Raw genomic sequence first — 198208 nt, forward strand, 5'->3', positions numbered from 1 at the left:
CCCCCACCCGGACCACCGGACATCCCGACGAGAAGACAGCGGAGGCACCCGTGACCGACTCCTGCCCGGTGGCGTTCTTCGTCTCCGACAGCACCGGCATCACCGCCGAGACCCTCGGCAACACCCTCATCACCCAGTTCCCGGCCCAGCGCTTCGAACGCCACACCGTGCCCTTCCTCACCACCGCCGACCACGCCCACCAGGTCGCGGCCCGGATCACCACCGCTGCGGAAACCGGGCGCACCACCGTGGTGTTCTCCACCGTCGTGGACCCGCACCTGCGCGGCATCCTCGAGGCTGGCGCCGGATACTTCGTGGACCTCTTCGGCTCCCACATCCACCAGCTCGAAGCCGCCCTGCACACCACCGCGAACCCTCAACCCGGCAGGGCCCACGGGCTCGGCGACGCCATCCGCTACCATTCGCGGATGACAGCCGTCGAGTACGCCATGGAACACGACGACGGGCAATCCATCCGCGCCCTGGAACGGGCCGATCTGATCCTCATCGCCCCCTCACGCTGCGGCAAGACCCCCACCAGCATGTACCTCGCCCTGCAGCACGGCATCCGCACCGCGAACTTCCCCCTAGTCGACGAAGACTTCGCCCACCGGTCCCTGCCGGCACCCATCGCCGCCTACGCGACCAAGTGCTTCGGACTCACCTCCCAACCCCTGCGACTGAGCCAGGTCCGCCAGGAAAGACGCCCGGGCACCATCTACGCCTCCCTGCCCCAATGCACCTGGGAACTGCGCAACGCCCAGCAGATGTACGCCCTCAACGACATCCCCCACCTCAACTCAGCCTTCATGTCCGTGGAAGAAATTTCCGCCACGATCCTCCAGAGAATGGATCTCCAAGAAACCGGCACCGGCTGAGAATTCTCGGATCCACCGGAGCTGTCGATGCGGGAGCAGATGGCCGCCCATGCCCTGGGGCTGAACCTCGCCTCCCTGGTGTTCGCCATCGTGTACGCGGCCGACCACGACACCTCGGAGGCCTTGGAGGACGCGGTGGCCACGGTCCCGCACATCATCCAGGCGCAGCGGCTGCTCGGGGATCCCGACCGTCTTCTGCACGTGGTGGCCGCGGAGCTGGCGGCCCTCCAGGGCCTCTACGACGACCACCTGACCACTTTGCCCGGGGTGCAGCGGTTGAGCTCCACTCTGGTGATGAAGAACGTCGTCCAGGACCGGCCCCTGCCCCTGTGATCCGCCTGAGAGGCAGGGGCAGTGAGATGGTCCAGGCAATGCCTCGGTCCCCGAACGCACTATGCGCCGGGGACCGAGAGGAGTGCTGCACGCAGTGATGACGGGTCAAAGTTGGCCAGTCGGGGTGTCGGTGGGGCGGTCAGGTCTCTCGGATCAGGGTGTTGTTCTTGGTCTCGCGCATGAGGATCCCGGTGACCAGGGTGATGCCGGCAACGCCGATGAGGTAGTAGAGGAACCAGTCCTGGTGGCCGGCTTGTCCGAGTGCGGCGTTGATGTAGGGAGCGGTTCCGCCGAAGATGGCGGTCGCGAAGGAGAGCGGGCCTGCGACACCGGCTGCGCGGACTTTGGTGGGGAACACCTCGGCCCAGACCGCCCCGTTGACACCGAACAGCAGCGCCAAAGCGGTCAGCGAGGCCAGCATGGCCAGCAGCAGCCGCCCGAAGCTGCCGTCGACCAGGTTGTAGATCGGAATGGTCAGGACGATGAAGGCTACGCCAAAGGCGATGACCAACGGCTTGCGGCCGATGCGGTCGCCCAGCCATCCGGCGCCCAGGACGGCGCCGAGGAAGAAGGCTTGGGCGATGAGGCTGGCCGTCAGTGCGCTGGAAGGATCCTGTCCGTGCTGAATCTGGGCGTAGGTCGGCATGTAGATCAGCCAGGTGTAGAACATGACCGAGCCTCCCGCGGAGAGCCCGAAGACGATGAGCATCGCACGCCAGTGATGCAGCAAGCCCCGCTTGGGTCCCGCCGGTGCAGCGTTGTGCTCGTCGGATCGCTGGGTCGGGGTCTGCTGGGAGGCTTCTTCGAAGGCATCGGTCTCGGTCAGCCGGCGCCGCAGGTAGAGGGCGTACAGGCCCAGGGTGCCGCCGATACCGAAAGCGATGCGCCACCCCCACTCGCCCACCTGCGCCTGGGACAGGGTGGAGGTGAGGATGAGCCCGGTGATGGTGGCCAGCATGGTGCCGAGCACGACGCTGACCCAGGACGTGCTGCCGAACAGTGCACGCCGACCGTGCGGGGCCCGCTCCACCAGGTAGGTCACGGAGGTGCCCATCTCACCGCCGTGGGCCAGGCCCTGCAGCAGCCGGGCGACGAGCAGGATCACCGAGGCGAGAAGTCCCACCGAGGCGTAGGTGGGGGCGATGGCGATGACCAGGCTGCCGAGGGCGGTGAGCATCATGGCCACGGTCAGGGCTTTGCGGCGCCCGGCACGGTCGGCGTAGGCGCCGAAGAGGATGCCGCCCAGCGGTCGGGTGACGAATCCGACGGCGAACACCGCCAGGGTGGCCAGCAGGGCCGAGGCGGGGTTGTCCGGCTGGAAGAACTGGACGGCGAAGTACGGGGCGAAGATGGAGTAGATCGTCCAGTCGTACCACTCCAGGGTGTTGCCGAAGTTGACGGCGATGAGGTCTTTGATCCGTCGGCTCTTGGTCTCAGCGGTCGCACTCGAGGCCGAGGAGGACGTGGCGGGCGCCTGGGCCTGGTTCGTCTGGCTCATGCTGCTCGTCCCTCCAAGCCCATCTGCGCCTCACGGTCGGCGCCGGGGACCCGCATCTCGAAGGTCTCGCGCACCACGGTGTAGTCGAAGTACCCGAGCCGGGCGATCGGCTCGATTTTCTGGATGTCCAGGCGTCCGTCGACGGTGATGACCGCATCGTCGATGTGCACGGTCTCCACGGTCGCGAAGATGACGTCGACCGTCCCGACGGCTGAGGCACCGGGAATGTGGTGGGTGGAGTGGTACTTGCACTCGAACTTCACCGGGCTCTCCTGCACCATCGGCACCGGGTAGTTCTCCGCGTAGCTGCGGGTGATCCCCAGGTGGTCGAACTCGCTCTCCTCCGGGCTCAGGGCCATGGCGCTGAGGTTGACGGCTTCGCGCAGCGGGTAGGTCGCCATGTTCCACACGAACCATCCGGTGGTCTCGGCGTTGATCACGGTGTCCTTCCGGCGCCCGTCGGGGTATTGGTTGGCCGAGAACATCACCATCGGGGGGTCGAAGGTGAGGTTCTGCCACTGGCTGTACGGGGCGATGTTCTCCACCCCGTCCGTGCTCACGCTGGAGAGCCATCCGATGGGTCGGGGCACGGTGCAGCTCTTGAAAGGCGAGTAGGGCAAGGGACTTGCCTCAGTGGCCGGACGGTACTTCACGGGATCCTCCAGGTGATGGGTCTCACAGCAACACCTCGATCGTAAGGCGTATATAGGGCGTATATCAAGAGTATGTGGCTGTCTATTGTGTACTCTGGCGTCGAAAGGACGTGAAATGACGAAGGCTGATGAGGCGTACGTTCTGCTGGCCGAGATGATCGAAACGGGCCGGTTGGAGCCGGGTGCGTTCCACACGGAGGCCGGGCTGGTGGAGGAACTCGGCCTGGGGCGAACCCCGTTGCGGGAAGCGGTGCAGCGTCTTGACCGTGACCATCTGGTGCGCATCCGACCCGGTCGGGGAATCGAGATTCCCTCCAACTCGGTCGAGGAGCAGCTGCGCCGCTTGGAGGTGCGCCGGGTCACGGAGGCTCTGGCGGTGGCGTTGGCCTGTGAACGGGCGACCGTGGCGGAACTGGCCGGCATCCAGGCGTTGGCCGAGGAGCTGGAAGGCATCCAAGAGCTGGAGACCTACGTGGGGGTCGTGCGCGGTACGCATCGGATGTTGTGCGCGGCAGCACACAACGAGTATCTGGCCGATGCGATGACCCCGTTGCAGGGCCTGTCCCGCCGGTTCTGGATGGCCCATATCCTCGACGGGGCCCGGGAGGTCACCGCGGGCAAGGAACTGCACCTGCAGCTGTTGCGGGCGATCCTGGCCCGCGATGTGGAAGCCGCGCGGGAGGCGTCGATCCAGCTCAACGACTACTTGGTCCAGTTCGCCCTGGGTGTCGCCACCCGCAACGCACGACTGGGCAGCGCGGGATTCGCACGATAGCGACAATGCCGGTGGAGATCCCCCACGGACCGGGCATGTCCACGGGCCCGTCCCGGCCTGATGCGCCCCGGTGCGCATCAGGCCGGGCGGAAGCGGTGCTGGCCTCAGTCGGTTTCCGGGCCGCTGCAGTAGGGGCAGGCACTGTCCTCCCTGCAGGCCGGCGGCACGCCCACCAGTGATTCCGGGTGGAGCAGGGGAGTGGTCTCGGGTTCTGCCAAGGCGGTCATGGTTGTTCCTTCCGACAATGCCCAGGGTGTGTGGTGGACCCGCGACCGGGTTTCAGGTCGCAGAGGCGGCTGCTGCGGATCAGGGGTAGAGGCCGCGGGTGAGGTGGGCGTCGGCCACCCGTTGGACGGCGGTGACCGTTGCCGCTTCCCTGAGTGTGAGGTCGTGCTCCTGGCTGGAGCGCAACAGGCCGTGCCAGGCGGTGAGCATGCGAGTCTCCAGGCGGTCGTCGACTTCTTGCTGGGACCACCAGTAGGCCTGGTTGCCCTGGACCCATTCGAAGTAGGAGACGATCACCCCGCCGGCGTTGGCGAGGATGTCGGGCACGACCAGCACGTCGGCCTCGGCGAGGATGCGGTCGGCTTCGGCGGTGGTGGGGCCGTTGGCGCCTTCGACGACGATCCGGGCCCGGACGTTCGGGGCGTTCTCGGCGGTGAGCACGCCTTCCACCGCGGCGGGCACCAGCAGGTCCACGTCCAGTTCCAGCAGGTCCTGGGGGGCCAGCGGGTCGGTGCCGGGGCAACCGACCACGCTGCCGGTCTGCCGGGTGTGGGCGGCCAAAACGTCGTGGTCGAGTCCGCTCGAGCGGTACACCGCTCCGTACTGATCGGAGACCGCCTGGACCCTCACTCCGGCTTCGGCGAGGAACTCGACCGCGCCCGCGCCGACCTTGCCGAAGCCCTGCACCGCGGCGGTAGCTCGGGCGGGGGTGAGCCCACGGTGCTCCAGGGCGGCCAGGGCGATGTGGACGACCCCTGCCGAGGTGGCTGAGGAACGGCCCAGGGATCCACCGAGGGAGACGGGCTTGCCGGTGACGATGGCCGGGGCGGTGTAGCCGACGTTGACCGAGTAGGTGTCGGTGATCCAAGCCATGGTCTGCTCATCGGTGCCGATGTCGGGGGCGGGGATGTCCTTTTCGGGGCCGATGATCGGCAGGATCTCGGAGGTGTAGCGGCGCGTGACGCGCTCGAGCTCCCCGGCGGAGTAGTGGCGGGGGTCGATGGTGATCCCGCCCTTGGCCCCGCCGTAGGGAACATCGAGCAGGGCGCACTTCCAGGTCATCCACATCGCCAGGGCGCGAACCTCGTCCAGGTCCACGGCCGGGGAGTAGCGCAGCCCGCCCTTGGCCGGGCCGCGGGAGAAATTGTGCTGGACCCGGTAACCGCGCAGCACCTCGGTCTGCCCGGTGTCGCGGCGCAGCGGGATGGACACGGTCAGCTCCCGGCGCGCGGTGGCCAGCAGCTGGTGCAGACCGGTGTCGTAGCCGAGGGTGGCGATGGCGGTGGCCAGCTGGGCCTGGGCGGTTTCCAAGGCGGAGGGTCCGACCGTGATGAGGGGGGCGGTGTCGGTGACAGTCATGGCAGTGCTGGGTCTTCCTGTGGTGGGCGTGGCCTCGGGGTGGGCGCTAGGTGGGTAGGTCAGAGCAGCAGGCGCACGAGCGGGGTGGCGATGAGGATGGTCAGGGCCACGCGCTCGAACCAGATGATCACCAGGTGCCCCAGCGGGACCGGGATGTCGGTGGCCAGAATGGAGGGGACCAGGGCGGAGAAGAAGATGATCGCCGACACGCACACGATGGCGATGACCATGCGCAGCACCAGTGATTCCTCCCCGGCCACGATGGTGGCCGGCAGGAACATCTCGGCAATCCCGGTGGCGGAGGCCTTCCCGGCCAGCAGCGGCTCGGGCAGACCCACCACCCAGGCGAAGGGGGCGAAGAGGTAGCCGACCCAGTCGAAGACGGGGGTGTAGCGGGCCAGCACCAGCCCCAGCAGCCCGATGGAAAGGATCGAGGGGAGGATGGCCATGGCCATCTTGAACCCGTCACGGACGTTCTCGGCGATGTTGCGCCCCAGCGAGGGGGCCGCGTGCAGGGTGGTGCGGGCCTCAGACCAGGCGTAGCGGAAGCGGTTGCCGGTGACCTTCTCCTCGGGCTGGTGCTCCACACCGGGGAAGGGGGTGTCCGGAATACGGCTCAGGGGAGGGATCCGCACGGTGATGGCGGTGACGATGAAGGTCACGACCAGCGCCAGCCAGAAGTACATCAACCAGTGCTCCATCAGGCCCAGGGTCTTGGCGACGATGACCATGAAGCTGGCCGAGACCGTGGAGAAACCGGTGGCGATGATCGCCGCCTCCCGGCTGGTGTAGCGGCCCTCACGGTAGACCCGGTTGGTCAGCAGCAGGGCCAGGGAGTAGCTGCCCACGAAGGAGGCCACCGCGTCGATCGCTGAGCGTCCCGGGGTGCGCCACAGCGGGCGCATGACGGGCTGGAGGAAGACCCCGACGAACTCCATCAGCCCGTAGCCGATGAGCAGGGCCAGGAAGATCGCCCCGATGGGCACGATCAGTCCCACCGGGATGACCAAGGCGTTGAAGAGGAAGGGCCCCATGTCCTCGGCCATCAACCAGGCCGGGCCGGCTCCGGTCACCAGGGCCACACCCACGGCGAGCCCGACCACGTTGAGCAGCGCGAACACGGTGCGCAGCCGGGAAGCCCGCCAGGCGCCGGTGACGAAGGGCAGCACGGCACCGGCCAGGATCAGCGCCAGGGCGTAGTAGGGCACGTAGTCCGCGGCGTTGTCCCGTAGCCAGGAGACCACATGGTCCAGGGGGATGGTGCTCTTCTCGCCCACGGTGATGGGCACGAAGAACATGAAGACGCCGATGGCGCTGTAGAGCACGAAGCGCAGCAGATCCGCGGCCGTGGTCCGATGGGCCTGAGCAGTGGTGGCCATGTCAGTATCCGTTTCAAAGGAAGAAGGAGGAAGGCGGTCAGCGTCGTGATGGACGGCTCGGGATCAGAGCAGGCGGTGGCCGGCCCGCCACACCGCGTGGGTGAGGGGCATGCCGGGGCGGTAGGCCAGGTAGATCGCCGCGGGGGCGTCGAGGACGTGCAGGTCGGCGCGGTGCCCGGGGGTGATGCGCCCCACCGGCAGCTCGTCACCGGTGGCTTTGGGCCGGGTGCCGGCGGCAAGGGATTCCTGGTCCCGGCGCAGAGCCCTGGCCCCGCCAAGGGTGGCGGCGGTGACCGCCTCCTCGATGGACAGCCCCATCTGCAGCACGGCCGTGGCCACGCAGAAGTTCATCGAGGTCGTGTAGGAGGTCCCCGGGTTGCAATTGGAGGCAATCGCCACCCTCGCCCCGGCATCGAGCAGTTGACGGGCCGGGGCCAACGGGGCGCGGGTGGAGAGGTCGCAGGCCGGCAAGACAGTCGCCACCGTCTCGTGCCCGGCCCGGGTACCGCCCGCCGATCCGGCACCGGAGGAGGCCAGGGCGTCGATGTCGTGGTCGGTGAGGTGGTTGCAGTGATCCACCGAGGCCGCCCCCAGCTCCACCGCCAAGGCCACGCCCTCGCCCGGGCCCAGTTGGTTGCCGTGCACCCGCAGCCCCAGCCCCGCCTGAGCGCAGGCGGTGAGCACCCGCCGGGACTGCTCGGCGGTGAACGCGCCCTCCTCGCAGAACACGTCCGCCCACCGGGCGTGCGGGGCGACCGCGGCCAGCATCGGCCCGCAGACTTCCTCCACATAATCTTCGGCGTCGAGGCCGGCCGGGACGAGGTGGGCCCCGAGAAAAGTTACGTCCTCCACGTGGGCTGCCGCGATCCGCGCGCTGCGCTGTTCGTCGGCAACCGTGAGCCCGTATCCGGTCTTGGTCTCCAGGTAGGTGGTGCCCCCGGCGGTGGCCTCCCGCACCCGGGAGGCCACCAGGGCATCGAGGCGGGTGTCGGCCGCGGCCCGGGTGGCGGCGGTGGTCACCCCGATGCCCCCGGCGGCGTAGGGTTCACCGGCCATCCGTGCGGCGAACTCCCCCGAGCGGTCCCCGTCGAAGACCAGGTGCGTGTGGGAGTCCACCCACCCGGGCAGCACCGCCCGCCCGCCGAGGTCCACGGCCGTGTCGGCCGCCGGTGCGCCGCCTGCGGCACCGACCCACACGATGCGATCACCGTCGATGACCACCGCCGCATCGTGGAGGGTGCCCAGCTCCTCGTCGACCGTGACCAGTTCGGTGATGCCGGTGATCAACTGCGCGCCACCGGGGGTCAGGTTCACTGGTGCTCCTGCATGGGAACGCGCACCCCACGCTCCTGGGCAACCTCGAGGGCCCGCTCGTAGCCGGCGTCGGCGTGGCGGATCACGCCCATGCCCGGGTCATTGGTGAGCAACCGCTCCAGCTTCTGGGCGGCCAGCTCGGTGCCATCGGCCACCGAGACCTGCCCGGCGTGGATCGAGCGGCCGATCCCCACGCCCCCGCCGTGGTGGATGGACACCCAGGTGGCACCGGAGGAGGCGGCGGTCAGCGCATTGAGCAGCGGCCAGTCGGCGATCGCGTCGGAGCCGTCCATCATCGACTCGGTCTCCCGGTAGGGGGAGGCCACCGACCCGGAGTCCAGGTGGTCACGGCCGATGACGATCGGGGCGGAGATCTTGCCCTCGGCGACCAGCTCGTTGAACTTCAGGGCCGCCTTGTGGCGTTCCCCGTAGCCGAGCCAGCAGATCCGGGCGGGCAGGCCCTCGAACTCGACGTGCTCCTGGGCGGCGTCGATCCACTGGTGCAGGTGCTCGTTGTCGGGGAAGAGTTCCTTGATCGCCGCGTCGGTGACCTCGATGTCCTTCGGGTCCCCGGACAGCGCGACCCACCGGAACGGGCCCAGGCCCTCGCAGAACAGCGGCCGGATGTAGGCCGGCACGAACCCGGGGAACTCGAAGGCGCGGGAGTAGCCGGCCAGCCGGGCCTCGTCGCGGATGGAGTTGCCGTAGTCGAAGACCTCCGCCCCGGCGTCCTGGAACTCCACCATCGCCTGGACCTGGGCGGCCATGGACTCCCGGGACTTCTTGGTGAACCCCTCCGCATCGGCGGCAGCCTCGGCCTCCCACTGCTCCACCGTGTACTCGGCCGGCAGGTAGGACAGCGGATCGTGGGCGGAGGTCTGGTCCGTGACGATGTCCACCGTCAGCTCCCCGGCCCGGTGGCGGGCCAGCAGCTCCGGGAAGACCTCCGCGGCGTTGCCCACATAGCCCACCGACAGACCCCGCCGTTGGGCCTTGGCCTCGTTCACCTTGCGCAGGGCCGTGGCGAGGTCGGTCTCGACCTCGTCGAGGTAGCGCTTGGCCTGACGGCGGCGCAGCCGGGTCTCGTCCACGTCCACGATCAGGCACGCCCCGCCATTGAGGGTCACCGCCAGCGGCTGGGCCCCGCCCATGCCCCCGCACCCACCGGTCAGCGTCAGCGTCCCGGCCAGGGTGGGCTCGGTAAGCCGGCCGTCCTCGTGCATCTTCCGCGCCACGGCGTAGAAGGTCTCATAGGTGCCCTGCAGGATGCCCTGGGTCGCAATGTAGATCCAGGACCCGGCGGTCATCTGCCCGTACATGGTCAGGCCCTCGGCCTCCAGTCGGCGGAACTCGGGCCAGTTCGCCCAGTCCCCGACCAGGTTGGAGTTGGCGATCAGCACCCGCGGGGCCCACTCGTGGGTGCGGAACACCCCCACAGGCTTGCCCGACTGCACCAGCAGCGTCTCGTCGTCCTCCAAGGACTCCAGGGTGCGGCTGATCGCGTCGAAGGCCTCCCAGTTGCGCGCGGCCTTGCCGGTGCCGCCGTAGACGACCAGGTCCTCGGGTCGCTCGGCGACCTCCGGGTCCAGGTTGTTGTGCAGCATGCGCAGCGGCGCCTCGGTCTGCCAGCTTTTGGCGGTCAGCTCGGTGCCGCGGGCGGCGCACACGGTGCGGGTGACGGACGGGGACATGGTGACCTCCAAGGTGCAGAACGGTGCTCGAGAATCCGAGGATGAGGAGTGGTCGTGACCGCGGTCACAAGCTCTGCCTTCATCAAACCGTTCAGCACCCCGGCCCTACTACGGCTTTCCGCAGGTTCTGTCTGGTATGTCAGACACCAGGGTCAGGGGTGGTGGCCCCGGTGCCGTACAAGCGCCGTGAGAGCTCGTTGGCGCTCTGGTGCATGGCGCCCAGGATCTGCGCCCACCGGTCTTCGGGAACTCGGTGGGTCATGAAGGTGACCGTGATGGCTGCCGCCGGCCAGCCCGTGTGGTCCCTGGCCACCACGGCCAGGGAGCTGAAGTCCTCGGTCACCTCGTCCTGCTCCAGGGCGTAGCCCAGCCGCTGGACCTGACCCAGGGCCTCTTTGAGGGCGCCGTAGGAGGTGATGGGGTTCTTGCCGGTGCGGGTGGGGAAGGTCTGTGGACCGGCATAGAGGGCACGAACCTGTGCCGGCGGGAGGGCGGCCATCAGAGCCCTGCCCGTAGCGGTGAGATGGGCCGGCAGGCGCACCCCGACGTCAGTGGCCAGAGAGGGGCGGTAGCGGGCGCGCTCCTCCACGAGGTAGACCACGTCTTGGCCCTGCAGCACCCCCAGGTGCGCACTCTCCCCGAGGCGGTCCACCAGTGAGGCCAACAAGGGCCGCCCCAATCGGGCCAACGGCTCCTGGCGCTCGAAGGCGTAACTGAGCTCGAACGCGCTGACCCCCAACCCGTAGAGCTTCTCCTCCACCAGGTGCAAGACGAAGCCGTTACGTTCCAGGACCGCCAGCAGGTGATAGACACTCGAGCGCGGCAGCTCCAGGGCCGCGGCGATCGCACCTGCCCCCACCGGTCCCCGCCGGGTAGCCAGGTACTGCAGGATCCGCAAAGTGTTCTCCGCCGCGGGGACTTTCGAGGAGCTCATTGCGCACCCTTTCCGGTCATCGACCACCCAGCCCACGAATCGGTCTGAGATCCCAGACCCATTGTGCGTCGGGGCGTGGCATTCCCCCAGTGCATCCGTTGGAGTGGTACCCACAGTCCTTTCACCAGTCAGGAGAACCTGTGGAGCTTTCCTCCCCCCACCCTGCCGCACCCGCCTCCCGGTGGACGGGTCGCACCGACGGCACCGGCCCACAGCACCGTCGCTGGCATCAGGCCGTGCACCTGCAGGAGGAGCTCGCCACTGCTTCCCAGTACGTCCCGCAGGAGCCACGGGAGGGTATCGCCGTCGTGGGCTTCTGCAGCGACGAGGGGGTGCGCCGCAACCACGGGCGCCCCGGCGCGGCCAGCGGCCCCGCAGCGCTGCGGAATGCACTGGGTCCCCTGGCGCTGCACGAAGACTTTTCCGTCCTCGACGCCGGAGACATCACGGTGGACGGGGATGACCTCGAGGGGGGCCAGCGACGCCTGGGTGCCGCGACCACCGAGCTGCTGAACCAGCACTCACTCACGATCGTGCTCGGGGGAGGACACGAAACCGCCTACGGCAGCTACCTCGGCATGGCCGGCTCCCACCGGGTGGCCGAAGAGCAGCGAGTGGGCATCTTGAATCTCGACGCCCACTTCGACCTGCGAGACGCCCCCCAGCCCACCTCGGGCACACCGTTCCGCCAAATCGCCGAGAGCGAGCACAACGCCGGTCGCCCCTTCCGCTACGCCGTGGTCGGCATCAGCCGGCCCAACAACACCCGGGCACTCTTCGACACGGCAGCTGAGCTTGGGGTCGATCATCTGCTCGATGAGCAGTGCGCGACGCACACCGGCCAGGTGTCCGAATTCGTCGAGAAGTTCCTGGCCCAGATCGACGTGCTCCACCTGAGCATCGATCTCGATGTTCTCCCCGCCGCGGTAGCCCCCGGAGTCAGTGCCCCGGCCGGCCTCGGGGTGCCACTGGACGTCATTCACGCCATCTGCCACCAGGTCGCCAGCAGCGGAAAGCTGGCACTGATGGACGTCGTCGAACTCAATCCCACCTATGACATCGACAACCGCACGGCCCGCACCGCGGCCCGACTGATCACCACAGTCGCCCATACCGCAGCAGAACACCACAGATAAGGCGAAAGTCCCACCCGCGAAAACACCAATAGGACACCACTTCTAGGCTCGGGTAGAAGGGAATGAGGGCGCCCGTCCCGCTTTACATATGGCCAGTTAGCGGCGGACCCTGCTGCGGTAGACGTTCCTGTTCGCCCCCTGGGGTCAGTGCGGTGTCCAAACGGGGATGACGAGCACTCAGCCCGGCACCCCGGTGCGTCGGTGACGAGGCGCGACAATCACTTAGTCCTGGACCATGACACCGAACGCGATGGGTTCACCTGTATTGGGGTCACTTCCGAGCAGGCGGACCAGACCGCTCTTCCTTGGTGTTTGGAATGGCCCCTCGGGCTCCTGGTGCATCTCCGCGAACACCTCAAACCGGCGGCCGTGAGCATGCTCATTCACCCACCGCAGCACTTCATGGATGTCCTCGACATGCGTCAGGGCGAATGCGTCGAGGCTCCATGCTCCTCCCGCCGTCGATTGCCAGAAGTTCACACGATAGACGGGTGATTCGACGATGCTCTGTGGCTCGGCATGAACCGTCTCGATGACGCGCATGCTCGTCAGCCTAGGACCCGAGGACAGGCGGAAATAGGGCTCGTTAGCGACCTTGATGGCATCGGGTGGATTCGCGCGTCACCCGTCCCGACGGTTCCATCGCAGTTGGGGTTCCTCAGGGGCTCGTATTAGTAGATCGAATCCGCCCCGGACATGCTGTGGTGATTCAGGGCTCACAGATGCTGGGCCCGGTACTGAAGTACAAGTGCGAGCCCAGCCGCGAGGGCGATCACCGCCATGGAGAGCCGAAAGATCCACGGCCCGGCCGGGTACATGTCCACGAAGATCGAGGGCTGCCCGCCGATCTGATCAGGATAACCGCAGACGAAGGTGGGTGGGAAAAACGTCCTCTCCCCGGAGATGTAGCCCATGTCGACAGCACCCAGTGCCTGGGCGCTGTCCGGTGGCCCCTTCACCGCACAGACGTACTGCGGGCCTTCGCGGACGCTCACCAGGTGAGCGGCTTGATTGAGGGCCCCGAGCAGGCAGGCGGCGGCCGCGATGATCCAGCTGATGAAAACCCAGTCGCTTTTCTCCATGACGGGTTTCGAGGTGCTCGACGTCCCAGAGGCTGGGGAAGCCGGCACAGGGATGTTCATGGGTGGAGCCTAAGCTCCGGTCGCCCGCCATTCCGGTTGATCTGACGAACCGGCAAGCCGCCACAGACGCCAGGTTGCGGGTGTAGCAGCAAGGGCTGGTCCATGAATCGTTGCGGGATCGGTCGTACTCTCGTGGAATGAGCGATTCCGGTGTGGTGCGGTCCTGGTTCGACGACGCAGGGTGGGGAGTCCTGGACTCCAAGCTGACTCCCGGGGGCTGCGGGGTGCACTTCAGCGTCCTCGCCGTGGTCGGGCACCAGGCGCTGGTGCCGGGTCAGGCGGTGGAGCTGGAGTGGGAACGCGCCGAGCAAGACGGCTATTCGTATCGGGCGGTGCGGGTGTGGCCGGCGGGGGAGAAGCCCGTCGACGCCGAAGCGGGGCGCGGATCCGCTTCGGACGGTTACGCCAGCGCTTTGGAGATCGTCTGGGACCGTTGAGGTGCTGGTTGGGTGACGGGTTTCTAGGGCGCGGTCGAGAACCCTTTCGGGGGTGAAACCCGGTTATATCGCGGAGCCGGGAGGACGAACCCTGCGACCCCGTGGACAGATTGAGCTCATGAACAAACTGGTTCCTTCTCTAGCGCTGATGCTGCTTGGCCTCACAGTGACCGCCGCTTTGGTAGCAGGCATCGTCACCCGGGCGATTCTGGTGGATGAGACCGGTTCGGACGGACACATTCTTTTCGTTGAGTGCCTCGGTCTGGCCGCTGGACTAGCCCTGATCCTCAGGGGCCTGATGAGCACGTTCATCAGCGCAACGCGCCAGTCTCAGGCGTAGGGAGCCATAAGACCAGAGGCCAAAAATGGTCGGCTCCAGGCCCTCGGCGTTGACAATTCGGAGAGCTCGTCCGTTGCAGCAGGGGTTCCTATGCGACGGGGATGCTCCCGTTTCCCATAGGCGCGGGTGCGCGGGAACTTTCGCGTGTCGCCTCGCTTCCATGCGTAGGCATGATGCGCCGTACCGTGGACGTCATGACGATCCCTGCAGCGCCTGATCTGGATAGGCATGTCACTCTGCCCGCACTGCTTTTTCGCTGCCTGCTGGTCTCGGCCTGCGCCGGCTGGGCCTTCGGCGCTGTCACCGTGGCCTTGAACATGGCCTCGTGGGGGCCCCTGACCGGGGTGGCTGCGGTCGTTGGTGGTGCGGCCGGATGGGCGGGCGCAGGGTGGGGTTGGGCGTATGTGATCGGGCGTCGCTACGGCCGGTGGCCGGTCAGTGCCGCGGCGGCGGCAGTGTTTCTCTTGGCGGCGTCGATGGCCTACTACAGCGTGGAAGCGGCCTGGAGCCTGGTGCGCCTGCGCACCATGGAACCTCCGGCCTACCCCGTGCCAGGAGGCGATCTTGGCTACCTGGACGCGTCCTGGGTCGAGCTCATGGCTGGGGCCACGGGGGAGCTGGTGCTGTGGGGTACGGTCTCGGTGCTGGCTGGGGTGGCGCTGGGAGTCGTGACCTCAGCAGCCCGCCGGTCGGGAGTCATGGGACTGCTTTCCCGTCTCACCCTTCCCGTCGGGGTGCTGCTGTGGTCTGGTGTGCTACTGCATTTCGAACTGGGGATCCAGCCGCGGCCGGCGGTGGTCACCGCCCACGTCCTGGCGGGGCTGATGGCCCTGGGCGCCGCGGTGGTTCTGCTGCAACGTAAGCGGACGGCCGTTCAGCACCGACGGACCATGTTCGAGGGCTGATCATGAAAGCACCCTGCACGGCCCGTTCAATCCGGATCGTGGCCGAGCAGTCGCTTTATATATGGCCCGGTTAGCGGCGGACCGTGCTGTGGTGGGGGTTCCTGGCGTGGGCAACGTGCGGTGGTGCCGTCCTGGGGCCTTCCCGGGGACAGCCAGTAGGGCCGGGGTTCTGGGTGGTTGTGTCAGGCGAAGGTGGTCACAGGTCCTTGACCATGGCCAGACGTGGCCAGCGGTCCAGTCCGTGTGCTGCTTCTGCGGCGCGCACGGCTGTGAGCTGGTCACCGAGTTCCTCCGGTGCCAGCTCGCGCCATCCCTGGCGGGCGTAGAAGGGGCCGTTCCAGGGGACGTGTCGGTAGGTGGTCAACGTCATCCGGTGTGCGCCCGAGGCGGTGGCCCAGCGCTGGGCCTGCTCCAGCAGGGCGCGTCCGTGACCGCGGCGGCCGTGGGCGGGGTCCACGCTGAGCTGCTCCACATGCGGGGCGCCATCGACACTGTGGAGGCGCAGGTAGCCCACCGGGTGATCTTCCTCGTCGGTGGACACCCAGATCCGGCCGTAGCGGCGCTCCTGCTCCAGCTCGGGCAGACCCGGTGGGGGATCCGCGGCCACGGCGTCCATGCCGAGCTCCAGGAACAGCAAACCGGCTCGCACCTCGATGCCTTGGAGAAGGGCCAGCTCGTGGCGTCCCGGACGTCGAATCATGAGTCCATGATGACGTGCCGTGACCCCTATCAGCTGCACGCCTGTTCCACGCATCACGCCTGCAGGCATTGCGGCAGGGGTTGATGTCCGGGCAGCGTCCGAGGCCATGACGTCACTGGGGGCGGTTGAGCACGTCGCCGTCCCGGGTGAGGTCGGCGTCGGTGCGCAGGGGCAGCACCTCCAGACCTGGGGTCCGCACGAGCTCGCGCACCAGTGCCGTGGTGCCGGCCACGAGGGTGGAGTCGAAGTCGATCTCGGTGGCCAGTACCCAGGCGTGGTCGTCGGGCCACAGGATGCTGGGGGAGGGCGCCCACACGGGTTCTCCGACCCAGGGGGCACGGGCCGGCCAGGTGGGGTCGGCGAAGTCGTCGGCCCCGGCCTCGAACAGGACGTAGTGCCGCCCGGTGTCCCCGTGCAGTGCGAACCGCGGCCCGGCGGCGATCTGCGGGGCCAGCACCCCGGTGCCGGGTGTGGGGTCGCGGTGGGCACCCCGGGGACGGGCCGTCAGTGCCGCCTGCGCTCCGGTGATCCCCACACGGAGGGCAGCGGCCAGTCGCTGGCGCAGCGAGGGGGCGGTGACGTGCCCCGTGTCCTCAGTGGTGTCGGGGCCCGGGCGGGCGTCGGTGGGGACGAGTACGTAGCGGGCGGCTCCGGACCCACTGACCAGTCCGCCCCAGCCTTCCCAGATCGCGGCGATCCCGGCATCCGGGATGCTGGTGTGCCGGGCGAGCACCGCCGCGGCCGCCGCCAAGGAGGTGGTGTCGAGGCGGCCCTCGGACGTGTCGCCGTAGCGCCAGCCGTCGGCGGCGATCACGCCGTCGGCCGCACCGTAGTCGACCCGGACGAGGCGGGCGTACTGGGCCTGGGCGTGCATGGTCGTGCCGAACGATGCCGCGGCCTGGGCCCAGCTGGCCCGCTGCGTCTCGAGCGCGGCCTCGATGTCACCGACACCGGCGAAGTAGGTGGCCTCCTCGAGGCCCTGCCAGCTCTTCGTCGCCCGGGGCCGGTCACGGGCGACCGGGTGGAACAGCCGGGCGTAGGCCTGGAAACCGCGCGGCACCACCGACAGGACGCTGCCCCACGGCTCGGCTTCCATCGGGCGCAGCCACTGACCCCGCTCAAGGTCGGGCACCCACGCAAATCGTTCCGACATGCCGTCATTGTCCACCCGCGGCCCACCCCGGGCCCTCTGCGCCAATGTTCCCGATACCGGCGCTTTCTCCAGGCCGTGCACCTCACCTGCCGCGAGGGCGGGCCCCGTTCAGCTCAGGGGTTGATGGTGGCCGTCGGCGCTTTCGTGCATGTAGCGCAGGGCGGCCGGGTCCGGCCACCGGTCGATGAGTTCTTCGACGACGTCGATCGCGTCCTCGTCCTCGAAGTGGTCCTCGTCGGCGAAATCGATGGACAGATGGGAGAGCTTTCCCTCGGCGATCTGCAGGCTGATCAGCAGGGGCGTGCCGTCCGCGGCGCGGTACCGGGCCTGGACCGGGTACCCCTGGTGGTGGGGCACCACCCGCACCACCTCCTCGGGCACCAGGAACTCCACCGTGTGACGGAACCCCTCCGCGCCGTCGTCGAAGTAGGACTCCTGGGCCAGGGCCAGCTGCCCCAGCAACACCGGGGCGTCGGCATTGTCGGCGGCCTCCAGCATTCCCTGGACCACCGCACGGACCTGCGGGGTGAGCGCACGGGTGCGCACCAAATCTTCGGGCGCCTCTAACGCCTGCGCCTCGGCGCGGGCGGCGGCACGGTCACCGGCGTAGCCGGCCAGGACACCGGCCGCCGAGAGCCCGGCCAGCCACCGCCGCGGATGACGCACCCCCGCACTCTGCATACGGCCCACGATCCGGGCGTCCAGGGACTCGGACACCTCGGACAGCGCCAGCGTCGCGGCCCCGGCGGCCACCCCGGCCACCACATTGGCCGGCACCATCGTGGTCCGGTGCCGATCGGTCGTCACCGTCGCCCACCACGCGGTGGTTCCCGCCACTCCGGCCCATGTCCCGTGACGGGTTCAGTGGAGGCTCGGTAGTGCCGCTTCGGCGGTCGCCGGGGCGGTGTGGTGACGATAGTAGGCGTCCTCGTACTCGGCCGGTGGCACTAGGCCGATCTCTCCGTGCAGTCGGCGGTGGTTGAACCAGTCGACGTACTCGGCCACCGCAATCTCCAGGTCGTCGATGTTCTTCCAGGGCCCCCTGTTGCGGATCAGCTCGGCCTTGAACAGCGAGTTGAAGGCCTCGGCGAGGGCGTTGTCATATGAATCGCCGGTGGAGCCCACCGAAGCCACCGCCCCCGCTTCTGCCAGGCGTTGGGTGTAGCGCACGGCGACGTACTGCACGCCTTTATCCGAATGATGTACGACTCCGCTGGTGTCATGGCCGTCGTGGGATCGGGTCCACAACCCCATCTCGAGGGCGTCCAGAGCCAGGTCCGTGCGCAGCGAGGTCGACAGCTGCCACCCCACCACCCGTCGGGAGAACACGTCGATGACGAAGGCGGCATAGACCCATCCGGCGAACGTGCGGCAGTAGGTGATGTCCGCGACCCAGAGCCGGTCCGGGGCGGCGGCGGTGAAGGACCGCTCTACCAGGTCCGGCCGGGTGTCCGGGCCGGTGCCGGCCACCGTGGTGCGTGGCCCCTTGGCTCGGGTGATCCCGCGCAGACCTGCCGCCCTCATGAGCCGGTGCACCGTGCACCGGGCCACTCGGTGGCCGTTCCGGCGCAGCTCGGCGTGCACCTTGGTCACCCCGTACACCCCGTAGTTCTCCGCATGCACTTTGGCGATGACCGCGGTAGTGGCCGCGTCGCTGACCGACCGCGCCGAGGGCGGGCGGGTCTTGGCCGCGTAGTAGGTGCTCGGGGCGATCTGCACTCCGGCGTCCCGGAGGACCCGGCAGATCGGCTCGACCCCGAACTCACCCCGGTGGGCGTCGATGTAGGCCACTACCTGTTGTGTGGGCGGTCGAGCTCCGCCGCGAAGAAAGCCGAGGCCGAGCGCAGAATGGCGTTGGCCCTGCGGAGCTCCCTGACTTCCTTCTCCAGCTCGGCCATCCGCTGGGCATCATCGGTGGTGGTCCCCGGCCGGTATCCCTCATCGACCTCGGCCTGTCTGACCCAGTTGCGCAGCGTCTCCGGATTGATCCCCAGCTGCTGCCCGATCCGGGCCAGCGCCCCGGCCTTCGTCGCCGGGTCCCGCCGGGCCTCTACCGCCATCCGGGTCGCGCGCTCACGCAACTCGTCGGGGTACTTCCTCGGTGCTCCCATGACTCTCATCCTTCCGTGGAATGAAAGCCTCCAACAGACCCGTCACGGGACACCAGTAGGCCCGGCGACGGGCCGGGCTCAGCCGGGACGGGTCGATCAGGCTCCACGCCCCGAAGGCGGCGGCCGAGGTGGCGCCGAATACCGGGGACAGTGGATCAGTGAACCAGGGCGGGGCGAAATACTTCATGGCGTCCTTTCGGGTCGACGGCATCACTGGGCACATGGCGAGCCCTAATATCAGTAAGGAATACGCCTGCCTGCCCGTCTGTCGCGGCGACTGCACGCGTTTCACGAAAGAGGCGAACATGTCACCTGTGAAACCATGGCCGGTGCCCGACCGTGTGCCCGGGGAAGACCGACTTTACGGGGGTGGGCTCTACGTAGACCTGGTCCCCGCCGCGACCTTTGGCATCAATTGCCGGAAGGTTCTCACGAAGTACCAGTGGAGTCGCCTCAGCCGAGGGCTCAAGGCCCGCGTCGACTTCACCTGCGAGTTCTGCGGCATGCCTGAAGTGCCTGACCGAAACATCTACCACGTCACGCACGAACGGTTTTCCTATGACGAGAAGACCGGCATCCAACGGCTGGCCCGCTTCATCTGCTCCTGCCGGCGGTGCGATGAGTTCACCCATTTCGGCCACGCCCTGGTCTTCGGAGGGGTGCCCGAACTGATCCTGGGCCACGCTTTGGTCGTCAGAATGCTGAACCCCGACGACACCACCACCATGGAGGGCCTCGAAGCGGAAGCCGTGGCGGCCTTCGAGGTCCGGAAACGACGCCAATCCATCAACTGGACCGTTGACCTGTCGATCCTCGCCGGTACCGGTGTGCCGGTCAGAGCAGAAGACCTGATCCTCGCCGCCCCGATCGAGTCAGGCTCCGTGGCGACTCAGTGACCATAGAAAACTGAGCAGTGATTGAGACTTTCTCACCGGGTTAGTCGTTTGAGGGTGGTGAGCGCCAGCGCTGCGGAAACGGGAAGTCGATGACATGAGCTCAGCGATGTGGGCCACGCTGTCGCCCCTCGACGACCTCATCACTGGACGCCTACCTGCGGGGTTGGGCCTGCACTTCCAGCTTGAGCATCTCTTCCGGGAACGCGCTCAGCGTCATGGCCAGCTGCTGGTCGAGGTAGGTCAGCAGCAGGCGCCGGTAGACGATGCCTTCCGGGCTCACCCCGGCCCCCCCGGCATGACGCCGGGTGGGCTCGACAGCAGCGATGACAGCGTCCAGGCGTGCGAGGTCGTCGGCGGTCCACGGGCTCTGGTACACCCGCAGACGCTCTCCATACAGGGGCGATAGGGCTCGCAGGGCCGCTGGGACATCGGTGGCCGAGACCACGATCTCCTCCAGCCCACCCGGGGCCACCCGGCGGACTCGCCACAGCATGACACCGGTCTCGAACAGGGGGCTCTCGACGGCTCGGGTGGCTTCGTCCACCGGGTGCATCGGCGGGGGCTGCGACTCCACCGGCACTTGCAGGGGTGATTCCGCCAGGGTGATGTCGGTCACGGTGTCCACGTGCAGCTTCCCGTCGGACCACATCCCGGTGGCCAGCACCCGGTGGCCGATTCGGTCGATCAGTTCTTCGTCCCGACCAGGCCCCCGAGGGAACAAGACGACGACGGGCGCAGACGCAGGCAGAAGAAGATCGACGGGCCACGGCTCCTGGTGCCACCACACCAGCCCGAGGCCTTCCTGCTGCACGCGCACCAGGCGCCCGGTAGCCACCGCCTCCTGCCCGTCGGCCAGGACCAGAGGATCGAACCGTGCGTCCTTCGATTGACTGTCCACCGCTGGTTCCTCCACGTTCCTAGGAGCGCTTGACCTCCAGCATCATCCCAAATCGTGTCGGACGGACATTGACCGTGGACCGCAAACGGCACTGGTAGTCCACGATGTCGGTGTAGACCCCGGCCAGGTAGGCCCCGCGCCGCATGCAGGCGCTGTAGCTGGAGTAGATGGTGTCGTCCCAAGGGATCCAGATCAGGTCGTGGTCCAGAGGAGCGTACTCACCACCCTGGAACGCGGCGGATCCGGCGGTGGCCGCGGGCGCTGATGCGGCCGGGGCGAGGGAGGAAAGACTCATGACGGCGGCGAAACCAGCCGCGGCTATTCCTCGAGCGACCTTGTGACGCATGACATTCTCCTCGAACTCGGAGGTCGCCCCGCCGACTCGGTGAAGCGTGCCGCAACAGTAGGGCGTTCGCAAACTCAAATCCATGACTTTCGTCTAGATCCACAACGATGTCTTCCTACCGGCTTCCACGCTCACGACCTGTTGGTGCGAGAGAGGCAGCGTCGATGTCCCTGCTTCGTGAGGATGGGAGGCAGACGTGGCATGGCGCGGCCCATCGTCGCTCCAGCAATGCGTTGACGCGTCCCGAGGGCGCGCACGCCGCGAACCAGCGCATGGATGTTAGCGGATTGCCTCGGCGGGATCGATTCGTGCTGCTCTGATGGCGGTAAGGAACGCGGACAGCGCGCCGCTGAGGATGCCGACGGGTGGTGCTAGCGCTAACGCGGTTCAGGGCACTACCGCTGTCCGTCCCTGGGCCGCGGAGAATCCCACTGATGCGGCTAGACCGATCGACAGACCTGCGAGGGAGCCCGCAAGGCCGACAATGATGCCTTCCTAGATGAAGACAGTCGCGACCCCAGACCGGCTTAGAAACGGTTTCAATAGTTATGGGTGAGGCATTGAGCGGTGCCTGCCTGACTGGTGATCATGGCTGCCATGACGAGTCAGAAGGCCTCCGGGCGGCTGGTCAGCGACCAGTTGTGGGAGTTGCTGGAACCCTTGGTCCCACCGCCCCCGCCGGCGAAGAACGGGCGCACTGGGCGACCGCGCGTGGATGACCGAGCGGCCCTCAACGGCATCCTGTTCGTGGCCGAGAACGGCAACGCCAAAGAAGAAGCTGCCCGTGGAGCTGGGCTTCGGCTCCGGGATCACCTGCTGGCGCCGGCTACGGGCCTGGCAGGAGGCCGGGGTGTGGGAGAAGCTGCACCACGCCGTGCTCGAGCAGCTCGGGCACGATGGGGCGCTGGACTGGTCGAGAGCTTGCCTGGACTCGGTGAGCGTCCGGGCGAAAGGGGGGGCGAGCTGACGGGGCCCAACCCCACGGATCGCGGCAAACTCGGCACGAAGTACCACCTGCTGGTGACAGCTGACGGACTGCCGCTGGCGGTGGCGTTTCCCCGGAGCCAACCGCCACGACTCCAGGCTGGTCGAGCCGATCCTGGACAGTTGAGCCCGGTCAAGGGTCGAGGCCGCGGCCGTCCACGGCGCCGGCCGGTCAAGCTGCACGCGGACAAGGCCTACGACAACAAAAGGGTGCGCCGCTACCTTTGCCGGCGCGGGATCACCGCCCGCATCGCCCGCATCGGCGTGGACTCCAGTGAACGCCGCGGCCGGCACCGCTGGGTCGTGGAACGCACCATGTCCTGGCTGCTGGCCTTCCGACGCCTGGCCGTGCGTTACGACCGCAGCGCCACCACGATCACCGCGGTGGCCACTTTGGCGATCACCATCATCTGCGCCCGGCGACTGCCCCGGAAGAACTACTGAAACCACTTCTGAATGCGCCCGTACCGCTCCAGGTACGTCAAGAATCCGCGCGCGCTGGGTGTGCGCTTCTTGCAAACGGTAAGGTGGCTTGGCATACGACGAGCGTAGGTGGGGAGATGGCAGCGTATGCGCAATGAGCTGAAGGCCCTCCGGGCGGCCCGGAAGATCTCCCAAGGACAGTTGGCCATCGCCGTGGGTGTCTCTCGACAGACGATTTATGCGCTGGAGAACGATCGGAGCGAGCCGTCGCTGGCGGTGGCTCTTGCCTTGGCCCGGTACTTCACCCGCCCGGTCGAAAGCGTTTTCCATGAAGACACCGGTGATTCACCCATCGGGGCGTCCTCCGGCCGGCGCGTCTGACGCCCCGGTACCGCCGGAGCCCGATCATCGCCACCGGCCCGGCATCTGGTTCGTAGCCCGGGCGTCCGGCAGGAGGTGGCGGTCTGTCGTCTGCCGGCAGCGGAAACTATCTTCCATGACGGTGCCCTTGACACCGGTTGGGTGGGCGACCCCTCCATGCTGTGCCAATTGTTGCGAGTGCCGTCGGGGTCGCTGTGATACCGATACGCGTTGCTGTCGGTGGGTCATCGCGGGGTGATGTAGGCCATCAGTCGGGTGCCGCGCTCGATGGGCTTCCAGTCGCTGACTCGACGGTAACCGGCCCCACGGATGACACTGTCGGCTTCCCGCAGATCCCATCGGCCTACCGATGAGGTTCCATCAGCGGTGTCTGAGGTGGTCTCGTCGAGGTGGGGGCCGGCGGTGGCGCCGAGAAAGGTGGGTTTGCTGTACTCGATCCAGGCCACCGGGTGAGCCGTGCCGCTGGGGATGCCGGTGGTGCGGAGCTCCGGGTCCTCCAGGAACTCCACCCCCATCACGGGCATCGCTGGAGTGGGGTATTCGGCGGTGGAGGCCAGGTTCGCGGTGAACGTTGGTTGCATGTCGGGAATCCTGTTCTTTTGTGGCAAAGTCCGGCCGCTGGATACCCCGGAGTTTTTCCGTGTCGGCGCGGGCGCCTGACCGGTGCTATCTGGCACGTCGGGCCCGCACCGGCTGTAGGGGCAGTGGGCGTGGCGCCGGTTGCCCCTACGGCCGGGGGCGCCGACCGGTCAGGGAGTCTCGACGGTGGCCGGGTCCGGGCCGAGTCGTTGGCCGCGGTCGAGCCCGGTGATGACATCGACGTCCTGGGCGTCGAGCCGCACGTCCAGGGCCGCGAAGTTCTCGCGGATCCGCTCGGGGGTGACGGTCTTGGGGAAGACCACGTTGCCGATCGCCAGGTGCCAGGCGATGACGATCTGGGCGGGGGTGGCCTCGTAGCGGTCGGCGATGCGGTTCAGCACGGTGTCCTGCAGTAGGTCCCCGCCCTGGCCCAGGGGGGACCACGCTTCGGTGAGGATGCCGTGGGAGGCGTGGAAGTCCCGCAGGACGGCCTGGTTGAAGTAGGGGTGCAGCTCCACCTGGTTGACCACCGGGACCACGCCGGTGGCGTCGATGATCTCCTGCAGCTCCTCCCGGGGGAAGTTGGAGACGCCGATCGAGCGGGCCTTGCCGCTGTCGCGGATCTCCTGGAAGGCCTTCCAGGTCTCCAGGTACTTCCCGCGCTTGGGCGTGGGCCAGTGGATGAGGTACAGGTCCACGTACTCCAGGCCGAGGCGCTGAAGGGAGGCGTCGATCGCCTGCAGCGCACAGTCGTGGCCGTGGTCCTCGTTCCACAGCTTGGTGGTCACGAAGATCTCGTCGCGCGGGATGCCGCTGTTGGCGATGGCCCGGCCGACGCCCTCCTCGTTGCCGTAGATCTTGGCGGTGTCGATGTGCCGGTACCCGGCCGCCAGGGCCTGGCCCACCACGTCCTCGGCGATGTCGGGGCCGACCTGCCAGACACCGTAGCCCAGCTGCGGGATGGTGTGGCCGTCGTGCAGGTCCAAGGTGGGGGTGTGGGGCATGGACTGTGCCTTTCGTCGGGCGGGGATCGCGGGAGCCGCTGCCGCTATCACCGTCGAGATCAGGGTGGCGGACCCACCCTCACTATAGTAAGCTAGCTTACTATAGTGAGGGCCTGCAGGGTAGAGCTTCGAATGGGCCGGTCTGGTGCGGGTTCGAATGTCTCCTCGAGGGTGGGGTGCATCGACGGGATCGAGTCGGTCGCGCGCTTCGCGGCGGGACGATTGGGCCGGAAGAGCAGTGGCCTTCCGGGAAGACGAAAATGAGGAGTTGCATATGCGCGTTCCGCGGATTCTCGCTCTGGTGCTGGCCGGCGGGAAGGGCTCTCGGCTGGGTGCCCTGACGGAGAAGAAGGTGAAGCCGGCCCTGCCCGTGGCCGGCACCTACCGGCTGGTCGACGTCGCGCTGTCCAATCTGGTGCACTCCCACATCTCCGACGTGTGGGTCATCCAGCAGTACCTGCCGCACAGCCTCAACGTGCACCTGGCCAACGGGCGGCCCTGGGATCTGGATCGCAGCCACGGTGGGTTGCAGGTCCTGCCACCGTATGAGGGCGCGGAGGGGGAGGGCTTCGCCGAGGGCAACGCGGACTCCCTCTACCGGCAGAAGGACCTCATCCGGGACTTCGATCCCGATCTCGTGCTGGTGCTCAGCGCGGATCATCTCTACACGATCAACTTCCTCGATGTCGTGGACACCCATCTGGCCCACGGCGCGGACCTGACCATGGTCACCACCGAAGTCGCCGAGGAATCTTCGCGCTACGGGGTGGTGCAGACCGACGGCGAGGGGCGGGTGACCGGCTTCGACTACAAGCCCGAGCAGCCGGCGGGCCGGCTCGTCACGGGGGAGATGTTCCTCTACGACGCCCAGCAGCTGCTGACGGCCCTGGAGGAGCTGCACGAGCAGCAGGGCCAGCTCGAGGACTACGGCCACGACCTCGTGCCCTGGTTCGTGGCCCACCGCACCGTGGTGGAGCACCGCCTTCAGGGGTACTGGATGGACCTGGGCACCCTGCAGTCCTACTGGACGGCGCACCTGCAGGTGCTCGACGGCCAGGGGGTCACCCTCGACGACCCGCACTGGCCGATCCTTTCTGCCCAGCCGCAGCTGGTGCCCGCCCGGATCGAGGCCAGCGCCGACGTGCGCCGGTCCATGGTCGCGGCCGGCTCCACCGTGCGCGGCGCCGTGGAGCATTCCGTGCTGGGTCCCGGCGTGGTGGTCGAAGACGGCGCCACGGTCCGCCACTCGGTGCTGCTGGACGGCGTGCGGGTGGGCCCGGGGGTGAGCCTGGTCAATGTCGTGGCCGATGTGGGGGCGCAGATCACCGGTGGCAGCCGCCGCGGCTCGGCGGCGGGGGTGACGCTGATCGGTGCGGACGGGGCGGTGGCCACCACCGAGGACTTCGACCGCTCCGCGCAGCTGCCCGCCGGGCACTGAAAAACCCCCGGTCATGTCGCCTTCGCTTTCGCCTCCGGCCCGGCGGGACCGGCCCCGGGCCTATGTGGCCGGCCCGGCGGCCGCGAAAACAGGGTGGGGGCGGGCCCGGGAGTGGGCCGCCACCCAGACCGGTCGTCTCGGCTGGGCCTCGATCGGGATCCTGCTGCCGGAACCGGTGGCCCCGGACCAGTCCCGGCACCTGCGGCTGGCGAGCATCCGAGGAGCCACGGTGGGCTTTGCCGGGGACCCCGGGGGGCTGCATCGATGGGTGGGTGCCCTGATCGTGGACCGCCCGACCGTGGCGAGCCTGATGGCGGCCGAGGCGATCCCCACCGCCACTTCCATTGTGGTGGTGGACCCGGACATCGAGGTGCTCACCCCCTGGGTGGACGCCTTCGACCCCACACCGCTGGGGGCAACGGTGCTGAGCCCGGCCGAGGTGGTGCTGCCCGTGCCCGAGGTGCGCCGGGTGATGGTCTACTTCACCCACCGCCTTCAGCGCCGGGCGGCCCCCTCGCCGCGGCTGTGGCAGATGCTGCTGCGACGCCTGGAGCACCTGTATCATCACGGCGGGCACTTCAGTGCCGAGTCGCTGCTCGCCCTCACCTGGCAACTGCAGTGGCCTCCTGACGCCGTCGGGCAGCTCCACCGGTGGGCTACCGCCCATCTGCCTTCCGATGGCCCACGACCCTGAGCGCGGGCACCGAGCACTTCCGTGTACCCCGCCGGTGGGAGCCGGCCCGGGCGCCACCTGTGGCACCGGTACGCCCCCGATCGGCCCGGCGCATCGATCGGGCAAGCCACCTGCTCGCCGACTTCTGCGTCCCCCGCGTATGGGACGGCGTGACAACTGAGCAGGACCGACTGAGGGTGATCTCGCCGCGGTCACCTGGTGACGACGGGAAACAGGCCGGCGGGGGGCTCCGAGACGGAACATCCCACCGCTAGACAGTATACTTAGCAAGGTGCTTGAGGCCACGCATGCGCCATAGAACGGCGCAAGAGGAACAGTGAAAAGGAGTAGTGTCGGTGGATCCCTGGGGTGCCTTTGCCAATCCGCGGGCGTATACGGCTGCCCCCATGGCGGCGGGGGTGGGGGTGTTCCACGCCGCGAGCTGGGTTTTCAGTCACAGTGCCGAGCTGACCTGGGCGTCGCTGGCCATCGTGGTCCCGCAGGCATCCCAGCTGCCGGTGATCGAGCAGCTGGGGCGGCTCAAGTCCCGGGGAGTGCGGATGGGCACCATCGCCCAGGCCGAGAGGGCCCGCCGTTTCGACCGGGTGCTGATCGCCTACACGCCTGATGCCGCCACCCTGGAGCGGGCCGAGGCCCTGGTCGCGGCTCGGGTGGTGGTGGCCGTCGGTGGTGATTCCCATCCGCTGCGCGCCTGGGTGAGAGAGCATCACCCGGTGCACCTGGGTGGGGCCGACCTGCTGGGCGTCTCCCCCCTGCACCGACTGGGCACCGGGCCCGTGGCGGCCGCCTAGCACGGTCGCCCCGACCACCCACGGGTGGGCCTGCACGCAGCCCCCCCTCGGACTGCCGGGCGTGTTGGGTGGTACGCCCCGGTCCGACCATCTCAAGTGCCCTGTCGTCGGGGCGTTTTCCCCGGGGTGGGTGTGCGGACCGGACCGAAGATCACCTGGTGGGACGTCCGTTGGAGACCCGGCTGCGAGGGAAAAATTGTGACTGCTGCCGTGAGATGGAGGACAACGTGGTGTTGATGATCGCAGTGGTGATGCTGGTTCTGGCTGCCGTGCTGTTGATGGTGATTGTCGGCCACGAGGCCCGCACCGGCGATGCCCCGGCCGGTGCGGGGGCGACCCTGATCACCGCGGCGGTCGCGGTGGCGGTGATCGTGCTGGGCACCACCGGGGTGGGGCTGATCGGACTCACCTGGGTGCTCTCGGTAGCGGGCCAGGGGTAAGAGCTGATTGCCGGTTTGCTCCACCACAGGGTGGTCTCCTGGATCTGAGCGGTATCGGTGTGGATGAGCGAGGGACCGGGGGAGCTGCCTGGGCGCAGGTACACCTGCCGGACCCCGCGGGCGGGCCCGGCGGTGGGGTAGCGGTAGTCCGGGGCGAGGCCGACGTCGCGACGCACCCGGCGGACTCCTCGGACCACCCGTGGATGGGCTGCAGTGCTGCGATAGCATCGCAGCACGTTGAACCACGGTTCAGCGGTCCGGGTCCGCCCTTTCCTTCCATTTCGGGGCAGGTCTCACCAGGGGCGGACCATGACGACGCCGGCCCATCTCCGCGGAGTTGGGTTGGCGTCGTCATGACGGGGACCGCCCTGCCGTCCCCGAGGAGGGAACGGCCGGCGAAGCTTCAGGGTGAATCGGTCTCCCCGTCGGAGCCGTAACGAGGCTCAGCGGACGAGGCGGGAGGTGAACTCGATGCGCAGCTCGGCCATCCGGTCCAAGGTGATCGGGTGCGCCCCGTCCAAGGAAAGGTGCTCGTGGTCCAGCTGCCGGCAGATGCGGCTGTGCAGGATCTGCAGGTGCTCCACGGGCAGGTCCAGCAGTTCCTCGGGGAACGAATCGTCCGGGCCCAACCGGAGAACCCGCTCGAGCGGGGTCACCACCGGCAGGGCAGCGCGGCCGCCTCCGGCGAACCCGTTCACGCGGGCACCGCGGACGAAACCGTCCGGTGGATGAATCCTGCCATGCTGCGTCGCGGATGGCCGATGAGCGCAGCAGACGGGTTTGAGGCAGGCAACGTCAGGAAGCACGGAGGCATAGGGAGAATCTTTCGCTGAGCATGATCATGGATCGGTCAGCTACTCGACCAAGTAGAAGGGTAACCACCGCTCACCGGACCCGCCAAACTCTGTCTCTGCCTGCTCTCCCGACCGGGGAAGGGAGCTCAGTCGGGGCGTTGCTGCGCCCACGGGGCGTTGGGGGTGTTGAAGTGGGTGGTGGGTGCTTCCCCGGTGATGGACTTGACCAGCTCGACCGCCAGGTCCCGGACCTTCACCCCGCGCCGGGCCGCGGCGGCGGCCAGCAGCTCAAAGGCCTCGGCCTGGGTGCAGTGCTGCTGGGCGATGAGGACCCCCACCGCCACGTCGATGGCGGTGCGTGAGCTCATCGCCGCCACCAGGTCGGTCTCGGTGTCCTGGTGCCTGGCCAGCCGCAGGGCCAGCCGCAGCGCGGTGGAGGCGGCCACGACCTCCTGGGTGATCGCAGCGATCGCCTCCTCGTTGAAAGCGTCGACGGTGCCGGCGTAGACGTTCAGTGCGGCCTTGTCCGGGCCGGGCAGATCGAACGGGGCGGCCACGGCCGAGCGCACCCCCTGAGCGGCGGCGGCCTGCCCGTAGTCCGGCCACGGACCGGCCGCCAGGTCCGGGACGTGCACGAGCAGCTGCTGACGGGCCGCCGTCAGACACGGCCCGTCACCGTAGTCGTACTGGATCTCGTCCAGCACCTCGGCCCGGGCGTTGGAGCTGGCCACCGTGCCCACCCTCCCGTCGCGCAGCACGGTCACCGCGCACCACACCGAGGTGCCCTCCGAGCTCAAATGGGCGGCCATCACCTGGGCGAACTCCTCCAGAAACTCCCGCAGATCCGCGCTGGCGGCCAGCACCTGGTGCAGGGCCGCACTGGTGGGCACGGACGGAAAGGAAGGAATCGCCCGGTGGGCCACCGAGGAAGGATCGATCATCGACAACACCCTTTCATCAGGCACCAGTGCCGGTGCCACAGCACAGAAATACCGCAGGACAGGGCCGGGAGAATTTCGACGCCCCGGGTGGTCAGGTCCCGGGCAGGTCCGGGCGGCTCACCGGGGCGCCTGCGGGGAATCGCAGCGCCGCAGCCGGACGCCGGGCTCGCCCAGGTCGATCAGCAGCCGCAGCCCGGTGCCGTGCTCCCGGATCCACACCACCCCCAAGGTCGGGGCGGACTCCTCCACGACACCGCGGTGACGGATCAGCCCGCCGATCCAGACCTCCACCGCATCCCCGACCCGCCACCGTGCCTGCCTCCGCCGGGGCGAAGTAGTGCGGCCGGTAGCCGCCTCCGGCGTCTGTTCCAGCCCCGCAGCGGGCGCCGGTGGCCTCACCGTCTCAGCAGACTCGGCGGCCGCGGTCAAGGACGACGGTACGGGGGCAGACATGGCAGCAGCATCCTTGGGTAAGCAGACGAAACGAAGCAGGCAGGGTACCAGCAGTACTTGGTGCGATCAGCGATTCAGCGCCACCGACTGCACCGCGCCGACCGGCCGCAGAATCCTTCCCGGCGCGGGGTCCTCGGGGGAGGGCGCCTTCGTGCGGTCACGCAGACCTCACGAAGACGTTCACCACACCGGTGAGCATCGGCATGGCCCCCCGGGGCGCTGTCAGCACCGCTCACTGCAGCACAATCACCCCTGCCGCCGACCAGACAAGTCCACGGCTAGGCCCATCCTAAACAATAGGAAGCATGCTTGTCACTATGGTGGCGAAGGGCGATCGACGCACCAGTGCCGGCGTTGCAGTCGCCCGTCGGATGCACCCCCGCCGTGGACCTTGGGCGGATGGTGCTGATTCCGACGCGGTGGCTTGGAAATAGCTTCCATGGTTCGAGTGCGGCGGAGGGAGGCCTACGAGCCGATGGCGAACATGGTCGCCCTGGCGAGGCAGAAGGTACCCCAGGAACTGGTCGGCGATCAGGCGTAGGAAGTTATTGGAACCGTTGATTCCGGGCCCTGCATCGGCGACAACCGGGCGGACCGGCAGGTCCTGGGCCGGCGACCGGGTGGTATTGGAGGAGATTCCATTCGTGGTCGCCGAAGTCAACGCCACAGAAGAAACGCCCCACTGGGCCGCGTGGCCGATTCGGCATCACGTGCCAGCGCTGGGTGCGGGCCCGGCAAGAGGCCGGAGTGTGGAGCAAGGATCACCGCGCCGTCCTCGACTCGCCCGGTCCTGACCAGGCGCTCGGCTGGCCGAGGGGTCTCGGGGCTCGGTCCGCGTCCGGGGCGATGTGAGAGGGGTGGGGACTCAGCGGCGGCCGCGGCCTCGGCCGCCTGAGCGGCGTCGACGGGGCGAGGAGGGCTGGTGCCTGCGCCCAGTATGGCGGGTCCGACCAGCCGACTCCGGATCGAGCAGGTGCTCGGCTCCGGCCAGCAGCGTGGCGGCCGCCAGGAGCACCCCGCCGTCGTTGCCGAGCAGGAAGTCCGAATCGAGCACGAGCGTGGAGCGCCGGGCCGCGAGGTCGTTGGTGACTCCGACGGTGAACCCGGTGGCGGCCGCGGTCGCCGGGACGGTCTCGACGCGTTCCACTGCGGTGACCTCCACCTGGGGCAGCTGCTGATCGGTGAGCCGGTACTCCTCCAGCACTTGCCCACCCAGGGTCAGCAACGCGGAAATCAGGGTGTCCGGACCGACCGGCGTGTCTTGCGGCACGGCGACCGCCAGACGCGCCCGGATTACCCCGGCGGTCATGCGGATTCGCGCGGCAACAGTAAATGAGTCGACGACCGGAAGGTGCTCAACGGCAGGAGAGGGTGCAGCAGCGATCAAGGGGGCTCCAGCGGGAAAGTGATGGGGACAAGGCCAGACTCTCACATGCCCCGCTGTGGCACCCGCAACGGGGCGGAGCATGGCACGGGCGAGCGCATGACGTGGAGCAGCTGCCCGGAGCGCTTGCCGGCCAGTTCCGGTGTCGCTGTGTCCAGGGCCAGGCAGGCGATCCGGCGGTGGAGCCGGATCTGGCCCGCCGCGCTGGTGGCCTTCATCGTGGGCGTTCGTCGCCGTTCTCACCTTCGACCAGATCACCCGGATCTTGAAGACCTCCCCCCGGAGGGATCCACTGGTCTTCGGCCACGTCCGGGTCGGAACCTGCCGTGCTACTGATCGTAGGCCTGGGATGGTTATGCCCTGAGCCCACCGCAAGTATGCCGAAGCCAGTAGACGAGAATCGGAGCGCAGGCACCGGGCGGCTGCGGTCCGTGAAGCCTGGCGACTGTGACCTTGCCGGCCGGTGCGGCTCAGCCCTCGCAGTCGGTGCAGTAGCTGGTGCCCGCGTTCGTGCGGGCGAGTTGGGAGCGGTGGCGGACCAGAAAGCAGGTCCCGCAAGTGAACTCATCGGCCTGCTTGGGGATGACGGCCACGGTGAGTTCTTCGTGCGAGAGGTCGGCCCCGGGCAGGTCGATGCCCTCGGCGGTGTCGAGGTCCTCGGCGTCGATCACCGCGGTCTGGGCGGCCGCACTGGCCTGGGCCTGGATCGCGTCCAGGGACTCGTTGGCCGGCTCGTCCTCGGGACGCGTACGGGGAGCGTCATAGTCAGTGCTCATAATCTGCTGAATCCTCCTGGACCAGGATCTTGTCGGGGGGCAGGGGTTCTTGCCCCGGGGTCCAGAGTGTAGACCCGGAGAGGAAGGTCCGTCGCGCGGCGGCCAGGGCCCAGCAACCCCGACGGCGGCCGTGGAGCCAGCATCCGCCTCCGTACAATCGACCATCACCACCGGGCGGGAAGACCCCCACCGGACCGAGAACCGGACGGTGCCGCCACCATTGCTCGCCCCGGTGACCGCTATCCCCAGCACACCAGGAGCAACTGTGGCCGATCTGTTCGACTTCAACCACGGTGGTGCCACCCATCCCGGTGCCCGTGCGGTCGTCCACCCAGTGGCCGACCGCCGCAGACACACGGTGCGTTACCGCGTAATCACCGAGACCGACGAGCACATCATCCTCGACGACTGCTACCCCTACGACAAGCGCACCGGGACAATGTGCGGACCCGCCGGGCGCCCGACACGGCACAACCGCAGGGTCGCCACCGAAGGCAGCGCGATGTTCGCCTCCCGATCCACAGCCGCCCGGGGACCCGACCGGCAACACGCCAAGGCCGGCCCGGCCTACGGTCGGGCGCAAATCCCCGAGCGCGCAGCCACGGACCTCCGGCGGCTCCTACAACGTGGCTGAGGCTCTCTGGGCGCTGCGCGAGCAGCCCGGCGCGCCTCGGCCGGGCACAGGCACGGAGAACCCGGTTGGACCTTTTGTAATGATTGCTTTACACATGGCCGGCTAGCGTCAGACTCAGTGTGAGGGTGAGTGGTGCCGCACGGCGGTTGCCTGCCGTGCCCCGGAGGGGTCGTGACCGTGGGGGCGTCACCTGCACGGCAGGCGGCGAACTGATCCTTTGCCCCAGATGCGCTTCTTGCGCCGGTGGGCGGTCCCCGCCACAATGATCATTTATGAAGCACACTGATAAAAACGTTGTGTCCCTGAGCGCCCTAGCCCTCTCCGCCCTCCTGCTGGCTGGTTGCGCCGACGGGGGCACCCCGGGCGGTGGTGAGGCGACCACCGGCGGGGCAGCCACGAGCGAGACCACCACCGAGTCCACCGCCGGCGAGAGCGTCGCCGCGGACGAGACCGCCTCGGCCACCCCCTCGGGCACGGCGACCGCCGGCGAGAGCGCCTCGGCGTCCCCCTCGGGGCCGGGGCGGTGGCCGGGGCGGTCGTAGCCGCGCAGGAGTCCGTGGCCGGCGGACAGGTCTTCGAGATCGACCGCAAGGACGCCGGCGACGGGTGGGAGGTGAAGCTGGCCGTGGAGGACCGGGAGCAGGAGGTGGAGGTCTCCGCCGACGGGCAGGAGGTCACCCCGCAGGAGAGCGATGACGAGCTCGACCAGCAGGACCGGGAGAACCTCGCCCAGGTCCAGATCCCACTGGAGGACGCCGTGCGCACCGCCCTGGAGGAGGTGGACGGCACCGTGGACGGTGCCCAGCTGGACGCCGAGGACGGCACCACCGTGTGGGAGGTCGACATCGATGATGACCAGGGCACCTCCGTGGACGTGTACATCAACGTCGACAACGGCTCCGTGCTCAAGGTCGACCGCTGAGCTCACCGGACCGACCCCGGGACAACTGGCCCTGAGGGTGTTGCAGGAAATCCCCTGTGCAGGATCGATAGGTTCTGGCCGAGGCCCAGACCCCCTCGCCCCCCGGTGGGGACAGGACACTTCCTAGGATGCTGTCGGTGGGGAACGTGGCCTCCCAAAGCTCTGGTCAGCTTGCTGTCCATTGGGTAGCGTTCGCAGTGCTGCGCAGTGGAGCGGTCACGAATGACCTGTTGTCCTGTGCGGGTCGATTGAGGTCAACCGGAGGGGCGAGTCCCCCGCAGCAGGAGCTATCCGAGTTCGCCACGATCGTGGCGTCGTGAGAAGGAGAAGCAGATGCCGGCAGGACAGGGCAAGAACATCCGACGGGTCACCAGTGTCGATGTGATCCGCAGCAACGCCGGGGAGGGCCAGCCCGGGTCGTACACCTTCGAGCTGACCCTTGATGAGGGAGTGGAGGAGTACCTGCTCGTGGTGCCCGACAGCGAGGCGTCCACGGTGGCGCGGCTGATCCAGCACAGCAGCGCCATGCAACTGGACAAGAACACCGACGACTTGATCTTCGAGAACTACGGATCCTGACCCGCACACTGCGACCAAGCCCCGCCCGAGGAACTTCTCGGGCGGGGCTTGCCCATGCGGGGGGCCGCCGGAGCGCTCACCTGCTGTCACTGATCAGCTGCGGGAGGCACGCACCTGAGATTCTGTGGTGTGGTCCCGAGTCACGGACCGGGAGCTGAGCAGGCCTGTGATCGAGGCGATGATCGCCCGGATCAGCAAACCGGCGAAGGTCCACAGGGAGACGACGGCGGCAATATCAGCGGCCTGCTCGATCTCCGGAGCGGCCTCTTCTGCGGCCTGGCTGGCTTCCTAGGCGATCTCTAGTGCCGCCACCGGAGCGGGGACGCACGGGACAGGCGGCGGCGCTGGGGCTACGACGGCTCGAGGAGCTGCCGTCTGCTCGGCAGGTACACGCGCCCCTGACGGATCGACGGCCCCATCAGCGGGCTCCGGGATCGGACGATCGGGCGCGGCTGATGCTGTAGCTGAGGAAGGGAAAAACCAGGAAAAAGCCACAGGGACCACGTCCTCGGACCAGAACAAATCCGTGCCGTCATCCTACGCCCGTTGCCGGCAAAAAGAGCCGGCGTATTTCCCGCCTGTACCGATACGAATACTGGCTGGAGCCAATCGATCGGCAACACCCCTTAGCTGCTGCACACCAATAGGATTATCCGTTGGTCGAACAGTCCTGTAGGTGGGGGACGCGCCTTCCCGCGGGACAGGGGCGGAAGGCGCGTCCGTGCCGGTGTGATCACCTGGCATGCGGGGCCGTCGAGGGGTGACGCCGATGGCATCCCCGGGCCTTTCCGCGGCGCTGTGCATCGGAACAGCGTCTTATCAGGGTAGGCGCCAGGCAGCAAGCTGGCCATGGGTAGGGGATGTGCTTCGTTGTGTGACAGACCCTTCGGTGTGCCGTCAGGGACGGAGCCCGTGCAGTCACGAAGAGGTGCTGCTCCGAGGTCCGACATCACGTCGGCGGCCCAGGCCGCCGCGGTCCGATCGGCCCCGTCCACCGGCGTGTGGCTGTCCACGTCCACCGACTTCTTGTGCATGGACGTGGGGTGGCGCTGGGCCCGATGCTCATGGGGCACTGGCCCCCGCCCTGGGCTACCGGGGATGTGCGCGGCGACCGCGACGTGGTCCCGCTGGGCCTGGTCTACTACGCGGCCGTGCCCGGCGGGCCGCAGGGTGAACCGCTTCCGGCACGACGACGGGGCCCCCGTCACCGCAACGGTGACGGGGGCCCCAAAGTCGATCGGGTGTAATCAGATGCGGTCGCGACGATCGGTGTCGGTGTCGATCTCGACCTGCTCCTTGCGGACCTCAGCGGCGACGCGCTGGGTCTCAGCGACGGTCTCCTTCTCCAGCTCGATCTTCTCCACGCCCACGGTCTCCTTGGCCACCACGGCGCGCTCCTCGTGGAGGGTGACCTCCACGGTGTCCTCGCCGATGGTGCCGCCGGTGACCTCGGTGCCGTCGAGGGGAACGCGCTCGATCCGGACCTCCTCGCGCTCAACGGGGACATCGACGCCCTCGTGCTCGGTCACCACGTACTTGCGCAGCCGAGCGCGACCGGACTCCTCGCGCTGCTTGCCGACACGCAGGCGCTCCTCGTGACGGATGACCTCGTTGTCGTCGAGATCAGCCCCAGCGGCGGTGTCGTGCCGCCCCGCGGTGTCCTCGGCGTACCGGTCGTTCCCGGCGGTTCCGGCCGCCGCAACGGCGTGACGATCGGTCTCCGTGGCGTATCGGCCGTCACGGTCGCCGGTGCCGGAGTAGTTCATCTGGTAGTAGCGGTAGATCTCCTCCTCCTCGGCCGGGGAGAGGTGCTGGTCCGCGTCCACGTTCGGGGCGTCCTTGACCACGCCCTTGGCGTAGGGCAGCACGAGGCGGTCGCCGTCCTGCCGGGCGCCCTCGACCGGGACGAAGCTCTCCTTGGTGCCGAACAGACCGGTGTCGACGGTCACGAAGGTGACCTCCTCGGTATTGTCGTCCAGGAAGACCTGCTCGACCTTGCCGATCTTGTCGCCGTCCGAGTCGTAGGCGGTAGTGGAGAGAAGGGTGTTGACGTCGTAGGTGGCCATGAGAGCTCCTTCGTATGATTCACGTGGCACGAACTCACGGGCGGGAGTCCGGCGCAGGCGGTGCCCGCCGAGGGGGCGGGTTGGTGCGTTCGACCGCTTTCTTCCAGTTTACTGATGATCAGCCTGCTGATCAATGGCTTCGCCGAGATTGAACCCTCTGTGTGGCCAGGGGTAGGCCGCGCGGCCTCTGGCGGCCGCGGCTGATCCAGGGTGGCGTCTTTGAAGTTGGCCCACAGGGCTGATGCCCACCGGGGAACGCCTCCGCACCGTCATGGCTGGCGGCGCGGAGGCGACAGCCTCACCGCGGAGCAACGGCAGGCTCCCGGGGTGCTGGCACCGTCGTACCCGACCGTGCAATCACCCCGTACACCGGCCACTAGGGCCAGCATAAGCATGAAGCCTACCGATAGGAAGCATGCTTGTCACTGTGTCCGCGGTCCCGTGCCCGGGACTCCTGCAGGCGAGCTGCGCCCTGTATTCGGGATGCGATCACTGCCTCCGGGTCGTCCGGACAACTCCTGATCGGACCGGCAACGACGAGGACGCAGGCGAGTTGCCACCTTCCGCTTTACATATGGCCGGTTGTCGGACACCCAGCTGTGGGGTTTCGGGACGCTGCTGGTAGGCACGTCGGCTCGGTCCGACTCTGCCATTGTGGTGTTGCAATAGGTGGAACAGGCGTGTGGGAGGGTGCTGGCGGTGGGTACACCCACGGCCCCAGCCACCCTGTACAAGGGGTTACTGGGTCCGTGGGTGTGCTGCTCAGGTGGTGCGGGCGCGCCGTCGGAGCAGGAGCACTCCAGCAGCTAGGGCCACGGTCAGAGCCAGGCCACCGGTCACCGCGGCAGCACCGTTGCCCTCGGCGGTGTCCACGGCCACGCCGGTGTCAGCACCACCGACGGGGACTTGTTCGATCTGCGGGGCCTCCTGCAGGCCGGTGCCGCCGGGGCCGGCCACGATGCCGGTGTGCGGGGGCAGTCCCTCCAGCTGCTGGTCCGTGGCCACGATCTCGGCGACCTTCGCGGTGTCGTAGGCGTAGATGTCGCTCTCACACCCCACACCGTCGGAGTCGCTGTCCAGGGCGGGGGCGTAGGCGGGACTGGCGGTGGGGATGTTGTAGACGCCGGCGGCCGCGGCGGCGTCGCAGTTGGGGAACGGCAGGATCGCGGCGGTGGCCGGGGCCGTGGTCAGGGCCGAGAGCCCGACGGCGGTGATCAGTGCGGCACTGGCTGCGCTTTTTCGCATCTGTTTCTCGCTTCCGGTGGGGTAGTTGTCTTTGCAACGTATCCAGCGGACATCCTCGAGACCACCCTGTCAGCGACACAAACCTGGTCTGCCGCGGTTGTGTTGACTTCGGGCATGCAACGAGCCGAATCGAACCCTCTGCGTTGCGCGGCGGCGGCCCCGTTGCCGTCCATGGCATCAGGGACCGTGCCGTGGACCTGATTCCCGGAGCAGGGCCTCCGGCTCCTGCCCTGGTGTGCCCGCCTTCCAAGGGCCGCTGAAGCTCTGACCAACTGCGGGGACTGCTGCGGCGTTGCACATGGGGTTCCCTGAGAGTCAGTGGGACAGCCGAAGCTGCAGCTTGTTCCTTCTCCTGCCATGACGGTGCCTTCCACCGGATGTGGCAATCATGACGAGAAACTGCGCAGGGAGGATGCTGGGCTGTAGGTGGTCCCATCGATCAGGAAGAGTCACCAGAATGACAGCAGACCAGCAAGGCGCCACCGCTCAAGAGCGGCCCCCGGGAGGGAGCCTGCTCACCGTGCTGGTGGCATTGGGCGCGAACTTCTTCGTCGCCGCCGCCAAGACCATCACCGCCGCGATCACCGGCTCAGCCGCGATGGTCGCCGAGGCCGCCCACTCCTGGGCCGACACCGGCAACGAGGTCTTCCTCCTGATCGCCGAGCGCCGCTCCGCCCGGCCCCGCGACCGCAGCCATCCGCGCGGCTACGGGCGGGAGGGCTACGTGTGGTCGATGTTCGCCGCTTTCGGACTGTTCGTCGCCGGCTCGGTGGTTTCCATCACCCACGGGGTGCAGGAGCTTGGCGCGGAGCCGACCGAGGCCGACTATATGCCGGCCTACATCGTGCTCGCGGTGTCCTTCGTCCTGGAAGGGGTGTCCTTCGCCCAAGCCCTGCGGCAGACCCGCGGCCTGGCCGGTGAGCTGGGGTTGCACCCGTTGCGCTTCATCCAGCGCACCTCCGACCCGACCCTGCGCGCGGTTTTCGTGGAGGACGCGGTGGCCCTGATCGGCATCGTGGTGGCCGCCGCGGCGATGGCCGCCCACCAGCTCACCGGCAACCCCGTCTGGGACGCGGCCGGGTCCATCGTGGTCGGGGTGCTGCTGGGCGTGGTCGCCGTCTTCCTCATCGTCCGCAACAAGGACTTCCTGACCGGGCAGCCCACCGACCCATGGCTGCACGAGCGGTTGCTCGCGGCCATTCTGGCGGACCCGGACGTCCAGCGGGTCACCTACCTGCACACCGAGTTCGTCGGGGCCCGCCGGGTGTTCCTCGTCGCTGCCGTGGACCTCACCGGCGACGATGCCGAACACCATCTGGCCACCCGGCTGCGCACCGTCGAGGCGCGCCTGGAGGAGCACGAGCTCATCGAGGACGCCGTCCTGACCCTTTCCCTGCCCCAGGCACCCGCCCTGCAACTTCGCACCTCTCCGACTCAGCACAATTCCTCAACCACCACGTCCAGCGACCGGACACCCTGACCCCGGCCCCGAACTACCGCCCGGCCGGGGAGCACCGGAACCGCAAGGTCCTAGAAGGCCGCTGCTGCCATATCGAGTCATGGCGATGCCTTCACCGGCTGTGGCAAGCACACAATCGTCTACCGCGCTGCCGTGAGACTTCACGCCATCATGGCCAAGAGACATCATCGAGGCTACCCGTAGGCGATGCTGCAGTAGGGGTTCCGCACGCGGTGTGGAAATTCGGGCACTACCCGGCTGGCAGGAATCTGACCGGTGTACACCATAGGCTGAGTTCCAAATCTAGCTCCCTCTACACCCAGACCCTTGAGAACGGAGCGCCTATGAAGACCATCCGCTTGCCCGTACTGGCCCTCGGCGCTGTCCTGGCTCTGGCGGCACCGGCTGCCGCCTCGGCAACCCCCGCACCAGCCCCCACCAGCTCTGTCGGCACGTCCACTCCGGCGGAGTCAGCCGATCAGCAGGCCCGGGACAGGCTCAACGAGCTGGCCACCACCCAGACCCAGGCGCAGATCCAGGAGATCCTCGACTCGGACCAGCCGGCCGAGGTGCTCTATGACGTGGAGGCCGAGAAGTACCTGGCGGCCTACACCACCGGCCCGGCCGTTCCGGAGCTGTCCCTGGATCCGTTCACCGCTCCTCGTGAGTGAAGCAATAGGGGTTCCTGTTGCATTCTCGAGAAGGCACAGCAACTGTCCCTCGGGAAGGCTTCCGCCGCGGCGACGCAGCAGTGAGCCGGGCTCAGCATCCCCTTCTCTACCCGCACTTCCTCCCCCAGGTGGAGGCCCCGCACTGGGGCTGCTCCTAGGATCGGAGGACTGCCCCTCACACCTTGGAGTTGCTTCCGTGCCTGGCCGCGCGCCCCTGCTGGATGTCCGGGATCTGTTCTGTGGTTTTTCCGGGACACCGGTGTGCGGGCCGGTGACCTTGGCCGTGGAGCCCGGGCAGGTCGTGTCGATCGTGGGGGCCAACGGGGCGGGGAAGTCCACGGTGCTGCGCACCATCACCGGACGCCAGGAGGCCCTGGCCGGTGCGGTGCACTTCGCCGGCCAGCCACGACGGGAGAACTCCGCGGCGTGGCGACGGGCGGTGGCGGCGGTGTTCGACGACGACGCCTGGTTTCCCGGTCTGAGCGTGCAGGAGCACCTGCACCTGGTGGCCGCCGGGCACGGGATCTCCGACCCGGGCGAGGTCGTGGCCCGGGAGCTGGAGTTCTTCGGCCTCACAGCCCGCGCCTCCGCGCTTCCCGATGCCTTGTCCTCGGGCCAGCGCCGCCGGCTGCTGCTGGCGGCGGCCTTTCTGCGTCCGGCCCAGGTGTTGTTCCTGGACGAGCCCGAGCAGCGCCTGGATCCGACCATGGTCTCCGCCCTGGCCGCTCGTCTGCTGGCCCACGCCCGGGCTGGGGCGTGTGCGGTGGTGATCACCCACCACCCCGGGTTCCTGACCGCGGTCTCGACCCGGTGCCTGCTCATCGACAGCACGGTCCGCGAGGTGGACCCCGCCCAGGGGGCCGCCCTGATCTCCGGAGCCCCCCGGTGAACCCGACCACCACGCCAGGGGCTGGACCCGAACAGCTCGAGCACGACACCACCATCTTCGACCCATGGGCCAGCGCACGAGCCACCGCCAAACCCCGCACCCACCGGCCGCTGGGGGAACGACTCACCGACCTCTACATCCGCTGCTTCTCTCTGGCCGTGATCGCAGCCATCACCGCCAGCCTTCTGCAGCACCCCAGCACCCCCACCGCCGCCGGTACCTCCTGGTTGCACCAGGCCCTCATCCCTGGTGGCACGGGCCTGCCCATCCTACTCGTGCTGGGCCTGGGGGTGCTCGCCCTGGGAGCCTTGGGGGTGTGGGTGCTGCTGGCCAGCGGCCCGGTCGCCGCTGACCGGGCGGAACTGGTGTGGGGGTTCCAGTTGCCGGTGGACCGACGCCCGTTCCTACACCGAGCACTGCGCCAGCTCCTTACCCGCGGCGCGGTGACCGGCGCCCTGGTCGCCGTAGCGATGGCCGCCGCCGTGGTGCTGAGCACCGGCCCCACCTGGACCTTGCTGCCCTTGGCGTTGACGGTCACTGCGGTGGGAGCGGCCGTGTCAGGGGCGGCGGTGATCTTCCAGACGCGATCGGCCCCGCGCGATGGCGGCAGTCCCCTCACCGGGGCGCTGCCCTGGGCCGTTGCTGTCTGCCTGGTCGCCGGAGCCGGTAGCAGGCTGCTCACCTACCGGGCCAGGGAAGGCGCGGCCGCAGTCGACGGCGCGATTCTCGGGCGGGTGCTGGACCCGGCCCCGATGCTGGGGGCGGCCGCTGTCGCGCTGGTGCTGCTGGGGATCACGGTCATCCGGGCCCGCCGAGCCGTGGAGGGACTGGGCTGGGCGCAGCTGGAGGCCGGCAACGGCCACGCCACGGTCGTTCGTGCCGCGGCCGCCACCTTCGACCTTCAGGACCTCTACCGGGCCCTGACCCCGCTGCCACGCAGTATCCGTCGCAACCTTCTGCTGGTGCCGCACCGGCCCACCCGCCCCTGGATGGCCCTGTGGCGGGCCGAGACCACCGGGTGGTTGCGGTTGCCCGGCCCCTTCCCCCTGTGGGCGGGCGCGGCCGCGGCGATGCTGGTGATCGCCACCACCCCCGGCTGGGGCACCCCCACCGTCGTGGTACCCGCACTGATCATCACCGCACTGATCGCAGCTGATCTGGCCGCCGCGGCCACCCGGATCACGGCGCTGACCCCAGAGGTGGAGACCATCCTGCCGATCTCGGCCACCGTCGCCCGCCTCGCCCGGGCGCTCACCCCGTGCCTGGCCATGGCCGTGTGGACCGGTGTCGTCCTGGGTGGCCTTGGAATCCTGAGCGGAACGGCTTTATTGGCCGCCCTCGGGGCTCTGGCCGGGATCGGCCTCGGTGCCACCGCCGTGGTTGGTGCCCGCCGCGCCCCCCTGGACTGGTCCGGTGCGGTGATCATGACCGATGCAGGATTGGTGCCCATCGGCGTGATCTCCCAGCTCACCGCAGCCCACACCCTCGGACTGCTCGTCCTGATACCGGCTGTGCTCGCCCTGATCACAGGGACCCTCACCTGGCCGCTCCTGGGCACCCAGATCCTGTTCAGTACCGGCGCCATCTACGCGGCCATGCGCCGTCCCGGCACTCCATAGGCAATACCCGCCTCAGAATGCAGCACCCGGACAACTCACCGATGGAGCTCCGTCAATACCGGGGCGACGGGGGCCCGTGGGCCCCACACGTTGCAGTAAGGGTTCCTACCCGACCGGCAGTCACGGCTGGTTGGTTCTTCCTCCCCAGCGCGCGTCACCGAACTGAGCTGCCCACGGCGCCAGATCCGCCCGGTCAAGGGGGTGTGTCCACCGGGCGGGAGGAACAAGATCCCCCAGCAGGGACAGGCGGGCGAATTCCACTTCCTCCGCCCCGCTAGATGGGAGGTGCTGGCGGTCATAGATCCAGGCGTAGCGAGATCCATTGGGAGGGTTGAAAAACACCACCAGGTCCCCGGTAGGGGCGAACAGCGCGGCGGTCACGACGATTCCGTCGATGACCGGCGCCAGCTCCGTGCTGGCCTGCTGGTAGGCGTGGACCCACCGCGGTGCGGAACCGGGTGCTGCGGTGGCGGGGTCCTCGGGGTGCATCGGCATTCCTTGCGGGATGTTTGGGGTGATCGGGTTGGGCCCGAGCGGTCTCCATCTTGCCTTGGCCGTGGCGACAAGGGCCTGATGCGCCGAGGCGGACCACACTACGGGTGGCTACCCGTTTAGATGGGGGTTCGGCTTCGTGTCGGTTGCCTGTGACACTCCAACGAGCAGTGCGCCCGGCTCATGGCCTGGCGACTGATTCCACCACGCCCGTCCACGCCCCTTCAACGGGTTTTATGGTATTCGTTAACAACGATAATCGTTATGGTGGAGGAGCGCGTGATGGAACGAGAAGAACGACTGCCAACAATGGTGCTGCGCTGGGCAGCCACCGGGGCCGGGATCCTGGCCTTCGCCAGCGCAGTGGCCGTGACCGTGCTCGAGGGATACGCCACCTACCTCACCATGCACTCCCTGCCCGAGGACCTCACCGCAGCCAGCAGCACCGGACTGGGCAGCATCGGTATCTACATCATCGACAACATTGATCTGCTGTTCTTCGTCGTCGGTCTGAATCTGCTGTTGCTCGCCGCCGTGCTCTCCCGCGGCACCCGGTACTACCAGGACGTCAAGGAGCTGGTCTGAGCATGGCCCCGGCCAAGAACGAGACAGACCAGCAGCTGATCACCTGCCACCTCACGGAGCTGCTCGCCGCCCGGGGGATGACCCTGACCGAGCTGGGCAAACGAGCAGGCATCAGCATCGTCAACCTATCCCTGCTGAAGAACAACCACGCCAAGGCCATCCGCTTCACCACCCTGCACGCAGTCTGCCAGGCGCTCGAATGCGAGGTCGGAGACCTGTTGACCATCACCCCCGACCCTGACCCCAGCGCTAAGGCCTCCATGTGAGCCCTCTAGCGCTGCCGGGCCACTGAACCCACACCCCAGTTCGCGTCGGTGGAGAAGCCGGCTAACGACCCGGCTGTGGTGTTGCAGTCAAGGTTGCTGTTCTGCATCGCGGTCCGGCGCGGGTGAACTGGGTCAGGTGCGCCCCGTGGGGCTCACCGAAGGACGTGCTCAGTCCTAGTAATCCGCTCCAGTGGTCGCGGTGGTCGGTGGCAGGGTGCGCGACCAGGTGTGGGCTCGGGTCACGAGCCCGGTGTAGCTGAGGGTCAGTGCGATTGAGGCAGCCACCGAGAGCGGGGGAATGTCGGTGGCGTTGAGGTCGGTGAGGCCGATGGCGCCGAAGCCGAAGGCCAGGCAGTTGCCGATGATGTGCAGGCCGATGGCGGCTTCCAGGCCCCCGGTGCGCCAGGTCAGCCAGGCGGCGGCGATGGCGAAGACGACGATGTCGAGCTGTCCCACCCATTCGTACTCGTGGCCGAGGACGAACAGGGGCACGGGCAGCAGGATGGCCCAGGCGGGGTGACGCAGCCAGGACCCGATGGTTTGCATGAGCACTCCGCGGAACACGTATTCCTCGGCGGCGGCTTGGAAGGGCACCACGAGCAGCGCCACCGCCAGGGCCCATCCGCTGTGCGGTCCCCAATGCGGTGCCATGGGGGAGGTCCCGGTGCCGGTGGCGAAGAGTACGAGATTGACCACCAGGTGCAGGGCCGCGGCCAGTCCCAGACAGCGGATCAGCAGCCCCCAGCGCAATCTGCCGATCACCGAGGACACCGACCCTGCCGGGCGCCATCCGCCGACCCGCACACCGAGCAGAGCGGCTGGTAGTCCGAGCGCCAGCAGCCCCAGAGCCAGTAGCGCCGTGATGGGGTTGTGCATGTCCAGTGGCGCCGAGGGGTCCATCGCCGCATCGATGCGCACGCCCAAGGTGGGGTCCAGGGCAGAGGCCACCATCGCGGTGCCCACCAGGGCGATCAGCAATAGGCTCCAGGTGACGGCCGTGACGAGGAGCGTGAGCACCGGACGCCACCACCGGTAGGAGGGGTGGGCGCGGGCCAGCCGGTGGTACGGCAGCGCCGCCTTCGTGCCGGGTGCGTCGGCAGAGCGTGGTGGACGCCCCGCCGTGGTCACGGCGGTGGTGGGCAGGTGGGTGGTGGGGGAGTGGGATGTGCTCATGGACCCAGCGTGGGTGCGGGCGTCCCCGGCCGGTATCGGTCATCGGTGCTCTTGCGGGTTCGCGGGGTTGAATCGGGTTCATCCTTTCGCACGACAGCCGGGGCCCTGGCCCTTTCCTAGGCTGGGGGGATGATCACCTGGTTGCGCCATCCCCGCTGGCGACTTGTCGGCACACTCACGTCGGCTCTGCTGAGCGGGTTGGTGGTCCTGGTGCTGGTCCGTGGCAGCGCACTGCCGGAGGACCCGGAAGCCGTGCCCACGGCCGAAGCCCTGCGCCTGTCCCTGCTGTTGTTCGGGGACCTGCTGGCGGGTCTGCTGGCCGTAGCGGTGCTGCCGTTTGCGTTGCGGCCTTTCGACGACGGTGGCACCACTCCCGAGGTCGGTGCCCGCAGCACAGGGTCCAGGTGGGCGCTGGTCGCCGGCCTCGTGGTGGTGGCCGCCACGGCCGTGTCGACGTTGGCGGTCCCGGCCAGTTTGATCTTGCTGGTCTCCTTCGCCTCCCGCCGCCCACGGGCCTGGTTCCTGGCCAGCACAGCCATGCTGGCCCTAGCGGCCTGGGTCAACGCCTACGTGGTGGAGCCCGGAGACCCGCTGCCGGTATGGGTGCTGCTGCTCTTCGTGCTCGGTGTGGCAGGGGTGGCGGGGCTGATCGGTTCTGCCCGACGGTCCCGGCGGTCCCTGATGCGGTCGTTGCGGCAGGAAGCAGACGCCGCCCGTCGTGAGCGCGCAGCACACATCGAGCAGGTCCGCGCGGCCGAGCGCACCCGTATCGCCCGGGAGATGCACGACACCCTCTCGCACCGCCTGAGCCTGATCTCCTTGCACGCCGGGGCCCTGGAATACCGCCCCGACCTCGACGCCGAGACCGTGCAGCAGACCTCACGGGTGCTGCGCGAGACCGCTCGCACCGCCTCCCAGGAGCTGCGCACGGTGTTGACGGTGCTGCGCGAGGACGGACAAGGGACCGCGCCGGACCCCGGCCTGTCCGCGCTGGAAGACCTCCTCGTCACCGATGGCGCCGCCGGCGCCATCGTCGATCTAGAGCTCGGCGGGGAACTCGATAAGACCACCGTGGGGGAGGTGCCCGCGGTGACCTCCCGTGCCCTGTACCGCATCACCCAGGAGTGCCTGACCAATGCCCGCAAGCACGCCCCGGGGCAACCGGTGCGGATCAGGATGCACGGCGACCGGCACGAAGGCATCACCTTCACCGCCACCAACCCGCAGCAACTAGCGCGGACCATGGAGCCCGAGGGCGGGTTTGGGCTGATTGGCCTCCAGGAGCGGGTGCAGCTGCTCGGAGGCCGGCTGCACGTGGCGTCCACGGCCGGGGCCTTCACGGTGACAGCATGGCTCCCATGGCCCAATTGACCGATCCGATCCGGGTGCTGATCGCCGATGATGAGTCCCTCATGCGCGCCGGGCTGCGGCTGATCCTCGACGGGGCCCCCGGCATCGTCGTCGTCGGCGAGGCCGTCGACGGCGCCGACGCGGTGGGCCAGGCCCATCGGCTGGTCCCGGATCTGGTGCTCACCGACATCCGCATGCCGGGGTGCGACGGGATCGAAGCCACCCGGCGACTGCGCGCCGGCGCGCGTCCTCCCCGGGTCCTCGTGCTCACCGCCTTCGACACCGACGATTTCGTCCTCGACGCCCTGGAGGCTGGTGCCGATGGGTTCCTGCTCAAGGACACGCCCCCCGACGAGCTCGTCGCAGCCCTCCGGCAGGCCGCGGCCGGCACCATGACGATCTCCCCGACAGTGCTGCGCCGCCTCGTGACCGTCGCGACCCGCCACGGCCGCCGCACCACCACCCCGGATCTGCTGGCCGGGCTCAGCGACCGCGAGCACGAGGTCGCCGAGCGGGTCGCCCAGGGCCTGTCGAACACCCAGATCGCCCAGGACCTGTACCTGTCCGTACCGACCGTCAAGACCCACATCGGGAGGATCTTCACCAAGCTCGGCATCGACAACCGGGTGCAACTGGCCATCAAATTCCTCGAAAGCCGCCAGCAGACCACCTCAAGGTGAGATCAGCCCCGCCTCTCGACTGCACGAGGGCACCCTGGAATTGAGATCTCGGATTCGACCGGAGCGGCTCACCATCACCCGCTTTACATATGGCCTGGTTAGCGGCGGACTGTGCTGCGGTAGAGGCTCGTTAGTTGGCGTGGTCGTCGTGGTGCACTGCGCGCAGGTAGGCCCAGGGGTGCCGGGCGCGGAAAATGTGGATGGCCGCCAGGATCCCGGCGACGACGGCGAAGACGGTCCAGGCCGGCTGCGGCACCAGCAGCGAGGCGACCAGCACCCCGGTCGTGGCGGCCACGGCGTAGGCCGCGGCCTCGACCCGCTGGCAGGCCGTGGCACCGGCCGCGGCGCGGACTGGCGGTTCCGGGGGCACAGCACCGGTCCGGGCGGCGGAGACGAGTGCGTAGCGCACCCGCTGTGCGGATACCGGCGGCAGGTCAGTGGGCCGAGGGGCGCGGGCGAGTCGAGCCAGGAGATGGAACAGGGCCAGGAGACCGAGCAGCAGCGCTGGCCACCACGGGGTGCGCAGCTCACCGGAGGAGGTGTCCAACAGCCACCACAGCGCCACCGGCATCGCGAGGACGAGGACCGCGGCGGCAGGCACGGTGCCGACCACCACCTGGCCGACGGTGGGGACCGGGGCGGTGTCGACCGATGAGGACTCGTCGGGTGCGGACCGGGGGCGCTCGTCCATGCCGTTCACGCTACCGGCCGTCATCGGCGGTGGTCGTGGACTGGCCGGTGGCCCGCGTGCTCCGGAGGTGGTGCAGGCCCGCCCCCAGCAGCACGAGCATTCCGGCGGGCACGGCGTGCAGCACCGCGAGGTCCAGGGCCGCGCCGGCCCACCGGGCTGTTTCCGCCACGGTCAGGGTCGTGCCCTGGGTGACACCGCGCACTGCGGTGAACAGATGTGCGGCGAGCACCATCGCAGCTCCGACGACGGCCCAGAGTGCGACGGCCTGTCCGGTGGGCACCAGGCGGTACCCGTCGGCCACCGCCCACAGCCCGGCCGGGACGAAGACGACCACGGTGGCGGCCTGCCCGGGGTCGAGGTCAGGGTTCCGGAGGAACCAGTCGTTGCGCAGCAGCACCTCGAAACTCAGCTGCAGGGCCACCATGATCGGCCCCCAGCGCGCCAAGAAATGCCAGATCCACCGGGCAGCGCCCCTCCAGGACCGGGTAGACGTCTGAGCTGGGGCATCCACGGGACGGCCTCCTTCCTGGACGACGAGGTTCTCGCTCGATACGCGAGCCTCGAGGGCAGGGACCTTCTGGTGGGTCTACGGTCGCCAGCTGCCGGGGCGGTCGCCGTGCTTGCGCACATAGTCCCGGATGCCGGCGGTCACGCCTTTGCGCACCACCCAGTAGAAGATCAGCAACGAGATCACCAACATGACCAGTGGGAAGAGCAGGGCCAAGAGGGGCAGGCCCCAGTCACCAGGAGTGGGATTGATCCCGGACGCGGCCAGGACACCAGGCGGTGCGGCGAGATCGGTGAGCATCGTGGTGAGCCTCCTCGGGTGGGGCTTCCCACGCTACTGAGACGCGATCGAACCTCCCGGACTGCGCCGATGCCCTGCGTGTCGTGCGGTCACCGTGGTACGACGACTGGAGTCCGCGGATCTCACCACTGCACAGTGCAGTGAGGGGTTCCCCCTTACGGTGGACGGAAAGCGGGGGCTTGTGCCGGTATGGGGGTGGATCAGCCCAGCACCTGCTCGACCGGAGGCCTCGCCCGCACACCGGATGCGGTGATGAGCGTTGTACCGGGGCATCGAGAAGAGCTACTCGGGGGCGGTCGTCGGTGAAGCGGACACACCCCAATAAAGCTCTTGGCCGTCCGCGAGGACTTCCACGCTGAACGTCTCCGGCGCTGGCTCGTCAGGTATGCCGACGTAGGTGGTCGTGGTGACCGGAAAGCGCGGGCAATCACCTCCGCCGTAGTTGCCGCTCTCGCCGCTGAGCACAATATGCGCGGAGCGGTCCTCGAATGCACTCTCGGACTCGGTCAACTCGCACGCCATCGTGATGGCATACCACCCGGGCTCGACATCGGGGGTCGAGCCGCTGGAATGGGTGCCGTCCGGGGCGGCGACGTTGGCCATGGAGAAGCCGCCCTCGGCCGGGACGGGCAAGGTGGAGTCAGTCCAGCTGGTGAGGTCGGGGGCCGGAGGTGATTCTGGTTCCGGTGACGATCCGCAGGCGGTGACGGCCAGTGCCATCGCGGTCGTGGCGGTTACGGCTGTGAACGTCCGGCTCGTCATGCCCGCCACCCTAAACGCTGTGAAGCTAACTGTCGGTGATCCCTTCAAAGGAAACGCCTCGGGTTCACCTGACGTTTCGCCCTACCTGGTTGCGGTGGGGGTTCGTTGGATGACCCGCGCTCCGTTGGGAGTAGGCCCCAGCTCCTATAGTGAGCACCCCACAACCGGGGCGTTCCCGAATGCACACCGCCCGTGTTGAACTGGACGCTAGGACACAGCCGAGGGAGGCAACGAGCATGAAAGGCACGACGAAGCAGACGATCGGCATCGTCGTGATGACGACCGGGGTCATCACGGTGTTCAACTCCTTCGAGCTCCACATGGTTGGACCGTTCTGGTTGGGCGGTTCCGTCACGATCATCGGTGTGGCACTGGGAGTGCTGGGGTGGAAGCTGATCTCTCGCGGCCGCAGCGATGTCGCATTGGAGGCGGCGCGGCACAACGAGGAGCAGGTCGCCCGCCACCAGGAGGACCTTGCCGGTGACGGTCCGCGCCCAGGCAGTCAGGACCCATCGTCCGAGTACGCCCCCGGGGAAGAGTCCTCGTTGGAAGACCCGCCAGAGAGGCGGTAGTAACTCCGGTGCCGATTCCCGACATCCGTACAGGCGGGAAACGTCACGGCTTTAGTTCATGCTCGAAGTGCTTCGTTGCAGTTCGGGTTCCCTAGAAGCGGCGTCCGGTGCGGCGGAAATACAGGGCGTCGACGACGACGAAGACCGAGCCGAGGAACGTCAATCCGCATCCGAGCAGGAAAATGGCGCCCGGGACGATGGGCACCCCCGTCGGCTGATGGCGGCGGGAGACCTCCATGAGCACGAACATGGCCAGAGCGACACCGGTCCTGGCCCCGGTGAGAGTCAGTGCGAACACACGAAAGGACCCGATCAGGTCCCTCAAGAAGGCTTTGACGGTGCGTGTCCCAGCGCCAGGGTTGCCGGATGTGTGCCGTCCCTGTCCCAGGGCCCAGAAGAGCACCACGGCGCCCATCAGCAGGACAGCGCCTGTGACGATGAAGATTCCTGACCGGCCGTAGGCGTAGACGCCCATCGCGATGACACCCAGCGCGCCGACGACCAGGAGGCCCGCATAGACGAAGGCAACAGCTCGCATCAGCAGCCTCTTCGACGTAGGTTCTCCGCTCCAGCCCCGGGGCGAGTGCTCAGGGGATGTGCTGGTTCCGGGCGTTGTGCTGTTCGATCGCGCGGATCAGCGTGCGCAGGTCCTTGGCGCCCTGCCCATAGTCGACCATCGTGGTGCCCAGGCGAGGTTCGCACCGCGCCTCGATCTCGGTGCGGGTCGGATCCAGCGGGTGAAAACGGAGCGTGATCCGCTCGCCCCAGCTCTTCATGTTCATCCGGGCCGTCAACTGCGCCTGGGCACCGGAGAGCTCCACCAGGGTGAACCGCGGCAAGTCCTCGACGACCTGTCGGAGGCTGCGCAGCACCTGCTCCACCGGCACGTCCACCTCGAGCCGGCCCTCGCTGCGAGCACCTTGGGAGGTGATCCCGTAGGCGTGGTCCGGGGCGGAGGTGCTCCGCCCGCCGAGCACGCCGATGACCACGCCGAACCCCAAGGGTATGACCACCCGCAGGGCTAAGACCCACCACGGTTGCTCCGCCCAGATGCCGACCACCAGGAGAACCAACGCCGCCGGGAGGAACCACAGCAGCGCCGACCACCGGAAGCGTGATGGCGGAACATTGGTCTCCTGCATGGCGCCCTCCACAGTGTTGGCCGTCCCAGCCCTGCAGGCCAGGACTGATGTGCAACCCCTGCCCGTGGATCCTCGCCGAAGCCCGAGCCGAGTGTCTCTTGCCTATCAACGAGGGCGGTCGACCGCCAGACACACATGTGCCATCACAACCAGTGGCCGGTCGGAGGGTCTCGCCGGGATTGCCTTGCCTCGGCCAAGGAGGTTGCAGTGAGGGTTTCTGAGTGCTGACCCCGCTCGAGGTCCTTATGTCGTGGCGCGGGTGCGCGGCATACGGTGGGGGCTATCGAGCGGAGAGGCGTGATCTGGTGAGGCGAGTCCTGCACGTGCATCCGCTGAGCACCTATATGGTGTTCCAGGCGCTCACCCCGGTGCTGGCCCTGGGCTACGCGGCGGTCCTGTCCCCGGGCGGCTGGTCGGGCTGGGTGCTGTGCTGGGCGGTGCTGATGGGGGTGGGGTTGGTGTGGACCCAGCTGGTGTGGGGCCCGTGCTGGGCTGCCGGGGCCGACTACGGGCTCACCGCCGGGGTCCGTATCGCCCTGATGACCGTTGCCGGTGCGGGGTTGATGCTGCCCTTCCTGGTGCTCAACGTGGTCTTGGACCCGGGGTGGTTTCTCTATGCCCTGGTCCTCACCCCTTACGGGGTGGTGGCCGGGTTGCTCGGTGGGGCTGTCCTGGCCGTCCGGGACCGCGGGGCTGTCGCTGTCCCTCGGGCCCACGACGGCGCCGACGCGAACGCCCGTTAAGGAACCGTGGGCCCGCGGGTGCTCCTGATTTGTCGACGCTGCCGATGGGGTTCGGCTACGGCCGTCCGATACCGACGCGGTCACCGTGGTTGTGGGCATAGTCCTTGATGCCGGCGGCCACCCCTTCTCATGCAACAGGTCAATTCAAGTCGCCTGCTCTCGCCGTCGTCTTCTCGCCCCACCACAGTGACGCCACCCGATAGGAGCGGCCTCGATGCTGTCTCACGATGTGGACGAGTGCCACGGACCCTAGCTCGATTACTGACGAGTAAGGTTACTAGCCTGTTTTGCATAGACAAACGTCTAGTGCCTAGCTTCAGGAGGCTCCCCATGGCAACAACGTTGATGAGCGTCGCCACAGGCGCGGGCGGCATGGCCACGGCGGCGGCCATGATTCAGATGAGCCTGTCGATCGGCACCAGCGGTGCGCTCGAGCCGGCGTCGATCGCTCTGCTCATGATCGGGGCGGTGGCCTTGATCGCCCGTGTCGTCGTGGACTTCGAGTCCCGGTCGCGGCAGCACGTGGATCGGACCAGGGCACAGATCGAGGCCCGTCGACACCACCAGCAACAGCACCTCCTGGACGCACGGTCGTAGCTGCCGCTGCAGCCGTTCGCGCCCCAACGTTGAAAGCCACAAGGGCCGGTTCCTTTGCGAACTCCTCAGCGACGCAGCTTTACATATGGCCGGTTATCGCCTGCCCTGTCACGGCGGTTGCATCAGTCCCGGTGTGTGTCTTCGGGGTTCGTCACAATGTCACGCAGCACACTCCGCGGGGGCCGTGTGGTTACGCTGAGGCGGATCTTTCCTGGACACGTGGGGGCGTGAGCACGATGAGGAACTTCGGTGGACTTCTCGGTGGGGCGGTGGCACTGAGCGTGGCGACAGGACTGATGGCGCCCTCGGCGGCGGTGGCGACGGGGACGACCTATGACATCGACTCGGCCTCGAGCCTGACGGTGGTGGTGAACAAGCACCGGCCGCTGGACCCGCCGTCCTATGTGCCCAAGCCGCTGAGCCGCATCCAGGCCGAACGGATGCGCTCCGATGCGGCGGAGGCCTACAAGAAGATGGTCCGGGCCGCGAAGGCCGATGGGGTGAACATCGTGACGGTGAGCGGATATCGCTCCTATGACACCCAGGCCAGTCTCTACGGCAGCTACGTTCAGCAGTACGGGCAGGAGACCGCTGACATCATCGCGGCCCGGCCCGGGCACAGCGAGCACCAGACCGGGCTGGCCATGGACGTGGGCAACGCCTCCGGGGCATGTGCGCTGCAGGACTGCTTCGAGGACACCCCGGTGGGGGCGTGGGTGGCCGCCCACGCGTGGAAGTACGGATTCATCATCCGTTACCCCAAGGGCGAGGAAGGTGTCACCGGGTACACCTACGAGCCGTGGCACATCCGCTACGTCGGCCCGAAGCTGGCCGAGGAGATGCGGCTGGCGGCCCGGAAGTCCGCCGAGGCCCAGACCCAGCCGGACATCGACACCATGGAGGAGTTCTTCGGCCTGGAGCCGGCCCCGGACTACCTGCCGTAAGCGAAACCGACCCCGGCGTCCATGACCGCTCGACCCACGACCCCGGTGATGTCACGAACCGCGTGTCGTTCCTCGGGCACGGAGTGCGCCGACGAGCCCGGGGCGGTGACGAGGTCGCCCTGAGAGAAACTCATCCCTGCGAGCCGGCCCGCGCGAGAGCGGCGCGTCGGCTGAGGACCGGCCCGACGTCGCGCGGGGCTCCTCGCGCTGTCACGGGAACGGCTACTGGCACTCGTCGTAGTGATCCTCGTGCTCGGAATGCCGATGACCGTCGTGGAGATAGTCCACATGGTCGTCATGCTCCATGGTGTCGTGCCCACAGTTGTCCCCGTGGGTGTGCTCGGCCTTGGTGTGCTCGGCTTGCTTCTCGTGACCAGCCATGATGATCTCCCTTGGCGATGCGGACCCGGAACAGGCCTGCTCCTCCAGGGAAGCACCGGCAGCGGAGCTTGGCAACGTCTTCCGAGGGGTTATCGGAGCGGCCGAAGACAACATCCGGCATCACCTGCCGGGCCTGGCGGTGGACGGGCCCTCGCAGGTGTTCAGGGCGCGGGAACCGCCATGACCTCAGCCCCGGAGCGATGGGCAGTTGATGGTCAGATCGGGAACAACGGGTACATGGGCAGCTCGACGCCCTCCGCTCTACATATGGGACTGCCCCCGGTTCACCTGACTCCTGAGCTGCGAGGATCTCTCCTCACAGTGAGGATGGGACCGTGCCCAAGCTCTACCCCGAGGAGTCCCGCCGCGACGTGGTGGCGGTGGCCCGCAAGCACGAGGCCCCGCTGTCCCAGACCGCCCGGGACGTCGGGATCTCCTCATCCTCGATCCACAACGGGCTGCGCAAGGCCGACGTCGACGACGGCGTGCGCCCCGGCGTGACCACTGCGCAGGCGGAGAAGTTGCGGGCGCTGCGGCGGCGCGACCGGCGGCCGGAGCAGGAGAACGAGATTCTGCGACGGGCCGCGGCGTTCAACGCCTAACTGGTGGAGCGCGACTTCAGCGCTGTCGCCTTGAACCGGCTGGGGCTCACCGATCTCACGGAGCACCGCACCGACGAGGGCAAGCTCTATCTGTGCATGATCAAGGACGTCTACTCCAACCGGATCGTCGGGTACTCCATCGACTCCCGCGTCAAGGCGTCCTTGGCGGTCACGGCCCTGCGCAACGCGGTGGCTCGCCGCGGCACGGTGGCCGGCTGCGTGGCCCACAGCGATCGCGGCAGGCAATTTCGAGCCCGGAAGTTCGTGCACGAGCTCGCCCAGCACGATCTCGTGGGATCCATGGGCAGGGTCGGGGCGTGCGCGGACAATGCCGCCATGCAGTCGTTCTTCGCTCTGCTCCAGAAGAACGTCCTGGGCCGGCAGCGCTGCGAAACCTGAGAGGAGATGCGTCTGGCGATCGTGACCTGGATCGAGAACACCTACCACCGCCGGCAACGCCGTCTCGCTCGCCTCACGCCGGTCGCACCTAGAACCATTGATCACGGCCTCGCAGCCGCCTGAAAACCGTCAACCCCGAGAGTCGAGGAAAGACGGGGCAGTCCCGACCTTGCCCTCAGGGTTCTCTCAACCGTGATTGGTCGATGGCCTGGCCGAGGAGGCGGGCCCCGTCGGGGAAGGCTGCGGGGTTGGGGCCGGCGTAGTTGAGCCGGATGTAGGGGCCAGTGGGTTCGGCGGGGAACCATTCGGTGCCGGCGGCGATGACGACTCCGCCCGCGTCGCAGTCGCGGATCAGCCGGGGGAGGTCGGTGTCGTCGGGCAGGCGCGCCCAGAGATTCAGCCCTCCGGTGGGCACGTGTTCGATGTGGGCGTGGGGGGCGTGCTCGGCGAGGCTGGTCAGCAGCAGGTCCCGGCGCCCCTGGAGCTGGTGGCGCAGTGCTCGCAGGTGGGTCTGCCACCCAGGGTGGGTGACGATGTCCAGGGCAGCGGCCTGGAGCAGTCCGGAGACGTAGATGGATTCGGCGGCCCGGTCGGCGAGGATGCGCTCGTGGGCGGGGCCGCGGGCGATGACCGCTCCGACGCGGATGGCGGGGGAGACGCTCTTGGTCAAGGAGCGCAGATAGACGACGTGCCCGGAGTCCTCTCCGGCGGCCAAGGGGGCCGGGGTGGTGGTGATGCCGAAGTCGTGGGCCCAGTCGTCCTCGATGAGGAAGGCCCCGTGCTCGGTCACCACATCCAGCACCTGCTCGCCCAGGGTCGGTGACCACTGGGCTCCGGTGGGATTGGCGTAGTGGGGTTGGGCGTAGAAGACCCGGGCGCCGGTCTCGGCGAAGGCGCGGGCGAGCTCGGCCGGGTCGGGCCCGGTGGGGCCGGTGGGGACTGGCACGATCCGCACCCCGGCCTGGGCGGCGGCCTGGATGGCGCCCCAGTAGGTGGGCGATTCCAGCAGCACCGGTTGCCCAGCTCCGGCCAGGGCGCGGAAGATCGAGCTCAGCCCGCTCTGGGTGCCCGGGAGCACGATCACGTCACGGGGTGTGGGCGGGCTGACCCCGTCAGGGGTGGTCGTGCGCAGTTCATGGGCGAACCAGGACTGCAATTCGGGCAGACCGGCGACCGGTGGGCGGGACAGGGCCGCTTCCGTGCGTGCGGCCCGGCTCAGCGCGGTCCGCACCAGCCGTTCCGGCAACAGCTCCCGGTCGGGGTAACCGGAGTGGAAGGCAATGACATCGTTGGGGGTGCTGCGCAGGGCGGTGGACACCGACCGGGCCGATGCCTGGGGGGCACGCATCGCCCCGGTCTGCCAGCTGTAGTCGGCCGGGCGGGCAGCACGCACCGCGCGCACGAAGGTCCCGACCCCGGGCCGGGTCTCCACCACCCCCTGGGTGGCCAGGGCCCGCAGCGCTTTCTGCACGGTGACCGGGCTGGCCTGGTACTGGGCCACCAGGGCCCGGGTTGAGGGCAGCCGCGCCCCCGGGACCGCCCCGGCGATCCATGCCCGGAGGCCTTCGACAATCCGAGCACTGTTATCGTTGTTCATGAGAGACAAGAGTAGCGCTACTAGACGCTCGCCCGAACCGATATTCACTCGACCCGTCACGGGGGTGTGGTGGGGGTTGCTGGGTGTCACCGCGTTCTCCTTCACGGTGCCGTTCACCCGGGTGGCGGTCGAGGGCCTGGACCCGTTGTTCATCGGTGCGGCCCGGTCGGTCGTGGCCGCGGTGCTGGCCGCCGCCGCGCTGGTGCTGAGTCGCCAACGGCTCCCGCGCGGGTCCCAGTGGGCGCGGCTGGCCGTGGTCGCCGGCGGGGTCGTGGCCGGCTTCCCGCTGTTGACCTCCTACGCCCTGACCACCACCCCGGCCAGCCATGGTGCGGTAGTGATCGCCCTGCTGCCGGCCGCCACGGCGGTGATGGCCGTGCTGCGCACCCGTGAGCGCCCCGCCAGGGTGTTCTGGGTGATCACCGGGATCGGAGCGGCAGTGGCGATCGTCTTCGCCTCCGCCTCCTCGGGCACCCTCGGGCAGTTGCACGCGGCCGACGTGCTGCTCCTGGGCGCGGTCGCCGCCGCCGCCCTGGGCTACGCCGAGGGCGGGTTGCTGGCCCGCGAGCTCGGCGCCTGGCAGACCATCTCCTGGGCCCTGGTGCTCGCCTTCCCGGTGATGGCGGTCCTGACCCTGGCCTCGGTGCTCCAGCGGGCCCCGGCGGGCACCCCGGTGCAGTGGGCGGCCTTCGCCTACCTCGGGGTGATCAGCATGTTCCTGGGCTTCGTCGCCTGGTACCGCGGCCTGGGGCTGGGTCCCATGGCCCAGGTCAGCCAGATCCAGCTCGCCCAACCGGTGCTGAGCATCCTCTGGGCCGGGCTGCTGCTGGGCGAGCACCTCACGCCCACCACCATCGTCGGGGGCCTGGCCGTCATCCTCTGCGCCGGTGCGGCCGTGCGGGTCCGGCTGATGCCCACGCCCCGCACATGACCTCGTGGCATCGTTCTCCTCGGTCCCCATTGCGACAGGGGCTCGAAGCGGGCTCATTCCTCATTGATGCCCACGACCGTGGTGCCGGCCTCAACGTCATGGTTCACCACCGCGCCGGCGCCGATCTTCGCCCCGGCCCCGAGGGGGACCGGACCGATCACCTTGGCCCCGGATCCGATGAGCGTCCCGTTCCCGACGAGGGCGTGGCGCCGGCCCGGGGAGCCGTCGCCGACACAACTCGCCCTTTGATCGATGGTCACGTCGTCGCCGATCACGCTGGTCCGCCCGATGACGAACTCGCTGCCGTGGTCGATGAACAGCCGGTGCCCGATCAACGCACCCGAGTGGATGGTGATCCCGGTGGCCTTCGCCGCGGCGGTGGCGACTGCCCACGAAAGCCACGGTGCAGGAGGAGCGCCTATTCGAAGCGGGTGGCGGTGGCGGAGGTGTGGGTGCGCAGCAGTCGGAAGGTCGTGAGCACGGCGGCAAGTGCCAGGGCCAAGCTCAGCCCGAGGGTGGCGAAGTAGGTCGGTCCAGGCCAGCTCATGGTGTAGGGGTCGCCGAGGCCGGTGACGATGATCCAGGCGACGAGGAATCCCAGTCCGGCGGAGAGCAGCAGCACCGATAGCAGCGGTACGGCTGCCTCGCGCACGATGACTCCGCGCAGGGCGGAGAGGGGCATGCCCATCAGTCGCATCAGGCCCAAGGCGCGTTTCCGGTCGATGACGGCCGCACCGGTGGACACGGCCAGGGAGATCCCGGCGATGCTCACCGCCACGAATGTGCCCAGGTGGGCCAGCACCGAGAGGCTGTGGACGAGGCGGGTGGTTCCCGCGACGTCGAGGTAGGTGCGGGACATGGCCGGGGTGGTGGTGATGCCGGAGGCGGTCACGGTGGTCCGGGCCCGGTCGAGGGCCTCCGGAGTGCCGTCGGTGTTGATCACCACGGCGAACAGCTCCAGGGACTCCATGTCCTGCAGCGGGGCGGTTTCCACCCCGACGGGATCCACGGTCCAGGGGTTGAAGAAGGCGGCGTCGAAGACGGCCACCGGCCCCGTGACTGTGTCCTGGAAGCCCAGTCCCGGAAGGTCATCGGTGGCGACGTAGACGTTGCTGTCATAGGCCTCGGAGGCGGCGGTGGGGCGGTCGTAGAGTACCGCGGCGGAGGAGGCACCGGGGAGGGTCCGGGCTTCGGCGGCGACCTCGCGCGCGCGTGCCGGTTCGCTCCCGGGGTCCAGATAGGCGTAGACGAGGCTGGGCTGCACCGTCCCGGCCCGTGCCGGAGGCACCTCGTCCTGTTCCACCGCACTGGAGGCACCGGCGAAGACGGAGACGAGGAACACGGCCAGGACCAGCCCCGAGACCGCGCGGAACGTGGCGACCGGGGTGTAGCGGATCCGGCCCGCGGCGATCACCGCGGCCGCGCTGGAGGCCCGGACCGCCCCCGCCCGGCTCACCAGGACCGTCAGCCAGGGGCCCACGAGGACCAGGCCCACCGTGGTGAGGGCGAACCCACCGACCAGCAGCAGCTGCAGCACGCCGTCGCGAGGAGCGCCCTGGGTCCGCGTCAGTACGAGGGCGGTCGTCATGGCCGCCAGCCCGGCGAGCAGGGGCAGTGACCGCCACGCTCCGGGAATGGTCTCCGGGCGGGCACGGGCAGGCCCCAGGGGCCCGATCCCGGCCCGGGCGGTGCCCCAGGCGGCGGCCGCGGTGGAGGCGAGCACGACGACCACCACCACGGCCGCGCTCACGCCCGGGCCGGCGGCCAGGTCCTGGACGTAGAGCCTGCTCTCACCGACCGGCACCTGGGCCGCGACCGGGTGCAGGAGGGACGCGGCGACGGCTCCGGCCACCGCCCCGAGCAGAGCGGGCACCGCCGTCTCCGCGGCGGCCACGCCGGCCACCGTCCGGGGGCTCGCCCCGATCAGCCGCAGGACCGCGAAGCGCTCAGCCCGCTGGGCTGCGCCCAGCCGGGTGCTGGTGCTGATCAGCAGCAGGACCGGGAAGAGCACTGCGATCCCGCCCAGGGCCATCAGGATGCGGTAGGTGGCGGCTTTGTCCCCGTAGGGGTCGGCGGTGAAGTCGGTGACCAGAGAGGCCGTCTCTCCGCGGCGGAGCTGTTCCTCGGTGGCTCCGGTGATCACCACCAGAGAGTCCGGTCCGGCCAGGGCCGTGTTGTCGATGGTGCCCGCGTAGGTGCCGTAGCGGTCCCCGAGCTGATCGGCCGGGGTCGCCTCGATCAGTGATCGCAGCGCAGGAGAGGCGTAGTACGTCCCCGGTTCCGGGGCTGCGGCGATGCCGGGGATCGCCACGGTGGAGTCCTCGGTGGCGGCGATGTCGCGGCGCTGGATGAGCCGGTCCCGGAAGACGTCATCGGAGCGGCCGAGCAGGACGGCGTCCGCGGTCAGCGGGACCGGCTCGGGCTCACCGACCACTTCACCATCGGCGTCCAGGGCGACGGTCACGGCCGAACCGCCCTGGGCGCGCAGCCAGGCCGCCCGTTGATCACGATCGGACAGCCCCTCGGCAGCCCCCCACAGCAGCAGGATCAGGCACACCCCGATCGCCACCCCGCCGGCGATGCCGGCCAGCCGCCCCGCCGAGGAACGTGCCCCGGCCACAGTGAGCCGGGCGGTCACCGGGTTCATGCCGCGGCCCCTCGGTCGGTCCCGCCCGTGGGAGCGAGCACGGCCTGACCGGTGGTGATCGTGCCGTCCCGCACGATGACCTCCCGGTCGGCGTAGGCGGCCGTGCGCGGGTCGTGGGTGATCATCACCACCGTCGTCCCGGTCTCGCGCACCAGCTCGAGCATCAGGTCCAGCACGGTCTCCGAGGCCAGGGAGTCCAGGGACCCGGTGGGCTCGTCGGCGAACAGCACCGCCGGTGCGCCCACCATGGCTCGGGCGATCGCCACCCGCTGGGCCTGGCCCCCGGAGAGCTCCCCGGGATGCTTCTCGCCCTGTCCCGTCAGGCCCAGCCGCCCCAACAGTTCGGTGGCTGCCGACCTCGCGGCTCGGCGCCGGGTGCCGGCCAGCAGCAGCGGGATGGTGACGTTGTCCACCGCGCTGAGCTCGGGCAGCAGCTGCCCGTACTGGAAGACGAACCCGAATTCGCGCAGACGCACTCCGGAGCGCGCCGCCTCGTCCAGAGCACTGAGCACCATGGGTGCCGTCCCGGCGCCCGGTCGGGTGTAGGTCACGGTGCCCCGGTCCGTGGGCAGCACCCCGGCCATGCAGTGCAGGAGCGTGGACTTGCCCGACCCGGAGGGCCCCATCACGGCCAGCACCTCCCCGGGAGCCACGTCCAGGTCGATCCCCCGCAGGGCCGGGGTGGTCCCGAAGCTCTTGTGCACCTGGCGCACCGACAGCAGGGCGGCCGGGGAGGGCGGAACGGCAGAGTCTGCGGGGACAGAGGGAGGGGTGGGGTTCATGCGGTCAACAGCTCCTTCTTCAGCTGGTTCAGGCGGGCGCCGGTGAGCTCGATCCAGCGCAGGTCGGCCTCGATGTGGAAGATCCCGTGGTCGCACATCAGCACCTGCAGCAGATCCCCCTCGCGCTTGAGGCGGGTCAGCTCACGCATCCGGGTCATGTGCTCGGCGCGCTGCGCGTCCAGCAGGCGTTGAGCGTCGTCGTCGACGAGCAGGGCGACCACGGTCTTGGCGAACAGCTCGCTCTGCAGCGTGGGAGCGGGCACCTCGGGGGTGAACAGCCACTGCTGGACCCTGGCGCGTCCGGTGTCGGTGATCTCGTACTTCTTCCGGTCCGGTCCCGCCCCCGGCTCCTCGCCAAGCGCCCGGATCAGCTCGTCGCGGATCATCCGGGCCAGGGTGGAGTACACCTGGCCGAAGGCCAGCGGTTTCTGCGATCCGAAGTACCGGTCGTAGGAATGCTTGAGGTCGTACCCGTAGCTGGGCTCCCGCCGCAGCAGCCCCAGCAGGGTCAGCGCGTTGTTCATGTCCCCATCTATACACCCGATGTGTACACGGAGTGAAGAGATAGAGCCGTGGCGCGGCGAGCGTGTCGCGCCGATGGCCGTGCTGACCGGCATGCTGCTCGGTCCGGGCACGGCTGTGCTCTGCCGGAACCGTCCTCGGGTGGACACCGGTCCACCCGCCGAGTGGTGCGGTTGGGGTGCCGATGTGGGCTGTCGTGCAGTCCTCAGGGCGAGTCGGGGCTCATCGCCTCGAGGATGCTGTGGGCTTGTCGGTCCAGGGCCTGGCGCACGAGTGTGAGGGCGGGACGGTCGATGGTGTCCTCGCGCTCTACGCGCAGCAGTCGGCGTCGGGGCACGCGGTCGCTCAACGCGACGGCTTCCACCCCCTCGGGCAGCGGGGGGCGCCCGAGCCGGGGTACCAGGCTGAGTCCCAGGTGGTGGGCGGTGAGCTGGATCTGGGTTTCGTGCTCGTTGACCAGCCCGGCCATCTCGTATGGGACACGGGCGGCTTCCAGGGACTGCTGGAGCCAGCGGGCGTAGATGCCGGTGGTGTCGGTGATCCACCGTTCCCCGGGCAGATCGGCCACCGTGACGGTCTCCCACCGGGTGGCCGGGTGACCGGAGGGCACGATGAGGTCGACCTCGTCGACGCCCAGCACGGCCGTGCTCAACACTGCCGGAATGGTGAGCGGGAGCTGTTCCCACTCGTGCACCACGGCCAGGTCCACCTCCCCGTGCAGAGTCTTGTCCACCCCGTCCTCGGGATAGGACTCGTGCACCACCAGCGAGATCCCGGGGTGATGCGCGGCGAGGTGGGCGACCAGCGGGGCGACGAGGCCCCGGCAGGCGGTGGGGAACCCCGCCATGGTGACCCGCCCGGCCGGTGTCCCCTGCAGTTCCTCCAGCCGGGCCCGGGTGCGGGCGTCGACGGTGTCCATCTCGGTGGCCGCGGCGGCGAGGATCCGGGCCGCCGGGGTCGGCCGCAGGTACCGGCCCCGGCGCACCAGCAGTTCGATCCCGGTCTCCCGGTGCAGCCGAGCCAGTTGCTGGGAGACCGCCGAGGGGGTGTAGCGCAGGTGCTCGGCGGCAGCCGTGACGGTGCCCAGTTCCACCACCGCCCGGAGGGAGCGCAGGAGCTCTCGATCGAACATGAAGCAATGCTTACACATACCCTGGTGCACCTTTTGCTGGTCGTACAGGCGGGGGGTGGCCAAGCATGGAGGCATGTTCCTCGACCGGGCACCTGATCACCGCTCCTCGTCCGCCGTGGCCCTGCTGTGTGCAGGCATGGTGATGTCCGGGACCATCGGCTACTTCGTGGTCGAATCCGGGGCCCCACCACTGGTGGTGGTGTTCTGGCGCTGCGTGATCGGTGCGTGCGGACTGCTCGCGGTGATCGGGGCGCGGCCGGGCACACGCAAGGAGTTCCATGCGACGGCGCGGTCCAGGTCCGGGATCGTGCTGGCCGGCAGCGGGGTGTTGCTGATCGCCAACTGGGCGCTGATGTTCACCGCGTACGAGTACCTCTCGATCGGGGTGGCCACGGTCATCTTCCACGTCGAGCCCTTCATCCTGCTCGGTCTCGGGGCGCTGTTCCTGCACGAGCGCTTCCACCGGGCCACCCTGGGCTGGGCCGGTCTGGGGTTCGTCGGCATCGTGTGCGTGGCCCAGCCCTGGACCGCGGCCGGGCGGGAGGCGGGCGCGCTGGTGCTGGGGGTGGGCCTGACTCTGGTGGCGGCGACCGTCTACGCGGGCTCCATCGTCGTGGTCCGGGCCCAGCAGGGCCGGGCCCGGCCGGCGCCGAGCCCGCTGGTGATCATCACGATCCAGCTCATCGCCGGGGCCGTCATCACCTCCCCGTCCCTGGTCGTGACCCCGCACCACGTCAGTGCAACCGGTTGGGTGCACCTGGTGGTGCTGGGGCTGGTGAACACGGCGGTGATGTACTTGATCATCTACACCGCATACCCCCGTTTGAGCACCGCCACGATCGGGGTGCTGGCCTTCGTGTACCCGGCGGCCGCGGTGGTGGTGGACCTCATCGTCTACGGGACCGCCATCACCATCGCCCAGTGGGTGGGTTTCATCGCGATCACCGCAGCCGGCATCGGTCAGGTTCTCAGCACACCACGGCACCTCAACGAGGAGCCGGCACCGTGCGATTCTGTCCGTGCAACGGCACAGGGCTGTCCACGAGGGGTCAGCCATGATCGGTGGCGGGCAGGATCGCGCTGTCGCCGGTGTTGCCGGGACTGATCACCGACAGGCTGCCGTCGGCTTCCAGGACCACGGCGGTCGCTTCGGTGAGGGATCCCAGCCCGTGCTTGCGCACGGCTCCTTCCAGCTCCTTTTCGGTGAGCCGTTCACGGCGTAGTGCCTGGTGCAGCACCTGTCCTCGATGGAGCAGCAGAGTGGGTTCGGCGGTGATCGCCCGGGAGAACCGGCGGGAGCGGATCTGCAGGGAGGACACGAGGTACTGCAGGGTGACCAGCAGCGTGAAGGCGGTGACAGCCTCGAGCAGCGGAACGCTGCGGGCGGTGAGGATGCGCCCGAAGGTGGCGCCGATGGCCACGGTGATCACGAAGTCGAAGCTGCTCATCTGCGCGAGGGTCCGTTTTCCGGAGGCCCGCAGCAGGAGCACCAGTGCCAGATAGGCCAGGGTGCCCACCAGCAGGATCCGGCCGAGCGGTGCCCAGCCGTCGAAGAAGAGATTCACCACGGTTGTTGTTCCTTTCACCGGTTCCGGTCATGGTCGCAGACCGCAACCCTTCCGGAGCCGAGTCGAACCCCTTCTGGCTACGGAGTCTGGGGGGGGAGAGCACCGACGCCCGCAGCCCCGCCCTTGGCGGCACACCCCCGGGGCTGGCCGGGGGGGGGGGCAACCACCGGCGGGCGTTTGTCCGCCGCACTCGCGGTGGGGTGCCCGATCGGCGGTCTTGCGCGGAATCATGCGTGTGCTGATGGTTTCTCGGACGTGGATATGCTGGGACGGTGCAATTCTCTGAGCGACTGCGGGGCGGGCAGTCCGCGCCCCGACCGGTGCTTCTCGCCGCTCTGGTAGCCGATGTCGGTGGAACGCTCGCCGGTGATGCTCGCCCGGGGGATCTGATGGTGCACCGTGCGGTGGAGGAGCACCGCGAGGCGATTCCGGGCGACCTGTTCGTGGCGCTGCAAGGGGTTCGTGAGCACGGTGCCCGGTACGCCGGGTCTGCCGTCGGGGCCGGGGCGGTCGGCGTCCTCACCGACGTCCGTGGTGCGCAGATCCTGGGACAAGCACCGGGAGTCCCAGTGGTGGTTGTCGACGATCCGCGGGCTGCGCTGGGCCCGGTGGCGGCCCGGTTGCAGGGCGACCCGGCCGCACAGCTGACGATGCTGGGAGTCACCGGCACCAACGGGAAGACCACCACCGCCTACCTGCTCGAGGCGGCTCTGATCCGCCTGGGCCGGAGACCTGGTCTGCTGAGCACCCCGGAGACCGTGGTGGGGGAGCAGCGCCGCCCCAGCGCGGTCACCACCCCCTCGGCCCCGCAGTTGCAGCAGCTGCTGACGGACATGCGGGAGGCGGGCAATGACGCCTGCGTCATGGAGGTCAGCAGCCACGCCCTGGACCAGCACCGGGTGGACGGCGTCCACTACGACGTGGTCGCCTTCACCAACCTGTCCCACGAGCACCTGGACTACCACGGGGACATGGACTCCTACTTCGCCGCCAAGGCGCGTCTGTTCACGTCCGGGTTCACCTCCCGGGCAGTGGTGGTGGTCGACGACGACCACGGCCGCCGTCTCCGCGATCTGGCCGGCCGCCGTGGAGTGCCCGTGGTGAGCCTGGCCAATGACCCAGTGTTGGACGCGCAGTGGCACCTCGAAGGAGAGCCGGGCCAGGACAGGTTCTGCCTGCGCGGCCCCGCCGGAGTTCTCCGGATGCGCACTGCGCTGCCGGGAGAGCACAACCGGACCAACACCGCGGTGGCCGCCCTCATGCTGCTCGAGCTCGGGATTCCGCCCGAGGAGGTGACGGATGCTCTCGACGGGCCGGTGAGCGTGCCGGGCCGGATGGAGTACATCGCCCTGGGGCCGGGGTGGCCGACCGTCATCGTCGACTTCGCCCACACCCCGGAAGCCCTCCTCGCCTCCGCGGCCGCGCTGCGCACCCGCACGCCGGGGCGCCTGGTGGTCACGGCCAGCTCCGGCGGGGACCGCGACCCCACGAAACGGGAACCCGCCGGAACGGCAGCGGTGGAGTCCGGTGCCGACGTGGTCCTGGTGACCGACGACAATCCCCGCACAGAGGACCCGGCCGCCATCCGCGCCGCCGTGGTGCGCGGAGTCCGGCAGGCCGTCGCCGCACGGCGCTCAGCCGGGCTGCCCGTGCCCGAGGTCCACGAGCTGGCAACACGTCGGGAGGCCATCCGGTTCGCCCTCCAGACCACGGGCCCACACGACACGGTCGTGCTCAACGGCAGAGGACACGAGCAGTGGATGGAGATCGGTCCGCAGGGGAGCCGAGTGCCGTTCGTCGACCGCGACGAGGTCCGCACCGCAGCGACCGCGATCGCCCAAGACAGAAACGTCCCTCCGCCTCGCTGCTGAGGCCCCAGGATGGGGCGCCCGGCAGCGACGCCGCCAGAAGCCGGCGGACCCTGAACAGCGCTTGTCGTCCGGGCCCTGCCAACCGCCCCGCTTGGCTCCCGAACTGTTGTCGGACAGGTGTCAGAAGCGCCGAACGCACCGGTGCCGCTTCGCACATGGCCCACCCGCGGCGGACTGTGCTGCGGTAGAGGTTCCCCGGTGGACGCCGAGAACCGCGTGTGAGTGACCCCGTGGGGATCCGTCCTTGCGGTGTCGTCGGGCAGCACGTTCCGGTCAGGCCAGCGGACCAGCAGCTGGACCTCCAGCGGTACTCGTTCAGCGCACGGAAGGCGTTGCTGTGGCAGTTCGACGGGATCTCCGAGTAGGGCGGGTTGGGTCCGCATCCTCGTCCGCTGGGCGAAGTGGCCGGCCTTGGGGGCCCCAGCCGATATGCGGCGGGAGCGCCGAGGCTCTCGGCGTCGGCGCGCAGCTGCTGGTCATCGGGTGCGAGCACCTCTTGGTCCATGTGCCGCAACGATGTTCCGGACGTGGTGCATGTCGCCGTCGCGCACCGGCAACGACCATGTCAGGAAGACCAGGGCGCTCCGCACTGCGGCGTTATGCTTCACGGGTGAATCCAGAAGAGCTGTCCGCCGCCATTTCCGCGTGTCTGCAGGCCGCCGTCGAGGCCGGTGACTTCGACGTCGACCTCCCCGCGGAGGTGCGTGTGGAGCGACCGAAGAACCGGGAGCACGGTGACTGGGCCACGAACATCGCCCTGCAACTGGGCAAGAAGGCGGGGATGAATCCGCGCGGGTTCGCCCAGATGCTCAGCGGGCGCCTGGACGGCATCGACGGCGTCAAGAGCGTCGACGTCGCCGGCCCGGGCTTCCTCAACATCACCCTGGACGCCGGCGCGGTGGGCGAGCTCGCCCGCACCATCGTCGAGGCAGGGCCTGCCTACGGCACGAACGACGCCCTCGCGGGCCACACCATCAACATGGAGTTCGTCTCGGCCAATCCCACCGGGCCGCTGCATCTGGCCCACACGCGCTGGGCCGCACTGGGCGACTCGATCGCGCGTGTCCTGCGCGCCAGCGGTGCGGCGGTGACGGCCGAGTACTACATCAACGACGCCGGAACACAGATGAACACCTTCGCCGCCTCCGTCCTGGCCACCATCAAGGGCCGACCGATCCCGGACGGCGGCTATCCCGGCGAGTACATCGCCGATCTCGGCCGCCTTGCTCTCACTGCCCGGCCGGAGGTGGCGGACATGGATGACGACGAGGCGTTGCCGATCGTCCGCGGGCTCGCCTATGGAGCGCAGATGGCGGACATCAAGGAAACCCTGGCCGACTTCGGCGTGCACTTCGACGTGTTCTTCTCCGAGTCGGCCCTGCACGAGGGCGGAGCCGTGGGGCAGGCGGTTGACCGCCTGCGGGAGCAGGGACACGTCTTCGACCTCGATGGTGCCGTCTGGCTGCGCACCACCGACTTCGGCGACGACAAGGACCGGGTCCTCATCCGGGCCAACGGTGAGCCCACGTACTTCGCCTCGGACGCTGCGTACTACCTGTCGAAGAAGGACCGCGGGTTCCCCGAGAAGATCTATCTGCTGGGTGCCGACCACCACGGCTACATCGGCCGGTTGAAAGCCATTGCCGCCTGCGCCGGGGACGACATGGAGCAGAACATCCAGGTGCTCATCGGCCAGACGGTGTCCGTGAACGGAGCCCGCCTGTCGAAGAGGGCGGGGAACATCATCGAGCTGCGGGATCTGTTGACCTGGCTGGGCAAAGATGCGTTGCGATACTCGCTGGGCCGGTCCTCGGCGGACTCGGCGATGTCCATCGATCCGCAGCTGCTGCAGAAGAACACCAACGAGAACCCGGTGTTCTACGTCCAGTATGCGCATGCCAGGACCCACGCCGTCGCCCGCAATGCGGTGTCGGCCGGAGTGGACACCAGCAGCTTCGACGCCGCGTCGCTGAGCCATCCCACGGAGAGTGACCTGCTGGCCGCGCTCGGGCAGTTCCCCGGCGTGGTCGCCCAGTCGGCGGCCTTCCGGGAACCACACCGCGTCGCCCGGCACCTCGAGGTCATCGCCGGCACCTACCACCGTTGGTATGACGCCTGCCGGGTCGCTCCCCTGGGAGACGCTCCGGTCGAGGACGTGCACCGCTCGCGCCTGTGGCTGAACAACGCCACGCAGCAGGTCCTGGCCAACGGCCTCGACCTCCTCGGCGTTTCCGCACCCGAGAGGATGTGACCGAGTACGCATCAATCTGTCCCGTGCCGGGTTCAGCAGAGCTTGCCGGTGTGCCGCGCGATTGCCGGAGGCAGACCCGCCCCGGCACGTGGGTCGGAAGGTGCTGACGTCCCGCACCGCGCATTCAGGAGATGCCGTCCTGTCGTTGTGGGCACCTCACGACGGGGGAGTTCCTGAACGCACATCCCGTGATGGACTGGGTGCTGATGTGCGGCGGCGGAGGGCAACGAGCAGGGCAGCGGTGGCAGGGTCATCGGACCGGACGACCGCCGTTCACCGGCCTCGTGCGGCCAGCCACACCGAGCAGGCGAACAGCGGGGCGGTGAGCACAGCAGCCGCGATCACCGCGGTGCCCAAGGGCACCCCCGTTGCCGCTGTCGTTGCCGAGGGCCTGAGCGGCGATGCCACCGCCCATGCCCAGCCACAGGGCGGCCACTGCTTCTGCCAGTCCGAAGTGCCGGGGGCGTGTCGTGCGGGCGCGTGCGCGAGTGAAGTTGCCCAGCATGACCAGCACGATGAGTGCCCCGAAGACGACAGGGCCACGGGCCCCGCCCCACAGGTCGGCGCCCAGATGGAGGAGCGCGGTCATGAAGAAGCCGCCGATGAGCGTCCAGCTGGCCAGGATCAGCGCCTCGCTCCGCCCGGAGCCACGGTCTCGGGTCGCGGGAGTCGCCGCGGATGTCGATTCGGTGCGAGGCAGTGCGTCGTCTCCGTCCATGTCTTCACGGTAGTGATCACTCCGCTGATGGCCAACGGGCACGGGGGCATGGGCCAGGGCGCCGAACGGCGTGGGCGGAAGAGGTAGGAGACCCTCATGAGACTCGTGCGGCACTCGTCCGTGCATTCCATCGGCCCAGCCCTGGCCGGGGCGGCGCAGGCACGCACTGTGTCGCCGTTGGGGTTCCCGCTCGGGCTCCGACGACGTCGGCGCCATGTGCTTCCGCTGCAATTGGCGACGAGCTGCGCTGGAAGCTCCTCTGGTGCGCGCGGTGTCCGCCACGCAGGGTCGTGCAGGTGTTCCCGGTGCGCGAGGAGTTATGGTCGCACTTCCGGAGAGCTTCGGCAGCAGAGCTCCTGCGCGAGAGGACTTGATGAGCGAGCAGCCCGTCACCGTCGAGGCTCCGCTGCACGGGCCGTGGGGACGGATCCAGTCCTGGTTGCAGGCCGGCCCACCCGGGGCCGGCCGACTGCTGGAGCAGGTGGCGTTCTCGCCGGTGCTCAGCGACCAGTCCTTCGCCCCCGGCGACGAGGAGCTGCGCGAGCTCTGGGGCACCGGCGGATGGGTCAGCTGGCTGGGCGGTCCCGCCGCAGCACCCCTGGACGGGTGGCCGCGCACGGTCGATGGCACCGCCCTGGCGCACGTGCTCACCCTGCATCTGGCCGATCTTGCCGGGGTGCTCGATGACCAGGGCAAGGCCGTGTGGCCCGGACTGCGGGAAGGGCTTCCTACCGTCGGGGTGCTGGAGGTCTTCCATGATCTGCGCACCTTCGGCTCGGACGCCACCGATCAGGACAGCGGCGCCTGGGTGGTGCGCTGGGTGGCGGACCCTGCGCGCACCGAGCTGGTACAGCCATCAAAAGGGGTCGACACGCCCTCGGCGGCGTGCCAGGTGGTGCTGGCCCTGCCCGGGTTCACCCTGCCCCCGGCCGCCGATGCCGCCGGTGGGGCGGAGGAGGAATTCGAGACCGCCCGGGCCGTGGAAAAGGCGGTACGACGGGCGTGGCTGGCCCAGCGCACCGGCTCCACACGGGGCCATCCGACCTTGGTCAGCCACGTCTACGGGCACAGCCAGCACGGGGAGATCCATGCCCGGGCCCTGCTGCACAACGTGCTGCCGCTGAGCGCTGCCGGTGACGAGCACCGCCTGGTCCTGGACCTGGAGAGCTGGACGGCCCTGTCGGGGTGGTTCGGCGACGCCGGCAGCCTCGAGGTCTGGATGCGCGGCTCCGACCTGCAGGCCCGTCGATTCGACCGCGCGTGGTGCCTGATCCGCACCGACTGAACCGGATCCACGGCCGGCGCCCTGAGCGACCGCCTCGGATCCCGGCCGCCTGTTGCAGTTCGGTCTCCTCTCACCGGCAAGGACCACGAAGGATCCGTGCCGGCCACGGAGCGGGGTAGGTTGACGGCGAACTCGGGAAGGGGGCGCCTATCGTCGATGCTCTGCATCGCCGAGCTGGCCCCGGATGTCATCCACGTCGTAGTACCGGTGTTCCTCCACGATCTCGCCCTCGGGCCCGAAACGACAGAACAACGCCACCGTGAACTCCAACGGGCGCCCGGTCGGCGGTCGCGTCCCGGTGGCCAGGACCAGCAGCCCGGCATGCACCCCACGAACCGTCACCTGCGCCGCCGCGCAGTCCTGATCGACGACGACGCGGTTCAGCTCCGCGCTCACATTGGGCAGGGCGACCATGTAGGCCCGGGTGTCGTCCTGGACGGGTTTACGCCCCCGCAGCGGTTGCCGGTAGGCGGGATGCACGACACTGGCGTCCTGCCCGTAGAGGGCGGCGACGCCCACGGCGTCGTGGGCGTTGAAGGAGGCCACCCACCGGTGGATGACATCCCGGTGCTGATCCGCTGATGAGGTGCTCACGATGCGAGTTCCTGTTCTGAGGTCCTGTCTGGTGCGGGGTGCTCTTCGAGAGTAGGAGGCCGCGGCCGGGTCCCTGATGACCTCACCGGATGTTCCCCGGATCGCCGCCTGTTCGACATGTCCAGCGGAGCTCGTGACGTCGCCCCGGATCGGCTGGCCGGGCTCGGCTACCGCGAGCACGAGGTCGCCGAGGGGGTCGCCCGAGACCTGTCCAACACCCGGATCGCCCAGGACCTGTACCTGTCCGCACCGACCGTCAAGACCCACGGCGGGCGCATCGTCACCGAACTCGGCATCGACATTCGGGTGCGACTGGCCATCCGGTTCCTCGAGAGCCGCCAGGAGACCACCTCCAGGTGACACGATCGCCGGCTTCCAGCCCTCGACGGCACCCTGGAGCCGGCGCTTGCCCGCGTCTGCATCATGAGATCTGCACCGTGGGGAATGGCGAAGGCCGCAGGAGTCAGTCCAGGGGTGGGATCGCCAGCCACAGTTCGGCGTGGTCCGGGCGCCCGCGCTGGTCGAGGACGGTGGCTAGGAGCTCGGGTTCTGCCAGCGGTTCGTAGGGGTCGGCCGGGAACCACTGTCTTTGAGCACGTCCGGGCCCAGCTCGTCGCGGAATCGCTCCATCGACGGGTTCGGGCCGTGGTGGACCAGCGGCATCCTGCGCCGTCGCCCGAGGAGGGTGAATGCTGCCTCGTCCTGGAGCCGGTATTCCATGGGGCGTGTTCCTTCTACGGAGAGGGAGGAACGCAGCCGAGGTTGGGACCGCAGCACCGCACCCGAGCGTCGGGCGTCCGCCGGGCCTGCTCCGTGCACGGCACGGAAGGCTCTGCTGAAGGCGTCGGCCGAGCCATAGCCGAGGCGCACGGCGATGTCCTGCAGCGGTTCTTCACCGGCGAGCACGGACGAGGCTGCAATGGTCATGCGCCGGCGCCGAACGTACTCCGAGACGGGCATGCCCGTCAGGACCGAGAACATCCGCCGGAAGTGGTACTGCCAGGTCAGGGTGATCCGTGCCAGGGCGGCGACGTCGATCGCACCGGTGCCCCGGTGCGCGGCGCCCTCGGCGAGCTGCTGCTCGATGTGGGCCATCGCTCTGTTCCACGGTTCCATGGTTGGCCTCTCCTGCGTTCCTGCCGACAAGTCCACGCCAGGTCGCCGGCGGATGGGAGCGCCCGACGATCCGTGCCCTTCCTGATCGGGTCCTCATGCCCGATACCGCGGTGCGAATTCCGTGGTGGGTCTCGTGACGGCGACCGGGAAGGCTCCGATCGACCGCCGCGTCCACGACACTGCAGTGACGGGCGTTGTTGGGGTCGGTGGGGGTGTCGGGTTGTTGCCGGTCGGCCAGGCCTGCGTGCTGGGTCCGGGCGTGGGCCCGGAGTCGTCGTGGGGGCTGGGTGCCGTCGATGGGCAGCCGGTAGAGCCGGGGGCGGTACCTCGCCACCGGCAACCGGGCCGGTCCCTCACGGTCCCCCGCGGCGATGCGTGCGGTGCTCGTGGTGCAGCACCAGGGCGAAGGCCAAGGCGCCGACGACTCCCACGACCGTGTGCGGCAACCAGTACCCCGCCCTGTCTCCCCGCTACCCCGGGCAGGGACGACGTGAACGGCGATCACCAACCCCATGACCACGAGCGCGCCGGCCAGGGCACCACCGCAGCGACCAGTGGTGCCGGCAGCTCCGCGGTGTCATCTCGCCTCTCCCGATCCTCGTGGGCTCAACGTAGCCAGGCCGGGCCCCTCGTGTCCGTCCGCACCCATGGGGAGAGCTGACGAGAACGGCGGCTGCGGAGCCGGACATAAACTGGAGCGAGCGCGACCGTAGGTCTTTCGTCCACACCCGTCTCTGTGGAGCTGCCGACCATGATCCTCCCGAAGGTCCGCGACCCCCGTCTCGTGACCATCCGCCGCGGTGGCACCTTGACGGACACCGACCACCACCTGCTGGCGCTCTGGGCGGCATCCTGCGCTGAGCACGTCCTGCCCCTCTTCGAGTCGGCGCACCCGGGCGACCTGCGTCCGCGCGCAGCCATCGACCATGTCCGCGCCTGGGTGCGCGGGGAGCTCACGATGATGGAGTCCCGGGCGGCCGGAGGCCACGCCATGGGGGCGGCCCGGGACAAACGCGGAGCAGCCCGGCACGCCGCCTACGCCGCTGGGCAGGCCGGCGCGGTGGCGCACGTGGCCGCCCATGAGCTCGGCGCGGCCGCCTATGCGATCAAGGCCGCACGAGCCGCCACCGTGGACGGTGAGGCCGAGGCCGCCGGCCGAGCAGAATGCCGGTGGCAGCGCGGGCAACTGCCGGAAGGCATTCGCCAACTCGTGCTCGAGGACCAGCGATTGCGCAACGACATCTGCTGGCAGGTCTTCGACTGCTGAGCGAACGGGGATCCTTCGGGTCGCTCGACCACGTGACCTGCCGCGTTGCAGCAGGAACTCCTGTCTGATCCACCTCGGGGAGGTCGCCGTCGGCGCCGCCACCATGGGACGCTTCTTCGCGCTGCTGAAGAAGAACGCCCTGAACCGCCGTCGCTGAGCCACTCTGCCGGTGCGGCAGTCCCAGGGGGACCACTGGTCAGCTGTATCGCCGCGCCCCGCTCTGCCCCCGCGGGTCTGAACAGAAGCGCCCAGCAGTGCCATCTCGTGGGCGGATCAACCTGATGTCTCTGAAACGGTGCGCGCAAGCTCCTCGCGCAGGATCTCGATCGCCCAGACGCTGTCCTCCGAGGGGAACTGCATCAACAGGTGGAGCGCCAGTCCGTCGATGAGCGCGTGCAGGCGGCGTGCCTGATGGAGGATGTGCTCGTCGCGCGGCCGTCCTGTGAGCAGTTCGACGAGCCGGGTGCAGCCCTCGCCCAGCTGTTGGTAGGCGTGGTTCCTGATCGTCACCAGTTCCGGCAGTGCGGGAGCCTCGGCGACGAGCGCGATGTTGACCTCCAGCTCCGCCCTGCTGTGCGGATCCAACGGCAGCAACTGCATGAGAACGTCGAGCGCGTACTGCTGCGCGTCACCGGAGGAGGGAAGGGCGACGATGCGGTCCGAGGCCCGTTGCACCATGAGCTCGGCGGAGAATTTCAGCAGCTCCGCCCGCGTAGGGAACACATGCCGGAGGGACCCGACCGCCACACCGGCCTCCTCGGCGACAACACGCACCGACACCGCTCCGATGCCGCGCTCCACTACGACGCGCCAGACCGCCTCCGCCAGCTGCGTCTTGCGTTGGTCGTGGTCGATCTTTCGAGGCATGCGCCACAAATTAGCACGACCGTGCTACTGTCACTTTTTGTTGACACAGTCGTGCTACCACTGGAGTGGACCGTGGACTTGATCCTGATGATCATCATCGCGTGCGAGATCGGTTTCTGGCTTTTCGTCCTCCTCGGCCTGCTCGCCCGCTACGTTCTGCGGCGACCACGTATCGGCATCGTGCTGCTGGCCATGACGCCGGTGGTGGACCTGGTACTGCTCACCGCGGTGATCTTCCACCTCCAGGCCGGAGGCTCCGCCAGTTTCTTCCACGGGCTGGCCGCCCTCTATCTCGGGGTCTCGATCGCCTACGGGCACAAGATGGTCACATGGGCCGATGAGCGCTTCGCCCATCGCTTCGCCCACGGCCCTGCCCCCGTCAAGCGCTACGGAGCGGACTACGCGAAGGAAGCCTGGAAGGACGCCGCCCGGACCGGGCTCGCGGTCGGTATCGCCGCCGGCATTTTGTGGATGCTCATGACCCTCATCGCCGACCCGAGCAGGACGCACGCACTGCTCGGGGTCTACCCGATCCTGGGCATCTGGTTCGCGATCGACTTGATCTGGGCTATCAGCTACACGGTGTGGCCCAGACGAACACCTGCGCTGAAGACATAGACGACCTCGGACAAGGTCGGTGGGGAGCACCGCCGGCGATGCGAAACGATCGTGATCGACGCCAGCGGCAGAAGAACGCGCTACGAGCTTGCCTTGCTGAATTTCGAGGCCCTGAAACTCGCGGGCGTTGCTCAAGGGCACAGCACATGCCGCGCAATGGTCTTGGGATCGGGCGATGTCCCATCGGGGTGCCGGGCTGAACGACGCGCTCCTACGGCACGACCGGACGCCCCCAGCCGGGTCAGCAGAGGCGACGGACCCGTGCGGAGGAGCCCTCGGGTCACGACTACGTCGTACTCGAGGGGCCGTCGAGGCGCTGGTCCAGCACGTTCCGGGGTGCGCCTGCGGCGTCGTCGGCGTCGTCGGGGCTTCTTTCACGTTCGTTCAGTCGCTGCTTGCCGATGGCCTCCTCGACGGCGTCGACGGCGCGAATGAAGCCGAGATGGCTGAACGCTTGCGGGAAGTTGCCGGCCAGCCGGCCGGAGGCGGGATCGTATTCCTCGGCGTAGAGGCCGAGGTCGGTGGCGTAGCCGGCCAGCTGCTCCAACAAGGCCTGCGCCTGGTGGTGACGGCCGCTGTGCGCGTACTGCTTCACGAGCCAGAAGGAACAGATCAGGAACGGGTACTCGGTCCCGGGCAGGCCGTCGAGGCCGGCCTCGGTGCGGTAGCGGTGCAGCAGCCCGGACGCGTCCAGCAGGTCCTGTTCGATCCGGGTCACGGTGCCCAGCATCTTCGGGTCGTCGTAGGACAGGAAGCCCGTGTGCGGCAGTTGGAGCAGGGAGGCGTCCACTTCGGTGTTGTCGTAGGTCTGGGTGAAACAGTTCAGTTCGGCGTTGTACCCGTTCTCCAGGATCTCTTGGCGCAACCGATCCCGGAGTTCCCGCCAGCGCTCCACCGGGCCGTCGAAGTTGTGCTCTTCCACGGCCCGCACTCCTTGGTCGAACGCCGCCCACATCATGGCGCGTCCGTGGACGAAGAACGTCGGTTGCCCGCGCATCTCCCAGATGCCGTGGCCGGGGCGGTCGAAGTTGTCCTCGCAGAAGCGCAGCACGTTCTTCTGCAGCCCCCAGGAGTACTCGTCCTCCTCGATCCCGGCGTCGCGCAGAGCGGCCAGGGCGAGCATGACTTCCCCCACGACGTCCGCCTGGTACTGGTCCACGGCGCCGTTGCCGATCCGCACCGGGGTGGAGCCCTCGTAGCCGGCCAGGTGGCTCAGGGCGGTCTCGGGGAGCTGACGTTCACCGGCGATCCCGTACATGATCTGGAGGTCTTCGGGGTGCCCGGCCACGGCCCGCAGCAGCCAGTTGCGCCAGTGCAGTGCTCCGTCGGTGAAGTCGTGTGCGATGAGCGTTTCGATGGTCAGGGCCGCATCGCGCAGCCAGGTGTACCGGTAGTCCCAGTTGCGCACGCCACCGAACCGTTCGGGCAGGGAGGTGGTGGGGGCCGCGACGATTCCACCGGTGGCTTGGTGGGTCAGGGCCCGCAGCACCATCAGGGACCGCAGCACCAGTTCGTCGTGGCCGTGGTGGCCATCCACCCGCTGGGACCAGTCCTGCCAGTAGGCCACCGTCCGTTCCCGGACGTCCTGGGGTTCCACCGGGGTGGGCGGGTAGCGGTGGGACTTGTGCCAGGTGAGCACCCAGTTCAGGGTTTCGCCGGCGGTCAGGCGGAAGATTCCGGTCAGCCGGTCGGCCACGGCGCCCTGGTAGTCGTCGGGGTGGCCCTTCGGGGAGACCTCGTGGCGGTGTTCCATGTCCTCCTGCGGCTCAGCGCGCTGGGCTTCGTGGGGGTGCAGCAGCGGCCCGGCGAGCAGCAGGGCGTCGGGTCCGGCGACCGAGAGCAGCCCCTCGCGGGCGGTCCCTTGCAGGTCCACCCGCCGGGTCCAGGGTTTGGCCCGGTTGTAGTCGAAGCGGATCCGCAGATCGTGCTCGATGGCCACCGTGCCCCGGGTGCACGTCACCTGGCGCACCAGGTCCGCCTGGCGGTCGCTGGGTGGCATGAAATCGGTGACCACCGCTGTCCCGGTCGGAGTGGCCCAGGTGGTCTCGAGCACGAAGGTGCGCGGCAGGTAGCGGCGGGAGAGGACCCTCCCGTCCACGGCGGAGAGCTTCCACCGTCCGTCCTCCGGGCCTCCGAGCAGGGCCGCGAAGACAGAGGGGGAGTCGAAACGCGGGAAGCACAGCCAGTCGATGCTGCCCGCACGGGACACCAAGGGTCCGGTGTGCAGGTCGGACAGCAAGGCGTAGTCCTCCAACGGGGTGGAGGCGGTCTCGGCGCGGTCATCGCTCATGCACATATTCAACCAGCGGCTCCCGGACCCGGGCAGGGACAGCAGGAGTACCGTGCTGATATGGACACCACCGGTACGGAGAAGATCGGCACCCTGGTTGTTCTGGGCGCCACCGGAGACCTCACCTCGCGGCTGCTGCTGCCCGGTCTGGGCCGGTTGCTCAGCGAGCAGCCCGAGCGGCGGCTCCGTCTGATCGGCGCCGACCGCGCTCCGCGTGACGGCCGGCAGTGGACCGAGGTGGTCCGGGAGGCTTTCGACGGCGTCGGGGCGACCGGGCCGGCGGTGGAGCACACCGTGGCCCATGCCGATTACCTGGTCACGGACGCCTCGTCCGGCGAGGACCTCGAGCAGGTCCTGGCATCGACCACGGGCATCCCGGCCGTGTACTTCGCTCTACCCCCGGCCGTGACGTCTCGGGCCATCGGGGCCCTGCACCGGATCACGATTCCGGACGGCACCGTGCTGGCCCTGGAGAAGCCGTTCGGTGTCGACCAGGCCAGTGCCGCCCAGCTCAACCGGCGCCTGACCGCCCTGGTGGGCGAGGACCGGGTCTTCCGGGTCGACCATTTCCTGGGCAAGTCCACGGTGCTCAACATCCTGGGGCTGCGTTTCACCAACTACCTCTTCGAGCCGCTGCTCAATCGCGACCACGTCGCGAAGGTCGAGGTCGTCTACGACGAGGCCCTGGGGCTGGAGAACCGCGCCGGATATTACGACCGGGCCGGGGCGCTGGTGGACATGATCCAGTCGCACCTGCTGCAGGTGATGGCGCTGGTCACCATGGACGCTCCGCTGTCGGTGCACGCCACAGAGCTGCGCGCGGCCAAGGCCGAGGCCCTGCGCGCGGTCCGCCCCTACGCCGGGGACGCGGTGGCGGCCGGTCGCCGCGCCCGTTACACCGCCGGGAGCATCGGCGGACGCGACCTGCCCTCCTACGCCGAGGAGCACGGGGTGGACCCGGACCGCGAGACCGAGACCCTGGCCGAGGTGACCCTGGAGTCCACCACCTGGCGGTGGGCCGGCGTCCCGTTCGTGCTGCGCTCGGGCAAGGCCCTGGGCGCCGCCCGGCGCGAGATCGCCATCACCTTCCGTCAGGTGCCGCACCTGCCCGTGGGCCTGGACGGGGTCCCGGCCCCCACGGTGCTGCGGATCTGCCTGGGCCCGGACCGCATGGTGTTGGAGCTCAACGTGAACGGCTCCGGCGATCCCTTCGTCCTGGACCGCGGCCGTCTCACTGCCGAGTTCGGGGCCGGCCGGTTGAACCCCTACGGAGAGGTCCTCCACGGACTTCTGGACCGTGACCCGTCCCTGTCCATCGGGGGCGAGGCCGCCGAGCACTGCTGGCGGATCATCGATCAGATCCGAGCCGCCTGGCAGGCCGGTCAGGTGCCCCTGGAGGAGTATCCGGCAGGGTCCACCGGGCCTGAGCACTGGGCCTCCACGGGATGACACGTCTTGCGCCGAGCGGATGCAGCGCCATCCGAACCGGAGGCTCCACGTGTGCCCAGCCGGTGGCGGGCACACGTGGAGCCGTGCTGGTGGAATTGTCGACGATACCGTTCCTCCACCGCGTCCGGATGACTTCCCGGCACGGAAGAAGGTCGTGGTGGACGGCCCATGGGCTGCAGAGGTTCGCTGAAGCGGGTGACGTCCTCCACGCCTCCGTGGCACAGATGCCACCTCGCTGCCACGGATCCGTTTCGAGGGGCCGGCACGGGACCTGCACGGCCCGGAAACGGTCCCGGAGTTCCTGCAGCAGGTCCCGCTCGACGATGCCGTAGCCACCCGGGGCAGGTGTCGCTCTCCCGGGCTTCCGGACGAGTCGTGGGACGGGGGAGCTCACTGCTCTGCCGGGTGTGCCGGCTCCTCGCCGGGGGCGGACTCGATGTGCTCCGGGTTCCCGTCCACGTCCCGGACCGTGTGCCCGCCGAACTGGTTGCGCATCGCCGCGATCATCTTCATCGCCGGAGCCTCGTCCTGCCGTGAGGTGAACCGGGCGAAGAGTGCGTTGGAGATGTTGGGCACGGGCACGGCGAGGTCCAGGGCGGCCTCGACCGTCCATCGGCCCTCGCCCGAGTCCTCGGCGTAGCCCCTGAGCTGGTCGAGGTGCTCGTCCTCGTTGAGCGCGTTCACCGCCAGGTCCAGCAGCCAGGACTTGATGACCGACCCTTCCCGCCAGGAGTTGAAGGTCTCCCGGACCGAGCGGACGTGCCCGGCGGCCTCGAGCAGTTCCCAGCCCTCCGCGTAGGCCTGCATGATGGCGTACTCGATGCCGTTGTGGACCATCTTCGCGAAGTGGCCGGCACCGTGCTCACCGGCGTGGACGAAGCCGAACTCACCGGCCGGCTTGAGGGAGTCGAAGATCGGCTGCACCTTGGCCACGGTGCCCTCGTCCCCGCCGACCATGAGGGCATATCCCTGGGTGATGCCCCACACGCCGCCGGAGACCCCGCAGTCCAGGTACTCGATGCCCCGGCCCGCCAGCCGCTGCGCCCGCGGACCGTCGTGCACCCAGCGGGAGTTGCCGCCGTCGATGATCACGTCGCCCTCGCCGAGCACTCCGGCGAGCTCGTCGATCACGGTGTCCACCACCGTGTCCGGGACCATGATCCACACGACCCGGGGCGTGCTGTCGATCTGATCCACCATGTCGGTGAGGCTCCCGGCGTCGGAGAGCCCGGGATCGGTGTCGAAGCCGACCACGGTGTGCCCGGCCTGGCGCAGCCGCTGTCGCATGTTGCCGCCCATCTTGCCCAGTCCTACGAGTCCCATCTGCATGGCGCGCTCCATCGTCGATCGAAGACATCCGTCCGCCCCGGCCCGGCGGCACCGATTCGAGCGTGCCGACCGAGACCCGCCGGGTTCGCCATCGTGCCCGACGACAGCAGGCCACGGCAATGGGAGGCAACGGTGAAGGTGCTCGAGAGACGCACCGGAGCCGGCAGGCGCGCTCCGGCCGGACGAGGGAACGCACCAGGAGCCAGAGAAGGATCTGCACGGAGCCGGGGTCGGTCCCACCAGTGTCCGTGGTGCCCGGCAGCACCGGTACTGGTCCCCACACCTCTGGTGCCTCAGCTGATGGCAGGACCTCCGGCACACCGAACATTGGCCCGCCGCGCCATCAGGCGACAGCTGGTGGCGTTCGTGAGCTCCGAAGCCCTGGTCACGGCAGTCTCGCGCGTGCCGTGTTGAGACCGTTCAAGGGCAGTGGGAATCCGGTGTCCGGCAGCTCTGGGCGGCCTGGAAATCGCCGTGGCGCCGGGGTCAAGGATGGGGGGCGCAGACGGACCACCCGCACACGGACGTGCCGGTGGCGCGACCTGCGTCGAGTGCTGGATCAGCCGAGTGTCGGCCGTTCAGCAGGAGGACACATGCGCACCGTCGGGATATCCGACCGCATGAGCTGGGATTCGACGGCGGGGTGCCAACGGCTGGCCAACAAGGTGGTACGTGCTCGACGTGGCGGTGTTCGTTCAGCCCGTGTTCCGTTCGACTCCGGGAGCATCGCCGATGTGCAGTGGTTGCCGTCGGCGGGTCCACCCCTCAGATCAGCTGCGCTGGGGCGAGGGACGGACGAACGGGAACGTCAGCACCTCTCGGATGGTGGCGCTGTCCGTGAGCAGCATCACCAGCCGGTCCACCCCGATGCCCAGGCCTCCGGCGGGGGGCATGCCCGTCTCCAGGGCGTAGAGGAAATCCTCATCGATCTCCATGGCCTCCACGTCCCCGGCGGCTGCTCTGAGGGACTGCTCGGTCAGTCGCCGCCGCTGCTCCACAGGATCCGTCAGTTCCGAGTACGCGGTGCCGATCTCCATTCCGTTGGCCACCAGGTCCCAGCGTTCGACGAGACCGGGAACGCTGCGATGAGGGGCGGTCAGCGGGGAGGTCTCGGCCGGGAAGTCGCAGTAGAAGGTGGGGTGGATGGTGGCCGGTTCCACCAGCTCGCCGTAGAGCTCCTCGAGCACGGCCCCCGCTCCTCTGCCCGGCCCGATGGCCACCTCGTGCTCGCCGGCGATCTGCAGCAGCTCGTCGAGATCATGTCGATCGAGACGGGACGTCCGACCGCCCGTGAGACGACGTCGGAAACGCTCACCACGGGCCAGGGTCCGGAGACGTCGGTGAGCACGGAGGCCCGGCCGGCGCCGTGGACGTCGCGCAGGGGCAGCATGGGCGAACCGTGCAGGGTGGTGGCCATGGTCTTGATGAGGCGTTCGGTCAGGTCGCGCATGTCGTGGTAGTCCGCCAGCGGCTGGTAGGCCTCCAACGAGGTGAACTCCGGGTTGTGCGTGGCGTCCGCGCCTTCGTTGCGGAAGTTGCGTCCGATCTCGAAGATGGGCCCCGAGCCGGCCACGAGCAGCCGCTTGAGGGCCAGTTCCGGGGCGATGCGCATGGTGAGCGCGGTGCCGTAGGCGTTGATGTACGTGCGGAACGGGCGTGCGGAGGCCCCACCGTGGACGGTGGCGAGCATCGGGGTCTCGACCTCGCGGTAGCCGGCTTCCACGAGGAACCGGCGCATGGCCGTGATCGCGGCCGATCGACCCTCGAGCACGGTCAACGCCTGCGGGTGCACCATCAGGTCGGTGGAGCGGCGCCGCAGGCGCGCCTCCGGGTCCTCGAACTCGGAGAAGGGCACCGGGTGCAGGGCCTTGGCCACCACGGTGAGGGCGGACACGAGCAGGGAGGGCGTCCCGTTCCGGGATCGGCCGGGGCGTGCCTCGACGACGACGAGGTCACCGGTGTCCAGGGCCCGGGTCAGCACCCCGAAGTGCTCCGCCCCGAGGACGTCGCGCTCGAGGACGGCTTGCCGGATGGTCCCGGCGTCGGTGAGATCGAGGAAGACCACCCCGCCGTGGTGCCGGATCGCCCGCACCCGTGCGTGCACCCGCCATCGGGGTCGGGCCCCGTCCTCGCCGGCGGGCGGTGCCGTGCTCGTGGCCGCGGCCGGATCCACGAGCCCGACGGACGAGGCCAGGGCCACTCCGATCGGGTACGGGGGCACGCCGGCCTCCTGGAGCATGCGCGCGTGCCGGAGCCGGTCCTGGGTCTGCCGGCTGCGTCGCGGGTCCCGCACGGTCACCGGCACCTCCTGGAGAGCCCGGATCCGGCGCAGCTGGCTCTCGTCGAGCCGGTGCCCGCCTGCCGGTGCGGTGAACGGCATGGGCAGGAACCCCTCGGCCTGGCCTGCCGCGGCCCCGGCGCGGGCCAGGGCGAGGGCGCCGTCGAAGCAGAGATACCGGGGCACCCACTCCGGGCGGTACTTGGCGTTGGCTCGGTAGAGACGCTCCAGCTGGAAGAACCGGTCGAAGAACCCCAGCACCGAACTGTGCATCCTGGTCAGCCCGCCGGCACCCAGCCGCTCGGCGTCGGCGAAGACCGAGCGGAACATCGCGAAGTTCAGCGAGACCTTCGTGATCCCGCGCGCCGAGCCCTTGTCCATGAGTTCGGCGACCATCATCTCGGTGGTTCCGTTCGGCGCCTCGGGGGAGCGGCGCATCACGTCCAGGGACAGGCCACGCCGCCCCCAGGGCACGAACGAGAGCAGTCCCACCACCTCGTCCTCGCCGCGATGCGCGGTCACCACCACGCACTGCTCGTCGGCCGGATCGCCCCACCGGTTCAGCGCCATGGAGAACCCGCGGTCCGGTTCGTCCCCGCGCCACTGCTCCGCCAGGGCACCCAGTTGCCCCAGCTCGTCGGCGGACAGCTCCGCGTGGCGGCGGATCCGCACGCTCAGCCCCTCCCGGCCGGCTCGGCGCACCGCCCGGCGCACCTCGGTCATCGACGTGCTGGCCAAGGAGAACCGGTCGGTGCGCAGCACGGCCTCGTCCCCCAGCGCGGTCACCGCCAGCCCCGCGGCGGCATGCGTTCTCGCCCCGGCCTCGGAGGCCGCCAGCACCGCCGGGGCCCAGCCGTATCGGCGCGCCCGGTCCTTCCACGCGGCCACGGCCTGGGGCCAGGACGACGGGTCGCCCACCGGGTCACCGGAGGCCAGCGACACGCCGCCGACCACCCGGTATGCCACCGCTGCCCGGGCATCGGGGGAGTAGACGATCTCCTTGTCACGGCGTGTGGCGAAGTAGCCCAGCGAGTCGTCCTCTCCGTGGGCGGTTAGCAGAGCACGCAGTGCCACCTCCTGTTCACCCGACCACTGTTCGTTGCGCCGCGACGGGCGGAGGAACACGTAGAGCGCCGAGAGCAGGGTCAGGGCCAGCAGCAGCGACGTGAGCAGCGGGATCCATTCGGGCACCGCCTCGTGGTAGCGCGGATTCCCGACCGGGACTCCCAAAGCGCGAGAGATCGCCGCGGCCAGAACACGCCAGTCGTCGACCGCCGTGGCGGTGACGGCCAGGAGCAGGACGTACGTGAGGGCCACGGACACAGCGGTCCCCGCGACGAGCGTCAGCGCAGCGGCACCACCGGCCCCGGACCGGGTCCGGGCCGGGAAGGCGTCCCGCACCCACCAGGTCAGCCACAGCAGTGGCAGGCCGATCACCACGGCCAGCACCTCGAAGGCGAGGTGTGCGGGTCCCGTCGTCCGGGTCCGGTCCACCTCGAGGCCGAACCCCCACGCGCCGACGAGGATGGCCGCAGAGATCAGCATTCCGGCGACCTCGAAGGCAGCCACGACCACCAGCGCCATCCGCTTGCGCCGGACGAGGGCACCGGTGAGCAGCAGCAGCGTGACGACCGAGACCAGCGACGGGCTCAACGGGATGTTGAGCGCGCCCAGGACCACGGTCGGCCAGTGCACGAGGGACGGTCTCAGCAGACGCACGAGCCACAGCAGGAGGGCGACCACCGTGGCCAGGGCGAAAGCCCGGATCAGGATCCGCGCCCACCGCTCTCGGGCGGGCGGCACCGGAGCGCGGTCGGCCTCGGGCACCGGCCCGTCGACGTCGCTGGCCGTGGGGACCGAGGGGACCGAGGGGACCGAGGGGACCAGTGCGGAACTTCCCATGGGCGCAGATCCTTCCCGGTGACATCCGCTGCCAGCCTAGGCACGGGAGCGGTCCTGCGATAGACAGAGCACGTTGATCGGCAGGTCGATGAAGCGGCCGGCGCGGCGGTGGAAGGGCAAGCGGTGGACCTCTGGAGCTTTCTGGGAGCAGCGGCCGCGACCGGCCTGGGCGGCTTCGACCCCGGCCCCGCCCTGATCGGGGCCGCCGCGCTGGGCTCCGGGATTCCCAACCGGCACGTGCTGGGCTTCGGAGCCCTGCTGATCTCGGGAACCGCGGCCTGCGGGATCGGAGTGACCGCACTGATCGGTTCGCGGCTGTCCCGGGTGGACTGGCACGTGCTGCTCCGCGACGGGGCCACAGCGGCCTGGATCGAACTGGCCGTGGGTGCGGGGCTGCTCGGTTATGCCGCGCACCACCTGGTCCGACACCGTCACGACGCGAGGGGCTCGACCCGGCGTCCTCCGAACGTGGCGGGTCTGTATCTCACTGCCCTCGGATTCATCGGCATCGTCGTGTTCGACGTGCCGTTCGAGATCTTCGTCACCACCGCAGGCGGTCAACCCCAGTGGCTGGTCGGCACCGGATGGATCCTCTGGGCTGTCATCTCCCAGTTGCCGTTGGCACTGCTCCTCGGCGCCGTCCTGGCCAAGAGGCACACCTCCATGGTGTGTCTCGTGACGGCCGCACAGCAGCGCCTGGGCCCGCTGACCCATCGGCTGCTCGGCATCGCACTGGGCCTGGTGGGGCTGTTCCTGACCGCGGACGCGCTGCGGTTCCTCGCCATCGGCCGGTTCCTCGTCGATTAGACCGGACCCCGGCGGGCGCCGGTGGAGCTCGGGCGTGCTCGTCCACGGGTGCGCGGCGCTTCTGTACCGGAGGCTCTCGGCGGCTTCGGCAGGACGTGGTGCCGCCGCCGGGACAGTCGTCCGGGGCGTGTGGCGACGACCGCCGTCGGGTCCAGGACGCCGGGATCCTTTTCCGCCGGCAGGCGTGCGATGAGCCGCGTCGGCGTCCACCGGCGGGAGGAAGTGGTCCCTGTGCGCACCTTTCCACACGTTCTCGCTGTTCGCCACCAGTCGGAGCGCCGCGAGGCGGAATCCTCGCCCCGCGCGCTCCTGCCTCCGGTCACGGCCTCCGCGCCGGTGCACCGTCGCCTCCTGCGCCGCAGACGGTGTCCCCGTGGGCCGACGGGCTGGGCCGGGCCGGGGCCCGGGCCGTGCAGCTGCTGGCCATCACGGCCGTGGCCGCGATGGCCCTCTACGCGCTCCTGGCGCTGAGGGTCGTGGTCCTGGCGGTGTTGATCGCGCTCATCCTCGCCTGCGCGGTCCGCCCGCTGGTGGTTTGGTTGACCCGCCACGGGTGGGGCGGCACCGGGGCGGCCGTCACCGTCTTCGGGGGCTTGCTCGGCGTCATGGGTGGGATCGTCACCGGAGCGGTGCTGGGCGTGCGCGGACAGCTCGACGACCTCGTGACCGCGTCCACCACCGGCTGGGAGCACCTGCAGGAGCTGCTCGCGGCCGGGCCGCTGCCGGTGGACGCGAGCACGGTCAACGCGGCCCTGGCGCAGCTGCGGGACTACCTCGCCAGCGCCGGTGCGCGGCAGAGCGCTCTGAGCGGTGTGACGGTCGCTTCCGAGGTGCTGACCGGCACCGTGCTGATGGTCGTCGTCCTGATCGTGGTGGTCGTCAATCTCCTCGAGGGCTACTTCCTGCACCCGGTGGTGCTGGGTCACACGCTGCGTCTGCACGGTCTGGTGGTGCTGCTGGCCCTGGCCGCAGGGAGTGTCCTCGCCGGGGTCGCCGGAGCGGTGCTGGCGGTGCCGCTGACCGCCGTGGCGTGGTCGGTGCTGCAGGTGTGGACGACTCGTTACCAATCCGGCCTGGACCCGGTGCTGGGACCCGATCCCGTCTCTCCGAAGGAGAGCACGGCCGATCGGGTCAGCCGGCTGAACCGTCGCCGGTACCAGCGCATGCGTGGTCCAGCTCGTTCCGCCCCCTGGGCCGTGCACCCGCCCTCGCGGATGCCCTCCCAGACCCGGAGCTCGCCCTGACCCGGGAGATCGCGAGGTCGTCCGGCGCCCGCAGTCGGCAGGACGGGCGGTGAAGCCTCGTGCGCAGCGGTGCCGGAGCGTACAGGCACGTCGTCACGGTGCGGGCTGCTGTCGCGCCGCGAGCGAGAATTGCCGCCCGCGCCGGGTTTCGCCGCCGGCGCGGGATCCGTGACCTGTGAGGCCGTGGTGTGTGCCGGTCGGCGTTCCAGGTCGGGTGTGAAGGTGTGGCCCAGGGCCGTGGAGACCTCGGCGAAGATCCGTGTAGCCGGGGTGGCGCGGGGTCTGCGGCTCCAGCAGTCCGTGTCCGGTGCCCATGGTGCGGCCGTGGACGAGCAGGTCCTCCATGTCCGAGATCAGGGCCCCGGTGGGGCCCTGGGAGGGGTTCCCGTGGGTGGCGTGGGCCGGGGCCTCGGGAGTCGCGGTGTCGTCCGGCAGGGTGACGCCCTGCGCGTAGGGCTCCGGCAGCTCGGTGGATTCCCCGTGTCAGGTGGTCTCGTCGGGTCCGAGGGGGGCGAAGTTCTGCTCCTCGAAGACCTTCCCGACCGGCTGCCCGGTGACCTGCTCGATCACCGTCCCCAGCAGGATGTAGTCGGTGTTGGAGTAGTCGAGGTCCTCGGGCAACGGCTCGGCCATCTGCGAGTCGGGTTCCCGGGTGACGACGTCGTCGACATCGGTCACACAGGCTGCGGAGTCCGGGGCCGAAGGCGACGGTGTTCCTGACGCGGCCGGTGTGGCCGACAAGCCGGCTGGGGAAGACGGGCCGGCCGGGGAAGACGGGCCGGCGGATGCCCCGACGGCCCCGGATCGTTCCCCGACCACCCACGATGTCCCGCCGGCCTTCGGCCCGGGGATGCCGCCGTTCAGCCCAGGGTGTGGAGGCTGAAGGCCGCCAGGAAGCCCAGGGTGGCGATCAGCCCGGAGTACAGGGCGGCCTTCTCGAAGGCCTCGGGAATCATGGTGTCGGTGATCATCGCCAGGATCGCCCCGGCCGCCAGGGCGTTGACGAAGGCCAGGGTGGCCGGTGGAGCCCCGTCCAGCAGCAGGTAGCCAGCCAGGGCCGCCAGGCCCGACGCCACCGCGATCGACCCCCAGATGCCGAACACGTAGCCGGGCCCGCGCCCGGCATTCTTCATCCCGGCGCTGCTGGAGAGCCCCTCCGGGACGTTGGAGATGAACACCGCGGCGAACATCGGCAGGCTCAGACCGCCCCCGGTGAGCAGGCTCAGTCCCAGGACCATGGATTCGGGCACCCCGTCCAGCAGCGCCCCGATCGCGATCGCCCCGCCGCTGCCGGACTGCTCCGACGGAGAGGGCTGCTGATCCCCGGAGCGCTTCCGGTGCTGGGCTCCGTTCCGGGCCAGCAGGACGTTGAGGGCCACGTAGGCGACCGCCCCGGCCAGGAACCCCCACGCGGTGGGTCCCAGTCCGCCGCGCTCCACGGCTTCCTCCACCAGCTCGAAGGACAGCGCGGAGATCAGCACCCCGGACCCGAAAGCCATCACCACCGCGATCACCTGGGCCGGCACCCGGATGAACCAGGCGATCACTGCGCCCAGCAGCAACGCGGCTCCGGCGACGAGGCCGGCACCGCCGGCGAGCAGCCACTCAGGCACGGAGGCACCTCGACTTGATAATCACCGTGCTGACTATATGGGCAGACATCGCAGCGGCACCAGCCGGTCCCACCGCCCGCCCGATGGGTGCACCGCCCCCTTCCCGGCCCACCGGGGCGCCCCCTGGCCGACGCTCATGGTGGAGGGTTCCTGTGACGTCGCCGGCGTGGGATCTCCTCCGGAGGCATCCACAGGGGCGCGGCCTCACCGGCAGGTCGGGGCGGAAGCACTGGGTGCTGGACGGGGTCAGGTGTCGAAGTGGGTGGTGGCCGGGTTTGTGCCCACGGTGGCGACCAGGTCCGCGGCCACGTCGCGCAGCTCGGTGTTGCGGTGGCTGGAGACGGCCCACCGGGAGTCGGCGGCCACATCACCGACGCGCACCACGGTGTGCTCTCGGATCGCGGTCGGGCAGGGGCCGTTGCGGAACCGGTTCTGGGTCTCGTCCAGGGCTTCGGCCTCGGGGCTGGACGAAGCCACGGTGGTTCCTTCGCGTGCACGCAACAGGGTGACCCCGCACCAGACCTCGGTGCCCTCGGGGGCCAGGCGGCGGGCCAGGGTGGCGGTGAGCTCGTTGAGGAACTCGACGATGTCCTCGGAGTCCAGCAGCAGATGGGGGAGCAGGTCGCGGGCGGCACCGCTCGGAGTCTGGGCTGACATTGCGGGGCGTCCGTTCCTGGCAGGTGCGGCCCGCGAGACCCGCAGAGCGTGGCCAAGCCGACGAAGCGCCAGCACTTCCGAGTCTACGCCTGGACGACGACCGGCTCACGCTGTCGTCGCGGTGCTCCCGTGGCGGGCGCGCCGGCACCGTGATCGATGCAGCAGCCGGGATCGTCTCGGACCCAGTTGGCGGAGTGGCCGGCCGGACCCCGATTCGAGAAGTATCTCGACAACACCGCCCGACTGACCTTCGCACGGCAGCAGCCCCCGGGGCACCCGCCCCGGTGGAGCCTTCATGGTGGGTCCGGTGACGGGCTGTCCACCTGATGTCCAGGTCTTCGTTATGCCCGTGTGACGGGTTTCGGAGATACGGAGGAGGCTGAGCTCCTACGGTGGAAGAACCAGCAGAAAACCATCGAGTCGAACGGAGAACATCATGTCGACCAGATCGAAGAAGACAATGTTCGCTCTGCCGGCCGCGGCGGCTGTCGCCTCGGCGCTGGTGGTCGGTTGTGCCGAGGAGACGCCGGTCCAGGAGGCCCAGGAGGCGGGTCCCACCGCGGAGGCCGCCATCCTCAACGAGACGGTCACGATGCAGAACGAGGTCACCGAGATCCTCGGCCCGAACCTGTTCACCGTCGGTGAGGACGAAACCCCCGTGGTGGGCGTGAACGCGTCCGCCGAGGACATCCAGGACGGGGACATGGTCCAGGTCACCGGCACGGTCCGCCAGATCCTGGAGACCGACATCGAGACCGGCTGGGGAGTCGACTTCGACGACAGCGAGACGTCCTACCTGGTCGAGCGTGAGCTCGACCTCGGCGTGGTCGCCGAGGACGTCCAGGTCATCGAGCAGGACCCCTGATCCCCAGGGGACACGGAACCCTCCCCACCGGGGCCGTGGGGAGGGTTCCCGTTCGGCTCGAGCGAACCGGGTACCCGTTCGACGACGGTGACCATGGCCCGGCCCGGCCTGTCGCGGCGTGGTCGCCAGTGTGGGGGACGAGAGATCCGGCCGCCGAGGTGGTGCCTGCGGGCGCCGGTGGTACCCATCGGTGTGTGGTCCACAGCAGAAAGGATGTCGATGAACTCCTCGGCGCACGCCGACGTCGGACGGCGGCACCGGCACAGCCGAGTCAGGTCCTGGTTGACCGGGATCGTGGCCGTGCTGGCCGTCCTCGGGCTGCTGGTCACCGGGTACGGGGTCGCGGTCGAGCCGCGGCTGATTCTCGACGAGGAGCGCATCCAGGCCCGCCTCCCCGGACTGGGTGCGGGGTGGGAGGGGGCTGAGGTGATGGTGTTCGCCGACCTGCAGGTCGGCATGTGGTGGGACAACACCGGAATGATCGAACGCGTCGTGGAGACCACCGTGGCCGCCGACCCGGCGGCCGTGCTGCTGCCCGGGGACTTCGTCTACCGGAGCGAGGCCGACCTCGAGGAGCGCGTGCAGGACGTCACCCGCCTGCTGGACCCGCTGACCGGGGCCGGAATCCCGGTGTACGCGGTGATGGGCAACCACGACTACGCCGTCGGTGCCGTGGACGAGCTCACCACGGCCTTCGAGGAGCACGGCATCGAGGTGTTGGCCAACGAGGCCGTCCCGGTGCCCGGCGCCGCTCCCGGCCCCGGGTTGTTCATGGTCGGGATCGGGCCGTCCTCGGTCGGGAAGGCCGCGCCCCAGGAGGCCTTCGACGGCGTGCCCGAGGCCGCGGCGCGGCTGGTGATGATGCACAACCCCACCACGTTCCCGGAGCTGCCCGCCGGTGCCGCCCCGATGGCGGTGGCCGGGCACACCCACTGCGGCCAGATCGCGGTGCCGCTGCTGTCCCGGTGGTCCTATCTGGGGCTGACCGAGGAGGAGGAGATCGTCGCGGACGGCTTCGCCCCGCCCGACTAAGGGGCTGAGGGCAACGAGATGTTCGTGACCTGCGGGATCGGCTTCAGCCTGGCCCCGGTGCGGATCAACGCCCCGCCCCAGCTGCTGACCATCGAGCTGCACCGGGCCTGACCCGCCTCGGTCGTCACCCGCGCAGGACTGCTCGGCGCCGAGACCGGCCTGCTCCGAGGAGGACCGGCCGATGTGCCGGTCGCAGCAGCCGGCTTCCTCGTCCACGTCGTCCTGGTCGACCCGACCCTGGAAGTCCATTCCCAGGGTGCCGGTGACCTCCGCGCCGGCGCTCTCCTCGGCGTCGGGAGAGGCGTACTGGACGCTGACCAGCCTGGGGGCTCGGTGGCGGCGGTGGGAGGCGGTCCTCGTGCTCCTTCCAGGGTGTTGCCACGCTGTTGCCAGGTCCTGTGGGGCTCCGGGGCGTCTAGCCTGGGCCCACAGCGTGTGCATGATCGAGGGATCGGGGGACCTCATGCGGGTGAGCGTTTTCGGGGCCGAGAACGACATCGGCCGCCAGGTCGTGGAGGAGCTGCTGTGCCGGGGCTACACGGTGCGGGTCTTCGTCACCGACCCCACCACGGTGCCGGTCGCCTGGGGGCCGCGGGTGCAGCTGAGCACCGGGCGGCTCACCGACCCGGTGGCCGTCGGCGCCGCCGTGGCCTGGGGAGAAGCGGTGGTCAACGCCCACGATCCCCGCCTGACCCGCCCCGGCGCCTACCTGGTCGAGGGCACCGGGGTCGTGGTGGCCGCGATGGCGCGGCACGGCGTGCGCCGCTACATCGGCCTGGGCAGCCCCGCCGTCGGGCTGTGCCCGAGCGAACGCCCGACCGCCCGGGTCCGTGTCCACCGGGCCTACCTCCGGGTGGTGCACCCGCGGGTGCACCACCGGATGCAGCAGATGATGACCATGGTCACCGGCACGGGGCTGGACTGGACGCTCGTGCGGTTCCTGCGCCACACCGGCGGCCGGGGGCCGGGGCTGAAGTACGTGGGCTACTTCGGCCACGACGACCTCGGGTGCTGCGCGGCCGCCGGTGACATCGCCGCCTTCGCCGTGACCCAGTTGCTGGACACCCGTCACGTCGCCGACGCCCCGGCCGTGAGCAACTAGAGCAGCGCCGGCCCCCTGCGCTCGAGGAGCTGGCGGGCACCGTGAGCCAGCGACCCACGACGATGAGCGGGGGGGCATCGACCTGAGGGATACGTGGTCCTCGGCTCGCCGGCCAGGCGTGACGATCGGCTCACGGCGCGGTCCGAAGACACGCAGAAGGTCCGGGTGCTCCTTGCAAAGGGATGAACAGCTTCCTCAGGGTCGATGGACACCAGGCCGTGGGCGCAGCTCGAGCAGGCCCTCGGCGAGAACGAGCGCACCGCAGTAGGCACACCATGAGGACACGAGACCGACGCAGCACCGGGGCGATGGCCGCCGGCATCGTCGCCGCCGCCGGACTCGGACTGGCCGGATGCAACACCGAGGGCCCTGAGGAGGGCACGGACGTGGAAGGCGTCCCCGAGGGCGAGGTCCTGGAGTCATCGCCCGCTCCGGACAACAACCCGACGGCAGGGGACACGTTCGTCATCGCCGGGGCCGCCGGCACCGCGGTGGACCCGCTGCTGATCGTCGAGGAACAGGAGATCCCGCCCCTGGACGACAGGCAGGTGGTGCAGGTGACCGGCACGGTCGCCCAGGACTTCGACATCGCCGCCACCGAGGAGGAGCTGGGCATCGGCCTGGAGAACGAGCTCTATGCCGACCACGTGGGCGAGCCCTACCTCATGGCCACCCGCGGGGAGATCCTCGAGCAGGAGCGACTCCCGGCCGACGTCGACCACCACCATTGGGGCGGGCATTCCCGGACCGGAGGCCCAGCCGGCCGGGTCCCGGCCCCGCACATACACCCCGAGTTCAGCGTCCCGTGGGCCTGCTGAGGGATGACCGTGTCAGGATCGACCCATGGCCTCAACCGCTCACGGCGCGCAGCGCCCCGCCGAACCGGGGCCCGATCGTGAGCTGCCCTCAGCGCACGGCAGTGCCGCAGCAGCGGTGCCCGTGCCGGTGCGGGTGGCCGCGGCCTGGTCCTGGCGGGTGCTGGTCGTGGCCGCGGCCGTGGGCGTGGCCGGCTATCTGCTCTCCACGGTCACGGTGGTCGTCGTCCCGGTGCTGCTGGCGGGCCTGCTGGCGGGTCTGCTCTTTCCCCTGACGAAGTGGGCGCGCAGCCACCGGGTGCCGGCCGGGGCGGCCGCCGGTGCCACCGTGCTGGGACTGGTGGGCTTCGTCGTGGGACTGCTGGTGCTGGCGGGCCAGCAGATCGTGGTCGGCTTCGCCGAGCTCTCCGGCAGCGTGGTGGCCGGCACCGGGGAGCTGCTGGACCGGCTGCAGGACACCCCCCTGAACTTCGGCACGGGAAACCTGGAGGCCTGGGTCACCGACTTCGGGGCCACGGTCCAGGACAACAGCCAGGCCCTGCTCGACGGGGCACTGTCCTTCGGGGCCACGGCCGGGCACGTGCTCACCGGCATCCTCATCCTGCTCTTCACCCTGCTGTTCCTGTTGGCCGACGGGGAGAGGATCTGGCTGTTCGTCGTCGGGCTCTTCCCGCTGCCGGCCCGCCGGGCGGTCAACGGCGCGGGACGCAACGGCTGGGAGGCCCTGGTCCAGTACGCCCGCGCCCAGGGACTGGTGGCCGCCATCGACGCGGTCGGCATCGGCACCGGGGCCGCCGTGCTCGGGGTGCCCCTGGCCCTGCCGATCGGGATCCTGGTGTTCCTGGGCTCCTTCATCCCCATCGTGGGGGCGGTGGCCACCGGGGCGGTGGCGGTGCTGGTGGCGCTGGTGGCCAACGGGACGACGAACGCGCTGCTGATGCTGGGCGTGGTGGTCGTCGTCCAGCAGCTGGAGGGCAACGTGCTGCAGCCGCTGATCCTGGGCAAGGCGGTGTCCCTGCACCCGCTGGCCGTGTTCCTGGCCGTGGCCACCGGGTCGATCCTCTACGGCATCGCCGGGGCGCTGTTCGCGGTGCCGATCCTCGCCTTCGCCAACACGGTGGCGCGCTACCTCCTCGACGGCACCTGGCGCACCGACGAGCGGATCGCCTCCCAGCCGTTCTACTACCCCTGGGAGATCCGCCGCCACGCCCGCCGCCACCAGGCCACCCACGAACAGCTCCTGGCGCAGCTGGAGCGCTTCCACCGGACCCGGACCCTGGAACGGCGCCGCGCCCGCAGCGAGGATCGGAACGCCGAGCACTGACGCACGCTCCCGCCCGTTCACCGGAGGAGGGAGGACGCTTCTTCGCAGAATCTTCATCGCCTCCGGCTCACCGGAAGGGACCGGAGGTCTACCGTCGGTAGTACGTCACGGCCGGCCGCGCCACCCTGCCGCGTCCGTCCCGGCCCCGGCAGAACGGAGGGGACCCGTGCCCAGCACCAGCAACAACCGGAACCACGAGCACCAGCAGGACCAGGACCAGCAGGACGAGGACCCGCAGGACGAGGACCCGCAGGAGCAGAACCGATACGACCGGAACCAGCACGGCGAGCATCGGCACGACGGCGATCAGCAGGGCGGGCACCGATCCGGCGGGGGCCTGAGCATGTACTGGCGCCTCGCGGCCATGATCCTCACGGCCATGGTGGTGATGTACGCGACCATGTTCGTCGGCACCTGGGAGTGGAGCCACGTGCGCTGGAGCGAGAACCGGCTGTTCATGACCCTGACCATGGGCGGGACCATGGTCCTGGTCATGCTCGCCTGGATGCGGAACATGTACCAGAACACCAAGGCCAACGTGGCCGTGGTCGTGGTCGGACTCCTGCTGCTCGGCGGTGGGGCGTTCCTGGACCGCAGCCAGAGCACGGTGCAGGACACCGCGTACATGAGCTCGATGATCCCGCACCACTCCCTGGCCATCACCCGCTCCGAACGCGCCGAACTGGTCGACGTGCGGGTGTGCCGACTGGCGGCGGAGATCAGCGAGGCCCAGCGGCGGGAGATCGACGAGATGGACTGGCTGATCGCCGACATCGAGACCAACGGCGTCGCCGAGACGCTCCAGGAGGCCCAGGCCCGGCCGGTCCCCGACTACCCGGCCTCCGCGCTGCGCCAGTGCCCGGGGGAATGACCGGGGCCTGTTCACCGCAGTGTCCACCCTCCGAGACCGGCCCGTGGGCACAGGGCCAACCCTTCCGACGTCGGCCTCAACCGGCGCGATCCCGGTGGGCGGGTCGGGCTGTGACGTGCCCCGATGAGCTTCGACTTCTCGCCCTGAGCGGTTGCGCCCGGCACGGAACTCGGGAAAGGTATTAAGCACGCTGATCATTCGATCGGCTCGGCGTGGAGCACGAGCGGTGGGACAGTGTGCATCGTGCCCGGCGCCCCGTGGACACGATTCTCAGGAGGACACCATGACGGATCAGAACTTCTCCGGAGCAACCACCCCCAGGGGGCGGCGCAACGACGTCGTGGCCGCCGAACGAGAAGAGTACGGCGGCATGAAGTTCGGCTCGGCGTTCTTCGGCTGGCTCACCGCCACCGGCATGGCGGTGCTGCTCACCGCGCTGCTCTCGGCCATCGGGGCCGGAGTCGGAGTGGCCACCAACACGGATCCGGGCCAGGTCGCCCAGCAGGCCGCCCAGGACGCGACCACGGTGGGGATCGTCAGCGGCATCGTGCTGGCACTGATCCTGCTCATCGCCTACTTCTGCGGCGGGTACGTGGCCGGGCGCATGGCGCGCTTCGACGGGGCCAAGCAGGGGATCGCCGTGTGGCTGTGGGCCCTCCTGATCGCCATCGTGCTGGCCGTGCTCGGTGCGCTGGCCGGATCCCAGTTCAACGTCCTGGCTCAGCTCAACGGCTTCCCCCGGATCCCGATCGGGGAGGGCGCCCTGACGACCGGGGGGATCATCGCCCTGGTCATCGCCGCGCTGGTCCCGCTGATCGGTGCGGTGCTGGGCGGGATGGCCGGGATGCGCTTCCACCGCAAGGTCGATCAGGTGGGGACCGACCATCGAGCCGGCCTCGGCGGCTGAGGCCGACCGGCCGTCAAAACCGTGGCTGCGCCCGGCACCGATGTCACCTCGGTGCCGGGCGCAGCACCGTCTGCTTCAGGGTGCGTCGCGGTCCTCGAGTTCCGTCACCGCTTCGCGGTGACGGTCGAGCGTGACGGAGTGGGTCCCCGCCGGATCGGTGAGGTCCTCGTGGACAGGCGGACGACGGACCCGGCTGCGCGGCATGTGGAGCTCGGCCGCCGGGAGCTCCCGGAGTGCGGTGAGCAGACCGTCGATCAGGGGGGGAGAATCCGCATCGCTCCGAGCCCGAGGGCGGTGCCCACGCTGGGAAGCCGGTGTCCCCGCGGGCAAGGAATCGGGCTCTGACCTGTGCATGTTTCCCCGATCGACGGGTGGGGCGGCCGCACATCCCGCCGCTGCACGCACGGCCCGCGCAACGGTGTCCGCGACGCTCCCACGGCCGTGCGGTCGATGCGGGCCTGTGAATGCACGGAGTGCACCATGGCGGAGGACATCCCCACGATTCGTGTCTTCCGCCTCGTACCCGGCGCGGCTACAATTTGGGCAACTGACCAAGGCAGGTGCCCAACCGAAGGTGGAGGCCATGGGTTCGTCGACCTCGCCCGCGCGCGGTGTCGAGGTCCGCCGGCGGCTGCTGGTGGCCGCCGCGGAGCTGATCCCCCAGCTGGGCTGGCGCGGGGTGAGCACCCGGGTCGTGGCACGGAGGGCCGGCGTGGCCCCTGGGCTGGTGCACTACCACTTCGGATCGGTGCCGTCGCTTCTCCGGCAGGCCGTCGTCCAGGTGATGGGAGACGTCCTGGCTGCGGTCCCACCCATGCTCTCCGAGGCGGAATCCGGGGACGAGGCGCTGGGGCGACTGCTCGCGTCCTTCGACGACTTCGACGGGACGGACCCGACGTCCTTGCTGTTCGTCGAGGCCTACCTCGCGGCGACCCGGGATCCCCAGCTGCGGGTGGAGCTCAGCCGGATGCTCGACGAAGTGCGCGCCGCCGTGGCCGCCTGGCTCGACACGAGGGGCACGCCGGCGCCCGCCGCGACGGCCGCCGTGCTGGTCGCAACGCTGGACGGTGTGATGCTGCACCGCGCCCTGCAGCCGACGATGACTCCCGAGGAGGTCGCGCCGGTGCTGCGCCGGCTGCTGGGTGACCCCCGGAGCGGGACGCTGGGGAAGGGGAGCGAGGGATGATGAGAGCCTTGATCTGCGGAGCCGGGATCGCCGGTCTCGCGCTGGCGCAGCGGCTGAGCGCCCACGGATGGGCGGTCACCGTGGTGGAGCGAGCGCCACGCCCCCGGGAGCAGGGGTACATGATCGACTTCTTCGGCCTGGGCTACGACGCGGCCGAGGCGATGGGTCTGCTGCCGCGGCTGCGCGAGCTCGCCTACCCGATCGGGGAGGTGTCCTACGTCGATGCCTCGGGGCGGCGCCGCGCCGGCATCGACTACGGGCGCGCCGCCCGGTTGGTCGACGGGCGGCTGTTGACCCTGATGCGGCCCGATCTGGAACGGGCCCTGCGTGAGCAGGTCGCACCGGAGGCCGAGCTGCGGTTCGGATGCACGGTCGGGTCCCTGGAGCTCCTGCCGGCCGGCGTCCGCGTGGTGCTGACCGACAGCACCGTCATGGAGGTCGATCTGCTGGTCGGCGCGGACGGCATCCACTCCTCGATCCGTCAGATGGTCTTCGGGGACGAAGCGCAGTTCTTCCGCTACCTGGGCTTCCACACGGCGGCCTACGTCTTCGACGACCCCGTGATCCGGCGACGTATCGGCAGCAGCTACGCTCTGACCGACACGGTCGACCGTGAGATGGGGTTCTACGGGCTGCGCGACGGACGGGTCGCCGCGTTCGCCGTCCACCGCGACCCGGTCGCGGTGATCCCCGCGGACACCCGCGCCGCGGTGCGACGCGCCTACTCCTCACTCGGCTGGGTCGCACCCCGGGCGCTGGCGGCCTGTCCGCCGCCGTGCGACCTGTTCTACGACCTGGTCGCCCAGGTCGAGGTGCCGCGATGGCATCACGGCCGCGTCGTCCTGCTCGGTGATGCCTGTCAGGCCGTCTCCCTGCTCGCGGGTCAGGGTGCCTCGCTGGCGGTCGCCGGAGCCCATGTCCTCGGCGAGCAGCTGATGGCCGGGGGCCCGGTCGAGGATGCCCTGTCCCGCTACGAGCAGGCCTGGAAGCCGGTCGTCCAGGCGAAGCAGGAGGCCGGCCGCCGCAGCGCGCAGTGGTTCCTGCCCTCCTCGCGGCTGCGGCTCCGGCTGCGCCGTACCGCGCTGAAGCTGGCCGCTGTGCCCGGTGCGGACAGGATCATCGGCGCCGGCCTGGTGGGCAGGACACCCAGGTCCCTGACAGACCTCAGGATGAGGGGGCGGCGCCGGACCCCGTCCGAGGGAAACCGAGCGACGCCACAGGACGATCCGGAATCCACCCCCGGGTCCACTCGGTGCCGGAAGCGGAGCCTGCGGTGGGCACGGTCGTCGCAGCCGGGGCGGCAGAGATCCGCGAATGCTTTTCCGGTGCCCGGACTGTCCTGCGCCGACCCGGCGGAGCCCTCGGGAGAGGTGGGGCAGGAGCCGTCGGCCGCGTCCGTCGTCGGGCAGGAAGGGAGCAGTCCATGACCAGGACCAGACAGGACCCGCCGCAGAATCCGACTTTGTGGTGGAGGATGGGGCATCTTCTGGACCGCGTGCTGGATGTCGTCAGCGTCGTGCCTCTGCTGGGGTGGCTGATCAGAGTCATCGGCAGATGAGGCAGAGCGGGGGCAAGGGGATTGTGCCGCGGGGGGATCTGCCACGGGGCGTCTCCGGGAGCGCCGCGCCGATGAGACGGGGGCCGGCCTCGGCCTCCTTGACCACATGGACGACGGAATCCAGACTGATCACCCCGGAGCGCGCCGAACAACGGCGCCGGAAGTCGAAGGTGGCCGCATGTCCTTCCAGGCCTATCTGGACAGCATCGAAGCGAAGACGGGGCTGACGCCGCGGCAGCTGGTCGACCTGGCGCACGAGCGCGGGTTCGACGCATCGACCAGGGCGACCCCGATCATCGAGTGGCTCAGAGAGGACTACGGCATCGGCCGTGGCCACGCCATGGCGCTGGTCCACGTCATCACCAAGGGGCCCGGCATCAGCGCCAAGCACGTCGGGAGCACGGGGACCCACCGCGACCGGACGGACACCCTGTGGCTCGACGGCGCGGCGACCCGTCCGCAGTAGGCCCTTGTTCCCTCCCTCGGCAGGTCCGAGCCTCGTCTCGTGCTCGACTCTGCAGGAACTGCCGGAGGCTGTTGGGCGCTCGTCGGCGCTGTCGCCGTCCCCGGGCTCCGGCCCGGGGCCGGTGGACTCCCGACGGGCACCCTGGCCGTGCTGCGGACGATCGCCGACCAGTACAGGACCGCCGTCCTCGTTCCGGTCTCGCGGGGCTCGGCGTGGGACGGTGTCCGCGACGGCTTCGGTCCTGACGTCGATGTCATCGACCGCGCACTGCACCGCGCGTTCGACGCCGTGGCGGTGGATCCAGAGCGGATCGGTATCGCCGGGTTCTCCGACGGCGCTTCCTACGCGCTGGGCCTGGGGCTGGCCAACAAGGCGGCAGAATGGCTGGACTGGAACGATCCGCCCGCCGGGTAGGGGAAGGGCCGGGGCGTCCACCTGGCGCGGGTCTCCTGACCGGGGTGGACGGCCTGGACGACTCCGCCGCGCCTCGCGCACAGCAGGGTCCCGGCCTCGGGCCCGGGCAGAGCGGTAGCCGGTTCCTTCATGACCGAGGTGGCCGCCACCCGCTGCTGGTGCTCACCGGACTCCTCGGCCCGAGTTCTCGTCCGGACCGTCACCGGAGGACCACTACGGACTCAGCAGGCTTACCATGTCAGGCAGGAGTCGTCCGTGGAGTACATCCCGGCGGGAGCGGCCCTGGCGGTGTCCGCACCTCTGCCGGCGCCGGCGGCCTCGATCGAGCGCTCCCGTGCCTGCACTACCTGAAAGGTCGTCATGACGCGATCCATCGCCGACCAGACCGTCGCCGAACTCGGCGGGCGACTGAGCGTGCTGACCCGCCAGCAGAAGGACCACATCGAGCTCGACCGGCTGCTGCGGCAGCTGGACGGGGCGGAGGCCACCGCCCAGGGGCAGGTGCTGCTGCGGATCTACCGCCTGGTGTTCCCGCATGCTTTCGCCGAGGAGTCCGTGCTGTGGCCGGTGATGCGCCGCGTCCTGCCCGACGGGCACGAGCTGACCCTGCAGGTGGAGCAGGAGCACCAGGAGGTCAACGAGCTCGTCACCGCCCTCGAGACTCTTCACGCCGATGACCCGCAGCGGGAGGCGGTGCTGGCCCGGCTGGTCGAGGTGCTGCGCGAGGACGTGCGCGACGAGGAGGACGAGCTGCTGCCCCGGCTGCAGCAGCTCCTGGGCCCCGCCCGGCTGCGTGGGCTGGGCCTGGCCTGGGAGGTGCTGCGCCGCACCGCTCCCACCCGCGCCCACCCCGTCGTGGCCCGGCGTCCGCCCGGCAACGTGATCGCGGCCCTCCCGCTGTCGGTCCTCGACCGGTTGCGGGACGTCGCCGACGCAGCTGTGCTCCGTGGGCCGGGACGCGGCGCACCGGTGCTGCGCTCGGTCAGCACCGGTCTGGGCGCTCTGGCCCACCGGATCGAGGGCCTGCCCGTGATGCGCCGGGGCGAGGACCCCTCCACCGGCCGCGCGGGGTTCTAGTCACCTGCCGCACCCGGGGGCGGCTCCGGCCGATAGAGCAGCCGGCCCCGCACGCCACGTCATCCGGATCGCTGTCCTGGCCGACAGGCCGCACCGGCCGGGGTTCGGCACCCGCTGCCGGTTGCCGCATCGGAGCCACTGCTCCACGTGTGTCGAACCGGGTGGTGTGCGGACCGTGCCCGGACGAGACCGGGACAGGACTACTGCAGCAGCGGATTGAGCCCCAGGGAAACGATGCCGACGGCGATCACGCACCCCGCAGCCACGACGAACCCTGCCACCATGGTGACCAGGGCCCACGGACGTCCGGGGCGCCGGGTCCGGGATGTAGGGGCACTCATGACAACTCCTCCGATCGACGTGACCGGAGGTCTGTCCCGACCCGCATAGGGGTCCGCCCGCCGGACCCTGTGGGGGTCGGGATGACGACGGGGCGTCGGTGGGATACTCCCCTCCCTGTACCGAAAAGTGAAGCAGAATTCACCTGTCCGGTCAAGATCGCGCCCGTCCCGCCCTTCCGCACCGCCTCGGAGGAGGAGGTGGCCGCGCTGAAGCCGCTGTGCCGCCGCTGTTCGAGAGCCGAGGGGACCACGAAGCGGGCACCTCCAACGCCCGACCGCAGAGGCCAGTCAGGCTGGTGCCATTCACCGTGCTGAAAAGGCAGAATCGCGGCATGAGCTCCGACACCGACGCCTCCGACGCCGATACCCCGCGCCCTCCCTCCGCCGTGCCCCCCGGTCCGCTCGCACCGGAGCAGAGGGGATCAGAACGCCCGGCCTGGACGCTGCTGACCAACCACGGCCACGTCCTGCTGGCCGTGGCCGAGTCCCAGGATGCCCGGGTCGCCGATATCGCCGCCCGGGTGGGCATCACCCCGCGGGCGACCCTGGCCATCCTCAAGGACCTCGAGGACGCGGCCTACCTCACCCGGCGCAGGGTCGGCCGGCGCAGCCACTACACCGTGGACGCCCACCAGCACTTCCGCCATCCGGCCACCGCCGCCCACGAAGTGGGAGAACTGCTGGCGATCTTCGCCGATCCGTCCCGACCCTGAGGCACATCTCCTCCGGGAGGATGCGGAACAGGGGCGGGTCTGCCGAACGCTGGTGCGTTCCAGTAGCCATGGCGCGGACCCCGTGTGCTGCCGACGAGCGGTCGGCGTCAGAGCCTCGCCACGCACATCCGGCCGGGCCATGCCCCTGGTGGGACGGTCACCGTGGCTTCGGCGGCAGGGCCGCCGCCCAGGCGATCCCGGCAACGACCTGCACCACCCCGGCGGCCCGCATCAGGCCGGGATGGTGGAGGAACTTCGCCATCACCCGGCGCTCCGGGTCGGGACCGATCATCCACCGGGCGGCATGACGGGCCGGAAAGAGCGCGGCAACGACACCGTCACCGATGGTGACCAGGGCAATGCTCTCTGCGATACGGACCTGCACGGAAACTCCCGGAGGACATCGACGTCGGAGTGCCAGTGTGCCCGGATGTCGCCCGGACCGTCCACAGCAGTCGGCGCTTCGCGTGACACGGAGCCTGGACGTGCTGGTATGACGCGGCGTCGAGGACCGGTGTCCCACCCCGTTGTCGGGGCAGTTCCAGCGGAGTCTCGGTCCGGCGGGTCGTGGGAGGACCGTAGGATGCGATCATGTCGATGGTGAGAACGTGCCGTGCCCTGTCCGCCGGGACGCTCGGTGTGGCCGTGGTCCTGGGCGCGGCGGGGTGCGGAGCTTCCGCCGGCGTGGAGGAGGGGCCCGGCCCGTTGCGCATCAGCGCGATCCCGGACGTGGATCCTTCCGACCTGGCCGAGCGGGAGGAGGCGATGGCAGCGTACTTGGCTGATGAGCTCGACGTCGCGGTGGAGTACGTCCCGGTCAGCGACTACGCGGCGTCGGTGAGTCTGTTCAGCACCGGAGACCTGGATGTGGTGTTCTACGGGGGCCTGACCGGGGTGCAGGCCCGGCTGCGCACCGAGGGGGCGGCTGTGCTCGCGCAGCGCGACATCGACGAACGGTTCCGCAGCGTCGTCATCGCCCACCGGGACGCGGGACTGGAGCCGGTGCAGGACGTCGCCGGCCTGGCGGAGCTGGCCGGCTCCCGCTTCACCTTCGGCAGCGAGTCCTCCACTTCGGGCCGGCTGATGCCGGCGTACTTCCTCGGTCAGGCCGGCGTCGACCCCGAGGCCGACTTCGCCGGGGCGCCCGGTTACTAGGGCTCGCACGATCTGACGATCGACCTGGTGGAGTCCGGTAGCTATCAGGCCGGGGCAGTGAACCTGCAGGTCTGGGAGGCGCGCACCGAGGCCGGAACGGTGGACACGGACGTGGTGCAGGAGATTTTCACGACCCCGGCGTACGCCGACTACCACTGGGTCGGAGCCCCCGGCCTGGAGGAGCGCTTCGGCGGCGGCTTCACCGACAGGCTGCGGCAGGCGCTGCTGGACGTGGACGGGTCGGATGCCGAGGAGACGGCGCTGCTGGAGCAGTACGGGGCGGGGGCGATCGTCCCCGCCGAGCCGGGGGACTACGACCGGATCGAGCAGATCGCTCGCACCCTCGGTCTGATCGGATGAGCCCTGACCGGGTGACCGCCCCCGGGGAGACCGGCCCGGGTCACGCGGGGATCGTGCTGCGGCTGCGGGGTGTGAGCGTGGCCTACGGGAACCGTCTCGCCCTGGACGGGGTGGACCTGACCGTGCGCCGGGGTGAGCGGGTGGCCCTGGTAGGGCCCAGCGGGGCGGGCAAGTCCACCCTGCTCGGACTGGGCAACGGCACCGTGGTCCCCACACAGGGACGTCTGGACGTTCTCGGCGTCGAGCCGAGGGCGCTCTCACCCGGTGCCCTGCGGACGCTGCGGGCCAGGATCGGCTCGGTGCATCAGCAGCTCCACCTGGTCGGGCCGCTGCCGGTGGTGCACAACGTCAACGCCGGGCGGCTGGGTTCCTGGGGCCGGCTGCGGGCCGTGCGTTCCCTGGTCCGACCGCTGCAGGTGGACGAGGCGCGCACCGCGCTCGAGCGGGTGGGCATCGGCCCGGATCTGCACGTGCGCACCGACCGGCTCTCCGGAGGCGAGCAGCAACGGGTGGCTCTGGCCCGGCTCCTGGTGCAGGACCCGGAGCTGGTGCTGGCCGACGAACCGGTCGCCAGCCTGGACCCGGCGCGGGCCGAGGACGTGATGCGCCTGCTCTGCGGGCTGCTGGAGCAGCCCACCGGCCACCGGCGCACCCTGGTGGTGAGCCTGCACGACTTCGACCTGGCCGTGCGCCACTGCGATCGGGTGATCGCCCTGCGCGGTGGCCGGGTGGTCCTCGACGTTCCTGTCGAGGAGGTGGACGAGGGCACCCGGGCACGGATCTACGACCTGGCCCCGGGCCCGTGAGGCCCGGCGGCGTGAGCGCCCCGACCCGGCTGACGGTGGCCCGTGACGCCGGGGGCCGAGCCGGCCGGTGGCGGCCGCCCGGTGGCGGACGGGGATGGGCCGTCGTGTGGATGCTGGCGGTGGTGTGGTCGCTGGGTGGCTGGCTGGTCGCCGACGGCCCGGTCGTCAACGCCTCGGGCTGGTCGCGGTTCGCGGAGTTCTTCGCCGCCGCGCTGTCTCCCCAGCTGTCGACGGACTTCCTGCTCAGGACCGGGTCCGCGGCGCTGAGCACACTGTCGTACGCGGTGCTGGGCACCCTGCTCGCGGTCGTCGTGGGCCTCGTTATCGGGGTGCTGGTCTCCGAGACCTGGTGGGCCGCCGGTACGGGGGCGACGTCCCACCGGGGGGTGAGCCGCGTCGGGTGGCTGCTCACCCGGCTCGCCCTGGCGGTGCCGCGGGGCGTCCACGAGGCCGTCTGGGCGCTGCTGCTGCTGAGCGTGCTGGGACGGGATCCACTGGTGGGGGTGCTGGCGATCGCCATCCCGTTCGGGGCCATCACGGCCAAGGTCTACGCGGAGATCATCGACGAGTCGGCCGGTGATGCGTATGCGGCGTTGCGCGCGGCCGGTGCCCGGCGGGGACCGGCGCTGCTGTACGCGGTGCTGCCGACCGCGCTGCCGGACCTGGTGTCCTACGCGTTCTACCGGTTCGAGTGCGCGGTGCGGTCCGCGGTCGTCCTCGGCATGGTCGGTGCCGGGGGCCTGGGCTTCGAGCTGGTCCTGAGCTTGTCCGGTTCCCGGCATGCCGAAGTGTGGACGCTGATCTATACCGTCGTCGTGATCGGGGCAGTGGTGGAGCGGTGGGGCTCCGGTCTCCGGCGCGCCGGTGGGGCTGCCCGCTCCAGGCTCTCCGCGGTTGCGGTCCTCGGGCTGGTGCTCGCCGCCCTCGTGCATCTGGGTCCCAGCCTGTCCCGGGTGGTCTCCTTCCGGACAGCGGAGCTGCTCGCGGGTCTGGTGGCCGAGATGTTCCCGCCGAGCCTGCCCGAGGGCGGATGGTCCCGTCTGCTGGAGGGAGCGCTGGTCACGCTGCAGATGTCCCTGGTGGCCGGCACGGTGGCCGCGGTGGCCGCTGTGGCCGTGGCCTTCGTGGCCGCCCGCGGCGGGACCACCCCGGCGCACCGATCCGCCGGGATGCTCGCGCGCTGGTTGCTGCTGCTGACCCGGTCGCTGCCGCCCCCGATCTGGGCGCTGCTGTTCCTCTTCCTGCTCCTGCCCGGCCCCCTGCCGGGGGCGCTGGCGCTGGGCGTGTACAACTTCGGCGTCCTCGGCCGGCTCTGCGCCGAGGTCGTGGAGAACCTCGACCGCCGATCCCACGACCACCTCGTGGCCACCGGGGCACCAGCGGTGAGCGCCTTCGCATACGCCGTCGTCCCCCAGGCCGGTGGACGCTTCCTCACCTACGGTCTGTACCGCTGGGAGGTCGCCGTGCGCGAGACCGTCGTCGTCGGCATCGTCGGAGCCGGGGGGCTCGGACGACTGCTGGAGGACCAGCGTGTCGCCTTCGATCTCGATGCCATGGCCGGCACCGTCCTGGCCCTCATCGTGCTCTGCGCCCTCGTCGACCTGATCAGCGCCACCGTCCGCGGCAGCCTGCGCCGATGACGAGGTGACCACGGTGCCGCGGCGGCAGACAGGCGCCCCGCGAGGTCACCGACGGCATCGCGCAGCACCATCGGCACCGTCGCGCCGTGGGCACGGGCACCGCGCGGCGGGGTCCGCTCCCTCCCGCCGCACGGATCTCAGCGCGGGAACCGTGCCGCAGCCATCGGCTCCCCGTGCCGGCGACGGACCAGGACAGCCGCCGCCGCGACCACGGCCAGCCCCGCCCCGGCCACGATGCCCAGGACACCGGCGCCGGCCGCGCTCGTGGAGACGACCACACCCAGCAGAGCCCAGGCGCCGGCGGCGACGAATCCTGGATGGGCGCGGAAGAGCACCGCACCGACGACGAGGCTGATCACCGCGCCCAGGAGGAGCAACCCGAGGTACGCCGGGTTCGTCCGGGCGGTTCCGGGCAGCACGGTGGCCGTGTTCACCCAGACCGCGGCGGCAGCCCACCCGGTGTAGAGGCCGACACTGGTGCCCAGCAGCCACCTCGTCAGCGGCTCGGCGGGGGTGGTCACGACGATGCGCAGGGCGACCCCGAGGCAGGCGAGCATGAGCAGGAAGACCGGCACCGACCATACCGGGGAGGACACCGCTGCGAGGAGCCAGGCGGTGAAGCCCAGCTGGACCAGCGACACCGGCCATTGGACCCGCGCATAGGGGGCCGTGGCGGCTCGCTCTCGCGGCAGGCCCCAGAGCGCGGAGGCCACGCACCCGATGACGATGACGCCCCAGATGCCGAAGAACGGTCCCGGGGGAACGATGACCGGGTCCGAGGCCGACTCGCCGGTGAAGCCGGACAGGGCCGGGCTTGCGGCCTGGGTGATCGCGGTGGCCAGCAGCACCCACCGCCCCCATTGCCCGGTGTCGACGCGACGATCCCAGGGCCCCGTCATGGCCGGCGCCGTGTCCGGCCGAGGAGCTCGTCCCGGTTGCGTGCGGCCGTGGCGGTCGCGACGTAGGAGGCATAGGCCAGCCACAGCAGCCGGGGACTCAGTGCCCAGGCGGCCTTGCGGTCCAGGCGGGCGGTGAGCATGACGCTGCCGGCGGTGGCTCCGAGGGAGGCCACCGTGACGGCGGCCCCGAGCACCGGGCTGCGCAGGCCGAAGAACAGCGCCGAGAACGAGGCGAACAGCACCCAGTCCGCTCCCTCCAGCGCCAGGGCCGGGGCCCGTCCCGGGACGCCGGGGGCCAGGTTGGCGATGCGCAGGTTGCTCCACAACGAGGTGGCGTTGTTGAACGCCCACACCGGCGGGAACAGCCAGTCCGGCGGCGCCCCGGGCGGGGTGTCGAGGTCGTTGTAGAAGGCGGCATCGCCGGTGAATCCCCTCGGCAGGGCGCTGACGGCATTGGCGGCGAGACCGACCGCGGCGGCGTGCCACCAGCGATAGCGGCGGGCCGGGGCCGCAACCGTCGGGGCGGAACGGACGGTGGAGGTGGTCATGGTGCGGTGTCCTTCGGCGACTGGGGGACGGGATCGTTCTGTGCGGAGGTGGCGCGGGCGAAGTCGTGGAAGTGCGCGGTGACGGCGCGCAGGTAGCGTCCGATCACGGCCTGCTCCTCGGGGCTGAACTGCTCGACGAGAGCGTCGAGGCGCTCGAACAGGGGCTGCAGGGTGCCCAGCGTGCGGGCGACGGCCGCGTCGGTGGGCTCGAGCACCTTCCGGCGCCGGTCACTGGGGTGGGGGCGTCGGTGCAGGTGGCCGGCCTCTTCGAGCCGGTCCACCAGTTCCGTGGCGGAGCCGGTGGAGATGCCCAGGCGTCCGCTCAGCTCGGCCGATCCCAGCGGCACGGACCCGCTCATCACGTGGTTGAGGGCCGAGTAGTCCAGGGGCCGCAGTTCGAGTCGGCGGGCCAGTTCCTGGTCGACCTCCTGGGCGGCACGCACCAGCGCGCGCACCGCCCAGGAGAGTTCCGGGGCGGTGACCCGTTGTCGCTCGGAGTCCTCCACCGGGTCCTGGTCCGGCTGATGCGTCATAGCACCAGACTACGTCGCGACCACTCGGAAACGGAGAGTCTCCGATGCGGAGTTATTCGAACGCAACGTGGTCCGTGACTCCGGCCGTGGAGTGCTCACGGTGTTGGTTCCGGTGAACGCCGTCCAGCCCGTGCTGGGGCGGCCTCTGGCCCGGCTGCTGCTCGGTGAGCACCGCACCGCCGGCATTCTCGCGGGCGGTCCGGCCGTCATCCTGTGCGCCGGCCCGGCCGTTGGGGTGCGGCTGAGCCCCGTCCCTCGCACACGACCTCGTGGCATCGAGCTGCCCGGTTCCATCAAGGAACAGGGGGTCGGCTCAGCGGCGTCCTGCGCTGCCGGTCCCGGGCCCGTAGTGCCGTTCGACCGTGGCCACGCGCACGGTGTAGTCCGCGTACCAGTTGCGGGCTCCGCGGCGCTGGGCCTCCAGGTGCTCGGTGACCTGCTTCCAGGCCCGGGCGTGCTGAGCGGTCTCCCAGTAGGACACCGTGATGCCGAACCCATCCGCGTTGCGGGCGCTCTCCATCGACAGGAACCCGGGTTGCCGGCGGGCCAGCTCCTCCATGTGCTGAGCGGCCTGCTCGTACCCGTCCCCGGAAGTGGAGGCCGTTCGCCGGCTGGAGAAGATCACCGCGGTGTACGGGGGCCGCTCAGGGGTCATGCATCCAGTATCGGGCATGCCGGCCCGTACCGGTGGGGCGTGCCCCCGGCACACGCCCCGGGCGCGGACCGCGTCCAGGCGCCGGCGCTCTCGGTGCAGGCGGGTCTCCAGTTGCCCGGTGCGCTCCTGGGCCGGAGGCGGTCCAGCGGCCCTGGGTCAGGTCCAGGTAGTGCTCGCCGGTGTGCTGTTCGGTCCGCGGCAGTTTCGTCAGCGGCCCCTCGTGCGTGGCGAGGGCCCGGTGCAGCAGACCGGCCACGGTGTGCGGGCCCACGGTGATCGGTTCCCCGAAGGGCCCCTCGGGTTCCGCGCGGGGGACGACGACGCCGACCGGATCGAAGGCGACCGTCTCGTCGTGGGAATCCAGCAGTTCGCCGATGAAGTACTCGCCGGTGCGCTGGTCGGCGTAGACGGTCAGCCGTACGGCATGGGAGTGGAGGCGGCGCAGGTGATCGGCAAGGAGCCCGAGCAGTTTTCTGGCGTAGGCGCGTTTGGCCCGGAGGAGTTTCGCTTCCGCGGTGGACAGGTCCGTGTGGGCGTTCATCGGATGACCTCCAGGGTGTGGCCGTGCGCTCGACCGGAGCACGCCGGTCCGGTGGAGCTCACCGCGGCTGCGTGCGTGCCGATCGGCAGGAGCGACGGGGAGGAGCGGGGCGACGGGGCCCTCGTGGACGTGGGCACCTGCCGTCCCCTCGCTGGGCCGGACCCCGCAGATCCCGGTGGGAAGGGCTGCGCAGGTATCAGTTCCGGCGGTCTGCGCGGTCCTCCTGGGTCCGGTCGATGCCCAGGAGCTCGTTCGTGCGGGGCAGGAAGGGAGGACAGCGGGCATCCAGCATCGTGGTGGCGGTGAGCACCAACCGGTCGCGCTCCACGGCCGGCAGGTGGAGGAGCTCGTGCAGGTACGCCTCCAGCTCCAGTTCCCCGATGACCCCGCCGTGGTCGAGATAGCGCAGCCACAGCCGGTGGAGTGTGAGGTCGGTGGTCGCGAGCGAACGCCGCAGCGATCGGGCCTGGACCAGGTTGAAGGTGACGTCATCGGACATGGGAGCCTCCGGATCCGGGAACAGTGAGGAACGGGTGCCGGGTCGAGCGGGTGTCGCTGTCACCCCGCCGGCATCGCCGGCGGGGACAGTGGATCGTCGGCGCTCCAGCAGGAGGACACGGGCCGCCACCGCGCCGGGCACCGCGACCAGCAGCATGACGGCCGGCGTGTCGGTGGCCACCGCCAGGACCGCCACGGCGGCCGGGGTGGTGAACACGAACAGGCGGACCCCGGTCCGCAGCGCTGGACTCACCTCAGGACCTCGGACCACGGCAGGGCGGGGCCGACGCTGTCGAGGTGGTGCTCTCCGCCCACCCGCTCTGGACGCGGCGGTCCCGACCGGCCATCACCGACGGCCCTCGGGCACCGTCCGGGGGCGGCCACGGCCGGTTCCGGCCGGTCCTCCCGGGAAGCGTCGGCAGGGCACCGGGCACCCCCGGGGGGATAACCCGGTCGGCGGGGTGCAGCAGGGCCTCGGTCACCTGCTGCGGCGCCGGTCCGGTGTCATGGACGGCGACGGACAGTGTCCGCAGGCACTGCGCTCTGATGTCCTGCTCGGTCATGGCATCCCCCTGCCCCGGCCACCCAACGGCTTCCCGTTCCTGCCCACATCACCGGCTTCACCGCAGCTCCGCCGAGGCGACACGAGCCTGAGACGCCGGCACTGCACGGCGACCCACCCCCGTCCGGGCCCCGGTGACAGCGGCCCTCGGTGACAGCGACCCCCGGACCACGAAGAACGCAGGCGTCCCGGCCCCGGTGAGGCGGTCACCGGCTTCGTGCCGGCACGGATCCAGTCTGCGGCCCGTGGGTGACCTGCAGGTGACCACGGGATGACCGGCAGGGGTGACCACCGTGTGGCGCCGGGGTGCCCGTCGTGGACACGCCGCGCGACCGCACGCGACCGGCATCGTCGCCTCCACGCGAACGGCCGGGCGGCGGTACCGCGGGCCGGTGCTCCGGGTGTGGCCCGGCGGTCGGCGGCCTGGACCGCCGCGGTCGGCGTCCGCACCTTCCCGTGCTCCTGGTGCACCGGGAGGCCTGTGCGGAGGGCCTCCCCGGCGGGAAGGGGAACGGGAACGGACGGTCCGATGAACAGATGGATGACCCTGGGCGCAGAGCCGTGGGTGCCGGCGCAGCCCCCTACGCTTGGGGGTGGACAACGACGTCGCCCCCCTTTCCGGCGCCGCGGTCCATCCGGCATCGCGGTGCGCTCGACCGCCAGGAGGCTCCGAACCATGACCGCTCCTTTCCGCATTCCCGCTGTCCTCGGCGACACGCCCGGTCTCGGCGGCTCTGACGGGCGCCGGGATCCGATCCGCCTGTCCCGCTACAGGATGCGCGCCGACCGCCCCGGGCTGCGACTGCGCGCCGGGGAGACGGTGCTGTGCGCCCCGTACGCGCCGACGGAGTCGCACCTGCTCGTGCTGGTGCGCTGCGAGACGGACGGGCACAATCCCGGTGTCCTGCTGTCCGTGGCCGAGGTGGAGTACCTGGGACCGGCCGAGGAGATTCTGGGGCCCTGCGCCTGGGGACGGCCGGGTGTGCGCCCCTGAGCGGCCACCATCCGGGTGCTGCCGCGGAGCCGGCCGGCCCCGGAGTCCGACGGTCCCGGCGGCCGGCCGGTGTCGAGGGCCGGCGCGGGCGTGTCGTCGGCCGGGCCGGGGCTCAGTCGCCCACGGCGTCGCGGCCGCGCCGGACGATCAGCGGGTCGGGCGGATAGACCACCGCCGGGTCCTTGTCCTCGTAGTCGAACTGGTCCAGGAAGAAGCGCATCGCGTTGAGCCGGGCCCGCTTCTTGTCGTTGGACTTCACCGTGATCCACGGGGCGTGGTCGGTGTCGGTGCGCAGGAACATCTCCTCCTTGGCCTCGGTGTAGTCCTCCCACCGGTCCAGGGAGGCCAGGTCCATCGGGGAGAGCTTCCAGCGGCGCACCGGGTCGATCTGGCGGATCGCGAAGCGGGTGCGCTGCTCGTGCTGGGTGACCGAGAACCAGAACTTGGTCAGATGGATGCCCGACTCCACCAGCATCTTCTCGAACACCGGGGCCTGGACCATGAACCGGTGGTACTCGTCCTCGCTGCAGAAACCCATGACGCGCTCGACCACCGCCCGGTTGTACCAGGAGCGGTCGAAGAGCACCATCTCCCCGGCGGTGGGCAGGTGGGCGATGTAGCGCTGGAAGTACCACTGCCCGGCTTCCCGGTCGGAGGGCTTGGTGAGGGCCACCACCCGGGCCGCGCGCGGGTTCAGGTGCTCGGTGAAGCGCTTGATCGTCCCGCCCTTGCCGGCCGCGTCGCGGCCCTCGAACACGATGACGTGCTTGAGGTCGTGGTCCTGGCCCCAGTACTGGAACTTCAGCAGCTCGATCTGCAGCCGGTACTTCTCCAGCTCGTACTCCTGGCGGCTCATGAGCTGGTCGTAGGGGTGATCTTCCCGCCAGGTCTGCACCGCCGAGCCCCCCGGGTCGATCAGCTCCGCGTCCTCGCCCTGGGGATCGCCCACGGTGTAGCCGCGCTCGGTCAACAGATCGATGAACTGTCGCAGCGCCAGCCGCGCCGGATCCCACTCCTGCAGCATCACAGAACTCCCCTCGGTAGGTCACCTGTGCCCGAGAGTAGGGCAGAGGAGTGACCGAGCGGTGAACACCGACGAGCTGCACCCTGCGGCGCGCCCTCCTGGACGGCGACCGAGGACTCGTGGCCGGGCGCGGGAGGGCGCGGGAGAGGAACGAGGAAGAACACGCCCAGGTGTGCCGCCCGGCGCCGCCGCGCAGCGGGACCCTCCGGAAGGTCCACGTATTCTGGGAGGCGTGCTCTCACCTGAATTCCTGCTCCTGCTCAGCACGGCCCTGCTGGCGGTGGCGGTGCTGTGGCCGGTGGTGGTCAAGGCCGGTCGTCGCCGGGATCTGGCCACCGCCGGGAAACGCCGCGCCCAGCTCGCGCCGGTGCACTACGCCGGGCCGGCGGTGCTGATCACCGCGAGTCTGGCGCTGCAGTTGAGCGCCAACTTCCTCTGAGGCCCCCGCACTCCTCCCTCCCGCACACGTCCCAGGGGTCCTGAGCGTCGGAGCTGCAAGGGCGCCCGCCGGGGCACGGTGAACAGCCGGCGAACTCCTCGCCGACACGATCACCGATCGGGGTGCCCCGGGCTCTAATGAACCCATGACCTTTCCGGTGTCGGCTCCGACCGCTTCACGGCGACGGTGGACGGCCGCGTGCGGTCGGACGCGCGCGGCACGCACCGGGTGCCTCCCCGCCGCCCCCATGGTGGCCCTTCCCGCAGCGGAGCCGCCGGTGCCGGAACGCCGGCGACCGTGACGGGCCCGGCAGACGCCCACGGCCCGCACCGCGACAGCATTCCCGCACCCAGGGCGCTGGCGGCCGCGCCGCGGCTGCGGCCGGTGACCGCCCAGGACCGGGCGCTGATCGAGGACTTCGTGCTGGACGACCCGGCCTACACCCGTACCAGCTTCGACCAGCTGCCCTCCATCCGGGACGTGGACGCCATCCTGGACGGGGGCCCGGGCAACGCCGGATCCGGCGCCCACCAGGTGCTGGGGGCCTTCAGCGAGGACGGAGTCCTGCTGGGCGTGGCGCAGGCGGTCCACCGGTGGCCCAGCACCGTGTCCTGCTACCTCGGGCTGCTCCAGGTCCGCCCGGCCCACCGGGGACGGGGACTCGGGGCCACGCTGCTGGCCGCCACCGAGGACACCGCCCGAGCTCGGGGATGCCGGCAGATGCTGCTGTCGGTCATCGCCCGCAACCACTCCGGACGCGCGTTCTGGCACCACCACGGCTTCCTGCTCCTGCACCCCCAGGCAGCCCGCGCCGCCGCCCCGCTGTCACCACTGCTCATGCACAAGTCCCTGTGAGCGTCCCGCAGGCCCCACCCGGGACCGGTGGATAGCCGTCGTCGTCCGGGTGTGCTCTACTCGGGCCCATGACCGGAACGTCCCTGCCGCCTGCTCCTGACGCCGCCGACTTCCGTGCCTTGGCCGCCGGCTCGCCGTGGCGGTTCACCACGGTGCATCTCACCCACCGGCGGCAGGGCAGCGGTGGGGCCACCGCCGAGGGCGGGCCGGTGGAGGCCTGGCTCGACCGGGCCCGGCACCGGGTGGTCGTGCGCACTGCCGAGGGGGTCGAGGTCGCCGAGGGGGCGCCCTACGGCGGGGCCGTGAGCGGTGCCGACGCCGGGCTGTCCCGGTCCGGGGCGGGGGTGGTGCTGCGCCCGGACGGGCTGGTCGCCCGGCGGCCGGAGGACTGGCACCTGGACCACGGCGACCCGATGTGGCGGGACTACCGGTGGACGGCGATGCTGGACCCGGTGGAGCTGTGCCACGGCGTGCAGCTCAGCGACGTCACCGCGACCGTGTTGCGGGGCCGGGCGACCTGGGCGGCCACCTGCCGTCCCCTGGTCGGCGACGGCGAGGACTGGGCCGGCGGCTACGTCCCACGGTGCGGGTGCTGCCCGTTGCTGGACAGCCCGGCCGCCCGGATCTACGAGTACGGGCCCGAGGACCCGACCCTGACCGACAGCCTGGCCACGGTGTACCGGGTGCACCTGGACGTGGCCACCGGGATCGTCGTGGACCTCACCCCGCTGGACGGCACCGAGGGCGTCAGCCTCACCAACGAGCTCCACGACGTCGACGACCTCCTCGTCCCGCCGCAGTGACCGAAGGGCGCTGCCGGCGTGCCCCGAGGCATCTGTCCTGAGCGGGAACGGGCCGAGGGCTCAGCTGCAGGACGGCGCCGTCAGGGATGTTCTCGGCACGAGGCAACGTCCGCGTGGCACGGCGGTTCGCGAGGGATGCCAAGCCGAGGACGCGGTCGCGGCCGGGCGGTGGTGGAGGCGGAAGCACGGGAGACAGCAGCACGGGAGGCGGAGCCACGAGGCGGGCACGTGCTCGCGCTGCTGCCGGTCGCCGGTGCGCGCAGTCCTCCGGGTCGCTGCCGGGCCGGGCGTAGTCTGACGGGGTGGGAGTTCCTGAGCTCGTTGCCCTGCCGGTGGGATTCGAGGCGTTCCACCGCCGCGGCTTCATCAACTACCAGCTCAACCGGGCCCATGCGCTGGGTTTCGCCGAGCGCCGGGAGCTGTTCGACGCCGCAGCACGCATCCGGTCGATGGACGACGGCGGCCCGGTGTTCGAGGCGTTGGCGTCCCGGGCCGCGGCGGAGGGACGGTACCGGCCTGCCACGGGATACGCGCGGCTGGCGGAGTTCTTCACGCCGCCGCGCTCGCAGCGCAAGCCGGAGCGCTACCGCCGGTACCTGGAGCTCTTCGACACCGCGTTCGCCGATGCCGCCCTCGTCCGCCACGAGGTGCCCTACGCCGGTGCGGCGCTGCCGGCCTACTCGCTGCCGGCGGCCGGGCCCCCGACAGGCGGCAAGGTGCTGCTGCACGGGGGATTCGACTCCGTGATCGAGGAGTTCTTCCCCGTCGCCCAGCGGATCGCTGCGGCCGGCTTCGCCGTGATCGCCTTCGAGGGCCCGGGACAGGGCGGCGCGCGGACGGTGCACGGGCTCACCTCGGACCACGACTGGGAGAAGCCGGTCGCGGCCGTGCTGGACCATATCCGGCTCGACCGGGCCGCGCTGGTCGGCATCTCGATGGGTGGCTACTGGGCGCTGCGCGCGGCGGGGCGCGAACCCCGCATCGCGCAGGTGGTGGCGTGGCCGCCGGTCTACGACTGGTTGCACCGGGCCCACCCGGTGCTGCGGGCCCCGGTCCGCTCGATGGTGCAGCACCGGGGCTTCATGGGGTGGAGCGTGCGGACCCGTGCCCGGCTGTCGCCGACCTTGCGTGTGGTGGTCGATCAAGTCCTGTACCTGCTCGACAGCGACGACCCGGCCGATGTTCCGGCGTGGTTCCTGGGCATGAACGCCGCCCACGCGGGCAGCGAGCGGGTGCGCCAGGACGTCCTGCTGATGTGCGGGGAGCACGACGCCTTCCAGCCCCCGGCGCTGACGCGAGCGCAGGCCCAGGCGCTCACGGCCGCCCACAGCGTCACCACGCGCCTGTTCACCCGGGCGGAGCAGGCCGATCAGCACTGCCAGATGGGCAACCTCGACCTCGCCTGTCGAGTGCTCACCAGCTGGTTGCGCAGCGTCGCGGCGAGCGCCGGAGGATCCGCGCCCCGGCCCGATCCGCCCCCGTAGGAGACCGGCACCCCACCGGAAGCGGCCGGCCGCTCCGTGGTCCGCCGGTCGTGTACCGACCTCACTTCCCGGCCCCGTGTCCCGTCACGGGCTCCGTGGGGTGCAGCCGGATCACCCCCGAGGCGCCGTCGATGGTGACCGTCTGGCCCTCGACCAGCCGGGTCGTGGCGTCGGGCACGCAGATGACGGCCGGGATCCCGTACTCACGGGCCACGGTCGGGCCGTGGGCGATCGTGGAGCCGGTCTCCGTGATGAGCCCGCCGAGGGTCAGGAACAGCGGCGTCCAGCCGGGATCGGTGGTCGGGGCGACGAGGATGTCCCCGGGCCGCAGCCTCGCCTCGGACGGGTGCTGGACGATCCGCGCCGGGCCGGTCGCGACCCCGGTGGCCGCCGGCTGGCCGACCAGGACGTCGGGCCCGTGCTCGGCGGCGGTGTCGTCGGGCAGTGCCTGCGGGTTCGTGCCGTCGGACAGCAGCAGGCCGGGGACCTGCCGCCGCCGGACCTCACGGTCGTGCTCCCGACGCCGGCGCGTCACCAGGGCGCGGGAGTCCGTGCCGTGCGCGGCGTCGAGGGCCTCGTCCAGGGTCAGGAACATGATGTCCTCCGCCTGCTCCAGCAGACCGCGCTCGGTGAGCTCGGCCCCCGCGGTGAGCAGCTGCCCGCGCACCTGGGCCAGCGGGGTCAGCCACAGGAACTTGGGCAGCTCGCGCAGTCCGGCCAGCTCCCGGCTGCGGCGCAGCAGGGCGCCGGCGAGCCGGGCCCGCAGCGGCCGGGTCCGCCGCGCCCGGCCGACGAGGTCCGCCAGGGCGGCCTCCGCCTCGTCGGCGGCGCGCGCGAACCGGGCCGGCGGGGCCTGACCCGGATCCGTCACCTGCAGGTACCCGGACAGGGCGGCGAAGACGGGGGTGGGGTCGTCGGCCCACCGGGGGGAGCCGACGTCGACTTCGGCGCTGCCGCGCAGCCCGTACTCCTCCAGGAACGCCGTCAGACCGAACTCGGGCAGCTCACCGCGCAGGAAGCGCGCGGCGAGCTCGTCCGGAGCGGTGCCCAGCAGCAGATCGCGGTGCGCACGGGCCGACCCGGCCACGGACCACAGCTGCAGGTCCATCTGGGTGGTGACGTTGTGGGGCATGCCGCGCAGGGTCGCGTTCAGCTCGCCCGGCCGCAGGGTCCCGTGCAGCAGCCGCCCGGCCACTCCCTGCGCGAGGAGCGCGGCCCACAGCGGGGGCAGGGAGCGCAGCATGGGCCCGGTCATCGTCGCGTCCTGCAGGTCTGCCGCGGACCGGATCCGGCTCGCCGTGTCCGCCGGTGCGGCCCAGCACTGCCGGCGGACCTGCTCGAGTTCGCGGAAGGCGCGCTCGCGGGCGGCGGCGGGCCGGGCCAGGGCCCGGAGGGCGCCGAGGAGCGAGGCGGGCACGACGGCCAGCAGCAGCCGCGCCGTCGCCCCCGGGGAGAACACGCGCGGACCGCGACGAGGAGGGCGCGGCGCGTAGCGGGGGTCCTCCAGGACGCGCCGCAGACCCCGCGCCACGGCCGGACCGTAGACCTGCGCCATCGCGGGGACGCCGGAGCGCAGGCGCGGACTGCGGACCACGCCGGTGAGGTCCAGGAAGAGCCGGCCGCCGATGTCGACGAGCACCGTGTCGACCACGGCGTCGTCGACGTTGAAGAGATGCAGCCAGCGGCGGGTCGTGGCCCGCAGCACGGACACGCCCATGGGGGTGACCGGGCGCCGCAGGCCCTGCATGTGGCCGACCTCCAGGTAGACACGCGGGTCGTCCGGCACCGCATCGTCCTGCACCGGGTCGTGATCGCGCGGGAGCGGGAAGAGGGTCGTGATCGCGCGGGACTGCAGCAGCCACAGGGTGCCCTCGGCGTCGTAGGCGAACTCGATGTCCTGCGGGCTGCCGAGGGCGCGCTGCACCCGTCGGGCGGTTGCCCGGAGTTCGTGCAGCTGGTCGGGGGAGAGGCACCCGTGATCCCGGCGCTCGGGGAGCGGGCCGCGCCCCGGCAGGACGTAGTGGTCGGTGTCCATGGTGCCGTCCACGACGCCGGTGCCCAGGCCCGGGACGGCGTCGACGACGGTCTCCGTGCGAGTGCCGGTCAGCGGGTTGGCGGTGAACATCACCCCGGCGGCCGTCGGGACGATCATGCGCTGCACGACGACGGCCATCGCCTCGTCGTCGCTCTCCTGCCCCTGCCCGGACCGGTAGGCGACGGCGCGCTCGCTGTCCAGGGACGCCCAGCACTGTCGGATCGCCGCGAGCAGCGCGTGCGGGCCCCGGACGTCCAGGACGGTGTCCTGCTGGCCGGCGAAGCTGGCACCCGGCGAGTCCTCGGCCGTGGCGCTGGAGCGGACGGCGACGGGACCACCGCCGAGGCGCTCGTAGGCCGCCAGGACCGCCCGCTCGGGCACGGAACCCGAGCGGTAGGCCTGCGTGGTCAGGCAGAAGCCGGCCGGCACGCGCTCGCCCGCGGCGATGAGGGCCCCCAGTCCGGCGGCCTTGCCCCCGACGAGCTCGGTCGTGCCCGGGGTGATGTCGGCGAGGTCGAGCACGTCCATGGGCTGCCTCCCGGGAGTCCAGGGGCTGACGGACAGGGCGCCGCGGCAGGGCCGAGGGGTGTCCGCCGCCCTCGTTCACAGCCGATGATCCAGCCCGGCCGCCGCCAGGTCAACGGCCCCGTGGCCGAGGGCGGTGCCGCTCGGCGTGGCGGCGGCGGTGCCGGTGCTCCGGGGCGGCTCGCGTCAGGGCGTCCTCCGGTCGAAGGTCAGGTGGGTGACCCCGCTGGGTGCGGCGACGACCTCGATCTCGTAGTGCTCCTCCAGGGCCTCCAGCCCGTCCCACACCCGCACGCCGCGGCCGAGCACGATCGGCACCTGGACCAGGTGCATGTGGTCGACCAGGCCCGCGGCGAGGAAGTCGCGCACGACCGTGGGGCCGCCTCCGATGCGGACGTCCCGTCCGCCGGCCGCCTCACGGGCGGCCCGGAGCGCCTCCTCCGGTGCGGCGTCGAGGAAGTGGAAGGTGGTGCCGCCGTCCATCTCGATCGAGGATCGCGGGCGGTGGGTCAGCACGAAGACCGGCGTGTGGAACGGAGGGTTCGGCCCCCACCACCCTGTCCAGTCCGCGTCGTCCTGCCAGCCCGGCGGGCCGAACTTGCCCGCGCCCATGATCTCCACCCCGATGCCCGGCTCGTGCTGCTGGGCGAACGCGTCGTCGATGCCGGCGGTGCCGCCCTGGCGCCCCAGGATGGGGGCGCCGAAGCGGGTGGCGATCAACCACTCGTGCAGCCGCCGGCCGGCGTGACCCATGGGCGCCTCGGGGGTCTGACCCGCGCCGGTCGCGAAACCGTCCAGCGAGAGGGAGAAGTTGTGGATGCGGGTCCGTGTCATCTGCTCGCTCCGTCTGCTCGGCGGCGGGTGCACCGGGGTCGGTGGTTCACCGGTTCGTGTTCACGAGGACGTCCGCGGTGTCCGCCCCGAAGCAGGTCCAGGTGGCCGGCAGGGGCCCGTTCTCGTCGACGTTCCAATTGTTGGTGATGGTCAGGCACTCGAGCACGAGATTCTCGGCGGTGACGTTCTTGTTGCGTTCCCGGTCGGCCTCGGCGTCGATCCGGGCCTGCTCGAGGCGGGACTGGGCGCGGTCCACGTTCGCCTCGGCCTCCACCACCCGGTTCAGCGCGTCCTGGGCGGTCTGGTCCAGCGCCGCCGGCGGCAGCGCCACGGAGTCCAGCTGCACCCCGTACGGGGACAGCCGCTCGGTGAGGGCCGCCTCCACGGCCTCGCGCACCTCCTCGACCTTGCCCTCCGCGCGGGCCTCCGCAGGGGTGTAGGAGGCCAGGACAGTGGCGACCGCCTCCCGGGCCGCCGGCTGGACGAGCATCCCGTCCACGTTCTCGAACCGGCGGTACCGGGACCACAGCTCCTGGGCCTGCTCGCCGGTGATGGTCCACTGCACGGTCATGTGCTGCGTGCCGGAGCCACCGCCGGCGAAGGCGATCGGGGCGTCCATCTCCGAGCGCTGCAGCTGGGTGGAGAAGGTCTCGACCTCCGCCCAGGGCGCCTTGACCTGCCAGCCGGCCTGCAGGGTGCGGGAGTACCGGCCCAGGCTGGTCTCTATCCCCACCTCCCTGGCCCCGACCCGGGCCAGCGTGGTCCCCGCGGTGACGAGCAGCAGGAGCACCAGCGCGCTGACGGCCGTGACGCCGGCCGCCTTGCGCGTGGCGCTGGGACGGACGTGCTCACCCGCGGCGTCCTTCGGCGCCGGTTCCTGCGGCGCCGTGGCCCAGGCGACGACCGAGAGACCGAGGACGAGGGCAAGGACGGCGGCCGTGACGATGTAGAACATGCTCCTCTGTCCCCGATGTTCGGTGCTTCCGAAGTCCCGCCCGCGAGCGCGGTGGTTCGCTTGTGTAAACGTTCCCACATCGCGGGGCCGGGGGCAGCCGGTCACCGGAGGACGCGGCGCCACACTTCGGGGGACCGCCGGTTCCCACGGCGGTCCGGGCTCCCGGTCCGCAGAGGTGTCCTCGACGACCGCCGGGCCATCGCGGCGCGGCGACCCCGCAGCCTGCCGCGCGGAGTCGGAGTCCGGGGGAGTCGGTGATCCTGGCCCGGGTCCGACACCTCCGCCGGGCCCCGGGGCGCGGGGCAGGCCGGCCGCCGCTCACCGCGTCGTCCCGGTCGTCCCGCACGTGCGGTGCACGCCGGAGGGGGGGCGATCGCGCCTCAGGTGTCCGAGTGGCATCGGGCGCATGAACGGCTGTTGAACGGGTAACGTATCGGTACTACGTTGTGATGGGCCCGAGAACGGGTCCGACGTCAAGGATGTCCGGTGCACATACGCGCATCTGGAACGCGAGGTGTTGCGATGTCTGCCCGGATTTACCCCGTGATCCGACGGGGCGGCGTCGTCGCGGGACGCCTTCTGGTCTACGTCCTGATCTGGGCGGGGCTGGCGCTGCTCATCGCCGCCGCCGGGATCCGGTACTTCTGGGGCGAGATCACCGTGGGCCAGATGCTCCTGAACCTCGTCTCCGTGGAGCTCGACGGCGGGGGCGGCCCCATCGTCTGGATGGGCATCCTGGGGGTCGGTGTCCTGCCCCTGCTCCTCACCGCCGGGATCGCCCTCGGGCAGCACGCCCGGCGCCGGCGGCGCCGCCACCAGGGCGGGGACGTGCGGGCCCACCGTCCGCGGTGGCTCGTGCGCGTGGTCCCCACCGTCCTGGTCGCAGGCGTGGTCGTCGGCGGCAGCACCGCCTTCGCCACCACGGTGGGCGTCGGGGACTACCTCAGGGCGGGGAACTCCGCGTACGACCTCGGCGACTACTACGTGGAGCCGACGGTCACCGGCGACGAGCGCAAGCGCAACCTGGTGCTGATCTACCTCGAGTCCGGGGAGGCCACCCTCGCGAACGACGAGCTCTTCGAGAAGAACGCGTTCGCGCCGCTGCAGGAGGTCACCCGGGCCTCGGACGGCTGGCAGAGCGTGGAGGACCTCCGGCAGTACGAGGGCGGGGGCTGGACGATGGCCGGTCTCACGGCCACGCAGTGCGGCGTGCCGCTGAAGGGCCTCGGCTCCGCCGCGGACAGCGGCGCCCTCAACGAGCTCGGCGGCGACGTCGGCACCTACCTGGGCGGGACCACCTGCCTGGGCGACGTCCTCCGCGAGCACGGCTACACCAGCGTCTTCCTGGGCGGGGCCAACGCCTCCTTCGCCGCCAAGGACGCCTTCCTGGGCACCCACGGCTACTCCGAGGTGAAGGACCTCTCCGACTGGCGCGCCGCCGGGGAACCGGAGAAGAACTTCCGCGGTGACTGGGGTCTGAGCGACGGACGCCTCATGGCGCACGCCAAGGACGAGGTCGACGCGCTGCACGCCGAGGCGCAGCGGACCGGCCGGCCGTTCAACCTCTCCGTCCTCACGCTGGACACGCACGAGCCGGTGCACATCTTCGACTACTGCACCGTGGACACGGAGAACGTGGTCACCTCCGCGTTCTTCTGCTCCATGACCCAGGTGGCCGGTTTCGTGGCCCACCTGGAGCAGAAGGGCTACCTCGAGGACACCGCCGTGGTGATCATGGGCGACCACCTCAAGCACATGAGCGCCGGTGACGCCTTCCACGAGCAGCTGGACCACCACGACAACCGCACCATCTTCAACCGCGTCTGGGTGCCCGGCGAGGACCTGGACGGCCGGCTGCGCCCCCGCGTGGACCAGCTGAGCATGTACCCCACGATCCTGGAGGCCGCCGGCCTGGAGCTGAGCGACCGCGCGGCCGGGCTGGGCGTGTCCGCCTTCACCACGGAGCTCCCGCAGGGCTCGGCGCAGGCCATGGAGCCGCAGCTGTACACCGAGCTGCTGAGATCACGGTCCTCGCAGTTCTACGCGGAGGCATGGTCCGGCGGGGACGTCGCCCGGTAGCCCGGTCCGTGTCCGGTGCGCCGGGGGCGGTCGACGACATAGGTGATCTGCACCATGCCGTTGTCGAACCGGCGCTCCCGCACGAGCCGCAGGTCCAGGGACAGCCCGTCCGGGAAGACCGGAGTGCCGCCTCCGAGGGTGACCGGGCACAGCAGCAGCTCGACCACGTCGACCACACCCAGCAGCAGGGCGCTCCCGGCGAGGGTCGGGCCCTCGATCGTGAGGTCCCCGGGCGCCTCGGACCTCGCGCGCTCGACCGCCTCGGCGGTGAACTCGCGCTCGAGCCGGGTGCGCTCGGTCCAGGTCCGTTCGAGGGAGGAGGAGAAGACCACCTTGTCGGCCCGCTTCCACGTCTCGGCGAAGCGCGCCGACTCGGGGGACCACGTCGGGGCGGTGGGATCGGTCTCCCACACGGCCATCGTCTCGTACATGCGGCGCCCGTAGAGGTAGGTGCTCACCGAGGCCAGGTCGTCGGTCAGCGCCGCGACGACGGCTTCGTCGGGCACCGCCCAGGAGAAGTCGCCCTCGGTGTCGGAGTTGTAGCCGTCCAGCGAGGAGGCCACGGAGTAGATCACCGTCCCCATGGTTGCACTCAACTCGACCGAGGCGCTCCGGCGCAAGGGGGCGGTGTGCGTCCGAGGTCCTCAGCGGGCGGCGATCGCCGGGCCCGCCGTGCGCACGGGACGGGGCGCGCGGAGTCCCGGGGGGGCCGTGCGGCCGCGGCTCAGCCCGTCTCCGCCGTCGGCCACGATCCGGTGCCGGTGTGGCGCAGCACGGGGCGCCGGGCCCGGGGAAGGCCCTCGACGACGAGCTCGTAGGCGTTCAGCACCAGCTCGGCCACGAGGTCACGGGTGATCCCGGGGCCGGCGCCGAGGGAGATCCAGTGCTGCTTGTTCATGTGGTAGCCGGGCGTGATGGTGGGGAACTCCTGGCGCAGTGCCGCCGCGTGCGGGGGCTCGCACTTGAGCGTCACGATCGGTGCGCCGGGCGCTTCGGTGGCCATCAGGAAGATCTTGCCGACCACCTTGAAGACGTCGTGCTCGGGGCCGAAGGGATGGGTGCGGGACACCGCCGGCAACCCGGCGGCGACCTGCATGGCGAGCTGCTGAAGCTGCGTTCCGTCCACGGTCCGTCTCCTTCCGAGGCCGCCGGCTCCCGGTGACCGCCTGCGCCACCGGGTTCCGAGACCAGTATCCTCCGGCCCGGAGCGTCGTCAGACTAGCAGCTGGTGACGGGCGAGCTCGCGGTAGAGCTCCGAGGCGCCCAGCAGCTCCTCGTGGGTGCCGGTGGCGGTCAGCCGGCCGCGGTCGAGCACGATGATCTGCTGGGCCCCCACGACGGTCGACAGGCGGTGGGCCACGATGAGGACCGTGCGCCCGGCCGCGGCGGAGCGGATGGCGGCGTGGAGGGCCTGCTCGTTGCGGGAGTCCAGGCTGGCGGTGGGCTCGTCGAGCAGCAGCAGCGGCGTGTCCGCCAGCAGGGACCGGGCGATGGCCAGGCGCTGGCGCTCACCGCCGGACAGCCCGGCGCCGTCGTCGCCGACGGGTGCGTCCAGGCCCTCGGGGTGCTCCTGGAGGCGCGCCAGGAGGTTGACCGCGTCCAGCACCTCCCGGCAGGAGGCCTCGTCGGCCTCGGGGGCGGCGAGCAGCAGGTTCTCCCGCACGGTCCCGGCCAGCACGGGAGCGTCCTGCTCGACGTAGCCGATCCGGGCCCGCAGATCGGCCCGGGACATGGCGCGCAGATCGGTGCCGTCGAGACGGATGGAGCCGTGGTCGGGATCGTGGAAGCGTTCGATGAGGGCGAGCAGCGTGGACTTGCCGCCCCCCGACGGTCCGACGATCGCGGTGGTCGATCCGGCCGGGACCGTGAAGCTGAGCTGGTCGAGCACCGGCCTGCCTGGCCGGTAGGAGAACGTGACCCAGTCGAAGGACACCTCGACCGGGCGCCCTCGCTGTCCCGTGCGCGCCGCGGCAGCGCCGGCCTCGGGGGTGCCGCCCGACCCTTCGCCGGCCCGGTCCTGCGCGTCCTCGCGCGGCAGCTCCAGGATCTCCTGGATGCGGCCCAGGGCGCCCAGGGCGGCGCGGACGGTGGTGACGGCGGAGAAGAACTGCCCCAGCGGCATGACCATCATGAAGAGGAAGAGGATGAAGGTCACCAGATCGGCGACGGCGAGCGCGCCGGAGGCCACCCGGTAGCCGCCCACGCCCAAGACGGCGAGGAAGGAGCCCTGGACGGCGAGCCCGCTGATCGGCCAGAGCACTGCGCCGACCCCGGCGACGCGCACCCCGTAGTCGTAGGCCGCGATCGCCTCGGTCTCGAGCCGGGCCACCTCCCGGTCGGTGGCCCCGCTGGCGCGGATGGTGCGCACCGCCGACAGGGCGCGTTCCACGCCGGCGGCCAGGCGGCCCACGGCTTCCTGGGCCGCGCGGGTGAGGACCTGGATCCGTGCCGAGGCGATCACCACGGCCAGCACGGCGACCAGGACGACGCTGAGGGTGATGCCGAGCAGCAGCGGGTCCAGCAGGGCCATCCCGATCAGCGCACCGGCGAACACCAGCGACCCGCCCAGGGCGTCCACGAGGCCACCGGTCAGCGCGGCCCGCACCATGGTGGTGTCCGAGCCCACCCGGGAGACCAGGTCGCCGGTCCGGCGGGCGTCGTGCTCGCGCACCGGCAGGCGCAGGAGCTGGCCCACCAGGCGCCGCCGGGCGGTGAGCACCACGCCCTCGGCGGTGCGTTCGAGCAGGTACTGCTGCGCCGCGCCCACCAGGCCGGCGCCGAGCACCAGCAGGACGAGCACCAGCACCACTGGCGCCGCCGACCGGTCGGTGCTGATGGATCTGATGACCTGGTTGACGGCCACCGGCTGCGCGAGGCTCAGCCCCGCCCCCAGGACCGACAGCACGAGCACCACGCCCAGGACGCCACGGTGCTGCGTGAGGTAGCCGAGCAGGTCCTGCAGGCGGCCGTGCGGGACCGGTGCGTCGGCGGCGGTCGGGTCAGTCACGCTCGAACCTCGAGCCGCCGTACTTGCGGTGCACCGCCTGGCGGCTCACCCCCAGGGCGGCGGCGATCTGCGCCCACGACGCGCCCCGTGCGCGGGCCCGGCGCACCGCCACCGCCTCCTGCTGCGAGAGCTGGCGGTGCAGCGCCGCCGTGGCCCGCAGCGCCCGCAGCGGGTCGTCGTCCTCGGTCTGGGCCACCAGCACGCTCATCGGCACCTCGTCCATCGTCGTCGCACCTCCTGCGTGTCAACCTACGATGACGGCACACCCGTGTCAACGTCCGTTGACACGGGACTCCCGGTGCCGGGCACGGCGCGCGCACCCCGGCCGAGGTCTTCTCCGGAGGTCCACGGTGGCCCGGGAAGGCGGCCGGGCTGCCGCTCCGTCTCGGGGCGCCGGGCTCAGGACCGGTCCCGGCGGGCGGCGCGGCGGCGGGCCAGGGCCCGCAGCACGGCGATCGCGGCGTTCCAGATCCCGTCGTTGTACGTGGGGGTAGGGATGGGTGACCGCGGCCAGGTCCGTGGTGGACAGACCGCGGTGCACGGCCAGGGTGAGCTCGCCGATGGACTCCCCGGCCCGGGGTCCCACGACGGTGCCGCCGAGGACCCGGCCTCTGCGGTCCAGGATCAGGAGGGTGAATCCGGTGGTGCTGCCCTCGGTGATGGCCCGGTCCTGGGTGGCGTGCTCGACGGTGTGGGCCGTGCTGCCCGGACGGGTGGCCGTGGTGACTCCCACGGCGGCCGGCTCCGGATCGGTGAACGTGATCCGGGGGACGATCTCGCCGGTGCGGCGGGTCGGCCCCAGCACCGCGTTCGAGGCGGCCACGGAGGCCTGGACACCGGCGAGGTGGGTGTACTTCTCCCCGTGGGTGACGTCCCCGGCGGCCCGGATGCCGGGGACGCTGGCCCGCAGCGCCCCGTCGACGACGACGCCCCCGGACACGTCGCAGGCAACCCCGGCCTCGGCCAGCCCAGATCCCCGGTGCGCGGACCGCGACGTGGTCGGCGGCGCCCTCCGGCCCGACCTGTCGTCCGGGGCGCGACGATCAGCCCGATGCGGGTGCGCCCCTGCGGGAAACTGCCGAGCAGGGGGCCGTCACGCAGGCCGATCCCCTCGGCTCTTCCGGATCCCGGCGCCGGCGACCGCTCCACCCCGATGGCGGCCGGAGGCTCGGACGGGCAGCGTGCACGCCGGCACGGCCGATCCGGGCGCCCCTGACTGTTCCCACGCCGGAGCTGTCTCGATAGGGTGAGCGCGGGTCGATGCTGAGGAATCGCCCCGCGTGGCGATCGGGCGCCGGCACCGGAACCCGATCCTGTTCATCCGACTCTGGGAGGAAGCATGACTGATTCACAGCAGGATCCGAACCAGCAGGAAGGCCCTGCCGACGGCGGCGCGGCCGGTGCCCCGGGCGTCCACGACGGAGGTGCCGACGGAGGCGCCGAAGGTCCCGCCGACGGCGGCGCGGCGGGCACCCCGGGTGTCCACGACGGCGGTGCCGACGGGGGAGCTGACGGGGGCGCGGAAGGCCCTGCCGACGGCGGCGCGGCGGGCACCCCGGGCGTCCACGACGGCGGTGCCGACGGAGGCGCCGAAGGTCCCGCCGACGGCGGCGCGGCCGGTGCCCCGGGCGTCCACGACGGCGGTGCCGACGGGGGAGCTGACGGGGGCGCGGAAGGCCCTGCCGACGGCGGGGCGGCCGGCGCCCCGGGCGTCCACGACGGAGGCGCTGACGGAGGAGCCGAAGCACGAGGCGTGTGAGCATGAGCGGCATCCGCGACCACTCGCAGGACCCCGGCGCCCCGGACGGCGCCGGGGTCCTGGAGACACGGCTGATCGACATCGGGCGGGAGAGGTTCGCCCGCGAGGTCTGGGGGCGCGCGGCCCTGCTCACCCGCAGCGCCGGAGACTTCTCCGATCTGTTCTCCGCCGCAGCCGTCGACGAGCTCATTGCGCGCCGCGGGCTGCGCACGCCCTTCCTGCGCGTCGCCAAGGACGGTTCCACGTTCCCCGACTCCTCGTTCACCTCGCCCGCCGGTGTCGGCGCCACCGTGCCCGACCAGCTCGACGACACCGCGCTCTGGCGCAGCTTCGCCGACGGGGCCACGCTCGTCCTGCAGGCCCTGCACCGCATGTGGGAGCCGGTCGCCGAGTTCAGCACCAGGCTGGGCACCGAGCTCGGGCACCCGGTGCAGGCCAACGCCTACGTCACCCCGCCGCAGAACCGGGGGTTCGACGCTCACTACGACGTCCACGACGTCTTCGTGCTGCAGATCGCCGGCACCAAGCGCTGGATCATCCACGAGCCCGTCCACCCCGACCCCCTGCGGGACCAGCCCTGGACCGCCCACCGGGCCGCAGTCGCCGAGGCCGCGCAGGGCACGGCCCGGATCGACACCGTGCTCGAGCCCGGCGACGCCCTCTATCTGCCGCGGGGCTGGCTGCACGCGGCCCAGGCGCAGCACGAGGTCTCCGTCCACCTCACGCTCGGGATCCACAGCTGGACCCGCCACGCACTGGCCGAGCAGCTCGCCCAGGCAGCCCTGGCCCTGCTGGCCGACGAGCCCGAGATGCGCGCCACGCTGCCGCTGGGTGTCGACGGCCCCGGCGAGGAGCTCGAGGCCGTCCGTGAGCGGCTGGCCGCGGCCGTCGCCGCGGCGGACTCCACGGCCCTGTTCCACCGCGCCCGGAGGAGCCAGGGGCGTCCGGCCCCGCTGGGCCCGCTGGCCCAGCTGGCGGCCGTCGAGGACCTGCGCCCCGACTCCCCGGTGCGGCTCCGGGAGGCCCTGGCGGCCCGGATGGAGGGGTCCCGCCTGACCACGCGGGTGGGGTGGCTGGACTTCCCGGAGGCCGATCTGCCCGCCGTCGCTCGCCTGCTCGACGGGGAGGTGCACACCGCGGACGACCTCGGCGCCGAGCTCGTCGCGCGGCTGCTGCGCGCGGGCGTCCTCGTCCCCGCCGACCGGTGATGTCGCCGCAGTGACCGCCACGGAACGGTTCTCCTGCGCCGAGGCGGCCCGGGACCGCGGGGACCCGATGGCGGGCACGGCGCCGCGCGGTTTCGTGTGGGTCCTCGTCGAGCACCGGGGCGGGTGGCCGGCCGACGGCTTCGACGGACTCGACCTGGAGCCGGGGACCAAGGCGCTCGTGTTCGCCGCCGCGCAGGCGGTGCGGGCCCGGGTGCTGCTGGTCAGGCGGCACGGCCGCCGCAGCGTCGAGGGGCCCCGTCGCTGGGCCGTGCTGCACCACGGGCCCGACGGCGCGGGTCGTCAGCAGTGGGGCACGTGGGACCGGGACGAGGACCTGGCGGAGATCGCCACGGCCCTGGGCACCCCTGGGGAGCTGGGACACCCGCCGGTCGTGCTGGTCTGCGCCCACGGTCAGCACGACCCGTGCTGCGCCGTGCACGGGCGGCCCGTGGCGCGGATCCTGAGCGAGCACTGGCCGGAGCTGGTGTGGGAGTGCGCGCACGTCGGCGGGGACAGGTTCGCCGGCAACGTCGTGATCGCCCCCGACGGCGTCTACTACGGCGGCCTCGACGCCGAGTCCTCCGTCCTCGTGGTCGGTGAGCACCTGGCCGGGCGGGTGCACCCGGAGCACCTGCGCGGCTACACGGATCTCACGCCGCCCCAGCAGGCCGCTGTCGCGGCCGCCCTCGGACGCTTCGGTCCGGCGGGCCGCACGGACTACACGGTGGCCGAGACGTCCCGTCACGGAGACCACTGGCGGATCAGCCTCGTCGGCCGCCCGCCGCACCCGGGCCGGGTCGACGTCGAGCTGCAGGCCCACCGTGCACCGCCGTGCCGGCTGACGTGTCGCGGGCCGGCGACCAGCTCGGCCGTCGTCTACGAGCTCACCGCGATCCGCGGCGCCTGAGCGAGGGGCGCACCGGGCATGTCATGCGCTGCGGATCACTGGTCGACCTCGCTGACCTGGCGGTCGTTCAGGGGCTGCACCGGACGGTTGTTCCCGGCGTGCGCGGAGCGCAGACCAGCGATCTGGGCGGCGCCCAGCTCGATGGGGCTCTGCAGCAGGAGCCAGCGCACGTCCTCGCTGCACGGGGGCGTGGTGAGGCTGCCGCCGTACACGTAGTGGTCCAGGGACTCGGGGAGCAGGGAGGTGAGCGTCAGCCCTGTCACGGCCGGTGAGTCCTCGCCCGCCGTGGCGGGGATCGCGTCGGAGACGGACGACCACGCGGCGTTGTGCCGTCCCTCGGCGGCCAGCACGCCGACGACGGCGAGGTCGCCGTTCTCGGACCGGTGCACGAAGTGGAACTCCGCGGCGTAGGCTGCACCGTCGACCGTGTGCTCCGAGGGTGCATGGTAGTGCATGTGCTGAAAGGCGTACTCGGTCCCGCCGACCGTGATGCTCTGCGGCGAGAGCGCGTGGAGCTCGACCGTGTGCCCGGTGTCGCGGGCCTGGAAGTCGGCGGGCGTGTAGCCCGGTTCGATCGGCGCGGAGGACAGGGCAGGGTCGCTCGGGACGTCGATGGGTGACTGAGCCGTTCCGCTGCTGCAGGCCGTGAACTCGTCGGCGAGCTCCCCCCAGTGCTGCGGTCCGGTGGCCCCCTCGTAGGACCACTGCGCGGGGGCCTGCTCCGGCGCGCTCGGCGCGGCTGTGGCCGTGGGCGTGGCCGGAGCGTCGGGAGCGGCAGCGTCGGCGCAGCCGGTGAGGGTCGCCAGCAGCACGACGCTCGAGCCGACGACGGACATCTGGGTGGGCCATGAGGTGCTGCGCATCCCAGCCTTTCGGGTCGGTGGCGGGCGGAGCGTCCGCTCGGCCCGCAGAGCGGTGCGGCGCAGCCCGTGGTGGCTGGTGGCCGGTCCCGCACGCCGTGGGAACGCGGCGATCCGGCACCATCACATGCATATGCATGTTAGTTCGCGTCCACACTACCCTGCGCGCGGGACGAGTCCGGCGCGGGCCGGTCCTCGACGGCCCTGCGGTGACGGGCGGAGACCAGGTGCGCCCCGCCCGGGCTCCTGTCCGTTCGGCGCCGGCGGCGGCACCACGGCGGGTCAGCGGCGGATGGCCCCCCACAGCGCCCGGACCTTCTCGTCGACCTCGACCACCAGTGCCTCCAGGTCCTCCGGATTGCCGGAGACGGTGCGGTCCGCGCCCCAGTCCTGGTGCTCCGCGCCCGGGTAGACGGGCACCGCGTCGGCCGTGCCGAAGGTGATGACGTGGTCGGCCGCGCGCACCACGTCGTCGGTCAGCGGTTTCGGATAGGCCTGGCCGAGCTCGAGTCCGCGCGCGGCCAGGATCCGCAGGGCCTGCGGGTCCACGGCCGCACCCGGCGCGGTGCCGGCCGAGCGCACCACCGCGGCGTCCCCGGCGTAGTGGGCCAGCAGGGCCGCGGCGATCTGCGCCCGGCCGGTGTCATGACGGCCGACGAAGAGCACCTGCGGGGGCCCCTGGCGGCTCTGGGAGTGGGCGAGGGCGGCCAGCCGGTCCCCGGCGAAGTGCCCGGCCAGCGCCGCCAGGTGCGTGCGCACCCGGGCGGTGCGGGACAGGGCGGTGTAGGACTCGAAGACCACCCGCTCCACCACCTCCGGGGAAAGCACTCCGGCGTACCGGACCGCCAGCCGCTCCGCCGTGCGTTCCAGCACGCGGACGTCCAAGGGTTGCGCCTCGTCGGCCCGGTCGTTCACCGGTGCTCCGGACGCTCGGTGCGGCAGGGGTGCAGGACGACCTCGTCGCGCCTGAGCATCTTCCGGATCCCGGTGCCGGCGTCCCGGATCCAGACCACTCCCAGGTGCGGAGCCGCCTCGTCCACGATCCCGAGGTGGTGCACCACCGCGTCCCGGTGCACCTCGACCCGCTCACCAGGACGCAGCTGTCCCCGGTCCGCTGCGGGTCGGTCGTCCTGCGGCATGCTGGTGTTCCGGCTCATGCCAGTTCCCCCCGGCTGTGAAGCTAGTGCTGACGGTCACATCCTGCGCCGCCCGCACGGCGCGCAGATGACCATCGGGTGAACACCAGGGGTCGTTCCGGTCGTCCGCGCGTCCGGAGCGAGGGCCGGAGCCGAACTCGACCCGTGGAACGGGAGGCGCATCACAGGGTCGGCCGGCCGGAGGACGGACCGGTCGGTGACGTCGAGGTGTCGCATCGCGCGTGCGGGACCTCGCCCGGTGGTCGTCTACCGGGTGTCGTCCGCCCCGCGGACCACGCTGACGTCGTGGCTGACGGCCGCGCCGTGCTCGACCGTCCGCGAGACCGTGCAGTACTTGTCGTGGGAGAGGGCCACGAGGCGCCCGACCATGCCGGCGGCCTTGCGCCCGGCGGCGTCGTCCGGGAACGCGAGGTGGAAGGACAGGTGCAGGTCCTCCAGGCGGTTCCCGCCCTGCGCATCCACGATCTGCCGCCCCGAGGCCTCGACCCGGAACTCCGAGGGCTCCGCGCTGCGGGCGGTGGCCGTGTCCACCGCCACGGCCGAGCACCCGGCGAGGGCGGCCAGGAGCAGTTCCACGGGGGACAGCAAATCCTCGCCCTGGCCGAAGGCGACCTGCGCGCCCTCGGCGTTGCGGGCGGTGTAGCGGCCGGTGGAGGTCCGGAGCAGCTCGACGGTGCGGGGAGTGGGGTCCTGGGATGCGCTCATGGACCCATGATGCCGATCCCGGACGGAATCCTCTGGGCCTGTCGCCTCGGGCGCCGCGGCGCCGTGCCGGACGGGAGCAGGTGGGACGCGCGACTGACCAGGCGGGGCGCGACATCGTGTGTGCCGCCCGTGACGGAGCGTCGGTCCTCAGCTGGCGATACCGGTGGAGCGCTGGACGAGGTCGACGTGGAAGGACTGCTCGACCGGGTCGTGGACGACTCCGGGCAGGAGCGCGAGGTAGGCCCCGCGCAGATTGCCGATCATCTGGGCCGTGCTGAGGTCGTCGAGCAGCGGCCCGCTCATGGGAAGCGCCTCGCCCCTGTCGTCCGTGATGTCGGCCAGGTAGAGGCCGTCCTCGACGTCGTCGCAGAGCAGCAGCAGCGCCCGGGCCTGCGGGTGCCGGGTCCGGACCCGGACCGTCAGCTCCTGCAGGGCGGCCGCGGTGAGCTCGAAGCGGGCCAGCTGGAAGTTGCGCCGGGCGGTCTCGAATCGCGGGGTCGAGGTGGTCGGGCCCTGCAGGTCCGGGGGAGAGGTGGGGGCATTCCTCATGATTCCGAGGCTATCGCCAGCCTCCGACAAGGCCTCGTGGCCCACCGCGACGACGACGGTGCGGCGGCAGCGACCGCCCGCGGCCCCGGGCCGAGGTGGTCACGGGGTCGGGCGTCATCACGGCGTCACCCCGGACGGGTGATCCTCCGTGGAACCGAGGGGGTTCATGATGGGGTGGGATGCGCCCCGAGGACACCCCCGGCGGTCAGGAGGTGGCCGTGCCGGCGGCAACAGTGGCGAGCCTGCCGATCGCGGTGGGTCTGCTCGCCGCGTCCATGCCTGTCGCCGTGCTCGTGCTGATGCTCGTCACCGGCGGGCGGCGGGGCGCGGTCGCCGGGTTCCTGCTCGGATGGGTCGCCGGAATCGGGGCGGTCGCCGCTCTCACCCTCGCGGTCATCGACACGAGCCTGCCCCGTGACGACCCCGCGCCGTGGCCCGGGGTGCTGCGCATTGTGCTCGGCGCAGCCCCTGCTCCTGCCGGGCCTCAAGCAGTGGCGCAGCCGCACCCGGGCGGACGCGGAGCCGGGTCGGTGGGTGACGGCCGTCGACACCATGATTCCCGTACGCGCCCTGCTCGTGGCCTTCCTGCTGGTCGCGGTGAACCCGAAGACCGCCGTGCTGGTCGTCTCGGCGGCGGCTGCGATCGGCACCGCCACGTCCGCGGTGGTCCACCAGGTGGCCGCACTGGCGCTGTTCACGCTGGTGGCCAGTCTCGGGGTGGCGGCACCGGTGCTGCTCCGTGTGGCGCTGGGGGACCGGGCCGGCCCGCTCCTGACGGCCGCGAAGGCGTGGATGACCGCCAACGGCGCCCTGGTGGTGACCTCCGTGCTGGTGGTGCTCGGCGCCGTCCTGCTCGGCAACGGCCTCAGCGGGCTGCGCCCCGACTGACCGGGTCGCCCGGGAAGCGTCCGTGCCGGCGCACGGACCGGGACGGTCCCGGCGGTGCGCACTCCCCGGCCCGGGTCGATCCGGTGCCTGCCCCGCTCCGCCGGAGTGGCCGTGGGCCGGTCGTCAGGAAGTGACGACGGCGAACCCCGGATCAGGGGTGTCGAGGGCAGCCGGCAGCCGCCCGACGGCGCCGGCGTCTCCGTCGGTCACGACACCCTCGGCGGCGAGCCCGTCGAAGAGCTGCTCGGAGGTGAGCTGGGCCAGCACGTCGGCGCCGGCTGCGCTCGCCGGGGTGCCGCCCGCGCCGGGGTGCCGCCCGCGCCGGGGCGCAGCTCGTGCGCGCCGGAGAGATAGGCGCAGCGCCAGGTGCCGTTCTCCGCGCCGAAGCCGAGCTGTTCGTCCGTGTCGGCGAGCAGCTCCTCGGCGGGCTCGTGGTCGGGGAGGGCGAAGACCACGTGGGTGAGCACCTCCGCGGCCCACCGGAGGTCACCGGCGGCGAAGGAGGTCCGCGCCTTCTCGACGACCTCGTCCGCCCCGCCCATGAACTCCACGTAGCGGCGGGCGGCCTCGAGCGGCGGGTGCGGCCACAGATGCGCTGGGTTGCCGTCGTACCAGCCCGTGTAGCGCTGGTAGACGGCCTTCACGTTGTGGCTGACGGACCCGTAGTAGCCATGGGCGTGCCAGGCGTTCGCCAGGGCCGGGGGCAGCACCATGGTCTCGGCGACCTCCGGGCCGTTCAGGCCCTGGTTGAGCATCCGCAGCGTCTGGTCGTGCAGATAGGCGTAGACGTCGCGCTGCAGGGCGAAGAAGGAGATCGCCCGCTCCCGGCCCCAGGTCAGCCAGCGGTGAGAGGCGAAGACGACCCCGCGGTCGCCACCGAACAGTACGATCGCCTCCGTGAGGTAGCCGGCCCAGTCGTGCGCGTCGCGGACCTGTGCGCCCCGGCCGGCGCCCCACCGTCCGGGGCCATGTGGAACACCATGCGCACGCCGTCGAGGAGCTCTTCCTGGCCGGTCGTCGTGCCACGGCAGCGACGCCGTCAGCTCCTGGTGCGCCGCGCTGATCGATGCGCCGGCCGGCTTCTGCGTCGAGTCCACCGCTGCCCCCCGTTGCGCCGGTGTCCGCCGTCGCTCGGGGCGGCTCCGGCGGTTCTGCGGGTCCAGCATCGCCCGCCGGGACCGTTCTCCGCCTCACCCGGAACGGTTGAACCGCTGGTGTGGCATCCGCCGGCGCCGGTTCCGCGGCGCCGTCACGCCGTAGCGGGGCGTCCCGGCCACGGCGCGCCGGCGTGCCGGTCGAGCGCCCGGCGCCGTCCCAGTTCGTAGGCGGACACCCCCACCAGGATCAGTACGAGCAGGGGCAGGACGAACGACATCAGCACGGCGGTGAAGCCTTCCAGAGCATCGTGCTCGGGGGCCTCCAGCACCACGTACCCGGTGCAGAGCAGGTACAGGAGTCGAGACCGGCAGACCGGTGACGGCGCCAGCTTCCCGGGCCCGGGCCGGGAATCTCTCCCAGGGCCCTGGACCGCCCCGCGGCGCTGCGTTCAGCCGCGGACCCCCGGCGTGGACCAGGCGATCGTCCCCGCGACCGTGCCGGTGTGCTCGACGAGCTCGAGCTCGCGCGCCGGCAGCAGAGCGCCGGGGGCGTGACCGTCGGACTCGCAGCGCACCAGCACCACCATGCCCAGGGACGCCGGTTCGTAGGCGGCGCACAGCACGATCTCGCCGGCGCGCAGGTTCAGTCCCGGCCGGTCAGTGCGCACCCGGTAGCGCGAGAGTGGGGTGATCGGGGCGGTGGGCCGGACCTGCGGGTCCGTGCCGACGCCGATGCCGGGCAGCGCGGGCCGGGCCGTGCGGCGGTGCTCGGGGCGGGCGGCCCGCCGGGAGCCGGTGGGAACGGGGGTCGGTGCGGGGGCGCTCATGGTCCTCCGGGGGTGCTGTGCGTCACGATCTGCGGCGCACCCCGATCGTGGCATTCCCGCCTGGCCGGTGCCTCGGGCGCGGCTGGGTGTTCACCGGCACCCCGGCCGTCCGTGCTCACCGCGGCCGGTTCCGCTGCAGCCACACCGTCAACCGCACCCGCAGCTCGTCCCCATCCGGGACGTCGACGACCAGGTCGTAGAGGTGTCCGTCCCGGTCGGCCAGTCCCTCCACCATCCCCGGTCGCTGAGCCGGGACGCTGCGATCAGCGCGGCGGGAGCCTGAGCCCGCCGGTGCCATCCCGCTCACCGGGCACGCGGCCTGCGTGCTCCGGCGCTCGCCGTGCTCGCGGTGCCGGAGGGCTCCGTGGCGGCCCGGCCGCAGGGCGGGGCCGCCACGGGCGACGCGCGCCGCTGGTAGGGCGCTGCGCTGCGGCAGGCCCACGCCCCCCGACGTGACCTGCCTCGTCGGGCCGCTCCGCGTGGACTCCGTCCACGCTGCGCGAGCGGCTCGCCGACACGGCCGAGCCTACGCGGGCGTCCGACGCCGCGGCAGCCCCACTTGTGGGCACAGGCGCCCGCACCCGGTGACCTGGTGTGCGCGGCGCAGGGTCGCCGTGTGACCCGGTGAACACCAGGTGAAGGATTCCACAGCCTGCTTCCTGCTCGGGCAGCGGGCTCCTATCCTGGAAGGGACAGCGTTGTCGAGCACCCCGCCCGGCGCCGGGACCTGTTGTGTGTCCCGGTGCGTTCGACGATCTGGAGGTCCACCCCATGAGTGTTGCCGATCCGGAGTTCGTGCCCTCCGGCACCGAGCCCGTGCGGATCTCGCCGGGCATCGGCGTCGGGGTGTCGGTCGAGCCCACGCCGGCGGTCGACGTGTCCGGTCTGTCCCGGTGCCGGGTGCTCGCCGACCGGCCGGGCCTGGGCCTGCGCGCAGGGGAGCTCGTGCTGTGCGCCCCCTACGAGCCTGCCGAGCTGGGCATGGTGGTGCTGGTGCGCTGCGAGGCCGACGGGCACAGCCCCGGCGCCCTGCTCTCCGCCGGTGAGGTGGAGGTCCTCGAGCCCGCCCTCGAGCTCGTGGCCCCCCGCACGTGGCACCGCCCCGGTCACCGCGCCTGACCGGCCTGGAGATCCCAGCAGCGGCCCGGCCCCTGGCGCCCCGAGCGGCTCGGACCCGACGGCGTCCGTGACACCACACGGCGCAGAGCAGCATCCATCCCAGCGCGGGCACAGGAGCGGTTCCGGGCGCGGTGGCCCGTCCCCGGCCACCGCCTCACCGTCGGCCACGGCCCTGGCTGCCGAGAAGATCCCCGACGAGACGGCCGGCTGAGCCGGTGCCCGGGGAGCCGATCCCCGGGCACCGCCCCCCCGGCGTCGAGGCCCGCGGCTGTCCCGATACCGCACGGGCAGGCCGGCAACCCGTGCCGTGTCCGTAGGGTGGACCCGGACGGGCGACGCCGTGCCCGTCACGAGCCGGGAAAGAGGAACCATGACCCCAGAGCTGCCCCCTGCCGTCGACGTGCTGGTGGTCGGCGGCGGACCTGCCGGCCTGTCGGCGGCCACCTGGCTGGGCCGCTACCGCCGCTCCACCCTGGTCGTCGACGCCGGTCAGCAGCGCAACCTGCCCGCCGACCACGCCCACGGCCTGCTGGGCCGGGACCCGGCCACCCCGCAGCAGCTGCTGGCCGAGGCGCGGGCCGGCCTGGCGCAGTACCCCGAGGTGGTCCTCCACCACGGAGCGGTCAGTTCCGTGCGGAAGGACGAGTGCGGACGGTTCTGCGCCGTCGTGGACGGTACGGAGGTCTCCGCGCTGCGGGTCGTGCTGGCCACCGGGGTCCGTGACCGACTCCCGGAGCTCGCCGGCATCCAGGACCACTACGGCACGGACGTACACCACTGCCCGGCCTGCGACGGGCCCGCCGCGCAGGACCAGGTGGTGATCGTGCTCGGCTCCGGCGACCAGGTCCCGGCCTACGCCGCGGAGCTGCTCGACTGGGCCGGCACCGTCCGGATCGTCACCGACTCCGCCGACCCGTGCTTCGCGGAGGACCAGCGGGCGGCACTGGCCGACCACGGGGCCGAGGTGGTGGACGGGGTGGCCGAGGCGCTGGTCGGGGAGCCCGGGGCCCTGGTGGGGGTGCAGCTGGCCGGCGGCGAGCTGGTGGAGGGGGACAAGGTGTTCTTCTCCTACGCCCACCACCCGACCCACGAGCTCGCGCTCGAGCTGGGCTGCGAGCTCGACCACGAGGGCGGGGTCGTCGTCAACGGGTTCCAGCTCACCAGCGTCGAAGGGGTCTACGCCGCGGGGGACATCACCGCGGGACTGCAGCTGGTGCCGATCGCCCTGGGCAAGGGAACGGCCGCGGGCGTGGCCTGCGCGACCTCCCTTCGGGGCCATCCCACGCACGGGGCGAGCCCGGCCCCGCCGACGCGCCGGTTCCGCTCCGGGTGACCGCCCGGCCCCGGCGGCGTCCGGCGCGGCTCAGGCCGTGGGCGCCGGACGGGGGCTCAGCAGCTGCGACTTCTCGGCGGCGAACTCCTCCGGGGTGAGGACGCCGCGGTCGCGCAGGTCCGCGAGCATCGTCAGCTGCTGGGCGCTGGTGGGCGGCGCCGGCTCGGCGCGGGCCCGTTGGGTCGCGACGCGCGCCTCCTCGGTGCTGCCGGCCGAGCGCGTCGGCAGGTGGATCAGCGTGCCCAGCAGGGGCAGCAGGAGCACGAGGATCGTCCACAGCACCTTGGGCCCGCCGGAGACGTCGTCGCGCCGGAAGATGTCCGCCAGGGCCACGCCCCAGAGCACCGCCAGCGGTGTCCAGATCAGCAGCAGCCACAGGAAGTCCGAGAAGCTCATCGAACCCTCCACGTCGTCGGGCGGCCCACGGCCGCCGCGGGTCCGTTCCAAGCTCCGCGGACGGGGCCGGGCGCGCATCACCCCGTGCGGGTGACCCGGGCCCGCCCGCGCCGCCGCAGGCTGGAGGTGTCCTGACCGGAGCGACCGAGGAGTGCGCCATGATCACGTCCGTTCTCATCCGCTGGGTCGTCCTGGCCGGTGCCGTGGAGCTGGCGGCCTGGATCCTCCCCGGGGTGACCCTTACCGGCGGCGTGCTCGCGCACCTGCTGGTGGCCCTGCTGATCGGGCTGGTCAACGCGCTCGTGCCCCTGATCACCGCGCGGCTGCCGCAGCCGGGCTCGGTGCTGCTCCTGGGGCTGCTCCTGGGGCTGCTCACCCTGGCGGTGAACGCCGTGCTCGTGTGGGTGGTGGCCGCCGTGACGCCGTGGCTGGCCATCAGCGGGCTGCTCGCCGCCGCGGGCGCCGTGGTGCTGATCTCCGTGTTCGCCGCCGTCCTCTCCCTGCTCGTGGACCGGTTCATGGCGTCGCGGGACCACCGCCCCGGTCAGGGGGCCCGTGCGACGACGTGAGCGCGGGGCGGCCGCGCCGCCGAGCACGGAACGGCCGGGACTGCCCGCCGCACCGGTCGCCGCGCCGCGACCCGGCCGGTCGCGCCCGCCGGTGGCCCGCCACCGGCCCGGGCGGTCACGGCCGGGCCTGCGGGTCCAGCTCGACCACCAGGAGGGGCAGCGGCAGCCGGGCGGCGGTGAAGGACACGACCCGGGCGTGCGGAATGCCCTTCTCTCGCACGAACCGGCAGGCCACCAGGCCGTGGTCCCGGTTCTGCCCGACCATCAGGAGCCAGTGCGTGCCCGCGGCGTCGACCGCGTGGGCCTGCCGGTCGAGGTCCTTCCCCGCCGGGTCGCGCGGCGTGCTGCGCTGGGCGAAGCGGGCGGCGTAGGCGGCCATGTCCTCCTCGGTGCGCAGGATCCCGGCGGAGACCCTGCGCAGGTCCTGGTGCAGCAGCGCCGGGGCGATGTCCTCCTCGCGGACCTCGAGGATCCGGTCCTCGGTCCCGCCGTCGGCGGCGGGGCGGCCGGTGTAGGTGCGACGGCCGATGCGGCGCACCCGTTCGTCGTTCTTGTGCAGCTCCTGGTAGCCGGCGATCAGAGCCCGGATCTCCTCGTCCAGGTCTCGTCCTCCGGGCTCGTCCCGGCCTCGGGCGGAGGATGACTGCGACACGGATACCTCCTGGGACTGGGCTCGTGGGCGCTCACCGCGACGGCGGTCCTCCGGCGGTCGCAGGCGCCGCGGTCACTGGTTGTCGGCCGGGGACCCGGTCCGTGCCTGGACGTCCTCGGCCGGGACGGGTCCGCCCTCGGCCGGATCGGCGTCCAGGCGCCGGTTGTCGGCGGTGGTCGAGTCGGTCAGCGTGTCGTCGTCCACGACCTGCAGGTCTTCCTGCTGCTGCTCGGCGAAGGCCTCGCCGCGGTCCTCGGGCTGCTGGGCGGTCATCGTGACGTTCCTCTCCTCGACGGTGGTGCTCCCGATCCTAGGCGTCTCCTCCAGGTTCCGGGGCGCGCACCCGGGATCGTCCGCCGCCAGCAGACGGAGCAGCCGCTCCAGCTCGGCACGGTCCTCCGGGGCGAGCCGGGAGAAGTACTCGTCGGACTCCCGGCGCCGCGCCTCGCGGACCCGGCCGCGCAGGGCGGAGCCGCGCGGCGTCACGCAGACGAGGGTGGCGCGCCGGTCGGTGCGGTCCGCGCTCCGCTCCACCAGCCCCTTCTCCTGGAGCAGGTCCACGACCTCGGTGGCCGAGCGCGGGGCGATGCGCAGCGCCTCTGCCAGGTCCTTCACGCGCCGCCCCGCGGCCCCGCCGCCGCACGTCCCGGCGTCTCCGGAGGCGTGGGAGCCGGAGGGCCCGGCGAGCGCGTCGAGCGCCCGGAACTGGTGCGGGGTGAGGCCGAACGGAGCCAGCTGGGACGCCCACCGGCGGCGCAGCCGGCGAAAGGCGCCGAGCAGGAGCTCGTCCAGGGAGTCGGGGTCGTGGTGGGGCATGGCCCCATCCTAGCGGCCTTGCCGGTTACCTCATAGAGAGGTAACCTCCACAACATTGGCGGAGGAGGATCCCATGACCATCACCCACGGTCCCACGCGCGGGCGTGCCGCCGGTGACGGCTCCGGTCACACCGCCGCCCGCGGTCCCGCGGGCGGCGCCGGTGCGGCCGGTCCGCACGGTGCAGCGCCCTTCGGCGGCGGTGGCGCGGGCCGTGCCGCCCGGCCCGACCCCGCCGACCGGGCGCAGCTGGCCCGCCGTCCCGTGAGCCGGCGGCGCATCGCGGCCCTGTTCGCCCCGCACCGGGGCACGATCGGCGTGGTCGTGGTCCTCATCACCGCGGCCTCGGTGATCAACCTGGCCCAGCCGTTCCTGGTCCGCGGCGTCATCGACGAGGCCCTGCCCCGTGGGGACACGCGCCTGCTGCTGCTGCTGACCGGCGCGATGGTGGGGGTGGCCGCCCTGACCGCCGTGCTCGGCGTGGTCCAGACCTGGCTGGCCACCGCCATGGGCCAGCAGGTGATGCACGCCCTGCGCGTGGACCTGTTCACCCACCTCCAGGCGCAGTCGCTCGGCTTCTTCACCCGGACCCGGGGCGGGGAGGTGCAGTCGCGGCTCACGCACGACATCTCCGGCATGCAGTCGGTGGTCACCACCTCGGCCACCGGGGTGGCCTCGAACCTCACGACCACCGTGGCCACGGCCGCGGCGATGGTCGCGCTGTCCCCGGCGATGAGCCTGATCTCACTCGTGGTGCTGCCGCCGGCCGTCTGGCTGGCCCGGCGCGTGGCGCTGATCCGCCGCGAGGTGACCGACGAACGCCAGCGCGAGCTCGCCCTGCTGCACACCCAGGTCGAGGAGGGCCTGTCCGTCTCCGGGGTCCGGCTCGCCAAGACCCTCGGCACCGCCGGCCGGGACGCGGCCCGCTTCGCCGCCCGCTCCGACCGGCTCGTACGCCTGGAGCTGCGCAGCCAGCTGGCCGGCCGCTGGCGGATGGCCACCATGCAGATCGTCTTCGCGGCGATCCCGGCCGTCGTCTACCTCGCCGCCGGGTTCCCGGCCACCGGTGCGGGCATGAGCATCGGCACCCTGGTGGCGTTCACCGCCCTGCAGGGGGCGGTCTTCCGGCCCCTGATGGGGCTGCTGAACATCGGCGTGCAGTGGGTGGCCGCCCTGGCCTTCTTCAGCCGGATCTTCGAGTACCTCGATCTCGTGCCGCAGATCTCGGCCCCGGGCGCCCCCGTCCCGCTGGACCCGCGCACGGTGCGGGGAGAGGTCCGGCTCGAGGGCGTCCGCTTCGCCTACGACGACGGGGTCGAGGTGCTGCACGACGTCGACCTGGTGCTGGCCGCGGGCACCACCACCGCCGTGGTCGGGGCCACCGGTTCGGGCAAGAGCACGCTGGGCTCCCTGCTGCCGCGGCTCAACGACGTCACGCACGGGCGCGTGAGCATCGACGGCACCGACGTGCGGGACGTGGATCCGGCGGAGCTCGCGCGCGTCGTGGGGGTCGTGTCCCAGGAGACCTATCTCCTCCACGCCACGGTGCGCGAGAACCTGCTGCTGGCCGAGCCGGACGCCTCCGACGCCGACCTGTGGCGGGCCCTCGGCGCCGCGCGCATCGCCGACACCGTGGCCGGACTGCCGGACGGGCTGGACACCCTGGTGGGCGCCCGGGGCCACCGCTTCTCCGGCGGGGAGCAGCAACGCCTGGCGATCGCCCGCACCGTGCTGCGCGATCCGCCGGTGCTCGTCCTCGACGAGGCCACCAGCGCGCTGGACAACACCACCGAGGCGCAGGTGCAGGCCGCCCTGGACCGCTTGGCGGCCGGCCGGACCACCCTGACCATCGCCCATCGTCTCTCCACCGTGGAGAACGCCGACCAGGTGGTCGTGCTCGACGCCGGCCGCGTGGTCGAGCGCGGCACGCCCGCGCAGCTGCGGGCCGCGGGCGGGCCGTACGCGCGCCTCGCGGCACGGGCCGGCCGGAGCGAGGGTCTCGAGGAGCGGCCCGCATCGCCGGTCCTGCGGTCCTGACGCCGGCGGCGAGACCGTCCGCTGCGCCGGCCGCCGGGGCACCCGGCCCGGCGGATCAGCCGGTCACGGGCACGGGCGCTCGGCGAGCTGGTGCGCCAGGGCCGCGGCGGAGCTCTCCGAGGAGCTGATCCGCCAGTCGACCTCCTTGTCGTAGTGGAACCACACCAGGCCGGTCACGTCCGGCTGGTCGGCCAGGTAGTACACCAGGTGCGCGTTCCACTCCGCCTTGGATCCCCCCGCCTCCGCGGAGGCGGTCTCGGCGACGATGATCTCCTTGCCCGGGGCCAGCCGGCGCATCTCCGCCAGGCCCCAGCCGAAGAGCTCCCAGGGCTGCTGCCAGCTCGACCAGCTCTGCGAGGTGCCCCAGTTGTAGCCGTCCAGGGCGACGGTGTCGACGTAGTCGGCGCCGGGGTAGAGGCCGTCCAGCGGGGTGGAGCCCCAGTAGGGGACGTTCGGGTTCCACACCCACTCCACGTTGTCGGCGCCGGCGGCCGTGAAGATGTCGTGGACGTGGCGGTAGGCCGCCACGTAGTCGCCGGCCCCGTTGCCGTTGACGCCCTCCGCCCACGGGTACCAGTTGCCGTTCATCTCGTGGCCGAAGCGCAGCATCACGGGCCCGCCCCAGTCCGCCAGGCGCGTGGCCCAGTCGGTGATGTAGGCGTCGTGGTCGCCGGCGGCGATCCGGTCCAGGGCGTAGGCGGGCTGGTCGAGCCCCCCGCCCCAGACCCACGGCTCCCAGGTCAGCAGCGTCGTGGCCCCGGCGGAGCGGGCCTGCTCCAGCTCCCAGTAGGGCACGGGCTGCCGGAAGTCCTTGTAGCCCAGCACGATCGAGGGCTTCTCCCCGGTGAGCGAGGCGACCTCGGCCAGTTCGCCGCCGGCGGCCGGGCCGCCGGGGGTGCCCACGCCGAAACGCAGGGGGCAGGTCCGGACCTGTGGTTCGGAGGCCGGGGCGAGGGCGGCGGTCGTCATGGACGGCGCCACGGTCGTCGTGGTGGCGGCCAGGTCCGCCGAGGGCGACACGGGGGACTCCGCGGACGCCTCGGGGACGGGATCGGAGGTCGGCTCGGTGAGCCGGTCGGTCTTCTTCGACTGGCCGGCGACCGTGGTCGTCCGGTCCTTGGCCGCCTCGGCGGCCGGGGTGAGGACCAGCGAGACGACGGAGGCCACGGCGGCGGCGGACAGCAGGACACGACGGGGCATGGGGGGCTCCTGGATTCGCGGCACGCGGGGGGAGGCACGCCGGCAACGGTGTTTGCAAAAGCATATACCGGACCGGCGGCGGCCGCGTCACAAAGGACATCGAGGCGGGGGCGTCCGGTCCCGCAGCGCCGTGTGGGGACCGCTGCTCGCCGGGTGCCCGGTCACGGCGTGAGGTCCCGGCCCTCGTCCCGGGTGTGCTTGTCGACGACGGCCCAGAACAGGTCCTCGGGGACCGCCTCGAGGTCCGGGTGGATGGCGGCCAGCTCGTCGATGATGGCGGCGACGTCGTAGTGGTCGTGGACGCCCCCGCGGCGGGCGAGCCGGTTGGCCGCGATCCGGCCCTCGACGTAGGCCGCGTGGTCGCTGTCGGTGAACGCGCTCAGCCCGGCGTCGGCCCACAGCTGCTCGAACTCCGGGTGGCCCTCGGTCACCACGCGCGCGGGGGCGGCCTCCGGGTCGGCGGTGTCCGGGGTTGCGGGGCTCCACGCGAGGCCGGTGGCCTTCGAGAAGCGGGTGCCGTCGTCGACGGTGACGGTGCGCTCGGACTCGTCGACGACGGTGCGCCGCTCGGTGCGCAGCCCGGCCCCGCCGCGGATCACCACGGCGCGGGCGCCCACGCCGCCCGCGCCGCCGGGGGTGTGGTGGTCGGGCACGAGATCCTCCTCAGGACAAGTGGGACGGGACGAGTGGGACGGGGTGAGCGCGACGGGGCGGGAACGACTGGTGGCCGGGAACGGTGGCGGCGTTCCGTCCGGGGCCGGCTCGGACCCGGTGGGTGATGGGCCGACGGTAGCAGTCCCCGCCGACCGCGGGACGCCGCCCCGCAGCGGGGCCGGTGCGCGGTCCGGTGCGCGGTCGTGGCCCGGGTGGGCGATGATGGAGCGGGGCCGGCCCCACCTCGCGACCGCGGGTGCGCCCGCTCCCGCCGACCTCCCCCTGCCGAAAGTCGTGACCATGCACCGTGCCGAGCCGCCCGCCGACCGAGGCCCCCGGGGAGCCGCGCCGCGGGCCTGGCTGCTGATGGTCTGCATCGGCCTGCTGGCCCTGACCCTGCGCAGCCCCATCGTGGCCCTGGGACCGGTGCTCGGGGAGCTGCGCGAGGACCTGGGTCTCTCCGCCGCCCAGGCCGGGCTGCTCACCAGCATCCCCGTGCTCTGCTTCGCGGTGGCCTCCCCGCTGGCCTCGCTGACGATCCGCCGCGCCGGCGTGGAGTTCGCCATCACCCTCACGCTGCTGGGCGTGCTGGCCGGCACGGTGGTGCGCTCGGCCGGGGACACCGCGGCGACGATGCTGGGCACGGTGCTGATCGGCGTGGCCATCACGGTGGGCAACATCGCCGTGCCCCTGATCATCCGCCGGGACTTCCCGGTGCACCGGCAGGCGGCGGCCACCGGGATCTACACGGCGGCCCTGAACATCGGCTCGACCCTCGCGGCGCTGCTCACCGCCCCGGTCGCCGCGGCGACCGGGTGGCGGATCGGCCTGGCGTCGTCGGTCCTCGCCGTGGTCCTCGCCCTGGTCGTCTGGCTGCCGGCCGTGGGGCGGCGGCGGGCCCTAGTGCCTGAGCCGCAGCCGGCCGCGGCGCCGCGGCCGTCGGGACGCGCGAGCGGACGGTGGGCCACCGCCGGCCTCGCGGCGGGGTTCTCCGGCCAGGCGTTCGCCTTCTACGGCGTCACGGCCTGGCTGCCGACGCTGCTCGTGGAGGACGTGGGGATGTCCCCGGTCGAGGCCGGGGCGGCGTCCTCCTTCTTCCACGTCTTCGCGATCGCCGGAGCGCTCGGGGTCCCGCTGGCGGCCCGCCGCGCCGACACCGCGGCCGTGGCCGCCGCGGTGGGGGCGGCCTGGCTCTTCCTGCCGCTGGGCCTGCTGCTGGCCCCGGAGCAGTGGTGGGCCTGGACGGCCGTCGGCGGTGTGGCCCAGGGCGGCGGGATCACGGTGATCTTCGTCGCCATCATGCGCCTGGCCCACGACGGCCCCTCGGCCGGGCGCATCTCGGCGGTGGTGCAGGGCGTCGGCTACGGCTTCGGCGCCCTGGCCCCGGCGGTCCTCGGGCTCGTGCACGAGCGCACCCAGACCTGGTCCGCCTCGCTGCTGGTCGTGCTGGCGGCCACCCTCACGTACCTGGTGTGCACCACGCTGGCCGTGCGCAGCGTCGCCCGGCGACCCCGCTGAGACCACTCCGCTGCACCCGGCGCCGATACGCACGATCCCGCTGACCACCGCTCCGGCAGACGCGGCCCCACCGGGTGCCGGTGGGTCCGGTGGGGCGCCACCCGGCACGGTGCCGGTCCGTCCTGTGCCCGTCGGGCGCCGTCCCGGCGGTCCGGCCCGTCGGTCCCGGCCCGACGACGGGGGAGAAAAGCCCCCGGACACGCGCTCGGCGCCGCCGGACGGATCCGGCGGCGCCGAGACGGTGCCGTGGGCGCCGGGGCTCAGCCCACGCCCAGCACCGCGCGGAAGAAGTCGAGGAACATGCCCAGGATCGCGGTGAAGTTGGGGTTGAAGAAGGCGTCGAACGAGCCGTCGAGGTTGATCATGACAGGTCCTTCCGGAGGGGGGTGCAGCGGTCCGGGCGGCCGCGGGAGTCGACCGCCCGCGCCCAACCTAGCCGAATCGTTCGCAGTTGCGAATGGTCTTTCGGTCAGTTCCGGGGCGGTGCCCCCCGGGGGGTCGGGGACGGGGCCGCGGCGGCGCGCAGGGCCTGCTCGTGGGCCCGCGCCTCCTCCCCGCCGATGGCCTCCCCGCGGGCCACCATGCCGGCGGTGTCCGACAGGGGAATCTGCTTGAGGAGCACCGCCAGGAGGAAGGCCACGAGCATGAACGGGATGAGGTACCAGAACACCGGGGCGAGGGACTCCGCGTACGCGGCGACGACGCCCTCGCGGACGGGGTCGGGCAGCTGCGCCAGCGTCTGCGGGTCCAGGGTCGCCGTGGCCTGCCCGGCCTGTTCCGCGGAGGCGCCGGCGCCGGTGAAGACCGCTGTGAGCCTCTCGGAGAGGTTGGTGGTGAAGATCGCCCCGAAGATCGCCACGCCGAGGGCCGCGCCGACCTCGCGGAAGTAGTTGTTGGTGCTCGTGGCGGTGCCGACCAGCGACGGGTCCACGGCGTTCTGCACCACGAGGACGACGACCTGCATGATGAGGCCCAGCCCGGCGCCGAACACGAACAGGTACACGCAGATCAGCCAGATCGGCGTGGCCGCGGTCAGGGTGGTCATGGCGAGCATGGCGGACGCGGTGACGAGCGTGCCCGTCGGCGGATAAGCCCTGTACCGGCCCGTGCGGGAGATCCTCAGCCCGGACCAGATCGAGGTGCCCATCAGTCCGACCATCATGGGGACCATGAGCAGCCCGGACTCCGCCGCCGAGGTGCCCGAGGACATCTGCAGGAACGTCGGGACGAAGGCGATGGCGGCGAACATGCCCAGGCCCAGGGTGAAGCCGATGGCGGTGGCGTTGACGAACACCGGGTTGCGGAACAGCCCCAGGGGGATGATCGGGTCCTCGGCCCGGGTCTCGTTCCACACGAACAGCCCCGCGGCCACCAGCAGCCCCCCGGCCCAGGCCCACGTACCGGGCGCGCTCCAGCCGTGCTCGGCGTCCCCGCCGAACTCGGTGAAGAAGATCAGGCAGGTCGTCGCGGCGGACAGCAGCAGGACGCCGGCGACGTCGATCCTGCGGGTCGCGCGCTTGTGCGGCAGCGTGAGGGTGAACCAGGCGATCGCGAAGGCCGTGATGCCGATCGGGATGTTGATGTAGAAGGCCCACTGCCAGGTCAGGTGGTCCACGAAGTAGCCCCCGAGCAGCGGCCCCGCCACGGCGGAGAGCCCGAAGATGCCCCCCAGCGGACCCATGTACTTCCCGCGCTCGGAGGCCGGCACGATGTCGGCGATGATCGCCTGGGAGAGGATCATGAGCCCGCCGCCGCCCAGGCCCTGGAGCGCGCGGAAGGTGACGAACTGCCAGAACCCGGTGGCCACGGCGCAGCCGACGGAGGCGAGGGTGAACAGGGCGATGGCGACCAGGAACAGGTTGCGCCGGCCCAGGACGTCGCCGAACTTGCCGTAGACGGGCATGACGATGGTGGTGGCCAGCAGGTAGGCCGTGGTGATCCAGGCCTGGTGCTCCACGCCGCCCAGATCGCCGACGATGGTCGGCATGGCGGTGGAGACGATCGTCTGGTCGAGGCTGGCGAGCATCATCCCGGCGATGAGGGCGGAGAAGATGATCCAGATGCGTCGCTGGGTCAGCACCAGCAGCGGGGCGTCCTGCGCGACCGCGGGCGGGGAGGTGGTCATGGGCTTCCTTCGATGTCCGAGGACGGGTCTGCGGGGGCTGCGGCTCCGGGGGAGGCGGCCGGGGGGATGCCCGCGGGCCCCTCCGCCGACGCCGGCGGGACGGCGGCGGGAGCACAGAACAAGATCCCCGCCAGGCGGACGTTGCGCGCCAGCCGGTCGGCGAACTCCGCCGACGGCGGGGACTCCTCCGGGTCCGGACCGGCGGGACGCCCCTCGAGGAGCTCGTGCACGGTGTGCCCGGCCAGATGCGAGATGGCGGCCGCGGCGACGCCGGGGAACGGGTCGCCGGCCGCGCAGCCCTGCCGGCGGGCGATCAGCGCCGCGAGCTGGGTCACGTGGCGGTCCATCGACTCCGCGAGCCGCTGCAGCAGCACCGGCTCCCGCCGCAGGACCTCCAGCATCAGGGCCCGGTCGTGCGGGCCCTCCAGCAGCGCGAAGGACCGGACGACGAGCTGCTGCAGCGCCTCCAGGAGACCCGGTCCCCGTGGATCCCGGCCACCGGCCACGAACTGCTCCCCGAAGGCCTCGAGCGGGTCCCGCGCCGGGGTGCCCAGCACGGCGTCATCCTTGGAGGCGAAGTAGTTGAAGAACGTCCGGCGGGAGATCCCGGCCTCGGCGCACAGCTGCTCCACGGTGAAGCCGTCCAGGCCGTGGGCGGCCGTGAGCCGGCGGGCGCCGGTGATCAGCGCTCGCCGGGTGCGGCGCATCCGCTGCTCCCGTGCGCCGTCGCTCATCGGGCTCACCCCGGATCCGTCAAAGATTGCACTCTCCCAAGCATAGTGCAATTCAGAATGGTCGATGTCCTGGTGCGGGAGAACCGCCCCTCCGTAGGCTGGGAGAAGCCCGCACCCGCACCGGAGGAGGCCCGCCATGGCCGGACACGACGACGCCGGACTGCAGCTGATCGGCCTGCACGGACGCAAGCAGGCGGGCAAGGACAGCTGCGGGGACCGCCTGGTGAGCGCCCACGGCTACTCCCGGGTGGCCTTCGCCGATCCGCTGCGGCTGTTCCTGGTCCGCCTCGACCCGCTCGTGGGCGTGCGGGCCGGCCGGCCGCTGCGGCTCTCCACGGTCCTCGCCGAGGCCGGCGGGGACTGGGGCCGGCTCAAGGACGAGACGCACGACCCCGTCCACCGGGAGGTCCGCACCCTGCTGCAGAAGATCGGCAACGAGGCCGGCAAGGCCGTCTTCGGAGAGACGGTCTGGGCCGACCGCGGCCTGGAGACCGCCCGGCGGCTGGGCGGGCGCGTCGTGTTCACCGACGTGCGCTTCGACGTCGAGGCCGCCGCCATCACCCGGGCGGGCGGCCGCGTGGTGCACGTGGTGCGCCCGGGCCCCACCGGCCCGGAGGACCCGCACCCCTCCGAGGCGGGCATCGACCCGCACTGGATCAGCGCCAACCTCGTCAACGACGGGACGCTCCAGCAGCTGTGGGCGAAGGTCGACGCCCTGGTGCTCAGCGGGCCGGGGGACCCGCGCTGAGACCGACCAGCTCGGCGCTGCGCTCCCAGAGGGCGTCGGCGAGCGCGCCGTCCTGCGCTCGCGGGTTCGTGCGGGCCGGCTTCTTCTTCTCGTAGTAGCCCCCGGAGCGCCAGTCCCGCCCGGGCGTGCCCTCGGCCAGCCACACCAGGGTCTCCGCGCCGCGTTCGGGACTGATCATCAGCCGGCGGCCCAGGCGGGTGCCGTAGAGGAAGCGCAGGGGAGTGCTGGTCGAGGAGGCGAAGTTGGTCGCCACGCCCCCGGGGTGGAACGCCGCGGCGGCCAGCCCCTGCTCGCCGTGGCGGCGGGCGAGAGCACGGGCGAAGAGGATGTTGGCGAGCTTGGTGTCCCCGTAGGCCCGCTGCGGGGACCACCGCCGGTCGTCGCCGAGGTCCTCGGGGCGGAACCGGCCCAGCCGGGCGGCCACGCTCGAGGTGTTCACCACCGCCGCCCCGCTCTCCAGCAGCCCGTCCAGCAGCAGCTGGGTGAGCAGGAACGGCGCCAGGTGGTTGACCTGCCACGTCATCTCGTGCCCGTCCTCGGTGAGCTCACGGCGGTCGAAGATCCCGCCCGCGTTGTTGACCAGCACGTCGATCCGCGGCACCGCCTCCCGCAGCTCCCCGGCGAGGCGGCGCACGTCGGCCAGCCGCGCGAAGTCGGCGCTGAAGTGCCCGGCTCCGAGCGGACGGGCCACCGCGGCGGTCTTCTCGGCCGAGCGGCCGACGACCACTACCTCGTGCCCGTCGGCGGAGAGCCGGCGTGCGGCGGCGGCGCCGATGCCGTCGCTGGCACCGGTGATCACGATCGTGCGCGGGTCGTCCTGCTGCTCCACGGGTCCTCCTCGGACAAACGGCTCGGAAGAAACGGTGCGAAAGAAAAGGCTCGGAAGAGACGGCGTGGGCCCAGGATAGCCGCGCGGCGGGGGCGGACCCGCTGCGCGGGCGGAATAAGCGGCCGGGCGGGGCCGTTGCGGCACGCATGACGGAAAACACCACCACCGTGCCCGCGACCATCGACCTCCAGGACCTCGGGACGGTGCACCGTCTCGGCTTCGGCGCCATGCGCATCGTCGGCGAGGGCGTGTGGGGAGAGCCCGCCGACCGTGACAACGCCGTGCACGTGCTGCGCCGGGCCGTGGAGCTGGGCGTCGACTTCATCGACACCGCCGACGCCTACGGCCCCGACGTCAGCGAACGGCTCATCGCCGAGGCCCTCCACCCGTATCCCGCCGGCCTGCGGATCGCCACCAAGGTCGGCTTCGCCCGCACCGGACCCGGGCAGTGGATCCCGCTGGGCCGTCCGGAGTACCTGCGCCAGCAGGCGGAGCTGAGCCTGCGCAAGCTCCGCGTCGACGCCCTCGACCTGCTCCAGCTGCACCGGATCGACCCCCAGGTCCCGGCCGAGGAGCAGTTCGGCACCCTGCGCGAGCTCCAGCAGGAGGGCAAGGTCCGGGCGCTGGGACTGTCCCAGGTGACGGTCGAGCAGCTCGCGGCCGCCCAGGACCACTTCACCGTCGCCACGGTGCAGAACCGCTACAACCTCACCGACCGCTCCTCCCAGGACGTCCTGGACCACGCCGCCGAGCACGGCATCGGCTTCATCCCCTGGGCCCCGATCTCGGCCGGGGAGCTGGCCTCCCCGGGCGGGCCGGTCGCAGCGGCCGCCGAGCGGCTCGGCGTCACCACCTCCCAGATCGTGCTGGCCTGGCTGCTGCGCCGCTCCCCGGTGATGATGCCCATCCCGGGCACCGCCTCCCTCGAGCACCTCGAGGAGAACATGGGCGCCGCCGGGATCCACCTCGACGACGCGACCTACGAGGAGCTCACCGCCGCCGGCTGACCCGCCACGGCCCACGGCAACCGCATCGACACCGCACCGCACCGCACCGCACCGCAACCGCAACCGCAACGGAGGAGCAACCCACCATGGCTCGTGTTCTGATGATCGTCTCGGCCGCCGACGCCCTGACCATGCGCGACGGCACCGTGCACCCCACCGGCTTCTGGGCCGAGGAGCTCGTCGTCTCGCACCGGGTGCTGCGGGAGGCCGGGCACACCGTCGAGATCGCCACGCCCGGCGGGCGCCGGCCCACCGTCGACCAGGTCAGCCTCGCCCCGGAGATGGCCGGGGGCCAGGAGCAGGCCGACGGGTTCCGCGCCTATCTCGAGCAGATCGACGCGGAGCTGTCGGCGCCCCTCGTCCTGTCCGAGGTCGACCCGGCCGACTACGCCGCGTTCGTGCTGCCCGGTGGGCACGGGCCCATGGCCGACCTCGTGCAGGATCCGTCCCTCGGCCGGATCCTGTCCGCGGCCGACCGGGCCGGGCGGCTCATCGCCCCGTTCTGCCACGGTCCCGCCGGCCTGCTCAGCGCCCAGGACGACGGCGCCTTCCTGTTCGCCGGGCGGCGCCTCACGGCCTTCACCAACGAGGAGGAGCTGGGCGGGGGCACCGGCGAGAACACCCCCTGGTTCCTGGAGACCGTGCTGCGCGAGAAGGGCGCCGTCGTGGAGACCGGGCCCGCGTGGTCCAGCCACGTGATCCGCGACGCCAACCTGGTCACGGGACAGAATCCGCAGTCCAGCCGCGCCGTGGCCGAGGTGGTGCTGGAGGCGCTCGGGGAGTGAGACCCCGCGGGGGCCGGGGCGGCCCCCGCGGCGGCCTGTCCGCTTTCCGCACGGCCTGTTGTCCTGCCGGACACCGGAGCGGAACAATCCGAACCGGTTCAGCAGCGAGCCCATCGACATCTCCGCGCCCCCGGAGGACGTGCCCATGGCCTCCCTGCCCCGCCCCGCCGCGCCGCTGGTGGACGCCCATTACGTCCTGCCGCTGAAGTGGTCCGACGACGAGGACCTGCCCGGTCTCGCCGCCTACCTCGCCGAGGTCGTCCGGTGGCTGCCCGTCACCGTCGTCGACGGGTCCGCGGAGGAGCTCTTCCAGGCCCACCGGCGCGCGCTGCCCGGCGCCGTGCGGCTCCTGCGCCCGGAGCCGTGGCCGGGGGCCAACGGCAAGGTCGCCGGCGTGATGACCGGTGTGCGCCGCGCGGCCGAGGAGCGCATCGTGCTGGCCGACGACGACGTGCGCTACACCCGCGACGCTCTGGCCGCCGTGGTCGGCCTGCTGGCGGAGGCGGAGCTCGTCCGGCCGCAGAACTACTTCCTCGACCTCCCGTGGCACGCCCGCTGGGACACCGGCCGCACCCTGCTCAACCGCGCCCTGGGCGGCGACTACCCGGGGACGCTGGGCGTGCGGCGCTCGGCCCTGCTCGGCGCCGGGGGCTACGACGGCGACGTGCTGTTCGAGAACCTGGAGCTCATCCGCACCGTCACGGCCGCCGGCGGACGGCAGATCCGGGCCCTGGACGTGCTCGTGGGCCGGGTTCCGCCCTGTGCCGCGCACTTCGCCGGTCAGCGGGTGCGGCAGGCCTACGACGACTTCGCGCAGCCGGGACGGCTGGCCCTGGAGCTGACGTGGCTGCCCGTGCTGCTCTGGTCCGCCCGCCGCCCACTGCGCCTGGCCGGGCTCGGCGTGCTGGTCTGCGCGGTGGCCGAGGCCGGCCGGCGGCGCGCCGGGGGCCGGCGGGTCTACCCGGCGAGCACCGTGCTGTGGGCCCCGGTGTGGGTGCTCGAGCGCTCGGTGTGCGTGTGGGCGGCCCTGGGCGCCCGGTGGCGCGGCGGCGTGCCGTACGCCGGCGCACGGTTGCGCACCGCGGGGCACTCCCGGGCCGCCCTGCGCCGGCGGCTGCGGGAGCGGCAGGCCTCGGGCGCGGGCACGCACGGCGAGCGCCGGGAGCCGGGCGGCCGACACCGTCCGCCGGAGGGGACCGCCCCCGGCGGGGAGCAGGGCGGTATGCTCAGCACACTGATCGAGTGAGGAGACCCATGTTCACCCCGTACGTGGCCGACGGCATCCATCGCATCACCCATGCCCATGTCAACTGCTATCTCGTCGAGGACGACGACGGCGTCACCCTCGTGGACGCCGGGCTGCCCAGCATGTGGCCCATGCTCCTGGCGGCCCTGGAGGACCGGGGGCGGCGTCCCGACCAGGTGCGCGCGCTCGTGCTGACGCACGCGCACTTCGACCACGTCGGCTTCGCCCGCCGCGCGCAGGAGGAGTGGGGGGTGCCGGTGCTCGGGCACCCCGCCGACGCGCGGCTGGCGGCCCACCCGTACCGGTACCGCCCGGAGCGCAACCGGTTCCTCTACCCCTTCGGCCACCCGCGGTCGCTGCCGCTGTTGGGCCGGATGGCCGCGGCCGGGGCGCTGGCCGTCAAGGGCGTGCGGGACCTCAGCCCCCTGGAGACCGGGACGGCGCTCCCGGTGCCGGGCCGTCCCGTGGTGGTGCACACCCCCGGCCACACGGACGGGCACTGCATCCTCGACCTGCCCGACCGCGGCGCCGTGCTCAGCGGGGACGCGCTCGTGACCCTGGATCCCTACACGGGCCGGCGGGGCCCGCAGATCGTCGCGGCGGCCGCCACCGCGGACACGGCCGTGGCCCTGGGCTCCCTCGACGCCGTGGCCGCCACCGGGGCCGGCACGGTGCTGCCCGGCCACGGGGACCGCTGGACGCAGGGCGCGGAGGCCGCGGCTCGGCACGCCCGCGCCGTGGGCGCCCACTGACCGGTCCCGGAGGCCTCCGGAGCCCGCGCCGAGCGCACGCGGACACGGGCGGGGGCCCGGGACGGCTCCTCCGTCCCGGGCCCCCGCCCGTGTCCGCCCCGGTGCTCCCCGGGATCTCCCCGGGATGTCCGTGGGAGGAGGCGCCGGGCCCTACTCCCTGTTGAGCTTGTCCTGCAGGGCGCCGGCGGCCTTCTCCACCCGGTTGGAGACCTCGGTGGTGCCGTAGAACCGGGCGTCGGGGTGGGTGGGAGGCGGCATCGGCACCCCGGCCATGGGCTCGTCCTTGTACCCGAACTCGCCGTTGCCGTCCGGGGTCGGCCCGGACGCCCAGGAGCCCTCCGCGGCGGTCGCCCCGTCGGAGAAGTTGTAGTAGTCGTAGGAGAACTCGGTGGCCTCCTTGGCCTGCGGGAAGTTCGAGGGCACCGGCATCTGCTCCAGCCCGTCGGCCTGCAGCTCCTTGACCGCGGCCATCCACTGGTTCTGGTGCATGGTGTCGCGGGCCAGCAGGAAGGAGAGCATGTCCCGGATGCCCTTGTCGTCGGTCATGTGGTAGAGCCGGGCGACCTGCAGCCGGCCCTGCATCTCGGCGTTGACGTTGGAGGACATGTCCGCCAGCAGGTTCCCGGAGGCGGTGACGTAGGACCCGGACCAGGGGTTGCCCATGGAGTCCACCGGCCGCGCCCCGGCCCCGGCGACGATGGCGTGCTGCAGGTCGGTGCCGCCGATCACCGCCGCGACCGCCGGGTCGGACTGCACGGCGTCCTCGGTGATGCCCAGGGGTGCCTTCTCCAGCAGCTGGGCGACCATGGTGGCGAGCATCTCGATGTGGCCGAACTCCTCGGCGGCCGTGCCGAAGAGCAGGTCCCGGTACTTGCCCGGGATGTGCGCGTTCCACGCCTGGAAGCTGTACTGCATCGCCACGGTGATCTCGCCGTACTGGCCGCCGATCACCTCCTGCAGCTTGCGCGCGTAGACCGCGTCCGGGGCCTCCGGGGTGGACTTGTACTGGAGCGTCTGGCTGTGCGTGAACATGTGTGCCTCCGTCGTGGGTTGCAGTGGCCCGGCGACGGCGGAGCGCTGGTCCGCTCCGCCGCACCCCGGTAAGGCCACCCTAATCCGCTCGCTCGGAGATGTGAAGTGTGCTGATAAAGTGGGCGCGTCCGCACGGACCCCCATTCCGACCACCCCTGCCGACGACCTTGCCGACGACCTTGGAGGAGAACCTGTGAAGCAGCTCAGCATCGACGCACCCGGAGGCCTCGACCGGCTCCGCCTCATGGACGCCGCGGAGCCCGGCGCCCCCGGCCCGGGCGAGATCCGGGTGCGGGTGCAGGCCAGCTCCTTGAACTACCACGACTATCTCGTCGTCTCGGGCGGCTCGCGCACGGCGGACGGCCGGATCCCCATGGCCGACGGCGCGGGCGTCGTGGAGTCCGTGGGGGAGGGCGTCGAGGAGTTCGCGGCCGGGGACACCGTGGTCTCCTGCTTCTTCCCGCTGTGGCAGGACGGGCCGCCGGTGGACGCCGACTTCTCCCGCGTGCCCGGCGACGGGCTCGACGGCTACGGCCGGGAGGTCGTGGTGCGCCCGGCCACGTGGTTCACGCGCGCCCCGGCCGGCTGGTCGGCGGCGGAGGCGGCGACGATCCCCACCGCCGGGGTGACCGCGTGGCGGGCGCTCGTGGTGGACGGCGGGCTGCGCGCCGGCGAGGTCGTGCTGGCCCTGGGCACCGGGGGCGTCTCCGTCTACGCGGTGCAGCTGGCCAAGGCCATGGGCGCCACCGTGGTGGCGACCTCGTCCTCTGCGGAGAAGCTCGAGCGCGTCCGCGAACTCGGGGCGGACCACGTCCTCAACTACCGGGAGGACCCGCAGTGGGGCCGCACCGTCCAGGAGCTCACCGGCGGGCGCGGCGCCGACCACGTCGTGGAGGTCGGCGGACCGGGCACCCTGTCCCAGTCCCTGCGCGCCGTGCGCATCGGCGGGCACATCTCCCTGGTCGGTGTGCTCACCGGGCGCGGGGGCGAGGTGCCCACGGCGCTGCTGATGGCCAAGCAGGCGCGCCTGCAGGGCCTGATCGTCGGCAGCCGCCGCGACCAGGCCGACTTCGTGCGCGCGCTGGAGAGCACCGGGATCCGGCCGGTGATCGACCGCCGGCACGGCCTGGCCGACGCGGCGGAGGCCTTCCGGACGATGGAGGCGGCCCGCCACTTCGGCAAGATCGTGCTCGAGCACTGAGCCCGCGCGGCGAGCCCGTCCCGGGCACCGGGCCCTGTGGGGTCGCCCGCGGCCGGCGGAACGATAGGCTGGCAGGGCAGATCCGGGAAGGAGCTCGATGACCGACCACGCCACCCGCCCCGCCGGCGCCCGGCACCCGCTCCGGTTGGTCCCCGTCGTCGCCGCCGCCGTGGCCCTGACCGGGTGCGGCCCCGACCTCGACACGCCCGAGGGCACCACCCGGGCCTTCGTGGACGCCATGGCCGAGCGGGACTGGGCGGGCGCCTGCGAGTTGCTCTCCCACGACCTCGTGCACCGGTCCATGGACGGCAACTCGCAGTACTGCCCCGCCTACCTGGAGCGCCGGCACCAGGACACCGACCGCTACCGCACCCTCGAGGTCCAGGGCGAGGCCTCCGCCACCGAGGAGGGCCACCGGCTCCGGGTCGCACCCGAGGACGCCCCGGACCGGACCGAGGAGGTCGTCGTGGTCGAGGAGTCGGGGCGCCTCGTGCTGCTGCGCTACCCCGGCCGCGACACCGCCACCCGCTGACCGCACCCCGCGCGCACGCGCCCACAGGAAGGACCGCCATGACCGATCCGCAGACCGTTCCCGCCGCCCCGGCGGCGTCGTCGCCGGAGGGGGAGACCGTCGAGATCTGCCGCAACCTCATCCGGATCGACACCTCCAACTACGGCAGCGGGGACGCCAAGGGCGAGCGTCGGGCCGCGGAGTACGTCGCGGGCCTGATCGAGGAGGTGGGCCTGACCACGACACTGCTGGAGTCCGCCCCCGGGCGCGCCAACGTCTTCGCCCGGCTGGAGGGCACCGATCCGTCCGCCGACGCCCTGCTGGTGCACGGGCACCTGGACGTGGTCCCGGCGATCGCCGCCGACTGGTCCGTGGACCCGTTCGCGGGCGAGGTCCGGGACGGGATGATCTGGGGCCGCGGGGCCGTGGACATGAAGGACATGGACGCGATGATGATCTCGGTGCTGCGCCACATGGTGCGCACCGGGACCCGGCCGCGACGTGACATCGTGTTCGGGTTCTTCGCCGACGAGGAGGCGGGCATGGTCTACGGCTCGCACTGGATCGCCGAGCACCACCGCGGGCTCTTCGACGGGGTCACGGACGCGATCAGCGAGGTCGGCGGCTACTCGGCCACCATCGGCGGCCGGCGCGCCTACCTGCTGCAGACGGCCGAGAAGGGCCTGATGTGGCTGCGGCTCAACGCCCAGGGCACGGCCGGGCACGGCTCCCAGATCAACGACGACAACCCCGTCACCCGCCTCTCCAGCGCCCTGGCCAACATCGGGCAGTACCGGTGGCCGGTGGAGCTCACCAAGACCACCCGGGCGTTCCTCGACTCCGTCACGGAGCTGACCGGGGTGGAGTTCGACCCGCAGAACCCGCAGCGGCTGCTCGCCGAGCTGGGCTCCGTGGCCCGCTTCGTCGGCGCGACCCTGCAGACCACGGCCAATCCGACCATGCTGGAGGCCGGGTACAAGGTCAACGTCGTCCCGGGCTCGGCGCAGGCCGGACTGGACGTGCGCTACCTGCCGGGCCAGCGCGAGATGGTGCTGGAGAAGCTCGCGGAGCTCGCCGGGGACGGCGTGGGCTTCGAGTTCGAGTCCGACGACATCGCCCTGGAGGTGCCCTTCTCCGGCAACGTGGTCGACGCCATGGTCTCCGCCCTGCACGTCGAGGATCCGGAGGCGGTGGTGCTGCCGTACATGCTCTCCGGCGGGACGGACAACAAGTCCCTGGACCCGCTGGGGATCACCGGCTACGGGTTCGTGCCGCTGCGGCTTCCGGACGAACTCGACTTCCCCGCCATGTTCCACGGCGTGGACGAGCGCGTGCCGGTGGACTCCCTGGAGTTCGGCTCCCGCGTCCTGCACCGGCTGCTCAGCAGCTACTGACCACCCCGGCCGCCCGGCCTCGCGCCGGGGGCCCGACGAAGGAGCGAGATGGACCGCGCGGACGCCGCACCGGCCGAGACCCGGGTGGGCGAGACCTTGACGCCGGAGACCCTGCTGCCCGACGAGCTGCTGGAGACGTTCCGTGCGCGGGCCGGCGGCTACGACCGGGAGAACCGGTTCTTCGACGAGGACTTCGCGGACCTGGTGCGCATCGGCTACCCGCTGATGCTCGTCCCGCGGGAGTTCGGGGGCCTGGGCTTCACGCTGCGCCAGGCCGCCGCGGCGCAGCGCCGGCTGGCGGCGGCGGCACCGGCCACGGCGCTGGGCATCAACATGCACCACGTGCTCGTGGGCGTGGGGCACACGCTGCGGCTGCGCGGGGACGAGCGCGCCCGGGGCATCTTCGAGCAGGCCGCGGCCGGGGAGATCTTCGCCTTCGGCATCTCCGAGGCGGGCAACGACGCCGTGCTCTTCGACGCGGCGACCACCGCGGAGGCCACCGCGGACGGGTACCGGGTCACCGGCACCAAGATCTTCACCTCGCTCTCCCCGGTCTGGACCCGGCTGATCGTCCACGCCCGGGATGACGCGGACCCCCGGGCCCCGCTGGTCTTCGGCTTCGTCGCCCGCGACGAGGAGGGCATCGAGATCCTCGACGACTGGGACACCCTGGGGATGCGCGCCTCGCAGTCGCGCAGCACGGTCCTGCGCTCGGTGCGGCTGCCGGCCGACCAGGTGCTCACCCGCACCCCGGCGGGCCCCAACCCGGACCCGGTGGTGTGGGGCGTCTTCGGCTGCTTCGAGCTGCTCCTGGCGGCGGTCTACACCGGGATCGCCGACCGGGCGGTGCAGCTGGCCGCGGAACTCGCCGGGGCCCGCCGGTCGCGGGCCAAGGGGGCGTCCTACGCCCAGGACCCGGACATCCGGTGGCAGATCGCCGAGGCCGCGCTGCTGCGCGACGGGGTGGAGCTGCAGCTGGACCGGCTGACCGCCGACGTCGACGCCCTGGGCTCGGCCGGCGCCCCGGACCACGGGCCCCGCTGGTTCCTGCTGTTCTCCGGGGTCAAGCACCGGGCCACGGAGACGGCCCGGCAGGTGGTCGACATCGCGATGCGCACCTCCGGAGGCGCCCAGTACTCCCGGGGCGGGGAGCTGGAGCGGCTCTACCGCGACGTGCTCGCCGGGATCTACCACCCCTCGGACAGCGAGTCGGTGCACGCGGCCGTGGCCAAGGCGCTGCTGGGCCCGCTGGAGCCCTGAGCCGCGCCCGCCCGTCCAGGGCGGGGCTCAGATGGTGCGTTCGACGCGCATCACGCGGCGGCGCAGCCAGTACCTGCGGGTGCCGCCGTAGAGGAGCACGCTGCGGGTCAGCTCCCACTTGCCGTACTCGGCGTGCTCGCGCAGCCGGGCCCGGGCCTCACTGAGCCGTTCGTGCGGGGCGACGGTCAGCAGGAGGTACTCGTAGCGCTGGTCGGCGTCGTGCAGCAGGGTCGCCGAGCTGGTGCGGACTTGTTCTCTCATCGGTCCCCATTCTGCACGGATAAGCGCTAACGTCTACTTCATGAGTCATGATCCTCGTGCCGCGCTGCAGTCCCTCGTGAGTGCCTTCGAAGAACACCTCGCCGCTGCCTCCAACCGCCGCGGTGACGACGACCCCGCGGTCGACGGGGCCTACATCGCGATCGCCGACGCCTTCGACGCCTACGAGGAGGCGCTCTACGACGCCTACGACGAGGTCACCCCACTGACCGTCTTCGCCGAGGAGGAGGACGACTCCGACGACGACTCGGACGAGGAAGACGACGAGGACGACGACGAGGACGAGGAGCTGCTCGAGGACAACGAGATGCTCGACGAGGACCTCGTCGACGAGGAGGACTACGAGGACCTCGACGACACGGACGGGGCGCGCTCCTCCCGCTGACGCCCGCCGCTCCACGCCGCGCCGAGGCACGGCCCCGCTCGAGGGGCCGTGCCTCTCGCTCGTCCGAGCCTGTCCCGCCGCCTCGGGCGCCACCGGTGCCGTAGGGTGGCCGGGTGAATTGGATCGAAAGCATCATTCTGGGCCTGGTGCAGGGCCTGACGGAGTTCTTGCCGGTCTCCTCCTCGGCGCACCTGCGGATCGTGGGGGAGTTTCTGCCCAACAGCGCGGACCCGGGAGCGGCGTTCACGGCGATCACGCAGCTGGGCACCGAGACCGCCGTGATCATCTACTTCTGGCGCGACATCGTCCGGATCCTCAAGCAGTGGACCCTGTCGCTGGTGGGCCGGGTGGAGCGCTCCGACCCGGACGCCCGGATGGGCTGGCTGATCATCCTGGGCTCCCTGCCGATCGGCGTGCTCGGGCTGCTGCTGGAGGACTACATCGACACGGAGTTCCGCTCCCTGTGGATCACCGCCACGATGCTGGTGGTCTTCGGCGTGATCCTGGCCGTGGCGGACCGGGTGGGCCGCCAGGCCCGCCACCTCGACGACCTCACCGTGAAGCACGGCGTGCTCTTCGGGTTCGCCCAGGCCCTCGCCCTGATCCCCGGCGTCTCCCGCTCCGGCGGCACGATCACCGCCGGCCTGCTGATGGGCTACACCCGCGAGGCCGCCGCCCGCTACGCCTTCCTGCTGGCCATCCCGGCGGTCTTCGCCTCGGGGCTGTACAAGCTGGCGCAGACGCTGGGGGAGCCGCAGTCCGGGCCCTACGGCATGGCCGAGATCCTGCTGGCCACGGGCATCGCGTTCGCCGTCGCCTACGTGATCATCGGCTGGTTCATGCACTACATCTCCAACCGCAGCTACACCGTCTTCGTGTGGTACCGGATCGCGCTGGGCCTGGCGATCTTCGTCCTGCTGGGCCTGGGCGTGCTCAGCGCCTGAGCGCGGGCGGGACGGCCCCTGCGGGTCCGGTAGGTTGAGAGAGGTCCCGCGCCGCGGCGACCGCCCCCGCCCCGTACCCGATCCCTCCGAGGTGAGCATGAAAGCCTGGTCCGCCCGACCCGTCCCCGACCTCCCCGGCGAGGCCCCCCTGCCCGTGGTGCAGGACACCCGGCTGCGGCGGCGGGCGGAGCTGCCCCGGCAGGAGCGGGCGAGCCTGTACGTCTGCGGGATCACCCCGTACGACGCCACGCACATGGGCCATGCCGCCACCTACGTGGCCTTCGACGTGCTGCACCGGGCGTGGCTGGACGCGGGCACCCCGGTGGACTACGTCCAGAACGTCACCGACGTGGACGACCCCCTGCTCGAGCGGGCCGAGGCCACGGGCGTGGACTGGCGGGAGCTGGCCGCGCAGCAGACCGAGCTCTTCCGCACCGACATGAGCGCCCTGAACGTCCTCCCGCCCCAGCACTACGTGGGCGCCACGGAGGTCGTCGACCGGATCGTGCCCGCCGTCGAGGACCTGCTCTCGCGCGGTCTGGCCTACCGGGTGCCCGGAGCCGGCGGAGAGCCCGACGGCGACGTCTACTTCGACGTCGCGGCCGCCGGCGCGCCCGAGGCCGCGGACGGGTGGGCCCTGGGCGACGTCTCCCACCTGGAGCCGGAGCAGATGCTGACGCTGTTCGCCGAGCGCGGCGGGGACCCGGAACGCCCGGGCAAGCGCCACCGGCTGGACCCCATGCTGTGGCGCGTGCACCGCCCGGGCGAGCCCGCCTGGGACGGGTCGTCCCTGGGGGCGGGCCGGCCGGGCTGGCACATCGAGTGCTCCCTCATCGCCCTCCAGCACCTGCCCGCTCCGTTCACCGTCCAGGGCGGCGGCTCCGACCTGGTCTTCCCGCACCACGAGATGGGCGCCGGGCACAGCTGGGCCCTGACCGGCCGGCCGATGGCCGAGCACTTCCTGCACACCGGCATGGTCGGCCTCGACGGGGAGAAGATGTCGAAGTCCCGCGGCAACCTGGTGCTCGTCTCCCGGCTGCGGGCCCAGGGCGTGGACCCGGCGGTGATCCGCACCGCGATCCTCGCCCACCGCTACTCCGAGGACTGGTTCTGGACCGACCTCGTGCTCGCCGGCGCGGTGGCCCGGGTGGACACCTGGCGCCGGGCCCTGGCCGCGGCCCCCGAGGGCAGCGCGGCCCCGCTGCTGGCGGTAGTGCGCACGGCCCTGGCCGACGACCTGGACACGCCCGCGGCCCTGGAGGCCCTGGACGACTGGGCCGCCCGTGCACTCACCGGCCCCGCGCAGCCGTCCGCGGCGGACGCGCGCCTCGTCCGGGACCTCGTGGAGGCCCGTCTGGGCGTGGTGCTCTGAGCCCCCGCACCGCCGCGGTCCCGCGGCGGTGCGGCCGCGCTCACTTCTCGTCGCGGCGCCGGCGCAGGTAGCGCTCGAACTCCTTGGCGATCGCGTCCCCGGTGGCCTCGGGCAGGTCCGTGGTGTCCTTCGCCTCCTCCAGCTGCTGGACGTAGGCGGCGATCTCGGGGTCGTCCGAGGCCAGCTCGTTCACCCCGCGCTCCCACGCCTCGGCGTCCTCAGCGATGACGTCCAGCGGCAGGGTGATGTTGAGCAGCTCCTCGATCTCCCGCAGCAGCGCCAGCTCCGCCTTCGGGGACGGGGACTGCGCGACGTAGTGCGGCACGGCCGCCCACAGGCTCACCGTGGGGAACCCGCCGAGGGAGGCCATGTGGGACAGGACCCCCACGATCCCGGTGGGGCCCTCGTACTGGGAGGGGTCCACGCCCAGCTCCTCCTGCAGCTCCGCGGTGTCCGAGGTCTTGGTCACCGGGATCGGCCGGGTGTGCGGCACGTCCGCCAGCAGCGCCCCCACCATCACGACGAAGTCGACGTCGAGCAGCGTCGCCTGCTCCAGCAGCTCCGCGGTGAACGAGCGCCACCGGTAGGACGGCTCCCACCCGTGCAGCAGGACGAGGTCCAGGTTGGTGCCCGGCACCGTGGCCGTGGCCAGCTTCGTCGTCGGCCACACGATCTTCACCTCGCCGGTCGCCGCGCGGCGCACGATCGGCCGGGAGAACTGGTAGTCGTAGAAGTCGTCCGAGGTGACCTCGAAGACGTCCTTCGCCCCGTAGTGCTCGGCCAGGAACTGCACGGCGTCCGTGGCCGCGTCCCCGGCGTCGTTCCACCCCTCGAACGCGGCCACCAGCACGGTGACCCGCTCCTGGTCGCCGCTCTCACGGACCACGCCGAACGGGCCGGCCTGGGGTCGGGGGAACGTCTCGTCGAAATTGCTCACGCTCCCACACTACGCGCAGGCGCATCCACGGCAAGGGGACCGCCGGGCCCGGGCCCCGTGTTGCGGGAACTACGATGGAGGCCATGCCGACCCCGTCCGCCCCGCGCCCCGACGCCCCCCTGCCCACCGCGGTGCTCTTCGACATGGACGGCACCCTGGTGGACACCGAGCCGTACTGGATCGAGGCCGAGATCGCGCTCGTCCGCGCCCACGGCGGGACCTGGACCGAGGCCGACGCCCTGGCCATGGTCGGCACCGGCCTGGAGGACGCCGCGGCGGTCTTCCAGCGCGCCGGTGTGGCCCTCACGGTCCGGGAGATCGTCGAGCACCTGCTGGGGCGGGTCGTCGCCCGCACCCGGCAGCGGACCGTCCACCGGGACGGGGCGCCGGAGCTCGTCGCGGCCCTGCGCGAGCGCGGCGTGCCCCTGGCCCTGGTGACCAGCAGCGAGGCGCCCCTCGCCGAGGTCGTCGTCGACGCTTACGGCGGCCCCGGGGCCTTCGACGTCGTCGTCACCGGCGACCTCGGCCACCCCGCCAAACCCGCCCCGGACCCCTACCTGCTCGGCGCCGCCCGCCTCGCCGAGCGCGTCGGCCGCCCCCTGGACCCCCGCGGGATGGTCGCCGTCGAGGACTCCCGCACGGGGGTGCGCTCCGCGACCGCGGCGGGGATCTACACCGTGGGCGTGCCCAATCTGGTCCCCCTGCACGGCTCCGGGGCGGACACGGTGCTGCCCACGCTCGCCGGGCTGACGCCCGAGGACCTCGGACGGCTCGTCGCCGGGGTCCGCGCGTGAGCGGCCGACGCGCCGCCGGGGTGCCCCTGGGCCGGATCGGCGGGGTGCCCGTCACCCTGTCCTGGTCCTGGTTCGTGATCGCCGCCGTCACGGTGCTCCTCTACACCCCCGTGCTGCTGCGCGCCTACCCCGAGCTGGGCGCGCTCAACTACGCCGCCTCCCTCGGCTTCGCCCTCACCCTCGCCCTGTCCGTGCTGCTGCACGAACTGGCCCACGCCTGGACGGGCCGCGCCTTCGGCTGGCCCACCGGGCGGATCGTGCTCAGCCTCCTCGGCGGGCACACCCACTTCGGGGACGTGCGCACCACCCCGCTGGCCTCCGCGGCCGTCTCCCTGGCCGGGCCCGCCGTGAACCTGGTCCTGGGCCTGGCCGGCTGGGCGCTGCTGCGCACCGCGGACCCCGCCCCGTCCCTCGGCTGGGTCCTGCTCGACCTCACCACCTGGGCCAACCTCATCGTGGGCCTGTTCAACGTGCTGCCGGGGCTGCCCCTCGACGGCGGCCGCGTGGTCGAGTCCGTGGTCTGGGCGCTCACCGGCCGGGAGCACCGCGGCACCGTGGTGGCTGCCTGGGCCGGGCGCGTCCTGGCCGTCCTCCTGCTGGTCGGCACGGCCGCCACGGACCTGTGGCGGCAGGCCCCCGCGCTCGTGCTCGTGGTCCTGATCGCCGCCTTCATGTGGCAGGGCGCCGGCGCGTCGCTGCGCTCCGCCCGGATCCTCTCCCGCCTGCACGGGGTCAGCGCCACGGCCCTCGCCGAGCCCGCGCTCAGCGTGCCCCACGACGCGTCCCTGGCCCGCACCGACCAGCTGGTCGTCACCCACCTCGCCGCCCGGCACCCCGGCGCGGGCGGGGCCGTGCCGCACGTGGTGGCCGTGGACGCGGGCGGGCGGCCCGTGGGCCTGCTCGTGCCGGCCGCCGCCGACGCCGTGCCCGACGACCGGCGCGCGGGAACGCCCCTGGGGGCCGTGCTGGAGCGGCTGCCCGAGGGCGCCGTGCTGCCGGGGGAGCTGCAGGGGGAGTCGCTGCTGCGCGCGGTCGCCCGCACCGAGCACCCCCGCTACGTGGTCACCGGCCCCGGCGGCGCGCCGGCCGGAGTGCTGCGCAGCGCGGCCCTCGAGCGGCTGCTGGCCGGCTGAGCCCACCGGGGCGGCCGCGCGCCGCGGCGGCACGGCACGGTGACACAATGGGGGAGGACCCACGGTCCTGCCGGGTCCGCCGCAGGACCCCGCACCGCAACGCCATCCCGTGAAAGTGAGCCGATGACCGGAACCGCTGACCAGACCGCCGCCCCCACGCCCGCCACCCCGCGGGGCGCCCTGAACCGGCGCGGTCCCTTCCGGGCCGGGGAGCGCGTGCAGCTCACCGACGAGCGCGGGCGGATGAACACGGTCACCCTCGCGGCCGACGGCGAGTTCCACTCCCACCGCGGCGTGCTCAGCCACGGCGAGCTCATCGGCCGGCCGGAGGGCACCGTGGTGGAGAACTCCGCCGGGTTCCGCTACCAGGCCCTGCGCCCGCTGCTGAAGGACTTCGTGCTGTCCATGCCGCGCGGCGCGGCGGTGGTCTACCCCAAGGACGCCGGGCAGATCGTCACCATGGCCGACATCTTCCCCGGGGCCCGGGTGGTCGAGGCCGGCGTCGGCTCCGGCGCGCTGTCCATCTCCCTGCTGCGCGCGGTCGGCGACGAGGGGCACCTGCACTCCTTCGAGCGCCGGGCGGAGTTCGCCGACATCGCCCGCGGCAACGTCGAGACCATGTTCGGCGGCCCCCACCCCGCCTGGCGGATCACCATCGGCGACCTGGCCCAGGAGCTCGGCCGGTACGAGCAGCCCGGCTCCGTGGACCGCGTGGTCCTGGACATGCTCGCCCCCTGGGAGTGCCTCGACGCCGTGGCCACGGCCCTGGCCCCCGGCGGAGTGGTCATGTGCTACGTCGCCACCGTCACCCAGCTCTCCCGGACCGCCGAGGCGATGCGCGCGGACGGGCGCTTCACCGAGCCGGACGCCTCCGAGACCATGGTGCGCGGCTGGCACGTCGAGGGCCTGGCCGTGCGCCCGGACCACCGGATGGTCGCCCACACCGGCTTCCTGCTCTCCGCCCGCCGCCTCGCGGACGGCTCGGAGCGGCTGGCGCCCAAGCGCCGGGCCTCGAAGTCCGAGTACAGCCAGGAGGACCTCGACGCCTGGACCCCCGTGGCCCTGGGCGAGCGCGACGTCACCGACAAGAAGCTGCGCCGGGCCGGCCGGGAGGCCCTCGGCCTGGCCGAGCGCGCCGCCCGGGCCACGGAACCCGCGAGCGCCGGCACCCCGGAGCCCGGCACCCCGGACGGCGGCAGCGCGGCGCCGGCCGCTCCGGTCCCCGGGGAGGAGCAGGAGGACCGCCCGTGAACGAGCCCCCTCAGCAGCAGGCCGTCCCGGCCGACGCGGAGCAGACCCGCCGGGCCCTGACCACCGCCCAGCGGCAGGTCAACATCCTCCGGGACCAGAAGCGCGCCCTCGACAAGCAGCTCGCCGCCGCCGGGACCCAGAACCAGAAGCTGGTGCGCCTGCTCGACGCCACCCGCACCGAGATCGCCCAGCTCAAGCGCGCCCTGGAGAACGACCTCGTCCCGCCCCTGAGCCAGGGCACGGTAGTGCAGGTCAACCCGGGACACGCCCCCGTGGGCGAGCAGACCGGCAGCGGGCCGGCCGTGACCGAGCGCACCCTGGACGTCCTCGTCGCCGGCCGGCGGATGCGGGTGGCGCTGAGCCCCCTGGTGAGCTTCGCCGCGTGCGAGCCCGGGCGCCAGGTGCTGCTCGACCAGAACTACACCGTCGGCGCCGTCCTGGACTACGAGCAGACCGGGGAGGTCGCCACGGTCAAGGAGATCGTCGACCACGACCGCGTGCTCACGGTGGGCCGCTCCGACGAGGAGCGGGTGCTGCTGCTCTCCGGGCTGCTGCGCCGCCGGCGCCCGGAGATCGGTGACGCCGTGTCCATCGACCACCGGACCGGCTTCGCCCTCGAGCCGATCGAGCGGACCGACGTCGAGCAGCTCGTCCTCGAGGAGGTCCCCGCCGTCTCCTACGACGACATCGGCGGCCTCGGCCCCCAGATCGAGCAGATCCGCGACGCCGTGGAGCTGCCCTTCGTCCACCCCGAGCTCTACCGCGAGCACGGCCTCACCCCGCCCAAGGGCATCCTGCTCTACGGGCCCCCCGGCAACGGCAAGACCCTCATCGCCAAGGCCGTCGCCCGCTCCCTCGCCGAGCGCGCCGCCGACCGCGCCGGCCGCGAGAAGGCCCTGGGCTACTTCCTGAACATCAAGGGCCCGGAGCTGCTGGACAAGTACGTGGGGGAGACCGAGCGCCAGATCCGCTCCATCTTCCTGCGCGCCCGGGAGCAGGCCGTCCGGGGCGTGCCCGTGGTCGTGTTCTTCGACGAGATGGACTCCCTGTTCCGCACCCGCGGCTCCGGGCTGTCCTCGGACGTGGAGACCACCATCGTCCCGCAGCTGCTGACCGAGATCGACGGCGTGGAGCGGCTCGACAACGTCATCGTCATCGGCGCCACCAACCGCGAGGACATGATCGACCCCGCCGTGCTGCGCCCGGGCCGGCTCGACGTCAAGATCCGCATCGACCGCCCCGACGCCCAGGGCGCCGCCGAGATCCTGCGCCTCTACGTCACCGAGGACCTGCCCCTGCGCCGGGCCGAGGTCGACGCCGCCGGCTCCCGCGCGGGCGCCGTCGAGGCCCTCGTGGACGCCGCGGTGGCCCGGATGTACGAGAAGAGCCCCGCCACGCGGTTCCTGCACCTGAGCTACCGCGACGGCACCGAGGAGACCCTCTACTTCAGCGACTTCACCTCCGGGGCCGTGATCCGCAACGTGGTGGACCGGGCCAAGAAGCAGGCCATCAAGGACCTGCTCACCACCGGGGAGCGGGGCCTGGGCCGCGCCCACCTGGTCCGCGCGGTGGACGAGGAGTTCCACGAGCAGCAGGACCTGCCCAACACCTCCAACCCGGAGGACTGGGCCCGCATCTCCGGGCGCCGCGGGGACACCATCACCGACCTGCGCGTGGCCCTGCACCGCGACCCCCACCCCGCCGGGCCGGCCACGCCGCCGGCGCCAGCAGGGGAAGCACCGGCGGACGCACCGGGGGAGGCCGGCGCATGACCGTCCGCCGTGTCATGGGCACCGAGACTGAGTACGGTGTGCTGGCCACCGGCAACCCGCACGCCAACGCCACCGTGCTCTCCACCCAGGTGGTCACCACCTACGCCGCCCTGGTGCGCCGCCGTCTCGGCGCGTCCCGCACCACCGCCGACTGGGACTACCACGGCGAGACGCCCCTGGAGGACGCCCGCGGCTTCACCGTCCCGCGCGAGCAGGCCGACCCCTCCCAGCTCACCGACGTCGCCCCCGTGCTCACCGCGGAGGAGGTCGCCGCCGAGGCGCTGCGCGAGTCCGGGCCCTGGGCGGAGTCCATGGACTGGGCCCAGGTCGTGATGAACACCGTCCTGCCCAACGGCGCCCGCCTCTACGTGGACCACTCCCACCCCGAGTACTCCTCCCCGGAGGTCACCACCCCCCGGGACGCCGTCCTCTGGGACGCGGCCGGGGACCGCGTGGCCCTCGACGCCGTCCGGGCCGTGGCCGCCAGCGCCGCGAGCACCGGCCTCGACGTCGTGAACCTCTACAAGAACAACACCGACAACAAGTCCGTCTCCTACGGCGCCCACGAGAACTACCTGGTGCCCCGCGCCGTGCCCTTCGACCGGCTCGCCGCGGCCCTGCTGCCCTTCTTCGCCTCCCGCCAGGTGATGTGCGGCGCCGGCCGCGTCGGTCTGGGCCCGCGCGGCCGGCGCCCGGGCTTCCAGCTGAGCCAGCGCGCCGACTTCTTCGAGCGCGAGATCGGGCTGGAGACCACCGTCCACCGGCCCATCGTCAACACCCGGGACGAGCCCCACGCCGAGCGCGGCCGGCACCGCCGCCTGCACGTCATCATCGGCGACGCCAACCTGTCCCACACCGCCGGGCTGCTGAAGTTCGGCACCACCTCCCTGGTCCTGGGCCTGGTCGAGGCCGGCGCCGCCCCGGACCTCGGCCTCGCCGACCCCGTGGCCGCCCTGCAGGCGATCAGCCACGACCCGTCGCTGCGCGCCACCGTCGCGCTCCGGGACGGCCGGGAGCTCACCGGGGTCCAGCTGCAGCGGCTCTATCTCGAGGCCGCCCGCGCCCACGAGGCGGCCGGCGGGGAACCCGATCCGCAGACCCGGGAGGTCCTCGAGCTCTGGGAGGAGGTCCTCGACGCCCTCGAGACCGACCCGCTGTCCCTGGCCGACCGGCTGGACTGGGTCGCCAAGTACGCGCTGCTGCGGGGCTACCGCGAGCGCGACGGGCTCGCCTGGGACGACCCCCGCCTGACGCTGGTCGACCTGCAGTACGCCGACGTGCGCCCCGAGAAGGGGCTCTACCACCGGCTGGTCGCGGGCGGGCGGATGCGCACCCTGTTCGGCGCCGAGGAGATCGAGCGGGCGGCCGGCGCGCCGCCCGCCGACACCCGCGCCTGGTTCCGGGGCCACCTGGTCTCCCGGTTCCCCGACGACGTGCTCACCGCCAACTGGGACTCGGTCTCCCTCGCGCTGCCGGGAGTCCGCCGCGGCGCGCGGATCGCGATGCCCGAGCCGCTGGACCTCACCCGTGAGGACGTCGGCCCCCTCGTGGGGTCCGCCCCCGACGCCGAGCACCTCGTCCGCGCCCTCGCCGGCGCCCGCCCCGCCCTCGTGCACACCGGCTCCCTCGGCTGAGCACACCCACCCACCACTCCAGGAGGACCCCTCATGGCCCAGGAACGCATCTTCGGCACCGGCGCCCAGCGCCGCGAGGAGACCGAGCTCCCCGAGCCCGGCGCCCCCGCCCCCACCCAGCCCGCCGCCCAGGCCCAGACCAGCACCGGCAGCGCCGACGACCTGCTGGCCGAGATCGACGGCGTGCTCGAGTCCAACGCCGAGGAGTTCGTGAAGGGCTTCGTCCAGAAGGGCGGCCAGTAGCCCCCATGGACCGCAGGATCTACGGCATCGAGACCGAGTTCGGCATCGCCCACAGCGCCCCCGGGGCGCGGCAGCTCAGCCCCGAGGAGGCCGCCCGCACGCTCTTCCGCCCCGTGGTGGCCTGGGGCCGGTCCTCGAACGTGTTCCTGCCCAACGGGGGCCGGCTCTACCTGGACGTCGGCTCCCACCCCGAGTACGCGACCGCCGAGTGCGCGAGCCTCGAGGACCTCGTGGCCCAGGACAAGGCCGGTGAGCTGCTGGTCGACGACCTGCGGCGGCAGGCCCAGGACACCCTGGCGGCGGACGGGGTCCCCGGGCAGATCTATCTGTTCAAGAACAACGTCGACTCCCGCGGCAACTCCTTCGGCTCCCATGAGAACTACCTCATCGCCCGGCGCACCGAATTCGCCCGGCTGGTGCAGATCCTCATCCCGTTCCTGGTCACCCGCCAGTTGCTCGTGGGCGCCGGCAAGGTCCACCCCGCCGGCCCGGAGGACTTCGGGGCCGTGCCGGTGGGCTCCGGGGCCCCCAGCTACTCCTTCTCCCAGCGCGCGGACCACATCTGGGAGGGCTCCTCCTCGGCCACCACCCGCTCCCGGCCGCTGATCAACACCCGGGACGAGCCGCACGCCGACGCCCAGCACTACCGCCGGCTGCACGTGATCGTGGGGGACTCCACCATGTCCCAGACCACCACGGCCCTGCGGGCGGGGACCACCGACCTGATGCTGCGGATGATCGAGGCGGGGCAGATCCTGCCGGACCGGACCATGGCCGACCCGGTGCGGTCCCTGCGGGAGGTCTCCCACGACCTCACCGGCACCCACCCGGTCCTGCTCGCCGACGGCGCCCGGCGCTCCGCCCTGGACCTGCAGCGGGAGCACCTGGAGGCCGTCCGGGCCTTCGTCGACCGGGAGGGCGCCCACCACGACCGGGTGCCGTGGGTGCTGGAGCTGTGGGAGCGCACCCTGGACGCCGTGGCCCGGCAGGACGCCTCGGCGATCGACACCGAGATCGACTGGGCCATCAAGAAGAAGCTGCTCGACGGCTACGCCGCCCGGGACGGCCTCGACCTCTCCGCCCCGCGCCTGGCCCAGCTGGACCTCGCCTACCACGACACCGCCCCGGAGCGCGGGCTGTTCAACCTGCTGCAGCGGCGCGGACAGGCCGCGACCTTCGTCCCCGACGAGCGGGTCGAGGAGGCCGCGCGCACCCCGCCCGCCACCCGGGCCGCCGTCCGCGGCCGGTTCATCGACGCGGTGGTCGCCTCCGGGCACCACTACACGGTCGACTGGGTGCACCTGAAGGTCAACGACCGCACCCAGCGCACCGTGCTGTGCAAGGACCCCTTCGCCACCGAGCACCCCGAGGCCGACGCCCTGGTGGCCGGCCTGCGCGCGGCGGCCCCCGCCGGGGACGGCCCCGCCCACGGGGACGCCCCCGTCATCTGACGCGGCCGCGACCGGCGGCCGGGCCGCGCTGTCCAGTCAACATCCAGCGCCCTGCACTAGGCTGGGCGCGGCCCGGCCCTGCCGCCCGACTCCGCCGACCCCACCCGGCCCGACCCCCGAGGAAGACACCTGTGCGAAAGACCCTGACCACCTCCGTTGCCGCCCTGTCCCTGATGCTCGCCCTCGCAGGCTGCTCGGGGGCCGGAGTCGACTCCGTCGAGCTCAGCAACGACCCGGCCTCGGGCACCGCCCCCTCGGTGACGTTCGAGACCCCGCTCAACGCCGAGGAGGCCGGTGCCAAGGAGCTGCGCGAGGGCGAGGGCGCGGAGATCGCCGAGGGCGACACCATCCTGCTGCAGGCGGCGCTGTTCAAGGGCTCGGACGGCACCTCGATCGGCGAGACCTACTCCCAGGGCGCCGGCCAGGTCCTCACCCTGGAGCAGGGTCTGCAGGAGTCCATCCCGGAAATGTACGACGCCCTCGTGGGTGCCAAGGAGGGCGCGATCATCGCCTACTCCTCCCCGGAGACCTCCGGCGCCGCCGGCGACGAGTCGACCTCCGTGGAGGTCTACGAGGTCGTGCGCAAGATCCCCACCGAGATCGAGGGCGAGCCGCAGGACAGCCCGAAGGGGCTGCCCGAGGTCACCGAGAACGACGAGGGCGTGCCCACCGTGGCCGAGCCCGAGGGGAAGGCCCCCGGGAAGCTGGTCTCCGAGTACCTCATCGAGGGCGACGGCGAGGAGGTCGCCGAGGGCGACACCGTCATCGCGAACTACGTGGGCGTGAAGTGGTCCGACGGCGAGACCTTCGACTCCTCCTACGAGAAGGGCGCCCCCGCGTCCTTCCCTCTCGACAACGTCATCGAGGGCTGGCAGGAGGGCCTGGCGGGCAAGAAGGCCGGCTCCCGCGTGATCCTGTCCGTGCCGGTCGACCAGGCCTACGGCACGGAGAAGGACCTCGGCGAGGACTCCCAGTACCCCGCGGGCGACCTGCTGTTCGTGGTCGACATCCTGGCCGCCGTCGAGACCCCCGAGGCCCCGGCCGAGCCCTCCGCGTCGCCCAGCGCATCGCCCAGCGCGTCGCCCTCGGCGACCGAGGAGTAGTCCCGGTCGGCTATGGTGGCCCGGTGGGGGCGCGGCCCCCACCGGGGCCCGCGGCCCCACCGTCCCCGGCGGCCACGTCCGCCGACGACCCGACGAACCAGGAGCACCCATGTCCTTCGGAGAGCGCAAGCTCGACCGCACCAAGCCCGAGATCGACTTCCCCGAGGGGGAGGCCCCGACCGAGCTGGTCGTCACCGACCTCGTCGAGGGCACCGGCGCCGAGGCCACCGCCGGCAAGCAGATCTCCTGCCACTACGTCGGCGTGACCTTCTCCGCCGGCGAGGAGTTCGACGCCTCCTGGAACCGCGGCCAGCCGCTGGACTTCACCGTGGGCATCGGCCAGGTCATCGAGGGCTGGGACCAGGGTCTGCTGGGCATGAAGGTCGGCGGCCGCCGCCGCCTGGAGATCCCCTCCGCCATGGCCTACGGCTCCCGGGGCGCGGGTGGAGTGATCGGCCCCGACGAGGCCCTCATCTTCGTGGTGGACCTCCTGGACGTGCGCTGAGGACCCAGCGGATGGCAGCCCGATCGACGGAGCGGCTTCTCAACCTGCTCATCGCCCTGGTCTCCCGCGAGCGCGGCTACACCCGCGCCGAGCTGCGGGAGGCCGTTCCGTCGTACGCGGAGTCCGCCTCGGACGAGGCCTTCGAGCGGATGTTCGAGCGCGACAAGGCGGAGCTGCGCGATCTCGGCTACCCCATCGAGGAGGTCTCCGAGGACCCCCTCTTCCCGGACGACACGCACGGGCACCGGTACCGGATCCCGCGCGGGTCCTTCACCCTGCCGCCGCTGCAGTTCACCGCGGAGGAGTCGGCGGTGCTCGCCCTGGCCGCCAACGCGTGGACGGACGCCTCCCTGGGCGAGCTGGCCCGCCGCGCCCTGCGCAAGCTGGAGCCGGCCATCGGGGGACTGCCCGACGAGGACGCCCCGCCGCTGCTCCAGCCCACCCTCACCGCCCACGAGCCGTCCTTCGAGCCGCTGCTCTCGGCGGTCGTGCGCCATCGTGAGGTGCGCTTCGACTACCTGGCCCGCAGCACCGACCAGCTCACCACCCGCCGGCTGCGCCCGTGGGGGATCGGCTCCCGCTACGGCAACTGGTACGTGGTCGGCTGGGACCTGGACCGCAAGGACTCCCGCACGTTCCGGCTCTCCCGGATCATGTCCGACGTCACGGTGACCCGCAAGGAGTTCGACCCGCCCGAGGGCTTCTCCATGAACGAGGCGCTGTCCCACATGGTCTCCCACGCCCCGGCGCGCACCGTGGAGGTCCTCGCCCGCCCCGGCCACGCCCTGATGCTGCGCCGGATGGCCTCCCGGCAGCAGCCCGCCGCGGTCGCCGGGGCCTGGGACCGGCTGCACATCCCGTTCGCGGAGACCGAGATCCTCGCCGAGGAGATCGCCGCGGCCGGCCCCGGCGTCGTCGTGCCCGAGGGCGGGGACGGGACGGCGCCCACCATGCAGGCCGAGGTCCGGGCCGCCGTGGTGCGCCGGCTCGGCAGCGCCGCCGCGGCCGTGGCCGCGTTCCGCGGCGTGACCGTCGACTGGACCGTGAAGTCCCGCAAGGGCACCCGCAACAAGCTCTCCACGGCCGACCACCTCTCGCGGCTGCTGGAGATCGTCAGGTGGGTCTACGCCCACCAGGGCGCCGAGCTGGAGGAGACCGCCCGCCGCTTCGGGATCACCGACCAGGAGCTGATCGCCGACCTCAACACGCTGTTCGTGTGCGGCAAGCCCGGGCACATGCCCGACCAGCTGATCGACGCGTCCTGGGACGACGGCCACGTCTACCTCTCCAACGCGGACGAGCTCTCCGACCCCGTGCGGCTCACCCAGCCGGAGGCCTCCGCGCTGCTCGTGGGCCTGCAGACCCTGCGCACCGTGCCCGGCGGGGACTCCGAGGCCGTGGCCTCGGCGATCGCCAAGGTCGCCGGCGCGGCCGGGGACGCCGGGGTCCTGGCCAACGCGGTGGGCGCCCGCCCCATCACGGACACCCCCGCCCCGGCGCTGGCGGACGTCATGGCCACCGTGCGCCGGGCCGTGGAGGAGCGGCGCCGGATCCGGATCCGCTACGTGGTCCCCTCCCGGGACGAGCTCACCGAGCGCGTGGTCGACCCCGTGCAGGTCTTCTCCTCCAACACGCACTGGTACGTGCGCGCGTGGTGCCTGACCTCCGAGGGTATGCGCAACTTCCGGCTCGACCGGATCTCCTCCGTCGAGGACGCCGGACCCGCCGGGGAGCGCCCGGCCGCCCAGGAGGCCGCCGCGGCGTCCCGGCCGGCCCCCGGCACCCCGGACACCGTGGAGGTCGTGCTCGTCACCGACCGCCGCAGCCGGTGGATCGCGGACCAGTACCACGCGACCCGTACCGCGGTGGTGCGGCTGCCCGGCGGGCCCCGCACCGGTCCCGCCGCCGACCACGAGGCCGCGCTGATCGGCTTCCAGACCGTCGAGGCGGTGTGCGCGCTCGTCACCCGCTACGGCGGGCAGCTGGCCGTGGCCGGCCCGGACGACGTGGTGGCCCAGGTGGAACTCTGGGTGAACTCGGCGCTGGGCGCGTACGAGACGTCGGAACAGCGCTGACCGGCGCGCCTATACTGGAGGACATGCTCTGGTGGTCCTGGGTCCTGCTGTGGACGGTCCTCGTCCTGCTCGGCGCCGCGTTCCTCGGGCTGATGCTGTGGCGGCTGGTGAGGACCTTCCTCGCCCTGCTCCGGGACACCGAGACGGTGGCCGGGGAGTTCGCCCAGCACTGGGACGACGCCGCCGCCGGGGTGCAGCGTCCCGTCCGGGCCGCCCCGGACCCCGCCCTGTTCACCCCGGTGGGGCAAGCCGTGGCCGACTACCGGGTCGGCCGTGACCAACGAGAAACCGCCCGTCTGAGACGCCGCATGGAGCGCAAGGACCGCATGGGCCAGCCGCAGCGGATCAGCGACATCCGCCGGGCTGAACGGAAAGGAATGTTCAATGGGTAGGCTCTTCGACAGCCCCTTCATGATCCTGATCATCCTGCTGGTGATCCTGCTGCTCTTCGGCGCGCCCAAGCTCCCGGGCATGGCCCGCAGCCTCGGCCAGTCGCTGCGCATCTTCAAGTCCGAGGTCAAGGAGATGAAGAAGGACGACCAGCCGGACGGCTCGGACGTCGTGATCGACGGCCGCCCCGTGCAGGACGGCCGGGACGCCGCCCCGGAGGCGCGCCCCGGCACGACCGGCGCCTCCGGCACGGAGACCCCGCCGCGCCCGGACCAGCGTCCCGGCAACCCCACGGCCTGACGGCCCGCGCCCCGCACCCGAGCGGTCCGCCGCCTCGCCCCCGCGCGGGAGCGGAGGGCCGCTCGCCCGGTTCCCCGTCCCGTCCCCCCCCCGTCCGGCCCCGACGTCCCGGAGGTCCCATGTCCGCGCAGTCATCCCGCGGCCCCAAGCAGCGCCGGTCCGCGCGCAAGGCCAACCCGCAGGCGCAGATGGCCCTGGCCGAGCACCTGCGGGAGCTGCGCAACCGGCTGATCAAGGCAGCCGTGGCCACGGTCCTCGGCATGGTGGGCGGCTTCTTCCTCTACCAGCCCTTCATGGGCTACATCACCGAGCCCCTGGCGCGGCTGGCAGAGGCCGAGGGCAACCAGGCGTCCATCAACTACTCCGCGGTGGGCTCCTCCTTCAACATCATGGTGGAGGTCTCCCTGGTCCTGGGGCTGGTGCTGGCCAGCCCCGTGTGGCTGTACCAGCTCTGGGCCTTCGTGACCCCCGCCCTGCACCGCACGGAGCGGCGCTACGCGGTCGGCTTCCTGGCCGCGGCGGTCCCGCTCTTCCTCGGCGGCATCGCGGTGGCCGTGCTGACCCTGCCCACGGCCGTCTACGCGCTGACCGCGTTCACGCCGGCCGGCGGCACGAACTTCATCTCCGCCGACGTGTACCTGCGGTTCTTCCTCCAGCTCATCCTCACCTTCGGGATCGCCTTCGTGCTGCCGGTGTTCCTGGTGGGGCTGAACATGCTGGGGGTGCTCTCGGGCCGGACGGTGCTCAAGAGCTGGCGGATCGTGGTGGTGCTCGTGATGGTCGTCTCGGCGATGGCGGCCCCCGGCCCGGACCCGATGACCATGTTCTACCTCGCGGTGCCGCTGCTGACCCTGTTCTTCGTGGCGGTCGGGCTGTGCCTGCTCCTGGACCGGCGGCGCGCCCGCCGGGAGGAGCGGCGGGCCGCCGCCACGGGTGCGTCGGCCGACGCCGCCACCACGGCCGACGCACTGGATCGGCTCGGCCGGGACCCCGAGAAGGGCACTGGCGCCTGACCCGGATCGGCCCGTCGCGAACGGGCCTGCGCGGACCCGTCCGCGTCGGCGATGCGCAGTAGGGTGGGCACATGTCCTCCTACGCCGACCGATACCTGGCCGCCAAGCAGCGGGCCGTCCACGCGAGGACCGAGCTGTCGGTGTTCCAGCAGCGGCTGGAGTTCGCGATGGACGAGTTCCAGGTGACCGCGTGCCGGTCCCTCGAGGAGGGCCGCGGGGCGCTCGTGGCCGCGCCCACCGGCGCCGGCAAGACCGTGGTGGGGGAGTTCGCCGTCCACCTCGCCCTCTCCCGCGGCCAGAAGGCGTTCTACACGACCCCGATCAAGGCCCTGAGCAACCAGAAGTTCCACGAGTTCTCCCGCGCCTTCGGCGCGGAGCGGGTGGGCCTGCTCACGGGCGACACGTCCGTGAACTCCGAGGCCGACGTGGTCGTGATGACCACCGAGGTCCTGCGGAACATGCTCTACGCCGACTCCCCGACGCTGCTCAACCTCGGCTTCGTGATCATGGACGAGGTGCACTACCTCGCCGACCGTTTCCGCGGCGCCGTCTGGGAGGAGGTCATCATCCACCTGCCGGAGAGCGTGCAGCTCGTCTCCCTGTCCGCGACCGTCTCCAACGCGGAGGAGTTCGGCGCGTGGCTGGACACGGTGCGCGGGGACACCGACGTCGTCGTCTCCGAGCACCGGCCCGTGCCCCTGTGGCAGCACGTGCAGGTGGGCGGGCGCCTGCTGGACCTGTTCGTGGACGACACCACCGTGGAGGAGGCGGCCGAGCGGATCGGCGGACCCGGCCGCGACGAGCCCGAGGTCAACCCCGAGCTGCTCCAGCTCGCCCGCGCCGAGCACCCCCGGGGCGGGCGCCGCGGCGGGCGGGGCCCCGGTGGGCGCTCCCGCGACCGGTTCTCCCGGCGCAACGGCGGCGAGGGCTTGCGCCCCGGACCCGAGACCCGGCGGGTCTCCCGCCCGCAGCTGATCCGCCGGCTCGACGCCGAGGGCCTGCTGCCGGTGATCACCTTCATCTTCTCCCGGGCCGGCTGCGACGGCGCCGTCCAGCAGTGCGTGGCCGCGGACATCCGGCTGACCACGGACAAGGAGCAGCGAACCATCCGGGCGCGCGTGGCCGAGACGGCCGCCTCCCTCGAGGCCGCCGACCTCAACGTGCTGGGCTTCTACGAGTGGCGCGACGGCCTGCTGCGCGGCGTGGCCGCCCACCACGCCGGGATGCTTCCGGCGTTCAAGGAGCTCGTGGAGCAGCTCTTCGCCGACGGCCTCGTCAAGGCGGTCTTCGCCACGGAGACCCTGGCCCTGGGCATCAACATGCCGGCCCGCTCCGTGGTGCTGGAGAAGCTCGACAAGTTCAACGGCGAGTCGAGGGTGGACATCACCCCGGGGGAGTACACCCAGCTGACCGGCCGCGCGGGGCGGCGGGGGATCGACGTCGAGGGCCACGCGGTGGTGCTGTGGCAGCCCGGCATGGACCCGCGCACCGTCGCGGGGCTCGCCTCGAAGCGCACCTATCCGCTGAACTCCAGCTTCCGGCCCACCTACAACATGTCCGTGAACCTCGTGGCGCAGTTCGGCGCCCACCGGTCCCGGAAGATCCTCGAGTCCTCCTTCGCGCAGTTCCAGGCCGACCGCTCCGTGGTGGGCCTGGCCCGCCGGGTCCGCTCCCAGGAGGAGTCGCTGCGGGGCTACGAGGAGGCGATGACCTGCCACCTGGGGGACTTCACCGAGTACGCGGCCCTGCGCCGGGAGCTCAAGGACCTCGAGCGGGCCGCGGAGCGCTCCGACTCCCGCCGGCGCCGCTCGGACGCGGTGGCCTCGCTGCACGACCTGCTGCCCGGCGACGTGGTGGAGATCCCCCGTGGGCGCAACGCCGGCTACGCCGTGGTGCTGAGCACCGACCCGAACCGGGACGACCCGCGTCCCTCCATCCTGACCCTGGACCACCAGCTGCGCCGGGTCGGGGCGCAGGACCTGGACGGGCCGCTGGAGCCGGTCTCCCGGATCCGGATCCCCAAGCACTTCACCGGCAAGACCCCCAAGGAGCGCCGGGACCTCGCCTCCTCCGTGCGCAACGCCCTGCACGAGCACCGGCCCCCGCGCGGCGGCGGCCGGGGGCACACCGTCCGCTTCGACCGGGGCACCAGCGCCGCCGAGCAGCGCATCGTCGACGTGCGCAAGGCCCTGCGCGCCCACCCCTGCCACGGGTGCTCCGACCGCGAGAACCACGCCCGCTGGGCCGAGCGGTGGTGGACGCTGCGCCGGGACACGGACGGGCTGCTGCGCCAGATCGAGGGCCGCACCAACACGATTGCCAGGACCTTCGACCGGGTCTCCCAGGTGCTGGACTCCTTCGGCTACCTCGAGGCCCTGCCCGACGGCGAGGTGCGGCCCACGCACGCCGGGGAGCAGCTGCGCCGGATCTACGGGGACCGGGACCTGCTCCTGGCGCTGAGCCTGCGGGACGGGTTCCTCGACGGCCTCGACCCCGCCGCCACGGCCGGCCTGGTGACCCTGCTGGTGTACCAGGCCAAGCGCGAGGACCAGCGCGTCCAGCCCGTGCTGCCCTCCGCGGCCATGGACCGGGCGGCGCAGACGGTGGTGCGCAACTGGTCGGTGCTCACGGACCGGGAGCAGGAGCACCACCTCCCGCCCACGGCCGAGCCGGAGTTCGGCCTGGTGGAGCCCATGCACCTGTGGGCGCGGGGGGCCACGCTGAGCACCGCGCTGACCGGCACCGAGCTCGCCGCCGGGGACTTCGTCCGCTGGGCCAAGCAGGTGATCGACATGCTCGACCAGCTGGCCTCCATCGACCTGCTGAGCCCCGAGCTGCGCAGCCAGTGCCAGCGCGCGATCGCGCTGGTGCGCCGCGGCGTCGTCGCCCACTCGGCCTTCGAGGACTGAGCCCGCCCCGTCCGCCCCGGACCCCCGTCCGCGCCCCTCCCGAACAGGAGACCCGTGAGTTCCACCGCCCCCGCACGCCGTCCGGTCCTCTACCGCAACGGCTCCGTCTACAGCCCCGCCGATCCCTTCGCCACCGCCGTCCTGGTGGACGGACCGCGCGTGGCCTGGGTGGGCTCGGAGGAGGCCGCCCGGTCCCTGCAGGACTCCTCCATGGACGTGGTGGACCTCGACGGGAGGCTGCTGGCGCCCGGCTTCGTGGACTCGCACGTGCACCTGACCGAGACGGCGCTGGCCCTGTCCACCCTCGACCTCACCGCGGCCGGGTCCCTGCAGGAGGTGCTCGACGCCGTGGCCGGGGCCGCGCGCACCGGCCACGGCGTGGTGCTGGGCTCCGGCTGGGACGAGTCCGCGTGGCCCGAGCGGCGCGCGCCCACGGCCCAGGAACTGGACCGCGCCGCGGGCGGGCGAGAGGTCTACCTCACCCGGATCGACGTCCACTCGGGGGTCGTCTCCGCGTCCCTCGCCCGGCGGCTCGGCCTCGCCACCGTGGAGGGCTGGCTGGGCGACGGCCGCGTCGAGCACCTCGCGCACGACCGGGTGCGCGCCGCCGCCCTCGACTTCGACGCCGGGCGCCGGGCCGAGCTGCACCGGCTGGGCCTGCACCACGCCGCGGCCCAGGGCTACGTGGCCCTCGCCGAGGCCAACGCCGAGCAGGTGGCCCCGTTCGAGGACCTCGTGCACCTGGTCGCCCTCGCCAACCACGGGGTCCGCGCCGAGGGGCCGACCCCGCGCGTGCTGCCCTACCGGGGGGAGCTCGTGCGCACCGCCGCGCAGGCGCGCGCGGTCGTCGAGCGCTTCGACGCCGCCCTGGCGGAGCTGCTCGGGCGCCCGCCGCGGCGGGGCGAGTCGCTGGTCGGCCTGGCCGGAGACCTCTGCGTCGACGGCGCCCTGGGCTCCCGCACGGCCGCCCTGCGCGCGCCCTACGCCGACGAGCCGTCCAGCACCGGGGACCTCTACCTCGACCCGGACGCCGTCGCGGCGCACCTGGCCGCGACCACGGAGGCCGGTCTGCAGGGCGGCTTCCACGTCATCGGGGACGCCGGGATGGACACGGTCCTGGACGGGCTCGACCGCGCCGCGCAGCTCGTGGGGGAGCGCGCCCTCCAGGGCGCCGGCCACCGCCTGGAGCACGCCGAGATGATCGACCCGGAGGGTGTCGAGCGACTGGCCCGCCACGCCGTGACCGTTTCCGTGCAGCCGGGCTTCGACGCCGCCTGGGGCGGGCCGGGCGGGCTGTACGAGCAGCGCCTCGGCGTTGCGCGGGCCGCGGCGATGAACCCGCTGGCCTCCTTCTACCGCGCCGGGGTGCCCGTGGCCCTGGGCAGCGACGCGCCCGTGGTGCCCCTGTCCCCGTGGGACACCGTCCGCGCCTGCCTCGAGCACCACGACCCGGAGCAGCGGATCTCCGCCCGCGCCGCCTTCCTGGCCTCCACCCGCGGCGCCTGGCGGGCCGCCCGGCACCCGGACCCGATGCAGGGCCAGCTCGCTCCCGGCACCCCGGCGACCTTCGCGGTGTGGGACGTGGAGGCGCTCATGGTGCAGCAGGCCGAGGGCACCGGCTCCTCCTGGAGCACCGACCCGCGAGCGCGCACCCCGCTGCTGCCCGCCCTGGACGGCACGTCCCTGCCCGTGTGCCGGCAGACCGTGCTCGACGGCGTGGAGCTGTTCCGCTCCGAGGACTTCTGAGCCCCGGGCCGGGGCCGGATCGCGGCCCTGGCCCGTGTCGGTCGATCTTGGCCGAGCGCACGGCGCAGGATAGGCTGGGCAACTGCTGCCGGGTGGGCTCACTCGTCCTTAGAAAACAGGCCGGCATCCCCTCAGGGCTGGCCTGGTCCGAAGGCGAGGGAGCCTGCCCTGTGGTTTAACAGGTGAGACCTCGAAAGGACCGACCCGGTGCGCGTACTGACCGTCATCCCCACCTACAACGAGCGCGAGTCGTTGCCCACCGTCATGGACCGGCTGCGCCAGGCCGTCCCGGACGGGGACGTGCTGGTGGTGGACGACAACAGCCCGGACGGCACCGGCCGTCTCGCCGACGAGATGGCCGCCGCCGACGGCAGCATCCACGTCCTGCACCGCACGAGCAAGGAGGGCCTCGGGGCCGCCTACATCGCCGGGTTCCGCTGGGGCCTGGTCCGGGACTACGACGTCCTGGTCGAGATGGACGCGGACTGCTCCCACCAGCCCGAGCAGCTCCCGCTGCTGCTGGACGCCGTGGAGCGCGGCGCCGACCTCGCCATCGGCTCCCGCTACGTCCCCGGCGGGCGCACTGTGAACTGGCCGGTGCAGCGTCAGCTGCTCTCCCGCGGCGGCAACCTCTACGCCCGCACCCTGCTGGGCTCCCGGATCCACGACATCACCGCCGGCTACCGTGCCTTCCGCCGCGGAACCCTCGAGCGGATCGGCCTGGAGACGGTCGACTCGAAGGGCTACTGCTTCCAGATCGACCTCGGCTGGCGGACGGAGCGCGCCGGGCTGCACGTTGTGGAGGTCCCGATCACCTTCGTGGAGCGCGCCGAGGGCGAGTCGAAGATGAGCCCGGACGTCACGCGCGAGGCCGTCGTCCGGGTGGCCCAGTGGGGGCTGACCGCCCGCGCCAGAACCCTGGCGTCCAAGCTCACGCGCACCGGCCGCTGAGCGGCACCGCGACCCCGCACCGAGAACGCGCGGAGGGCCCCACCCGATCGGGTGGGGCCCTCCGCGCGTTCTCGGGCTGCGGGCTCAGATCGCGTGCTTGGCCCGGTAGAACTCGATCCTCTGGGCGAGGATCTCCTCCAGCTCGTCCACGCTGCGCCGCTCCAGGAGCATGTCCCAGTGCGTGCGCTGGTGCTTCTCGTTGGGGTTCTCCGGCTTCTCGCCGTTGACGATGATCGCTTCCTTGCCGGTCTTCGACACCCAGACCGGGGGGATCTCGGCCTCCGCGGCGAAGGTGACCGTCACCGACTCGCCGTCCGCGGTGCGGTACTCCACGCGCTGGCGCGGGGCCGGCTCGACACCGGCCTCCGTCTCCATCGACTGGGAGCCCAGACGCATTCCCCTGAGACTGCGGTCGCTCATAGTGGTGGTTCCTCCATAACTGACGGTGGCCACGGCCGTGGCGCACACTCGGGCTGACGACGGGTCTGCAGGGACCCGGGATCCTCTGGGTGCAACATCGACGGCCCCCGGGATGTTCCCCGGAGCGGGCCCGGATTCCCGGGCGGCCCCTGCCTCAGCGGACCCTGCCTCAGCGGCCGGCCGGGCCGTCCTGGGGCGGCATCGGGTCCTCGAGGCGCACGGGCGCGTCCGGGTCGATGCTCGAGGGGCGGGGGATCGTGAACTCGTCCGGGTCCACCGTGGTGCGCTCCAGGTTCAGGGAGAGGTCCTCGTCGGTGACCCGGACCTCCTCCGGGGTGACGAGTGGCTCCGACTCCGGTCCGGCGGCCTCCTCCGGCACCACGTCCTGCTCGTCGGCCGCACCGCGGCCGGGACCGGGGCCGTCGCCGTCCTCGTCGGGGCGGGAGAGGAACTCCCCGACGCCCCGCAGCGCGTCGCCCAGCTCCGCGGGGATCATCCAGACCTTGTTCGCGCTGCCCTCGGCGACCTTCGGCAGCGTCTGGATGTACTGGTAGGCCAGCAGCTTCTGGGTGGGCCGGGCACGGTGGATCGAGTCGAAGACCTTGCGGATGGCCTGCGCCTCGCCGTCGGCGCGCAGGATCGCGGCCTTCGCCTCGCCCTCGGCGGAGAGGATCGCGGACTGCCGCTGGCCCTCTGCCATGAGGATCCGGGACTGCTTGTCGCCCTCGGCCGTCAGGATCACGGCCCGGCGCTCCCGCTCGGCGCGCATCTGCTTCTCCATGGAGTCCTGGATGGAGGGCGGGGGAGTGATTTCCTTGATGTCCACCCGGGAGACCCGGATGCCCCAGCGACCGGTCGTGGAGTCCAGGACGCCGCGCAGCTCCGCGTTGATCTTGTCCCGGGAGGTGAGCGCCTCCTCGAGGTTGAGCCCGCCCACGACGTTGCGCAGCGTGGCGGAGGTCAGCTGGTCCGCGGCCTGGATGTAGTCGACGATCTCGTAGGTCGCCGCACGCGGGTCGGTGACCTGGAAGTAGACGACGGTGTCGATGCCGACGACCAGGTTGTCCTCGGTGATCACGGACTGCGCCGGAAAGGACTGCACCTGCTCGCGCAGGTCGATCAGGGGGAGCAGCCGGTCGATGAACGGGATGAGGAAGTGCAGCCCCGGGGTCAGGGTCGTGCGGTACTTGCCGAGGCGCTCCACGATGCCGGCCCGTGCCTGCGGGATGATCCGCACGGAGCGGAACAGGATGATGACGACCAGGACGATCAGGACGGCGAGCAGGATGATGACGGCTAGGTCCACGGGTGCCTCTCTCGGTGGGTGCTGCGCGACGTCGGTGACGTCGGGTCCGGCGGCGCGGCGCCTCCGGAGCGGGGGTTCAGAAGGACGGGCGGGGCTCGGGCCGGCCGTCGGCGGTCGGGGCGGGGTGGGGCGCCACCAGGACGGTGGCGCCCTCGATCTCATGGACGTAGACGTCGGTGCCCACCGGCAGCTGCTCACCGGTGACCGAGCGGGCGCTCCAGGTGTCGCCCTCCAGCCGCACCAGCCCGCTGCGGGCGGTGACCGGGTCGAGGACCTGGCAGGGCAGGCCGATGAGCCGTGCCGCGTTGGACACGGTCCCGGGGGTGGACCGGTTGATCCGGCGCAGGGCGACGGGCCGGACGAGGAAGATGAGCAGCACCGCGGCGAGGGCGAAGGCGACCACCTGGATCACGAAGTTGTCCGTGACCCAGCTCAGGCCGAAGGCCAGAAGCGACGCCGCGGACATCATGAGGAACACGAAGTCGAGGGTCAGCATCTCGATCGCGGCCAGCACGATCATCGCCAGCAACCAGAACAGCCACGCGTTCTCGACGAGCCATTCCCACATGATCGGTCCCGACCTCTCCTGTGCCTTCTCCAGGGCGTGCGCCCTGGTATCCATTGTGCCCCAGCCCTCCGACGCCGTCCCGGAGCGGCGTGCCGCCCGCGGACCGCGGGCGGCACGCCGCACGGAATACCTGCGCTTTCCCCGCTGTTCACCCGACAACGGTGGTGCCGCGGTCCCGAGCAGGGTCCGTGGCACCACTCGTGAGTTCCGCCGGGGCACCCGCGCCCCCGCGGGTCCGCCCGGACCCCGTCGGACGGACGCCGTCGGACGAACCGTGTCAGGCGGACCGTGTCGGCAGGAAGGAGGAGAACCATGAAGCTCGTCACCTCGGTGGCGGTCTCGGCCGCGGGCGCGTGGCTGGCCGGCACGGCGACCGCCGTCGTCGGCCTCTCCGCCCTGCAGTCCCGGCTGCCCGCCATGATGACTCGCTGGCTGGCCGCCGAGCCCGACTTCGAGCGGGCGCTGGTCCTGCTCGGCACCGGGCAGTGCGAGCCCGGGGACGACCGGGCCGAGAGGCTGCGCGCCCGGCTCGAGGCCGCCTCCGGCCGGCCCGTGGTGTACGTCGACGTCACCGTGCGGCCGGGCACCTCCGCGCGGCGGGCTGCACGCAACCGCGAGCTGGCCCGAAGCTTCCACGCCGACCACGTGCTGGACCACGACCTGGACGGCGACCCCGGTGCCGGCCCGGGACACGACCTGCGCCTCGACGCGCCCGGCGGGCCCGCGGAGCGCTGACGCCGCGGCTCACCCGCCGGTGGTGGTCACCGGCAGCGGCGCGGTCGCGTCGAGCAGGTGGAAGGCCTCGGCGCTGAAGTCGATGACCACCTCGTCGCCCGCCGCGGCGTCCGGGACGCCCGAGAGGTCCAGGGTCACGACCGTGCCGTGGTCGAGCAGCACCGGGACCTGCTTGCCGCCCACCGTGTAGTCCAGCTCGTTCTCCCGGGACGGGATGTGGTGGATAAGCCCCACCTTCTTCGGCGACGTCGTCGGGTCGGTGCACCCGTAGTCGATGCACCAGCCCTCCGGGAGCGTCTTGACCTGGCTCAGCTCCGTCGTCCAGGAGTACACGCTGCTCTCCGGGGGGCTGCTGCTGAAGAACATCCCGCCCACCCGCAGCAGGTCGTAGTAGAGGGCCTCGATGCCGTTGTCGAGGACGTCGCTGGCCCCGGCGTGGATCAGCGCGTCCTGGCCGAGCCCGGCGTCGCGGATCGCGGCCACCGCGCCGTCGAAGCGGTTCTTCTGGGCGACGGTCGTGTTGGCCGTGTCGTTGCGCTCGATGGCCTCGGCGTCCTCGGCGGTGATCGTGGAGAAGTGCGTGGCGATCCCCACGAGCTCCAGGTGGGAGGCGTCCTCGACGGCCCGGGCCAGGGGGAGTGCCTCCTCGGGCACCACGCCCTCCCGCCCCATGCCGGTGTCCACCCACAGGTGCACCTTCAGCGTCCCGCCCGTGGTGGCCAGCACCTGCTCCGCCGCGTCGACCCACGCGGGGTCGATGGCGGGCACCTCCACGTCGTAGTGCACCAGCAGCGGGATGTCCTCGACCTGGGCGGCGTAGAGCACGGCGATCCTCGCCTCCACGCCGGCCTCGCGCAGCGCGATGGCGTCGTCGAGCTTCGGCACGAAGAGGTAGTCGACGTCGGCCGCGTCCTCGATGACCTTCCCGAACACGTCCACGGGCTCGCCGTTCTTCAGCACGGCCCCCAGCTGGACGTCCTGCGGGAAGTCGGCCCGGATCTCCTCGGCGTTGCGCCGCACGGTCTCCGTGTCCACCGTCAGCACGGGGATGTCCTGCGTGCCCTGCGTCGTGTAGGTGTAGGCGGTCTTCTCCCCGACGTCGTTCCCGCCGGCGGCGAAGGAGACCTCCACCGTGCCGGGCGTGCCTCGCGCCGGGGCCGTGCAGGCGTGGCGGGCCGACCGCTCGTCGAACGGGCACTCGACCTCGGTCTCGCCGAAACGGGCGGTGATCGGGCCGTCGGTGTCCTCGCCGGTGTCGGCCAGGACCAGGTTGCCGCCCGTGAGCCCGCCGTGCGAGGGGGAGAGGGCCACCGAGCCGGAGGCGCTCGGCGGCAGCGCCTCCGCCGAGCCCCCGTCCTGGCCGCAGCCCGCCAGCACCAGCACGGACAGGCCCAGCAGGGACGTCACCAGCCTGTGTCCGCGGATGTCCGTCGTGCTCATGTCGCCCCGTCGTCCCACATCGTTCCTCCCCCTCGGCACCGGCGTTTGCCAGTGCACACACCGTGCGGTCACAGGGAGCGTATCCGGACGGGAACGCACCGGGCCGCGGGATCCGGCCATCCGCGGCAACGGTCCACAGATGTGCGGACAGATGCCGCGTCACACGTCCGTCATCGACGGGGGAGCTGCACCACCGCACCCGCCCCGCGGCGCGGACGCCCACCGGCCGCCTCCGTCGCCCGCTCCGGCGCGCCCACGGCGAGTGGCCGGCGGCGCGCACCTGCCCGGCGTGCACCTGCCCGGCGCGCCTGTCCGGCCGGGGCCGCCGGGCATAGGCTCGGAGCGAGCCGGACCGGAGCGCGTCGTCGCCGAGGACGACACCGGCGGGACCGCCCAGGAGGGGACCACACCATGAGCACACCGCCCAGCACGGCACCGCGGACGGGCGCGCCGCACGTCGCCGACAACCACGACCTGATCCGCGTGCGAGGTGCTCGCGAGAACAACCTTCGGGACGTCAGCATCGAGATCCCCAAGCGCCGGCTGACCGTGTTCACGGGAGTCTCGGGCTCGGGCAAGAGCTCCTTGGTGTTCGGCACCATCGCCGCGGAGTCGCAGCGGCTGATCAACGAGACCTACAGCGCCTTCGTGCAGGGCTTCATGCCCACGCTGGGCCGGCCCGAGGTCGACCGGCTGGAGGGTCTGACGACGGCCATCATCGTCGACCAGGAGCGGATGGGCGCCAATCCCCGCTCCACGGTCGGCACCGCCACCGATGCCAACGCGATGCTGCGCATCCTCTTCAGCAGGCTCGGGGAGCCGCACATCGGCTCGCCCAACGCCTATTCCTTCAACGTGCCCTCGGTGCAGGCCAGCGGTGCGATCACCGTGGATCGCGGTCCCGGCCGGACGCGGGCGGAGAGGACGACGTTCACCGTCCTGGGGGGCATGTGCCCCCGCTGCGAGGGCATGGGCTCGGTCAACGACGTCGACCGGTCCGCGCTCTACGACGACGCCCTGTCGCTCGACGACGGCGCGCTCACGATCCCCGGCTACAGCATGGACGGCTGGTACGGGCGCATCTTCCGCGGCTGCGGCTTCTTCGACCCCGGCAAGCCGATCCGAGCCTTCTCGGAGCGGGAGCTCCACGACCTGCTGTACAAGGAGCCGACCAAGATCAAGGTCGACGGCATCAACGTGACCTACGAGGGGCTGATCCCCAGGATCCAGAAGTCGATGCTGTCCAAGGACGTCGACGCCCTGCAGCCGCACGTGCGCGCCTTCGTGGAACGGGCGGTGACGTTCACGACCTGCCCCGAGTGCGGCGGCACCCGCCTGAGCGCCCAGGCCCGGTCGTCGAGGATCGGCGGGAAGAACATCGCCGACGTCTGCGCGATGCAGATCAGCGACCTCGCCGGTTGGGTCCGCGGGCTCGACGAGCCGTCGGTCGCCCCGCTCCTGACCGGCCTGCAGCACCTGTTCGACGCGTTCTCGCAGATCGGGCTGGGGTATCTCTCGCTCGACCGCCCGACCGGCACGCTGTCCGGGGGAGAAGCCCAGCGCACCCGGATGATCCGCCACCTGGGATCGTCGCTCACCGACGTCAGCTACGTCTTCGACGAACCCACCATCGGGCTGCACCCCCACGACATCGAACGGATGAACGGGCTGCTCCTGCAGCTGCGGGACAAGGGCAACACCGTGCTCGTCGTGGAGCACAAGCCGGAGACCATCGCGATCGCGGACCACGTCGTCGACCTCGGTCCCGGAGCCGGCAGCCACGGCGGGACGGTCGTGTTCGAGGGCGCGGTCGAGGAGCTGCGGGCCAGCGGCACGCTCACCGGCAGGCACCTCGACGACCGCGCGTCCCTCAAGGAGACGGTGCGCACGCCCACCGGCACCCTCGAGATCCGCGGTGCCGATACCAACAACCTGCAGGACGTCGACGTCGACATCCCCCTCGGAACGCTCTGCGTGCTCACGGGTGTCGCCGGCTCGGGCAAGAGCTCGCTGGTCCACGGGTCGGTCGCCGGCCGCGAGGGCGTGGTGCTGATCGACCAGGGCGCGATCCGCGGGTCGCGCCGGAGCAACCCGGCCACCTACACCGGCCTGCTCGACCCGATCCGCAAGGCCTTCGCGAAGGCCAACGGCGTGAAGCCCGCGCTGTTCAGCTCCAACTCCGAGGGCGCCTGTCCCGCTTGCAAGGGCGCAGGAGTCGTGTACACGGACCTCGGCGTCATGGCGACCGTCGAGTCCACCTGCGAGGAGTGCGGAGGACGGCGTTTTCAGAGCGCCGTGCTGGAGCACACGCTCGGCGGCCGGGACATCGCCGAGGTCCTGGCGATGCCGGTGGCCGAGGCCCTCGACTTCTTCGACGCCGGAGAGGCGCGCACGCCGGCCGCCCACCGGATCCTCGGCAGGCTCGCCGACGTGGGGCTCGGCTATCTGGTGCTCGGCCAGCCGCTCACCACACTCTCCGGCGGGGAGCGGCAACGGCTGAAGCTGGCCGCCCAGCTCGCCGGGCAGGGGGAGGTCTACGTCCTGGACGAGCCGACCACCGGCCTGCACCTGGCCGACGTGGAGCAGCTGCTGGGACTGCTCGACCGGCTCGTCGACGCCGGGAAGTCGGTCGTCGTGATCGAGCACCACCAGGCGGTCATGGCCCACGCCGACTGGATCGTCGACCTCGGCCCCGGGGCCGGCCACGAGGGAGGCCGGGTGGTCTTCGAGGGCACGCCCGCAGACCTCGTGGCCTCCCGCTCGACCCTCACCGGCCGCCACCTCGCGGCCTACGTCGGGGCGTGACCACCGGGCCCGGTCCCGTCCGGCTCGCGCGTGGGTTCCTGCGAACCATGGTCGGCGGCAACGACCGCACGGGCCGGGGGAGTGCCGCGGTCTCTGCGGGTGCGCCCGCGCCCGCCGGGGCGCCACCGTGGCCGGGAGCAACGACGCCGCACGGTCGGTCCGCACGGCCGATCCGCACGGTCCGGCCGCTGGAACAGTTCTCCGACGGACGACCGGGACCTGTGCGGACCGTGGGCGTGGCAGTGGTCCATGTCACAGAAGACGTGGGAGCCGGGCGCTCGTGGGCGCCGGGAACCTCAGGGTTGCCGGCCGCGGGCGTTCCCGACACCTCGGACCGGCCAAGGATGCCGCGGCCACAGGGAACGATCCGCAGCGTGCGGACGGGCCCGGCGCAGGGCGCAACCGTCCGCGCACACCGACGCCGAGGACCGCCCGGGCGAAGGCGCTCACGGACACGGGCACACCCAGGCGGCATGCCGAGGCGTCGGACGGCACGGCACGGCACGGCTCGACGGCCGAACACCACAGCCGGACCACACAGTGGGACGCCGGCCCCGGAGCCGCGCCGGGACGCCGCAGCGGAACGGGCCGGCCTCGGCGGAGTCCCGGTCGCGCGTCCTCGGGGCGCCTGCGCACCGGGACGCATGCGCAGGCTGCATGCACAGTCGATGAGCAGGCCCGAACCGTGGGTTCCGGACCTACGCCGCGCCCTGTTCGGTGCTCCTCTCCAAAGCGCCGATAATCTACATTATGTAATGTCGGGGCGAGAGGGGCCTCCCCGTCCGGCCATTCCACCTCCTCTCGCCCCGGGTGCGCCACACCCGCTCCGCACAGCCACCGAGCACGCGGTGCGGGGCCGACCGCCTGCGGCCCCGGCCCCTCGGTGCGCCGCGCACCGCCGAGCGCATCGGCGTCCGGGTGGCCGGCGCACGACCGCCGACCCGCGCCACCACCCTTCGACCCCGGCCGCCGAACCCGCTCGTCACCGTTCCGGACTACACCCGGACATCCCTGGACTCCTGGTCGAAGGTTGAGGGTTCGCCCACACTTAGTCCTTCAACCTTCAGCTTCGACTTCACCCCGAACGGCGTGCGCCGGATCGCTCCGGGACCCCGACTAGACTGCGAGCATGCACACCACGGCCCCCACCACCACGCCGCCCACCGGGCGCACCGGGCGCCGGAGCTCCTGGCCGGCGGTCCTCGTCATCGACGTGCTCCTGGTCCTTCTCTTCGCCGCCGTCGGGCGCAGGACCCACGCCCTCGATGCCGTGGGCGTGCTGGAGACCGCCTGGCCGTTCCTCACCGGACTGCTGCTGGGCTGGGCCGTCTGGCAGCTGCCCCGCCACCCCGTCGGCCTGTGGCCGCGCGGCGTCGCCCTGTGGCTGACGACCGTCGTCGTGGGCATGGGCCTGCGGGTCCTCGTCGGCGAGGGCACCGCACCGAGCTTCGTGCTGGTGACCTTGGCCACTCTCGCCGTTCTCCTGCTGGGCCACCGCGCGCTCGCTCTCACGGTGCGCGCGGCGCGGGCCCGCCGCAGGCCCTGATCCGCCCTGTTCCACCGGCCCCGGCCGGCCCCGTCCCGAGAAAGGCGTCCCATGCTCACCGCCATCGTCCTCATCAAGACCTCCGCCGACCGCATTCCTGAGGTCGCGGAGCAGATCTCGGAGATCCCCGGGATCAGCGAGGTGTACTCCGTGACCGGCGACTGGGACCTGATCGCCATGGTGCGCGTGCACCGGCACGAGGACCTCGCGGACGTCATCGCCGACCGACTCTCCAAGGTCGACGGTGTGGTGGGCACGAACACGAACATCGCCTTCCGCACCTACAGCAAGCACGACCTCGACGCCGCCTTCTCCCTCGGCATCGACTGAGCCCGCCGGCGCCGCCCCCGGTCAAAGCGCCCGGCGACGACCGGGGGCCGGGACGACGACGGGAGGCCGGAACGACAGAAGGCCGGTGAGCGGGTGCTCACCGGCCGTGCGTCGTCGGATCCTCCGGTGTCCTCAGCGGACGGTGTGGGCGATCCAGCGGTCCAGGACCGCGCGCGCGGCGCCGCTGTCCACGGCCTGCTCGGCGCGCCGGACCCCGGCCGCCAGACGGTCGTGGAACGAACCATCCCCCTCCTGGTCGAACGCGACCAGCCCCGCCGCCGCGTTGAGCAGCACGGCGTTGCGCACGGGCCCCGGCTCCCCCGCCAGCACCTGCTCGACGACCCGGGCGTTGTACAGGGCGTCCCGCCCGCGCAGGTCCTCGATCGTGGCCCGGGGCATGCCGAGGTCGAGGGGCTCGAGCTCGTGGTGCTCGACGGTGCCGCCGCGCACCTCCCAGATCTCCGAGGGCGCCGTCACGGTGAGCTCGTCGAGCCCGTCGCCGCCGCGGAAGACCAGGGCGCGGTGCCCCCGGGCCGCGAAGACCCCGGCGATGAGCGGGGCCAGGGCGCGGTCGGCCACGCCGATCGCCGAGGCCTCGACCCGGGCCGGGTTGGTCATGGGCCCGAGGACGTTGAACGTGGTGGCCACCCGCAGCTGCGCCCGCGCCGCGGCCACGAAGCGCATCGACGGGTGGAACGTCTGGGCGAACAGGAACGTGATGCCCACGTGCTCCGCGGCGGACTCGACCAGCTCGACCGGCAGGTCCAGGCGGACCCCGAGGGCCTCCAGGACGTCGGCGGAGCCCGACTTCGACGACGACGCGCGGTTGCCGTGCTTGACCACCTTCGCGCCCGCGCCCGCGCAGACCAGGGCCGCCATCGTGGAGATGTTCACGCTGGACAGCCGGTCCCCGCCGGTGCCGACGATGTCCAGGGCGGGCCCGGGGATGTCCGCCGGCCGGGCCCGGGACACCATCGCGTCCGCCAGGCCGGTGAGCTCCTCGACCGTCTCCCCCTTGGCCCGCAGGGCCACGAGAAAGCCCGCGATGACGACGTCCGACACCTCCCCCGACATGATGGTGTCCATGGCCCAGTACGCCTGCTCCCGGGTCAGGTCGGCCCCCGAGATGAGCGCGGTGATGAGGTCGGGCCACTCGAAGTGCGGTGCGGTCGCCGGAGTCGTCGTGTTCACGCCTTCGATCGTATCGCCCGCCCCACGGGGGCCCGGAACCCGCCGGCAACGGAACGGCCGAGCGCTCCCCGGCCGGTGGTGACACGGATCACGGACGCCCTCCGCAGGCCCCCTCCCGCCCGGGATCCACGGCACCCGGGCGCCGGACACGGCCCCGGGCCCGATCGCGCGGGGCGGCGGGGCGCCGGACACGCAAATCGCCCGATCCGATCCTGGTTGGTCCACCGGCAGTTTTGGCGACATAATGTCTCTGTGACGACTGCAACCCAGACCCCAGCCAAGCCGGTAGGCGGGTCGATCAACCGACCCAACCTGACCTCCGTGGGCACCATCGTGTGGCTCGCCTCCGAGGTCATGTTCTTCGCCGGCCTCTTCGCCATGTACTTCACGCTGCGCTCCACCTCCCCGGAGCTGTGGGCGGACGAGTCGGCCAAGCTGAACGTGTGGCTGGCCACCGCCAACACCATCATCCTGGTGTCGAGCTCCGTGACCTGCCAGTTCGGCGTCTTCGCGGCCGAGCGCCTCCAGCCCCGGCGTGCCGGCGGCGTCCTGGACGTGCGCCGGTGGGGCATGGTCGAGTGGTTCGCCCTGACCTTCATCATGGGGGCGATCTTCGTGGCGGTGCAGGCGTTCGAGTACGCCGAGCTCGTGAGCCACGGCATCAGCATCCCGGCCAACGCCTACGGTTCCGCCTTCTACATCACCACGGGCTTCCACGCCCTGCACGTGACGGGCGGGCTCATCGCCTTCCTGTTCATCATGGGCCGTGCCTTCGTGGCCAAGCGTTTCGGGCACTTCGAGGCCACCTCGGCGATCGTCGTGTCCTACTACTGGCACTTCGTGGACGTCGTCTGGATCGTCCTCTTCCTCGTGGTCTACTTCCTGAAGTAGCCCGCGCCCTCCCGGGGACGACCCCAGCAAACCAACGCAGCACCGAGTTAAAGGAACGTTTGACGTGAAGGCACTTTCGCAACAGCGGCGCCACCCTCTCGCAGTCCTCGTACTGATGGTCCTGGCCCTGCTCCTCAGCGGTGGGCTCTACGCAGTCGCCACCACCACCAACGAGGCCAAGGCCCAGACCGAGTCCTACTCGGCCCAGGACCTCGAGGAGGGCGAGAAGCTGTTCATCGCGAACTGCTCCACCTGTCACGGCCTCGACGGCGCGGGCACCCCCTCCGGGCCGTCCCTGATCGGCGTCGGCGCCGCCGCGGTCGACTTCCAGGTCGGCACCGGGCGCATGCCCATGCAGGCCAACGGCCCGCAGGCCCCGCAGAAGGCCCCGCAGTTCAACCCCGAGGAAACCGCTCAGCTGGCCGGCTACGTCGCGACCCTGGGCCCCGGCCCGGCCGTGCCCGAGGAGGAGTACCTGGACGTCACCCAGGGCAACGCCGCCAACGGTGCGAAGGTGTTCCTCGCCAACTGCGCCATGTGCCACAACGCCGCCGGCGCCGGTGGCGCCCTGACGCGCGGCAAGTACGCGCCGTCCCTGATGGGCGTCGAAGAGGTGCACATCTACGAGGCCATGCAGACGGGTCCGCAGAACATGCCGGTCTTCAACGACGCGAACATCACCCCCGAGGAGAAGCGGGACGTCATCACGTACCTGAAGACCCTCGAGGAGAGCCCCAACCCGGGCGGGTTCGGGCTCGGCGCGCTCGGCCCGGTCTCCGAGGGCCTGTTCGTGTGGACCATCGGACTCGCGGTCATCATCGGGTTCACCATCTGGCTCACCTCGCGCTCCGCCTGAGCTGCCGCCCCGGCAGCAGATGTCGGACCCACTAGCTACGATCAACTGCACCAAGAGAAGAATGAGGGACCACACATGGGAAGCCACAGTGACGGCACTCCCCACGAGTCGGGAACAGTTGCCACCACGGGCACCACGGCGATGGAGCGTTTCCCTGACCCCGGACTGCCCCCGCACCGCCCGCGCCTGACGGACGTCGACGACCGGGCGGCCAAGCGCGCCGAACGGCAGGTCGTCCTGCTGTTCCTGATCTCGGTCATCGGGTCCGTCCTGTTCTTCGTCGGCTACTTCGGCGTCCGGGTGGACGGTCCGATCTACGACGTGACGAACACGGCCCCCACCCAGGCGCTGCAGCTGCAGAACCTCCTGCTTGGCCTGGGCATCGCGCTCGGCATGTTCGGCATCGGCCTGGGGGTCGTGCACTGGGCGCGCACGCTCATGCCGGACCACGAGCTGGTCGAGAGCCGGCACGCGGTCCGCACCGAGGAGCAGCGCGCCGAGGCGCAGAGCATCCTCACCACGATCTACGACGAGTCGGGCATCAAGCGCCGTCCGCTGCTGCGCAACACCCTCATCGGCGCCGCGGTGCTCGCTCCCCTGCCCTTCGTCGGGCTGCTCAAGGACCTGGGCCCCACCAACCTGGACGTTCTCAAGGAGACCCTGTGGGACGAGGGCATCCGCCTGGTCCGCGACCCCTCCGGGACGCCGATCAAGGCCTCGGACGTCACCCTGGGCTCCACGTTCCACGTCGTGCCGGAGAACCTGAGCACGATCGGGCACAACGAGGGCTACCTGGACGAGAAGGCCAAGGCCGTGGTCCTGCTCATGCGGCTGGACCCCGAGTCCGTCAACGTGTCGCCCGAGCGGGCCGACTGGAACGTCGACGGGATCTTCGCCTACTCGAAGGTCTGCACCCACGTCGGCTGCCCGGTGGCGCTGTACGAGCAGCAGACCCACCACCTGCTCTGCCCGTGCCACCAGTCCACTTTCGACCTCACCAACGAGTGCGAGGTCATCTTCGGGCCGGCTGCCCGGCCCCTTCCCCAGCTGCCGATCACCGTGGACGACGAGGGCTACCTCGTGGCCCGCAGCGATTTCCAGGAACCGGTCGGACCGACCTACTCCCAGCGGGGTACCCATGTCGAAGAGATGCAGGGTGAGGCGAACTGATGTCCACGTCCACTGATTTCCAGTACAAGCCGCAGACCGGCACCGGCCGGATCGCGAACTTCGTCGACACCCGGGTCGGCATGTCGCCGATGGTCAAGGAGTTCGGCCGGAAGATCTTCCCGGACCACTGGTCCTTCATGTTCGGCGAGGTGGCGCTGTACACCTTCGTCATCCTCCTGCTCTCGGGAACGTTCCTGGCGCTCTGGTTCGAGCCGTCCATGGCCGCACTCGAGTACGAGGGCTCGTACGTGCCCATGCAGGGCGTCGAGATGTCGGCGGCCTACGCCTCCACCCTCGACATCTCCTTCGACGTCCGCGGCGGGCTGTTCCTGCGTCAGATCCACCACTGGTCCGCGCTGGTGTTCGCCGCCGCCGTGGCCGTGCACATGCTCCGCGTGTTCTTCACCGGCGCGTTCCGCCGACCCCGTGAGCTGAACTGGCTCGTCGGCGTCGGGCTGTTCCTGCTGACCATCGTGGCGGGCTTCTCCGGCTACTCCCTGCCGGACGACGTCCTCTCCGGCAACGGTCTGCGGATCGCCGACGCGATCCTCAAGGCCATCCCGCTGGTCGGCGCCTACCTGTCGATGTTCCTGTTCGGCGGCGAGTTCCCCGGCCACGACATCATCGCGCGCCTATACATCATCCACGTGCTGCTGATCCCCGCGGCGATCCTCGGTCTGATCGTGGTCCACCTGTTCATGGTCGTCGTGCACAAGCACACCCAGTTCCCCGGCCCGGGCCGCACCGAGAACAACGTGGTCGGCTTCCCGGTGGGCCCGGTCTACGCGGCCAAGGCGGGCGGCTTCTTCTTCATCGTCTTCGGCATCATGGCGCTGATGGCGGCCACCACCACCATCAACGCGATCTGGAACTACGGGCCGTACGATCCCTCCCCGGTGCAGGCCGGTTCCCAGCCCGACTGGTACATGGGCTTCACCGACGGCGCCGTGCGCCTCATGCCCGGCACCTGGCCGATCAACTGGGAGTGGACCTTCTGGGGCATGTCGATCCCGCTGAACGTCCTCCTGCCCATGGTCCCGATCATGATCCTGTTCGGCCTCATGGCCGCCTGGCCGTGGATCGAGCGGTGGGTGACCAAGGACGACCGCGAGCACCACATCCTGGACCGCCCGCGCAACGCCCCCTTCCGCACCGCCATGGGCGTCGCCGGCGTGGTCTTCTACACCGTGATGCTCGTCGCGGCCAGCGGTGACCTCATCGCCACGCACTTCAACGTGTCGCTCAACGACGTCATCTACTGGCTGCGGGCCGCGTACTTCATCGCGCCGATCCTCGGCTTCATGATCACCCGGCGCGTCTGCCTGGCGCTGCAGCGCAAGGACCGCGAGATCGTGCTCCACGGTCGCGAGACCGGTCGTGTCCAGCAGCTGCCCCACGGGGAGTTCATCGAGGTGCACGAGCCGCTCGACGAGTACAAGCGCTACCGTCTGGTCGCCATGCCGGACTACGACGTGCTGCCGGCCCAGCCCAACGGCAAGGGCAGGATCACGGGCGCGGAGAAGATGCGCGAGCGGGTCAGCCGGTTCTTCTTCGAGGACCGTGTCGCCCCCGTGACCCCGGCCGAGCTCGAGGCCGCGCACCACCACCACGAGGTGGAGGCCGTGACGGCCGGTCCGCAGGACCGGGAGCTCGTCCGCTGAGTCGTTCGACCGCCTGACGGAGCCCCGGGAGGATCATCCTCCCGGGGCTTTGTCGTCTCTGCACCGAGACGCTCCCCCGCCACGTCGACCCCGTGGTCGCACGGACGCGCAGCTGATCAGCGGCCCCCTCGAACGGCTGCCTCCGGCGGCACCGGCCGTGTCCCGTGGGTTGCCGCCGGATCGTTCTGCGACGGCCCACGTGCCGCCTCACTTCGCGGCCCGCGGCGGTTCCGTGCCGCGGCAGAAGTTGGACATCCGGGCGGACACCGGTCGGCTGCCCACCCGGTGCTCGCCCGCCACCCTGAGCCGTGCCTCCGGGATGCCGGTTGCGGCGCCGCCGCGCCAGTGGCAGGCCTGGCCGTGCTCACCGGCGGTACCGTCGTGGCCGGTGACCGTGCGCGACACCTGCGCCGAACACTCCGCCCGGGATGTGCTCCGCCTCGCACGTGCATACGGTGCCGTCGGCCCGGAGGGACCACGCCCTGGGACGCCTCGCCCTGGGACACCCGGCCCTGTCCGATGTCCGTGGCGGGACGGGCTCGGCGTCCGACGGCCGCAAGGACTGTGTGCTGCCGCCGGAACGGCTCCTCGCCGTCCGACGCCGTCCGACGCCGTGCCGGCCGGTGCCGGACGCGGGCGCGGGCGTGGCCGAGATCGACACGGCCGGCACACGCCCTCCGACAGCGAGGAGCACGTCGAGGCCCTGCCTGCCTCTTCTGGGGGGGCGGCGGCCTCACCGCCGACGGGCACCGGAGGCGCACCCCGGGCCGTACGGGACCGCTTCTCAAGCGTCCGACACGCTCCTGGCCCGAACCCGCCCGAACCCGCCCGAACGTACGAGTCACGGGCCGGAGCATGGGAGTCCCGGCGGGACAGGAGCTCGGGGCACCGGGGCGACACGACCGGGGACGTCCTTCCTCGGACGGTGTCCGCCAGCCGGCGGTGGCGTTCCCGACCGGCCGGACGTGCCCTGCGCATCGGCACGCGGACGCGAGCTGTGCAACCCTGTCCAGAGCCGCCTCCCGGGTCGTCAAGGCCGGGACCGCAAAGCCTCCGTCGAGCTGCTGCGTCTGTGGCGAGGTGCCGGTGGTCACGGTCCCGTCACCGTCCACCAGGACCGGCAAAACGCTCTCGTCCATGCCCCCGCCGAGCATTCGGACGCCGAGGTTTCCCGCCTCCTGCACTACAGCGTGGGCGGTGTCCGACACGGCCTGCCGCTCGCCGCCGGACAGCACCACGGCAACGCTCGCGAACGACATCAGGTGCTTCGTCATCGCGTCGACTCCTTGGCGTGCTGCAGGACCAATGCCGTGCTCTCCGCATCCGCAGCCTCGTGCAGCGGTACGTCCCGCTGGTGCGCGCACCAGGCACGCACTGTGTCGAGGGCGGCCGTGGACGTCCTGCGCCGCCGAGTTCCCGGTCCGGTGTGACCTCGCGGCACCAGGGCCGCCCGGGAGCCGACGCCGAACCAGTTGCAGGGCGCACCCGGGCGGCTTGGAACCCCCTGGCGCGTTCGGGCCGGTCGGAGCCCCATGAGCCCCCTGAACCGTCACGCAGACCCGTACGGCGGCGCACGGGCCCAAAGCGGATGCCTGGGGCCCGGCGGACGCGTGTCCATCCGCGACTGGACCGGTGCAGGTCCAGCAGCAGCGGAGGCACCCGCGTCGGGGGCTCCAGGGGCTGGGCGACAGGGACGGGCGCAGGCACCAACGGGCGCGGGCAGGAATGCACCGGGCGGGGATGAGCACCGCCGGGACGCGAGAACGGCGGAAGCCCCGGACACCTGTGGTGTCCGGGGCTTCCGCGTGCTCCGCCTCAGCGGCGCCGATCAGTGGGCGTGGTCACCGCGGGAGTACTCGAAGACGAGCCCGAGCAGGCCCACGCACACCACGGGGGCGGCGAGCATCAGGATCCACCAGTCGATGGCCAGGCTCACGAACGCCAGGGCGCAGCCAATGCCCAGCAGCAGCGGCCACCAGCTCCACGGCGAGAAGTGGCCGTACTCGCCGGCCGACTCCACGATCTCGCCGTCGAGCTTGTCCTCGGGCAGCACACCACCCGAGTTGCGGTCCACGAGCCACAGGTAGACGGCCAGCATGAAGGACATCGCGCCGACGGCCAGCAGCGCCGGGAAGCCAACGAGCTCCTCGAAGCGGGTGAGGAAGCCGTAGACGATGGCTGCCGCGACGCTGAAGACGCCCAGCAGGTTGAACAGTTTGATGGAGAGTTTCATGCGGTCAGCCCTTCCGCGTGGCCATGGCGGCGTCGTCGACCGGCGACTGCTGCGGGGACTCCGCGGCCAGCTCCGGGTGGTGCAGGTCCAGTGCCGGGCGCTCGGAGCGGATCCGCGGCAGCGAGGTGAAGTTGTGCCGCGGCGGCGGACACGACGTCGCCCACTCCAGGGAACCGCCGAAGCCCCACGGGTCGTCCACCTCGACCTTCGTGCCGTGGCGCCAGGTCGTGTACACGTTCCAGAAGAACGGGATCATCGACACGCCCAACAACATCGCCCCGATGGTGGAGATCTGGTTCATCC

Annotated in this window: 202 protein-coding genes, 5 pseudogenes and 1 other annotated feature; of the genes and pseudogenes, 110 read left to right on the plus strand and 97 right to left on the minus strand. The window is 71.4% G+C overall.

All coding sequences use genetic code 11. From position 1 onward, the window contains the following. Window positions 1-50: 50 nt before the first annotated feature. Complete coding sequence (locus tag PU704_RS10270) at window positions 51-878, plus strand: pyruvate, water dikinase regulatory protein (RefSeq protein WP_338130231.1); 828 nt, start codon at window positions 51-53, stop codon at window positions 876-878. 27 nt (window positions 879-905) lie between these two features. Further along, complete coding sequence (locus PU704_RS10275; RefSeq protein ID WP_277551266.1) at window positions 906-1211, plus strand: Lrp/AsnC ligand binding domain-containing protein; 306 nt, start codon at window positions 906-908, stop codon at window positions 1209-1211. A gap of 139 nt (window positions 1212-1350) precedes the next feature. Here the strand turns inward: PU704_RS10275 and PU704_RS10280 are convergent, their stop codons facing one another. Further along, complete coding sequence (locus PU704_RS10280; protein ID WP_277551267.1) at window positions 1351-2709, minus strand: MFS transporter; 1359 nt, start codon at window positions 2707-2709, stop codon at window positions 1351-1353. Beyond that, window positions 2706-3362: a flavin reductase family protein gene (locus PU704_RS10285; RefSeq protein WP_277551268.1), complete on the minus strand. Its 657-nt coding sequence runs from the start codon at window positions 3360-3362 to the stop codon at window positions 2706-2708. Before PU704_RS10285 ends, PU704_RS10280 begins: the two co-directional genes overlap by 4 nt. A gap of 115 nt (window positions 3363-3477) precedes the next feature. On the opposite strand from PU704_RS10285, the gene PU704_RS10290 reads away from it, so the two are divergent. Then, the gene (locus tag PU704_RS10290; RefSeq protein WP_047804233.1) at window positions 3478-4137 is read left to right on the plus strand and encodes a GntR family transcriptional regulator; all 660 of its coding nucleotides are present in this window, start codon (window positions 3478-3480) and stop codon (window positions 4135-4137) included. Between the two features lie 306 nt (window positions 4138-4443). On the opposite strand, the gene PU704_RS10295 is transcribed toward PU704_RS10290, so the two are convergent. The 5 genes from PU704_RS10295 to PU704_RS10315 form a co-directional block, all read right to left on the minus strand. Beyond that, window positions 4444-5721: a Glu/Leu/Phe/Val family dehydrogenase gene (locus PU704_RS10295; protein WP_047804232.1), complete on the minus strand. Its 1278-nt coding sequence runs from the start codon at window positions 5719-5721 to the stop codon at window positions 4444-4446. A gap of 59 nt (window positions 5722-5780) precedes the next feature. Continuing rightward, the gene (locus tag PU704_RS10300) at window positions 5781-7100 is read right to left on the minus strand and encodes a YjiH family protein (protein WP_047804231.1); all 1320 of its coding nucleotides are present in this window, start codon (window positions 7098-7100) and stop codon (window positions 5781-5783) included. Window positions 7101-7163: 63 nt separating this feature from the next. After that, window positions 7164-8414 carry an amidohydrolase family protein gene (locus tag PU704_RS10305; RefSeq protein WP_380112399.1) on the minus strand — a complete coding sequence of 417 codons (1251 nt, stop codon included), beginning with the start codon at window positions 8412-8414 and terminating at the stop codon, window positions 7164-7166. Further along, entirely contained in the window at window positions 8411-10105 is a 1695-nt protein-coding gene (locus PU704_RS10310; RefSeq protein WP_277551269.1) for a urocanate hydratase, read from the minus strand. The genes PU704_RS10305 and PU704_RS10310 overlap by 4 nt, the downstream gene beginning before the upstream one ends. Window positions 10106-10244: 139 nt before the next feature. Beyond that, on the minus strand, window positions 10245-11039 hold the full coding sequence (locus PU704_RS10315; RefSeq protein WP_277551270.1) for an IclR family transcriptional regulator: 795 nt from the start codon (window positions 11037-11039) through the stop codon (window positions 10245-10247). Window positions 11040-11179: 140 nt separating this feature from the next. On the opposite strand from PU704_RS10315, the gene hutG reads away from it, so the two are divergent. Continuing rightward, window positions 11180-12175 carry a formimidoylglutamase gene (gene hutG / locus PU704_RS10320; RefSeq protein WP_277551271.1) on the plus strand — a complete coding sequence of 332 codons (996 nt, stop codon included), beginning with the start codon at window positions 11180-11182 and terminating at the stop codon, window positions 12173-12175. Window positions 12176-12397: 222 nt separating this feature from the next. On the opposite strand, the gene PU704_RS10325 is transcribed toward hutG, so the two are convergent. After that, on the minus strand, window positions 12398-12718 hold the full coding sequence (locus tag PU704_RS10325) for a hypothetical protein (protein ID WP_053004996.1): 321 nt from the start codon (window positions 12716-12718) through the stop codon (window positions 12398-12400). A gap of 173 nt (window positions 12719-12891) precedes the next feature. After that, window positions 12892-13257: a hypothetical protein gene (locus PU704_RS10330; protein ID WP_277551272.1), complete on the minus strand. Its 366-nt coding sequence runs from the start codon at window positions 13255-13257 to the stop codon at window positions 12892-12894. Window positions 13258-13454: 197 nt separating this feature from the next. Here PU704_RS10330 and PU704_RS10335 point away from each other — a divergent pair, with 197 nt between their 5' ends. The 3 genes from PU704_RS10335 to PU704_RS10345 all read left to right on the plus strand — a co-directional run bounded on the left by PU704_RS10335 (window position 13455) and on the right by PU704_RS10345 (window position 14999). Continuing rightward, window positions 13455-13754 carry a cold-shock protein gene (locus PU704_RS10335; protein WP_277551273.1) on the plus strand — a complete coding sequence of 100 codons (300 nt, stop codon included), beginning with the start codon at window positions 13455-13457 and terminating at the stop codon, window positions 13752-13754. A 118-nt stretch (window positions 13755-13872) separates the two neighbouring features. Further along, the gene (locus PU704_RS10340) at window positions 13873-14094 is read left to right on the plus strand and encodes a hypothetical protein (protein WP_277551274.1); all 222 of its coding nucleotides are present in this window, start codon (window positions 13873-13875) and stop codon (window positions 14092-14094) included. A gap of 170 nt (window positions 14095-14264) precedes the next feature. Continuing rightward, window positions 14265-14999 (plus strand): hypothetical protein, encoded by a 735-nt coding sequence (locus tag PU704_RS10345; protein ID WP_047804224.1) that lies wholly within the window; start codon window positions 14265-14267, stop codon window positions 14997-14999. Window positions 15000-15195: 196 nt separating this feature from the next. Here the strand turns inward: PU704_RS10345 and PU704_RS10350 are convergent, their stop codons facing one another. The 4 genes from PU704_RS10350 to PU704_RS10365 form a co-directional block, all read right to left on the minus strand. After that, window positions 15196-15699, minus strand: a complete 504-nt coding sequence (locus PU704_RS10350) for a GNAT family N-acetyltransferase (RefSeq protein ID WP_047804223.1) — start codon at window positions 15697-15699, stop codon at window positions 15196-15198. A 112-nt stretch (window positions 15700-15811) separates the two neighbouring features. After that, window positions 15812-16831 (minus strand): hypothetical protein, encoded by a 1020-nt coding sequence (locus PU704_RS10355; RefSeq protein ID WP_277551275.1) that lies wholly within the window; start codon window positions 16829-16831, stop codon window positions 15812-15814. Between the two features lie 129 nt (window positions 16832-16960). Beyond that, window positions 16961-17659 carry a hypothetical protein gene (locus tag PU704_RS10360; RefSeq protein ID WP_277551276.1) on the minus strand — a complete coding sequence of 233 codons (699 nt, stop codon included), beginning with the start codon at window positions 17657-17659 and terminating at the stop codon, window positions 16961-16963. Between the two features lie 54 nt (window positions 17660-17713). After that, a protein-coding gene (locus tag PU704_RS10365; protein WP_277551277.1) for an IS3 family transposase occupies window positions 17714-18963 on the minus strand; the annotation gives its coding sequence in 2 pieces (ribosomal slippage) (window positions 17714-18684 and window positions 18684-18963; 1251 coding nt in all). Continuing rightward, window positions 18557-18685 (minus strand) — a sequence feature (AL1L pseudoknot). Its footprint overlaps the gene before it by 129 nt. Before the next feature lie 158 nt (window positions 18964-19121). Here PU704_RS10365 and PU704_RS10370 point away from each other — a divergent pair. Next, entirely contained in the window at window positions 19122-19859 is a 738-nt protein-coding gene (locus PU704_RS10370) for a hypothetical protein (RefSeq protein WP_277551278.1), read from the plus strand. Between the two features lie 151 nt (window positions 19860-20010). Here PU704_RS10370 and PU704_RS10375 read toward each other — a convergent pair whose 3' ends face one another. Continuing rightward, on the minus strand, window positions 20011-20757 hold the full coding sequence (locus tag PU704_RS10375; RefSeq protein ID WP_047804219.1) for a hypothetical protein: 747 nt from the start codon (window positions 20755-20757) through the stop codon (window positions 20011-20013). Window positions 20758-20776: 19 nt separating this feature from the next. Then, complete coding sequence (locus PU704_RS10380) at window positions 20777-21052, minus strand: hypothetical protein (protein WP_152683419.1); 276 nt, start codon at window positions 21050-21052, stop codon at window positions 20777-20779. 648 nt (window positions 21053-21700) lie between these two features. Between PU704_RS10380 and PU704_RS20060 the strand changes: the two are divergent. The 4 genes and pseudogenes from PU704_RS20060 to PU704_RS10390 all read left to right on the plus strand — a co-directional run. Continuing rightward, window positions 21701-21853 (plus strand): annotated as a pseudogene (locus tag PU704_RS20060) (transposase); the annotation flags it as partial. Window positions 21854-21887: 34 nt separating this feature from the next. Continuing rightward, entirely contained in the window at window positions 21888-22070 is a 183-nt protein-coding gene (locus PU704_RS20065) for a hypothetical protein (protein WP_371212486.1), read from the plus strand. Between the two features lie 26 nt (window positions 22071-22096). After that, window positions 22097-22531 (plus strand): annotated as a pseudogene (locus tag PU704_RS20070) (transposase); the annotation flags it as partial. Between the two features lie 126 nt (window positions 22532-22657). After that, window positions 22658-22891 carry a helix-turn-helix transcriptional regulator gene (locus tag PU704_RS10390; protein ID WP_047804216.1) on the plus strand — a complete coding sequence of 78 codons (234 nt, stop codon included), beginning with the start codon at window positions 22658-22660 and terminating at the stop codon, window positions 22889-22891. 224 nt (window positions 22892-23115) lie between these two features. Here PU704_RS10390 and PU704_RS10395 read toward each other — a convergent pair whose 3' ends face one another. Together PU704_RS10395 and PU704_RS10400 are read right to left on the minus strand one after the other, a co-directional pair. Then, complete coding sequence (locus tag PU704_RS10395; protein ID WP_047804215.1) at window positions 23116-23472, minus strand: hypothetical protein; 357 nt, start codon at window positions 23470-23472, stop codon at window positions 23116-23118. A 168-nt stretch (window positions 23473-23640) separates the two neighbouring features. Beyond that, on the minus strand, window positions 23641-24474 hold the full coding sequence (locus PU704_RS10400; RefSeq protein WP_277551279.1) for an aldo/keto reductase: 834 nt from the start codon (window positions 24472-24474) through the stop codon (window positions 23641-23643). A gap of 274 nt (window positions 24475-24748) precedes the next feature. Between PU704_RS10400 and PU704_RS10405 the strand changes: the two genes are divergently transcribed. The 4 genes from PU704_RS10405 (at window position 24749) to PU704_RS10420 (ending at window position 27837) form a co-directional block, all read left to right on the plus strand. Then, window positions 24749-25912 (plus strand): glucose-1-phosphate adenylyltransferase family protein, encoded by a 1164-nt coding sequence (locus PU704_RS10405; protein WP_277551280.1) that lies wholly within the window; start codon window positions 24749-24751, stop codon window positions 25910-25912. A 13-nt stretch (window positions 25913-25925) separates the two neighbouring features. Then, window positions 25926-26606, plus strand: a complete 681-nt coding sequence (locus tag PU704_RS10410; protein ID WP_277551281.1) for a hypothetical protein — start codon at window positions 25926-25928, stop codon at window positions 26604-26606. Window positions 26607-26992: 386 nt separating this feature from the next. Next, entirely contained in the window at window positions 26993-27397 is a 405-nt protein-coding gene (locus PU704_RS10415) for a hypothetical protein (protein ID WP_152683417.1), read from the plus strand. A gap of 215 nt (window positions 27398-27612) precedes the next feature. Continuing rightward, window positions 27613-27837 (plus strand): hypothetical protein, encoded by a 225-nt coding sequence (locus tag PU704_RS10420; RefSeq protein WP_047804210.1) that lies wholly within the window; start codon window positions 27613-27615, stop codon window positions 27835-27837. 443 nt (window positions 27838-28280) lie between these two features. Here the strand turns inward: PU704_RS10420 and PU704_RS10425 are convergent, their stop codons facing one another. From PU704_RS10425 to PU704_RS10450, 6 genes are all read right to left on the minus strand, one after another. Next, complete coding sequence (locus PU704_RS10425; protein WP_152683416.1) at window positions 28281-28535, minus strand: hypothetical protein; 255 nt, start codon at window positions 28533-28535, stop codon at window positions 28281-28283. A gap of 242 nt (window positions 28536-28777) precedes the next feature. Next, the gene (locus PU704_RS10430; RefSeq protein ID WP_277551282.1) at window positions 28778-29572 is read right to left on the minus strand and encodes a GAF and ANTAR domain-containing protein; all 795 of its coding nucleotides are present in this window, start codon (window positions 29570-29572) and stop codon (window positions 28778-28780) included. Window positions 29573-29689: 117 nt separating this feature from the next. Next, window positions 29690-29863 carry a hypothetical protein gene (locus tag PU704_RS10435; RefSeq protein WP_277551283.1) on the minus strand — a complete coding sequence of 58 codons (174 nt, stop codon included), beginning with the start codon at window positions 29861-29863 and terminating at the stop codon, window positions 29690-29692. A gap of 1027 nt (window positions 29864-30890) precedes the next feature. Then, window positions 30891-31250 (minus strand): hypothetical protein, encoded by a 360-nt coding sequence (locus tag PU704_RS10440; protein ID WP_277551284.1) that lies wholly within the window; start codon window positions 31248-31250, stop codon window positions 30891-30893. A gap of 203 nt (window positions 31251-31453) precedes the next feature. Continuing rightward, the gene (locus PU704_RS10445) at window positions 31454-31627 is read right to left on the minus strand and encodes a hypothetical protein (RefSeq protein WP_277551285.1); all 174 of its coding nucleotides are present in this window, start codon (window positions 31625-31627) and stop codon (window positions 31454-31456) included. 252 nt (window positions 31628-31879) lie between these two features. Next, entirely contained in the window at window positions 31880-32185 is a 306-nt protein-coding gene (locus tag PU704_RS10450; RefSeq protein WP_277551286.1) for a DUF4193 domain-containing protein, read from the minus strand. A 265-nt stretch (window positions 32186-32450) separates the two neighbouring features. Between PU704_RS10450 and PU704_RS10455 the strand changes: the two genes are divergently transcribed. From PU704_RS10455 to PU704_RS10470, 4 genes are all read left to right on the plus strand, one after another. Beyond that, entirely contained in the window at window positions 32451-32819 is a 369-nt protein-coding gene (locus tag PU704_RS10455) for a hypothetical protein (RefSeq protein ID WP_277551287.1), read from the plus strand. Between the two features lie 272 nt (window positions 32820-33091). Then, window positions 33092-33361, plus strand: a complete 270-nt coding sequence (locus tag PU704_RS10460) for a hypothetical protein (RefSeq protein ID WP_277551288.1) — start codon at window positions 33092-33094, stop codon at window positions 33359-33361. 14 nt (window positions 33362-33375) lie between these two features. Beyond that, window positions 33376-33741, plus strand: a complete 366-nt coding sequence (locus tag PU704_RS10465) for a PepSY domain-containing protein (protein WP_277551289.1) — start codon at window positions 33376-33378, stop codon at window positions 33739-33741. A 333-nt stretch (window positions 33742-34074) separates the two neighbouring features. Then, entirely contained in the window at window positions 34075-34320 is a 246-nt protein-coding gene (locus PU704_RS10470) for a hypothetical protein (RefSeq protein ID WP_047804206.1), read from the plus strand. A gap of 1247 nt (window positions 34321-35567) precedes the next feature. Here PU704_RS10470 and PU704_RS10475 read toward each other — a convergent pair. Together PU704_RS10475 and PU704_RS10480 are read right to left on the minus strand one after the other, a co-directional pair. Next, the gene (locus PU704_RS10475) at window positions 35568-36386 is read right to left on the minus strand and encodes a PRC and DUF2382 domain-containing protein (RefSeq protein WP_277551291.1); all 819 of its coding nucleotides are present in this window, start codon (window positions 36384-36386) and stop codon (window positions 35568-35570) included. A gap of 762 nt (window positions 36387-37148) precedes the next feature. Beyond that, entirely contained in the window at window positions 37149-37631 is a 483-nt protein-coding gene (locus PU704_RS10480; protein WP_277551292.1) for an excalibur calcium-binding domain-containing protein, read from the minus strand. 457 nt (window positions 37632-38088) lie between these two features. Between PU704_RS10480 and PU704_RS10485 the strand changes: the two genes are divergently transcribed. The 4 genes from PU704_RS10485 (at window position 38089) to PU704_RS10500 (ending at window position 42269) form a co-directional block, all read left to right on the plus strand. After that, window positions 38089-39111: a cation diffusion facilitator family transporter gene (locus PU704_RS10485; RefSeq protein ID WP_277551293.1), complete on the plus strand. Its 1023-nt coding sequence runs from the start codon at window positions 38089-38091 to the stop codon at window positions 39109-39111. A 323-nt stretch (window positions 39112-39434) separates the two neighbouring features. Continuing rightward, entirely contained in the window at window positions 39435-39761 is a 327-nt protein-coding gene (locus PU704_RS10490; RefSeq protein WP_277551294.1) for a hypothetical protein, read from the plus strand. Window positions 39762-40032: 271 nt separating this feature from the next. Beyond that, on the plus strand, window positions 40033-40650 hold the full coding sequence (locus PU704_RS10495) for an ABC transporter ATP-binding protein (protein WP_277551295.1): 618 nt from the start codon (window positions 40033-40035) through the stop codon (window positions 40648-40650). After that, window positions 40647-42269, plus strand: coding sequence for a DUF6297 family protein (locus tag PU704_RS10500; protein ID WP_277551296.1), 1623 nt, complete (start codon window positions 40647-40649; stop codon window positions 42267-42269). Before PU704_RS10495 ends, PU704_RS10500 begins: the two co-directional genes overlap by 4 nt. Window positions 42270-42389: 120 nt before the next feature. On the opposite strand, the gene PU704_RS10505 is transcribed toward PU704_RS10500, so the two are convergent. After that, on the minus strand, window positions 42390-42758 hold the full coding sequence (locus PU704_RS10505; RefSeq protein WP_277551297.1) for a hypothetical protein: 369 nt from the start codon (window positions 42756-42758) through the stop codon (window positions 42390-42392). A 285-nt stretch (window positions 42759-43043) separates the two neighbouring features. Between PU704_RS10505 and PU704_RS10510 the strand changes: the two genes are divergently transcribed. Both PU704_RS10510 and PU704_RS10515 read left to right on the plus strand, forming a co-directional pair. Continuing rightward, window positions 43044-43346, plus strand: coding sequence for a hypothetical protein (locus tag PU704_RS10510; protein WP_277551298.1), 303 nt, complete (start codon window positions 43044-43046; stop codon window positions 43344-43346). 2 nt (window positions 43347-43348) lie between these two features. Continuing rightward, on the plus strand, window positions 43349-43612 hold the full coding sequence (locus tag PU704_RS10515) for a helix-turn-helix domain-containing protein (protein ID WP_277551299.1): 264 nt from the start codon (window positions 43349-43351) through the stop codon (window positions 43610-43612). Window positions 43613-43786: 174 nt separating this feature from the next. On the opposite strand, the gene PU704_RS10520 is transcribed toward PU704_RS10515, so the two are convergent. After that, on the minus strand, window positions 43787-44785 hold the full coding sequence (locus PU704_RS10520) for a CPBP family intramembrane glutamic endopeptidase (RefSeq protein ID WP_277551300.1): 999 nt from the start codon (window positions 44783-44785) through the stop codon (window positions 43787-43789). Between the two features lie 129 nt (window positions 44786-44914). Here PU704_RS10520 and PU704_RS10525 point away from each other — a divergent pair, with 129 nt between their 5' ends. After that, the gene (locus PU704_RS10525; RefSeq protein WP_277551301.1) at window positions 44915-46156 is read left to right on the plus strand and encodes a sensor histidine kinase; all 1242 of its coding nucleotides are present in this window, start codon (window positions 44915-44917) and stop codon (window positions 46154-46156) included. After that, window positions 46144-46815, plus strand: a complete 672-nt coding sequence (locus PU704_RS10530; RefSeq protein ID WP_277551302.1) for a response regulator — start codon at window positions 46144-46146, stop codon at window positions 46813-46815. Before PU704_RS10525 ends, PU704_RS10530 begins: the two co-directional genes overlap by 13 nt. A gap of 130 nt (window positions 46816-46945) precedes the next feature. Here the strand turns inward: PU704_RS10530 and PU704_RS10535 are convergent, their stop codons facing one another. From PU704_RS10535 to PU704_RS10550, 4 genes are all read right to left on the minus strand, one after another. Then, window positions 46946-47506 (minus strand): hypothetical protein, encoded by a 561-nt coding sequence (locus PU704_RS10535; protein ID WP_277551303.1) that lies wholly within the window; start codon window positions 47504-47506, stop codon window positions 46946-46948. Between the two features lie 10 nt (window positions 47507-47516). Continuing rightward, complete coding sequence (locus PU704_RS10540) at window positions 47517-47930, minus strand: hypothetical protein (protein WP_277551304.1); 414 nt, start codon at window positions 47928-47930, stop codon at window positions 47517-47519. Window positions 47931-48092: 162 nt separating this feature from the next. Then, on the minus strand, window positions 48093-48314 hold the full coding sequence (locus tag PU704_RS10545; RefSeq protein WP_277551305.1) for a hypothetical protein: 222 nt from the start codon (window positions 48312-48314) through the stop codon (window positions 48093-48095). 282 nt (window positions 48315-48596) lie between these two features. Continuing rightward, the gene (locus PU704_RS10550; RefSeq protein ID WP_272027777.1) at window positions 48597-49076 is read right to left on the minus strand and encodes a hypothetical protein; all 480 of its coding nucleotides are present in this window, start codon (window positions 49074-49076) and stop codon (window positions 48597-48599) included. A gap of 236 nt (window positions 49077-49312) precedes the next feature. Here PU704_RS10550 and PU704_RS10555 point away from each other — a divergent pair, with 236 nt between their 5' ends. Further along, window positions 49313-49648, plus strand: a complete 336-nt coding sequence (locus PU704_RS10555) for a hypothetical protein (RefSeq protein WP_277551307.1) — start codon at window positions 49313-49315, stop codon at window positions 49646-49648. Window positions 49649-49739: 91 nt separating this feature from the next. Here PU704_RS10555 and PU704_RS10560 read toward each other — a convergent pair whose 3' ends face one another. Together PU704_RS10560 and PU704_RS10565 are read right to left on the minus strand one after the other, a co-directional pair. Then, a complete protein-coding gene (locus PU704_RS10560; RefSeq protein WP_277551308.1) occupies window positions 49740-50186 on the minus strand; it encodes a hypothetical protein in 447 nt (148 codons plus the stop codon). A 49-nt stretch (window positions 50187-50235) separates the two neighbouring features. Next, a complete protein-coding gene (locus PU704_RS10565) occupies window positions 50236-50790 on the minus strand; it encodes a hypothetical protein (protein WP_277551309.1) in 555 nt (184 codons plus the stop codon). A 305-nt stretch (window positions 50791-51095) separates the two neighbouring features. Here PU704_RS10565 and PU704_RS10570 point away from each other — a divergent pair, with 305 nt between their 5' ends. The 3 genes from PU704_RS10570 to PU704_RS10580 all read left to right on the plus strand — a co-directional run bounded on the left by PU704_RS10570 (window position 51096) and on the right by PU704_RS10580 (window position 53074). After that, window positions 51096-51533: a hypothetical protein gene (locus PU704_RS10570; protein WP_277551310.1), complete on the plus strand. Its 438-nt coding sequence runs from the start codon at window positions 51096-51098 to the stop codon at window positions 51531-51533. 330 nt (window positions 51534-51863) lie between these two features. After that, the gene (locus tag PU704_RS10575) at window positions 51864-52130 is read left to right on the plus strand and encodes a hypothetical protein (RefSeq protein ID WP_277551311.1); all 267 of its coding nucleotides are present in this window, start codon (window positions 51864-51866) and stop codon (window positions 52128-52130) included. A 236-nt stretch (window positions 52131-52366) separates the two neighbouring features. Next, window positions 52367-53074 (plus strand): M15 family metallopeptidase, encoded by a 708-nt coding sequence (locus PU704_RS10580; RefSeq protein WP_277551439.1) that lies wholly within the window; start codon window positions 52367-52369, stop codon window positions 53072-53074. A 222-nt stretch (window positions 53075-53296) separates the two neighbouring features. On the opposite strand, the gene PU704_RS10585 is transcribed toward PU704_RS10580, so the two are convergent. Beyond that, window positions 53297-53455, minus strand: coding sequence for a zinc transporter permease (locus tag PU704_RS10585; protein ID WP_277551312.1), 159 nt, complete (start codon window positions 53453-53455; stop codon window positions 53297-53299). Window positions 53456-53790: 335 nt separating this feature from the next. On the opposite strand from PU704_RS10585, the pseudogene PU704_RS10590 reads away from it, so the two are divergent. Then, a pseudogene (locus PU704_RS10590) lies at window positions 53791-54579 on the plus strand (IS3 family transposase). Between the two features lie 52 nt (window positions 54580-54631). On the opposite strand, the gene PU704_RS10595 reads toward PU704_RS10590, so the two are convergent. Continuing rightward, on the minus strand, window positions 54632-56053 hold the full coding sequence (locus PU704_RS10595; protein ID WP_277551313.1) for an aminotransferase-like domain-containing protein: 1422 nt from the start codon (window positions 56051-56053) through the stop codon (window positions 54632-54634). On the opposite strand from PU704_RS10595, the gene PU704_RS10600 reads away from it, so the two are divergent. Then, window positions 56052-56984, plus strand: a complete 933-nt coding sequence (locus tag PU704_RS10600) for a DMT family transporter (protein WP_277551314.1) — start codon at window positions 56052-56054, stop codon at window positions 56982-56984. The genes PU704_RS10595 and PU704_RS10600 overlap by 2 nt on opposite strands. A gap of 53 nt (window positions 56985-57037) precedes the next feature. Here the strand turns inward: PU704_RS10600 and PU704_RS10605 are convergent, their stop codons facing one another. The 5 genes from PU704_RS10605 to PU704_RS10625 all read right to left on the minus strand — a co-directional run bounded on the left by PU704_RS10605 (window position 57038) and on the right by PU704_RS10625 (window position 62067). Then, window positions 57038-57319 (minus strand): LbetaH domain-containing protein, encoded by a 282-nt coding sequence (locus tag PU704_RS10605; RefSeq protein WP_277551315.1) that lies wholly within the window; start codon window positions 57317-57319, stop codon window positions 57038-57040. 83 nt (window positions 57320-57402) lie between these two features. After that, the gene (locus PU704_RS10610; RefSeq protein WP_277551316.1) at window positions 57403-59631 is read right to left on the minus strand and encodes an FtsX-like permease family protein; all 2229 of its coding nucleotides are present in this window, start codon (window positions 59629-59631) and stop codon (window positions 57403-57405) included. Then, window positions 59628-60413 (minus strand): ABC transporter ATP-binding protein, encoded by a 786-nt coding sequence (locus PU704_RS10615; RefSeq protein WP_277551317.1) that lies wholly within the window; start codon window positions 60411-60413, stop codon window positions 59628-59630. The genes PU704_RS10610 and PU704_RS10615 overlap by 4 nt, the downstream gene beginning before the upstream one ends. After that, window positions 60410-60937, minus strand: coding sequence for a PadR family transcriptional regulator (locus PU704_RS10620; protein WP_047803409.1), 528 nt, complete (start codon window positions 60935-60937; stop codon window positions 60410-60412). Before PU704_RS10620 ends, PU704_RS10615 begins: the two co-directional genes overlap by 4 nt. A 203-nt stretch (window positions 60938-61140) precedes the next feature. Next, entirely contained in the window at window positions 61141-62067 is a 927-nt protein-coding gene (locus PU704_RS10625; protein ID WP_277551318.1) for a LysR family transcriptional regulator, read from the minus strand. A 73-nt stretch (window positions 62068-62140) separates the two neighbouring features. Here PU704_RS10625 and PU704_RS10630 point away from each other — a divergent pair, with 73 nt between their 5' ends. After that, a complete protein-coding gene (locus tag PU704_RS10630) occupies window positions 62141-63172 on the plus strand; it encodes a DMT family transporter (protein ID WP_277551319.1) in 1032 nt (343 codons plus the stop codon). Here PU704_RS10630 and PU704_RS10635 read toward each other — a convergent pair. Beyond that, window positions 63117-63635: a DUF421 domain-containing protein gene (locus PU704_RS10635; RefSeq protein WP_277551320.1), complete on the minus strand. Its 519-nt coding sequence runs from the start codon at window positions 63633-63635 to the stop codon at window positions 63117-63119. The two genes, PU704_RS10630 and PU704_RS10635, sit on opposite strands and share 56 nt — an antisense overlap. Window positions 63636-64024: 389 nt before the next feature. On the opposite strand from PU704_RS10635, the gene PU704_RS10640 reads away from it, so the two are divergent. After that, complete coding sequence (locus tag PU704_RS10640) at window positions 64025-65506, plus strand: Mur ligase family protein (protein ID WP_277551321.1); 1482 nt, start codon at window positions 64025-64027, stop codon at window positions 65504-65506. Between the two features lie 610 nt (window positions 65507-66116). Continuing rightward, window positions 66117-67757: an arginine--tRNA ligase gene (argS, locus tag PU704_RS10645; RefSeq protein WP_277551322.1), complete on the plus strand. Its 1641-nt coding sequence runs from the start codon at window positions 66117-66119 to the stop codon at window positions 67755-67757. A gap of 250 nt (window positions 67758-68007) precedes the next feature. Here the strand turns inward: argS and PU704_RS10650 are convergent, their stop codons facing one another. Next, window positions 68008-68475 carry a hypothetical protein gene (locus PU704_RS10650; protein WP_277551323.1) on the minus strand — a complete coding sequence of 156 codons (468 nt, stop codon included), beginning with the start codon at window positions 68473-68475 and terminating at the stop codon, window positions 68008-68010. A 373-nt stretch (window positions 68476-68848) separates the two neighbouring features. Here PU704_RS10650 and PU704_RS10655 point away from each other — a divergent pair, with 373 nt between their 5' ends. Continuing rightward, entirely contained in the window at window positions 68849-69760 is a 912-nt protein-coding gene (locus PU704_RS10655; RefSeq protein ID WP_277551324.1) for a DUF1963 domain-containing protein, read from the plus strand. 147 nt (window positions 69761-69907) lie between these two features. Here the strand turns inward: PU704_RS10655 and PU704_RS10660 are convergent, their stop codons facing one another. Further along, window positions 69908-70354, minus strand: a complete 447-nt coding sequence (locus PU704_RS10660; RefSeq protein ID WP_277551325.1) for a nuclear transport factor 2 family protein — start codon at window positions 70352-70354, stop codon at window positions 69908-69910. Between the two features lie 117 nt (window positions 70355-70471). Here PU704_RS10660 and PU704_RS10665 point away from each other — a divergent pair, with 117 nt between their 5' ends. Continuing rightward, window positions 70472-70714 (plus strand): LuxR C-terminal-related transcriptional regulator, encoded by a 243-nt coding sequence (locus PU704_RS10665; protein ID WP_277551326.1) that lies wholly within the window; start codon window positions 70472-70474, stop codon window positions 70712-70714. 174 nt (window positions 70715-70888) lie between these two features. On the opposite strand, the gene PU704_RS10670 is transcribed toward PU704_RS10665, so the two are convergent. Further along, window positions 70889-71470, minus strand: coding sequence for a helix-turn-helix transcriptional regulator (locus tag PU704_RS10670; RefSeq protein ID WP_277551327.1), 582 nt, complete (start codon window positions 71468-71470; stop codon window positions 70889-70891). A gap of 751 nt (window positions 71471-72221) precedes the next feature. Here PU704_RS10670 and PU704_RS10675 point away from each other — a divergent pair. After that, the gene (locus tag PU704_RS10675; protein ID WP_277551328.1) at window positions 72222-72737 is read left to right on the plus strand and encodes a putative immunity protein; all 516 of its coding nucleotides are present in this window, start codon (window positions 72222-72224) and stop codon (window positions 72735-72737) included. Window positions 72738-73010: 273 nt separating this feature from the next. Here the strand turns inward: PU704_RS10675 and PU704_RS10680 are convergent, their stop codons facing one another. Then, window positions 73011-73604 (minus strand): TetR/AcrR family transcriptional regulator, encoded by a 594-nt coding sequence (locus tag PU704_RS10680; protein ID WP_277551329.1) that lies wholly within the window; start codon window positions 73602-73604, stop codon window positions 73011-73013. Window positions 73605-73676: 72 nt separating this feature from the next. Between PU704_RS10680 and PU704_RS10685 the strand changes: the two genes are divergently transcribed. Then, entirely contained in the window at window positions 73677-74222 is a 546-nt protein-coding gene (locus PU704_RS10685; RefSeq protein WP_338130228.1) for a hypothetical protein, read from the plus strand. Between the two features lie 286 nt (window positions 74223-74508). On the opposite strand, the gene PU704_RS10690 is transcribed toward PU704_RS10685, so the two are convergent. Next, on the minus strand, window positions 74509-76512 hold the full coding sequence (locus PU704_RS10690; protein WP_277551330.1) for a glycoside hydrolase family 15 protein: 2004 nt from the start codon (window positions 76510-76512) through the stop codon (window positions 74509-74511). Between the two features lie 60 nt (window positions 76513-76572). Here PU704_RS10690 and PU704_RS10695 point away from each other — a divergent pair, with 60 nt between their 5' ends. Next, window positions 76573-77961: a glucose-6-phosphate dehydrogenase gene (locus tag PU704_RS10695; protein WP_277551331.1), complete on the plus strand. Its 1389-nt coding sequence runs from the start codon at window positions 76573-76575 to the stop codon at window positions 77959-77961. Window positions 77962-78351: 390 nt separating this feature from the next. On the opposite strand, the gene gnd is transcribed toward PU704_RS10695, so the two are convergent. The 3 genes from gnd to lysX form a co-directional block, all read right to left on the minus strand. Further along, window positions 78352-79290, minus strand: coding sequence for a phosphogluconate dehydrogenase (NAD(+)-dependent, decarboxylating) (gnd, locus tag PU704_RS10700; RefSeq protein ID WP_277551332.1), 939 nt, complete (start codon window positions 79288-79290; stop codon window positions 78352-78354). 770 nt (window positions 79291-80060) lie between these two features. Further along, the gene (locus PU704_RS10705; protein WP_277551333.1) at window positions 80061-80477 is read right to left on the minus strand and encodes an amino acid--tRNA ligase-related protein; all 417 of its coding nucleotides are present in this window, start codon (window positions 80475-80477) and stop codon (window positions 80061-80063) included. After that, entirely contained in the window at window positions 80387-83470 is a 3084-nt protein-coding gene (lysX, locus tag PU704_RS10710) for a bifunctional lysylphosphatidylglycerol synthetase/lysine--tRNA ligase LysX (RefSeq protein WP_277551334.1), read from the minus strand. The genes PU704_RS10705 and lysX overlap by 91 nt, the downstream gene beginning before the upstream one ends. Window positions 83471-83593: 123 nt before the next feature. Between lysX and PU704_RS10715 the strand changes: the two genes are divergently transcribed. Together PU704_RS10715 and PU704_RS10720 are read left to right on the plus strand one after the other, a co-directional pair. Next, complete coding sequence (locus PU704_RS10715; RefSeq protein WP_277551335.1) at window positions 83594-84277, plus strand: hypothetical protein; 684 nt, start codon at window positions 83594-83596, stop codon at window positions 84275-84277. Between the two features lie 365 nt (window positions 84278-84642). Next, window positions 84643-85521, plus strand: coding sequence for an AI-2E family transporter (locus PU704_RS10720; protein ID WP_277551336.1), 879 nt, complete (start codon window positions 84643-84645; stop codon window positions 85519-85521). 483 nt (window positions 85522-86004) lie between these two features. Here the strand turns inward: PU704_RS10720 and PU704_RS10725 are convergent, their stop codons facing one another. The 3 genes from PU704_RS10725 to PU704_RS10735 form a co-directional block, all read right to left on the minus strand. Further along, window positions 86005-86199, minus strand: a complete 195-nt coding sequence (locus PU704_RS10725) for a serine hydrolase (protein ID WP_277551337.1) — start codon at window positions 86197-86199, stop codon at window positions 86005-86007. Between the two features lie 182 nt (window positions 86200-86381). Next, on the minus strand, window positions 86382-87134 hold the full coding sequence (locus PU704_RS10730) for a ZIP family metal transporter (protein ID WP_277551338.1): 753 nt from the start codon (window positions 87132-87134) through the stop codon (window positions 86382-86384). 246 nt (window positions 87135-87380) lie between these two features. Beyond that, window positions 87381-87791, minus strand: coding sequence for a hypothetical protein (locus tag PU704_RS10735; RefSeq protein WP_277551339.1), 411 nt, complete (start codon window positions 87789-87791; stop codon window positions 87381-87383). 436 nt (window positions 87792-88227) lie between these two features. Between PU704_RS10735 and PU704_RS10740 the strand changes: the two genes are divergently transcribed. From PU704_RS10740 to PU704_RS10790, 11 genes are all read left to right on the plus strand, one after another. Next, window positions 88228-88656 carry a hypothetical protein gene (locus tag PU704_RS10740; RefSeq protein ID WP_277551340.1) on the plus strand — a complete coding sequence of 143 codons (429 nt, stop codon included), beginning with the start codon at window positions 88228-88230 and terminating at the stop codon, window positions 88654-88656. Window positions 88657-88875: 219 nt separating this feature from the next. Further along, complete coding sequence (locus tag PU704_RS10745) at window positions 88876-89688, plus strand: metallophosphoesterase (protein ID WP_277551341.1); 813 nt, start codon at window positions 88876-88878, stop codon at window positions 89686-89688. A 439-nt stretch (window positions 89689-90127) separates the two neighbouring features. Continuing rightward, complete coding sequence (locus PU704_RS10750; RefSeq protein WP_277551342.1) at window positions 90128-90790, plus strand: NAD(P)-dependent oxidoreductase; 663 nt, start codon at window positions 90128-90130, stop codon at window positions 90788-90790. Window positions 90791-91065: 275 nt separating this feature from the next. Continuing rightward, complete coding sequence (locus PU704_RS10755; RefSeq protein WP_277551343.1) at window positions 91066-91608, plus strand: hypothetical protein; 543 nt, start codon at window positions 91066-91068, stop codon at window positions 91606-91608. A 25-nt stretch (window positions 91609-91633) separates the two neighbouring features. After that, the gene (locus PU704_RS10760; RefSeq protein WP_277551344.1) at window positions 91634-92929 is read left to right on the plus strand and encodes an AI-2E family transporter; all 1296 of its coding nucleotides are present in this window, start codon (window positions 91634-91636) and stop codon (window positions 92927-92929) included. Window positions 92930-93095: 166 nt separating this feature from the next. Then, on the plus strand, window positions 93096-93800 hold the full coding sequence (locus PU704_RS10765; RefSeq protein ID WP_277551345.1) for a DUF305 domain-containing protein: 705 nt from the start codon (window positions 93096-93098) through the stop codon (window positions 93798-93800). 283 nt (window positions 93801-94083) lie between these two features. Then, window positions 94084-94707: a hypothetical protein gene (locus PU704_RS10770; RefSeq protein WP_277551346.1), complete on the plus strand. Its 624-nt coding sequence runs from the start codon at window positions 94084-94086 to the stop codon at window positions 94705-94707. A gap of 583 nt (window positions 94708-95290) precedes the next feature. Further along, the gene (locus PU704_RS10775) at window positions 95291-95893 is read left to right on the plus strand and encodes a TetR/AcrR family transcriptional regulator (protein ID WP_277551347.1); all 603 of its coding nucleotides are present in this window, start codon (window positions 95291-95293) and stop codon (window positions 95891-95893) included. Further along, entirely contained in the window at window positions 95890-97320 is a 1431-nt protein-coding gene (locus PU704_RS10780; RefSeq protein ID WP_277551348.1) for an FAD-dependent monooxygenase, read from the plus strand. Before PU704_RS10775 ends, PU704_RS10780 begins: the two co-directional genes overlap by 4 nt. 309 nt (window positions 97321-97629) lie before the next feature. Beyond that, a complete protein-coding gene (locus tag PU704_RS10785) occupies window positions 97630-97917 on the plus strand; it encodes a DUF4287 domain-containing protein (protein WP_277551349.1) in 288 nt (95 codons plus the stop codon). Window positions 97918-98064: 147 nt separating this feature from the next. After that, window positions 98065-98331, plus strand: coding sequence for an alpha/beta hydrolase (locus PU704_RS10790; protein ID WP_277551350.1), 267 nt, complete (start codon window positions 98065-98067; stop codon window positions 98329-98331). Between the two features lie 230 nt (window positions 98332-98561). Here the strand turns inward: PU704_RS10790 and PU704_RS10795 are convergent, their stop codons facing one another. Further along, window positions 98562-98693 carry a hypothetical protein gene (locus tag PU704_RS10795; protein WP_277551351.1) on the minus strand — a complete coding sequence of 44 codons (132 nt, stop codon included), beginning with the start codon at window positions 98691-98693 and terminating at the stop codon, window positions 98562-98564. Between PU704_RS10795 and PU704_RS10800 the strand changes: the two genes are divergently transcribed. After that, the gene (locus tag PU704_RS10800; protein WP_277551352.1) at window positions 98692-99408 is read left to right on the plus strand and encodes a hemerythrin domain-containing protein; all 717 of its coding nucleotides are present in this window, start codon (window positions 98692-98694) and stop codon (window positions 99406-99408) included. The two genes, PU704_RS10795 and PU704_RS10800, sit on opposite strands and share 2 nt — an antisense overlap. A gap of 200 nt (window positions 99409-99608) precedes the next feature. Here the strand turns inward: PU704_RS10800 and PU704_RS10805 are convergent, their stop codons facing one another. Then, window positions 99609-99749, minus strand: a complete 141-nt coding sequence (locus PU704_RS10805; protein ID WP_277551353.1) for a hypothetical protein — start codon at window positions 99747-99749, stop codon at window positions 99609-99611. Window positions 99750-100081: 332 nt separating this feature from the next. Here PU704_RS10805 and PU704_RS10810 point away from each other — a divergent pair, with 332 nt between their 5' ends. Further along, the gene (locus tag PU704_RS10810) at window positions 100082-100462 is read left to right on the plus strand and encodes a helix-turn-helix transcriptional regulator (protein ID WP_338130229.1); all 381 of its coding nucleotides are present in this window, start codon (window positions 100082-100084) and stop codon (window positions 100460-100462) included. Between the two features lie 157 nt (window positions 100463-100619). On the opposite strand, the gene PU704_RS10815 is transcribed toward PU704_RS10810, so the two are convergent. Further along, complete coding sequence (locus tag PU704_RS10815; protein ID WP_277551354.1) at window positions 100620-100847, minus strand: hypothetical protein; 228 nt, start codon at window positions 100845-100847, stop codon at window positions 100620-100622. Window positions 100848-101059: 212 nt separating this feature from the next. On the opposite strand from PU704_RS10815, the pseudogene PU704_RS10820 reads away from it, so the two are divergent. From PU704_RS10820 to PU704_RS10830, 3 genes and pseudogenes are all read left to right on the plus strand, one after another. Next, a pseudogene (locus tag PU704_RS10820) lies at window positions 101060-101977 on the plus strand (putative selenate ABC transporter substrate-binding protein). After that, window positions 101974-102783 carry a phosphonate ABC transporter ATP-binding protein gene (locus PU704_RS10825; protein WP_277551355.1) on the plus strand — a complete coding sequence of 270 codons (810 nt, stop codon included), beginning with the start codon at window positions 101974-101976 and terminating at the stop codon, window positions 102781-102783. The pseudogene PU704_RS10820 and the gene PU704_RS10825 overlap by 4 nt, the downstream one beginning before the upstream one ends. A gap of 11 nt (window positions 102784-102794) precedes the next feature. After that, window positions 102795-104423: a PhnE/PtxC family ABC transporter permease gene (locus PU704_RS10830; protein ID WP_277551356.1), complete on the plus strand. Its 1629-nt coding sequence runs from the start codon at window positions 102795-102797 to the stop codon at window positions 104421-104423. Between the two features lie 137 nt (window positions 104424-104560). Here the strand turns inward: PU704_RS10830 and PU704_RS10835 are convergent, their stop codons facing one another. The 6 genes from PU704_RS10835 to PU704_RS10860 form a co-directional block, all read right to left on the minus strand. Further along, on the minus strand, window positions 104561-105271 hold the full coding sequence (locus PU704_RS10835; protein WP_277551357.1) for a hypothetical protein: 711 nt from the start codon (window positions 105269-105271) through the stop codon (window positions 104561-104563). 47 nt (window positions 105272-105318) lie between these two features. Then, window positions 105319-105870: a TspO/MBR family protein gene (locus PU704_RS10840; protein ID WP_277551358.1), complete on the minus strand. Its 552-nt coding sequence runs from the start codon at window positions 105868-105870 to the stop codon at window positions 105319-105321. Continuing rightward, window positions 105867-106403 carry a MarR family winged helix-turn-helix transcriptional regulator gene (locus PU704_RS10845; RefSeq protein WP_277551359.1) on the minus strand — a complete coding sequence of 179 codons (537 nt, stop codon included), beginning with the start codon at window positions 106401-106403 and terminating at the stop codon, window positions 105867-105869. The genes PU704_RS10840 and PU704_RS10845 overlap by 4 nt, the downstream gene beginning before the upstream one ends. A 313-nt stretch (window positions 106404-106716) precedes the next feature. Continuing rightward, the gene (locus PU704_RS10850; RefSeq protein WP_277551360.1) at window positions 106717-107058 is read right to left on the minus strand and encodes an antibiotic biosynthesis monooxygenase family protein; all 342 of its coding nucleotides are present in this window, start codon (window positions 107056-107058) and stop codon (window positions 106717-106719) included. Next, window positions 107048-107599 (minus strand): hypothetical protein, encoded by a 552-nt coding sequence (locus tag PU704_RS10855; protein ID WP_277551361.1) that lies wholly within the window; start codon window positions 107597-107599, stop codon window positions 107048-107050. The genes PU704_RS10850 and PU704_RS10855 overlap by 11 nt, the downstream gene beginning before the upstream one ends. Window positions 107600-107795: 196 nt before the next feature. Continuing rightward, a complete protein-coding gene (locus PU704_RS10860; protein ID WP_277551362.1) occupies window positions 107796-108350 on the minus strand; it encodes a hypothetical protein in 555 nt (184 codons plus the stop codon). Between the two features lie 985 nt (window positions 108351-109335). Between PU704_RS10860 and PU704_RS10865 the strand changes: the two genes are divergently transcribed. Further along, entirely contained in the window at window positions 109336-109653 is a 318-nt protein-coding gene (locus tag PU704_RS10865; RefSeq protein WP_277551363.1) for a hypothetical protein, read from the plus strand. 112 nt (window positions 109654-109765) lie between these two features. Here PU704_RS10865 and ppk2 read toward each other — a convergent pair whose 3' ends face one another. Beyond that, entirely contained in the window at window positions 109766-110677 is a 912-nt protein-coding gene (gene ppk2 / locus PU704_RS10870) for a polyphosphate kinase 2 (RefSeq protein WP_277551364.1), read from the minus strand. A 232-nt stretch (window positions 110678-110909) separates the two neighbouring features. Here ppk2 and PU704_RS10875 point away from each other — a divergent pair, with 232 nt between their 5' ends. The 4 genes from PU704_RS10875 (at window position 110910) to PU704_RS10890 (ending at window position 114258) form a co-directional block, all read left to right on the plus strand. After that, window positions 110910-111116, plus strand: coding sequence for a hypothetical protein (locus PU704_RS10875; protein WP_277551365.1), 207 nt, complete (start codon window positions 110910-110912; stop codon window positions 111114-111116). 297 nt (window positions 111117-111413) lie between these two features. Next, a complete protein-coding gene (locus tag PU704_RS10880; protein WP_277551366.1) occupies window positions 111414-111971 on the plus strand; it encodes a GNAT family N-acetyltransferase in 558 nt (185 codons plus the stop codon). A 68-nt stretch (window positions 111972-112039) separates the two neighbouring features. Next, window positions 112040-112774, plus strand: a complete 735-nt coding sequence (locus PU704_RS10885) for a hypothetical protein (protein ID WP_277551367.1) — start codon at window positions 112040-112042, stop codon at window positions 112772-112774. A 302-nt stretch (window positions 112775-113076) separates the two neighbouring features. Next, complete coding sequence (locus PU704_RS10890; RefSeq protein WP_277551368.1) at window positions 113077-114258, plus strand: alpha/beta hydrolase family protein; 1182 nt, start codon at window positions 113077-113079, stop codon at window positions 114256-114258. Window positions 114259-114319: 61 nt separating this feature from the next. Here the strand turns inward: PU704_RS10890 and PU704_RS10895 are convergent, their stop codons facing one another. From PU704_RS10895 to PU704_RS10905, 3 genes are all read right to left on the minus strand, one after another. Then, window positions 114320-116821, minus strand: coding sequence for a PEP/pyruvate-binding domain-containing protein (locus PU704_RS10895; protein WP_277551369.1), 2502 nt, complete (start codon window positions 116819-116821; stop codon window positions 114320-114322). Window positions 116822-117004: 183 nt separating this feature from the next. Continuing rightward, the gene (locus tag PU704_RS10900) at window positions 117005-117652 is read right to left on the minus strand and encodes a dihydrofolate reductase family protein (RefSeq protein ID WP_277551370.1); all 648 of its coding nucleotides are present in this window, start codon (window positions 117650-117652) and stop codon (window positions 117005-117007) included. 46 nt (window positions 117653-117698) lie between these two features. Then, on the minus strand, window positions 117699-118607 hold the full coding sequence (locus PU704_RS10905) for an SPFH domain-containing protein (protein WP_277551371.1): 909 nt from the start codon (window positions 118605-118607) through the stop codon (window positions 117699-117701). Between the two features lie 522 nt (window positions 118608-119129). Here PU704_RS10905 and PU704_RS10910 point away from each other — a divergent pair. Continuing rightward, a complete protein-coding gene (locus PU704_RS10910) occupies window positions 119130-120686 on the plus strand; it encodes a sulfatase-like hydrolase/transferase (RefSeq protein ID WP_277551372.1) in 1557 nt (518 codons plus the stop codon). On the opposite strand, the gene PU704_RS10915 is transcribed toward PU704_RS10910, so the two are convergent. From PU704_RS10915 to PU704_RS10940, 6 genes are all read right to left on the minus strand, one after another. Continuing rightward, the gene (locus PU704_RS10915; RefSeq protein ID WP_277551373.1) at window positions 120647-121270 is read right to left on the minus strand and encodes a dihydrofolate reductase family protein; all 624 of its coding nucleotides are present in this window, start codon (window positions 121268-121270) and stop codon (window positions 120647-120649) included. The two genes, PU704_RS10910 and PU704_RS10915, sit on opposite strands and share 40 nt — an antisense overlap. A 140-nt stretch (window positions 121271-121410) precedes the next feature. Continuing rightward, window positions 121411-121812, minus strand: coding sequence for an MmcQ/YjbR family DNA-binding protein (locus PU704_RS10920; protein ID WP_277551374.1), 402 nt, complete (start codon window positions 121810-121812; stop codon window positions 121411-121413). Window positions 121813-121899: 87 nt separating this feature from the next. Continuing rightward, entirely contained in the window at window positions 121900-123693 is a 1794-nt protein-coding gene (locus PU704_RS10925) for an ABC transporter ATP-binding protein (RefSeq protein WP_277551375.1), read from the minus strand. Continuing rightward, on the minus strand, window positions 123686-123916 hold the full coding sequence (locus PU704_RS10930) for a hypothetical protein (RefSeq protein ID WP_380113732.1): 231 nt from the start codon (window positions 123914-123916) through the stop codon (window positions 123686-123688). Before PU704_RS10930 ends, PU704_RS10925 begins: the two co-directional genes overlap by 8 nt. A 48-nt stretch (window positions 123917-123964) precedes the next feature. Beyond that, complete coding sequence (locus tag PU704_RS10935; RefSeq protein WP_277551376.1) at window positions 123965-124633, minus strand: hypothetical protein; 669 nt, start codon at window positions 124631-124633, stop codon at window positions 123965-123967. Window positions 124634-125041: 408 nt separating this feature from the next. Then, a complete protein-coding gene (locus PU704_RS10940) occupies window positions 125042-125410 on the minus strand; it encodes a hypothetical protein (protein WP_277551377.1) in 369 nt (122 codons plus the stop codon). Between the two features lie 44 nt (window positions 125411-125454). On the opposite strand from PU704_RS10940, the gene PU704_RS10945 reads away from it, so the two are divergent. Both PU704_RS10945 and PU704_RS10950 read left to right on the plus strand, forming a co-directional pair. Next, window positions 125455-126660 (plus strand): cupin domain-containing protein, encoded by a 1206-nt coding sequence (locus tag PU704_RS10945; RefSeq protein ID WP_277551378.1) that lies wholly within the window; start codon window positions 125455-125457, stop codon window positions 126658-126660. Between the two features lie 10 nt (window positions 126661-126670). Further along, window positions 126671-127567: a sucrase ferredoxin gene (locus PU704_RS10950; protein ID WP_338130230.1), complete on the plus strand. Its 897-nt coding sequence runs from the start codon at window positions 126671-126673 to the stop codon at window positions 127565-127567. Window positions 127568-127602: 35 nt separating this feature from the next. Here the strand turns inward: PU704_RS10950 and PU704_RS10955 are convergent, their stop codons facing one another. From PU704_RS10955 to PU704_RS10975, 5 genes are all read right to left on the minus strand, one after another. Beyond that, window positions 127603-128430 carry a carbonic anhydrase gene (locus PU704_RS10955; RefSeq protein WP_277551379.1) on the minus strand — a complete coding sequence of 276 codons (828 nt, stop codon included), beginning with the start codon at window positions 128428-128430 and terminating at the stop codon, window positions 127603-127605. A 279-nt stretch (window positions 128431-128709) separates the two neighbouring features. Beyond that, window positions 128710-129342 (minus strand): arsenate-mycothiol transferase ArsC, encoded by a 633-nt coding sequence (locus PU704_RS10960; protein WP_277551380.1) that lies wholly within the window; start codon window positions 129340-129342, stop codon window positions 128710-128712. After that, on the minus strand, window positions 129339-129584 hold the full coding sequence (locus PU704_RS10965; RefSeq protein WP_277551382.1) for a hypothetical protein: 246 nt from the start codon (window positions 129582-129584) through the stop codon (window positions 129339-129341). The genes PU704_RS10960 and PU704_RS10965 overlap by 4 nt, the downstream gene beginning before the upstream one ends. Before the next feature lie 246 nt (window positions 129585-129830). Further along, window positions 129831-130289, minus strand: a complete 459-nt coding sequence (locus PU704_RS10970; protein ID WP_277551383.1) for an OsmC family protein — start codon at window positions 130287-130289, stop codon at window positions 129831-129833. Window positions 130290-130436: 147 nt separating this feature from the next. Beyond that, the gene (locus tag PU704_RS10975) at window positions 130437-130838 is read right to left on the minus strand and encodes a hypothetical protein (protein ID WP_277551384.1); all 402 of its coding nucleotides are present in this window, start codon (window positions 130836-130838) and stop codon (window positions 130437-130439) included. Window positions 130839-131252: 414 nt separating this feature from the next. On the opposite strand from PU704_RS10975, the gene PU704_RS10980 reads away from it, so the two are divergent. Further along, window positions 131253-131726 carry a GAP family protein gene (locus PU704_RS10980; RefSeq protein WP_277551385.1) on the plus strand — a complete coding sequence of 158 codons (474 nt, stop codon included), beginning with the start codon at window positions 131253-131255 and terminating at the stop codon, window positions 131724-131726. Between the two features lie 206 nt (window positions 131727-131932). Here the strand turns inward: PU704_RS10980 and PU704_RS10985 are convergent, their stop codons facing one another. From PU704_RS10985 to PU704_RS10995, 3 genes are all read right to left on the minus strand, one after another. After that, window positions 131933-132823, minus strand: a complete 891-nt coding sequence (locus PU704_RS10985) for an alkyl sulfatase dimerization domain-containing protein (RefSeq protein WP_277551386.1) — start codon at window positions 132821-132823, stop codon at window positions 131933-131935. Between the two features lie 152 nt (window positions 132824-132975). Continuing rightward, window positions 132976-133155: a hypothetical protein gene (locus tag PU704_RS10990; RefSeq protein ID WP_277551387.1), complete on the minus strand. Its 180-nt coding sequence runs from the start codon at window positions 133153-133155 to the stop codon at window positions 132976-132978. A gap of 117 nt (window positions 133156-133272) precedes the next feature. Beyond that, window positions 133273-133650, minus strand: a complete 378-nt coding sequence (locus PU704_RS10995) for a hypothetical protein (RefSeq protein ID WP_277551388.1) — start codon at window positions 133648-133650, stop codon at window positions 133273-133275. Between the two features lie 771 nt (window positions 133651-134421). Between PU704_RS10995 and PU704_RS11000 the strand changes: the two genes are divergently transcribed. Both PU704_RS11000 and PU704_RS11005 read left to right on the plus strand, forming a co-directional pair. Next, window positions 134422-134769 (plus strand): hypothetical protein, encoded by a 348-nt coding sequence (locus tag PU704_RS11000; protein WP_277551389.1) that lies wholly within the window; start codon window positions 134422-134424, stop codon window positions 134767-134769. Between the two features lie 370 nt (window positions 134770-135139). Beyond that, complete coding sequence (locus tag PU704_RS11005) at window positions 135140-136102, plus strand: NAD(P)/FAD-dependent oxidoreductase (protein WP_277551390.1); 963 nt, start codon at window positions 135140-135142, stop codon at window positions 136100-136102. 30 nt (window positions 136103-136132) lie between these two features. Here PU704_RS11005 and PU704_RS11010 read toward each other — a convergent pair whose 3' ends face one another. Then, window positions 136133-136498 (minus strand): SHOCT domain-containing protein, encoded by a 366-nt coding sequence (locus tag PU704_RS11010; protein ID WP_277551391.1) that lies wholly within the window; start codon window positions 136496-136498, stop codon window positions 136133-136135. Between the two features lie 158 nt (window positions 136499-136656). Between PU704_RS11010 and PU704_RS11015 the strand changes: the two genes are divergently transcribed. After that, window positions 136657-137067 carry a phage holin family protein gene (locus tag PU704_RS11015; RefSeq protein WP_277551392.1) on the plus strand — a complete coding sequence of 137 codons (411 nt, stop codon included), beginning with the start codon at window positions 136657-136659 and terminating at the stop codon, window positions 137065-137067. Between the two features lie 115 nt (window positions 137068-137182). Here PU704_RS11015 and PU704_RS11020 read toward each other — a convergent pair whose 3' ends face one another. Together PU704_RS11020 and PU704_RS11025 are read right to left on the minus strand one after the other, a co-directional pair. Next, the gene (locus tag PU704_RS11020) at window positions 137183-137719 is read right to left on the minus strand and encodes a hypothetical protein (RefSeq protein WP_277551393.1); all 537 of its coding nucleotides are present in this window, start codon (window positions 137717-137719) and stop codon (window positions 137183-137185) included. Window positions 137720-137791: 72 nt separating this feature from the next. Continuing rightward, window positions 137792-138535: a MarR family winged helix-turn-helix transcriptional regulator gene (locus PU704_RS11025; RefSeq protein ID WP_277551394.1), complete on the minus strand. Its 744-nt coding sequence runs from the start codon at window positions 138533-138535 to the stop codon at window positions 137792-137794. Window positions 138536-138608: 73 nt separating this feature from the next. Here PU704_RS11025 and PU704_RS11030 point away from each other — a divergent pair, with 73 nt between their 5' ends. After that, entirely contained in the window at window positions 138609-140570 is a 1962-nt protein-coding gene (locus PU704_RS11030; RefSeq protein WP_277551395.1) for an ABC transporter ATP-binding protein, read from the plus strand. Window positions 140571-140633: 63 nt separating this feature from the next. Here PU704_RS11030 and PU704_RS11035 read toward each other — a convergent pair whose 3' ends face one another. Then, complete coding sequence (locus PU704_RS11035) at window positions 140634-141770, minus strand: glycoside hydrolase family 26 protein (protein ID WP_083665097.1); 1137 nt, start codon at window positions 141768-141770, stop codon at window positions 140634-140636. 161 nt (window positions 141771-141931) lie between these two features. Continuing rightward, the gene (locus PU704_RS11040; protein ID WP_277551396.1) at window positions 141932-142423 is read right to left on the minus strand and encodes a hypothetical protein; all 492 of its coding nucleotides are present in this window, start codon (window positions 142421-142423) and stop codon (window positions 141932-141934) included. A gap of 301 nt (window positions 142424-142724) precedes the next feature. On the opposite strand from PU704_RS11040, the gene PU704_RS11045 reads away from it, so the two are divergent. Continuing rightward, entirely contained in the window at window positions 142725-143942 is a 1218-nt protein-coding gene (locus PU704_RS11045; protein ID WP_277551397.1) for an MFS transporter, read from the plus strand. Window positions 143943-144411: 469 nt separating this feature from the next. Here the strand turns inward: PU704_RS11045 and PU704_RS11050 are convergent, their stop codons facing one another. Then, on the minus strand, window positions 144412-146067 hold the full coding sequence (locus PU704_RS11050) for an MDR family MFS transporter (protein ID WP_277551398.1): 1656 nt from the start codon (window positions 146065-146067) through the stop codon (window positions 144412-144414). After that, window positions 146064-146801 carry a TetR/AcrR family transcriptional regulator gene (locus tag PU704_RS11055; protein WP_277551399.1) on the minus strand — a complete coding sequence of 246 codons (738 nt, stop codon included), beginning with the start codon at window positions 146799-146801 and terminating at the stop codon, window positions 146064-146066. Before PU704_RS11055 ends, PU704_RS11050 begins: the two co-directional genes overlap by 4 nt. A gap of 136 nt (window positions 146802-146937) precedes the next feature. Between PU704_RS11055 and PU704_RS11060 the strand changes: the two genes are divergently transcribed. Then, window positions 146938-147549 carry a deoxynucleotide monophosphate kinase family protein gene (locus PU704_RS11060; protein ID WP_277551401.1) on the plus strand — a complete coding sequence of 204 codons (612 nt, stop codon included), beginning with the start codon at window positions 146938-146940 and terminating at the stop codon, window positions 147547-147549. On the opposite strand, the gene PU704_RS11065 is transcribed toward PU704_RS11060, so the two are convergent. Continuing rightward, the gene (locus PU704_RS11065; RefSeq protein WP_277551402.1) at window positions 147524-148378 is read right to left on the minus strand and encodes an SDR family NAD(P)-dependent oxidoreductase; all 855 of its coding nucleotides are present in this window, start codon (window positions 148376-148378) and stop codon (window positions 147524-147526) included. The genes PU704_RS11060 and PU704_RS11065 overlap by 26 nt on opposite strands. A 146-nt stretch (window positions 148379-148524) precedes the next feature. Between PU704_RS11065 and PU704_RS11070 the strand changes: the two genes are divergently transcribed. From PU704_RS11070 to PU704_RS11085, 4 genes are all read left to right on the plus strand, one after another. Then, window positions 148525-149385, plus strand: a complete 861-nt coding sequence (locus tag PU704_RS11070; RefSeq protein ID WP_277551403.1) for an aldo/keto reductase — start codon at window positions 148525-148527, stop codon at window positions 149383-149385. Window positions 149386-149471: 86 nt separating this feature from the next. Continuing rightward, entirely contained in the window at window positions 149472-150170 is a 699-nt protein-coding gene (locus PU704_RS11075; protein WP_277551404.1) for a type 1 glutamine amidotransferase domain-containing protein, read from the plus strand. A 145-nt stretch (window positions 150171-150315) separates the two neighbouring features. After that, window positions 150316-151416 carry a glycosyltransferase family 2 protein gene (locus PU704_RS11080; protein ID WP_277551405.1) on the plus strand — a complete coding sequence of 367 codons (1101 nt, stop codon included), beginning with the start codon at window positions 150316-150318 and terminating at the stop codon, window positions 151414-151416. Between the two features lie 8 nt (window positions 151417-151424). After that, complete coding sequence (locus PU704_RS11085; protein WP_277551406.1) at window positions 151425-152168, plus strand: MBL fold metallo-hydrolase; 744 nt, start codon at window positions 151425-151427, stop codon at window positions 152166-152168. Between the two features lie 150 nt (window positions 152169-152318). Here the strand turns inward: PU704_RS11085 and PU704_RS11090 are convergent, their stop codons facing one another. Continuing rightward, on the minus strand, window positions 152319-153200 hold the full coding sequence (locus PU704_RS11090; RefSeq protein ID WP_047801758.1) for a manganese catalase: 882 nt from the start codon (window positions 153198-153200) through the stop codon (window positions 152319-152321). A gap of 193 nt (window positions 153201-153393) precedes the next feature. On the opposite strand from PU704_RS11090, the gene PU704_RS11095 reads away from it, so the two are divergent. From PU704_RS11095 to PU704_RS11110, 4 genes are all read left to right on the plus strand, one after another. Beyond that, window positions 153394-154401 carry a zinc-dependent alcohol dehydrogenase family protein gene (locus PU704_RS11095; RefSeq protein ID WP_277551408.1) on the plus strand — a complete coding sequence of 336 codons (1008 nt, stop codon included), beginning with the start codon at window positions 153394-153396 and terminating at the stop codon, window positions 154399-154401. Between the two features lie 97 nt (window positions 154402-154498). Then, window positions 154499-154933, plus strand: coding sequence for a hypothetical protein (locus PU704_RS11100; RefSeq protein ID WP_277551409.1), 435 nt, complete (start codon window positions 154499-154501; stop codon window positions 154931-154933). Window positions 154934-154971: 38 nt separating this feature from the next. Next, complete coding sequence (locus PU704_RS11105) at window positions 154972-156306, plus strand: M20/M25/M40 family metallo-hydrolase (RefSeq protein ID WP_277551410.1); 1335 nt, start codon at window positions 154972-154974, stop codon at window positions 156304-156306. A 48-nt stretch (window positions 156307-156354) separates the two neighbouring features. Further along, window positions 156355-157566, plus strand: a complete 1212-nt coding sequence (locus PU704_RS11110) for an acyl-CoA dehydrogenase family protein (RefSeq protein WP_277551411.1) — start codon at window positions 156355-156357, stop codon at window positions 157564-157566. A gap of 27 nt (window positions 157567-157593) precedes the next feature. Here PU704_RS11110 and PU704_RS11115 read toward each other — a convergent pair whose 3' ends face one another. After that, entirely contained in the window at window positions 157594-157827 is a 234-nt protein-coding gene (locus PU704_RS11115) for a DUF5703 family protein (protein WP_047801764.1), read from the minus strand. A gap of 40 nt (window positions 157828-157867) precedes the next feature. Here PU704_RS11115 and PU704_RS11120 point away from each other — a divergent pair, with 40 nt between their 5' ends. The 3 genes from PU704_RS11120 (at window position 157868) to mshC (ending at window position 160546) form a co-directional block, all read left to right on the plus strand. Continuing rightward, the gene (locus PU704_RS11120; protein WP_277551412.1) at window positions 157868-158230 is read left to right on the plus strand and encodes a primosomal protein; all 363 of its coding nucleotides are present in this window, start codon (window positions 157868-157870) and stop codon (window positions 158228-158230) included. A 113-nt stretch (window positions 158231-158343) separates the two neighbouring features. Further along, window positions 158344-159174, plus strand: coding sequence for an undecaprenyl-diphosphate phosphatase (locus PU704_RS11125; RefSeq protein WP_277551413.1), 831 nt, complete (start codon window positions 158344-158346; stop codon window positions 159172-159174). A 97-nt stretch (window positions 159175-159271) separates the two neighbouring features. Then, window positions 159272-160546 carry a cysteine--1-D-myo-inosityl 2-amino-2-deoxy-alpha-D-glucopyranoside ligase gene (gene mshC / locus PU704_RS11130; RefSeq protein ID WP_277551414.1) on the plus strand — a complete coding sequence of 425 codons (1275 nt, stop codon included), beginning with the start codon at window positions 159272-159274 and terminating at the stop codon, window positions 160544-160546. Window positions 160547-160586: 40 nt separating this feature from the next. Here mshC and PU704_RS11135 read toward each other — a convergent pair whose 3' ends face one another. After that, on the minus strand, window positions 160587-161483 hold the full coding sequence (locus PU704_RS11135; RefSeq protein WP_053004689.1) for a PAC2 family protein: 897 nt from the start codon (window positions 161481-161483) through the stop codon (window positions 160587-160589). An 83-nt stretch (window positions 161484-161566) separates the two neighbouring features. Here PU704_RS11135 and PU704_RS11140 point away from each other — a divergent pair, with 83 nt between their 5' ends. From PU704_RS11140 to PU704_RS11215, 16 genes are all read left to right on the plus strand, one after another. Further along, the gene (locus tag PU704_RS11140; RefSeq protein WP_277551415.1) at window positions 161567-162277 is read left to right on the plus strand and encodes an HAD family hydrolase; all 711 of its coding nucleotides are present in this window, start codon (window positions 161567-161569) and stop codon (window positions 162275-162277) included. Next, window positions 162274-163410 carry a site-2 protease family protein gene (locus tag PU704_RS11145; RefSeq protein WP_277551416.1) on the plus strand — a complete coding sequence of 379 codons (1137 nt, stop codon included), beginning with the start codon at window positions 162274-162276 and terminating at the stop codon, window positions 163408-163410. Before PU704_RS11140 ends, PU704_RS11145 begins: the two co-directional genes overlap by 4 nt. A 123-nt stretch (window positions 163411-163533) precedes the next feature. Next, entirely contained in the window at window positions 163534-164661 is a 1128-nt protein-coding gene (locus tag PU704_RS11150; RefSeq protein WP_277551417.1) for a tRNA (adenine-N1)-methyltransferase, read from the plus strand. Then, the gene (gene arc / locus PU704_RS11155) at window positions 164658-166433 is read left to right on the plus strand and encodes a proteasome ATPase (RefSeq protein ID WP_277551418.1); all 1776 of its coding nucleotides are present in this window, start codon (window positions 164658-164660) and stop codon (window positions 166431-166433) included. The genes PU704_RS11150 and arc overlap by 4 nt, the downstream gene beginning before the upstream one ends. Then, the gene (gene dop / locus PU704_RS11160; RefSeq protein WP_277551419.1) at window positions 166430-168067 is read left to right on the plus strand and encodes a depupylase/deamidase Dop; all 1638 of its coding nucleotides are present in this window, start codon (window positions 166430-166432) and stop codon (window positions 168065-168067) included. Before arc ends, dop begins: the two co-directional genes overlap by 4 nt. Before the next feature lie 33 nt (window positions 168068-168100). Then, a complete protein-coding gene (locus tag PU704_RS11165) occupies window positions 168101-168310 on the plus strand; it encodes a ubiquitin-like protein Pup (RefSeq protein WP_277551420.1) in 210 nt (69 codons plus the stop codon). A 5-nt stretch (window positions 168311-168315) separates the two neighbouring features. After that, on the plus strand, window positions 168316-169761 hold the full coding sequence (gene pafA, locus PU704_RS11170) for a Pup--protein ligase (protein ID WP_277551421.1): 1446 nt from the start codon (window positions 168316-168318) through the stop codon (window positions 169759-169761). Between the two features lie 131 nt (window positions 169762-169892). Continuing rightward, window positions 169893-170864, plus strand: coding sequence for an FKBP-type peptidyl-prolyl cis-trans isomerase (locus PU704_RS11175; protein ID WP_277551422.1), 972 nt, complete (start codon window positions 169893-169895; stop codon window positions 170862-170864). Between the two features lie 109 nt (window positions 170865-170973). Next, window positions 170974-171369 (plus strand): FKBP-type peptidyl-prolyl cis-trans isomerase, encoded by a 396-nt coding sequence (locus PU704_RS11180; RefSeq protein WP_075871722.1) that lies wholly within the window; start codon window positions 170974-170976, stop codon window positions 171367-171369. An 11-nt stretch (window positions 171370-171380) separates the two neighbouring features. Beyond that, window positions 171381-173444, plus strand: coding sequence for a WYL domain-containing transcriptional regulator (locus tag PU704_RS11185; RefSeq protein WP_277551423.1), 2064 nt, complete (start codon window positions 171381-171383; stop codon window positions 173442-173444). Window positions 173445-173467: 23 nt separating this feature from the next. Further along, complete coding sequence (locus PU704_RS11190) at window positions 173468-173836, plus strand: hypothetical protein (protein ID WP_047801776.1); 369 nt, start codon at window positions 173468-173470, stop codon at window positions 173834-173836. Next, entirely contained in the window at window positions 173829-174134 is a 306-nt protein-coding gene (gene tatA, locus PU704_RS11195) for a Sec-independent protein translocase subunit TatA (protein WP_277551424.1), read from the plus strand. Before PU704_RS11190 ends, tatA begins: the two co-directional genes overlap by 8 nt. Before the next feature lie 119 nt (window positions 174135-174253). After that, entirely contained in the window at window positions 174254-175147 is an 894-nt protein-coding gene (tatC, locus tag PU704_RS11200) for a twin-arginine translocase subunit TatC (RefSeq protein ID WP_277551425.1), read from the plus strand. Window positions 175148-175218: 71 nt separating this feature from the next. Further along, complete coding sequence (locus PU704_RS11205) at window positions 175219-178056, plus strand: DEAD/DEAH box helicase (RefSeq protein WP_277551426.1); 2838 nt, start codon at window positions 175219-175221, stop codon at window positions 178054-178056. Window positions 178057-178110: 54 nt separating this feature from the next. Next, window positions 178111-179802: an amidohydrolase gene (locus tag PU704_RS11210; protein ID WP_277551427.1), complete on the plus strand. Its 1692-nt coding sequence runs from the start codon at window positions 178111-178113 to the stop codon at window positions 179800-179802. Between the two features lie 207 nt (window positions 179803-180009). Further along, window positions 180010-180753 (plus strand): polyprenol monophosphomannose synthase, encoded by a 744-nt coding sequence (locus PU704_RS11215; protein WP_277551428.1) that lies wholly within the window; start codon window positions 180010-180012, stop codon window positions 180751-180753. A gap of 84 nt (window positions 180754-180837) precedes the next feature. Here the strand turns inward: PU704_RS11215 and PU704_RS11220 are convergent, their stop codons facing one another. The 3 genes from PU704_RS11220 to PU704_RS11230 all read right to left on the minus strand — a co-directional run bounded on the left by PU704_RS11220 (window position 180838) and on the right by PU704_RS11230 (window position 183047). Then, on the minus strand, window positions 180838-181173 hold the full coding sequence (locus tag PU704_RS11220) for an RNA polymerase-binding protein RbpA (protein ID WP_047801781.1): 336 nt from the start codon (window positions 181171-181173) through the stop codon (window positions 180838-180840). A gap of 169 nt (window positions 181174-181342) precedes the next feature. Continuing rightward, on the minus strand, window positions 181343-182479 hold the full coding sequence (locus tag PU704_RS11225) for an SPFH domain-containing protein (protein WP_277551429.1): 1137 nt from the start codon (window positions 182477-182479) through the stop codon (window positions 181343-181345). Window positions 182480-182555: 76 nt separating this feature from the next. Further along, window positions 182556-183047, minus strand: a complete 492-nt coding sequence (locus PU704_RS11230; protein WP_047802669.1) for an NfeD family protein — start codon at window positions 183045-183047, stop codon at window positions 182556-182558. Window positions 183048-183359: 312 nt separating this feature from the next. Here PU704_RS11230 and PU704_RS11235 point away from each other — a divergent pair, with 312 nt between their 5' ends. Continuing rightward, entirely contained in the window at window positions 183360-183782 is a 423-nt protein-coding gene (locus PU704_RS11235) for a hypothetical protein (RefSeq protein WP_277551430.1), read from the plus strand. A 9-nt stretch (window positions 183783-183791) separates the two neighbouring features. Here the strand turns inward: PU704_RS11235 and PU704_RS11240 are convergent, their stop codons facing one another. Next, window positions 183792-185222 (minus strand): alanine racemase, encoded by a 1431-nt coding sequence (locus PU704_RS11240; RefSeq protein WP_277551431.1) that lies wholly within the window; start codon window positions 185220-185222, stop codon window positions 183792-183794. 411 nt (window positions 185223-185633) lie between these two features. Between PU704_RS11240 and PU704_RS11245 the strand changes: the two genes are divergently transcribed. The 3 genes from PU704_RS11245 (at window position 185634) to PU704_RS11255 (ending at window position 189903) form a co-directional block, all read left to right on the plus strand. Then, a complete protein-coding gene (locus PU704_RS11245; RefSeq protein ID WP_277551432.1) occupies window positions 185634-188027 on the plus strand; it encodes an excinuclease ABC subunit UvrA in 2394 nt (797 codons plus the stop codon). A 1129-nt stretch (window positions 188028-189156) separates the two neighbouring features. Next, the gene (locus PU704_RS11250) at window positions 189157-189573 is read left to right on the plus strand and encodes a DUF3054 domain-containing protein (protein ID WP_277551433.1); all 417 of its coding nucleotides are present in this window, start codon (window positions 189157-189159) and stop codon (window positions 189571-189573) included. Window positions 189574-189624: 51 nt separating this feature from the next. Then, window positions 189625-189903, plus strand: a complete 279-nt coding sequence (locus PU704_RS11255; RefSeq protein ID WP_047802665.1) for an Lrp/AsnC family transcriptional regulator — start codon at window positions 189625-189627, stop codon at window positions 189901-189903. Window positions 189904-190035: 132 nt separating this feature from the next. On the opposite strand, the gene trpD is transcribed toward PU704_RS11255, so the two are convergent. Further along, on the minus strand, window positions 190036-191094 hold the full coding sequence (gene trpD, locus PU704_RS11260; protein WP_277551434.1) for an anthranilate phosphoribosyltransferase: 1059 nt from the start codon (window positions 191092-191094) through the stop codon (window positions 190036-190038). Between the two features lie 252 nt (window positions 191095-191346). Between trpD and ctaE the strand changes: the two genes are divergently transcribed. The 4 genes from ctaE to qcrB all read left to right on the plus strand — a co-directional run bounded on the left by ctaE (window position 191347) and on the right by qcrB (window position 195672). After that, window positions 191347-191985, plus strand: a complete 639-nt coding sequence (gene ctaE / locus PU704_RS11265; RefSeq protein ID WP_075871733.1) for an aa3-type cytochrome oxidase subunit III — start codon at window positions 191347-191349, stop codon at window positions 191983-191985. A gap of 64 nt (window positions 191986-192049) precedes the next feature. After that, window positions 192050-192841 carry a cytochrome bc1 complex diheme cytochrome c subunit gene (gene qcrC / locus PU704_RS11270; RefSeq protein WP_047802663.1) on the plus strand — a complete coding sequence of 264 codons (792 nt, stop codon included), beginning with the start codon at window positions 192050-192052 and terminating at the stop codon, window positions 192839-192841. 75 nt (window positions 192842-192916) lie between these two features. Beyond that, window positions 192917-194011, plus strand: a complete 1095-nt coding sequence (qcrA, locus tag PU704_RS11275) for a cytochrome bc1 complex Rieske iron-sulfur subunit (protein WP_047802662.1) — start codon at window positions 192917-192919, stop codon at window positions 194009-194011. Further along, the gene (qcrB, locus tag PU704_RS11280; RefSeq protein ID WP_277551435.1) at window positions 194011-195672 is read left to right on the plus strand and encodes a cytochrome bc1 complex cytochrome b subunit; all 1662 of its coding nucleotides are present in this window, start codon (window positions 194011-194013) and stop codon (window positions 195670-195672) included. Before qcrA ends, qcrB begins: the two co-directional genes overlap by 1 nt. 1828 nt (window positions 195673-197500) lie before the next feature. Here the strand turns inward: qcrB and PU704_RS11285 are convergent. Together PU704_RS11285 and PU704_RS11290 are read right to left on the minus strand one after the other, a co-directional pair. After that, complete coding sequence (locus PU704_RS11285) at window positions 197501-197905, minus strand: cytochrome c oxidase subunit 4 (protein ID WP_277551436.1); 405 nt, start codon at window positions 197903-197905, stop codon at window positions 197501-197503. Between the two features lie 4 nt (window positions 197906-197909). Next, window positions 197910-198208, minus strand: a pseudogene (locus PU704_RS11290) (aa3-type cytochrome oxidase subunit I); the annotation flags it as partial.

This window comes from Kocuria oceani (assembly GCF_029524215.1).
GTDB classification, from domain to species: Bacteria; Actinomycetota; Actinomycetes; order Actinomycetales; family Micrococcaceae; genus Kocuria; species Kocuria oceani.

Coding starts and splice junctions, on each gene's coding strand:
- PU704_RS10275 (WP_277551266.1), top strand. CDS start 906: ATGCGGGAGCAGATGGCCGCCCATGCCCTGGGGCTGAACCTCGCCTCC.
- PU704_RS10280 (WP_277551267.1), bottom strand. CDS start 2,709: ATGAGCCAGACGAACCAGGCCCAGGCGCCCGCCACGTCCTCCTCGGCC.
- PU704_RS10290 (WP_047804233.1), top strand. CDS start 3,478: ATGACGAAGGCTGATGAGGCGTACGTTCTGCTGGCCGAGATGATCGAA.
- PU704_RS10295 (WP_047804232.1), bottom strand. CDS start 5,721: ATGACTGTCACCGACACCGCCCCCCTCATCACGGTCGGACCCTCCGCC.
- PU704_RS10300 (WP_047804231.1), bottom strand. CDS start 7,100: ATGGCCACCACTGCTCAGGCCCATCGGACCACGGCCGCGGATCTGCTG.
- PU704_RS10310 (WP_277551269.1), bottom strand. CDS start 10,105: ATGTCCCCGTCCGTCACCCGCACCGTGTGCGCCGCCCGCGGCACCGAG.
- PU704_RS10315 (WP_277551270.1), bottom strand. CDS start 11,039: ATGAGCTCCTCGAAAGTCCCCGCGGCGGAGAACACTTTGCGGATCCTG.
- PU704_RS10325 (WP_053004996.1), bottom strand. CDS start 12,718: ATGCGCGTCATCGAGACGGTTCATGCCGAGCCACAGAGCATCGTCGAA.
- PU704_RS10330 (WP_277551272.1), bottom strand. CDS start 13,257: ATGGAGAAAAGCGACTGGGTTTTCATCAGCTGGATCATCGCGGCCGCC.
- PU704_RS10335 (WP_277551273.1), top strand. CDS start 13,455: ATGAGCGATTCCGGTGTGGTGCGGTCCTGGTTCGACGACGCAGGGTGG.
- PU704_RS10340 (WP_277551274.1), top strand. CDS start 13,873: ATGAACAAACTGGTTCCTTCTCTAGCGCTGATGCTGCTTGGCCTCACA.
- PU704_RS10345 (WP_047804224.1), top strand. CDS start 14,265: ATGATGCGCCGTACCGTGGACGTCATGACGATCCCTGCAGCGCCTGAT.
- PU704_RS10350 (WP_047804223.1), bottom strand. CDS start 15,699: ATGATTCGACGTCCGGGACGCCACGAGCTGGCCCTTCTCCAAGGCATC.
- PU704_RS10380 (WP_152683419.1), bottom strand. CDS start 21,052: ATGAGTCTTTCCTCCCTCGCCCCGGCCGCATCAGCGCCCGCGGCCACC.
- PU704_RS10390 (WP_047804216.1), top strand. CDS start 22,658: ATGCGCAATGAGCTGAAGGCCCTCCGGGCGGCCCGGAAGATCTCCCAA.
- PU704_RS10395 (WP_047804215.1), bottom strand. CDS start 23,472: ATGCAACCAACGTTCACCGCGAACCTGGCCTCCACCGCCGAATACCCC.
- PU704_RS10400 (WP_277551279.1), bottom strand. CDS start 24,474: ATGCCCCACACCCCCACCTTGGACCTGCACGACGGCCACACCATCCCG.
- PU704_RS10405 (WP_277551280.1), top strand. CDS start 24,749: ATGCGCGTTCCGCGGATTCTCGCTCTGGTGCTGGCCGGCGGGAAGGGC.
- PU704_RS10410 (WP_277551281.1), top strand. CDS start 25,926: ATGTCGCCTTCGCTTTCGCCTCCGGCCCGGCGGGACCGGCCCCGGGCC.
- PU704_RS10415 (WP_152683417.1), top strand. CDS start 26,993: ATGGCGGCGGGGGTGGGGGTGTTCCACGCCGCGAGCTGGGTTTTCAGT.
- PU704_RS10420 (WP_047804210.1), top strand. CDS start 27,613: ATGGAGGACAACGTGGTGTTGATGATCGCAGTGGTGATGCTGGTTCTG.
- PU704_RS10430 (WP_277551282.1), bottom strand. CDS start 29,572: ATGATCGATCCTTCCTCGGTGGCCCACCGGGCGATTCCTTCCTTTCCG.
- PU704_RS10445 (WP_277551285.1), bottom strand. CDS start 31,627: ATGAAGGCCACCAGCGCGGCGGGCCAGATCCGGCTCCACCGCCGGATC.
- PU704_RS10450 (WP_277551286.1), bottom strand. CDS start 32,185: ATGAGCACTGACTATGACGCTCCCCGTACGCGTCCCGAGGACGAGCCG.
- PU704_RS10460 (WP_277551288.1), top strand. CDS start 33,092: ATGAAGCACACTGATAAAAACGTTGTGTCCCTGAGCGCCCTAGCCCTC.
- PU704_RS10470 (WP_047804206.1), top strand. CDS start 34,075: ATGCCGGCAGGACAGGGCAAGAACATCCGACGGGTCACCAGTGTCGAT.
- PU704_RS10475 (WP_277551291.1), bottom strand. CDS start 36,386: ATGGCCACCTACGACGTCAACACCCTTCTCTCCACTACCGCCTACGAC.
- PU704_RS10480 (WP_277551292.1), bottom strand. CDS start 37,631: ATGCGAAAAAGCGCAGCCAGTGCCGCACTGATCACCGCCGTCGGGCTC.
- PU704_RS10485 (WP_277551293.1), top strand. CDS start 38,089: ATGACAGCAGACCAGCAAGGCGCCACCGCTCAAGAGCGGCCCCCGGGA.
- PU704_RS10490 (WP_277551294.1), top strand. CDS start 39,435: ATGAAGACCATCCGCTTGCCCGTACTGGCCCTCGGCGCTGTCCTGGCT.
- PU704_RS10505 (WP_277551297.1), bottom strand. CDS start 42,758: ATGCACCCCGAGGACCCCGCCACCGCAGCACCCGGTTCCGCACCGCGG.
- PU704_RS10510 (WP_277551298.1), top strand. CDS start 43,044: ATGGAACGAGAAGAACGACTGCCAACAATGGTGCTGCGCTGGGCAGCC.
- PU704_RS10515 (WP_277551299.1), top strand. CDS start 43,349: ATGGCCCCGGCCAAGAACGAGACAGACCAGCAGCTGATCACCTGCCAC.
- PU704_RS10520 (WP_277551300.1), bottom strand. CDS start 44,785: ATGAGCACATCCCACTCCCCCACCACCCACCTGCCCACCACCGCCGTG.
- PU704_RS10525 (WP_277551301.1), top strand. CDS start 44,915: ATGATCACCTGGTTGCGCCATCCCCGCTGGCGACTTGTCGGCACACTC.
- PU704_RS10530 (WP_277551302.1), top strand. CDS start 46,144: ATGGCCCAATTGACCGATCCGATCCGGGTGCTGATCGCCGATGATGAG.
- PU704_RS10535 (WP_277551303.1), bottom strand. CDS start 47,506: ATGGACGAGCGCCCCCGGTCCGCACCCGACGAGTCCTCATCGGTCGAC.
- PU704_RS10540 (WP_277551304.1), bottom strand. CDS start 47,930: ATGGTGGCCCTGCAGCTGAGTTTCGAGGTGCTGCTGCGCAACGACTGG.
- PU704_RS10545 (WP_277551305.1), bottom strand. CDS start 48,314: ATGCTCACCGATCTCGCCGCACCGCCTGGTGTCCTGGCCGCGTCCGGG.
- PU704_RS10550 (WP_272027777.1), bottom strand. CDS start 49,076: ATGACGAGCCGGACGTTCACAGCCGTAACCGCCACGACCGCGATGGCA.
- PU704_RS10555 (WP_277551307.1), top strand. CDS start 49,313: ATGAAAGGCACGACGAAGCAGACGATCGGCATCGTCGTGATGACGACC.
- PU704_RS10560 (WP_277551308.1), bottom strand. CDS start 50,186: ATGCGAGCTGTTGCCTTCGTCTATGCGGGCCTCCTGGTCGTCGGCGCG.
- PU704_RS10565 (WP_277551309.1), bottom strand. CDS start 50,790: ATGCAGGAGACCAATGTTCCGCCATCACGCTTCCGGTGGTCGGCGCTG.
- PU704_RS10575 (WP_277551311.1), top strand. CDS start 51,864: ATGGCAACAACGTTGATGAGCGTCGCCACAGGCGCGGGCGGCATGGCC.
- PU704_RS10580 (WP_277551439.1), top strand. CDS start 52,367: ATGAGGAACTTCGGTGGACTTCTCGGTGGGGCGGTGGCACTGAGCGTG.
- PU704_RS10585 (WP_277551312.1), bottom strand. CDS start 53,455: ATGGCTGGTCACGAGAAGCAAGCCGAGCACACCAAGGCCGAGCACACC.
- PU704_RS10600 (WP_277551314.1), top strand. CDS start 56,052: ATGAGAGACAAGAGTAGCGCTACTAGACGCTCGCCCGAACCGATATTC.
- PU704_RS10595 (WP_277551313.1), bottom strand. CDS start 56,053: ATGAACAACGATAACAGTGCTCGGATTGTCGAAGGCCTCCGGGCATGG.
- PU704_RS10610 (WP_277551316.1), bottom strand. CDS start 59,631: ATGAACCCGGTGACCGCCCGGCTCACTGTGGCCGGGGCACGTTCCTCG.
- PU704_RS10615 (WP_277551317.1), bottom strand. CDS start 60,413: ATGAACCCCACCCCTCCCTCTGTCCCCGCAGACTCTGCCGTTCCGCCC.
- PU704_RS10620 (WP_047803409.1), bottom strand. CDS start 60,937: ATGAACAACGCGCTGACCCTGCTGGGGCTGCTGCGGCGGGAGCCCAGC.
- PU704_RS10625 (WP_277551318.1), bottom strand. CDS start 62,067: ATGTTCGATCGAGAGCTCCTGCGCTCCCTCCGGGCGGTGGTGGAACTG.
- PU704_RS10630 (WP_277551319.1), top strand. CDS start 62,141: ATGTTCCTCGACCGGGCACCTGATCACCGCTCCTCGTCCGCCGTGGCC.
- PU704_RS10640 (WP_277551321.1), top strand. CDS start 64,025: ATGGTGCACCGTGCGGTGGAGGAGCACCGCGAGGCGATTCCGGGCGAC.
- PU704_RS10650 (WP_277551323.1), bottom strand. CDS start 68,475: ATGGACGGAGACGACGCACTGCCTCGCACCGAATCGACATCCGCGGCG.
- PU704_RS10655 (WP_277551324.1), top strand. CDS start 68,849: ATGAGCGAGCAGCCCGTCACCGTCGAGGCTCCGCTGCACGGGCCGTGG.
- PU704_RS10665 (WP_277551326.1), top strand. CDS start 70,472: ATGTCCAGCGGAGCTCGTGACGTCGCCCCGGATCGGCTGGCCGGGCTC.
- PU704_RS10670 (WP_277551327.1), bottom strand. CDS start 71,470: ATGGAACCGTGGAACAGAGCGATGGCCCACATCGAGCAGCAGCTCGCC.
- PU704_RS10675 (WP_277551328.1), top strand. CDS start 72,222: ATGATCCTCCCGAAGGTCCGCGACCCCCGTCTCGTGACCATCCGCCGC.
- PU704_RS10680 (WP_277551329.1), bottom strand. CDS start 73,604: ATGCCTCGAAAGATCGACCACGACCAACGCAAGACGCAGCTGGCGGAG.
- PU704_RS10690 (WP_277551330.1), bottom strand. CDS start 76,512: ATGAGCGATGACCGCGCCGAGACCGCCTCCACCCCGTTGGAGGACTAC.
- PU704_RS10695 (WP_277551331.1), top strand. CDS start 76,573: ATGGACACCACCGGTACGGAGAAGATCGGCACCCTGGTTGTTCTGGGC.
- gnd (WP_277551332.1), bottom strand. CDS start 79,290: ATGCAGATGGGACTCGTAGGACTGGGCAAGATGGGCGGCAACATGCGA.
- lysX (WP_277551334.1), bottom strand. CDS start 83,470: ATGGGAAGTTCCGCACTGGTCCCCTCGGTCCCCTCGGTCCCCTCGGTC.
- PU704_RS10735 (WP_277551339.1), bottom strand. CDS start 87,791: ATGTCAGCCCAGACTCCGAGCGGTGCCGCCCGCGACCTGCTCCCCCAT.
- PU704_RS10740 (WP_277551340.1), top strand. CDS start 88,228: ATGTCGACCAGATCGAAGAAGACAATGTTCGCTCTGCCGGCCGCGGCG.
- PU704_RS10745 (WP_277551341.1), top strand. CDS start 88,876: ATGAACTCCTCGGCGCACGCCGACGTCGGACGGCGGCACCGGCACAGC.
- PU704_RS10750 (WP_277551342.1), top strand. CDS start 90,128: ATGATCGAGGGATCGGGGGACCTCATGCGGGTGAGCGTTTTCGGGGCC.
- PU704_RS10755 (WP_277551343.1), top strand. CDS start 91,066: ATGAGGACACGAGACCGACGCAGCACCGGGGCGATGGCCGCCGGCATC.
- PU704_RS10760 (WP_277551344.1), top strand. CDS start 91,634: ATGGCCTCAACCGCTCACGGCGCGCAGCGCCCCGCCGAACCGGGGCCC.
- PU704_RS10770 (WP_277551346.1), top strand. CDS start 94,084: ATGACGGATCAGAACTTCTCCGGAGCAACCACCCCCAGGGGGCGGCGC.
- PU704_RS10775 (WP_277551347.1), top strand. CDS start 95,291: ATGGGTTCGTCGACCTCGCCCGCGCGCGGTGTCGAGGTCCGCCGGCGG.
- PU704_RS10780 (WP_277551348.1), top strand. CDS start 95,890: ATGATGAGAGCCTTGATCTGCGGAGCCGGGATCGCCGGTCTCGCGCTG.
- PU704_RS10785 (WP_277551349.1), top strand. CDS start 97,630: ATGTCCTTCCAGGCCTATCTGGACAGCATCGAAGCGAAGACGGGGCTG.
- PU704_RS10800 (WP_277551352.1), top strand. CDS start 98,692: ATGACGCGATCCATCGCCGACCAGACCGTCGCCGAACTCGGCGGGCGA.
- PU704_RS10795 (WP_277551351.1), bottom strand. CDS start 98,693: ATGACGACCTTTCAGGTAGTGCAGGCACGGGAGCGCTCGATCGAGGCC.
- PU704_RS10805 (WP_277551353.1), bottom strand. CDS start 99,749: ATGAGTGCCCCTACATCCCGGACCCGGCGCCCCGGACGTCCGTGGGCC.
- PU704_RS10810 (WP_338130229.1), top strand. CDS start 100,082: ATGAGCTCCGACACCGACGCCTCCGACGCCGATACCCCGCGCCCTCCC.
- PU704_RS10825 (WP_277551355.1), top strand. CDS start 101,974: ATGAGCCCTGACCGGGTGACCGCCCCCGGGGAGACCGGCCCGGGTCAC.
- PU704_RS10840 (WP_277551358.1), bottom strand. CDS start 105,870: ATGACCACCTCCACCGTCCGTTCCGCCCCGACGGTTGCGGCCCCGGCC.
- PU704_RS10845 (WP_277551359.1), bottom strand. CDS start 106,403: ATGACGCATCAGCCGGACCAGGACCCGGTGGAGGACTCCGAGCGACAA.
- PU704_RS10850 (WP_277551360.1), bottom strand. CDS start 107,058: ATGACCCCTGAGCGGCCCCCGTACACCGCGGTGATCTTCTCCAGCCGG.
- PU704_RS10855 (WP_277551361.1), bottom strand. CDS start 107,599: ATGAACGCCCACACGGACCTGTCCACCGCGGAAGCGAAACTCCTCCGG.
- PU704_RS10865 (WP_277551363.1), top strand. CDS start 109,336: ATGACCGCTCCTTTCCGCATTCCCGCTGTCCTCGGCGACACGCCCGGT.
- ppk2 (WP_277551364.1), bottom strand. CDS start 110,677: ATGCTGCAGGAGTGGGATCCGGCGCGGCTGGCGCTGCGACAGTTCATC.
- PU704_RS10885 (WP_277551367.1), top strand. CDS start 112,040: ATGACCGGAACGTCCCTGCCGCCTGCTCCTGACGCCGCCGACTTCCGT.
- PU704_RS10895 (WP_277551369.1), bottom strand. CDS start 116,821: ATGGACGTGCTCGACCTCGCCGACATCACCCCGGGCACGACCGAGCTC.
- PU704_RS10900 (WP_277551370.1), bottom strand. CDS start 117,652: ATGACACGGACCCGCATCCACAACTTCTCCCTCTCGCTGGACGGTTTC.
- PU704_RS10905 (WP_277551371.1), bottom strand. CDS start 118,607: ATGTTCTACATCGTCACGGCCGCCGTCCTTGCCCTCGTCCTCGGTCTC.
- PU704_RS10910 (WP_277551372.1), top strand. CDS start 119,130: ATGTCTGCCCGGATTTACCCCGTGATCCGACGGGGCGGCGTCGTCGCG.
- PU704_RS10915 (WP_277551373.1), bottom strand. CDS start 121,270: ATGGGGACGGTGATCTACTCCGTGGCCTCCTCGCTGGACGGCTACAAC.
- PU704_RS10930 (WP_380113732.1), bottom strand. CDS start 123,916: ATGGACGAGGTGCCGATGAGCGTGCTGGTGGCCCAGACCGAGGACGAC.
- PU704_RS10945 (WP_277551378.1), top strand. CDS start 125,455: ATGAGCGGCATCCGCGACCACTCGCAGGACCCCGGCGCCCCGGACGGC.
- PU704_RS10955 (WP_277551379.1), bottom strand. CDS start 128,430: ATGCGCAGCACCTCATGGCCCACCCAGATGTCCGTCGTCGGCTCGAGC.
- PU704_RS10965 (WP_277551382.1), bottom strand. CDS start 129,584: ATGAGCCGGAACACCAGCATGCCGCAGGACGACCGACCCGCAGCGGAC.
- PU704_RS10970 (WP_277551383.1), bottom strand. CDS start 130,289: ATGAGCGCATCCCAGGACCCCACTCCCCGCACCGTCGAGCTGCTCCGG.
- PU704_RS10975 (WP_277551384.1), bottom strand. CDS start 130,838: ATGAGGAATGCCCCCACCTCTCCCCCGGACCTGCAGGGCCCGACCACC.
- PU704_RS10995 (WP_277551388.1), bottom strand. CDS start 133,650: ATGAGCGCCCCCGCACCGACCCCCGTTCCCACCGGCTCCCGGCGGGCC.
- PU704_RS11000 (WP_277551389.1), top strand. CDS start 134,422: ATGAGTGTTGCCGATCCGGAGTTCGTGCCCTCCGGCACCGAGCCCGTG.
- PU704_RS11005 (WP_277551390.1), top strand. CDS start 135,140: ATGACCCCAGAGCTGCCCCCTGCCGTCGACGTGCTGGTGGTCGGCGGC.
- PU704_RS11010 (WP_277551391.1), bottom strand. CDS start 136,498: ATGAGCTTCTCGGACTTCCTGTGGCTGCTGCTGATCTGGACACCGCTG.
- PU704_RS11015 (WP_277551392.1), top strand. CDS start 136,657: ATGATCACGTCCGTTCTCATCCGCTGGGTCGTCCTGGCCGGTGCCGTG.
- PU704_RS11025 (WP_277551394.1), bottom strand. CDS start 138,535: ATGCCCCACCACGACCCCGACTCCCTGGACGAGCTCCTGCTCGGCGCC.
- PU704_RS11030 (WP_277551395.1), top strand. CDS start 138,609: ATGACCATCACCCACGGTCCCACGCGCGGGCGTGCCGCCGGTGACGGC.
- PU704_RS11035 (WP_083665097.1), bottom strand. CDS start 141,770: ATGCCCCGTCGTGTCCTGCTGTCCGCCGCCGCCGTGGCCTCCGTCGTC.
- PU704_RS11045 (WP_277551397.1), top strand. CDS start 142,725: ATGCACCGTGCCGAGCCGCCCGCCGACCGAGGCCCCCGGGGAGCCGCG.
- PU704_RS11050 (WP_277551398.1), bottom strand. CDS start 146,067: ATGACCACCTCCCCGCCCGCGGTCGCGCAGGACGCCCCGCTGCTGGTG.
- PU704_RS11055 (WP_277551399.1), bottom strand. CDS start 146,801: ATGAGCGACGGCGCACGGGAGCAGCGGATGCGCCGCACCCGGCGAGCG.
- PU704_RS11060 (WP_277551401.1), top strand. CDS start 146,938: ATGGCCGGACACGACGACGCCGGACTGCAGCTGATCGGCCTGCACGGA.
- PU704_RS11070 (WP_277551403.1), top strand. CDS start 148,525: ATGACGGAAAACACCACCACCGTGCCCGCGACCATCGACCTCCAGGAC.
- PU704_RS11075 (WP_277551404.1), top strand. CDS start 149,472: ATGGCTCGTGTTCTGATGATCGTCTCGGCCGCCGACGCCCTGACCATG.
- PU704_RS11080 (WP_277551405.1), top strand. CDS start 150,316: ATGGCCTCCCTGCCCCGCCCCGCCGCGCCGCTGGTGGACGCCCATTAC.
- PU704_RS11085 (WP_277551406.1), top strand. CDS start 151,425: ATGTTCACCCCGTACGTGGCCGACGGCATCCATCGCATCACCCATGCC.
- PU704_RS11090 (WP_047801758.1), bottom strand. CDS start 153,200: ATGTTCACGCACAGCCAGACGCTCCAGTACAAGTCCACCCCGGAGGCC.
- PU704_RS11100 (WP_277551409.1), top strand. CDS start 154,499: ATGACCGACCACGCCACCCGCCCCGCCGGCGCCCGGCACCCGCTCCGG.
- PU704_RS11105 (WP_277551410.1), top strand. CDS start 154,972: ATGACCGATCCGCAGACCGTTCCCGCCGCCCCGGCGGCGTCGTCGCCG.
- PU704_RS11110 (WP_277551411.1), top strand. CDS start 156,355: ATGGACCGCGCGGACGCCGCACCGGCCGAGACCCGGGTGGGCGAGACC.
- PU704_RS11115 (WP_047801764.1), bottom strand. CDS start 157,827: ATGAGAGAACAAGTCCGCACCAGCTCGGCGACCCTGCTGCACGACGCC.
- PU704_RS11120 (WP_277551412.1), top strand. CDS start 157,868: ATGAGTCATGATCCTCGTGCCGCGCTGCAGTCCCTCGTGAGTGCCTTC.
- mshC (WP_277551414.1), top strand. CDS start 159,272: ATGAAAGCCTGGTCCGCCCGACCCGTCCCCGACCTCCCCGGCGAGGCC.
- PU704_RS11140 (WP_277551415.1), top strand. CDS start 161,567: ATGCCGACCCCGTCCGCCCCGCGCCCCGACGCCCCCCTGCCCACCGCG.
- PU704_RS11150 (WP_277551417.1), top strand. CDS start 163,534: ATGACCGGAACCGCTGACCAGACCGCCGCCCCCACGCCCGCCACCCCG.
- dop (WP_277551419.1), top strand. CDS start 166,430: ATGACCGTCCGCCGTGTCATGGGCACCGAGACTGAGTACGGTGTGCTG.
- PU704_RS11165 (WP_277551420.1), top strand. CDS start 168,101: ATGGCCCAGGAACGCATCTTCGGCACCGGCGCCCAGCGCCGCGAGGAG.
- pafA (WP_277551421.1), top strand. CDS start 168,316: ATGGACCGCAGGATCTACGGCATCGAGACCGAGTTCGGCATCGCCCAC.
- PU704_RS11180 (WP_075871722.1), top strand. CDS start 170,974: ATGTCCTTCGGAGAGCGCAAGCTCGACCGCACCAAGCCCGAGATCGAC.
- PU704_RS11185 (WP_277551423.1), top strand. CDS start 171,381: ATGGCAGCCCGATCGACGGAGCGGCTTCTCAACCTGCTCATCGCCCTG.
- PU704_RS11190 (WP_047801776.1), top strand. CDS start 173,468: ATGCTCTGGTGGTCCTGGGTCCTGCTGTGGACGGTCCTCGTCCTGCTC.
- tatA (WP_277551424.1), top strand. CDS start 173,829: ATGGGTAGGCTCTTCGACAGCCCCTTCATGATCCTGATCATCCTGCTG.
- tatC (WP_277551425.1), top strand. CDS start 174,254: ATGTCCGCGCAGTCATCCCGCGGCCCCAAGCAGCGCCGGTCCGCGCGC.
- PU704_RS11205 (WP_277551426.1), top strand. CDS start 175,219: ATGTCCTCCTACGCCGACCGATACCTGGCCGCCAAGCAGCGGGCCGTC.
- PU704_RS11220 (WP_047801781.1), bottom strand. CDS start 181,173: ATGAGCGACCGCAGTCTCAGGGGAATGCGTCTGGGCTCCCAGTCGATG.
- PU704_RS11230 (WP_047802669.1), bottom strand. CDS start 183,047: ATGTGGGAATGGCTCGTCGAGAACGCGTGGCTGTTCTGGTTGCTGGCG.
- PU704_RS11235 (WP_277551430.1), top strand. CDS start 183,360: ATGAAGCTCGTCACCTCGGTGGCGGTCTCGGCCGCGGGCGCGTGGCTG.
- PU704_RS11240 (WP_277551431.1), bottom strand. CDS start 185,222: ATGAGCACGACGGACATCCGCGGACACAGGCTGGTGACGTCCCTGCTG.
- PU704_RS11245 (WP_277551432.1), top strand. CDS start 185,634: ATGAGCACACCGCCCAGCACGGCACCGCGGACGGGCGCGCCGCACGTC.
- PU704_RS11250 (WP_277551433.1), top strand. CDS start 189,157: ATGCACACCACGGCCCCCACCACCACGCCGCCCACCGGGCGCACCGGG.
- PU704_RS11255 (WP_047802665.1), top strand. CDS start 189,625: ATGCTCACCGCCATCGTCCTCATCAAGACCTCCGCCGACCGCATTCCT.
- qcrA (WP_047802662.1), top strand. CDS start 192,917: ATGGGAAGCCACAGTGACGGCACTCCCCACGAGTCGGGAACAGTTGCC.
- qcrB (WP_277551435.1), top strand. CDS start 194,011: ATGTCCACGTCCACTGATTTCCAGTACAAGCCGCAGACCGGCACCGGC.
- PU704_RS11285 (WP_277551436.1), bottom strand. CDS start 197,905: ATGAAACTCTCCATCAAACTGTTCAACCTGCTGGGCGTCTTCAGCGTC.